Raw genomic sequence first — 230686 nt, 5'->3', positions numbered from 1 at the left:
AGCTGCACACCCCGGCCCGCGTGTGGGCGGCCCGCGGCGCCGGCGACTGGGTGGCGAACGTGCCGCACGTGCGGGCCGGCCTGTTCGGCACCACCGTCGGCTTCGGCACCGATCCCGTGGACCCGGCCTTCGGCGCCCGTGTCTTCCCGGCCGGAAAGGGCGGCCACAGCGCCTACTTCACCCCCGGGTCCCCGTCCCTGGCCAACCTGGCCCGGATCGTCCTGGGCGCCCCGAAGGAGCTGCGGTGACCGACCGAATCCGTGCCGCGCGAGAGGCCTCCGCCGCGCGCCGCCACCTCTCCGCGACCGCCCGGATACGGGCCGTGGCCCACCGGATCGACGCCGCCACCCCGTCCGGGAGGGACCGGTCGGTGGACGCGCTCCGCGCGTTCGCGATCCTCGGCGTGGTCCTGGGCCACTGGCTGGTCACGGCGCTGGTCGCCGACACCGGCACCCACCCCCACCCGAGGCTGCACACCGCGAGCCCCCTGCACTCCATGCCCTGGCTGGCGCCCATCTCCTGGGTCTTCCAGACCCTGGCCGTCTTCTTCCTGGTCGGCGGCCATGTGGCCACCCGGGGCTATGCGTCCGCCCGGGCCCGAGGCACCGGCTATCCGCGGTGGCTGCGCGGGCGGCTGTCCCGCCTGTTCAAGCCGGCTGCCGCCGTCCTGGCCCTCTGGACCATGGTGGCGGCCGCCCTCCTGCTGAACGGTGCGGACCCGGGCACGGTCCGCACCCTGGTCAAGCTGGCGCTGTCCCCCCTGTGGTTCCTGCTGGTCTTCGCGGCGCTGACGGCCGCGACCCCGCTGCTGACCCGGCTCAGCCCGCTGTGGCCGCTGGCCGTCGTCCTGCACGTGGACCTCCTCCGCTTCGGCCTCGGCGGGCCGGGCTGGCTCGGCTGGCTGAACCTGCCGGCCGGCTGGCTCGTGCCGTACACCCTCGGGGCGGCCTGGGCCCGCGGCGAACTGGACAGCCGCCGTGCGGGCCGGCTGCTGCTGGCCGGCGGTGCGGTGGCGACGGCCGCGCTGGTCGCCTGGGCCGGGTACCCGGCGTCGATGGTCGGCGTCCCCGGTGCGGCGGTCTCCAACCTCGATCCGCCGACCCTGGCCGCCGTCACCTTCGGTGTGGCCCAGTGCGGCCTGGCCCTGCTGCTGCGGGACCGGCTCGCCCGCCTGATGCGCCGCCCGCCGGCCTGGGCGGCCGTCGCCCTGGTCAACCTCTTTGCGATGACCGTCTTCCTGTGGCACCAGACCGCCCTGATGGTGACCACGGCCCTGGGCACCCTCGCGGGCCGCCTCCCCGGCCTGCACACCGCCCCCGACGGCCTGGGCTGGGTGGCGGCCCGCCTGGCCTGGCTCCCGGTCTTCGCGCTGGCCCTGGCGGTGTGCTGGGCGGCGTTCCGCGGCTGCGAGCACGGCCCGCGCCGCGCGGGGAACCGGCCGTCCAGGGTGGTCCGGGTGCACCGGGGCAAGAACCGGCCGGAACAGCGCAGGCCACACGGTGTCTAGGGTGGGCAGCGTGCTCCGACGCCTCCGTACGACCCTGGGTGACCGCCCCTCGCCGCTCTCCCCGCCCCTGTCGAAGTACCGCTGGCTGCGGGGCCTGGCCTACCTCGTCGTCCTCTGGCTCGCCCTGTTCCTGCCGCTGGCGGGCGGTCAGGACATCGCCCACAACTACGGGCTCACCGCGCAGGTGGGCCTCGCCACCGGACTCGTCCAGGCCACAGCTGTCGTCCTGGCGCTGTGGCGGCCGGTTCCGGCCTGGTTGCTGTCGCTGAGCGCGGTTGTGGTCACAGCGCTGCTCGGCCGCGAGTCCCTCATGGTGTCCCATTCGGGCCTCCCGCGGCCCGCCCCCCTGCCCGGGGACGTGCCGGGAGTGACGGACGGGCCCAGCTGGCCGTGGACAGTACCGGAGATGGCGGTGCACGTCGCCGTGCTGCTCCTGCTCGCACTGCGGGTGCCGGCCAGCCGCGCGGTCGCGGCTCTGCTGGTCACCGGCCTGACGACGTACGGCCTGGAAGGCGTCCTGGGTGCCGACCGCTTCACGGGGAGCGGGTTGTCCGCCTTCGCCCTGTCCGCGGTGGCCGTCCTCGTCGGCACAGCGTTGCGCGGCCTGCGCGAGGCTCGCAGCCAGCTCGTCGAGCAGACGACGATCACGGCCGAGGAGCGGGCCCGCCGCACCCTGCTGGAGGAGCGCAGCCGGATCGCCCGTGAGCTGCACGACGTGGTCGCCCACCACATGTCGGTCATCTCCATCCAGGCGCAGGTCGCCCCGCACCTGTCGGAGAACCCCTCCGACGAACTCAAGGAGAACCTCGCCGGCATCCGGCAGAACGCGCTGGAGGCGCTGGCCGAACTGCGCCGCGTGCTCGGTGTGCTGCGCTCGCCCAACCCCGAGGACCCTTACGGTCTGGGCGATCCGGGTGCCGGGGTGGCGCCGCAGGGCCCGCAGCCCACGCTCGACCGGCTCGGCGCCCTGGTCGAGAACACGCGCGCCGCGGGACTGGCGGTCGTCCTGGAGACGGAGGACTCCCGGAACCGGCCGCTGCCCTATCCGCCGGGCGTGGAGCTGTCGGCGTACCGCATCGTCCAGGAGGCCCTCAGCAACGCTCTCCGGCACGCACCCGGTTCGACGGTCCGTGTGGAGGTCACGCACATCCGCGACGGGTTGTGCCTGAGCGTGGTCAACTCCCGCCCGCGAAAGCCCGTCGTGCCCTCCCCGGGCGCCGGGCACGGGCTGCTGGGCATGCGGGAGCGGGCGGCCATGCTGGGCGGCCACGTCACCGCGGCCAGGACACTGCACGGCGGCTTCGCCGTCACGGCGTTCCTGCCCCGCGACGGCACGGCCCCCCTCGCGGACACCGGTCCGTTCGGCCTGGCCGTCGAGTACCCCGACCCCGCCGTCGCTCCCGTCTTCGTCCTCGATCCACCGGACACGTCCCGCGCCCCGCAGGAGACCGCCAGGCCGGGCCCACCGCCCCCGACAGGAGAAGAGACCCCATGAGCAGCGGCACCATCCGCGTCCTCATCGCCGACGACCAGCAGATGGTCCGGCAGGGCTTCACCGTGCTGCTCAACACCCAGCCGGACATCGAGGTGATCGGCCAGGCCGTGGACGGCGCCGACGCCGTCGCCAAGGTCACCGAACTCGCTCCGGACGTCGTCCTCATGGACATCCGCATGCCCGAGATGAGCGGCATCGAGGCGACCCGCCGGGTCACCGCCGAGACGCCGGGCACCAAGGTGCTGGTGCTGACCACCTTCGACCTCGACGAGTACGTGTACGAGGCGCTGTGCGCCGGCGCGTCCGGCTTCCTGCTGAAGGATGCCTCCGCCGACCAGCTGGCCGAGGCGGTCCGCGTGATCGCGGCCGGTGACGCGCTGCTGGCGCCGGGGATCACCCGCAGACTGATCGCCGAGTTCTCCCGGATGAACGGCAGACCCCGCACCCCCCTGAAGGCCCGCGTCGGCGACCTCACCGAACGCGAGACGGAAGTGCTCACCCTGATCGCCCAGGGCCTGTCCAACGCGGAGATCGCCGAGCACCTGGTCGTCGCCGAGCAGACGGTGAAGACCCACGTCGGCCGCATCCTGGTGAAACTGGGGCTGCGCGACCGCACGCAGGCGGCGGTGTTCGCCTACGAGTCGGGCCTGGTGCGGCCCTCGGGGTACTGACCGGCACTCCTGACAGTGGTCCGGGCCGTACCCGTAGTACCTGAGAGGGAGCCCGCAGGACCCCTCTCAAAGGGGACGACCGCGGCCCGCGCCGCCGCCTACCGTTCTCATCGTGACCGAGACGACTCAGACGCAGACGGCGCCGGACGGCGCGTTCAGCCCGTACAAGCCCCGCAGCCCCGAGTACCGGCTGGCGGCCAACGCGCTGCGCGGACTGCGCGAGGACCTGTTCCACGGCGCCTCCGCCTACCGCCCGCTGCCCCCGATGAACACCGGCGGCCCGCTGGCCGGCCGGCTGCCGGGCCGCATCCGGGGGTACGCGGCCTGGACACCGCACACCCTGGTGGCGGCCGTCGCCGTGGTGACCACGATCGCCGCGTGGCTGAACGCCCAGGGCAGCGTGACCGCCCCGCTCTACGCCCTGGCGGTCCTGGTCCCGCCGCTGATGACCCTGAGCCGCCCCGCCCTGGCCTTCTGGCTGGCCCTGGCCGCGACCGCGGGCACGTCGTTCGTCTCCGGCAGCTGGGGCCTGTGGCCCTGGCAGCCTCCCAACTTCATCTCCTACCTGACCGTGCTCACGGTCGTGGCCATACGCACCCGGCCGCGTACAGCGGCCTGGATGTGGCTGATCACCGCGCTCTACTGCTCCGCGGCCGAGGCCGTGCTCGGCTACCACTTCGAGAACAACTCCGGACCGATGCTGCTGGTGTCGGCCTTCGTCCTGCTGGGCGTCACCGTCTGGCACATACGCAGGGAGGCCGAGCAGACGGTCAGCGCCCAGCAGACGGTCACCGCGCACGAGCGGTCCCGCCGCACCCTGCTGGAGGAGCGCACCACCATCGCCCGCGAACTGCACGACGTGGTGGCGCACCACATGTCCGTGGTCGCCATCCAGGCCGAGGCCGCCCCCTACCGGGTCCAGGACCCGCCGCCCGAACTGGAGAAGGCCTTCGCCACGATCCGGGTGAACGCGGTCGCGGCCCTGACCGAGCTGCGCCGCGTCCTGGGCGTCGTCCGCGCCGAGGACTACGAGGCCCCGGAGGCTCCGCAGCCCACCCTCGCCGACCTGGACACGCTCCTGGCGAACGTGCGGGAGGCGGGTCTGAGCGTGGAGAAGGTGCGGACCGGCGCGGTGCGCGAACTCCCGCCGGGCGTGGAGCTGTCGGCGTACCGGATCGTGCAGGAGGCCCTGAGCAACAGTCTGCGGCACGCGCCGGGCGCGACGGCCCGCGTCGAGGTCTCCTACGTGCTGGGCGGTCTCGGCCTGCGGATCGTCAACGGTCCGATTCCGGAGGCGTCCCTGGTGAAGCCCTCGCCCGGCGCCGGGCACGGCATCACCGGCATGCGGGAGCGGGTGTCGATGCTGAACGGTGAGATGACGGCCGGCCCGGCGGACGGCGGCGGCTACGAGGTGGCGGTGTTCCTGCCCGTCACCGCACCTACCGAGGAAGGCGCATGACGGACAGCACGATCCGGGTACTGATCGCGGACGACCAGATGATGGTGCGCGAGGGCTTCTCGGTCCTGCTCAACGCGATGCCGGACATCGAGGTCGTCGGTGAGGCGGTCAACGGCCGGGAGGCGGTCGCGAAGGTGCGCGAGCTGTCCCCGGACGTCGTCCTGATGGACATCCGCATGCCCGAGCTGAACGGCATCGAGGCGACACGGGAGATCGTCGCCGGGGACGGCACGTCCAAGGTGCTGGTGCTGACCACCTTCGACCTCGACGAGTACGTGTACCAGGCGCTGCGGGCGGGGGCCGCCGGGTTCCTGCTCAAGGACGCCTCGGCGCGGCAGCTCGCCGAGGGCGTGCGGGTGGTGGCGGCCGGTGAGGCGCTGCTCGCCCCCTCGGTCACCCGGCGGCTGCTCAAGGAGTTCTCCCGGATGTCCGAGCCGCCGCGTCCGCCGGCCGCTGCGCAGGCCGCGTACGGGGACCTGACCGAGCGGGAGACGGAGGTGCTGGTCCTGATCGCGCAGGGCCTGTCCAACGCGGAGATGGCCGAGCGGCTGGTGGTGGCGGAGTCGACGATCAAGACCCACGTGAGCAGGGTTCTGGTGAAGCTGGGCCTGCGGGACCGTACGCAGGCCGCGGTGTTCGCCTACGAGGCGCGGCTGGTGACACCGGGCTGACCGGCGAGTTCGCACCACACGTACTTGCCCCGGTTGCCGAACCTGGAGAGGGGATGCCACCCCCACACGTCCGCGCAGGCCCGGACCAGTCCGAGCCCCCGGCCGGCCTCGTCGTCGGTCAGATCCGCCAACCGCTCGGGCGCCTGGGGTGGTTCCGGGTCGGCGTCCCAGGCCCCGATCCGCAAGGCGGTGCCCGACCAGCGCACCCGCAGCGCGGCAGGGCCCTTGGTGTGCAGCACGGCGTTGGTGACCAGCTCGGCGGCGAGCAGTTCGGCGACGTCGACGAGGCGGATCAGCCCGTGCATGGTGAGGATCAGACGGAGGGTGCGGCGGCTGATGGTGACGGCGCGTGGATCGTTGGGGATGTAGAGGGAGTACTCCCAGGGCTCGTTTCCGGGCATGCGGCGGCTCCGTTTTCGAAGAGGTGAGGAGAGAGGCGGCCTCCGGGCGGTGGCATTGCCGCACCCGCCATGGCAGGACGGAGCGGTGCGCTTCCGGTGCCCCGGGATTTCGCAGGGTGTGCGTCGCGTCACCGAAGGTAGGGCAATAAATATTGCCCGCGCAACCGGCTGTCGTATTCTGACGCTCGAACGAGGCACGCCTACTTGAGGAGGGCGGGTGCCGCTGAGGAGTCACGCCACCGCACGGCAAGTGCGCCTGGGTACCGAGCTGAGGCGCTTGCGGGAGGCGGCCGGGCTGAAGGCGCGCGAGGCGGCGCAGCTGCTGAACTCGACATCGGCCCAGATCAGTCAGATGGAACTGGGCTTTGCCGGCGTCAGCGAGGAGCGAGTGCGGCGGCTCGCGGCCCACTACGCGTGTACGGACGAGGCGTTGATCGACGCGCTCGTGGCGATGGCGACCGATCGCACGCGCGGCTGGTGGGAGGAGTACCGGGGAGTGCTTCCGCCAGCGTTCCTGGACACTGCCGAGGCTGAGTACCACGCGACCTTCCTCCGTGAGGTCGTGATCATGCTTGTCCCCGGCTTGTTGCAGACCGCCGACTATGCCCGCGCGATTTACACGTACATGCGCCCAGAGCTTCCCAAGGGCGAGGTTGAACTCCGAGTGGAGCACCGGCTGAACCGGCGGGTCATCCTTGAAGGCGACGAACCGACGCCGTATGAGACCGTCATCCACGAATTCGGGCTGCGTGTTCTCGTCTCGGACCGTCGGGTGTCTCGTGTGCAACTCGACTTCATCCTGCGGGAGATCGAGGCAGGGCACGCCGTCGTGCGAGTCATCCCGGTCGATTATGCGGGTTTCGCCGGTTCCGGAGCCTCGATGATGTACCTGGGCGGTCCGTTGCCCCGGCTGGACACGGGATTGCGGGACTCGCCCACCGGCGTCGCCTTCTGTGACGCGGAAGCGCAGCTGGAAAAATTGCGCAGACTGTACGACAAAGTGAAGAGCGCATCCTTGGACCCGGAGGCGTCGCGGGACTTCATCCACCGATTGGCAAAGGACCTGTAGTGAACTGGCGGAAGTCGACGTACTCCAGCGGCGGCGACGGCGACACCTGCGTCGAGATCGCCGCCCTCACCGCCCGCATAGCCATCCGCGACTCCAAAGCCCCCGCCCGCGGCGTCCTCTCCGTTCCCGCCCCCTCCTTCGCCGCGTTCGTCGAGGCCGTGAAGCGGAACCCCCGGCTCGCCGGGTGACGTGCGCCCCGGAGGCGGACTCAGCGGGGGCGGGACGCGAGGGTCAGGAGGTCGGCGGCCGGGCCGACCAGTGACCGGCCGGCCGGCCACACCGCGCGCAGGGCGCGGCGCAGTTCCACGCCCTCCACGCGCACGGCGACGAGGCGGCCGTCGGCGACATCGGTGCGTACCGCCAGTTCGCTGATGACCGCCGGACCGGTTCCGGCGATCACCGCGCCGCGCACGGCGGTGGCCGAGCCCAGTTCCAGGACCGGGCGGGCCTCCTCGGCCCCGGCCCGGCGCAGGGCCTGTTCCAGGGCGACCCGCGTCCCCGAACCGCGCTCGCGGACGACGAGCGGCGTGGCGGCCAGTTCGCGCGTGGTCAGGGCGGAGCGGCGCCGGGCCCACGGGTGGGTGGGCGCGACGACGACGAGCAGCCGGTCGGTGGCCACCGTCCTGCTGTGCAGGCCCCGGGGCACGCGCGGCGACTCGATGAACCCGATCTCGGCCTCGCCGCCGTGCAGCAGCTCGGGAACGTGCTCGCTGTTGGTCACGCGCAGGCCGACGTGCAGGTCCGGGTGGGTGGTGCAGAGTTCGCTGATCCACTCCGGGGCCAGGTGCTCGGCCACGGTCATGCTCGCGGCGATCCGCAGCGTCGCGTCGAGCCGGCCGCGCTGGGCCTCGACGCTGGTCATCAGCGCGTCCAGTTCGTCGAGGACGCGCTGGGCCCGCCCGGCGACCACCTGCCCGTCGGCCGTCAGCCGGGACCCGCGCCGGGTGCGGTCGACGAGCGGCAGGCCCAGCCTGCGTTCCAGCGCCGAGAGCCGCTTGCTGGCGGACGGCTGGGTGATGCCCAGCTCGCCGGCGGCGCGGCCGAGGCTGCCCAGCTCTCCGACGAGCACCAGCAGCCGCAGCGACTCGACGTCCGGGGGAGCACTCATGGTCTCAGCATACGGACGGGTCCGGTTTCAGTCAGTGGGCCCGGTCATTCCCACGGGCTATGACCTTCCGCTGAAGAGCGGGCTACCGGCCTGGTCAGCCGCTGTCCACAGTGAAGATCATGAGACAGGTCAAGAAAGTGCCCGGGTTGCTGCTCGCGGGGGTCGTGGCCGCGGTGGCGACCGTGGCGGGCGGGTGGTTCCCCGTCGTCGGGGGTCCGGTCTTCGGCGTGGTCATCGGCGTCCTGGTGGCCGCGGTGCGGCGTCCGGGCGCGCGGTTCCAGCCGGGGATCGCCACCGCGAGCCGGTTCGTCCTGCAGCTCGCGGTGGTCATCCTCGGATGCCAGTTGTCGCTGGCGCGGGTCGTGGAGGTCGGGGGCGGTTCCCTGCCGGTCATGGTGGGTTCGCTGGCCGCCTGCCTGGGAGCCGCGTACCTGGTGGGCCGCAGGCTGGGCATCGGCGGTGACCTGCGGACCCTCATCGGGGTGGGCACCGGGATCTGCGGGGCCTCCGCCATCGCGGCGGTCACCCCGGTCATCGGGGCCGCCGGCGCCGAGGTCGCCTACGCCATTTCGACGATCTTCCTCTTCAACATCGCGGCGGTGCTCCTCTTCCCGTTCCTGGGGCACCTGCTGGGGATGGGCCAGCACGCCTTCGGGCTGTTCGCGGGCACCGCGGTCAACGACATGTCGTCGGTGGTCGCCTCGGCCACCACGTACGGGGACGAGGCCGGACAGTACGCGGTCGTCGTCAAGCTCACGCGGACCCTGCTCATCATCCCCATCTGCCTGGGGCTGGCCGCGCTGGCCAGGCGCCGCGCCGCGGCCACGGCGGCGGCCCCGGCCCGGCCGGCCCGGGCGACTGCCGCGGCTCACCCGGCTCAGGCGACCGCCCCCGCCCACCCGGCTCCGGCGGCTGCCCCGGCTCCCCGGCCCCAGGCGGCCGCTTCGGCTCAGGAGGCTCGCTCGGCTCAGGCAACTCACCCGGCTCCCCCCGCTCACACGACTCACCGGTCCCGGCACACCCCTGGCACCGCGCGGGCGAACGTCTTCGCGCTCGTCCCCTGGTTCCTCGTCGGGTTCCTGCTGACCGCACTGGCCAACACCGTCGGGCTCGTCCCCGCCGCGGCGCACCACGGCCTGAACACGCTCTCCGTCTTCCTCATCACGGTGGCCCTCTCCGCGATCGGCCTGTCCACCGACCTCGGGGCGCTGCGCCGGGCAGGCCCCCGCCCGCTGCTCCTGGGCGCCGTCCTGTGGGGCGTGGTGACGGTCACCTCCCTCTGCCTGCAGTTCCTCACCGCCTCCTGGTGAGCCCCGGCGCCCCCCGGTTCCTCCCGGCGGGGGGTGGGCACGGGCCGGCCGGGCGACCTATCGTCCGTCCATGACGGCTGCATCCGACCTCGCGTTCGACCCGTGGGACCCGGCGTTCGTCGCCGACCCGTACCCCGCCTACGCCGAGCTGCGCGCCCGGGGCCGGGTGCTCTACTACGAGCCCAGCGACCAGTGGCTGGTCCCGCACCACGCGGACGTGTCGGCGCTGCTGCGGGACCGGCGGCTGGGCCGCACCTACCGGCACCGGTTCACGCACGAGGACTTCGGCCGGACCCCGCCCCCGCCGGAGCACGAACCGTTCCACGTCCTCAACGACCACGGCATGCTCGACCTGGAGCCGCCGGACCACACCCGGATCCGGCGCCTGGTCTCGAAGGCGTTCACCCCGCGGACGGTGGAGCGCCTGAAGCCGTACGTCCACCGCCTGGCGAACGAACTCGTCGCCGCGCTCGTGGCCCAGGGCGGCGGCGACCTGCTGGCGGACGTCGCCGAACCGCTGCCGGTGGCGGTGATCGCGGAGATGCTGGGCATCCCGGAGCAGGACCGGGACCGGTTGCGGCCCTGGTCGGCCGACATCTGCGGGATGTACGAGCTGAACCCGCCGCAGGAGACGGCGGCGAAGGCGGTGCGGGCGTCGGTGGAGTTCTCGCAGTACCTCCGGGAGCTGATCGCGATCCGCCGCGCCGAGCCGGGCGAGGACCTGATCTCCGGGCTGATCGCGGCCCACGACGAGGGCGACCGGCTCACCGAGCAGGAGATGATCTCCACGGCCGTACTGCTCCTGAACGCCGGCCACGAGGCCACCGTGAACGCGACGGCCAACGGCTGGTGGGCCCTGTTCCGCCATCCGGAGCAGTTGGCGGCCCTGCGTGCGGACCACTCCCTGGTTCCGTCCGCCGTCGAGGAGCTGATGCGCTACGACACCCCGTTGCAGCTCTTCGAACGGTGGGTGCTGGACGAGATCGAGATCGACGGCACGACGATCCCGAGGGGCGCGGAGATCGCCATGCTCTTCGGCTCGGCCAACCACGACCCGCAGGTCTTCACGGCGCCCGGCCGCCTGGACCTGGCCCGCCCCGACAACCCCCACATCTCCTTCAGCGCGGGCATCCACTACTGCATCGGCGCCCCCCTGGCCCGCATGGAGCTGGCCGCGTCGATGAGAGCCCTCCTGGAACAGGCCCCCGCCCTGCACCTGACGGCGGAACCGCTGCGCAGACCGAACTTCGTGATGCGCGGCTTGCAGGGGCTGAGCGTGCGGGTGGGGTGATCAGCCGCCGCACTCACCTCTGTGCGGGCACCACCAGCCCCCAGGCCCCCTCCCGCACCGTCCACGTGCGCGTCCGCACCGGTCCGGACACCACCGCGTCCGCCCGGTAGCGGAAGTGCGCCCCCGAAACGGTGACCGTGCGCCCCTCGGCCAGCAGCGGCGAGGCCTCCGCGCCGGGTCCCGACAGCGGACGGACCTCCACCTCGGCCATGCCCCGGGCGCCCGGGACGACCGACACCGCCTCCACCGGCTGGTCCAGGTCCACCACGGCCACCCCGTCGACCTCCACCCGCAGCCGCGAGGGCGCGGGCGCCGTGTCGGTCGCCGCCCGGGGAGGGCGGGCCACCAGGGTCCGTACCAGCGACTGGCAGGTCCGCAGCCAGTCGCGGCCCGCGCCCGCGCCGAGCGCCGTCGCGGACCCCGCTCCCGCCCCGGCGTCGAGCGCCGTGCCGTCCGGCGGAGCCTCCCGGAGGTCGAGGGGCGGGATGTGCAGCGCGCCCAGCACCACCCCGTCGCTGTCGTCGACGAGCAGGTCGAGCCGGCGTACGGCCCCGTCGAGCACCGCGCGCGCCGCCGCCACCGGCCCCGTCGGCACGCCCAGCGAGCGGGCCAGGTGCATGACATCCCCGACCGGTACGACGGACAGCACACATCCGGCCAGCTCCCGCCTGCGGTGCAGTACGGTCACCGCCCGCAGCAGCGCGCGGTCGTCACCGACCACCACCGGCCGCCGCGAGCCGCGCCGCGCCAGTGCGCGGGCGAATTCCTCCGGCCCGTCCGGCAGGCACACCTTCGTGGCCGCACCCGCGCTGAGCACGTCTTTCGCGATCCGTACGGACTCCCCGTCGGTCCGCCGGGCGCCCGGGTCGATGACCACCAGCAGCGGATCGGACGTCGGATAGGTCGCCACCTCGGTCCTGCCTCGCTTCCTCGGGTAGCATCTTTGTGCAAGAGCCCCTTGCGCTATTGCGCCAGGGGCTTCGTCTATTCCGGGGCATCCGGTCCGACGGGTGTGCGACCGACGAGGGTCGCACGGTGTACGCGGCGGTGAACCCGCGTACGCCCCTGACCTTGGACATGCCCCGCCCGGAAGGGGTGTACGCGCGTGCCCGCACTTGTGCTGCTCGGTGCTCAGTGGGGTGACGAGGGCAAGGGAAAGGCCACCGACCTGCTCGGTGGCTCCGTGGACTATGTGGTGCGTTACCAGGGCGGCAACAATGCCGGCCACACGGTCGTCGTCGGCGACCAGAAGTATGCACTGCACCTCCTCCCTTCCGGAATCCTGTCGCCCGGTTGTACGCCCGTCATCGGAAACGGCGTCGTCGTCGACCCGTCGGTCCTGCTCTCCGAGCTGAGCGGTCTGAACGAGCGCGGCGTCGACACGTCGAAGCTCCTGCTCAGCGGAAACGCGCACATCATCACGCCGTACAACGTGACCGTCGACAAGGTGACGGAACGCTTCCTCGGCAAGCGCAAGATCGGCACCACCGGCCGCGGCATCGGACCGACCTACGCGGACAAGATCAACCGCGTCGGCATCCGCGTCCAGGACCTCTACGACCAGTCGATCCTGACGCAGAAGGTCGAGGCGGCCCTCGACGTCAAGAACCAGATCCTCACCAAGCTCTACAACCGGCGCGCCATCGCCGTGGACCAGGTGGTCGAGGAGCTGCTGGGCTACGCCGAGCAGATCAAGCCGTACGTGGCCGACACGGTGCTGGTCCTCAACCAGGCGCTGGAGCAGGACAAGGTGGTCCTCTTCGAGGGCGGCCAGGGCACGCTGCTGGACATCGACCACGGCACCTACCCCTTCGTGACCTCCTCCAACCCGACCGCGGGCGGTGCCTGCACCGGCGCCGGCGTGGGCCCGACGAAGATCAGCCGGGTCATCGGCATCCTCAAGGCCTACACGACCCGCGTCGGCTCCGGCCCGTTCCCGACCGAGCTGTTCGACGAGGACGGCGAGGCGCTGCGGCGCATCGGCGGCGAGCGCGGCGTCACCACCGGCCGTGACCGCCGCTGCGGCTGGTTCGACGCGGTGATCGCCCGCTACGCCACCCGCGTCAACGGCCTCACCGACTTCTTCCTCACCAAGCTCGACGTCCTCACCGGCTGGGAGCGCATCCCGGTCTGCGTCGCCTACGAGATCGACGGCAAGCGCGTCGAGGAACTGCCCTACTCCCAGAGCGACTTCCACCACGCCAAGCCGGTCTACGAGTACCTCCCCGGCTGGCAGGAGGACATCACGAAGGCCAAGACCTTCGCCGACCTGCCGAAGAACGCCCAGGCGTACGTGAAGGCCCTGGAGGAGATGTCCGGCGCCCCGATCTCCGCGATCGGCGTGGGCCCGGGCCGGGACGAGACGATCGAGATCAACTCGTTCATCTGACCGTTCGTCCGGCCGTTCGTCCGGCGGCGGCCGTCGTCCTCGCGCGACGGCCGCCGCCGGCGTGAGTCCGGTCGCGGCCGTCCGGCACGAGCCGGACGAGGGGCCCTAGCTGAACACGATCATCGACCCCTGCGCCAGGCTCCGCGTCGCCGCCGCGTGCAGGCCCAGCCAGACGTGGCGTTCGCGGGCGAAGGGGCTCGGGTCGTAGGGGGCCGGGGCCGCGGGCTGTTCGAGTTCGGTGGGGCCCGGGGGCGGAGCCGGGGGCGCCGGGGGGTTGGCCGGGTCGATGCCGAGGGCCGGGGCCACCTGCTCCAGTTCCCGCAGCAGGGCCTGGGAGGAGCCCAGCGGGCCGCCGCCGGCGAGGAGTTCGTCGTTGGACAGGGGGTGCGGGAAGTCCACGGGGACGTAGGCACCCGCGTGGTCGTAGTGCCAGACCAGGTGGGACTGCTGGGCCGTCGACTCGAACATCTCCAGCAACTGCTCGTAGTCGCCGCCCAGTTCGTCGACCGGGGTGAGCGGCAGGCCGCAGAGCTGGAGCAGGTGGGCGCGGCGCAGGAAGTGCAGCGCGTCGTAGTCGAAGCCGGCCACCGGCGCGACGTCCCCGGACAGGCCCGGCATGTACTGGTACACCGGCACCGGCGGGAGCGCGTTGTCCGCCAGCACCTTGTTGTACTGCGCGAGTTCCTCGGCGAACGGGTTGTCGGGGGTGTGGCACAACACGTCCACGAGCGGTACCAGCCACAGGTCACAGGCCAAAGAGGACTCCTCACTCAGCGTGAAGCACACGGGAAGCACGGTGGTCAACGAGGGTAGTCGGTGCGGCGCGGGTCGGCTCCCCCCGTGCAGGTCCCATACCCACCCCCCGCCCGTCCACCGCCCGCTTCACCCGGCGGACAGTCGCTCCACCAGAGCCAGAGCGTGGAGGTTGTAGGCGGCGACGAGCGCGCGGGCCGCGGGGATGTCGCGTTGCACCAGGGCGTCGACGAGTTCGGTGTGGCCGCACCACAGCACACCGCGCAGGTCGCCGAGCCGGCGCAGGTGCTGCACCGCGCACACCCACGACTGCACCCGCAGCCGGTGCAGGAAGTCGGCGAGGTGCGCGTTGCCGTACAGGGCGCTCAGCTCCCGCCAGAACCGCAGGTCGTAGCCGATCAGCACCGTCAGGTCGCCCGCGGTGGCCGCGCGTTGGGCCTCCTCGCCGCGCCGGCGCACCCCGGCGAGCACGGCCGCCGTGCGCGGGCCCGGAACCTCCCGCAGGAACGCCTGCGCGCGGGCGCTCAGGCCGGACCCGGCACCCGCGCCGGTCCCGTCCCCCGCGCCGCCGTCACCGCCTCCCGCGCCCTCACCGTGCCGGGCGCCGCCCGCGGCGGCGAGGGCGCGGAACATGCTGTCGGTGACCAGGGCGCGGGCCTCGATCATCTCGCGGAAGTCGGCCGCGGAGTACTCGCGCACCCTGAAGCCGCGGTGCTGGTCGGCCTCCAGCAGGCCCTGCGCGGACAGGTCCACCAGCGCCTCGCGCACCGGGGTCGCGGAGACGCCGTACTGCTCGGCTATCTCCTTGACCGTGAACTCCCGCCCCGGCTGCAGCCGCCCGGCCAGCACCTCGTCCCGGAGCGCGTCCGCGATCTGCTGGCGCAGGGTGCTGCGCGTCACGGCGCCGGTGCCGCTGATGCCGGGCATGGTCGGGGCGTCTCCCTCACGCGGGCGGTGGCGTACGCGTACCTCTGCTCGTACGTCGGGCTCGTACGCCTGTCTGCTCATGCACTCGTACGAGTGGATGTGTACGAGCACGCCACCTTACGCGTTCGGGTTCCGCGGGTTCCTCACCGCTCCGTGTGCTCGTCGGCCACGGACAGCGCCGCGTCCAGGGCCGCCAGGCCCTCCTTCAGCTCGGCCTCGGTCACGGTGCACGGCGGGACGACGTGCGTCCGGTTCATGTTGATGAAGGGCCACAGGCCGTGCGCCTTGGCGGCGGCGCCGAAGGCCGCCATCGGCGCGTTCGCCTCGCCGGCCGCGTTGTACGGCACCAGCGGTTCGCGGGTCTCGCGGTTCCTGACCAGTTCCAGCGCCCAGAACATGCCGACACCGCGCACGTCGCCGACGCTCGGGTGCCGCTCGGCCAGCTCGCGCAGGCCCGGTTCCACGACCTCGGCCCCGAGCCGCTTGGCGTTCTCCACGATGCCCTCCTCGGCCATCACGCCGATCGTCGCGACGGCCGCCGCGCAGGCCAGCGGATGCCCGGAGTACGTCAGACCGCCGGGGTAGGGCCGCTTGGCGAACGTCTGCGCGATCTCGCCGGAGATCGCCACGCCGCCCAGCGGCACGTACCCCGAGTTCACGCCCTTGGCGAAGGTCATCAGGTCCGGCACGACGCCCGACAGGTCCGCCGCGAACCACTCACCGGTCCGCCCGAAACCGGCCATCACCTCGTCGAGGACGAACACGATCCCGTACTTGTCGCACAGCTCCCGCACCCCGGCGAGGTAGCCGGGCGGCGGCACCATGATCCCGGCCGTGCCCGGAATGGTCTCCAGGATGATCGCGGCGACGGTCGAGGGCCCCTCGAAGGCGATCGTCGTCTCCAGGTGCTCCAGGGCCCGTGCGCACTCCTGCTCCGGCGTCTCGGCGTAGAAGCGGGAACGGTAGAGGAAGGGCGCCCAGAAGTGCACGACCCCGGCCGCGCCGTCGTCGGAGGCCCAGCGGCGCGGGTCACCGGTGATGTTCACGGCCTGCTGGGTGCCGCCGTGGTACGACCGGTACGCCGACAGCACCTTCGGCCGCCCGGTGTGCAGCCGCGCCATCCGCACCGCGTGTTCGACCGCGTCGGCGCCGCCGTTGGTGAAGAAGATCTTGTCCAGGTCGCCGGGGGTCCGCTCGGCGATCAGCCGCGCCGCCTCCGAGCGGGCCTCGACGGCGAAGGCGGGAGCGAAGGTGGCCATGGTCGCGGCCTGCTCCTGGATCGCGGCGACGACCTTGGGGTGCTGGTAGCCGATGTTGGTGAAGACGAGCCCGCTGGCGAAGTCGAGGTAGCGCCTGCCGTCGTAGTCCCAGAAGTACGACCCTTCGGCACCGGCCACCGCCGGCGGGTCGATCAGGTCCTGCGCGGACCAGGAGTGGAACACGTGCGCGCGGTCGGCGGCCTTCACGGCGGCACCGGCCGCGGGGTCCGGCTGCGGGGTCCGGCGGGCGGGGGAGGGCTGAGGGGTCATACGGCGAGCGTAGAGGGGCGCGTGGCGGAGCCGGTATCGGCGCCCTGTCTGCGGGAGCGGGGAATTGACGACAGGTTGTCGACGCCGTGGGGCGGGCGGCGGGCGCCGGTGGACCGCGGCCGTCGCGCCGGCGGCTGTTACGGAACCGTAGACAGCGGCCCGCTGTCCGCCCCCGGCCGCCGCACTATCCTCGGGCTGACGTGCAGGGGCGCGGCGGGGGACATCGGGGAGGCGGTTGGGCCATGGACAGGCTCGGGCCCGGCGATCCGCGGGAGATCGGGGCGTACCGGCTGCTGGCGCGGCTCGGTGCCGGCGGCATGGGGCAGGTGTACCTGGCCCGCTCGGACCGGGGCCGTACGGCCGCCGTGAAGGTGGTGCGGCAGGACCTGGCGCAGCGGGAGGAGTTCCGGGCCCGCTTCCGCCAGGAGGTACGGGCCGCGCGCCGGGTCGGCGGGACCTGGACCGCACCCGTGCTGGACGCGGACACCGAGGCCGCCGTGCCGTGGGTCGCCACCGGGTACGTCGCCGGGCCCAGCCTCCAGCGGATCGTCGGCCACGACCACGGCCCGCTGCCCGAGCGGTCGGTGCGCGTCCTCGCCGCCGGTCTCGCCGCCGCGCTCAGGGACATCCACGCGGCCGGCCTCGTCCACCGCGACCTCAAGCCGTCCAACGTGCTCGTCACCATCGACGGGCCGCGCGTCATCGACTTCGGTATCGCACGGGCCCTGGAGACCGTCACGGACGGCGGGCTCACCCGGACCGGGGCCCTGGTCGGCTCGCCCGGTTTCATGGCGCCCGAGCAGGTGCGCGGCGACCGGCTCACGCCCGCGTGCGACGTCTTCTGCCTCGGTTCCGTGCTCGCCTACGCGGCGACCGGCACGCTCCCCTTCGGCACCGCCGACAGCGGGGGGCACGCGCTGATGTTCCGCATCGCCCAGGAGGAACCCGACCTGGAGGCCCTGCCGGAGGGCGTCGTCGACCTGGTCCGCGCCTGTCTGAGGAAGGACCCGGCGGCCCGGCCCTCGCCGGAGCAGATCATCCGGAGCACCGGTGCCGGGGACACGGTGGGCGACGGGCGGTTCCGCGACCCGTGGCTGCCGAGCGCCCTGGTGGCCCAGCTCGGACGGCACGCGGTGCGGCTGCTGGACGCGGAGCACCCCGAGGAACCGGGGGGTGCGGCCGGGACGGTGGCGGGGGCGGCGGAGGACGACGTCACCGTGCCCGCCGCCGCTGCGTCTCAGGGTCCCTCCCCGCAGCCGCCGGAGGGGCCCGGGCAGCCGGAGCAGCCCGAGCAGCCGGAGGGCCGGGAGGCCCCGGAGTACCCGGCGCACGCCGGGAACCGGCCGGGCCGGGCGAACCGCGGGCCCGCCCAGGTGGCAGGGCCCGCGACGGTCCCCGTGTCCGGCGCCGCCGCCTGCGCCCCGCCGCCGCCCCGGCAGCCCGGCGACCGGGACCGGACAGCGGCCGACCGCCCGCCGGCCGTGGCCGCCGGACGGACACCCCCGCCGGGGGCCGCCCCCGCACACCCGGCGCCCGAGCGGCCGACGCCCGGACCCCCGGGGCACGGGACCCGGCAGCACGGTCTGGCCGACGGCGGTCCGGCGCCCGCCGCGCCCGCCGCAGGGGCCCACCACCCGCCCGGCGCCCTCGGCGCGACCCCGCCACCCGGCGCCCTCGGCGCGACCCAGGCGCCCGGAGCCCTCGGCGCGACCCCGCCGTACGGGCACTCGTCGTACGGCTCGGGGTACGGGCACCCGCCGTCCCCTCCGTCGCCCTACGACCACGCGTCCCACGGGCACCCGCTCCCCGGCCCAGGCCCGCTTCAGGAGCAGCGCGCGCCGCGCGGCGGCGGTACGTCCACCGCGGCGCTCCTCGCCGTCGCGCTGGTGGTCGCGCTCGGCGCGGGCGGCTCGGTCTACGCCGTGATGCGGGGCGGCCACGACGACCGCGGCGGGGCCGGCCCGTCCCCGACGCTCACCGCGACCGGCCCCGGCCCGTCCCCCACGGCGTCCGGGTCCGGCTCGTCCGCCCCCTCGGACGGTGCGGTCCCGGCGGGGTTCCTCGGCACCTGGAGGTCGTCGATCGACAGCGCGCTCGGCGCGCACCCCCGGCGGCTCACCATCCGGCAGGGCCGGGTCGGGGACCCCGTGTTCACCCTCGTCGCCGACGGTCCCACCGAGTCCGGCGGCACGTACCACTGCGTGTTCGAGGCCCGGCTCACCGGGCAGCCGGGCGCCGGCGGCCCGCTGGAGATCGGCCCCTCGACGGTCGCGGCCGGGCCGGGCAGCGCGTGCAAGCCGGGCGCGGCCACCCAGATCGTCCTGCTGCCGGACGGCGGCCTCCAGCGCATCAACAAGGACAGCGGCGAACGGCTGACGTACGACAGGACGAGCGGCTGACGGACGGCACGACCAGGGCCGACGGCTGACGGCTGACGGCTGACGGCTGACGGTTGACGGCTGAGACGACGGCGAACGGCTGACGTACGACAAGGCGGGCGGCTGAGGTACGAGAGGGCGGGCGGCTGACGGGCGGCCACGCCGCTTGGCCGGCGTCCGTGTACGGCACCCCTTCTGGCGAACGTCCCCTCACCGCGGTTCCGGCGGCCGCTGCCTGGGCATGTTCGGCCGCGCCCCGCCCGGCGGCTGCGGGAGGCGGCCCGGCCCGGCGCCGCCCGTCTCGGGCCGTCCGCCGCCCGGCACCGCCGACTGGAGCCCCATCGGCGCCGCCCCGACGCGGAACTCCACCATCCAGCCGGCCGTCTCGGTGCGCACCAGCTCGGTCACGTCCTCCGAGAACCGCCGCAAGACCCCCAGGCACCGCTCGGCGGCCTCGCCCGCCGTGCCCTCGGCCGGGCCCAGCACCTCCCGCACGCTCTCGCAGGCCCAGTCGAACTGCAGCATCTGGAGGCGTCGCTGCACGGCCTGGGCGGTCGCCACGTCCCGCATCCATCCCGAGGTCACCCCGAAGTACCGGTCGGCCCCGACGCACGCCACCGACAGCAGCAGCGCCAGGTACCCCCACGGCGCGGCCCCGCCGAGCACCCCGGTCAGGTCCAGCAGCGGCAGTGCCGCCGCGGCCAGCGCCCCCGCCGCGGCCCCGCATCGCAGCACCCGGGCCCCGCGCCGCTTCCACACCCGCTCCGCGAGGTACCAGGCCGCGGTCTGCAGGGCGCCGCGTTCCACCCACCGGTACAGCTCGTCCAGCCGCTGGGCGGGATCGCCCCAGTCGCCGAGCGGCAGCGCCCGGCCGGTCAGGTCCCCCGGCCGCAGCCCGGCCGCACCGTCGCCCCGCCCGCCCCGAGGCGGACGCTCGGGCTGCATCTCCGGCTGACCCACCCGGCACTCCCTACTGATCACGTTCTGTGATGCTCCGCCGACCGCTTTCCGATCATTCCGATCACGGGCTGTGACGCCGGCTGACACGCCGGACCCCTTCCTACCCTCCAACGGGTGGCGGAGAGGAGGGATGCACCGCTTTTCCGCCCGGAAGAGGGGCTTGATCAGGTATAGGACTCACCCGGGACTCACCCGAAAGAGTGGCGGGGCGCCGCCCGCCCGGAGCACGTAGGCTCGTGCCAGCGGGGAATCGCCGGACGCGCCGGCGGACGGACCCCGCCCGGACGCCCGGAGACCCTCCGGGGCGCCCGGACATGCCGTACGAAAGCAGGAGCTGATCGTGATTCCCGGTGGTGGCCAGCCCAACATGCAGCAGCTGCTCCAGCAGGCCCAGAAGATGCAGCAGGACCTGGCGCGGGCCCAGGAGGAACTGGCGCAGACCGAGGTCGACGGGCAGGCGGGCGGCGGCCTGGTGAAGGCCACCGTCACCGGCGCCGGCGAGCTGCGCGCCCTGAAGATCGACCCGAAGGCCGTGGACCCCGAGGACACCGAGACCCTCGCGGACCTGGTCGTCGCCGCGGTCCAGGCGGCCAACGAGAACGCCCAGACCCTCCAGCAGCAGAAGCTCGGCCCGCTCGCCCAGGGTCTCGGCGGCGGCAGCGGCATCCCCGGACTGCCTTTCTAGGCGGCCCGCGGGCAACTACGGTACGTACCGAAGCACCACTCAGGAAGGACGGCTGTCCGGTGTACGAAGGCGTGGTCCAGGACCTCATCGACGAACTGGGGCGGCTGCCCGGCGTCGGTCCCAAGAGCGCGCAGCGGATCGCCTTCCACATCCTGCAGGCGGAGCCGGCCGACGTGCGGCGCCTGGCCCAGGCCCTGACGGAGGTGAAGGCGAAGGTCCGCTTCTGCGCCGTCTGCGGCAACGTGGCGCAGGAGGAGCTGTGCGGCATCTGCCGCGACAGCCGCCGCGACCCCGCCGTCATCTGCGTCGTCGAGGAGCCCAAGGACGTCGTCGCGATCGAGCGGACGCGTGAGTTCCGGGGCCGTTACCACGTCCTGGGCGGGGCGATCAGCCCGATCGAGGGCGTGGGCCCCGACGACCTGCGCATCCGGGAGCTGCTGGCCCGCCTCGCGGACGGCACGGTCACGGAACTCATCCTGGCCACGGACCCGAACCTGGAGGGCGAGGCGACGGCGACGTACCTCGCCCGCATGATCAAGCCCATGGGCCTGAAGGTCACCCGCCTGGCCAGCGGCCTCCCGGTGGGCGGCGACCTGGAATACGCGGACGAGGTCACCCTCGGCCGCGCCTTCGAGGGGAGACGACTCCTAGATGTCTGACGCCACGCTGCACGCGACCAGCCAGAACCCCGACGACTTCGCGGTCCAGATCGCCGACCAGATCGAGAGCTTCCTGGTCGCCGTCACCGAGGTCGCCAAGGGCGACGAACCGGACTCCGCGGTGCCCTTCCTCCTCCTGGAGGTGTCCCAGATCCTGCTGGCCGGCGGCCGGCTCGGCGCGCACGAGGACATCGTCCCCGACGAGCGCTACGAGCCCGACCCGGGCCCCGAGCAGGACGTGGACATCCTCCGCGAGAACCTGGCCCGCCTGCTGGAGCCCATCGACGTCTACTCGGAGGTCTTCGACCCCTACGAGCCGCGCCGCGCCCCGGTCCCCGCCCGGATCTCCGACGACCTCGCCGACGTCGTCACGGACCTGCGCCACGGCATGGCCCACTACCGGGCGGGCCGCACCACGGAAGCGCTGTGGTGGTGGCAGTTCTCCTACTTCTCCAACTGGGGAGGCACCGCGTCGGCGGCCCTGCGCGCCCTGCAGTCGCTGGTCGCCCACGTCCGCCTCAACCAGCCGCTGGAAGAACTCGACGGCCTCGACACCGACCAGGGCGTGGGCGACGAGACCCTGGAGTTCGAGGCGGGCCAGGTCATGGCGGAGGAGATCGGCGGACCGCTGGGGCTGGGCCGCGCTCAGTGACGCCCGCCGCAGGGCGGCCGGCGAGAGTCCGCCGGGCGGCTTCGCCCCGCCGCCCCTGGGGACGGGTGCGGCTGTGACGCCGCCCACGTTCCGCGTGCGGGTCCGCGCCCTGGGCATGAGCCGTCCTGGTAAGCGGGCGCCGGGGGTCTCAGCATGCGGTATCGCAGAGGGGAAATTCGGACGCTCGATAGACTGAGTCGACCGCACTGCACATGCGCAGGTGCGACAGACACGGACTGAGCGAGGAGCGCACGTGGGCCTTGTCGTGCAGAAGTACGGAGGCTCCTCCGTAGCCGATGCCGAGGGCATCAAGCGCGTCGCCAAGCGGATCGTGGAAGCCAAGAAGAACGGCAACCAGGTGGTTGTCGTGGTCTCCGCGATGGGCGACACGACGGACGAGCTGATCGATCTCGCCGAGCAGGTATCCCCGATGCCTGCCGGCCGGGAGTTCGACATGCTGCTGACCGCCGGGGAGCGGATCTCCATGGCGCTGCTGGCCATGGCGATCAAGAACCTGGGCCACGAGGCCCAGTCCTTCACGGGCAGCCAGGCAGGTGTCATCACCGACTCGGTCCACAACAAAGCCCGGATCATCGATGTCACCCCGGGCCGCATCCGGACCGCGCTGGACGAGGGCAACATCGCCATCGTGGCCGGTTTCCAGGGTGTGAGCCAGGACAAGAAGGACATCACCACGCTGGGGCGCGGCGGGTCCGACACCACGGCCGTGGCGCTGGCCGCCGCCCTCGACGCCGAGGTCTGCGAGATCTACACCGACGTGGACGGCGTGTTCACCGCCGACCCGCGCGTGGTGAAGAAGGCCCGGAAGATCGAGTGGATCTCGTTCGAGGACATGCTCGAACTGGCCGCCTCCGGGTCCAAGGTGCTGCTCCACCGCTGTGTGGAGTACGCCCGCCGGTACAACATCCCGATCCACGTCCGTTCCTCCTTCAGCGGGCTGCAGGGCACGTGGGTCAGCAGCGAGCCGATTCGGCAGCCGAGTGAGCAAGGGGAACAGCAGGTGGAGCAGGCCATCATCTCCGGTGTCGCGCACGACACCTCCGAGGCCAAGATCACGGTCGTCGGCGTCCCGGACAAGCCCGGCGAGGCCGCCTCCATCTTCCGTACGATCGCCGATGCCGAGATCAACATCGACATGGTCGTGCAGAACGTGTCCGCCGCCTCCACCGGCCTGACGGACATCTCCTTCACACTGCCCAAGGCCGAGGGCCGCAAGGCCATCGACGCGCTGGAGAAGAACCGTCCCGGCATCGGCTTCGACTCGCTGCGCTACGACGACCAGATCGGCAAGATCTCCCTGGTCGGCGCGGGGATGAAGACCAACCCGGGCGTCACGGCCGACTTCTTCACCGCGCTGTCCGACGCGGGCGTGAACATCGAGCTGATCTCGACGTCCGAGATCCGTATCTCGGTGGTCACCCGCAAGGACGACGTGGCGGAGGCCGTGCGCGCCGTGCACACCGCCTTCGGGCTCGACTCCGACAGCGACGAGGCCGTCGTCTACGGCGGCACCGGACGATGACCGTCCACCGCCGGGACCCCGGGCACGGAGGCGTACGACGATGACCGACCGACCGACGCTCGCGGTCGTGGGAGCGACCGGGGCCGTCGGCACGGTCCTGCTCCGGATCCTGTCCCAGCGCGCGGACGTCTGGGGCGAGATCCGCCTGATCGCCTCCCCGCGCTCGGCCGGCCGCAAGCTGGCCGTGCGCGGCGAGGAGGTCGAGGTCCTCGCGCTCACCGAGGACGCCTTCGACGGGGTGGACATCGCCCTGTTCGACGTCCCCGGCGAGATCGCCGCCCGGTGGGTGCCGGTGGCCGCCGCCCGCGGCGCGGTCGTCGTGGACAACTCCGGTGCCTTCCGCGCCGACCCCGAGGTGCCGCTCGTCGTTCCCGAGGTCAACGCGCACGCCGTACGGCGCCGCCCGCGCTCCGTCGTCGCCAGCCCCGACTGCACCACGCTGACCATGATCGTGGCGCTGGGCGCGCTGCACGCCGAGTTCGGGCTGCGCGAGCTGGTCGTCTCCTCGTACCAGGCGGTGAGCCAGGCCGGTCAGGAGGGCGTGCGGACGCTGCGCCGCCAGTTGTCCCTGGTCGCCGGCACGGAGCTGGGGACCGGCCCCGGCGACGTACGGCGGGCCGTCGGGGACGACACCGGGCCCTTCCCGGAACCGGTCGCGCTCAACGTGGTGCCGTGGGCCGGGGAGCTGTGCGACGACGGCTGGTCCTCCCAGGAGATGACGCTGCGCGACGAGTCCCGCAGGGTCCTCGGCCTGCCGCAGCTGCCGGTCGCCGTCACCTGCGTACGCGTCCCGGTGATCACCACCCACTCCCTCACCGTGCACGCCCGCTTCGAGGGCGAGGTCACCGTCGACAGGGCCCGCGAGATCATCGCCACCGCTCCCGGGGTGGTCCTCTGCGACGACCCCGCCGCGGGCGAGTTCCCCACGCCCGCCGACGTGGTCGGCACCGACCCCACCTGGGTCGGCCGGGTGCGGCGCGCGCTCGACGACCCCACGGCGCTCGAACTCTTCGTCTGCGGCGACAACCAGCGCAAGGGCGCCGCGCTCAACATGGCGCAGATCGCCGAACTGGTGGCCGCCGAGACGGAGGGGGCCGCGCCGGCCGGAAAGTGAACTCCGGGCGACATCCGTTCCTCACCCGGAGAAAAGCCCTGGCCAGAGGCGGGCTCCTTTGTAGGATCTGTGTAAGAGGTGTGGACCACGCGGTGATCCCGCCACTTGATCCGTGCTGCCTCGGCGTCCGAAGATTTCCCCTGCCGCCCTGCGCAACCGCGCGCAGGGCGGCAGGCGTCTTTGCGGGCGCCTGCCGGGGCGTGGGGACGCCGAGGGGCGTGGGGACGCCCCGGTCGCTTCGCGGGATGCCGCGACAAAGGGAAGAGCGGGACGCATGAGGGCATGTGGGGCACCGGCTGTTGTGCTGCCTGACGCGAGAACGTCGCCGGACGCGCCGCAGGGCCCGCCCGGCGCGAAAGTGACGTCCGGCGCGTACAACCCCCGAGGGGGCAGGCGTGTCCAACTGGCGTGGCAGAGGTTCTCGACTTCAGTGCGGCGACCCGCGGCGCCGCTCTGCGGCCGCCCCGCGCGGCGCTCCGACCGCGTAGGCCCGGGCTCCCCGGTGGGTCCGGGCCGTCCGGTGTGCCCGGCCCGGCCGGTGGCATGCCGGTGATCGCCCCCATGCCCGCCGCGCGGCCCGCCCGCATACCGAACCAGCGTGACGCCGCCGACGACACCGTGGCGGCCGGCACCACCGTCGATCTCCTCACCGAGACCTACCGCGCGCACTACCGCTCCCTGCTGGGCCTGGCGGCGCTCCTCCTCGACGACACGGCCTCCTGCGAGGACGTCGTCCAGGAGGCGTTCATCCGCGTCCACTCCGCGCGCAAACGCGTCCGCGACCCGCAGAAGACGCTCGCCTACCTGCGGCAGACGGTCGTCAACCTCTCCCGTTCGGCGCTGCGCCGCCGCATCCTCGGCCTGAAGCTGCTGTCCAAGCCGATGCCGGACATGGCCAGCGCGGAGGAGGGCGCCTACGACCAGCTGGAGCGCGACTCCCTGATCAAGGCGATGAAGGGCCTGCAGCGCCGGCAGCGCGAGGTGCTGGTGCTGCGCTACTTCGCGGACATGACCGAGGCACAGGTCGCCGAGACCCTCGGGATATCCCTCGGGTCGGTGAAGGCGTACGGCTCGCGCGGCATCGCCGCGCTCCGGATCGCCATGGAGGCACGGGCATGACCGCCAGAGGCGCACATGAGTGCCATGGAGGCGCAGGCATGATCGCCATGGAGGCGCGGGCATGAGGGAGAACGCCGAAGGGCGCGACTCGCACGAGCGCCACGAGCCCTACGCGTGGCACGAGCCGACGCGGCCGGAGCAGCACCACCACACGCCGACGCACGCTGGGAACGGAACCGTGAACGACAGCCCTGAGACAAAGGGCCCGGACCCCGAGGGCGAAGCGCCCGCACAGAGCCCCGAGAAGATCTCCGCCGAGAGCCCCGCGCCCCCGGCACCGCCCGCCGCGGAGCCCCCCGCGGACACCCCCGGCACGGCACGGGCCTCCGACACGGCCCCACCCTCCGGCACGGCAGGGGCCCCGGACGTGGCAGGGGCCGCCGAGACGGCCCGGGCGGCAGCTCCGGCGGCGAACCCGCGAACGCCTTCGGCGAGGACCCCCGCAGCGCTTTCCGGTACGGCTTCGGTGACGGACCCCGAAGCGGCTCCCGGTACGGCTTCCGCGGCGGACCCGGCAGGGGACGGCGAAGCTCCCGGCGGACTCGGCCCGGACGAACTGGCGCTGCGCCGGCTGCTGCACCGGGCGGTCGAGGACGTCGAGCCGAGCGAGGGCACGCTGGAGCACCTGCGGCGCGCGGTTCCCGCGCGGCGGGCCCGCAAGCGGCAGGCCGCGGTCGGCATGGCCGCCGCCGCCCTGTTCCTGGGCACCGCCGTCCCGGCCCTCGTCCACGTGTCCCACGCCACTGGATCCGACGCCGACCCGGCCATCGCGGGCCAGGCCTCACAGGCGCAGGGCGGCACCGGGCAGGGCAAGGCCGCGGGCGGCGCGTCGAGCATCGCCGGCGGATCGCCGGACCGCCCCGCCGGCAAGGAGACGGGCGGCACGAAGGACGGCGCGAAGGGCAGCAGGGCCCCCGCCCCCGGCACCGCGCCGGCCGGCACCCCTCAGGCCCCTTCCGCCTCGGCCCGTTCCGCCCCGGTGTGCACGGCGGGCCAACTGGGTTCCGCCACCGCCACCGTCAGCGCCCCCGACTCGGCGGGCGCCGTGTACGGCACCTTCCACGTCACCAACGTCTCGCCCGGCAGTTGCACCGTCGGCGGACCGGGCACCGTCACCACGCTCACCCAGGGCGTGGCCGACGCCTCCCGCGTCAGCGTGGTGCAGCACACGGCGGGCGACGCGGCGGCCGGGCTGCCCGACCCGTCCACGGAATCCGCCGCGCTGGTCCTGTCCCCCGGGTCCGGGTACGAGGTGAAGTTCGCCTGGGTGCCCTCCGACGCCTGTCCCACCAGCGGCGGCGGCAGCGGCACCGGGGGCACCGGCGGCACCGAGACCGGCAACCCCACGCCAGGCCCGTCCCCGAGCCAGGAGACGACCGCGGCGAGCGGCCCGGCCGCGGGCAGCGACTCGGGAACCGGCACCGGGACGACCACCCAGCTGGTCACGGAGGACGGCGGCAGGGCGGACGGCAGCGTCGTGGTCTCGCACACCCCGGAAGCCGGTTCACCGACCGTCTCGGCAACGGTCCCGGACGCCTGCGCGGGCACGGTCTACCGGACCGGACTGCTGGCGACGGCCCCGTAGACCGGCGGAAGCGGTACGGACGGGGTCAGACCGCGGCCGTGTGCTCCTCCTGGGGCCCGCCCGAGCCCGCTCCCACGGGCTCCCCGTCCCCGGGCGCCAGCCCGAGCGCGGCGTCCCGCGCGGCCTCCACCTCACGCCGGACCAGCCGGAACCACATGAAGACCACGAACCCCGCGAAGACGAACCACTCACCGGTGTACCCGAGGTTCTGGAACGCCTTCAGGTCCAGCCCGCTGCCCTCCGGCGCCTTCGCGGGCACCGCCTTCATCCCGGAGTCGGCCTTGTCGAGCGTCACCCACGCGTCGTACACGTCGTACGGCACCAGGTTGACCAGCGAGGCCGCGCTGATCGCCGCGGTCTGCCCGGACGGCAGACCGCCCCGCGTGCCGACCCCGTTGCCCCCCGGCGTCTCGGAAGCCTGGAGCGCACCGGTGACCGTGACCTCGCCGGCGGGCGGTGCCGGTGCCTTCGCCGCGTCCGCGTCGCCCGGCAGCCAGCCGCGGACGACGGGCAGCGCCTTGCCGGAGCCCGTGCGCAGCAGCGTCAGGACGTAGTACCCCTGCCGGCCGTCCAGTTCCCGGTCCGGGACCAGCAGCTGCTTGCCGTACCGGCCGGTCGCGGTGGCCCGCATACCGGAGGTCCGCTTGTCGACGGGGAGCAGCCCCGCCAGCGGGCGCGGCGCCTCGGTGCGGGCGGCGGCGGACTGCCTGGTCAGGTTCCGGTGGTCGTCCACGCGCGCGTCGAACCGGCTCAGCTGCCACGACCCCATGAAGACGCAGAACGGGATGGCGAGCAGCACGAAGACGTTGATGCCCCACCAGCGGGGCGTCAGAAGAAACCGGTACACGGCTCAACGGTACGGTGCCCGCCGGGCGGGGCAGGCCGCGGGGTCTGAGTTTTCCACAGGCGTGGGGGGCGGCTGGCGGGGCCGATCCTTATGTTTTCCACAGGCTGGGGAACGGGGCGGCACGTTGTCGGTCGGGCCAGGCACTATGGGGCCATGACTGAGAGCAACGGGTCCGGGGAGCAGACCGGCGTGCCGGAGACATCGGGGACATCGGGGGCGTCAGGGACGCCGTCAGCGGCGGGGGCGCCGGGGAAGCAGGACATGCCGGACTGGGAGAAGCGCTTCCGCGCACCCCGGGTGTCCCTGCCCGACTGGGCCGAGGACGCACCGGACCGCTCCCTGTTCGTGTCGAACGCGACGGGGACCTACGAGCTGTACGCCTGGGACCGGGCGAGCGGCGCCCAGCGCCAGGCCACCCACCGGCCCAACGGCACGACGGACGGCGTGCTCTCCCCGGACGGCGAGTGGATCTGGTGGTTCGACGACAAGGACGGCGACGAGTTCGGCGTCTGGCGCCGCCAGCCCTTCGGCGGCGGCCCCGACGAGGCCGCCGTACCGGGCCTCGCCCCCTCCTACCCGGCCGGCCTGGCCCTCGGCAGGGACGGGCGGACGGCGGTCGTGGGCCGTTCCACGGACGAGGACGGCACGACGATCCACCTGGCGCGGGTGGGCTCGGGCGAGGCCCCGGCGGAGATCTACCGCCACCGTGAGTCGGCGGGCGTCGGCGACCTCTCCCACGACGGCACGCTCATCGCGATCGAGCACACCGAACACGGCGACGCGATGCACTCGGCGCTGCGCGTGCTGCGCCCGGACGGCACCGCGGTCGCCGACCTGGACGACACCAAGGGCGGCACGGTCGAGCTGGGCCTGGAGGTGCTGGGCTTCGCCCCGGTCGACGGGGACACCCGGCTGCTCATCGGCCACCAGCGCCGTGGCCGCTGGGAGCCCCTGGTCTGGGACGTGGCGACGGGCGAGGAGACGGACCTCGCCCTGGACCTCCCCGGCGACGTGAGCGCCGAGTGGTACCCGGACGGCGGCGGCCTGCTCATCGCCCACAGCTTCGAGGCCCGCAGCGAGCTGTTCCGCTACGACCCGGCGACCCGCGAACTGACCAGGATCCCCACCCCGCCCGGCACGGTCTCGGGGGCGACAGCCCGCCCGGACGGCAGCGTGGAGTACCTGTGGTCGTCGGCGGCCGAGCCGTCGGCGGTCCGCTCGACGCACGGCCGGGTGGTCCTGGACCCGCCCGGCCTGAAGTCCCCCGGCTCGGTCCCGGTGGAGGACGTCTGGGTGGAGGGCCCCGTCGGCCGCATCCACGCCCTGGTCCAGAAACCGGCGGGCGCCACCGGCCCCCTGCCCACGGTCTTCGACATCCACGGCGGCCCCACCTGGCACGACAGCGACTCCTTCGCCGCCGGCCCGGCCGCCTGGGTCGACCACGGCTACGCGGTGGTCCGCGTCAACTACCGCGGCTCCACGGGCTACGGCCGTGCCTGGACGGACGCCCTGAAGCACCGGGTCGGCCTCATCGAGCTGGAGGACATCGCGGCGGTCCGCGAGTGGGCGATCACCTCGGGCCTCGCCGACCCGGACCGGCTGATCCTCACCGGCGGCTCCTGGGGCGGTTACCTCACCCTGCTGGGCATCGGCACCCAGCCCGACGCGTGGACCCTGGGCATCGCGGCGGTCCCGGTCGCCGACTACGTCACGGCGTACCACGACGAGATGGAAGCCCTGAAGGCCATGGACCGCACCCTGCTGGGCGGCACCCCGGAGGAGGTCCCCGAGCGTTTCGAGGCGTCCTCCCCGCTCACCTACGTGGACCAGGTCACGGCCCCCGTCTACATCTCCGCCGGGGTCAACGACCCCCGCTGCCCCATCCGCCAGATCGACAACTACGTCAAACGCCTCGAAGCCCGCGGCGCCGTCCACGAGGTCTACCGCTACGACGCGGGCCACGGCTCCCTGGTGGTCGACGAACGCATCAAGCAGGTCCGGCTCGAACTGGACTTCGCCGAACGGCACCTGCCGAAGTAGCGAGCAGCCGCACCCGCCCGCCGGGGCCCGGGGCCCGGGACCGGGGCGGGGCCCGTGGCGCCGGGGGGGGCGGTCGGGAAGGCGGCGTCCGGGGGCGGGCGCGGGAGCGCGGCGCCGGCGAGCGCTTGGGGCAGCGGTGCCGGCGAGCGGCCGGGCTCGCGGTGCCGGGGGCGGACGGGACAGCGGCGCCCGGGAGCGGTCGGGACCGCCGTGTCCGGGGCGGCCGGCGGGAGTGCGGCGGTGGAGGCGGGGAGACGCGGTCCGCTAGGCCGCCGTCCCCTCCCGCCCCCGCCGTCCCAGCAGCTCCGCGAGCCCGCGCCGGGTGGCCGCCAGGACCACCCGGTCCTCCTTGCGCAGGACGTAGCTGTCGGGCAGGTTCCATCGCGGCCCGGCCCCCGGCCCGGTCCCCGGCGCCGTGTCCTCCGCCGCCGCCTGGGCCGCGGGCTCGCGCCGCTCCCCGGCACCGGCCCCGCTCCCGGCACCGCCCCGCTCGCCCGCCTCCAGCGCCAGCACCCGCCAGTACCCCGCCCGGAACGCCTCGGCGACCGTCCTGCCCTCCAGCTGCGGATGCCCGTCCACGTCCACGGAGGCGAACAGCAGCACCCGCCGCTCCACCGGCACGGCCCCCAGGATCTGCCGCCCGAACATCGCCCCGGCGAACGCCGGCGCGGCCAGGTGCGTCACGCTCCGGCTGCGCGTCAGCGCCCGCGGGTGCGCCGCCCGCAGCGTCCGGTACACCGCCGTCGCGAAGTCGTCGTCGTACAGCCGCAGCACCACCCGCAGGTCGGGCCGTACCGAGCGCGCGTACAGCACGGCCTCCAGGTTGGTCGTGTCCGCACTGGTCACCGCGAGCAGGGCGTGCGCGCGGTGGATCTTCGCGGACTCGAGCACGCCTTCCTGCGTGACGTCCCCGAGCACCACCGGCACCCGCAGCCGCCGTGCCGTCGCCAGGCCCCGCGCCTCCGGATCCGACTCCACGCACACCACCGGCACCTGGAGTTCCCGCAGCCGTGTCAGCACCCGCGTGCCGACCTTGCCCAGCCCCAGCAGCACCACGTGCCCGCCGAGCCCGCGCGGCGGCTTGCGCAGCGCGGACGCCGACCGGAAGGTTCCCAGCGCCTCCAGGACAGCCGCGAGCAGCACCGGCAGCAGCAGCAACCCGACAAGGCCGGACAGCAGTTGGAGCACCTGCCGCCCCACCGTCTGCCCGATCGCCGGATCGTCGATGGCGAACAGGTCGAGCAGCGTCAGATAGAGCGCGCCCAGCGGATGCACCCCCGTCACCAGCCACAACGCGACCGCGAGCGCGAACACGCACGCCACCAGGCCCGCCACCGACCAGCGCAGGCGCCGGGAGAACAGCGAGGTGAGCGGCGGGACGACACCGACCCCGCGCCCGGCCGGCAGGTTGGGCCCGGCGGCGTACGACACCTGCTCCAGCACCACCGTGCCGCGTCCGGTGGCCTCCCGCACGGCCGCCGCGTCCGGCAGCAGCCGGGGCCGCTGCTCCCCGCTGGCCTCGGACCCGTCGGCACCGGCGGGATCGCTGCTGGTCGCCGAGAGCAGGGCCAGCGTGCACAGGCCGGGATCGGCGACCTGGCCGGGCGCGGGCGGCGGCCGTTCGACCGCGTGCAGCAGCAGCCCCTCGGTCTGGACGACCTTGCTGGTGCCGACCACCGCACCGGCGGCCAGCGCGGGTGCGGCGGTGTCGGCGTCGGACAGCACCGTCGTGGACGCGTCGGCGCCGAGCGGGGAGCCGCTGTCACCGGTCGCCAACGCGGCGGCCTGGTCGAGGAGTTCCTCGATGTGCTGCCCGAGCCGCCGGTTGTACAGGCGCAGGACGAGCCGCAGTCCCGGGTTGAGCCGCCGGACGGTGAGCGCGGCACGGATGTTGGTCTCGTCGTCGTCGTAGACGAGCGCCAGCGCGCTCGCCCGGTCCACGCCCGCGTCCAGGAGTACGGCTTCGGTCAGCTCGGCGGCCTCCACCACCCGGTCCGCGCCGCCGGCAGGGCCGCCGGCACCAGCGCTGCCCGCACCGCCCGTGCCCCCGGTGCTCCCGCCGGCGCCCGCCGCGTGCCCGTTCCCGCCGGCCCGGTTCACGGCGGCGCTCACCACCCGGTCCAGCAGCGCCGAGGCGGCGCGGGCGCGGCCGACCACCGGTGGCCGTACCGCGCGCTCGGAGGGCGGGACGACCAGCGTGACCTGCTCGCCGTAGACACCGCGCAACTCGGCGGCCAGACGGTGCGCGAGCCCGTCGTCCCCGCACACCACCATGTGCGCCCCCGTGCCGCCCGGCGCACCACCTTGATACGGAACGCTCCCCACGAGGGAGAAGACTGCCCCACGGGGACGGGTGGTTCCACCGGCCCGGGCGCCGGGAAAACCCGTTGCCCGGGGGCGTCGGCCGTCCTAGCCTGGGCCACTTCGAAGAGGCCTCCCCGGAAGTGCGCCGCAGAGCGGGAGCGTCCACCTCCCCGAGGTGCAGGAGAGGGCGGCAGCAAGCCCGGCGCCGGCCGCAGCAGCGGCCGGCCCTTCCTTCCCCCTGCCTTCACGGAGGTTCTTCATGCACGTCGGCATCGGCCTGCCCATCAGCGACCCCGCCACTCTGCTCACCTGGGCCAGGCGCGCCGAGGACGGCCCGTTCACCACCCTCGGCCTGCTCGACCGGCTCGTCTACGACAACCCCGAGCCGCTGACCGCGCTCGCCGTCCTGGCCGGCGCCACCGAACGGATCCGCGTCCAGACCGAGGTGCTGCTCGCCCCGCTGCGCGACACCGCCCTGCTCGCCAAGCAGACGGCCACCCTGGACCGGATGAGCGGCGGGCGCCTGGTCCTCGGCCTGGGCATCGGCGGCCGGCAGGACGACCACCAGGCCGCGGGTGTCGACCTGCGCACCCGCGGCCGCCGCCTGGACGAGCAGATGCCGCTGCTGCGACGGCTGTGGGCCGGTGAACCGTACGGCGACGGGGTGGGCCCCATCGGCCCGGCACCGGCCCGCCCCGGCGGACCCGAGGTCCTGTTCGGCGGGTTCAAGCCCGTGGCCCTGGAACGGGTGGCCCGCTGGGGCGACGGCTTCCTGGCCGCCGCGCCGCCGTCCTGGGCGGGCGACCTGTTCGAGACCGTGCGCGGCCAGTGGAAGGAGCACGGGCGCGAGGGCGCCCCACGGCTGGTCGCCCAGGCGAACGTCGCCCTGGGACCGGCCCAGGTGGTCGAGGACGCCCGCGCCGCCATGCACGCGTACTACACGTTCACCGGCATGCCCGACCGCATGATCTCCGGCATGCTCACCACCCCGGCCGCCGTCCGCGACGCCCTCACCGCCTACGCCGGCCTGGGCGCCGACGAGGTCATGCTGTACTGCTACGGATCCGACCCCGACCAGGTCGACCGCCTGGCCCACATTCTGTGACCGCCCGGCTGTGACGGCCCTGCTCCCGGCGTCCTCGGGGGCGGGACCCCTGCTCCCGGCGTCCTCCGCGGCGGGGCCGGAGCCCCGGCGCTGACGCGCGGGATCCGCGAGCCCTGCGCGGGAGAATCGAACGGACATGCGGGATCCGTGGCCCCGCGGGAGAATCGGACCGAGGGATTCCCGAACCCGTCGGCAATCCCTGGCCACGGACAGGCCGTATACACGGATATGTCAAGGTTCCGGTTCCCCGTGGGGCGGCTCCCGGACGAGGCTCTGCTCGCCGGGCTGGCCACCGGTGACCCGGAACTCGCGGTCAGTTTCGTCCGGCGGTTCCAGCACCGGGTCTTCGGCGTCGCACTCGCCGTCACCGGCGACCCGCAACTGGCCGAGGACATCGCCCAGCAGACCTTCGAGCGGGCCTGGCACCACGCCCAGATCTACGACTCGCGGCGCGGATCGGTCACCACCTGGCTGACCACCATCGCCCACAACCTCGCCATCGACGCCGTCCGGGCACGGCGCCCGGAGCCGGTGGCGCCCGAGGACCTCGACGCGATCCTGGGCGCCGTCGGCGAGACCCCCGAGCAGCACGCGCTGGCGGACGAGGCGTCGTCGCGGCTGCGGGCCGCCGTGGCGCAACTGCCGCCCGAACAGGGCCGGGCCCTGGTGATGGCGGGCATCTACGGCATGACCGCCCAGCAGATCGCCGACCGGGAGCGGATCCCGCTGGGCACCGCCAAGACCCGGGTCCGGGCCGCGATGGGAAAGCTGCGGACCACACTCGCGTCCGACCGGCGAGGCGACCATGACCAGTGACGTGACCTGCGAGAAGCTGCGCGAGATCGGCGCCGAGCTGGCCCTGTGCGTGCTGCCGGGCCGCGAGCGCGCCGGTGCCGTGGCGCACCTGGAGGGGTGCGCGGACTGCCGGGAGCACGTCCGGCAGCTGACAGAGGCCGGCGACCGGCTGATCGGACTGCTCCCGGGCAGCGAGCCACCGGTGGGGTTCGAGACCCGGGTGGCGCAGGCGCTGACCCAGGGCGCGCAGGGGCGCGAGGGGCGCGTACGCCCGCGCGTGGCCGGTCCGCTGGGCCGCCGGATCCGGCCACGGGTCGCCGCCGCGGCCACCGCGTTCGTCCTCGCCGTCGGCTTCGGCGGCTGGTCGGTCGGTACGGCGGTCGAGACCACCCTGGCCGGACCCGCGCCGTCCTCCGCCGACCGGGGGACGGACCTGCTCTGGGGCGGCCTGACCTCCGCCCACCCGGCGCCCGGGCGTCCGGCCGGCGAGGTCTACGCCCACCCCGGCTCACCCGGCTGGGTCTACATGACCGTCGACCTCACGGCGGCCGGCACCCCGTACACCGGCAAGGTCACCTGCGTGCTGGTGCGCCAGGACGGCGGCACCGTGCGGGTCGGCACCTTCGACCTGTACGACGGCAAGGGCGCGTGGGGGGCGCCCGCCCCGCCCCTGGACCACTCGGCGCTCGCCGGTGCCCGGCTGACCGCCGCCGACGGCACGGTACTGGCGAGCACCCACTTCACGCCCGCGACTCAGGAGAGCCGGTCCTGACGGCCCCGGGGCCCGGCTCCGGCCGCCCAGGGCCTCGGTCCTGGTCGCCCGGGGAGCCGGTTCCGACGGCCCGGGCGGTCGGTCCTGAGAGGCCGTCGGGGAGCAACGCGCGGAGGGCCGCCGCCAGCTCGGGGACCGTCGGCCGTGCCGCCGGGTCCTGCCGCAGACAGCCGTCGACGGCCTCGGCGAGCGCGCGCGGCAGGCGCCGCCGCGTCCCGATCGGCGGTGCGCTCGTCTCCAGCTGCGGGTACCAGTCCTGGCCCCCGCCGGTGGCGCGGACACTGCCGCCGTCACCCACACCGCTGTCACCGCCGGCGCCGTGGTGACTGCCGTTGCCGTCGCCGCCGTCACTGCCGCTGCCGCTGGGCACGGTCTCCCCGCGGTCGAAGGGAACGTCACCGGCGGCCGCCTCGTACAGCGTGACGCCGATGCCCCACACGTCGGCCGCGGCCGACAGCGGGCCGCCGCGCGCCTGCTCGGGCGCCAGGTAGGAGAAGGTGCCCATCCCGGGCGGGGCGTGGCCGGGCGGCCGGGCCACGCTCAGGTCGAGCACCTTCGCACGGCCGCAGTCCACGACGACGTTGGACGGCTTGAGGTCGAGGTGCAGCAGGCCGCGGCCGTGCAGATAGTGGACGGCGGAGCACAACTGCACCCCGAGGAGCGCCAGGTCGGTGGCGGCGGGACGCCGTCGCAGCCGGTGGAGGAGGCAGGACAGGGTCTCCCCGCTCAGCGTCTCCAGCACGACCAGCGGCTGCGGTGCCGTGCGGACCTCGTACCCGCGGACCAGGTGCGGATGGGTGAACTCGCAGAGCCACCGGCCCTCCCGCAGCAGCCGTTCGGCCGCCTTCTCCTCCGTCCGGCGGTCCGGGCGCAGCACCTTGACGACGCACCGGCAGGCGCGTTCCTCGCTCCAGGAGTCGTACAGGTCGAGCCAGCCGGTACGGGCCAGGTGCCCCAGGACCCGGTAGCCGGGGGCCGGGCGGGTCCCGGGGGCCAGCACCGGGTGCTCCCGGGCGCCGCTCATGACCGCACCGGCTGCGGGGGAGCGGTTGCGGCGCCCGTCTGGTGCAGCCCGTACAACCGGGCGTACGCCCCGCCGCGCCGGAGCAGTTCGTCATGGGTGCCGCTCTCGGCGATGCGGCCGTGGTCGAGCAGCACGATCCGGGAGGCGTCGCGGACGGTGAGCAGGTTGTGCGAGATGACGACGGTCGTCCGGCCCGACATGAGGCGGCGCAGCGGTGCCATGATCCTGCGCCCGGATCCGGCGTCGAGCCCGGTGGTGGGCTCGTCCAGCAGCAGCACGGGCGCGTCCCTGACCATGGCGCGGGCTATCGCCAGACGCTGGCGCTGCCCGCCGGAGAGCGTCCGGCCGCGCTGGCCCACCATCGTGTCGTATCCCTGCGGGAGCCGCCGGACGAACCCGTCGGCGTCCGCCGCCCGCGCCGCCGCCACGATCTCGGCCTCGGTGGCGTCGGGCCGGCCGTAGGCGATGTTCTCCCGCACGGTGCCGTGCAGGACGAGGGTCTCCTGGAGGACCACCGCGACGCTCTCGCGCAGATCGGCGAGGGCCAGGTCCCGCAGGTCGTACCCGTCCAGGCGCACGGCGCCCAGGTCGGGGTCGTAGAAGCGGAGTTGCAGCTTGGCCACGGTGGACTTGCCGGCTCCGCTGGGCCCCACCAGGGCCAGGGTCTCGCCGGGAGACACGTGGAAGGACACGTCGGCGAGCGCCCAGGGCGCGGAGCCGGCGGGGCCGTCGTCGGCGGCGCTCGCGCTGTCCCGGGGACGGACGCTGTCCCGGGCATGGGCGGCGGCCACGGGATCGCCGCCGCCGTCCGGACCGGACACCGCCCGTCCGTCCGGACCGGTCGCGGCAAAACCGTCCGGGCCGGTGGCGGAGGAGCCGTCCGGACCGGCCGCCGGATAGCGGAAGCAGACTCCGTCGAACTCGATCCCGCCGTGTGCCCGGCGGAGCCGCCGGGCGTGGGGTGCCTGGGTGACCTGGGGCCGCTGGTCGAGCAGTTCGACGATGCGTTCGGCGGAGGCGGAGGCGGCGTAGAAGGTGGTGCCGAGGCGGGACAGGTCGCGGACCGGGCCGTACAGCTTGCCGATCAGGGCCAGGAAGACCAGCAGCCCGCCCAGGGTGAGCTGGCCCTGCGCCAGTTTCCAGGTGCCGAGGCCCGTCACGGCGAGCGCCCCGCACATCTCGATCATCTCGACGAGCGGCCGGTACAGGGCCCGGATCTGGGTCGACGCCATGGTGGCGCGGAACGTCCCGAGGCTCTCGCGCTCGAAGCGGCGCGCCTCCCAGGCCTGCCGGTTGTACGCCTGGACGAGGGCCACGTTGCCCAGCGACTCCTCCGCGACCGCCGTGAGCGAACCGCTGCGGCGCCTGCGCTCGCGGGACGCCGCCTTGACCAGCCGGGAGAAGTGCCGCGCGGCCCCCCAGAACAGCGGCACGATGACGAGCGCGAGCAGGGTGAGGTCCCAGCGGAGGTAGAAGAGCAGCCCCAGGAAGACGCCCAGTTGGAGCGCGTAGGAGAGGACGTCGGCCACGCCCGACAGCAGGAACGTCTCGACGGCGTCCACGTCACCGGTGATCCGTGAGAGCACGTCCCCGAGCCGCCGCCGCTCGAAGAACCCGAGCGACAGCCCCTGGACATGCCGGAAGACGTCGGAACGCAGCGTCAGCAGGAAGCTCTCGCTGGTGTACGCCGACATCATGTCGTCGGCGAACCCGAGGACCCCGGAGACGACGACGAGCCCCAGGCAGGCCGGGGCGATCCAGAGGAACGGCGCCAGGTTCCGGGGGACGAGCACGTCGTCCACCAGGAGCTTGAAGAGCCACAGTTCGCCCGCGTCGACGAACGGCCAGGCCAGGCTGAACAGCGCCATCGGCACGAGCCGGCCCCGCCGCCCGCGGGTGTACGGCCAGAAGCGGCGGAACACCTCACGCGGGCTCAGCGGGGGAGCGGCGGCGACCACCGCGTCCGCCCCGCCGTCCACCGCCGGCAGCAGGAGCAGCCGGCGCAGCGTGGAGCGGCCGGGCGGAGCGGCACGCCGTGGTGTCGTTCCGCCCGGCTCTCCCGGACCACTGTCAGCCGTGGCGGCCAAAACCGCGGTCCTCGTCGTGCGAACCATGCCGGCGACCCCTCATCGAGGTCTCGTCGCGCCCGTGGTCCTCACCGTGCCGGCGGTCGTCACGATCACCGTGATCCCCGTGGTCTCCGTGACCACCGTGGCCGTGGCGATCGGCCGGGAAGAGATTCTTGAAGATCGCCATACCGTTGCCTCCTGCTCTGCTTCCGGAGTCGTACTGGCTCACTGGATACGTCCCGGAGGGCAGGAGGGATGGCTCCGCACGGAAAAATCTCGACGGCGGGACCGGTAATGGCGGCGGGACCGGTAAGGCGACGGGGGGTGCGGTAGCGGCGACCGGGCCGGTGATGCGGCCGGGTCCGGTGCCGGCTCCGGGTCCGGTGCCGACCCCGGACCCGGTGCTGCGCTCCGCTGCCGCGCTGTACTCCCTGCAGGCCGATCACCCCCGGGCGGGCATCCGGACGCCCGTAGGCGAGGACGCGCGGCAGCACCTCGCGCATGCGGGCCACGTCGGCCGCCGGTGCCCGCGGCACGGCCTCGACGACGGGACCGGACAGGCCGAGCGCGTCCAGCGACGAGGGGTCCAATGTCACCCGGAGCACATCCGCGCGGAGTTCCACCTGGCGTACACAGCCCTATGCGGTCCCCTGGTCCGGCGTGACGAGGCAGTGGGTGTCCAGCGCCAAGGACACCTCCTGTCCGTCAGGCTCCTCGGAGCCGCACATGAACAAGAGGGAGAACGCCTCCTCGTCGTCCGACCCGGCGACGCCCGCCATCACGCAGTCGTCCTGAGCCGGATCACCGAACCCGCAGGCAAGCTGCGCCGTGAATCCGTACGTCATGCGGATGTTTCCAGCACTCGGCCGCACGTCTGGATCAGGCCGAGGGAGCCCCGGACAACGCGACAGGGACGGCGCACTCTTGCCGGACACGCCCCGCCGACGAGGCCGGCACACAGCGGGGATTCCCTGACCCGGACCCCGCGCGGAAAACCGCTTGGCGGACCCCTGCGACCACTGCTACGTTTCCGGAGGCCGTGCGAGAGAACGAGGAGGTGGTACCCGTGAACGCAGTATCGACATGGGTGCTCCCCTCCGGGGTCACGGTCGGGCGGTAGGTCGTCCGGGAGCGCCGCTCAAGCGCACTCCCGAAAGGCACGACCATGCGTTTCACTTCTGAACAGCGTCTCGACGACGGTGTCCTCGAGCGCGAATTCACCCTCGGCGAGATTCCCGGCATCCTGTGGACGCCCGCGTCCGCCTCCGCGTCCGCACCGGCGCCGCTGATCCTGCTCGGCCACCCCGGCGGACTGCGCAAGATGTACCCCCGGCTGGCGGGGCGGGCCCGGCACTCCGCGGCGGAGGGCTTCGCCACGGCCACCATCGAACTCCCCGGCAGCGGTGAACGACCCCGTTGGGCGGCCGTCGAGCAGGCCCGCGCCGACCTGCGCCGGGCACTGGAGGCCGGGGAGCCGGCCGGTGAGGAGATCGTCGACGCCCTCATCCTCCCGCTCGTCGAAAAGGCGGTCCCGGAATGGCGGAGCACCCTGGACGCGCTCCTTTCCCTGCCCGAGATCGGCGGCCCGGTCGGGTACTCGGGGGGAGTGATCTCGATCGGGATCCGGCTGGCGGTGGTCGAGCCGCGTATCTCGGCCGCCGTCCTGTTCGCCGGGAGTTTCGTACCCCGCGCCATGTTCGAGGAGGCCCGCCAGGTCACCATTCCGCTCCACGTCCTGCTCCAGTGGGACGACGAAAGGAACGACCGGCAGACGGCCCTGGACCTGTTCGACGCCTTCGGCAGCAAGGAGAAGACCCTGCACGCCAATCTCGGCGGCCACACCGGCGTCCCGCAGTTCGCGGGGGACGCGGCGGCCCAGTTCTTCACCCGCCACTTGAAGTGAACCGGCCCACCACCAGACGGTAAGCCGCACAGCCAAGGACGCTGCCCCCGGGGCAAGGCCTCAGCGCCCCACCGCTGTGCGCACCGTGGACCCCTGCCACCTCACCTCGGCAGGGGCCCACGCGGCCCGAAGCCAGGAGCCCGGCCCGCGTGGAGTACCACTGCGGGGCCCCAGGTGCAGTGCACATCCCCGTCCGAGCGATGACCGGGTTGCGTCTGAGCACGCCTGCTCAGATGGGATGTCGGCGATCTTCGCGACCGCGCCGGACGGCTTCCAGGTCAGCCTGGAGTCCAGGTAGGGCGGCGGTCAGCGCGGAGGCGACGAAGTACTACGGCGGCACCTGATGGGCGCAGCAAGGGCCACGCCGACGGGAACGGGACGCAGCCGGGGCAGCCGTCGACGCCGACGCCGACGCCGGCGGGCGGCGACGCGGGCGGGTCGATCCGAGAATCCGGTGGAACGAACGGGGACGGGGAGTTCTGGTGCCTCACAAGGGATCCGGCGGCACGTCCAACTCCACTCTGCGACTTGGTGACTTCAGCGAAGACGCTGGGAAGTGGCTGAGGGAGGCTTCCGGGGCGATTGCGCAGGCGCACATCCATTCCGCGCGACACTAAGGGCGCGCAGGCGAACCTGGACGCGGCGAAGGCGCGCACCACGACCCGGACGCGGCGGCGGTCAGCGCCAAGTCCAGGAGTGAGCTGGCCGCACTGGCGGGGCACAAGGAGAAGGTCCGCCTGGAGGCGGCGGCGCAGATGCGGAAGCTGGGCCAGACCTACGAGTGTCGGCCACGCAGATGAACAGGCTGGAGCGGCCGAAGTTTCCGCCGCCGCCGAAAGCGATCGTGCCGTCGTCGGGATCCCTCACGGTGGGCCGGGACAGCAGCGTCGTCGGCCCGGCGAGAAGCGGCGCCACTCATGTTCCTACGGAGAGCGGCGTGCCCTCGCATGCAGCCGACCAGGGACCGGCAACGCACTCGAACTCCGGCTCGGTATCGCGGTCGGTGACTTCGCCCGATCACGACTTCGTCCGATCATGCGAGCTTGTCGCCGCATCCTCGTCTGACGGAGGCCGAGCCACCTTCCCGGATGGGTATCGACTCCGTGGGCACGTTGCCCCATGCGCCGCACACGCCGGTGGCCCGGCTGGTGGTGTCCCTGATCCCGGTCGGGCCGCCGCCCCGGCTCCAGCGCAGCCTGCGATCATCCCCCCTGCGTTCGGGGGCAGCACCAGAACACCTGCGGGACCGGTGGAGTCGGTCAGGCCGATAACCGGCTCGGTGACGCCGGGTAGAGACGTCACTGGTCCGCCGCCGCGAGGAGGAATGTCAGCAGGTCCGGCAGGGCCGGGGCGGGGCGCGATTCCCGGACGGATGCCCTTGACACCAGGCGAGGAATTCCCGACGCCGAATCCCGGACGAATGCCGAGCAGCGGCGGCAACGGCATTGTCGGGGGCCGCCCAACCGTGCCCTCCTACGTGACGGTCGACAGGGTCCATCCCCCGGGGAACGGTGCTGGGTGCGGAGGGCCCGACTGCGACTGCCCGCGGCCCAGTGGGGCGTCCCACGACTGTCAGCGGTGGCTCTGGCCCCAGCCAGTTGGTCGCGCGGCTGGGATCCCCGGCGGCCGCACCGCGTCTCCCAACAGAGGAGTCATCGGTGGCAGCACGCAGGAGTCGTCTCGCGCGGGGAGCTCGCCCGCGGTGGGAAAACACCAATGGATCGCTGAGCTCGGGAGCTCCTGTGCGAGGGGGCATCTCGCTGGGCGCCGGAGCTGTCGTACTCCTCGGAGCCGCGATCACGGTTGCCGCCGTCGCCCGCCGACGTCGGACAACCCCAGCATCACTCCCAACGCCCGGCTACTCGCACTACGGCGCCCCAGGGCCACGCCCCCGCTGCACACACCCCGGTGCCGCCGGACAGCTTCCCCCCCCCCGTCCGATCGATAACCGGGTGCCGTCTGAGTACGCGTACTCAGACGGGCTGGTGGCCGATACGGATGGGTCACCCGAGGCAGCGTTACTACTGTGCTTTTCGACTATCGCAGCCTTCCGGTCGCGTGTTCACGGCATCTCGGCGACGTACGACGAGAAACGGGGAGGGGCCACGCATGGCGTGGGACGAGTGGGAGCAGCTCAAGGCCGCCGCGGCAGAGCGGAGCACCGGTCGGAAACAACTTCACCGGGGACGAGGGGACGCGACCTTACCTGCTGGGATTCGACAACAAGAACATCGGTCATGCGGTTGTATCCATTGGAAATCCGGACACTGCCGATAATGTGGTGACGTACGTGCCGGGAACTACGGCGAATCTGAGTGGTGTCGACGGCCTCATTTCAAGGGCCGAAGCGATTCAGGGGAAAGCGGCGCGAACGGACTTCTCACATTCGACCGCGTCGATCCTTTGGCTTGGCTACGACGCACCGCAGAGTCTGGTACCTGATGCGACTTACAACACCAGTTGGGCCGACAACGCCCGCGAGCCGTTGAGTAACTTTCTTACTGGTCTTGAAACCGCCCATCACGGAGGGCACGCGAACTCGACTCTCCTGGGCCACAGCTACGGTTCCCTTGCGGCCGGCGAGACCATGCGCGACCACCCGAACCTGCCGGTGGACAACGCGATCCTGGTCGGAAGCCCGGGCACTGGAGTCAATCATGCCAAGGACCTGAACATCCCTGCAGACCACGTCTGGGCGGCAACCGCTCAGAACGACCTCGTGAATATGGCCCCGCCACAAGCAGGGGATCTCGCCCCCCTGAACCCGAACGAATACAGACGCCTCTTCGACGATCACTCGGCAATGTACGGGACCGACCCGACATCCGATGAGTACGGTGGACGTACCTTCAAAGTAGGCAATGGGCATCTTCCCGGATGGCACTTTAAGGCCATGCCTGCTCACTCCCAGTACTGGGAGGGTGATTCCCTGGACAATATGGCGGAGATCGTGACCGGAGGGACCCCGTGAAGCCGCGAAAACTGATGTCGATTGGGATACTGCTGACCGCACTGGTTGCTGTTACGGCGTGCGGGGCACACGAAGGTGGGAAAGGAGACGGCGCCGCAACGCCGAAGCGTGTCACGATGAACGAGCAGCAGGCAACCAAGCGCGCAGAGGAAATCATTCACCAGGCGGTGGACGGCATGTCACCGAAACCGAAACTCGAGCGTATCGGCCCCGCGCCGGTGGGGGCCTGTATTGCCCGGGACGACGGCGGTCCTGATGATCGTTTGCAGGTGCGTCTCGCATACAAGCTGACGGGAGTCCCGGGCAGCGAGGCCAAGTCGCTGGTGCGGCAGGCCAGAGACGCCTGGGTGAAACTGGGCTACAAGTTTCAGTCGTCGGACGCGGACTGGTCCAAATCGTTCCCCCATGTGAACATGCGCACCGAATCCGATGACTTCTGGATGGACGCCATCACCGGTGTGGTGAACCGAGCCACGGGTGAAGGGCTCGCCTCCATCGGCGTGACTTCACCATGCTTTGCGCGCGGCGCCAGTGATCAGTCCACGGCCGACTCCACGGCTTTTCACCGCACGCAGGTCGACGAGCACGCCGAGCATCTGGCTCTCGCCCACTCCAGCCGGATCTACGACGCACTCCACGTGCGGCACGCCCCAGCCCAGGAGGGAGACGGAGTGAGCGCCTACCAAGAATCCGAGGGCGCCTTCGTCCACCACACCTGGTCGACCCTGCCGCTCGGAGAAGAAGAAATGGCTCAGGCGATGGCGCGTGTGCAGGCCTACTTCGAGGCGGCGGGCTGGTCTGTGCGTCACGTCCCAACGGGAACCGGCGCTCCCGCGCTCATCGCCCGTAGCGCCAGGGACGGGAGTGTGGCTCAGGTCGCACCGTCGGCCACGGGCGCTGTGCACGTCGGAGTGACGACGCCGGTCCCGCCCGAGCAGTCCGCCGGCATCTGAATCACCAGCGCGCGACCTGGAACGGAAGGGATTTCTGTCTGCAGGATGACGGTGGCTGGAAGGGCGTCGTTCTCAGCTCGATCCGTGACGACGTGACGGTCTGCGGGGAGGTTCGGGAGGATCTGGCTACCAGGACTCCGGTCCGGGCGCAGCCCAGGCCGACGTCGTCTCGGGCACGGGAGTGGCGAAGCTGCCGCCGTGCCGCACGTCACTCTAGAGAGTGGACTCCGTGGGAGCTGCGGCACAGCTTCGTGTCTCTGTTCTCCGACCGGGGTGTCCCGCTGGAAGAGATCTCCCGGCTCGTCGGACACTCCGTGACCGCCGTGACCGAGGAGGTCTACCGGAAGCAGATCCAGCGGGTGATCCAGACCGGCGCCGTGGTCATGGACGGGATCTTCGGCACCGATCCGCAGCGGCGCGGCGTTAGACACGCGGGAACCGATAGTCACGCAGATAGACACGCAGACGAAGAAGGTCGCCAGCCTACTCACGTGAGTAGGCTGGCGACCTGGTGTTTCTCTGTCGGGGTGGCGGGATTTGAACCCACGACCTCTTCGTCCCGAATGAGGTTCGGTTGCTGAGGCTGCCAGCCTCGATGGCGTTTGCGCAGGTCACAGGTGTCGGATCGGTTGGTCTTGGTGGGCCTCGATGGGGCGTAGGGAGCGGGTTGGCTCCCAGATGGCTCCCAGCAGGGCCAACACTTCCCGTCTCAGGTACTGGTCGGACTGCGGCTTCTTTTCACGCTTCGAAGGGAGGGCGGTCAGCCCTCAAGCAGACGTTGGAGTGCCTCCAAGGACGGTCGGGCTTCCGCAATTGGGGCTCTGCCGTCGAACCGTCGCCTTCCTCGGCCGGGAGGACGTTCTCTGGTGCGTTGGTGCGTGTCCGGTCGGTCCACCGGAACCCTTACTGACGCGCCCTACCACCGTGAGCACTCGCCACGCATTGGGGCACTGGCCACTGGTCGCCAGGTAGGAACGGACCGGAACAACGTGCCGCCAGATTGACCATTTACCCTTCGCGCAGCATAGGAAAGCGAATACGGAACGTCGCGCCGCCCAGCTCGCCGTAAGCGTCAGCTGAGACGTCACCCTCCTCGACCACAGGTCGTCGACCGCACATATCGGATACCGCATCCCTTACTACAGTGAGCCCGAGGCCCGTACTCTTTCTCCCCTCACCTGTCACGCCAGGTCGCCACATATCGGCGAGATCAACGTCGATGATACCTGGGCCCGAGTCCGAAAATTCTAGCACTGCGCGATCTCCGGCAATGCCAGTTCGCACCAAAATATTTCGGACATCAAGGTCGTTTGCATGCGCTAAAGAAGTAAGGGAGTTGGCGGATAGGTTCCAGACGATCGAGGTCAGGTCTGAGGTGGAGCCCGCCACAAGAATCGACTCGTCTCGGATTTCATCGATTAGGATAATTTCTTGCTTTTCCAGTAGTGGACGTAGAGCGCTCAGCGAGCGCTTGACCGCCTCATTGAGATCCAGAGCTTCGACTCCAAAACTCTCGCTGTGGATCGCCGATGCTGCGGTGGTGAGTGCCTGACTCTCTGCTGCGCCTACTGCTTCGTCTACAGGGAGAGCCGCGAGCGCAGAGGAAAGGATGCCCCTGGTAGCGAGCCACCTGTAAAGAAGGCGTTCCAGTGGGACGACCGGCAATACTGGTTCGTGTCGCCGGACGAGGGGACTCGGCGCCAGGGGAAGAAGTTCTGTCTGTCCCTCATGCTCTGTAACTGTGCTGTGGTCCGTTGAAACCTTGTGCGGTGGCTTATGCCGAGCACTAGGGCCAGATTCGCTACGGTTTGTAGGTGCGGGCTTCCCTAGCCGTTCGCTATCCCGAATCCTCTTCCTTTCCCTGGCTGCCCAGTCTGTGGCGCTCCGGGCAAACTCTCGGAGTTCGATAAATGCAGAGTTCTCCTGGAACCCCATCCGGTCCGTTTTAGGGATGAGGAGTCCGTCCGGGTCTTCTACTGATACCCGTCCGACACTAGTGTTCGTTGATGGCCTCAGCTCAGGGCTGCGGGCGCGGAGTAGGTTGAGATCCAACCAGTCGAATCCCTGATCTCCATAAGGGTGCACGCGTAGCCCTCGGTGGAACAGGTGAACACCACCTACAACTCGAAGCCATGGCCGCAGGTCTGTATACCGTCGTTTTGATCCGCGAAGCTCGAAGGACCGCTTGTTCAACAGGAACATCCACAGCTCGAAGGATGCGGCTGGTGCCTGGTAGCGGAGAGGAGATTGCAGGCGTCCGCTGCTCGTGTCTGGTGCAACGTCGATGTGGTCGCCCCGAGTGATTACCTGACCTCGCCAATCATAAAGAACAGCACTCGCGTATCCATCTTCGTCGAGATGGGCCTCCAGCTTGTACTCGCATTCGTCGAAGAAGCTGTGGTTCACTGCGCTGGATACTTGCTCGAATTGTGGAGCGATAAGCGTTGCAGTGAAATTTGTGACCTCGTCGTTGAAGAAGCCAGTGAGGAGTCGCATGGCGCGTGCGAGACGCTCCATCTGCTCCTTGTCGAAGCCTTGCTTGAGACGGTGAACGGTGAGCGACGTGCCAGCAGCCTTCGATGTTGGGCGGCTCACGATCTCAAGCTCCACCTCCTCGACGGACCGGACCGCTTCGTAGTCAGACCAGTCAATGACCAGGGAGTGCTCCACGCCGGGCTCACTGCGGGGACGCGACACCAGCTCTACCCGGCGCCCAAGACGGAGTGCCGCCAGTCGGCCGAGGCCCTTCTCTCCAATCCGGCGTCGACTGGAGCGACTGTCTGGCGTTCCAGGCTTGGACGACCTCCCGATGAGCAGAAATCCTTCGCGGATCTCTTCGGCCGTCATGCCGTCACCGTCGTCGTCAACCACGAGGGTGCCGCCAGGTTGCGTGGCATTGTGAAGTTGGACGACGCTCCTCGTCGCGTCCGCGTCATACGCGTTACGGACCAGCTCGATCACGCCGAGGTCGGGATGCGGGATCAGCTCCTCACCCAGACGAATCAGAATTTCCGGCGCAAAGCGCAGGTGAGTACTCAAGCTTCCCCCTTCATGACAGATCCGCCTGGGTCACAAGATCTCTGGAAGCATGCAGCGTAGCTATCTGAAAGCACGAAGGCGGGCTCGTGGCCGGATAACTCACCTACTTACGGGCACAGTTGGCCAGTTTTCGACCATGACGCACCCTGCGGTATGGACACGACACAATGTGAGAGGTGCTTGCGCCGCCCGGTGCTGACCCGCAAGTCGGGGGCGTATGCCCCATGAGCGTCTTTTTGAGCAGTTCTTCCGTAAGGCGCCGCCTTTGGTGCCGATATCTGCGCCGGTACGGCAAGTGGGCTAGCGAGCGCTGTGACATCCACCCAACGTGCGCCCCAAGCAGACGAAGGAACGTGCGACCTCTACAAAGCTCCGCCTACACGTCGACTCATGGCGGCCCAGCGACGAGTAGGTGATCGCGGCGATGCGTTCGCTGATCACCGAGGCACTCGCCGGCACTCCTGTAGCGGATGGCGCGCGCCCTGTACCTGGCTCCAATCGCTGGGTGCGGGGCACCACGCGGCCATGCCGCTGACCTCATGCATACACCCTTTCCGGCATGCATGACACACGTGGTAGCTGGGACCCAGCCTGGCTACGGGCCAGGGCTTGCGCGTGGCTAGCCAAGGTCAAACTGGCCCACGCTCGCCGTCAGCACTTTCGAGCACCTGTATGATCGTGGCGTGAAGTCACCTGCTGAGAGCGGGTGTCAGCAAATTTTCGGTGACCACAGCGGTGGGGAAACGCCCGGCAACATTCCGAACCCGGAAGCTAAGCCTGCCAGCGCCGATGGTACTGCGAGGGGGACCTCGTGGGAGAGCAGGTCGTCGCCGATCTATCGTTGAGGGCCGTCCCGCCTACATGCGGGACGGCCCTCGCTATTCAGCCTAGTCGTCGTAGGGGCCCAGGAAGCGCTCCCCGTTGAAATGCACCATATGCGTGCTATCTTCTGCGACCCAGACCTCTGTCTCCCAAGCGATATCGGCAGCGAACTGCCGAAACTTCTTCTTGGTCTGGAATGCCGTGACGAACACGAGCCCCGGCCGGGCGCCGGCGAAGAGATCCTTGAGCTGTGCAACTCGGAGGCTGTTGACCGGTCCGGTCGAGGTGACGGCCTCGACCAGCACCAACCAATCCCTGTCCGTGTAGTGGATCACTACGTCTGGCATCTTGCCGTGGGGGTCTACGGTCACGCCTAGCTCGGCGAGGTACTCCGGTCTCTCGACGATCCACTTCGACCCAGTGTCTCCCAGATACACGACTTCGCCCCCAGGAGTGAATTGGGGTGCGAAGGATTCAACGACAGCTCGGATCAGTTCGCTATGATCACCGGGGCTCAGCGACTTCATGCTGCCGTCAGGAAGCACGACCGGGACACGATGAGCCTCTCGTTCGGCAGCCCACTTTTCACGCAGCTTGCCCCATTCTTTATGGAACTCTTGCAGGGCGTCATTCCACGAGGGCGTGCCAAAGGTGGCAAGCGCCTTTATAGCTAGCGGGCTAGGATGGTAGCGGTTATTCTTATCGTTCGTTGCCCTATCTGGGGCATCGGAGTTCTTGAAAAGGATTCCCGCAGAGACCAGTTGATGCACAGATTCTTTGCGGACTGACTCTCGACTGTTCGGCGCATACTTGGTCGGGTCTTTCGTGCCCTTTGGGATGTCAGGATAGTGCTCGGCCATCCAGTCCATGCATTCAGTGATTCCGAGAGTATTGACCTTAACCTCTGCCCAATCCTCTGTGGGGCTGAGGTCGAACATCGCGAGCAACACAAGGGCAGTCCGGGTGTTCTGCTGTTTTAGCGGCATCCCAAGAGCCGCCAAAATCTCCTTCGCTTCCCCCAGCTTTTTTTCCTGGTCTTCTCTCGTCACTTGCTCGCCCTCCCCAGGCAATCGAGTGCATAAGCCGGGGGTACCCTACAGGGCGCTTCAGGCGGGGCTGCCACGGGACCCGCCTGTCTGCATGTATCGGCCGATACGTTTTCGGCCAACTTGTCGGGAAACAGCCAGTGGCCACCAGGAGCGGGCGGCTCGATGCGGCGCTTGCCCCTTACTGCAGGTGGTGCTCCACCATGTCGTCGATCTTCTCTTGTTGCGGCAAGGCCCCATGCGGCCAGTCGCGACCGATGGCCTCTAGCTGGTTCTTGCTTGGGTAGCGAAGATTTCTGAGATCGGTTGCGTTCACCTGCGTGTGACCGTTGAACCGCCTGATGAAGCGATCCAGGAGGGTGGAATTCAACCAAAGGCATAGGCCGCGGGCGAAATCGCGAGCAAGTCCTGCGCCGTCGCTATGGAAGACATTTACGTGATTTTCGAACCCGATCCGCTCACATCGTGTGTTTTCTGCATCGAACACTGCGGCGACCACGCGACGCTTTTCCTCCTTGGAGGATAGGCGCTTCACAACGACGTAGTGGCCGGGCGGGAAGGTCAACTTCCTGGTCTCGTCGTTGAGCATGATGGCATTATTTTTCTTCGCCTCGGGAACGGGCCAAGCGATTTCACCGTCACGCATGTGGAGGGGGTAGATGAGGGGCACTGCTCCATCAACTGGATTAGGTCGCAGATGCTCCTTGCTGCGGAAATCTACTACGCGTCCTGTCGATACTTGGCAGCTAATCTCTGGCAGCGTAGCTTGAAGGCTCGCATGGGCTGCGGCGAGTTGGACGTCTTCCTCGTCGGCGCTGATGTGGATGAAATGCTCCGGATCTGACGGGTGCACCATGTCCTCGTAAAGGACTGTACGGCTGCGGACCTCACTTGAGTAGCTGCGGCTGCTCGAAATCGTGACCGGCCCTCGGTTGGGAGAGTCGGTGCGAGTAGCTGAAAAAATAACGTTCTCTTGAAGTACGTCCGTGTCGGCGAATACCTTATTTCGAGCCTCGAATACATGTACATGGTCGATGTGCATGCGATCAAGGAAGTATCGACGGAATGGCCGGAAGTAAGGGCCGTTGGCAAAGCTACGGGGCGTGATCGCCATCAGTTGCCCACCCGGCGCAAGCAGGTGAGTCCCGAGAGCCATGAACGCCGAGTACAGGTTGGACGTCTCTGTGCAGGCGGCTGTCACGGCCTTACGCTCGCGGGAGTTGGCGGCGAGCTTCTTGTACGGGGGGTTCATGATTACCAGGTCGAACGGGCCTCGGCGCTCACCGAAGATCCCTTCCGCTTCCGTCGCCCAGGTAATGAAGTCACCTCGCACGAGGTTCACCTCGATGTGGCTGTCGACTGCGTGTGCTGCATTGACGCAGTCTTCCAGCGTGGCTACCAGGCTGTCGTGCAACTGAGGGTCGACTTCGCAGACGGTGACGTCGATCCGTGCGCCGGGCAGATCGCGAAGGATCCGTGTCACAAGGGACGCTGTGAGCGAGCCAACGCCAGCACCAGGATCCAGGATGCGAATCGTATCCGCAGCTTCTAGCCGGGCCAGTGAGGCAATGAATTCCGCAGCGGGTGCTGGTGTGAAGTACTGGCCCAGCTTCGCGCGCTGCTTGGCATCGAGCGCGGAAGACAGCTCCTGCCTGCGAGCTTCGGTGCGGAGTACAAGATCCGTTGCGACCTCTGGTGCTTCTGTTGCCATGCGGCACAGCCTAGCCATCGGAAACCAGCACCGATGGCCCTGTGGATAACCGCACCAAAGTGCTACCCCAGTCCTGCGGCTAAGACGTGTTACGTGCGGTCACGGTCTTCTCACCATCGGATGACCTCATGATCTCGCCGTTGTGGTGTCGCAAGGTCTCGTTAGTCGCGGCACGAGGTGGCACCGGGAGCGCTGAACAGATCCGAGCTGGCCACTGCCGTCAGGGACGAGACAGAGGTAGCTAGGACGGCCAAAAGACGTCGGTGCCGACGCACGTTGGGTGGTCCTAGGACTTGTCTGACAAATGATCTTTGCTCGGTTCGCGGAGCCAGAGGATGAGTGCTGTGAGGTGGAGTCCGGCCCGGTAGCGGGCGGCGAGTTTGTCGAAGCGGGTCGCGATGGCCCGGAACTGTTTGAGCCGGTTGAAGCAGCGTTCGACGACGTTGCGGGCCTTGTAGAGCTCACGGTCGAAGGCCGGTGGCCTGCCGCCGGCCCGGCCGCGCCGCATCCGGTTGGCCTTCTGGCCGGCCCTTTCCGGGATCACCGCCCGGATGCCCCGGCGCCGCAGCGTCTGGCGGATCGCTCGTGATGAATACGCCTTGTCGGCGATGACCGCGTCGGTTCTGCGACGCGGCCGCCCGGCGCCGGTCCGGGGCACTTTCACCGCGTCCAGGACCGCGTCGAAGGCAGTGGAGTCGTTGACGTTGCCGGGGGTGACGAGGACGGCCAGGGGCAGGCCCCGGCCGTCGCAGGCGAGGTGGGCCTTGGTGGTCAGCCCGCCGCGAGACCGACCGAGCGCCTGATCAGCCGCCGTGCGTTCCGGATCTTCCAGTTCGCCCCCCGCCGACACCCCTTTTTGCGGGCGCCGGCGGCGCGCTGGTGTGCCCGGTTGATCGTGGAGTCGACCGAGACCGTCCATTCCACGGCCCCGACGGAGTCGTCGCGGACCTGGACCTCTTCGAGCAGGCGGGCCCAGGTCCCGTCCGCCTCCCAGCGGGCGAACCGCTCATAGACCGTCTGCCACGGCCCGAAGCGCTCTGGCAGGTCACGCCACGGAGCACCCGTCCGCAACCGCCACAACACCCCGTTGATCACCTGCCGATGATCCCGCCACGGACGGCCCCGCCCGTCAACACCCGGCAACAGCGGCGCCATCCGCTCCCACGCCGCATCCGTCAGCTCACCACGACCCACCACAAGATCGATTATCAGACAGGTCCTAGGAAGAGGGCCCGCGTCGGTACCCTGGTGCGCATGTCTACTGCCCCGGTTCGCGTTCGTTTCGCCCCGTCCCCGACCGGCATGTTCCATGTCGGTGGTGCACGGTCCGCTCTCTACAACTGGGCGGTGGGGCGACAGTCTGGCGGCACGTTCGTCCTGCGGATTGAGGACACCGACGCAGCCCGGAACAAGCCGGAGTGGACCGAGGGCATCATCAGCGCGCTCGCGGCGATCGGCATCCATGGTGAGGACCCGGCCTTCGAGGGGCCGTACTTCCAGTCGCATAACGCCGACCGGCACCGAGAAGCGGCTCAGCAGCTCTTCGCGGCCGGCCGGGCGTACTACTGCGACTGCACCCGGGAGCAGCTGAAGGAGCGCACGGGGTCGGAGCACCTCGGGTACGACGGGTTCTGCCGGGACCGGGGGCTGGCCTTCGAGGAGGGGCGGGCGCTGCGGTTCCGGACGCCGGACGAGGGGGAGACCGTCGTGGTCGACCTGGTCCGCGGGGAGCCGGCGTTCCCGAACAGCGCGATCGAGGACTTCGTGATCGCCCGCGGCGATGGATCCCCGGTTTTTCTCATCGCTAACGTCGTGGACGACATGGACGAGGGAATCACGCAGGTCATCCGTGGTGAGGAGCACCTGTCGAACACGCCGAAGCAGCAGCTGCTGTGGGAGGCGCTCGGTGCCAGGCCGCCCGTGTGGGCGCATCTGCCGGTGATTGTGAACGAGAAGCGGCAGAAGCTGTCGAAGCGCCGGGACAAGGTGGCGCTGGAGGATTACCTCGCCGAGGGCTTCCTGCCCGAGGCGATGGTTAACTACCTCATGCTGCTCGGCTGGGGCCCGGGTGACGACCGGGAGATCAGACCGTACGAGGAGCTGGAGCAGCTCTTCCGGATCGAGGACGTCAACACCGCGCCGGCCTTCTTCGACGTGAAGAAGCTGACGGCGTTCAACGGCGAGTACATCCGGGCCCTGTCGCCGGAGCAGTTCGCCGCCGCCTGCGCGCCGTGGCTCGTTGCCCCGTACGCGCCGTGGCGGCCGGAAGCGTTCGACAAGGACGTCTTCGAGGCGGCGGCTTCCCTGGCCCAGACCCGGCTAGCGCTGCTTTCCGAGATCACCAGCTATGTGGACTTCCTGTTCCTCGACGAGCCGGTCGAGGACGAGGCGTCGTGGAACAAGGCGATGAAGGCAGGCGCCGACGACATCCTGTCGGACGCCCGCGCCGAGCTGGCCGGCGTCGTGGACTGGAGGGCGGACGACCTGAAGGCCGTCCTGCTCGCAGTCGGCGAGAAGCACGGGCTGAAGCTGGGCAAGGCCCAGGCGCCCATCCGGGTCGCGGTCACCGGCCGGACGATCGGACTACCGCTGTTCGAGTCCATGGAGCTGCTCGGCCGGGACCGCGTGCTGGCCCGTCTGGACGCCGCCAGCAAGAAGCTGGCCGCGCAGGCTTAGCCGCTGGTCAGGCGACCTGCGCTAGGAGGTTGCCCCAGGCGTCGCCGAAATAGGTCAGGTCGAACCGGGCCAGGGCCTCGTACGCCGCCTTGGCCTCGGTGTGGGGTGCCGCCGCGCGCTGCCGAACCTGTGCAGGGAGGCGGCGGAGGTCCGGGGCCGGCTGGACAGCCAGCGCGGCGAGGTCGCCCAGGCCGGCCACCGGGCGGATGAGGCAGGGCAGGCCGAGGAGTAAAGCCTCGGCGGCGCAGCGGCTCCAGCCCTCCCGCATCCGCGGGAGGAAGACACCGACGTCACAGGCGCGCAGCAGACGCAGGTACCGCTCGCGCTCGACGTCGTAGTGCGCGCTGTCGAGGCCGATGGTGTTGCTCCCGCTGGTGATCACCCGCAGTCCGGGAACGCCAGCCAGGGCTGCCGAGACCTCCTCGGTCCCCTTCCAGTGCACGGCCTTGCCCGCATAGACGCCGATCACGTCGGGTGGCAGGCCGAACTCGGCGCGGCACTCGGCCCGGTCGTAACCGCGTGCCTGCTCTACTTCGGCCATGTCGAAGGCGTTGTAGATCACCCGTACGTTGCGGACGCCGCGGGCGCGGAGCTGGTCGGCCCAGTACGGGGCGACGCACACGACGGCGGCGCACTGCGGCAGAACGCGGAACAGCCGCTCCCAGAGCATGGCCTCGATGGGGGCGGAGTCATGTTGCAACGGCTCGAAGTGGTGCAGGAGGAACACCGTGCGGGCGCGCATCTCGGGCGTGAACAGCAGCAGGCTCAGGTCGTCCCACACGAAGGTGCCGGTGGTGCCGTGCAGCGCCCGTATGGAAGGGGCCAGGCGGGCGAGGTGGCGGAGCTTGCGCCAGCGGCGGACCCGGTAGGTCCGCTTGTGGTCCGGGACGGTGCGCCATTCCACGTCGTCGGCCGTCACCTCGTGAAGCATCCGCAGGTAGACCCGGCCGCCGGTCCGGCCGACCGGCTCCATCGAGTAGACGACCCGTGTCACGGACGTACCTCCTGTATGTAGTGGACGTACTCGGCGTGGAGGAGCGCGTGCATGGTCTCCAGATGGGGGCCGAGGCCGCGGGCGGCGTCAGCGAGATGGAGGTGGAAATCGCCCAGGGTCTGGAGCAACCGTCGGCGCCGGTCGAGGTTCGGGGACGCGGCGAGGTCGCGCAGGTTGTGCAGGCGGTCGGCGAGCCGGACCGGGAGATCCTCGGGCGGGAGCGCGGCCTGCTTGGCGCGCCAGCGGGTCTCGTCGCCGACGGACTTGGGGCGCTGTTCGAGGCGGTGGTCGGCCGTCATGGCACGCAGGCGGGCGGTGAACGGGCCGCCGAGGTGATGGACGAGCAATGCCTCCGACTCAGGGGACACCTCCAAGGCGTCATGGAGGAGGGCGAGGATGAGGGTCTCGGGGCGCCGGACGCCGATCTCCGTTCGCAGGAGCCCGACGACGGCCAGCGGGTGCTCCAGGTATGGCGTGCCCTGGTCGCGGGTGTGGCCGTCGTAGACAGTGAGCGCGAGGCCGGCGGCCACGCGGGCGCGGGACTGCTCGTCCGGGCTCCATGCGGCGGCACCGAGCACGGTCAGGACGTGGTCGAGATCGATGGGGTCCATCCGCCTCACCTCGTACCAAGGGACGCGGCACGGGGATCGGGGACGTGGTCGGCGAGCAGCAGGGTGTCCCCGACGGCGAGGGCGTCGAGGCGCAGCTCCACCGCCGCCGCCAGGGCTTGCTCAGCGGTCCGCAGGATCGGAGTGCCTTTGCGGTTAAAGGATGTGTTCAGCAGCAGCGGCAGCCCGGTGAGGTCGCGGAACTGCTCAAGGAGAGCGCGCAGGCCCTGGTGGTCGGCGGCGACAGACTGGACGCGGGCGGTGCCGTCGTGGTGGGTGACCCCCGCGACGCGGTCGGCTCGGCACCGTCGGACGGTGGCGACACGGTTCATGAAGGGGTCGCCCGCCGACATGAACCATTCCGTGGCGTGCTCGGCGAGGACGGCCGGCGCGAATGGGCGGTACGCGGCTCGCTTCTTGATCGCGTTGAGTCGGTCCCGCGTGGCGGCGCGACCGGGGTGGGCGAGGATCGAGCGATGGCCGAGGGCACGCGGCCCGAATTCGAGCTGTCCCTGCACCCAGCCGACGACGCGGTGATCGGCGAGCAGTGCCGCGACTGTGGGCGCCAGCCCGAGCCCGAAGTGGGGCAATGCGTGGTAGCCAGACGGCACCGTTGTCGTCGGCAGCGCGCCCGGGTCGGGGCCCCAGGCCGCGTCGGTCGGCACCGGAACGCGCTGCTGCCCGAGTTGGTAGTGCCAGCTGTAGAGCGCGGCGCCCAGGGCTGTGCCGGCGTCGTGCGGGGCAGGTGCGACGAAGAGCGTGTCGAAGCCGCTGTCGGCGGCCAGCTGGCCGTTGAGGTGGGAGTTCAGCGCGCATCCGCCGGAGAACACCAACGTTGAGGCCCGAGTGAGTCGTTGCAGGTGGCGGGCGATGTGGACGACCGATTCGGCGAAGACCTCCTGGACGGCGGCGGCCAGGTCGGCACGCTTGTGTTCCGGCTGTTTCGCGACGTTGTCGGCGGTCCAGGCCCGGCCATCGAGCAACAGCGGTGTGCTGCTGTCCGCTGAACCCCACGGGTGATCGATGCGGATCTCGCCCTCGTCGCCGAGCCGGACCAGTTCGCGGACGTGTGCTCCGTAGCGCTGGGGATCGCCGAAGGCGGCGAGCGCCATCATGCTGCCCTCGGGCTCGTCGCCGGGTGGGATCACCCGTCGGGCGAGGTTCCGGTAGAAGTGCCCGAGGGAGGAGTGGACGCGCCGAGGCCCGACCGGGCCCGGCACGACGCCGGGCATGCCCTGGTAGAGGCGGTCGATGCGATCAGGCCACAGGTCGTACCCGGTGATGCGCTCCCGGCCCGGGCCGAAGTCGGAGCCCAGTGAGGAGCCGCCGGCGTCGATGACGAGGCCCGCGGCGTGCTCGTGCCCGGAGAGCAGGTAGCCGGAGAGCACGTGGGCCGTGTGGTGGGAGAGGAGGCGGAGGTGTTCGCCGAGCGGCGCGGGCAGGAGGGCGGCGAGTTCCTCCCGCTCCTCGGCCAGCCACCAGCCGGCCGCAGGGTTGGGACGCATGGAGGCGGCCCAGACGGCGTCCACGTCTTCCGGTTCGATGCCGGCGGCTTCCAGGCACCACTGGAGCGCGCGGGTCGGGGCGGTGAGCGTGCCCTTGCGGGTGGGGTGGTTGTGCTTGACGCCGCTCCAGCGCTCCTCTTCGGCCGCGTAGAGGCGGCCGTCTACGACTAACGCGGCGGCCGTGTCGTGGTGGAAGTTCAGTCCGAGGACTGCGGGCATGGTGGTGTACCTCCCAGTCAGACGGTGAGGGCGGGGACGAGTGCGGCGCCGGAGTCGGTGTACTCGTGGCAGCGCAGGCAGAACCGGAAGTGGTGCGCGCGAGGCGCGAACACCTTGGCCGCGAAGTCCTCGTCCCAGATGCTGAACTCGCTGTCGTCCTTCGCCATGGCGTTGAAGCAGCGGTAGCAGGACCCGTCCATCTCGATCATGAGGTGCTGGTCGAGGTAGCGGTCGCAGAGGCCGCGCAGCTCGTTCGCAGGCTGGCCGACGTCGACGTGGTGCACATGGTTGGTGACGTGGATGGCGCCGTACTTCTCACACAGCGTCCCGAGCTGCGTGAGCCGGGTGGAACTGATGCCTTCCAGGACGCTGTTGACGACCACGGTCTTGCCGACTTCGCGGAGGCGGGGGACGACGGCGTGCACCTCGTCGTAGTTCCCGTGTTCGTCGTCGCAGCCGATGAGTATCTGGTCGTAGGAGCGGAGGGTCGCGTCCATGATCGGCTGGTTGCGGGCCAGGGTGATGGCGTTCGTGCCCAGGACCATGATCTTGTCCGGCAGCCGCGTGCGGGCGGCGTCACTGAGCGCCGGGAAGTCCCGGTGCACGGTGGGTTCGCCGCCGTTGATGTGCAGCTGCTGGAAGGGGATGGTCTCCAGCCGGGTCAGGATGGTGGAGAACAGCTCCAGGGACATGTTGTCGCCCTGGGCGCCGTCGGCGAAGATGCAGAAGTCGCAGTGCCGGTTGCACTTCGTGGTGATCTTGACCTTCGCCGTTTTCAGGGTGCGGGGCACCGGCGCACGCGCGGTCATTCGCGAGACTCCTTGAGTCAGAGGTGGACGTCGTCGGGGGTGAAGCTGAGGAAGTCCTGGACGGTGGTCTTCTGCTGATGCCAGCGCGCGAGGGACGCGCGCAGCGTGTCGGCGGTGGTCGGTCCGGTGGGGATCAGCGCCGCCATCCGGGCGGCCAGCCGCTGGGCGGCCGTCGCCTCGTCCGCCGCGAGCACGGTCAGCGTTTGCGCGGCGGAGCGGAGTTCCTTCGCCTCCCGCCGGATCAGGTACTCGGTCGCCACACCGGACGGCGGATCGAGGTAGTACAACCAGCGCGCGACGCGTACGCGGAGCATCCCGGCGGTCATCACCCAGTCGGTACGGGCGTGCCTCTGGGCCGGGCCGTCAGGGCGACCCCCGTCAGGAACGCGGCGCATGGCCGCCTCCAGGGCGACATGGGCCGCGCGGAGCAGCTGGCGCGGACTTCGTGGGCGAGCGTCGGCGCGATGCTCCGAGTGCCGGAGGAACAGCTCCGCATATCCGTCCAGTCCCTCCGGCCGCCACTGAGTGAGGGCCGCCGTCTTTCCGGGGCAGCGGGTCCGGGTCGCCAGTGCCGCGGCGGCGAACCAGCACGGAGCGAGGTAGTGCCACGCCACGCAGTGGCGCCGGTAAGCGGCGACGTCCTTGGCCACGTTGTCCGTGCTGTCCGCAGCCAGCTGGTACCGGCCGCCCATCCGGGCGTGGAGGATCCCCCGGTAGAATCGCACATCGACCTCGCACCAGGGCGCCATCTGGGCCCGTGACTTCCAGCGCTGAAAGTCACGCGCGCTCCCGCTGATCAGTGACCAGGTCGCGAGTTCGGGCGCGGAGACGAGCCGCCCGTCCGCCTCGGCCACGGTGAACGCGAAGCCCGGCGGATGCTCCAGGAGACGTCGATGGGATACCTCCCGGCCGACCGCGGTGGCGTGTGCGGTGGCCAGGCGGTGGTTCCACTCTTCCCAGTCCGAAGGCGCCTGGCGCAGGAGGACGCGTACGTCGATGTCGGAGTGCGGAGCCAGCAGGTCGGCCGGCTGCCATTTGTGGGTGAGCATCACGGCCCCGACACCGTGAGCGTCCAGCTCGCGTTCGTACAGAGCGCCGAGTCCCTGATAGAGAGGCGGCGCGTCGACCACGACCATCACCGCTCCCCAGTGGAGGCGCGGGAGCAGGCGGGGCCAGCCGCTCCCGTGGGCAGGACGGGGAGCAGGGGCAGGACCGGAGTACCTTCGGGGCGCTCCATCCGGTCCCAGCGCAGGTCGTAGTCGACGTAGTGGAAGCCCTGCCAGGCGTCGTTGGTGTTGCGGTCGAGCATGGCCTGGAAGAGGTGAGCGAAGGCGTCGCAGAGGGTGCCGTCGGCGAGGTGGGGCTTCAGGGGGATGTCGCGGTTGTGCAGGATGCAAGGTCGCGCCACTCCGGTGGGCGTGATCTTGATCCGGTTGGCGTCGGAGCAGGTGGCGCAGCTGGAGTTGGAGATGAAGCCGATCGATCCTGCCCAGCCGTCGGGACGGAGGTACTGCCCGGGGCTGCGGACGCCCAGCTGGTCCCGAGGGACTTCGCCGGCGTTGGCGAACCACTCGTGGAGGCGGTCGCGGACCTCTGCCTCGGTGATGAACTCGGTGTCGAACAGCGCCTGGGCGGGGCCGATGTTCTGGAGTTCGATCAGGCGAACGGCGACGGGCAGGTCGCGGGCGAGTTCGGCCACGGCGAAGGCGTCGTCGAGGTAGGTGCGCTGAAGAACGCAGTTGATCTTCACTCGCAGGCCGAGGGAGAGGGCGGCGTCGAGGGTGTTCCGGGTGGTGTGCGGGTCGCCGCCGCCCATGATCGCGGCGGACCGCGCCGGGTCGAGGCTGTGGAGGCTGAGGTTGAGGTAGGTCAGGCCGGCGTGGTGGAGCTGTTCGACGCTCAGCCCCCGGCGCAGGTTGCCGTGGCTGGTCATGCCGATCGCGGCGTCGGACCCGAGGCCGTCGGCGAGGCCCGCGATGACGTCGAGGATGTCCGCTCGGAGGGTCGGTTCACCGCCGGAGCAGTGTGCCTTCCTGATCTTCCAGGCCCCGGCCTCGGTGGCGATGGACGCGTAGTCGGAGGCGGTCAGGGGGCGGTCCTTGTGCCCGTAGTCCGGCATGCACCGGGGCTTGCAGAACACGCAGTCGAGGTTGCACAGCGAGTTCAGGGTGAAGGCCAGGTAGGGGTGGTTGCGGCCTGCGGCGGCGAAGGCGGCGGCCAGGTCGTCGTGGTCTGCGGTGGGCATTGGTCAGCCTCCTACGAGCGGAGAGCGGGTGGCGGGCGCCTCGGCCAGGCCGTTGAGGGGCTGGCCCGAGAGGTAGCGGTGCAGGTTGTCGGCGAAGAACGCAACGGCCTCGTCCATGTACGCGCGGCAGAACACCGAGCTTTTCGGGGTGAGTACGACCCGGGGGTGGAGCCGAAGCGGATGACGTGCAGGCAGCGGTTTCGGATCGAACACGTCCAGGGCCGCGCCGCGCAGGTGGCCGGTGTCGAGGGAGGCCAGGAGGGCCGACTGGTCGACGGTTGCCGCACGGCCGAGGTTGAGGAAGAGAGAGCGGGGCTTGCACGCCGAGAAGAGGTCGTGGTCGAAGTAGCGGTCCGTCGCCGGGGTCGCGGGCAGCAGATTGACCACTACGTCGGCAACGGATACCGCCTGGTGCACCGCCGTCGTGTGCACCCACGTGATCCCGCCCTTGGAAGCCGCAGGTGGTGTCCGGCGCACTCCGACGACGTTCATGCCGAAGGCCCGAGCGGCCTGGGCGAGGTGGCGCCCGACGCTGCCGCAGCCGACGATGGTCATCGTCGCCCCCGCCAGGTCGAAGAACTCCTCGGCCAGGTCATCCTTCCACCAGGCACGATTCCGCTGGACTCGCTGGCTGATGAACAGCCCGCGGGAGAAGCTCAGGATCAGGCCCATGGCGTGCTCGGCCATGGGGCTGCCGTGGAAGCCGTACGAGCGGGTCAGCGCTACCCCGACGGAGTGCGCCTCGGCGACGGGCAGATGGTCCGTGCCGGCGGCCGGGGAAGCGATCCACTTCAGATGTGGCGCGGCGAACAGCCACGAGGGCGCGAATCGCCACCCGAAGTAGACGTGTGCGTCGGCCAGCTGGTGCGGCACGGCCTCCTCGGTCGCCCTGCGGAACTCGATGCCGGGGAATGAGGCGGACAGCGCACGCTCGTGCTCGGAGGACAGTCGCCAGAAGGAGTGCGGGGACTCCAGGCTGATCAGCACCACCGGCTGGTTCATCGCGCGCGGCCCTCCGCGGTGGCTGACTGCGCCAGCGCCCAAGGGGCGATGCGGTCCATGACGGAACCGACGCTGGCCTCGTAGTCGTGGCGGGAGCGCACGAGGGCCGCCCCTGCGCTCCGGAGTCGATCGCGTTCGCGGGGCAGGACGGTCAGGGCCCGGTGCAGGGCTGAGGCCAGCGACCTGGGGTCCTGCGGTGCGGCCGTGAAGCCGGTCTCGCCCTCGATGACGGTCTGAGCCAGGCCGCCGGCCGTGGTCGCGACCACCGGGCCCGCACCGGCTGCGAACGCCTCCAGGGGTATCCGGCCAAAGGGTTCCTCGCGAGAGGGAACGATGACCGCGCGCAGGGCCGGGCTGTGCAGCCAGGCACGGATCGCGGGGGTGAAGCGAGTGATCAGAGTCGCGTCCAGGTCGTGCGCGCGGATGTCTGCCGCCAGGTCCTGCTGGTACGAGGAGAGGTGCTTGTGTTCCTCCGAGGTCACGGCAGCCAGCAGCAGGTGAGGAACGGGGACACCGCGTTCCTTCAGCAGACGCAACGCCTCCAGGAGGTCTTCGAAGCCTTTCGTCGGGACTGCGCGGCCCATGGCGAGAAGGAATCCGGCGCGGGCCTTGAAAGGCAGGGGCAGAGCCGTGGCCGGCCTGACCATCTCCTCACGGATCAGCCCGTTCGGGATGTTCACGATGCTCGACCGAGGGACGGCGTAGTTGACGACGAGGTGGCCTCGCATGTGGGAGGAGATAGCCCCGACGCGCGCACCTCGTAGAGTCGCCGCTCGCAGGGCGTCGCGCTCCCAGCGGACGCGGGAGACATCCTTGGGCCGCGTCAGCGCGGTCGTGGAGCGGGGCACGAGCAGCAGGTCCGTGGTCGGCGATGTGTAGGGCGCGAGCCCGAGGAATGGGATGTCGAGGCCGACGATGAGGCACCGGCTCGCCCGCGCGGCGATGCGCATGGCCGCCTCTCCCGCCAGGTCGCACAGCTGAACCGAGCCGCGGACCGAGTCCGGCGGCGCGTTGACCTTCGGGATCGTGATGACCTCGGCCGCGGCCTGCCGCAGCATCTGCCGCACCTCGCCGGCCCACCGCTGATTGTGGGCTCCCGCGGTCTCGGGCACGTGCGGGGTGATCACCGAGAGGCGGCCTGTCGGCAGGAGCCGGGCCAGTGCCGTGAGGAAGGCGCGGTTGCTGAAGCCGGTGCCCGACTCCGCGCCGTAGAAGCCCTCGTGAAGAGCGACGACGACCCTGGGCTGACGAGCGGCCTCCGGCACAGCCGTGCGTGAGGGCGGGGAAGTCGCGTGGTCGATGCGCACTGTGTGGTGCCTCCTTGGAGGACGGGTTTGGGCAGGCGTGGACGTCAGGCGCCGGCGGACGAGGAGCACGGCCTGTGGGTGAGTCGGCACCAGGCACGAGAGCCGCCGGTGCCAGTCGTCAGCGACCAGGCATCGGCCAAGGCATCGACGATGGCCAGTCCCCGTCCTGATTCGGCCTGCTCGTCGGGAGCGGTAGGAGAAGCGGGTGCCGGGCGGGAACAGCCGCCGTCGGTGACGGTGATCTCGATCTCCAGGCCGCCGCTGGCCAGACTCCTGCGGTCGACGCACAGAACCAACGGCGGACTGCCCGAGACGAAGGCGTTCGTCGCGAGCTCCGACCCGATCAGGCGGGCGTCAGCGAGTACGTCCGTCTCAGTGCCACGCAGCGCCAGCGTCACGGCGCCCCGGGCGACCTCGGCCGCTTCCGGTCCGTACGGCAGATCCGTGATCAGGGTGGTCGTGCCGTCGCCAACGACGAGCCCGCGTCCGGGGGCGGAGGTTGGTCGTCCGGCGTCACGGTCCAGCACACCGCCCGGTCGGCCTGGGGAGGTGCTCGTGTGCTGTCTCAAGGCCCACCTCTTTCTCCGTCGGCTCGGAAGACGGGCGCCTCCGCCGGGATCCAAGAACACAGGAGGGGGACGGTCAGGCAGGACCCGATCAGTGGGTCAACTCGGTCAACTTCCATGCGGCGGTGGTGAATCGTCCGTTCAGGGGCATCACCATGGGGCTCGCGAAGTAATGGACGAACCACTGGAGCGAAGGGTGGTCGCACGTGGCACCGCAGACAGGCGAGCCCAACGCCGTACTGGCGGAGTGCCTCGACGAACTCGGGTGGAGCCCGAAGGCGCTCGCTCGCAAGCTCAACCGGGTCTTCGGCGCGGGGACGGTGGCCGAGTCGGCGCCGTACCACTGGCGGGACGCCGGCTCCCTGCCGCGCTCGCCGTTGCCGATGATGGCCGCCTACGTGCTCTCCCAGGAGCTGGGTAGGAATGTCTCGGTGGCCGAACTGTGGCAGGGCCGTGTGGGCGACTCGTCAGCGCTGGTCCCTGCGGACACGGATTTCGCGCGGCCTTGGACCGCGCAGGGCATGGAGGCGATCGTGGAAGACTGGGTGATGGGAGGGCTTGTCGACCGTCGCCGGTTCCTCGCGATCTCGGGCGCGGGACTCCTCGCGATCGTCGCCCAGTACCTCGACGGCACCGCGGGACGCGGTCAGTACACGCCTCGAATGACGTCGTCGCTCGGCACCGATCCGCTCGTGGACCAAGTCGAGCAGCACCTCCCCATGCTTCAGTTGCTCGATGACGAGCACGGAGGGGCACGCCATCTCCCCTACGTTGGAGCCCAGTTCCGGGCTGTCGGGCTGCTGATTCGCGAAGGCGGCCACCCTCCGGCTGTCGCGAGCCGTCTGATCCGCGCGCTCGCAGAGATCGGCCAGCTGGCCGGCTGGATGGCCTTTGACGCGGCCGACCACGGACTGGCGCAGCGCTACTTCGTCACGGCGCTTCGGGCCGCCCATCAGGTCAATGATCTTCCCCTGTGTGCCCACATCCTGGGCGACCTGTCCTTCCAGGCGGCGAGTCGAGGACACCGCGCAGACGCCATCGCCCTCGGTGAGGCCGCCCACCGTGCAAGTGACGCCGCCCCGCTGGCCGTCCGGGCATCCGTCCTGTCCCGGCTCGCCTACGCGTACGCCGCCGCTGGCCGTGACAACGACTTCGCCCACACTCGTGGCGCTGCCCGCGAACTGATCGCAAGCCGGGACGGCCGCCAAGAAGAGCCCCGCTGGATGTACTTCCTCACCGACAACCACCTGGACTGCCAGGCTGGTTACGGCCTCATCCAGATGGGTCGTGCACAGCAGAAGGCGGAGAGCGGAAAGAAGAGCCGTCGCTTCCTTGCCCAGGGGACCGAGATGCTCAGGTCCGGGGCGTACGACGTGCCTCGCGGCGACCCAAGCCAGCGCCGAGCCATGTTCGAGGGAGCCTGGCTGGCCCTGGGACACAGCGCGCATGGAGACCTGGAGGCAGCATGCGAGATCGGCCAGATCGCCGCCGACCGCCTCGATGTCGTCCGCTCGCCTCGCAGCGCGGCGCTGCTCCACCAGCTTGCCGCCGACCTCCGTCGCCGACAGCGCAACCCTCACGTGCGTGGCTTCCTGCCAGCTCTGGAGGACGCCCTCGCCCAACACGCCCCATCGACGCAACCCGGCCGTTAGGGTCAGGTTCATGACCGCAGGGGAGCGCGTTGTCGTTGTCGGAGCTGGGGTGGCTGGACTCACCACGGCCGTCGTTCTCGCCGAGGCCGGGGCTTCGGTGCACGTGGTCGCCGAGCAGGTGCCGGGGGTCACTTCGCTGGCGGCCGGGGCGATGTGGGGGCCTTACCTGGTCGAACCGAAGGGCAAGGTCGACCAGTGGGGACAACAGTCCCTGGAGATCTTCCGGGAGCTGGCCCAGGACCCGGCGACGGGCGTCCGGCTCACCAGTGGCATCGAAGCATCCCGCACGGCCGAAGCCGCGCCAGACTGGGCCACCACTTTGCCTGGTTTCCGACCGTGCGAGCGGGCCGAACTCCCGGCCGGGTTCACGGCGGGCTACCGGTTCACCGTGCCACTGATCGACATGCCCACCTACCTCGACTACCTCCTGCGCCGACTCCGCGATGCCGGCGGTGTGGTCGAGCAGCGACGGCTGACTTCGCTCTCGGACGCCGGTCCGGCTTCGGCGATCGTCAACTGCGCGGGCCTCGGGGCGCGCGACCTGGTTCCGGACCCTGACCTCCGGCCCATCCGCGGCCAGCACGTCGTCGTCCCCAACCCCGGGCTGACCGAGTTCTTCTCCGAGGACACCGGCCTCTCCCCGGACCTCCTGTGCTTCTACCCCCACGGCGACACCGTCGTCCTGGGCGGCACAGCGATCGACGGCGAAGGCGATCTGGCCCCCGACGACAAGGCGACGGCCGGAATCCTCGCCCGCTGTGCCGAGGTCGAGCCCCGCCTCGCCGAGGCCCGCGTCCTGGAGCACCGGATCGGCGCTCGACCGACCCGCGCCACGGTCCGTGTTGAGGAAGAGGTGGGGGAGGACGGCACCGTGGTCGTGCACAACTACGGGCACGGAGGCGCCGGCGTCACGCTGTCGTGGGGGTGCGCCGAGGAGGCTCGGACGTTGCTGGCCGCCAAGTGATCCGACCCCGGCGAGCAACATGGCACCGGTCTTGAGCACGGCGCACGACGTGCATAGCTACAGCAGCTCCTCTTCCAGCTCGCCGTCCCCTGCGTCGCCGTCACCCGGATCGTGGCTGCCGAAGTCGGGGTGGTCCCTGTCGGAGTGGTGGGCGAGGTGGAGCGGGGCGGAGCGAAGGGTGCGGTGGTCCCACGCGACGGCCTGGTCGCACTGGCGGGCGATGAAAGCCACGAGGTCGCCGGACTCCCAGCCACCCGGGCTGGGGATAGCGATCTCGATGCGGCTGGTGGCGTGGAGGTCCTTGTTCATGGGATTGAAGGGGAGAGTGTGGAAGTCCTCCCGAGTTCGCCGGTTGCCCTCGCGCAGCATGGGTGAGTTGCCGGCCTGCTGACGCGACTGCTGCGTGAGCATCCAGACCGTTTCGTGGGGGTGCCTCTTCTCGAAGATCAGGGTTCGCCGGTAGCTGGGGCTCATAGTGGCGAGGTCGTCGGAGCCGTCGCGGTAGACCGTGGCAGGCCGTGCTGCGTGGTGGCCGAAGGCGATCCGGACGACGGCCACGTCAACGCCGTCCTGGGCGAGGCCGCGACCGGGGAGCAGGCCACCGGCGAACGGGTTGTCGCCCATGCCGGGGTAGATGCTCCGGCTGCCCTCTTTGTCGAGCACGAGGACAACACGGTTGTGACCCTCCGGGAGGATGAGGCTGTCCAAGGCGGTCTCGATGTGGTCGCGGACCGCGCGGGCCCCGTTGCCGTTCCGGCCCCAGTTCTCGTTGCCGATCTCGCTGGCATGGTAGGCAGCCCGTCCCTCGGCGAAGCGCAGCCACTGGCCATTGTGGTACATCTCGGTGTACGGCGGGGTCTCGGCGTCGGGTGTGAAGTGCATCGCGACCAGGCAAGCGACGAGCTTGGGTCGCCGGGGTGCCTGGCCGCGTACACGCCGGTAGTTGTGCCGGCGCAGGTGGATACCGACCACGGTGACAGGTTCGGTGAGGGGCGCTTCCATGCGGACGTCCGGCGCGGCGCACGTCGCGCGCGCGAGCCGGTCATCGATGATGCCGGCGTTCTGGAAGATGTGGCGCAAGGCCGCGCTGGCGCGGAAGTCCGTCTCCTCGTCTTTCGTCGGGACGTCGGCCGCGGTGAGGAACTGGCTGACGACCCCGGCTGCGGCGAGTGCCTTGCGGGTGGGGGGCTTGCCGTCGTTGGGGATGGGCTTGCCGTCCCAGGTGGTTTCGCAGATGGTGGCGACGAGCCGGTCGGGGTCGTCAGAGTGGAAGAAGCCACTCGAGCGGACGATGCTCGTGCGGTCGTGGGAGCCGTGCATGGTCAGTTCGGGGATCTTGCGGAACTCCACTGTGATGGCTGGCGCGATGTCTACGATCTTCGCGTCGAACCTGGCGTCCGATCCGACGAGAGCTTCGGGGATCGGCACTCCGTAGTCTTGGCGGAGTTGGCGCATGACGCGGCGGGGGGTGGTGTCCGCAGCGTGGACGACGACCAGGCGCATGGACTTCCAGCCGGCGGCCTCCAGCGCCGGGGGCAGCTTCTTGGCTGGGATGGGGCCGCGGGTGATGGTGGCACCCGGGATTGTGTAGCGGGACTTGTCGTATGTGATCGGCTGGACGCCGAGGACATCGGCGATGTGGGTGGTCATGCGCAGGGTGAAGTACGCACCCACGCCCTTGCCGACGAGGTGACTGCCCTTGTTGCGAAAGACGGCGCGGACGCGTTCGAGGTCCCCGTCAGCCTTGTCGGGCAATGTCACGGGGGTGAGGCCGCATGCCTGGACGATGGCGGCGGTGTGGCCGCGGAACTCTGTCTTCCAGATGAGGCGGCCGTTGTTGTCTCGGAGCTTCTCGCCGTCAGGGCCGCGCTGGGGCACGTGGCGTACCGGGACGCGGAGGAGGGTGTCGAACTGCGGGTGGTTGAGGGTGACCGTCTTGACGTTGCTCCAGTGGTCGGCAACCCGCGTTACGTGGCAGTCGAAGCGGAGAACCGGGTCGGGCAGGCCGCGCTGGGTTTCTCCGGTGACGGAGACATAGGCCATCGCCCATCCCGTCCGTTCGTTCGACCTTCCCTGGTAGATGGTGCGGTAGTAGGGATAGTCCCAGGCCACCAGCCTTTTGGCGTCGTGTGCCAGCCCGACGCGGAAGGTCGTGGCGCGCTGGGCGGGATGGGCTTTGTCGACCATGGGATGTGCCGCCAGGCGTTGGATGACGGCCCAGCCGGCGGCGTCTTTCCACCACCAGGGCCCGGTGATGTACCCGGCTTCGTCCCGCTTGAGGACATCGGACAGGGGGCGGCACACGGCGCGCTCGAAGTCGATGTGGTGGCTGAGGAACTGCCCGTCCCTGACGCCGCGGAAGTGCAGCTTCTGCCAGACGTCGAAGCACCTCGTGGTGAGCCTGGGGTCCAGAGGACCATCGGCGACGATCAGGCTCCGTTCCTCGCCGGACCGGACGTCGCGCCTGCGGGCGACGGTGAAAACGATCATCCGGCCGGTGACCGTGCCGAGTGCGACGCGCAGGGCGCCGTGTGGAGTCCGGAACCCTTCCTCGGGATCCCACTGCCGTTCGCAGATCTCCCAGAGGTCCTCGAACTCCGGGGTGAGAGGGTAGAGCCACACCTGCCCCATCAGGTCCGGGTTGAGCGGGAAGTCGGCGGTGTAGAGGCGCGTGGGGGCGGCGGCCATCAGTTGCTGGTCCTTTCGTCGGCGAAGTCGAAGATCGCCCGGAGGGTGCTGCCGTAGATGTTCTGGAGAAGCTCCAGCTCGCCGCTCCGGCTCCATCCCTCCCGCAGTTCGCGGATCAGGCGTGGCAGGTCGCTGCCGCTGGAGGGGTTGTGGAAGGCGTAGTCAGCCAGGTAGAGGACGCCTCGGTCGCCGCCCCGGCGTACTCGGCCACCGAGCTGGATGATGCCGATGAGCATCTCGGCGACGATCGACAACCGAACCTTGTTCGGCAGGGACTGGAAGAAGTGGTGGCTGCGGAAAAGCTCCTCGTGAACGGAGCTGGAGGTGATGGCCAGGTGCCGGAGCGTCTCCGCGGGGTCGGCCGAGCGGGTGACGCTGCTGTAGGCACGGCTTGAGATCAGGGCGAGGAGCTGGGCGGGTTCGTCCATGAGCGGGATCGGGCGGACGGCGAGGATGACCTCACCCACCAAGGACCGGCCGCTGTGATCGACCATGTTCAATCCGCGCTCGGCGATGGCGAGCGGTGCGATGAGGACCTTGGCGGTCGGGTGGTGGGGAAAGCGCTCGAGCGCGTCCGAGGGGATCTCGTACCAGGCGGGGCGGCGCCGGTAGTGGGTTGGCACCGGGTTCTCGTCGCTCGCGCGAGTGGCGACCGCGATCATTTCCGGGTCCGCGCCGGCGGAGATCATTCCTTCGGCGAGTTGAGCGGCGCCGACATAGGAGGTGCAGGCGACGAGGATACGGGCGCGGTGCGCGGTTGCAGGGCGGCTGGCGAGCTTCTTCAAGTGCTGGACGATGTGCTGGGACCACAGTGCGCGGCCCATCTGTTGATGGGCCTGGTCCCGATGGATGTCGGAGGTTCCCGAGATCCGGATGGGGTTGTTCCGCTCGTCCCGCAAGGTGAGGGACCGCAGTACGAGGGAGCCGGTGATGTCGTCGGGGACGTACCAGGTGGGGGGCGTGATCAGGTGGTGCATGGTCCCGCCGGGCATGTGGGCGGTTGCGGACAGCCCGAGCACGATGCGGCGCTGACCGCACAGCGCCAGCGCGGTGGTGTCACCGAGTTGCGCGGTATACGCGTGCGGGTCGCCCGCGAAGGAGGTCAGGGCCAGTTCGGTGCGGTGCTTGTCCTCGATGTCGTGGATGGCCGTGAAGCCGAATACCGGCGCCCCCAGAGGACCGTAGGGGGCGGCATGCCATTGGTTGTTGTCCTCCAGCATTTCGGTCAGCTCGTTGGCCGCCGTGATACCGGAGGCTTTCAGTGAGGTGCCGGACCTGGTCACGTACTCGATCTGGGCACGGATCTGTTCCAGGTACGCCCTGCGCACGAGGAGATCGACGAGAAGTTCGCGGTCGTCATCGGCAAGGTGATCGTCCAGAAGGGGACGCGCGGCGGCGGCGATCCGCGCGTGCACGTTGTCGAAGACGGGATCGGTGCCTTCGCGCAGCGCGGTCGCGTCGAGCAACTCGGTGCGCAACTGGGTCAGGTGTTCGCGAGTGCTCTCGCCGACCCTTGGCACGACCGGGACGTTCGCGCCCGCGAGCTGTGCTTCCTCCTTCGGGTTGAACAGCTTGCGGAAGGTGTCGATCTGCTCGCGCGTGGGTGACTCGCCGTCAGCTGTCCGCCACAGGCGTGCGGTGCACCAGGCGTCCCAGCGGCGCGGGATGATCAGGCGACGGCGGGCCAGCTGCTGGCGGTTGCGTTCGTTGGGTCCCCTCTGGGCGATACGCCCGTGCGCGGCGTTGCTGACGTAGCTCTCGGCGAGGAAGCGCGCTTGGGTGATCTTGGGGTGGATGTAGCGCTCCAGCTCGTACATCAGGGCACCGGCGCGGACGCTGAACTGGTCGTGGAGCTCTTGCAGAGCGCTGGGTTGCCGGCTGCCGTAGCGGGCCAGCGTGACGTGGTGGGCGCTCTTGGCGAACCCAGTGGCCTGGAAGGCGTCCGCCTCATCGATGAGCAGAACGTGGGTGAGCCGAAGGAGCGCTTCCTCGACGGTCATGTGGTTGCGCACGTCGCCTTCGGCGAGGACGGGGATGTGCAGGCGGCCGGACATCAGGTTGATGTGGTTGGTGATGATGACGTCGGCCTTGTCGAGGTTCAGCTGATGACGATGCTTGCCGCAGTGCGCGAACCACGGGCAGCGGTGACGCCGGGTCTCACCGCTCTCGGGATCGGTGCCCTCGAAGTCGGAGCACCGCTCGTGGCCGGGCTGCCACAGGTCGACGTCCTGCGTGTTGGTGGACTTCGCCTGCATGGCGCATCCATAGGCGAACTCGCCGTACGCCTCATCCGCCTCCTGGGCTCGCCCTTCCTCAATGAGGCTGCGGGCGGCCTTCTCGGCCGCCTCCTGCATGCTGTTCGGGGAGATCAGCGGCACCACGACCGCGTCCTGGAGACCGAGTGCGTGCAGCTCTTCGCGGATCGCGCGGGTGAAGGAGAGCACGCTGTCGTTGCGCGGCACGACGATCCCGGTCACCAGGTTGTTCTTCACGCCCCACGCGGCGAGCAGCTTGGCCAGGACGCTCTTGCCTGAACCCGTGCAGGCGCTCAGCACGCGGATCAGGCCGGCGTCCAGGATGAGGAAGCCGTCGGCGAGCAGGGAGCCGTCGGCTCGACGGATGTGCTTGAAGAGCCGTTCCAGGCTCTTGCGCCGGTGGCTCTGCCCGAAGGCGCGGTCCTGCGCGTCCGCGATCGCGCGCAGCGCGTCGATCGGCACCTGCAGCCTGAGGCATTCCTTGGGCTTACCGAGGTCCGGCAGCGGCGCTTGGATCTGGGGCAAGTCGACTACGTAGTGGGCCTGGATTACGCCGTTGCCGGGGCGGCTCGGGTCGGGGATCTGGGTGCCAATGCGGAAGTGACCTTGGAGGGCCAGCTCCCGGCTTCGTCCCTCGTCGGCCGCTGCCCGGCGACCATCGAGCTCCTCCAACACCTGGTCCACCAGCGATGCAAGACGTTGCTGGACGGTCACCAAGTAGTGCTCGTCTTCAAGAGCCGCGAATCCCTCGGGCAGATCGGGCGAGTCGAAGAGGTCTTCGACTGCCCGGTGGAAGGCCGCGAGGATCGCCAGGCGAGCGGGGCGGTGCCACAGGAGTCGGGTGACTCGCCGCGTGTCCTCGCACGACAGCTCCCCGTAGCGGTTCCACAAGTGGGTATGCCCGGACAGGAGGAAATGCGCGTCGCGGATGGCCGAAGCGTGACGGAAGGGCTCCTCCGAGCGGTTCGGGAACAGTCGTGCCGCCAGAGCCAGCGCGGCCAGCGTGCTCAGACGCTGCACATTCATAGTGGCCAGGGAGCGACCGCTCACCGCGCCTCCTTCAGGGCATTCCGGATCGCGGTTTTGAACGCGCGCACCGTACGAACTTCGTAGCCCGCGGGCAGTGAGCGTCGCAGCTGGGCGACCTGCCAGGCCCGGTAGTCGGGCACCACGACGTGCCGGGCCCGGGGTGGCCTGGCGGAGATCTTCGACGGGGATCTGGTGTCCTTCAGGTCGACCTCGAAGACGGTGGCGCCGGCCCGCACGGTAATGTCCCACCTGTCCTTGTGCGGCCACTTCGTCACCGCGTCCCCGCCGATTCCAGGCTGATCCGCCAGCCACGTCATCAAGGCGACCTCGGTGACGCCGGGGACAGTGATGTAGCGCCAGACCGCCTCGTGCACGCACACCACGTTGGCGACGCTGAGCGCGGACGTCGCCACGGGACCGCGAACTCGCGGCGCGCCGCTGCCGTCACGCTCGCCCGTCACCTGAAACCGGCCGAAGTGTGGAGGATAACGACAGGCCAGCGACGCGCCTTGGACGTGCATGGGCCACTTGCACGTCGGACACGGCACGTACCAGGACTCGGACCCCGCCACGAACTGCCGGTCCGGTGGCAGCGGCTCATATGCCTCGGTGTGCAACGCGCCGCGCGCGTGCAGCTCGTCGCTGACGCGGTCCGCCGTGCCCGTTGGTACCTCGATCAGCATCTGCCTCGTGGCGACGTACTCCTCCTGCCCAGCTGACGACAACACCGTGTAGATAGAGCGCTCGACTCGTTCGAACGTCTGCCTGGCCCACCGAGGTACCCAATCGATGCCGGCCTCGTGGTCCTCGAAGAGAGCCTCGCTGTAGTCGGACCCATACTCAACGGCATCACCGGTCAGCAAGTCGTCCGCCCCAAGGATCTTGAAAGAGCCGACCTCGTCGGGTAGCGAGTCCCAGTCGAGCGGCACCCACTCCCTCATAGGGCGGTGGAGAAACTTGATCAGGTCGCGCGGCGTCGCCGGCCCGCAGCCGGGAGACAGCAGGCTGAGGAAGACCCCGTGCATGCGCGAGACCTCTCGCCATGCCTCTGGCTGCTCCCGGCGAACCGTCCATGCCTGCGCGGCACGCAGCCCGGCCGTCGTCAGGTCACCAACCAGCTTCACTGTGGCCGTTCGGGCGCCGACCGCGTCGGTCAGCGCCACATCCTTCTGTTCGCGCGCCATGGCTGATCAGGGTGACCCACGGCGCCGCAAGCGACCGCCAGGGTGCACGCTTTTCAGCCGATTAGGTACGGCACGAGCACGCTCTTGGTTCGGCTAGCACCTCGTCAAATGGGGCGTGCCGTAGAACACGCAATCGTCAAGGCACGTGATGAAGGGCCCGAAGGTGGCTTGAACTGATCGCAGTCACGGGAGCGATGTCAGTGCCCCTCGGTATAAGCGGCCCCGCCCGAAGATCGGCATGGTGTGGAACTGCCCCCACCGCGCGCACGCCGCTTTCCGCGGTTGAACCGCGAGGTCTGGCGCTCTGTGTCTCAGTTCGCCGGGGCAGACAGCAAAGATCCATGAATGACTGGCCAACGCCGCAAGGGCATGTGAACCTGGACGACCTTCTCGCAAAAAGCTCCAGGTCAAAGAGGTGATTGCCCGTGACTGCGGCACCCCAGGGCCCCGGATTCTCCACCACGGTCGAGGCCCTGCGGCTGCGTGAGTGGCTGCTCGGCCCGGGTCAGGCCACGCTCGTGATGGATCAGTTCTCCGCCGATGACTTCCACCTGGTCGTGGACGACCGCGCGGACGTGCACGTCAATTCGAAGGATGGTCGCTTCTACCTTGGATGGTTTCCGCTCGGGCGTCCTGGTACCGACGGCGAGGGGTGGAAGATCGCCGTCACCGGTACGGCCAAGGTGCGCGGCTACCAGATGTCCTTCGACACCGAGACGCCGGCGGATGTCGTCGCCGCCGCAGTCGCTCGTGTGCTGGAGACCTCCCAGCGGGTGTGACAGCCACAGGCTCGAGTCGGTGCTTGGGGAGCCCGTCGTCTGCCTGGTGAGGGCGGGGTGGGGTAGCCGGGCCGTCTGCCACCCGAGGCCGCCGCGAAGCCGGCCTGGCACCCCCATCCAACTGCACGCACCGCTGGCGGCATCAAGCCCCCCAGCCCCGCAACCCCTTGGAGACGCACCTGCATCCCGACGTACCGATCGATCCACCCGCTCCGGCCTGCGTCCCGTCCGCGTACTGGGTCGGACCTCGGCACCTGGCCGGTGACGACGGCCGCCTCTACGACGCCATCGCTGACACACTAGCCAGCCTGGGGTGGACGAGCCTGACGCTCGTCCGCGGGCGCCAGGAGCCTGATGAGGCTCCGGAGGACCGTCAGGTCCTGCGCAGCACCGTCCTGCACATCAGCCCCGACTCCCTGCGGTGGGCGCAGTGGGTCCTGCCGGACGAGCCATTCCACCTGGGGAACCTGCCGATCGCCTGGCAAGTGTCCGCCCGTACGGACCTGCGCAGCCCGCTCGCCCAGTGGTCGGCCTACTTCACCCCCGACGTCCCGGGAGAGATCCTCGCCGGCTTCCTTACCGCGCTCGACGCCCGCGATCAGCCCGCCCTGCCGTGTGGTGGCCCCGAGCTGGTCCTAGACGCGGTAACGGCACACGGCTGGCTGCGCGACGTCGACCAGCCCGGCACAGGCGCGGTGGATCCGACGTTCGCCTCCCACATCCACCTCGGAGAGGTGCCGCCCCTCATCCAGGATGGCGACACACTCGCGCTGGTGGCCGAGGCTGCCGAGGCGGCCCTGGCCGGGTGGCAGGCGTGGGCCGAGCCGGTGCTCGGCGCGGGCTACCTGTGGGCCGCGTCGTTCAGCAGCAGCGTGCCGCACGACCTCGTCGCCGCTTTCGCGGACTCCCTCAGCTCCAGCGCACCGGTCCTGCGCCGGGTGTTGCCGGAGAGCACACGCGACCGGCTCCTGCGGGCCCCAGCCAGCTGAGGGCCCGTCCAACGCAACGAAGCCGGGCCTCCCCGAGGGGAGGCCCGGCTTCGTGCTGCTGTGCCTTGGCCGGCGTCTGCGTGGCGTCACGGTCCGCGGTTACAGGGAGCGGTCCGTGCTTCATTCGCGGCGGCGCGTTGTACCGGCTACCGCCTGAACGCCCATGGCTACGTGTGTCAGAGGCCGGCTCCGTCTTGGGAGCGGGACACCGCCACGCTGGTCATCCCGGTTAGAAGGTGTACGGGGCGAAGGGACGGACTGGTTCGACGATGAGGCCGAGGAGGTGATCAAGCTCGGCTCGCTCGTCCTCGTTCATGAGCTCGACGGCGTTGCCGAGCTCCTTGTCGGCGAGCCGCTCCATGAATGGGGCCAGGAACTGCTCCAGGGCATCCGGAGCTTCGTCTACCGTGCGCCGGTACTCCCGGTATCGCTTGAACTGCTCCTGTATCTCTTCGAACTCGACGCGGGTGGCGCTGAGGACGAGGGCCCGTTCCTCCTTGCTGAACGGGCGCCCGTCGAGGTGGTTCCACGTGTTGGTTTCACGCTTGTGCTTGATGTCCGCGTCGCAGAGCAGGACGACGATCTCGGGCCGGGCTTGGGTTTTGGGCATACGGGTGCTCCTCACAGGAGTGGGGTGGGTGGAGGCATCAATGATCCGGAGGATCGGCGGTTTGCCCAACCGCCGATCGTCGGCTATGTTCCGCCCGGCTTTTCGCTGGTCAGCGCCGTCGGCTGGGGTCGTTCAGGCCGCCCTGCGACTGCCTCGCGCGGGGCGCCGAGGCCCCTTGGCGCCGACTGCCTCGCGCGGGTGTGTCGTGGGGGCGCTCGGGCAGGGCCGGCAGGTGGGCGCTGCGCCGCAAGCGCCATACCAGGACGTCGCTGATGGAGGTGGCGGTGTCGAGCTTGCGCCGTCCGGCGGCTTCGGTCAGCAGGGCGGCCGGGTCACGGCCGGCTTTCCGGGCGTCGTCGAGGGTGGCGGCCAGGGCGGGCCAGCCGGGCTCGGCCTGGACCCGTGCGGCCAGCTCCGGCAGCACCTCGTGCAGGAGGTCGGCTTGCCGCTGCCGAGCACGCGGGGCCAGGCGTTGGCCTCGCTGGCGGAGGACCGCCATGGACTCGGCCGCGGCGGCTTGGTAGGCGGCGCGCAGGTGTTCGGCGGCTTGCCGGGCTGCTGCGGCCTGCTGGGCGTGGTGCTTCTTGGCGTGCCAGTTCGCCGCGGCGATGGCGAGGAAGAAGGCCATGTCGATGAGCATGGCGGTGGTGGCGCCGTCTTCTCCTCGGCCCAGGGCGGGGCCGCTGTGGACGAGGTCGCGGGCGGCCTGGCGCAGGGCCCGGTCATGCCCGCGTACGGCCCTGACGTGGGAGCGGCTGGCCCGCTCGAACACGAACGCCGCCTCGCGCAGCTCGGCACGGGTGTGGGCGGCGGAGGTCTTGGCCAGCGCGTCCAGCACCTCACCCGCGGCAGCGATCTGCGCCGCTGCCGCGCCGTCATCACCGTGATCGATGACCAGGAGGGCCTGCCAGGTGGCTGCGGTGGCCCGGCGCCGCGCGAACGCGGGACCTGTCACGTCCGGCAGGTCCGGCTGTTCCCGCCCGGAGCTGTCCGCCGAGGCCACAGCCTCCACGGGCAGGGCCCAGCGTTCGCGGATGCGGGGCAGGGACAGATCTGGTGCGAGCGTCGAGCCCGCGTAGAAAACCGGCTCCTTCTCACCGTTGCGGTCATCGGGCAGTGCGACTTTGTAGCCGAGCAGGTCACCGGAGGGCGCGATGCGCTTACGGATCAGCAGACCGGCGGCGGCCAGCCGGTCGAAGAACTCCTCATCGCTGCCGGCGCCGGCGACCGCGCGCCGTACGGTCTCCCGCAGCTCCTCCCGCGCCGGACGCCCCCTGCCCGTGCGTTCGGCCTTGTGCCGCTCCGCACTGGTGGCCCGCTTGGCGGCGGTGCCGTCCCCGGGTGCGACCTGGTGCAGGCCGAGTTCCTTTTCGATCAGTCGGCACTCGGCCTGGGCGCGTTTGCCGGAGCGGTGGTGGTCGGGGCGGCGTCCGTCCTCGCGGACGAGGGTGGCGATGATGTGGATGTGGTCGTCGGCGTGCCGGACGGCGGCCCAGCGGCAGCCGGCGCCGTCGCCGGGGTCGATGCCGGTGCCGGCGACCATGCGACGGGCGATGTCGCCCCACTGTTCGTCGGACAGGACCGGGTCGTCGGGCGCGGCGCGCACCGAGCAGTGCCAGACGTGCTTGCCGGGACGATGGTCCGCGTCGAGCAGGGACAGGGGCTGGTCTAGGAGGTGCTGGAGGTCCCTCTTCGTGACCGAAGGGTCACGGCCGGGGTCGGGGGCCATGCCGTCGAAGGAAGCGACCAGGTGCGGGTCGATGTGCTCCTCGTGGGTGCCCTTGCCGTACAGGTAGTGCAGGAGCCCGAGGGTGTTGCTGCCCTGCTGGTGGATCCGGGGGATCAAGCCGCCTCGCTCTCCTGCCCGTTGGCGACCCTGTCGGCTGCCCGCTGGACGGCCTGTGCGGCACGCTGCAGGTCGGCGAGGGCAGCGGCGAAGTGCGGTACGGCGGCATCGGAGTTGAGTGCCTTGGCGATCTGGTTGACGTTGCTGCCCGCCCAGCCGAGCTGACGGCGTACACCGAACAGGGCCGTCAGAATGTCCCGCTCGGTGGCGATGGCCGCTGCGGTGCGGGACTGGTCGCGGGCAGCGGCCAGGGCAGAGTGGGCCAGGAACCCGGCCACGCTCATGCCGACGTGGTCGGCGCCGGACTGGATCAGAGCGAATTCCTGGTCGTTGAGGCGGACACTGTGAGCGGGGCGCTGCTTCTTGTCACGCGGACGCGACTTTCCCTTCCTGGCCTTGCCCTTCGGGCTGGCCTTGCCTGGCTGCGGTCCGCCCTCGGTCGCAGCCTTCCCGTCCGGTGTCCCCTGGTGCCGGACGGGACCCGCCACCTCCGGGGCGGGGCCGGGTCCGGACACTCCCCCGACGGGGGAGTGTCCGGACCTCCAACTTGCTCCGCCTGGGGCAGGGGTGATCAGCAGAGATTGCTTGTGAGGCACGGGGTCTTCGTGGTGCGGGGCGTGCATGGGGCCCTTCGGGTCGGGGTCTGGTCGGAAGTGCTGGTGCTGCGGGGATCAGCGGAGCGGATCGCCGGTTGCTGCCTTGAGCTGAGCCTTGAACTCGCGGACGACTCGTCCGACGCCGTCGCTGGAGACGGTGTAGCCGACGGCGCGCAGGGCGTCCTCAACCCGGTCGCGTCCGACGCTGCCGGTCTCCTCGTGGATGCGGCGAGCGTGCTTGAGGATGACCTCGTCGGAGGCACGGGCCTTGCCCACGTCGCGCTTCTTCCGGGCAGCCGCCTTCCGCTCCCGCCTGCCCGACACGCTGCCCGGGCTGTTGCCCGTCGGTGCGGGGCTGTCTTCGGCTTCTGCCCGTGCGGGCAGCCCGGGCCCCGGGCGGGCAGGCTGCGGGCGGGCAGCCGTAGGCACTTCGTCGTCACCCAGGTCTGATGGGTGTGGGCGGGCAGAGCCCTCTGCCCGCGGCAGTGCTTCCAAGCGGTCGGAGCGCGGGTGGCTACACCCGGACTCTCGGGTGGAGGACGAGGCCGGAATCTGCCAGCGTGGCGGCAATGTGATGACGGCGAGGTCAAGGGCCTGCTTGCGGGTGGCGAGCTTGCGCAGCAGCAGCTCGTCCTGGAGCGGGTCGCCGTCGACGCCGGCCCGCTCCAGCGCCTCGTGCAGGCGTTCCGTCAGGCGTCGTTGCCGCCGCTTGCCGCGCTGCTTGTCGGTCATCGACTCGGCGCGCAGGATCAGGGCGACGGCTTCGCTCAGCGCGCGCTCGCGGATGAGGCGGGCGGCATCGGCGTCCTGGTCGGCGATGCCGAGGCGAGCCAGGAGGCGTTCGCGTGCCTGGCGGACGAGGACGGCGGCCAGGCCGCGTGAGGCGGCGTCGGGGGCGCGGTGGCGCAGCTCGATGCCCATGGCCAGGTGCCACAGCATCGCGGCCATGACGGGGCCAACGAAGGCTCGCACGGTGCCACCGACCAGCCCGGACTCGGCGTAGGCGGGCAGAACCTGGACTGCGGTGATGACCCAGGTGAGGGTGCCGGGCAGGCCGGGTGCCTGCTTCGGGCCATTGAGGTTCTCCCGGGCCATCAGGGCGGTGGCGAATAGGGCCAGCTCGGCGGCGGCGAACATCGTGACGCGCTCGGCGGTGCCGACCATGTCGAGGTAGTCGGCGGCGAACCGCCAGCTGGTGTCCGCGCTGTATGCGGTGCAGCCGAGCGCGGCCACGGCCGCGACCGGCACTGCGACGGCTCCGTGTCGGCGCTTGGTGTGATGCGGTCGGCGGCGCTGCTGGCGGACAAGCCACCCGGCGAGCAGGCCAAGCAGCAAGGGCGGGATGAGGAGCGCCACGGTCATCACCGGGGAGGTCGCCCAGTCAGGGAGGAGCGGCGTGCCGCTGATCCGTATGGCGAGGGGGACGGGACTGAGAGGAGGCAGGAGGGAGCTCCAAGGCGTCGAGGAATGAGGGCGAAGGGTGAATCGACAGAACCGCTGAGCAACCGCCTACGCGAGTGGCTGGCGCGGGCAGGGCTGGTGTGAGCGCGGGTGATGCGGCGGGGCCGGCCAGGAGGGCGGGCGCTGGGGCGGCCAGTCAGGCGGCGGGCGCTGTGCGGCGTCGTCGGTCGGGGCCGTCGAGGATGACGCGCTCCGTCATCTCGGCGAGGCGGGAGGCGACGCGGTCACCGAGGGTGACGCGCAGCTGCTCCATCGGAAGGTTGGTGGTGATGAGGGTTGGCAGCAGGTGCTCGTACCGGTGATTGATGAGCCGGTAAGTCAGCTCCTCGGTCCATTCGCTGGTCTTGGCCGCGCCGAGGTCGTCCAGGAACAGCAGCGGGCAGCGCGCCAGGGTCTGCAGGTCACGTTCGGCGTCGTGGCCGGCGCGGGGGCGCAGGCGCGCGTGGAAGTCGGCGGTGGTGGTCGCTTCCCAGCGCAGACGGACCCCTCGGGCGAGCAGGGTGCGGATGGCGCCATACGCCTGGTACGTCTTGCCCGTGCCCATGGGGCCGGCGATCAGCAGCGACGGGCCTTCGGCGATGCCAGGCCCGCCGGGGCCGGGGCGTCCGGCGCGGGCGATCTCGTCGGCCCAGGCGGTGACCTTGGGGTGGTCGGCCAGGGCTCGACGGTAGCGGGCGGGGATCCTGGCGTCGGCGAGTTCCAGCGCGGTGACGGGCTCGACGTGCCCTTCCTCGACGGCGGCGGTGGCGAGGTCGATGCCGCGACTGGCAAGGATGCCGTTGAGCCGGTCGGCGAGTGGGCCGACCCGGTGAGGCTCGCGGGTGAGGGTGGCGGTCAGAGGTCACCTCCGTAGGCGGCTTCGACATCGGCGGGGTTTGTCCACGCCCTGTGGGCAACCGGCGCGGTGGAGGCCGCGTTCATGGCCTCGTGCACGAGGCTCGGCAGAGTGCTGGGATGCAGGCCCTTGGCACGGTGCCGTTCTAGGCCGGCCCGGATGTGGGCGGGGTCGATGCCCTCGCCGAGCAGCTTGCGCACTTCGCGAGCGAGATGGCCCAGGACGTCCTTGGGCGGACGGTGTGTGCAAGCGGCGGCGTACTCGGCGATGAGCTGGTTGGCCGAGACGGCGTGGGGTGCGGGGGCGCTCGCGCCCCCCGAAGGGGTATTTCCTAGATCCATGATCCTAGGTCCTAGATCCGGACCGTGGGGCGTCACCGCTCCCTCACTGAGCCCTCCCCGCTGTCTCACGGAGGGCGCACTGAAATCGCCCTGACCTGCTAGTTCATCATCGGTGACCGGATTCACCGCAGGCTCGCGTATTCGCCCGGAGTCCTCACGGAGGGCTCCGTGAGGCTGCGGTGCGGGCTCCGTGATACCGGCTCCCGCAGCCGGCGCGCCGACGCCGGGCGCGGTGCGAGTCTGCGTGTCGTGGTGCGGGCAGGCGGGAAGACGGCTCGCACTCGGGCGATTGATCTTCTGATGCTGCCGCCAGGTGACGATGTGCAGGTAGCGCTTGTCGCCCGGGCCCTTGTAGCGGCATATCAGCCCGGCGTCGGCGAGTTGGGCGAGGTCCTGTTCGACATCGCCAGGCGTGTGTTCCGGGCGCAGGACCCACAGCTGCCCGGTGATGATCGCGGCGTGGTCGCGGTGGCGCCCCTGGTCGTCGGCCTGGGTGAGCAGGCCGAAGAAGGTGCGCTCGGCGGTCAGGGAGACGGCGGCCAGGGACTCGGAGACGAAGGCTTCCGGCTTGATGGTGCGGATTCGTGCCAAGAGGGGCGGTCCTCACTCGGTGACCGGTGGGCTGGATGCCCACGGTTCACCGTCGGTCGGGGGCGGAGACGGGCGTGAAGGGCGGGGATGTCCGGCCGTGGTCGCGGGAGCGTTGATGGCCGCTCGCACTTTCCGGGTGTCGTCAACATAGCCACACCTACGGCGCGCAAGTCCAGCCCTATCCGGCGCAATCTCTCACGGCAGAAATGCCGCTGGAAATCGAGATGGAGAGGGCGGTGCGAAAACGGTAGGGCACGATCGGCGGTTGACCAAATAGTTGCCCCGCGTCCCGAGCCAGAAGGATCACATCGGCAAGCCGTTGACGTCCTGCGAGCATCGAAGCTACAACACAACACCCCACGTCAGAGAGGTCTTCTGATGTCGGGACGTGTTCGGGGATCCGGTCCTTCGCAGCATCCCGAACGCCTCGCTCACCGATTGAGCGCGGCGCAACATAGCCGACGATCGCCGGTTAACCAAACCGGCGAATGCACGCTACAAGTGGAGCCATGGCAGCACGATCTCTGGAAATAGGGTCCGCAGGAATGCTGGCGGCTCGAACCATCGAAACCCTCCGCACCGAACGCGGCCTTGGGCAACGCCAACTCGCCGCGCGATGCACAGCGTTGGGCCGCCCTATGTCCAACACGATGCTGTCCCGCATCGAACTAACCAAGCGGCGATGCGATATCGACGACCTCGTCGCCATCGCCGAAGCCCTGCAGGTATCACCCCTCGCCCTCCTGCAGGGCCCGGGCGCCACCTGAGCCGCTCACGCACCCGTCCCCGCCCTCGCGACCAGGAGCCGTCCCCTTGCACCGATCCACGCCCGCGTCCGTCCCCCACAGGCCGTCCGACGCCCCTCCGCCCCGCCTCTACCGCCCCGAAGAGATCGCCGACACCCTCGGCTGCTCGGCCTGGTGGGTCAAGGACCGAGCGCGACGGCGCCTGATACCGCACACCCGGGTCGGCCGCGCCTACCGCTTCACCGCCGAGCATCTCGCCGAGATCATCCGCCTCCACGAGGAGCGGCCGGCCCAGCTCGCGCAGACACCAGCACGGGCGACCGAGCCGCTCTCCGAGCCCGGTACGCAGACCGATTCCACGCAACGTCGCCGCCCTGCCGTGGCTCCGACTACCCGCCTACGGGCCCGCCCGCCGCGTCGACAGCAGCAGTACAGCACTGTCGCGTGACCCGATCGAACCTGCCGTAGACGAGGACAACCAAGAGGGGGACAGCGGAACTTGGGTTTCGCGGAGAAGCGCGGAAACTACTGGCGCGGCCGGTACAAGGTCGCGCCCGGCAAGCACAACACGGTCGTCGACGAGAACGGCAAGGCGATCAGGTTCGCCACCAAGGGCGAGGCCCAACGGGCAGCGGCCGAGGCCGAGAACAAGTACCGTCGCGGCGACTGGCGCGACCCGGCCCTCGGCCAGGAGACCTTCGGCGAGTACGCGAACCGCTGGTACGAGGCCCAGGACCTGGCGGCCTCGACCATGCAGAACTACAAGCGCCACATCGAGGAGCACATCCTCCCCGAGTTCGAGGACAAGGCGCTCGCCGGCATCCTGCGCACGGACGTCGACCTTTGGGAGAAGAAGGAGAAGGCCGTGTACGCGGCCTCCAGCGTCAAGACCTGGCGCTCGACGCTCCACCTGATCCTCGAGGACGCGATCGACGAGGGCCTGATCGCGTCCAACCCGGCTGCCCGGCGACGCGGACGCGGCAAGCGCGCCGGCCGCTCCCGAGACCGTGGTCCGGAGAAGGTGGTCACCGACGCGCTCGGCATCCTGCTGACCGCTGAGCGTGCCGCCCTGCTCTCCGGCCGCGACGACGAGTTCGTCGCCGTGGTCCTCAAGGGGTACACCGGCATGCGCTGGGGCGAGATCGTCGGCCTGGAGACCGCGTTCGTCCGCCCTGGAGCCGTCCGGGTCGAGTGGCAGCTGTACGAGCTCGACACGGGGGAGCTGGTGCGTTGCCCGCCGAAGGACGACAGCTACCGCACCATCGACTTGATGGACTGGCTGTCCGCGCTGGTCGCCAACCACATCGCCCGCACGAAGCCCGTGCCGTGCCCCTGTCACGGCAAGACCTACGTCTTCCGAGGGCAGGGCGCGGCGCGTTCCGGGGGCCACCAGGGCGCGAAGCTCGTCGACGTTGCCCGTCGTGCCGGCGTCTCGACCGGCACGGTGTCCAACGTCCTCAACCATCCCGAACGCGTCACCGAGGCCACGCGAGTGAAGGTCGAGCAGGCCATCGCGGACCTCCGGTTCGTGCGGGGCGGCGTCGTGCCGGAGCATGCCGCCCACTGGCGCAGGAACGGTTTCGCGACCTGGCTGTTCACGCCGGCGGTCTCCGGCTGGTACCCGAAGAAGGCACCACAGGAGCCACGGCCGGTGCCCTTGCTCGGCGAGCCTTGGCCCGGTGTCCCGGCACGGGGGCGGGGTGCCAGCGAACGGGCCGACGCCTGCTGGCTCCCGATAGCCAAGGGACTCACGCCCCACGGCCTTCGCCACACCCACCGGACGATGATGGAGGATCTGGGCACCGAGAAGGTGCTCATGGACGAACGCATGGGCCACATCGATGGCTCGGTCTCGGCGCGCTACGCACACGTCACCTCGGGCATGCGCAAGCGCCTCATGCTGGGGCTGACCGAGCAGTGGGAGGCAGCACTCGACGCACGTTTGACCATGAGCGCCACGTCACCGGTGCGGGTACTGAGTGATCTCCTGCAGGCACGCGAGGTGTCACGTGTGCCCGCCAAGTCGTAGCAGGCAAAGTGCTGTGCCCTCCGGCGACCACTCCCGGAGGGCACAGCCATGTTCTGATGCCTCCGCGAGGCCGCGTCAACTCCGCGCGGTCGTCTCACCCCAGCAGTTGCGACGATTGCCAAGTAGCGGGGCCAACGGACCTGGCTCAATAGGTACATGGAGATTGGCGAGCACTGGGCATACCGCGCGAGGCCGAAGGAGCTGGGCAGCCCTGTCAGGCAGGTGGAGATCGTCCGGGTGGGCGGCCGTGGCAGGTCTGACTGGATCCACGTCCGGTTTCTGGAAGGCGATGATGCCGGCCTGCAGGAATGGGCCAGTCCCGGCTGCCTCGTAGCACCGTGGCCAGACGTCGACGCGTTCCGCGCGGATGACGAGGCAGAGCTCAGACTGACCGAGGCGTCACGCTATGTACGGGGCAGCACGGGTTTCGAGGCGGCGCGCCTGATCCTCGGGTTCGTCCGGCCGAAGAACAGGCTGCGCCTCCGCCGAGGGGTCGCGGACGCGGGAGTTCTGGAACTGAGCCGACTCGACGAGACGGCGCCACTCATCGGCATGGACGCCACCGCGCTCCGCAGTGACCCGATAGTGCACGAGAACCGCGCCGGCATGTGCCTGGCCGGCTGGCCGGTCACGGAGCGGATCGCCCGCCAGGTAGCGGGCCGCCTCGCCGACGAGATTCTCCCGGAGGTGGACCGCAAGCAGCAGGACATCGAGCAGGAGCGCGCACAGCCCTCCTGGTACTCATACCGCCGCCGGGACGACCGCAAGTTGGACGCGGAGGCGGCCGTCCTGCGGACCGTCCGGTCCTGGTGCGGCCAGGACAAGGCCGACCGCTACGACGAGCTGGTCGCACTGCGCGCCGAGGTCATCAGGCTCGGCCAGCTGGTGGAGAAGGCGGTCAAGGCCCTACGCGACCGTGGGCACGGCGTCATCGCCTCCACCATTGAGCGCGACCTTGGCGTCCATATCGCCAGCCTTGATCCTGAAGTGCGTCGATAGAGCCGCGCCAAGGCTCCGGGCCCGGCTTCGGCGGCTCGGGCCGTACCGCAGGCTGCTCCCTCTCTGGCCGGTGCGGGTTCCAGCCGCCGAGAAAGGGCCGTAGCTGATCTCCCGTCGGCTCCGCGTGGAAGTCGAGAACGGCCAGGCCCCTGCCGTTCATGGTGGGGTCCAGTCGGTCGGCCTCCGCCTTCCCCCAAGCCGACCACTCTCGCAGCCTCTCGGCTTCGACGGCGTCGTCCGATGTGGCGGCGGCTTCGTCCAGGGCGACGCAGAACACCCGGATCTCTCCAGCCACCTTCCACTGCTCCAGGGCTGTGCCGAAGTGCTCCGCCCGTAGGGCGTGAACCGCCTTGATCGAGGCTGCACTGACGGCGGACTCCCACTCCCGCCTCTCGCGCTCCTCCCGCTCCGCCTCCAGACGCCGACGCTCCGCCTCCTGCCGCTCCCGCTCCTCTCGCAGGCGCCGCTGCTCCGCCTCCCGTTCCAGCCGAGCCCGCTCCTGCTCCTCCGCGCGCGCCTTCAGCGCCCGGAACACCGAACCGACCTGCTCCTCCAACGGCTTCTTGGCGGTGTCGGCCCATTCCTTCTTCCAGCCGTAGCTGTTGCCGTAGCCGTAGCCCGAGTGCTGGCTGATCAGCAGTTCCAGCTCGCCGGAGGGCTCGAACCTGTGCGCCGGCGTCACCCGCTGCCAGTCGTACGTACGTCGCCCCGGCTGCTTGGGCACGTACCGGACCTGCTTCTGCCGTTCGCGGAAGCCGACCTCGTACGTCCTGCCGTGAACGGTGAGCAGGGGCCTGGGCTGCTTGCGCTTCTTGGACACCGTGATCTCGCCGTGGCGGGCGAGTGCCTGCTCGGCGAGGAGCCGGAGAAGCGAGAGGACGCGCGGCAGGACCTCCTCCGAGATCTCGAAGGCGCTGTGGTCCGCAGTGACAGCGGCGATCACGTCCTCGACATTGCTGATCACCCGGCTGCGCGCCAGCCGGATCCGGTTCCACTCGGTGTCGTCCTCACCCGACACCCGGAGCAGACCGAGGAAGAAGTCCCCCTTCGCCCGGCCGCTGTACTTCAGGTGGTACCCCTCGGGCGCACACTGCCGGGCTGCGTCGAAGGCCCTGCGGTAGCGGGCTCGCTCCTGGTCGCTGGGGTTCGGGATCCGGAGGAACCGCCCAGCCTGCTGTACCTCCGTGATCAAGGCGGCTCCGATTTCCGCCGGCGACGCCTGCGGGGGCTTGGCGGTGTGTTGCGGCGCCGGCTTCGTCGTGGACGGAGCCGTGTCTTGCTTCTGCGGAGGAGGGGCCGGCCGTGTCCGTTGCCCGGAACCCGCCGACCGCTGCTTGCGCGGCGCCGGCTCCGGCCGCTCCGGGTGATGGCCGTGTTCCAGATAGAAGCGCCCCGCGTCAGTGATCTCCGCCCGCCACTTCCCATCCTGCTTGGGCATGGTGATCAGACGCCGCTCCTTGAGCGCGCGGGCGGTGAGGGCGAACTCGGGGCTGTCCGACGTGACGGGGTCGGCTCCGTCCTTGATGCGGGTGAGGAGTGCGAGCTGGCGGTCATTTAACGGAGACCATCGGTGCATGGCGATCGTCGTACCGTCTGTGCTCACCTCACCACAACCCGTATGAGAAGAGTTCATCCCCGGTTTGTGACGAGCTGACGCTGACCAGCCTGGCAGATGGAACGCGCACGGAATGGCATTTCATGATTTTACGTGCGCACAGTCTAGAAACGGGCGAAAACTGGGTGCTCCAAGTCGAGTAGGGGAAAGGAGCACCATGCAGAACCGAGCGCTCGGGCTCGTGCCCGAGAAGGGTCGTGACCAGGACTGGGCGCCCGGGATGATGCGCGCACATGACGCCTGGGCGCTGGAGCTGTCCGTTCTGATGGACACGATGAACGCACGGGCAGTCGCGATCGACCTGGGACAGCAAGGCATGCAGGCTGCACTGACCGTCGTCTCGGGGCGGCTCTGCGTGCTGTTGCGGCCCGGCCTGAGCGAGCAGGAGACGGCGGTCGCCATCAGGTCGCTGCTCGGCCGTTACATTCACCGGCCTGCCTCTCTCCTGACTCTTTGGCCGGAGACAGGTGGGCAAGGCGTGGTGGTGAAGGAACCAGATGACGCCTCGGACTGGGGGCGGGGGGACCCGCCAGAGGTGCCAGCTGACGTTCTGCCTCTGTACGAGGCCGGAAACTGGGCACCAAAGGACGGATGGCGGAGCGACGACGAGGTGTGGGAGAACCTGAAGCAGTTCACCGCCGACCACCTCAAGGGCGTCGTGGAGTACATTCCCGAGCACATGAATCCCCTGCCCGACGGGCTGGGCGCAGTTGTCGCCGCCGGGTACGACGGTGAGGGGCTGGCTCATCCGCTGGTGTTCCTCCGCGGCGATCTGCCCGCGGGTCTGCGCGTCGACCTCCTCGGCTTTTCCATCGCGCTGGCCGTCGGTGCCGATCGCGGCGGTCGGGAACCCGATGAGAACGGCATCTTCTACGTCGGTACGGACGCGGGGCCGGTGGGCGGCCCTGGGGTCGCACTTCTCGGAGCTCTGATGGTCCAGCGCTTGGGGCGCCGTCCGGGCGACTGCGACTTCAGGCTTCTCGATCCACCGGAGGAAGTCGGCCGGGGGCAGGAGTCGGCCGCTTGAACCTGAGTCGACTGCGCTCGGAGGTGTCGGGCTTCTGAGGAGCGTCACCAGCGCTCCCTTGGGAGCCGGATTCCGGGGTTGGCTCCCAAACGGCTCCCAAAAGATGCCCAGAAACGATCAGGGGCCCGACCCGCTAAGCGGATCAGGCCCCTGACCTGGTACTTCTCTGTCGGGGTGGCGGGATTTGAACCCACGACCTCTTCGTCCCGAACGAAGCGCGCTGCCAAGCTGCGCTACACCCCGATGTCACTGCTTGTCGCGGCGACGACGTTTACTTTAGCCCACCGGGGGCCTGAGACGAAATCCGGTTTTCGTGCGGCGGCGGACCGGGTTCGGGCGGGCGTGGTCGAGGGCGACCAGGAGGAGGGCGAGGGCGTAGAAGGAGAGGCCCAGGAGGAGGGCGTTGGCCAGGACGTGTTTGTAGCCGTGCCGGCCGACGTCCAGGAACGCGTACAGGTAGCGGTGCGCGGAGCCCGCCGGGAGCAGTTCGCCGCGGGTCAGGGAGAAGGCCAGGTAGGCCAGGGGGTAGAGCAGCCAGGGTGCGGCCTGGCGCAGGTGGAGGCGGGCCGGAGTGGTCAGTACGAGCCAGTCCAGGAGGACGGCGGCGGGGATCACCGTGTGGAGGAGCCGGCCGGCCACCGACTGCCAGAGCGGGTGGCTGCCGGGGGAGTCCGTGATCGAGAACGGCGGGGACGCCTCGGTCAGCAGCAGGTGGTAGACCAGTGCCGCCATGGTGACGTAGAGCACGGACGCGCCGGTCAGGGCCGCCGGTGCGGGGCGGCGGGCGGTCCAGGCCCTGCGGGCCGAGAGGACGAGGGCCAGGACGAGCACGAGGGTGCTCTGGATCGCGAAGTGGCTCAGGACGTGCAGCGGCGGGCCGACGATCATCTCGGCCGTCACCGCTGCCGCAGCCGCCGCGGCGACCAGGAGGCGGTAGACCGCGGTCCACGGGCGGCGTACGGGCGTCACGACAGCGGTCGCGGGGACGATGGAGGGCGCCAGTGCCGTGATGCCCGGGATCGCGGGGAGATCCGGCATGTCCCGGGGGATCGAGGGCGTCGCGGACGCCGCGGGTGTGGCGGGTGCCGAGTCCGGCGAGGGGGCCGGGGCGGCCGGAGGCGGCGACGGTATCGGGGGTATCGGCGCGGTCATGCCCTCACCGTAGGAAGTGAGGGCGTAATGGGCGATGCGGGTGGTCTATGTGGGTTACGGGCGGATTGTTCCTGTCGGTGGAGTGAGTCCGCGCGGGTTCGGTTCCTGGGTGGGTTCCCTGAGGTGGTCCCGGGCCCTGGGGGGCTCCTGGGGCGGGCTCCCTGGGCGGGTCTCCCGGGGGGAGCCTTGCGGGGGAGCCCCTGGGATTGAGTGTGCCCCTTGTTCGGGGTGCCCTCGGGAGGATCGGGGTGCCCTCGGCTGCCCTCGGGTGGAAGGGCGGCCGCAGGCGGGTGTCCGGCACCCCCGCGATCCCGCCCCCGGGTGCCACTCAGGGCGCCCCTCCAGGCGTCCCCGCCCCGGACATTCCATCCGAGGGCACCTCTCCAGGCGCCGCCTCCGTCCCCGGCGCCCCGCTCACCGCCGCCCCAGACGACCCGCCGCCCGCTCACCGCTCCCCCCCCAGGCGCTCCGCCCCCCAGCGCACGCCCTCCCGACTGCCCGGGCTTCCTCCAGCCCCCCGGCCCACCGCTGCCTCCAGGCGCTCCGCCCCACAGCGAGCACCCTCCCGACTGCCCGGGCTTCCCCCGCCCTCGCCCCCGCCCTCGGCCCCCCGGCCCCGTCAGTCCCGGCCCACCAGTGTCAGCAGCGTGGCCTCCGGTGGGCAGGCGAAGCGGACCGGGGTGTAGCGGTTGGTGCCGCAGCCGGCCGAGACGTGCAGGTAGGACGTGTGGCCCTCGGACGTGTGGGTGGACAGGCCCTTGACCCGGTCGGTGTCCAGGTCGCAGTTGGTGACCAGGGCGCCGTAGAAGGGGATGCAGAGCTGGCCGCCGTGGGTGTGGCCGGCCAGGATCAGGGGGTAGGCGTCGGCCGTGAAGGCGTCCAGGACGCGCAGGTAGGGCGCGTGCACCACGCCCATGGAGAAGTCCGCGTCGCCGGACGGGCCGCCGGCCACGCGGGCGTAGCGGTCCCGCTTGATGTGCGGGTCGTCCAGGCCGGTCAGTTCCACCGAGACGCCCTCGACCTTCAGGGTGCCGCGGGTGTTCGTCAGGTTGAGCCAGCCCGCCGCGTCGAAGCCGTCGCGCAGGTCCTCCCACGGGTTGTGGACGGCGCCGACCGCGGGCGCGTTGCCGTTGAGGCCGTGGCGTCCGCTCGCCTTCTCCAGCAGGTAGCGCGCCGGATTGCGCAGCTTGGGGCCGTAGTAGTCGTTGGAGCCGAAGACGTAGGCGCCCGGGAACTCCATCAGCGGGCCGAGCGCGTCCAGGACCTCCGGCACACCCTCCGGGTCGGAGAGGTTGTCCCCCGTGTTGATCACGAAGTCCGGGCGCAGACCGGCGAGCGAGCGCAGCCAGCGCTGCTTCTTGCGCTGGCCGCCGACCATGTGGATGTCCGAGACCTGCAGGACGCGCAGCGGGCGCATACCGGAGGGCAGGGCCGGGACCGTCACCCGCCGCAGGCGGAAGGAGCGGGCTTCGAATCCCGCCGAGTAGAGGAGACCGGCGGTCGCGACCGCCGTGATGCCCAGGGGTACTCCGTATCGCGCGCGCATGTGTCCATCGTCTCAAAACCCTGCCGTGCCGCGGAAATCAGCCGTGGGGCGGGGCGGATGGCGGCGTACGCCGGTGTGCGTGTGTACGTCCTCGTGAGCGGTCGTACGCCGCCGTCCTGCGTCGTGGCATCGGCACCCAGTCGGTGTGGTGGGACCCGCGTCCGGTCGGCGGGATGAGACCGCGCCCCGCCGATGGGGTGAGACCGCGCCCCGGTCGGTGGGGTGAGACCGCGCCCCGGTCGGTGGGGTGAGATCGCGTCCGGTCGGTGTACGAGACCGGCACCCACTCGCCGCGTGGGATCGGCACCGGCTCGCGGCGTGGGATCGGCGTCCCGTCGCCGCGTGGGATCGGCGCGCGCCGGTGTGTGGGGTCGGCGCGCAACGGTGTGTGGGATCGGCGCGCGCCGGTGCGTGAAATCGGCGCGCGTCGGGCCCGGCGTACCTGCGACAATCAACTTCATGACCACGCTCAAGTCGAAGCTGCACGAAGACCTCAACGCCTCGATCAAGGAGCGCGACGAGCTGCGCTCCTCGACGCTCCGGCTGACGCTCGCCGCGATCACCAAGGAGGAGGTCGCGGGCAAGGAGAAGCGTGAGCTGTCCGACGACGAGGTCCTCAAGGTGATCACCAAGGAGGCCAAGAAGCGTCGTGAGGCGGCCGAGGCCTTCGCGCAGGGCGGTCGTACGGAGTCGGCCGAGCGGGAGCGGGCGGAGGGTGAGGTGCTCGCGGCGTACCTGCCCAAGCAGCTCTCCGACGACGAGCTGAACACGATCGTCGCCCAGGCCGTCGAGGAGGCCAGGGCGTCCGGTGCGGAGGGGCCGCGGGCCATGGGCGCGGTCATGAAGATCGTGAACCCGAAGGTCGCGGGGCAGGCCGAGGGCGGCCGTGTCGCCGCCGTGGTCAAGAAGCTGCTGGCCGGCTGAGACCGGAAGGGGCAGAGACAGGGCCAGGGCTTCACCGGCCCGGAATCCCCCTGGATACGTCGCTGAATGCGAATGCGAAGAGGGGCGCCCGGCTGTCTGCCGGGCGCCCCTCTTCTGCCTTCTTCTGCCTTCTTCTTCCGTTCGCTCTACGTACGCCGGCGTGCGCCGGCGGCACCGTCAGCCGTGCTGTCCGCCGTTGCCGTTCCCGTGCGTGCCGCCGCCCTGGCCCTGGATGAAGCCGCCGGGGAATCCGGGGAGACCGGTGCCGCCGGGGAGGCCGCCGCCGTTGCCGCCGTCACCTCCGCCTCCCCGTCGGCCTTTTCCCTTGTCACGGCCTTTTCCCTGGTCGTGCTGCTTGCCCTTGTCCTGGTCCTGGTTCTTGCCCTTGTCGGCGTCCGGGATGTCGACGAGGTTGAAGGACGGGGCGGGCTTGCCCTGGAGGGCGCCCGTCATCGCGTCCCGCCAGATCGGCCCGGGCACGTCGGCGCCGTAGACCAGGCCGTGCAGCACACCGCCGATGCGGATGTCGGTCATCTTGACCTTCTGGGTGGCGCTGCCGACCCACACCGCACCCGCCAGGTTCGGCGTGTAGCCGACGAACCAGGCGTTCTTGCGTTCGTCCGTCGTACCCGTCTTACCGGCGTTGTCGCGGTCGGAGAGGCCGGCCTGCTGGCCGGTACCGGAGTCGATCACGCCTTGCAGCAGCGTGTTCACGGTGTCCGCGGTCTTCTCGCTCATCGCGCGCGTGCAGGTCGTCTTCGGGACGGCCAGCGGCTTCTCCTGGCCGCCGATCTTCTGCGTGATCGACTCGATGGCGACCGGGGTGCAGTAGGTGCCGCGCGAGGCGAACGTGGCGTAGGCGCCGGCCATCGTCAGCGGCGAGATGCCGACCGCGCCGAGCGCGATGGAGGGGGCCTGCGGCAGCTTCTTGCCGTCACCCTGCACCACGTGCAGCTTGTCGGTCATCGTGGTCACCGGGCAGAGGCCGATCTCGGAGATCATCTGCACGAAGTAGGTGTTGACCGACCTCGCCATGGCCTCCTTCATGGCGTACGGGCCGTGCTCGGAGGTGCTCTCGTTCTCCACGTTGTCGTGGTACGTGTTCACCCAGCGCTTGCCGTCGCACGCCTGGACCGGGCTCGGGTACGGCATCTTGTACGGCGACGAGTACTCCTGGGTGGGCGGTTTGCCGCCCTCGATCGCCGCCGCCGCCACGAACGGCTTGAACGTCGAACCGGTCGGGAAGCCGTAGTTCGAGCCGCCCGCGTCGCTGCCGACCGAGTAGTTGATCTCGGTCTCGTTCTTCCCGTAGCCGTACGGCTTGGACTGGCCCATCGCGATGATCTTGCCGGTGCCCGGCTGGACCAGCACGGCCGCCGACGCGACGGGGTCCGACTGGTAGATGTGCTGCTTGAGCGAGGCCTGCACCGACGCCTGGGCCTGCGGGTCCAGGGTGGTGCGGATGGTCAGGCCGCCCTGGTTCCAGATCTTGGCCCGCTCGGCGCGGGTCTTGCCGAAGACCGGCTCGTTCAGGAAGACCTTCTCGACGTACTTGCAGAAGAAGGCCGAGTCCTTGACCGCCGTGATGCAGCCGTTGCGCGGACGGGTGACCTTCAGTTCCAGCGGCGCCTTCTTGGCCTTGTCGGCCTCGGCCTGCGAGATGTCCCCGACCTCGGCCATGCGCTGCAGCACGGTGTTGCGCCGCTTGGTGGCCTCGGCCTCGTCGTTGACCGGGTCGTAGCGGCTCGGCGACTGGACGACGCCGGCCAGCAGCGCCGCCTCGGGGAGCGTGAGGTCCTTGGCGTGCTTGGAGAAGTAGCGCTGGGAGGCGGCCTCGATGCCGTAGGCCTGCTCACCGAAGAAGGTGATGTTCAGGTAGTTCTCGAGGATGCGCTGCTTGCCGAGATCCTGCTCGACCTGGATCGCGTACTTCAGTTCCTTGATCTTGCGGCCGAGGGTCTGCTGGGTGGCCTGCGCGACCTTCGTCGGGTCGTCGCCGGCCTCCTCCACGAAGACGTTCTTCACGTACTGCTGGGTGAGGGTGGAGGCGCCCTGGGCGACCCCGCCGCTCGTCGCGTTCTTGTTGAGCGCGCGCAGCACGCCCTTCAGGTCGATCGCGCCGTGCTGGTAGAAGCGCGAGTCCTCGATCGCGACGATCGCCTTCTGCATGTACGGCGAGATGTCCTTCAGCTCCACCACCGTGCGGTCACGGGAGTAGACCTGGGCGAGCTGGTTGCCCTCGGCGTCCAGGATGGTGGTGCGCTGACTGAGCGGCGGACGCTTGAGGTTGGCCGGGATGTCGTCGAACCCCTGGACCGACCCCTTGGCCGCGAGGCCCAGTGCGCCGGCCGCGGGCAACGCGATACCGGCCAGCACCGCTCCGGCGAGCACACTGACACCGAGGAACTTGGCGGCCTGCTGCGTTGGCGACTCGCCACCGCCCGAGCGCTTCTTTGGCATGGGGGCAGCCTACGTTCTCATTCGCCGGACACGCGTATATGCCTTGGCCTAAGCTGCTCTCGGCTGTCACAGCGGTACGTCCATGTATCCATACGTCCGGTGATCCCGAAACGTTCCGGACCCGTGCGGTTTTCTCCACGAGTTTCGCCATCAGGCCGGTTTTCGAGGCGTGTCGGTGCCTGTCGGGCGGTGGGGGGCGGTGGTGCCGGGGTGTACCGGGTGGTCCGGGCGGGTGCTGCCGTGCCGGCGGGCGGCGGAAAGTGCGGGGAACGCGTGCCCGGAATCGCCTTGTGTGTGACGCGACGTCCGGTGTGCCGCAAGGGAACTGCCCTGTTGTGCCAGGAAAAGTCGCGGATGTCGCCAGCTCACTCCCCCGGGTGATCTGCCGTTAACCCATAGTCCGTTCGGACCATTCAAGATTGGGCCCGCTGGGGGTGTTGCGCTGTGCCCACCTTCCGTAACGTCCTCAACTGGCGGCGGTGAATATGCCGCTGCCGCCGTGGGGGAGCCTCGATTCGGGAGAGGACGGCGCCGGTATGGGCTGGGTAACCGACTGGAGTGCGCAGGCGGCCTGCCGCACTACCGATCCGGATGAACTGTTCGTTCAAGGAGCAGCGCAGAACAGGGCCAAGGCGGTGTGCACGGGGTGCCCGGTGCGCACCGAGTGCCTCGCCGACGCGCTCGACAACCGTGTCGAGTTCGGCGTCTGGGGAGGCATGACGGAGCGGGAGCGCCGCGCACTGCTGCGCAGACGGCCGACCGTCACCTCCTGGCGGCGGCTGCTGGAGACCGCTCGCATGGAGTACGAGCGCGGTACGGGCCTCGTCTCCCTCGACGACGACGCGGTGTACGAGAGCTACGCGGCGGTGGGCTGAGGGCGTCCCGTGCACGCACGCGCCCTGTCGCGCCGCTTTCCCGGCCGCCGGACGGCCGGCCTCCACGGCCCCGGGTCCCGGGCCCCCTCGCTCCCTCCCTCAGCCACCGTCCCCGGTGCTCTCAGGCGCCCGGCTCGGGCAGTTCGCGGCGGTTGTCCGCGAGCCGTTCCCCGATGTCCCGCAGCCCCGTGAGGTCGTGCACGTCGCCGGGCAGCGCGGCCACCTCCGCGACCGCCACCTCGGGGTGCCGGGCGGCGAAGCGGTCCCGCGTGCGCTGCTCGCGCGCGAGCAACTGCATGCGCTCGGCGTGCAGCCGCAGCAGACCCGCGGTGACCTGGGCCACGGGATCGACCGGCTCGGCGGTATCGGCCCGCTCGGCGGGCGCGGAGGACTCCGCGTCCTCGGCGGACCCGGCGTGTCCGACGTGCTCGGTGGCCTCGGCGGAAGGGCCGGGCGCAGGACCGGAAGAGGCGGAACCTGAAGAAGCGGAACCTGACGAGGCAGAGCCGGAAGAGGCAGAACCGGGGGAGTCTGAACTTCCGTACGTTTCGGGAGAGTTACGAAGTCCAGCTTTCCCGTCGTCCTGATCCACAATGCGGGGCTCTTCAAGATTTTCCGCCGCTGCGAGCGCCCGTTCGGCCGACAACTGGCCGGCGCCGCTGCCGTGGACGCGGTTGAGCACCAGCCCCGCCAGCGGCATCTTCTCCGCGGCCAGCCGCTCCACGAAGTACGCCGCCTCGCGCAGCGCGTCCCGCTCCGGGGCGGCGACCACCAGGAACGCCGTCCCCGGCGCCTGGAGCAGCTTGTACGTGGCGTCCGCGCGCGTCCTGAACCCGCCGAAGGTGGTGTCCATCGCCGCCACGAACGTCTGGACGTCCTTGAGCAGCTGACCGCCGAGCAGCTTGCCGAGCGTGCCGGTCATCATCGACATGCCGACGTTCAGGAACTTCATGCCCGCGCGGCCGCCCAGCTTCGCCGGGGCGGTCAGCAGCCGGATCAGCCGGCCGTCGAGGAAGGAACCGAGCCGCTTGGGAGCGTCCAGGAAGTCCAGCGCCGAGCGCGAGGGCGGCGTGTCGACGACGATCAGGTCCCACTCGTCGCGCGCCCGCAGCTGGCCCAGCTTCTCCATCGCCATGTACTCCTGCGTGCCCGCGAAGCCCGCCGAGAGCGACTGGTAGAAGGGGTTGGCCAGGATCGCGGCGGCCCGGTCGGGGTCCGCGTGCGCCTCGACGACCTCGTCGAAGGTGCGCTTCATGTCGAGCATCATGGCGTGCAGCTCGCCGTCGCCCTCGGTGCCCTTCACCCGGCGCGGGACGTTGTCGAGGGAGTCGATGCCCATGGACTGGGCGAGCCGGCGGGCCGGGTCGATCGTGAGGACGACCACCTTGCGGCCCCGCTCGGCGGCCCGCAGTCCCAGGGCCGCCGCCGTCGTCGTCTTGCCGACCCCGCCCGAGCCGCAGCACACCACGATCCGGGTCTGCGGATCGTCGATCAGCGGGTCGACGTCCAGCACGCGCGTGTGGGCGAGGCGGCGCGCGCCGTCCTGGTGAGGGTGGCCGGAGGAACGTTCGGTCTCCCGCGCGCGGGCCGGGTCCGGGCTCATGACATCCCCTGCATTCCCTGCTTCCGCAGCTCGGTCGCCAGTTCGTACAGGCCCGCCAGGTCCATGCCCTCGGCGAGCAGCGGCAGTTCGTGCAGCGGCAGGCCCAGCTCCGTCAGGACCGACCGCTGCTCCTGCTCCAGCGCGTACCGCTCGGCGTACTCGTCGGCCTGGCCGAGCAGCGGGTCCACCAGCCGCTCGGCGTTGCCGCCGCGCCGGGCGCCGCCGAGGCCCGCGGAGGACAGCGAGCGGGCGAGCGCGGTCCGCGGCACGGTCCGTACGAGTTCCAGGTCGGCCGCGTCGAGCACCTGCGGCCGCACCATGTTCACGACGATGCGGCCCACCGGGAGCCGGGCGGCGCGCAGTTCCGCGATGCCGTCCACGGTCTCCTGGACCGGCATCTCCTCCAGCAGCGCCACCAGGTGCACGGCCGTCTCGGCCGACTTCAGCACCCGCATCACCGCCTGCGCCTGATTGTGTATCGGGCCGATCTTGGCCAGCCCGGCCACCTCGTCGTTGACGTTGAGGAAGCGGGTGATGCGGCCGGTCGGGGGCGCGTCCATCACGACGTAGTCGTAGGCGAACCGCCCGCTCCTGTCCTTGCGCCGCACCGCCTCGCACGCCTTGCCGGTCAGCAGGACGTCCCGGACGCCGGGCGCGATGGTGGTCGCGAAGTCGATGGCGCCGAGTTTCTTCAGGGCCCGCCCCGCGCTGCCCAGCTTGTAGAACATCTGGAGGTAGTCCAGCAGTGCCAGTTCGGGGTCTATGGCGAGTGCGTACACCTCCCCGCCCCCGGGGGCGACGGCGATCTTGCGTTCCTCATAGGGCAGCGCCTCCGTTTCGAAGAGCTGTGCGATGCCCTGGCGGCCCTCGACCTCGACGAGGAGCGTCCGCTTCCCCTTCGTGGCCAGGGCCAGCGCGAGGGCTGCGGCGACCGTGGTCTTTCCGGTCCCGCCCTTGCCGCTGACGACCTGGAGCCTGCTCACGCCTTCGAGCCTAACCAGTCCGCGCTCGGGTCACGCGGGAGGCTGTGGACAACCGCATCCGCTGTGGCGTCCCGGAGCCCGTCGCCCGTGCGTCCCGGAGCCCGTCACCCAGGCGTCGCGGTGGCCGTGACCCGGGCGCCGCAGGGGCCGTGGTGCCCCGCCCCTGGAGCCCCTGGCGTCGTCGTGGGCGGCCGTCTCTCCGGCGGGCGGCCCAGGGCGCACGGCGGGCGGGCGAGCGGCCCGGGCGGCGCGGTCGCGGCACCGGTGACGGCAGCGGCTACAGTCGGCCCATGACCAAGTGGGAATACGCAACCGTGCCGCTGCTCGTCCACGCCACGAAGCAGATTCTGGACAACTGGGGCGAGGACGGCTGGGAGCTGGTCCAGGTGGTGCCCGGGCCCAACCCGGAGCAGCTGGTGGCCTACCTGAAGCGGGAGAAGCAGGCATGAGCGCGGTCGAGGCGAAGCTGGCCGAACTGGGCCTGACGCTGCCGGAGGTCGTGCCGCCGCTGGCCGCCTACCAGCCGGCCGTGCAGTCCGGCCCGTACGTCTACACCGCCGGCCAGCTGCCGATGGTGGACGGCAAGCTCCCGGTCACCGGCAAGGTCGGCCTCGAGGTCACCCCCGAGGAGGCCAAGGACCTGGCACGCACCTGCGCGCTGAACGCGCTCGCGGCCGTCAAGTCCGTCGCGGGCGACCTGGACCGCATCGCGCGCGTGGTGAAGGTCGTGGGCTTCGTCGCCTCGGCGACGGACTTCACCGGCCAGCCCGGCGTCGTCAACGGCGCCAGCGAGCTGCTGGGCGAGGTCCTGGGCGACAAGGGCGTGCACGCGCGCAGCGCGGTCGGTGTCGCGGTGCTGCCGCTGGACGCGCCCGTCGAGGTCGAGATCCAGGTCGAACTGGCTCCCTGAGCCGGCACCGGCCGGCCGGCGGTTCCCTGACCTCGGGCATCTCTCCGGCACCTCTCGAACATTCGCGCGCCACGGGATAGCCTCCGGCCATGGCGAATGGGCAGTGGTTCCCCCCGGACTGGCCGGACCGCGTCCGCGCGCTCGCGGACGGCACCCTCACCCCGGTCGCGCCCAGGCGTGCGGCCACCGTCATGCTCCTGCGGGACACCGGTACCGGCCCCGCCGTGCACATGCTGCGCAGACGCGCCTCCATGGCCTTCGCCGGAGGCGCGTACGCGTATCCGGGCGGTGGTGTCGACCCGCGCGACGACGACCAGCAGGTGCGCTGGGCGGGTCCCACGCGCGCGTGGTGGGCCGGCCGGCTCGGTGTGGACGACGCGGCGGCCCAGGCGATCGTCTGCGCGGCCGTCCGCGAGACGTACGAGGAGGCGGGCGTCCTGCTCGCCGGGCCGGGCCCCGACTCGGTCGTCGGTGACACCACGGGCGCCGACTGGGAGACCGACCGCGCCGCCCTGGTCGCGCGGGAACTCTCCTTCGCCGAGTTCCTCGACCGCCGCGGCCTGACCCTGCGCTCGGACCTGCTGGGCGCCTGGACGCGGTGGATCACGCCCGAGTTCGAACCCCGCCGCTACGACACGTGGTTCTTCGTGGCCGCCCTCCCGGAGGGGCAGCGGACCCGCAACGCCTCCACGGAGGCCGACCGCACGGTGTGGATCCGGCCTGCGGACGCGCTCTCCGGATACGACGAGGGCGAGCTGCTGATGATGCCGCCGACCGTCGCCACCCTGCGTCAGCTCCTTCCCTTCGGCAGCCCCGCGCAGGTGCTGAAGGCGGCGGGGGAGCGGGACCTGACCCCCGTGCTCGCGCGGGCCCGCCCGGTGGACGGCGAGGTCGTCCTGTCCTGGCCGGGCCACGACGAGTTCACCTTGCGCATCCCGGTCGGCGGGGCGGCGTCCGCATGACCGCGCCCAGGCCCCGGCCCGCGTCCGGCCTCCGGCTCCGGCGCCCGTCGCGCCCGCGGCCCCGGTGCGCGTCCTGTCCGTGCCCCGGGCCGGGTCCCGGCCCCCGCCTCCGGCTCCGTACGGCCGACGCCCAGGAAGGTCCCCTCGCATGACGGACGCAGCAGCGCTCCCCGGCCGGCCCCGCGGCGGTGTCCTGTCCGGTCCCGCCACCCCACGGGCGGTCAACGTCCTCGCGCCCAACGCCTCCGCGATGACCCTGGACGGCACCAACACCTGGATCCTCTCCGAGCCCGACTCGGAACTGGCGGTGGTGGTCGACCCGGGCCCTCTCGACGAGGGCCACCTGCGCACCGTCGTCGGCACCGCAGAGGAGGCGGGCAAGCGCATCGCCCTGACCCTGCTGACCCACGGGCACCCCGACCACGCGGAGGGCGCCGCCCGCTTCGCCGAGCTGACCGGCACGCGCGTGCGCGCGCTGGATCCGGCCCTGCGGCTGGGCGACGAGGGTCTCGGGGCAGGGGAGGTGATCCGGGTCGGCGGCCTGGAGCTGAGGGTCGTACCGACGCCCGGCCACACCGCGGACTCCCTGTGCTTCCACCTCCCGGCCGACCGGGCGGTGCTCACCGGTGACACCGTCCTGGGCCGCGGTACGACGGTCGTGGCCCACCCCGACGGCCGGCTCGGCGACTACCTGGACTCGCTGCGGCGTCTGCGGTCCCTCACGGTCGACGACGGGGTGCACACGGTCCTGCCGGGCCACGGCCCGGTCCTGGAGGACGCCCAGGGCGCGGTCGAGTACTACCTGGCGCACCGCGCCCACCGGCTGGCCCAGGTCGAGACGGCCGTCGAGGACGGCCACCGCCGCCCGGCCGACGTCGTCGCGCACGTGTACGCCGACGTGGACCGCTCCCTGTGGCCGGCGGCCGAGCTGTCGGTACGGGCCCAGCTCGACTACCTGGAGGAGCACGGGCTCATCTAGGCCCGCTCGGCGGACGCGGCTCCCCTCCCGGCACTGGCTCATCCGGCGCCGGCTCCTCCGGAGCGGGCCCGGCTCCTGGCTCGGGGCCGGCTCAGGGGCGGGGTGCCTTGACGCCGTGCACGCGCGCGTACTCCCCGGCGAGCCAGGGGCCGAGGTCGTCGGCGTAGGCGCGCAGCAGGGCGAGGTCACCGACGGGCTCGTACCCGCGCACGGCCGCCGCGGTCATCTGCGCGGCCCGCGCCGGGTAGTACGTCCCGAAGGCGGCGGCCATCTCGTGCAGGTCGCTGGTCCAGCCCTGCCAGCGGCCCATCACCAGCGTGAAGCCGGTCCGGACGAGGTGGCGGGACATGAACCGGACCAGGGGCCTGCGGGCCTCCTCGGTTTCCCCGGCCGCGGCGATCCGTTCCCGCCACCGGGGCAGGATCAGGGCCAGGTCCCCGTTGGTCTCGCGGGCGAGCAGCGGGTCGTCCGGCCGGTAGCGGGGCAGACGGGCGGCGAGATCGTCCCCGAGCAGCGGCGTGCACAGGCAGGCGACGAACCAGCCCAGGTCGTGGCGCTCCAGGTCGCTCAGCAGCCGCTCCCGGCCGTGGAGGAGCGTGCCGACGCCGTCGATCTGCGGGAACTCCTGATCGAGGGCCGCGCCGAGGGCCCGCGCCTCCTGCCGGTCGGTGTCGCTCGGCTCGTCGTGCAGTGCGACCAGCAGGTCCAGGTCGCTGCGGCCCGCGCGCGCGGTGCCGCGGGGGATCGAGCCGTAGAGGTACGCGCTGTGCAACCGCGGCCCGTAGAGGCGGGGCAGCCGGTGGCGGGCCGCCTCGACGACGGGACGGAACACGGCGGGCACGCACGCGAGAGACCCTTCGCGCGCGATGTGCCCCTGCGGGGTGAGGCCCTTGCCCGGGGCGGCTCGCGGCCCCGGTCTGCTCAGCGCGACCTCTTGGCCAGCCGCTCCACGTCGAGCAGGATGACCGCACGCGCCTCCAGGCGGAGCCAGCCGCGCTGGGCGAAGTCGGCCAGGGCCTTGTTGACCGTCTCGCGGGACGCGCCGACCAGCTGGGCCAGCTCCTCCTGCGTCAGGTCGTGCACCACGTGGATGCCCTCCTCGGACTGCACCCCGAAGCGGCGGGACAGGTCCAGCAGGGCGCGGGCGACACGGCCCGGCACGTCGGAGAAGACCAGGTCGGACATCTGGTCGTTGGTCTTGCGCAGGCGGCGGGCGACGGCGCGCAGCAGGGCGCCGGCCACCTCCGGCCGTACGTTCAGCCAGGGCTGGAGGTCGCCGTGGCCCAGGGCGAGCAGCTTGACCTCGGTCAGCGCCGTCGCGGTGGCGGTGCGCGGGCCCGGGTCGAACAGCGACAGCTCACCGATCAGCTCACCGGGGCCCACGACGGCCAGCATGTTCTCGCGGCCGTCGGGGGACGTGCGGTGCAGCTTGACCTTGCCCTCGGTGACCACGTAGAGGCGGTCGCCCGGGTCGCCCTCGTGGAACAACGAGTCGCCACGGGCGAGAGTCACCTCCGTCATGGAGGCGCGAAGCTCCGCGGCCTGCTCGTCGTCGAGCGCCGCGAAGAGCGGATTGCGCCGCAGAACGTCGTCCACGAGTTCTCTCCTTGTCGACCTGCTCAGGGGATCTTGCTCCCCCGTCGCCAGGGGACCGTGTTCCCCATTTTGCCGGACGGTCCAAACAGTGTGATCTGTCACAAGGATGCCGTACAGGTGTCCCGGGGTACGCGGCAGGGGTCCAATCGGGCGCCGATCTTCGGGGCCCGGGGCGGATGTCGGTGCCGGGCCGTAGGCTGGCCGGGTGTCCGAATCGCCGGTGAGAGCACAGGCCTAGGGGGCTGGGCGGGTGGTTGTACGTAAGGATTCCGCTGTGGGCGAACAGGAGCCCGACGGCGGTGGGAACGCGGCGGAAGCGGCGCGGAAGGCGCCGTCGAAACCGGCGAGGAGGGCGGCCGGCGCGAAGAGGTCCGCCGTCGGCGCCGCCGGCGCGAAAAGGAGCGCGAAGAAGACCTCCGCGAAGGCCGCGGGCGGCACGAAGGGCACCCCCGCAGGGAAGCCCGCCGCCGTCCAGAAGGCCGCGCCCCCCAAGAAGGTGACCGCCGCCCCGGAGAAGGCCACCGCGGCCGTGCGCAAGGCGTCCCCCGTGAAGACCGTCGCCCCCGGGCCGCCGAAGGGCGAGTCCCGCACCGCCCTGGTGCGCCGGGCCCGCCGCATCAACCGCGAACTGGCCGAGGTGTACCCGTACGCCCACCCCGAACTGGACTTCGAGAACCCCTTCCAGCTGCTGGTCGCCACGGTCCTGTCCGCCCAGACCACCGACCTCCGGGTCAACCAGACGACCCCCGGCCTGTTCGCCAAGTACCCCACCCCCGAGGACCTGGCGGCCGCCGTCCCGGAGGAGGTCGAGGAGATCCTGCGCCCCACCGGTTTCTTCCGGGCCAAGACCAAGTCCGTCATGGGCCTGTCCAAGGCGCTGGTGGAGGAGTTCGGCGGCGAGGTCCCGGGCCGCCTGGAGGACCTGGTGAAGCTGCCCGGCGTCGGCCGCAAGACCGCCTTCGTCGTGCTCGGCAACGCCTTCGGCCGGCCGGGCATCACCGTCGACACCCACTTCCAGCGGCTGGTGCGGCGCTGGCGGTGGACCGAGGAGACCGACCCCGACAAGATCGAGGCGGCTGTCGGCGCGCTCTTCCCCCGCAGCGAGTGGACCATGCTCTCGCACCACGTCATCTTCCACGGCCGCCGTATCTGCCACGCCCGCAAGCCCGCCTGCGGCGCCTGCCCGATCGCCCCGCTCTGCCCGGCGTACGGGGAGGGGGAGACCGACCCGGAGAAGGCGAGGAAGCTGCTGAAGTACGAGAAGGGCGGCTTCCCGGGCCAGCGCCTCAATCCGCCGCAGGCGTACCTGGAGGCGGGCGGCAAGCCGGCACCGCCCCTGGCCGGGCGATGACCGGCGGAACGATCCCGGTGCCCTCGGGCGTTGGACACGGCAGGACGACGGCGAGGAAGGGCACGCGCACGGACGGCGACACGGGCACGGAGGCAGGTACGGACGCGGGCACAGGTCCTGGTACGGCCGCGGGTGCGGGCCGAGGGACGGGTGCGGGACCGGGGACGGGGTGGCGATGACGAGGGCGAGCGAGGCGGCGCACGGAATCCGGGCGGCCCGGCCGCAGGGCGGCCCGGTGGCGCTGAGCACGGAGGGACTACCCCCCTGGCTGGAACCGGTCGTGCGGGTCGTCGAGACGGTCCAGCCCGTGCAACTGAGCCGCTTCCTGCCCCCCGAGGACGGCGCGGGACGCCAGTCCGCCGTCCTCGTCCTCTTCGGGGAGGGCGAGCGCGGACCCGAACTGCTGCTCATGGAACGGGCGAGTTCGCTGCGCTCGCACGCCGGGCAGCCGTCCTTCCCCGGCGGCGCGCTCGACCCCGAGGACGGCGACCCGCACGGCGAGGGCCCGCTGCGGGCCGCGCTGCGCGAGGCCGAGGAGGAGACCGGACTCGACCCGGACGGCGTCCAGTTGTTCGGCGTGCTGCCCCGCCTCTACATCCCCGTCAGCGGCTTCGTCGTGACGCCCGTGCTCGGCTGGTGGCGCGAACCCAGCCCCGTGGGCGTCGTCGACCCGGCGGAGACCGCCCGCGTCTTCACGGTCCCCGTGGCGGATCTCACCAACCCCGCCAACCGGGCCACGACCGTGCACCCCAGCGGCCACCGGGGCCCGGCATTCCTGGTCGAATCGACCCTCGTGTGGGGCTTCACGGCCGGAATCATCGACCGTCTGCTCCACTACGCGGGCTGGGAGACGCCGTGGGACCGCGACAAGCAGGTCCCGCTCGACTGGCGGTCATGACAGGGTGGGCGGGTGCCGTTCGGGCCGGGACCCCCAGGACGCCGTGTCCTGGGGCCGCCGCGCGGCCGGCCGGACGACCCCGGCCGACCTGTGACCTGTGACTGTGGTGACCGGAAGACGATGAGGCGAGGCTCGACGCGGTGAACGTGCTGGACATCCTGCTGCTGGTCGCCGCCGTGTGGTTCGCGGTCGTCGGGTACCGCCAGGGATTCGTCGTCGGCATCCTGTCGGTGATCGGCTTCCTGGGCGGCGGCGTGGTCGCCGTGTACACGCTCCCGGTCATCTGGGACGCCCTGACGGACAACTCGCCCATCAGCACCACCACGGCCGTCGTCGCGGTCATCGTCGTCATCGTCTGCGCCTCGGTCGGCCAGGCGCTGACCACCCACCTCGGCAACAAGGTGCGGGTGCACATCACCTGGTCCCCGGCCCGGGCGCTGGACGCGACCGGCGGCGCCCTGGTCAACGTCCTCGCGATGCTGCTCGTCGCCTGGCTGATCGGCTCGGCCCTGGGCGGCACGACGATACCGACCCTCGGCAAGGAGGTCCGCAACTCCCGGGTGCTGCTCGGGGTCTCCCAGGTGATGCCCCAGCAGGCGGACACCTGGTTCACGGACTTCACCTCGGTCCTCGCGCAGAACGGCTTCCCGCAGGTCTTCAGCCCGTTCGCCGACGAGCCCATCACCGACGTACGGCCCCCCGACCCGGCCCTGCGGCACAGCGCGGTCGCCCACAGCGCCAAGCGCTCCGTCGTCAAGGTCGTCGGCACCGCGACCAGCTGCGGCAAGATACTGGAGGGCAGCGGCTTCGTCTTCGCCGAACGCCGCGTCATGACCAACGCGCACGTCGTCGGCGGCGTCGACGAACCCACCGTGCAGATAGGCGGCGAGGGCCGCAAGTACGACGCGAAGGTGGTGCTCTACGACTGGCACCGCGACATCGCCGTCCTCGACGTACCGGACCTGAAGGCGCCCGTGCTGCACTTCTCCGACACGGTCGCGCACAACCAGGACGGCGCGATCGTCGCCGGCTTCCCGGAGAACGGGTCGTACGACGTCCGCGCCGCGCGGGTGCGCGGGCGCATCACCGCCAACGGCCCGGACATCTACCACCGCGGCACCGTCCGCCGGGACGTCTACTCGCTCTACGCGACGGTCCGCCAGGGCAACTCCGGCGGCCCGCTGCTCACCACCGACGGCAGGGTCTACGGGGTGGTGTTCGCGAAGTCCCTCGACGACGCCGACACGGGCTACGCGCTCACGGCGCACGAGATCCAGCAGGACATCGCCAAGGGGCGCACGGCGAACCAGCAGGTGGACAGCGACCGCTGCGCGATGTGAGGCCGGCCCCGGTCGCCGGGCGGAGCCCGGTGGCAGGTCCCGGAGAGGTGCGAATCAGACGCCAAGACGGACCCGGCGACGGGTCAGCCGCGTGGATGCCGCAGGCGCACCGAGACCCAGCGGGCCCGGCGGCGCAGGATGCGCGGAATGCCGACCCTGGGGTCCGTGTCCGTCAGTTGCGGGGTCTCCCCGTGGAGGGAGCCCGGAACGCTCGCCGAACGGCGGGTGCGTGCTACGTCACTGTAGTCGTGCGTCCAGCCCATACCCCGACGTTTGCCCCGTCCAAAGGTCGATAACCGCCCGCGGGCGCCTCAATTGGCCTATGCGCCGGGCAATTGGCCGTTCGTTGGACAGGTGTTCACGTTCGGATACCGGGCGCACCGGAACCGTGACGGACCGGTCACGCAGCGAGCGGGACCGGTCACCGGTCGGGCTCGGGATCCTTCAGCCAGTTGATCAGCTCGGTCGAGAAGGCCACCGGGTCCTCCTCGTGCGGGAAGTGCCCGAGGCCGTCGAACAGCCGCCAGCGGTACGGCGCCTCCACGTACTCGCCGGAACCGGCCGCGCTGCGGGTGCGCTGCACCGGGTCCAGGGAGCCGTGCAGGTGCAGCGTGGGGACGAGCACCGGGCGCTTCATCCGGCGGTAGAACTGGATGCCGTCCGGGCGGGCCAGGGAACGCACCAGCCAGCGGTACGGCTCGACGGAGCAGTGGGCCGTCGACGGGATGCACATGGCCCTGCGGTAGGTGTCCACCACGTCCTCGTCCGGCAGCCGCGGTCCCGACCAGTCCCGTACGAGACGGGCCACCAGCGCGCCGTCGTCGGCCGTGAGCTGCCGCTCGGGGATCCACGGCCGCTGGAAGCCCCAGATGTAGGAACTCGCCGCGGTCTGCCGGGCGTCGGACAGCATCGCCGAACGCCAGCGCCGCGGATGGGGCATCGAGGCGACGGCGAGGCGCCGGACGAGCTTGGGCCGCATCGCCGCCGCCGTCCAGGCCAGGTAGCCGCCCAGGTCGTGGCCGACCAGCGCCGCGTCGGGCTCGCCGAGGGAGCGGATCACCCCGGTGATGTCCAGGGCGAGATTGGCGGGGTCGTAGCCGCGCGGTGTGCGGTCGCTGCCGCCCACGCCGCGCAGGTCCATCGCGACGGCCCTGAAGCCCGCGTCGGCGAGCGCGGTGAGCTGGTGCCGCCAGGCCCACCAGAACTGCGGGAAGCCGTGCAGCAGGAGCACCAGTGGTCCGTCACCCGCTTCGGCGATGTGGAAACGCGCGCCGTTGGCGGCGACGTCCCGGTGTGTCACCTCGCGGTCGCCGGGGATGCCGATCCGTACGACCGAGGTCGATTGCGCCGAAGGGGTGGCGGGGTCCGTCATGAGGACGAGCGTGCCACAGCTTCGATGGCCGGCGGGGTCCGGTCCTCCAGAGCGGAGGTCTCCGGGCGCTGGTGGGGCTTGGCGTTCTGGAGCACACCGGCGGTCTGCTTCATGGAGGCGGCCACCTTCTGCGGGCCCTTGCTCTTCTTGGCCTTCTTGGCGAAGACGACGCCGATCAGCCCGAGGAACCCGGCGACCAGGACGTTGGCGGCGAAGGAGAGCACGAAGCAGATCGCGAGGTTCCAGTGGCTCCAGGTCCGGATGCCGTACGCGAGCGCGAAGTTGAGCATCGGCAGCGAGAAGAGCAGAACCGCGCCGGCCACCGAGAACGCGCCGCCGCTCACCGCGCCGCGCTTGACGTCCTGCTTCAGCTGCGCCTTCGCCAACGCGATCTCGTCATGCACCAGCGCCGACATCTCCGCCGTCGCCGAGGCGAACAGCTGGCCGATGCTGCGTTCGGCGCCGACCGGGCTGCCGTCGGGTGCGCTCATCGCGGTCTCCCTCTTCTGCCTGACTCTGCGTTCCGGAACGGTCCGGGGTTTTGTACCGTCCCGTCAGATCATGCCGGACTGTCGTTCTGCTCGCCTGCCCCGCCCTCCACTTCCGCAAGCCGCCCTGCCCGTTCGGCCTCTTTGCGGGCGGCGATCCGGCGGTGTTCGACGGCCTTGCGTTCGAGGATGGCCGCCATGCGCAGGTGGTAGGCGGGGTCGTCCTCCTCGTAGACGTCCGGGATGCCGTCGAGGTCGTCGTCGCGCTCCTCGGCCTCGCACATCCTGCGGTACCGGGCGTTGCGGAGCTTGAGCAGCACGGTCGCGAGTGTCGCCGCGACGACCGAGCCGGTGAGGACGGCGGCCTTGACCTCGTCGGTCAGCGCCGCGTCGCCGGTGAAGGCCAGTTCGCCGATGAGCAGGGAGACGGTGAAACCGATCCCGGCGAGGGTGGCGAGGGCGAAGACGTCGGCCCAGGCCAGGTCGTCGCTGAGCGAGGCCCTGGTGAACCGGGAGGTGAGCCACGTCCCGCCGAAGATGCCGAGCGTCTTGCCGACGACCAGACCGAGCACGACACCGAGCGTCTCGGGCCGGGTGAACACGTCGGCCAGTGCCCCGCCGGAGACGGAGACGCCCGCGCTGAACAGCGCGAACAGCGGGACGGCCAGCCCGGCCGAGAGCGGCCGTACCAGGTGCTCGATGTGCTCGCCGGGCGAGTGCTCCTCGCCCTCGCGGGTCGTGCAGCGCAGCATCAGGCCCATCGCGACGCCCGCGATGGTGGCGTGCACGCCGCTGTTGTACATCAGCCCCCAGATGACGAGCGCGAGCGGCACGTACACGTACCAGCCGCGTACGCCCTTGCGCAGCAGCAGCCAGAACACGGCCAGGCCCACGAGGGCTCCGGCCAGGGCGGCGAAGTTCAGGTGGTCGGTGAAGAAGACCGCGATGATCAGGATGGCGAACAGGTCGTCGACGACGGCGAGGGTGAGCAGGAAGGCGCGCAGCGCGCTGGGCAGGTTCGTGCCGATGACCGCGAGCACGGCCAGCGCGAAGGCGATGTCGGTGGCGGTCGGCACCGCCCAGCCGCCGAGGGAACCGGCGCCGGTGAGGTTGGTGAGGGCGTACACCGCCGCCGGGGCCGCCATGCCGCACAGCGCGGCGACGACCGGCAGGGCGGCGGCTCTGGGATCTCTCAGGTCGCCCGCGACCAGTTCTCGCTTGAGTTCGATGCCGGCGACGAAGAAGAAGACCGCGAGGAGCCCGTCGGCGGCCCAGTGCTCGACGGAGAGGTCGAGGCCGAGGGCGGAGGGGCCGAAGCGGAAGTGGCTGAGGCTCTCGTAGCCGGCGCGCAGGGCGGGGATGTTCGCCCAGACGATCGCGGTGATCGCGGCGAGCAGCAGCAGGACACCGCCCACGGTCTCGGTGCGCAGGGCGTCCGCGACGAAGTTGCGCTCCGGCAGGGACAGACGCCCGAGGGCCTTGCGAGCGGCGCGGGAACGGGGGGTGGCCACGGGAACCTCCGGTCGGTGGGCAGAGCTGAGCACATGCCGACCAGACTTCCCGGCGCACCTGATGATCTTGCTGCGTAACTGTTGCTTTGCTTAGTTTACCTAACGTGCGACGGGAAGGGGTACGAGGCGGGCGCCCGGGGGCTTCCTCGGACGTCCCCGGGTGAGACACGGAACGCGCGAGAGGGCGCCCGGCGTCGCTCGCGCCGGGTGCCCTCTCGCGCTCTTCCCAGTCCTGGAACCGGCCCCGAGCCGGTCCTCGCGTCAGTCCTCGCTGGGCGCCGCCGGGAGCTTGGTCTGGATGAGGTCCATGACCGTGGAGTCCGTCAGGGTCGTGACGTCTCCGAGCTGCCGGTTCTCCGCCACGTCGCGCAGCAGACGACGCATGATCTTGCCGGAGCGGGTCTTCGGCAGCTCGGCCACCGGCAGGATCCGCTTCGGCTTCGCGATCGGGCCGAGCGTGCTGCCCACGTGGTTGCGCAGCTCGCTGACCAGGTCGTCGCTCTCGGCAGCCGTCCCGCGCAGGATGACGAAGGCCACGATCGCCTGCCCCGTCGTCTCGTCCGCCGCGCCGACGACCGCCGCCTCGGCGACCGAGGGGTGGGAGACGAGCGCGGACTCGACCTCGGTGGTGGAGATGTTGTGGCCGGACACCAGCATCACGTCGTCCACGCGGCCGAGCAGCCAGATGTCGCCGTCGTCGTCCTTCTTGGCGCCGTCACCGGCGAAGTAGCGGCCCTCGAAGCGGGACCAGTAGGTGTCGAGGAAGCGCTGGTCGTCGCCCCAGATGGTGCGCAGCATCGACGGCCACGGCTCGGTGAGCACCAGGTAGCCACCGCCGCCGTCGGGCACCTCGTTCGCCTCGTCGTCGACGACCGTCGCGCTGATGCCGGGCAGCGGGCGCTGCGCGGAGCCGGGCTTGGCGTCGGTCACGCCCGGCAGCGGGGAGATCATGATGCCGCCGGTCTCCGTCTGCCACCAGGTGTCGACGACCGGGGTCCGGTCGCCGCCGATGTTCTTGCGGTACCAGATCCAGGCCTCGGGGTTGATCGGCTCGCCGACCGAGCCGAGCACCCGCAGGGAGGACAGGTCGAACTTCGCGGGGATGTCGTCGCCCCACTTCATGAACGTGCGGATCGCGGTCGGCGCCGTGTACAGGATCGTGACCCCGTACTTCTGCACGATCTCCCAGAACCGGCCCTGGTGCGGCGTGTCGGGCGTGCCCTCGTACATGACCTGCGTACCGCCGTTGGCCAGCGGTCCGTAGACGATGTACGAGTGGCCGGTGACCCAGCCGACGTCGGCGGTGCACCAGTACACGTCCGTCTCCGGCTTCAGGTCGAAGACGGCCCAGTGCGTGTACGCGACCTGCGTGAGGTAACCGCCGGACGTGTGCAGGATGCCCTTCGGCTTCCCGGTGGTGCCCGAGGTGTAGAGGATGAACAGCGGGTGCTCGGCCTCGAACGCCTCCGGGGTGTGCTCGGCGGACTGCCGGCCGACCGTCTCGTGCCACCACAGGTCGCGGCTGTCGTCCCAGGCGACCTCCTGGCCGGTGCGGCGGACCACGAGCACGTTGCGGACGCTGTCCACGCGCCCGACCGCCTCGTCGACGGCCGGCTTGAGCGCGGACGGCTTGCCGCGGCGGTAGCCGCCGTCGGCCGTGATCACGACCTTGGCGTCGGCGTCCTGGATCCGGGTGGCGAGCGCGTCCGAGGAGAAACCGCCGAAGACGACGGAGTGCGCCGCACCGATGCGGGCGCAGGCCAGCATCGCGACGGCGGTCTCCGGGATCATCGGCATGTAGATCGCGACCCGGTCGCCCTTCTGGACCCCCAGTTCGAGCAGCGCGTTCGCCGCCCTGGACACCTCGTCCTTGAGTTCGGCGTAGGTGATGGCGCGGCTGTCGCCGGGCTCGCCCTCGAAGTGGATCGCGACGCGGTCCCCGTGTCCGGCCTCGACATGCCGGTCCACGCAGTTGTACGCCACGTTGAGCGTGCCGTCCTTGAACCACTTGGCGAACGGCGGGTTCGACCAGTCCAGGGTCTCGGTCGGCTCCTTGGCCCAGGTCAGCCGGCGGGCCTGCTCGGCCCAGAAGCCGAGCCTGTCAGCCTTGGCCTGTTCGTACGCCTCGGCCGTGACGTTGGCGTTCGCGGCCAGGTCAGCGGGCGGCGCGAAGCGTCGCTCCTCCTTCAGAAGGTTGGCCAGGCTTTCGTTGCTCACGACATCTCCCTTTCCCAGGGTGTCCGTTGTGTCCCAGGCCACAGCTCATCAGACCCGGGGGCCGGATGACAAGGGCCGACGGGCAATTGGTTTAGACCTGTTGCGGAGTGCTTGCGCAGCTCCGGCGCCCGGACGGCGGGTTGCCGTCCGTGTTCAGCATGGCCCCCGGAAGCGGAGGGGGCCATGCCGGGGGGCATGCGTGTCGCCGGCCGCTCGGTCACCCCCCGCTGGACAGGCCCTTCGCCGGTGCCGCCCCTTCTGCCCCTCTTGTGTCTTCTGTCTGTTCTGCCTCGGAAATCTCTTCCGCCGCTGTGGCCGGCCGCGGTGTCGCTGTCCCCGCGGGGAGGAACACCTCGCCGCCGGTCCCGTCCCCGGCGGTGACGGTGAGCAGGTACGTCTGCGCCTCGGCCGCGTGGACGTACAGGCCGTGCAGCTCCAGCGTGCCGTCGCGCAGGGCCCGGGCCACCGCGTCGTGGGCGCGCAGGTGCTCCAGTTGCTGGACGATGTTGGTGAGGCACAGCAGTTCGACCGGGTCCGCAGGTCTCCGGCCGTCCAGCGAAGGGCCGCCACCGGTGCCGCCCTCGCCGGCCATCCGCTCCAGGCTGGGGGCCCCGTGCCGCAGCCACCGTCCAAGGGGCGTGCTGCCGTCCCCGAAGCCGGGGCGAGGGCCGGGGCCGGGGCCCGAGCCGGGGCCGGCGTCCGGGGCGGACCGGTGGACCGAGCCGGGGCTGGATGTGGCGTCCGGGCCGGATCGGGGCCCCGCGCCGGAGTCGAGGAGGGCCTGCATGGCGCCGCATCCCGAGTGGCCGCACACCGTGATGGAGCGGACCCCGAGCACGTCCACCGCGTACTCGATCCCGGCGGCCACCGAATCGTCCCCGCGCTCCTGCCCGGGAAGCGGGACGAGGTTGCCCACGTTCCGCACGACGAAGAGGTCACCGGGGCCGCCCGCGGTCAGCACGGCCGGGGAGGGGCGGGAGTCGGCGCAGGTGATCAGGAGCCGGGCGGCCTGCTCCCCGCTCGGGCCGGGCGGAGGTGCCGCACCGGCCGGCCCGGCGCCGCGGACCGCGCTGCGGCGGCCGGTGAGCCGGACGGAGCCGCCCTGCGCGGTGTGCGTGCGCTGCCAGTCCCGCAGCGACTCGTAGGCCGCGTGGTCCATGAAGGAGCCGTCCCACTCGACGGTGACGTCCGCTCCGTGGGGGACCAGATGCAGGGTCCGGCTGAGCCGGGGCACCGCGAGGAACGTCAACTGCCCTCGCACGCGGACGTGATGGACTCCCTTCTGCTCGGCGTGGGTGATACGGGTGCGGGTGAGGCGGTGCAGGGCGAGGGCGACGGCCACGGCGACTCCGAGCGCCACCCCCTGCAGGACGCCGAGAGTCACCACGCCGAGGGTGGTGACGGCGTACACCGGCACCTCCCGGTGGCGCGTCACCGTACGGATGTGGTGCACGGAGACCATCTGGATGCCGACGGCCATCACCAGGGCGGCGAGTGAGGCGAGCGGGATGAACTCCAGGACCGGGACCATCCAGAGCGCGGCGATCACTACGAGAACGCCGTGCAGCATCGTGGAGTTCCGGCTCACGGCGCCCGCGCGGACATTCGCCGAACTCCGCACGGCCACCCCCGCCACCGGAAGGCCGCCGAGCGCCCCGGAGACGACGTTGGCGGCGCCCTGGCCCAGCAGTTCCCGGTCGAGGTCGCAGCGGGCGGGGCGGCCGGCCGGACCCGGGCGGCCGGCCACCAGCTTGTCCACGGCGACGGCGCCGAGCAGCGACTGAACGCTGCACACCAGCGTCGTGCTGAGGACCGCGGCGGCGAGGCCGAGGGCCGGGCCCTCGGGCAGCCCGGCCAGGGCGTGGCTGCGCCAGGACGGCAGGTCGACCCGGGGCAGGGCCAGGCCGGTGAGGCACACGGTCGCGGTGGCCCCGGCGACGGCCACGAGCGCGGCGGGCACCGTGCGCAGCAGGCGGCCCGCCCGGCCGGGGAGCCGGGGCCAGGACAGCAGCAGGGCGAGGGTCAGCGCGCCCGCGGCGAGCGCGGCGGGATCCGGTGCGGCCAGCTGGGAGGGCAGCGCGAGCAGGTTCGCGAGCACGGAACTCTGGGGGCTGCCGCCCAGGACGATGTGCAGCTGGGCCACGGCGATGGTGATGCCGATGCCGGCGAGCATGCCGTGCACGACGGCGGGGCTGACGGCGAGGGCGCCGCGGGCCACCCGCAGGCAGCCGAGGGCGAGTTGGGCGAGCCCGGCGAGGACGGTGATGGCGCACGTCGTCCGCCAGCCGTAGCGGTGGATGAGGTCGGCGGTGACGACGGTGAGCCCGGCGGCGGGCCCGCTGACCTGCAGCGGGGAGCCGCCCAGGCGTCCGGCGACCAGCCCGCCCACGGCCGCGGCCACGAGCCCCGCCTGGAGCGGGGCGCCGGTGGCGAGGGCGATCCCGAGGGAGAGCGGCAGCGCGATCAGGAAGACCGCGACGGCGGCGGAGAGATCGGCACCCGCGATGTGGAGGCGGCGCCTGGGCGGCGGCGGACTGTGGGGTGGATGGGAGCGCTCGGTGCGCGCGGAGTCGGGGTGGGTGGGCACGCAGGCTGACATGTCTCTGCTCCTTGTGACGGGAGGCGCGAAATACAACGCTGAGTAAAGCAAAGGTAATGCAACGTAAAGTTCAAGCATGGATATTCTGCGCAAATGGGCCATTGAATCACCTTGAAGGGTGAAGTGGTCTTTTCATCGGCTTGTCGTACTAATTCCTTCTCGCTTTCGTGCGACCTTGACGGCGCTGTCGGCACGGCCGGCACAGCACCAGCACACGCCGTCTCGGCGTTGGACGAGAGAAGGAAGAAGGTGGGCGGAACATGGCCGCCAACCAGAGGATCGCCGCGAGCGTCGTCGCCGCCGTGGCCTGTGCCTCGTCGCTCGCCGGTTGTGCGAGCGGCACCGACGCGCCCGAGCACGGCGCGCACGGCGCGCACGGCGCACCCGGTGCGCCGAAGGCCGCGCAGGCGCCCGGCAGCGTCGTCCGTCTGATCGGCGACGGGTCGACCTCGTACACCGGAGCCCAGCCCCGCCTGCCCAGGCCCCAGAGGCTGAAGGCGGGTGAGAAGCCCCCGCAGTTCGTCGTGTTCTCCTGGGACGGCGCGGGCGAGGACAGCCAGAAGCTGTTCTCGCACTTCCGCGAGGTGGCCAAGGAGAACAACGCGCACATGACGTTCTTCCTCAGCGGTGTGTACATGCTGCCGAAGGAGAAGCGGGACCTGTACCGGCCGCCGCAGCACGCACAGGGCAGTTCGGACATCGGCTTCAACGACGAGCAGGGCATCGCCGACACCGCGCAGCAGGTACGCCTGGCGTGGCTGGAGGGCAACGAGATCGGCACCCACTTCAACGGCCACTTCTGCGGCCCCGACGGCGGGGTCGGCCAGTGGTCGGTCGACGAGTGGAAGAGCGAGATCGACCAGGCCAAGCAGTTCGTGAAGACCTGGAAGACCACCAGCGGCCTGAAGAACTCCGCCGCCCTGCCCTTCGACTACGACAAGGAGCTGATCGGCGCCCGCACGCCGTGTCTGGAGGGCCAGAAGAACTTCATGAAGGCGGCGAGCCAGATGGGCTTCCGCTACGACAGCAGCGGCGTCAACAACCAGGTGTGGCCGAAGAAGCGCAGCGGTCTGTGGGACCTGTCGATGCAGCTGGTGCCCTTCCCCGGACACACCTTCGAGCAGCTGACCATGGACTACAACTTCATGGTCAACCAGTCGGGCACCCAGACCCAGGGCGACCCCGACAAGTTCGGCTACTGGGGCGACCAGATGCGCGACGGCCTGCTCAAGGGCTTCTACCGGGCCTACGACGGCAACCGCGCGCCGCTGGTCATCGGCAACCACTTCGAGTCGTGGAACGGCGGCACGTACATGCGTGCCGTCGAGGAGGTCGTGAAGGAGGTGTGCAACAAGCCGGAGGTGCGCTGCGTCTCCTTCCACGAGCTGGCCGACTGGCTGGACGCCCAGGACCCGCAGACCCTCGCCAAGCTCCGAGGACTGGAGGTCGGCGAAGCCCCCAAGCAGGGCTGGGCGTCCTTCCTGTCCGGCCGCCCGGCCCCGGCGCCCAAGGGAGTGCCCGGGGCGCCCAAGCCGTAGCGGTCGTCAGGCGGAGGCCGTGACGCCCTCGCCCAGCACGAAGCCGGGGTCGACCTGCGCCGCCAGGTCGGCCCCGGTGCGCTCGTTGCCCCAGGAGGCGGCGTTCTTCAGGTGGAAGTGCGCCATCTGCTGGGTGTAGCGCTCCCAGTCGCGCAGTTCGTACGTGGCGTCGGCGGCCACCTGGAGGGTGCGCAGGGCGCGGCGGTTGGCGTCCTCCAGGAGGCCGAACCGGGGCGGCCGGCCCTTCTCCATGGCGCGCACCCAGTCGGAGTGCCCGACCGTCACGATCAGGTCGTCCCCGACCTCGGCGCGCAGGAAGTCGAGGTCGTCCGGTCCCTGCACCTTGTTGCCGACGACCCGCAGGACGACGCCGTAGTCGCGGGCGTACTCCTTGTACTGGCGGTAGACGGAGACCCCCTTGCGGGTCGGTTCGGCGACGAGGAACGTGATGTCGAAGCGGGTGAACATGCCGGAGGCGAAGGAGTCCGAACCCGCCGTCATGTCCACCACCACGTACTCGTCGCGGCCGTCCACCAGGTGGTTCAGGTACAGCTCCACCGCGCCCGTCTTGGAGTGGTAGCAGGCCACCCCCAGGTCGGCGTCCGTGAAGGGGCCGGTGACCATCAGGCGGACGCTGCCGCCGTCGAGATCCACCGGACGCGCACAGGCGTCGTAGACCGGGTTGTTCTCGGCCACGCGCAGCAGCCGCGACCCCTCGCCCGGCGGTGTCGTCTTGATCATCGTCTCGGCGGAGGCGATGCGGGGGTTGCTGCCGCGCAGGTAGTCCTTGATCAGGGGCAGCCGGTCGCCCATCGCCGGCAGCTCTGCCGCGCGGGCCTCCTCCATGCCGAGGGCGGCCCCCAGGTGCTGGTTGATATCGGCGTCGACCGCGACGACGGGCGCCCCGGTCGCCGCGAGATGGCGGATGAAGAGGGACGACAGCGTGGTCTTGCCGCTGCCGCCCTTCCCGACGAAAGCAATTTTCATGTTCACGAAGCGTAGTGCGGCGATAGCTGTACGTGGCAGCCTCCGTGAAGAAGACCACTCCTTCGGGGAAGTGGCCGCCGGGGTGCGTAGGGTCGTACTCATGAGTACGTCAGGCGCGACAGCCGATCCTTCCCCGGGTGCCCGGGCGGGCTCGAGGCGGGAGGACCCCCTCGCCGCCCTCGCGGTGCTGCCCGGTGTGGCCGAGTCCGTGGAGTCCGTGCGCAAGGCCGTGGACCGGGTCTACGGGCACCGGATCATGCGGCGGCGCAGCAATGCGATCACTGCCGAGGCGGCGCTGCGAGGCGCGCGCGGCTCCGCGGCGCTGTCCGGGGCCGACTGGGCCCTGGAGGAGGTGCGCCGGCGGACCGACTTCAGCGGTGACGACGAGGCGCGCGTGCTCGGCGCGGCACTGCGGCTGTCGGCCGAGGCCGGCCAGTTGCTCTCCATCTGGCGGCAGTCCCCGCTGCGGGTACTGGCCAGGCTGCACCTGGTGGCCGCGGCCGGCCAGGAGGACACCGTCGGCAGACCGCGCCAGGAGGGGGAGCGGGTCGACGAGCCGCTCGTCGAGCTGCCGCTGCCGGGCGCGGCCGAGGTGTCCGGGCGCCTGGAGGGGCTGTCGGAGCTGATCATCGCCGGCGGTACCGCGCCCGCCCTGGTGACGGCGGCCGTGGTGCACGGCGAACTCCTCGCCCTGCGCCCCTTCGTCTCGCACAACGGTCTGATCGCGCGGACCGCCGAACGCATCGTCCTGGTGGGCAGCGGTCTGGACCCCAAGTCGGTCTGCCCCGCGGAGGTGGGGCACGCCGAACTGGGCAGAGCGGCCTACCTGGCGGCCCTCGACGGGTACGTCTCCGGCACCCCTGAAGGCATGGCGGCCTGGATCCGCCACTGCGCCGAGGCGGTCGGGCTGGGGGCGCGGGAGTCCACGGCGGTGTGCGAGGCGCTGCAGCGCGGGGCGGCCTGAGAAGGACGGGTCCGGGAAGGACGGCCCGGGAGGGCGGCCCGAGAAGGACGGCGCCTGGGAAGGGAGTCCTCGGAGGGCGGCCGGAGAGGGGTGCGGCGGTCCGGTCCGGTGCCGGCCGGTCACAGGAATGCGGCGGTACGAGTTCTCGTACCGCCGCTGGCATGAGCACCGAGTTACCAGGCGTCCTCGATATGTCGCCCATCAGGTCGGGGTCTTTGCCCGTCACCTGGTGCGGCTGGCCCGTAATCGACGGGTCGACGTCGCGTGGGTGCCCGGTGTTCATGCTCGGTCCGTGGGGCCGAATGCGTTGTAAAGGTGATCCTTGCGGATGTCCTCTGGTCTCGCGGGCCGTTGAGTCCTTTGTACTGCACAGGGGTGACAAGTGGAACCCCCGCCCGCACTTCTTTACTTTTAGGTTCAAACAGGACTCAACCGGACGGCGGCGACGCCCGGAAGGCACTCCCGGCCGGCCCGAGGGCTCAGGAGAGCGTCCCCCGCCTCCTGCTCGCGTACCAGACGAGCCCCGCGGTGGCCGCCGCCGCTCCCACGGCCGCCGCCGCGACCAGGGCCGGGCGCGGCGGCACGGAGAACGCGGGCAGCCGCTGCTTGAGCCGCACCGGCCGGTGGAAGTCCAGAACGGGCCACCCGCGCGCGAGTGCCTCACGGCGCAGCGCCCGGTCGGGGTTGACGGCGTGCGGATTGCCGACCGACTCCAGCATCGGCACATCGGTGGCCGAGTCGCTGTACGCGTAGCACCGCGCGAGGTCGTACCCCTCGGACCGGGCCAGTTCGCGGACCGCCTCCGCCTTCGTCGGTCCGTAGGCGTAGTACTCCACCTCGCCGGTGAAGCAGCCGTCCTCGCCCACCACCATCCGGGTGGCCACGACCCGGTCCGCACCCAGCAGTTCGCCGATCGGCTCGACCACCTCGGCGCCCGACGTGGAGACGATGACGACGTCGCGTCCGGCCCGGTGGTGCTCCTCGATCAGGGACGCGGCCTCGTCGTAGATGATCGGGTCGATCAGGTCGTGCAGCGTCTCCGCGACGATCTCCTTGACCTGTCGCACGTTCCAGCCGCGGCACAGCGCGGACAGGTACTCGCGCATGCGCTCCATCTGGTCGTGGTCGGCGCCGCCGGCGAGGAAGACGAACTGCGCGTAGGCGGTCCGCAACACCGCCCTGCGGTTGATCAGCCCGCCTTGGTAGAAGGACTTGCTGAAGGTGAGCGTGCTCGACTTCGCAATGACCGTCTTGTCCAGATCAAAGAAGGCAGCTGTGCGGGGCAAGGAGTGGTTTTCCACGACGTCGAGCATAGGGGCAGCCCATTCGGCGTAAGCTCGGCGCGTGGGTTTGCCTGAGAGGGCTCTCGGGTACACCATGGAAGTCACGGATCGTTCGCGACCGTGCTAACCCGGCCCGACTCCTCCCCCCCCGAGTCGGCCGTGGAGACGACCCCCGCTCTCCCCCCCGGCGGGGGTCGTCGCATGTCCGGATGGGTTTTCCCTCCCTCTGCGCCCCTTGTGGCGGCTGCCGCGCCCAGGACACCGGCTCCTCCCGGCGGTCCGACGCGCCCCTCGATTCGTGACTGTGTGTAGTTGTAGCGCTGCGCTGCGGAAGTCGCACGGGATCCAGTACAGGGGTCACCGGTTTGGGTGACGGCCATTTTCACAACGGCCGAGTTGTCCACAGATTTCGACCAAGATCCACATCATTTTCCGGTTCGCTGCACCGTGATTCCTGCGCGCACCGCTGGCGGCGGAGTTCATGGCCGGTTCCGTTTGTCGGGCGCGTATGGCCGGTTCCTATCGGCCGCCCATATGGGGCCGCTCGTCGGTTCTCCACATGTACGGGATTCGCGGGCCCGCGGGGGCCGCGCGGAAGATGCAGCGAAGGGGGAACGGCCCATGGCCGGAACTGTCACCCATGATCCGCCGTCCGGCACCGCGGGACGGCAGGGCGGGCCACTGATCGTCACCGAGGACGTCGATCTCCTGGACGACCTGCTGCGGCTGTGCGCGGCGGCGGGCGCCACACCGGAGGTGCACCACGGCGTGCCCGAGCGGCGGGGCAGCTGGGAGGCGGCACCGCTGGTGCTGGTCGGCGACGACGCCGCGCAGCGGGTGCGCGGAGCACTGCGCCGACGGGGCGTCGTCCTCGTCGGCCGCGACCAGGACGACTCCGGGGTCTGGCGGCGCGCCGTCGAGATCGGCGCCGACCACGTGCTCGTGCTGCCCGACGGGGAGCAGTGGCTGGTCGACCGGATCGCCGATGTCGCCGAAGGCGTCGGGCGGCCCGCGCTCACCGTGGGCGTCATCGGCGGCCGCGGCGGCGCGGGAGCGTCCACGCTGGCCTGCGCGCTCGCCGTGACCTCCGCTCGGGAGGGCCTGCGCACCCTGCTCGTGGACGCCGACCCGCTGGGCGGCGGACTCGACGTGCTGCTCGGAGGGGAGGCGGCCGAGGGACTGCGCTGGCCGGCCTTCGCCACCTCGCGCGGGAGGGTGGGCGGCGGCGCGCTGGAGGAGTCACTGCCCGAACTGCACGCGCTGCGCGTGCTCAGCTGGGACCGCGGCGACTGCGTCGCCGTCCCGCCGCAGGCCGTCCGCGCGGTGCTCGCCGCCGCCCGGCGCGGTGGCGGGGCCGTGGTGGTCGACCTGCCCCGCCGGGTCGACGAAGGAGCGGCCGAGGCGCTGGCGCAGATCGACATCGGGCTGCTCGTGGTCCCCGCCGAACTGCGCGCCGTGGCAGCCGCGGCACGGGTCGCCTCCGCGGCCGGCATGGTCCTGCGCGACCTGCGGGTGGCGGTACGCGGACCGTACGCGCCCGGCCTCGACGACCGCGAGGTGGCCCGGCTGCTCGGACTGCCGCTGGTGGGAGAGGTGCCCGTGGAGTCCGCGCTGCGGCGCCCCGGCGAGGGCAGGACACCGCCCGGCGCCGCGGCCCGCGGGCCCCTGGCCCGTTTCTGCACGGCCTTCTGGGAGCGGGCGCTGATCGAGGCGGGTGCCGCATGAGGACGCGGACCGACCAGCGGTGGCCGGCGGCCGAGCGGGCGACCACGGCGGGCGGACCGCGCGTGCAGGGCGCCCCCGGCCGGCCGGTCGTGCCGGCGCAGCTGCTCGACGGCGTCCGCCAGTGGCTGGCGGAGAGCGGCGCCGAGCCGACACCCGCGCGCGTGGCGCAGGCGCTGCGGGAGCAGGGCCGGGTGCTCGGTGACGCGGAGGTGCTCGGAGCGGCCGAGCGGCTGCGCTCCGAGCTGATCGGCAGCGGTCCGCTGGAGCCGCTGCTCTCCGACCCCTCGGTGACCGACGTCCTCGTGTCGGCCCCCGACCAGGTCTGGGTCGACCGCGGAGGCGGACTGGAGCGGGCCGCTGTCACCTTCGCCGACGCGGCGGCCGTGCGGCGTCTCGCGCAGCGTCTGGCCGCGGTGGCCGGACGGCGCCTGGACGACGCCCGGCCCTGGGCCGACGCCCGCCTGCCCGACGGCACCCGGCTGCACGCGGTACTGCCACCGGTCGCCGTCGGCTGTACGTGCCTGTCCCTGCGCGTCGTACGGCCGCGCGCGTTCACACTCGGCGAACTCGTCGCCGCGGGCACGGTTCCGCCGGGTGGAGAGCATGTGCTGCGGGCGCTCGTCCAGGCGCGGCTGTCCTTCCTCGTCAGCGGCGGCACCGGCAGCGGGAAGACCACGCTGCTCAGTGCTCTGCTGGGGCTCGTCGGACCGGGCGAGCGCATCGTGCTCGCCGAGGACTCGGCGGAGCTGCGCCCCGACCATCCGCATGTCGTCCGTCTGGAGACCCGGCCCGCCAACCAGGAGGGAGCGGGCCTGGTCACCCTCGAGGACCTGGTACGGCAGGCGCTGCGGATGCGGCCGGACCGGCTGGTGGTGGGCGAGGTCCGCGGCGCCGAGGTGGTCCACCTGCTCGCCGCGCTGAACACGGGTCACGAAGGCGGGTGCGGCACGGTGCACGCCAACGCGGCGGCGGACGTGCCCGCCCGGCTGGAGGCCCTGGGCACCACCGCGGGACTGGACCGGGCGGCGCTGCACAGCCAGTTGGCCGCCGCGCTGTCGGTGGTGGTGCACCTGGTCCGCGACCGCGCGGGGCGGCGGCGCATCGCCGAGGTGCGGGTGCTGGAGCGGGACGCGAGCGGGTGGGTGCGCACGGTCCCGGCGCTGCGCTGGGGTGCGCAGGCGTTCGTGGAGGAACGGGGGTGGGAGCGGCTGCGGGAGCTGCTTCGCCCGGCGGACACGGAAAGCGGGGCGAGGACGCGGTGAACGGGATGGACGAATGGGCTCTCGGGCCGGCGGCGTTCACCCGGCCGGTGGCCGCCGCGGCGACCCTGGCGTGCGCACTCGCTGCCGCCCGGCTGCGGGGCGGGTGGCACTCCGGCGCGCGCCGGGCACGCCTGCTCCTCGCGGGCGGCGGCGCGGTGGACACCGGCCCTCCGACGGGGGCGCGGGTCCTCGGTGAACTGGCCCGGTTGCGCGCGCGGGTGCCGGTCGAGTGGTGGGCGCTGGCCGCCGGGCTGCTGCTGGCGGTGCTGGGCACTTCGGTGCTGCCGGTCGTCGCGGGGGCGGCCGGGGTGCCGGTCCTGCGCCGGACCAGGCTGGCCCGGGCCGCGCGCCGGGCCCGGGAGGGGCGGGTGGACGCGGTGATCGCCCTGTGCGGTGCGCTCGCCGGTGAGGTGCGCGCCGGGCGGCAGCCGGGCCAGGCGCTGCTGTGTGCCGCGCGTGACTCGGGTGGCTTCGGGGACGCCCAGGCGGCCGTGCTGGCGGCGGCGCGGTTCGGCGGGGACGTTCCGGGCGCGCTCGCCGCCGCGGCCCGGGAACCGGGAGCCGAGGGCCTGCGGGGGCTCGCCGCCTGCTGGCGGGTGGCGGTGGACCAGGGCGCGGGCCTCGCTGCCGGGCTCGACCGGCTGGAAGGAGCACTGCGCGCGGACCGGGACCAGCGCGCCGACCTGCGGGCCCAGTTGGCGGGCGCGCGGGCCACGGCGTTGATGCTCGCCGCGCTGCCCGCCCTCGGACTCCTGCTCGGCACGGCCATGGGCGCCGACCCGCTGCACGTGCTGCTGCACACCGGAGCGGGCCTGGGCTGCCTGGCCGTGGGCGGTGCGCTGGAAGGCGTGGGGCTGTGGTGGGCCCTGGGGATCGTGCGACGGGCGGAGGCGGCATGAGCGCGGACGTCGTCCACAGGCTGGGGATGCTCCTGGCAGTGACCGTACTCCTCGCGCTGGCGGCGCGGAGGCTGCGGGCGGTGCGCAGGGAGCGGCGTCTACGGCGGCGTACGGCCGCCCTGCTGGCGAGGGAGGCCGTGCCCGGCGCGGAGACCGCCGGTGTCCGGCATCTCCCCTCGCGGGCGCGGATGCAGGCCCGGCCGCAGGCACAGGGGCAAGGGCACATGCGGGCGCCGGGCCGGGCGTCGGCGCGGTCGCGGGAGCGGGCACGGGTGCCGGTTCCGGATGCCGTACGGCGTTGGCTTCCCGCGGTGGGGATCGCGGGCGCCGGGTGGGTGCTGCTCGGCGGGTTCGCGGGCGCCGCGGCCGGACTGGTCTGCGCGGCCGGGCTGTCGCGGTGGCGGGAGCGGGCGGTGAAGCGGTCCGGGACCGAGCGTGACGCGGTCGAAGCCGCCCGGCAACTGCCGCTCGCCGCCGATCTGCTGGCCGCCTGCCTGGCGGCCGGCGCGGACCCGGTGATCGCGGCCCAGGCGGTGGGGGAGGCCCTGGGCGGGCCGGTCGGGGAAGTGCTGGCCCGGGGAGCGGCGGAGGTACGGCTGGGCGGCGCGCCTGCCGACGCCTGGCGCGGTCTGGCCTCGGCCCCGGGCGCTCAGGCCCTGGCTCGGTTGCTGGAGCGGGCGGGTGAGACCGGGCTTCCCGCCGCCGGGCCGGCCGCCCGGCTGGCCGCCGACGTCCGCGCCGACCGCGGGCGCGCGGCCACCGCACGGGCGCGACGGGCTGCGGTGCTCGTCACCGCACCGGTGGGGCTGTGCTTCCTGCCCGCCTTCGTCGCGGTCGGGGTGCTGCCCGTGGTGATCGGTCTGGCGGGCGGGGTGTGGAGAGGCGGTGGTGGCTGACGGCACGTGGAGCGCGCGCGTCACGGACGGGCGACGAGCGACTGGCCGACCGACGGAACGTCACCGGTCGACCAGCGAGACGGGCTTCGGCCGACCGACGGCACGACCTCGGGCGGCCGGCGCGACGACATCGGACGACGACTGACAACGGAACGAGACCTCACGGGGGTTGAGATGAACACGAAGGTGCGGGCACGGCTGCGTGCCCTGGCGGACCGCATGCGCAAGGACGCCGGAATGGTCACTTCCGAGTACGCCATGGGCATCATCGCGGCGGTGGCGTTCGCCGTGCTGCTCTACGAGGTGGTGACGAGCGGGCAGGTCAAGACGGAACTGCAGAACATCGTGAAACGAGCCCTCAGTGCGCGGATGTGAGCGGCGCGCCGGACGCGGCGGCGACCAGGGGTTCGTGACGGCGGAGGCCGCCATGGTCCTGCCCGTGCTGGTGCTGGTGGTGACCGCGCTGGTGTGGGGGCTGCTCGTCATGGTCGCCCAGATCCAGTGCGTGGACGCCGCCCGGGCGGGTGCCCGGGCGGCCGCCCGTCAGGACCCGGAGGGCGCGGTCGTCCGGGCGGTGCGTGAGACGGCACCGCACGGAGCGGAGGTCACCGTGTCCCGGCAAGGGGAACGGGTCCATGTGGTCGTCACCGCCGCGCCACCGGGGCTGGGCCTGCTGCCCTTCACCCTGCGCGAGGAGGCCGTGGCCGAGGCGGAGGAGACGGCGGGGCCGGGGCCTGGGCCCGAACCCGGGCTTGCGGCGGCGGGGCCGGGGACGGCGCCGAGGGAGGAGGTGGTGCAGTGAAGCGCCGCTTCTCCGGGTGCGACCGCGGTTCCGCCACCGTCTGGAGCGTCGGGGCCGTCGCCCTGCTGTGTGTGGTGTTCGGGGTCGGACTCGCGCTGGGGCAGGCCGTGGTCGTCCGGCACCGTGCGGCCGGGGCGGCCGACCTCGCGGCGCTGGCCGCCGCGGGCCACTGGGCACAGGGCGGTGCCGCGGCCTGCGCCCGCGCGGACCGGGTGGCCCGGGCCCAGCACGCCCGTCTCGTGCGGTGCGTCGTCACCGGTGCCGTCTCGGACGTCACGGCCGCCGCGGGAGGCGGGCCGTTCGCGGCCCGGGCCCGGGCCAGGGCGGGTCCACCGGGGCCCGTGGACACCGGCTCCGGCGGCCGCTCACCGGTGCGGGCCGGCCTCTTCCCGCTCGGCGGGCCTGCCGGGCGCGCCCTTCAGCAGCACGGTCAGCAGCCGTACGGCGCCTCTCTTGTGGAGCGGGTCGTTGCCGTTGCCGCACTTGGGGGACTGGATGCAGGACGGGCACCCGGCGTCGCACTCGCAGGAGGCGATGGCCTCGCGGGTGGCGGTGAGCCAGTCACGGGCGGTGTGGAAGGCACGTTCGGCGAAGCCCGCGCCGCCGGGGTGGCCGTCGTAGACGAAGACGGTCGGCAGGAGGGTGTCGGGGTGCAGCGGGATGGAGACACCCCCGATGTCCCAGCGGTCGCAGGTGGCGAAGAGCGGCAGCATGCCGATCGACGCGTGCTCGGCCGCGTGCAGGGCGCCGCCGAGGATCTCCGGGTTGATCCGGGCCTCGTCGAGCTGGTCCTCGGTGACCGTCCACCACACCGCGCGGGTGCGCAGCGTACGAGGAGGGAGGTCGAGCTTCGTCTCACCGAGCACTTCCCCCGTGATGACCCGGCGACGCAGGAAGGACACCACCTGGTTGGTGACCTCGACGGAGCCGTAGCAGAGCCGGCCGCTGCCCCAGGGCACCTCGACGTCCGTCTCCAGGACGGAGATCGCCGTCGTGTCGCGGGCGACCGTGGTGTACGGCGGGTTCGCCTCCTCGACCAGGGCGACCGAGTCGTCCAGGTCGAGCGAGCGCACCAGATACGTACGGCCCTGGTGCAGGTGGACCGCGCCCTCGTGCACGCTCGTGTGCGCGGCGGCCTCGTCGACCGTGCCGAGCAGCCGTCCGGTGCCGGCCTCGACGATCTGCACCGGCCTTCCGCCCTCACCGCGGATGTCGGTCAGGTCCGCGGCACGCTCCCGACGCGTCCAGTGCCAGGCCGTGGCCCGCCGGCGCAGCAGCTTCGCGGCCTCCAGTTGCGGCAGCAGCTCCGGACACGACGGGCCGAACAGTTCGACGTCCTCCTCCGTGAGCGGAAGCTCGGCCGCGGCGGCGCACAGGTGCGGTGCCAGGACGTACGGGTTGTCCGGATCGAGGACGGTGGATTCCACCGGCTGGTCGAACAGCGCCTCCGGATGGTGGACGAGGAAGGTGTCCAGCGGGTCGTCGCGGGCGACCAGCACGGCGAGGGCGCCCTGCCCGGCGCGGCCCGCGCGGCCCGCCTGCTGCCACAGGGACGCACGGGTGCCCGGGTAACCGGCGATCACCACGGCGTCCAGGCCGGACACGTCCACGCCGAGTTCCAGGGCGGTGGTGGCGGCCAGCCCCAGCAGGTCGCCCGAGTGCAGGGCCTGTTCCAGAGCGCGGCGTTCCTCGGGGAGGTAGCCGCCCCGGTAGGCCGCGACACGCCGGGCCAGCGGCCGGTCGATCTCCGCGAGCCGTTCCTGGGCGATCACCGAGATCAGCTCGGCGCCACGCCGGGAGCGTACGAAGGCGACCGAGCGCACACCCTGGAGGGTCAGGTCGGTCAGCAGGTCGGCGGTCTCGGCGGTGGCGGTGCGGCGGACCGGGGCGCCCTTCTCGCCGTGCAGTTCGGTGAGCGGCGGCTCCCAGAGAGCGAACACCAGTTCACCTCGGGGGGAGGCGTCGTCGGCCACCTCGACCACGGGCAGGCCGGTGAGGCGGCGGGCGGCCACCGAGGGCTCGGCCGCGGTCGCCGAGGCCAGCAGGAAGACGGGCGAGGCGCCGTAGCGCGCGCACAGCCGGCGCAGGCGGCGCAGGACCTGGGCGACGTGGGAGCCGAAGACGCCGCGGTAGGTGTGGCACTCGTCGATGACGACGTACTTCAGGGCGCGCAGGAAGGAGGACCAGCGCGGGTGGGAGGGCAGGATCCCGCGGTGCAGCATGTCCGGGTTGGTCAGGACGTAGTTGCCGTACTGGCGGATCCACTCGCGTTCCTCCACCGGCGTGTCGCCGTCGTACACGGCGGGGCGCACCCCGGTGCCGAGCGGCCGGGCAAGTTCCCGCACCGCGCGGCACTGGTCGGCGGCCAGGGCCTTGGTGGGAGCGAGGTAGAGGGCGGTGGCACCCCGGCCGTTGGGAGCCTGCGACCCCTCCAGCAGCGCCGACAGCACCGGGACCAGATACGCGAGCGACTTGCCGGACGCCGTGCCCGTGGCGACCACCACGGACTCGCCGTCCAGGGCGTGCTCGGCGGCGCGCGCCTGGTGGGCCCAGGGGTGCTCGATGCCGCACGCCTGGACGGCCGCGATGATCTCCGGCCGAATCCGGTCGGGCCAGACGGCATGGCGACCCGCCCGCGGGGGCAAGTGCTCCGTATGAGTGATGCGCGCAGCCCGGCTCGGCCCGGAGGCGAGCCGGTCCAGAACCGCGCCCGGCGACAGGCGGGTTGTGTGGTCCGTCGGGGTCCGATCGGATCGGTGATTCTTGGCCATTGGCACCGAGTGTGTCACCGGCGTGACGGACAATGGAGCCAAGGCGTCGTGCACGCCTGCCGGTAAGTGATTGAATGCCATCGCGGCTGGCGAACCGTCCCGGGGGGCTTCAAGCCGAGGTGCCCGAGGGGCGACCGCTCGATAGCAAGGTGCTGGAGGATCCGTGGACCTGTCCCTGTCGACCCGTACCGTCGGCGATCGTACGGTCGTCGAGGTCGGTGGCGAAATCGACGTATATACCGCGCCCAAGCTGCGCGAGCAGCTGGTCGAGCTGGTGAACGACGGGAATTTCCACCTCGTCGTCGACATGGAGGGCGTGGACTTCCTCGACTCCACCGGTCTCGGCGTGCTGGTGGGCGGCCTGAAGCGTGTGCGTGCCCATGAGGGCTCGCTGCGCCTGGTCTGCAACCAGGAGCGCATTCTCAAGATCTTCCGCATCACCGGTCTGACCAAGGTGTTCCCCATCCACACCTCGGTCGACGAAGCGGTGGCGGCCACCGACTGACCGCCGGCCCCGGGCCGGTGTCCGGGGCGGAAGAAGTTCATGCGGGGGGCCCGGCTCTCGGCGGCCCGGCCCCCTGACAGCACGCCCGTAGCTCCTAGGGGGACGCATGGCCACCGTCGAACTCCGCTTCAGCGCGCTGCCCGAGCACGTCAGGACCGCCCGTCTGGTGGCGGCAGCGGTGGCGCGCAGGGCCGGGGTCGACGAGGCCGTCCTCGACGAGGTCCGGCTCGCCGTGGGCGAGGCCTGCTCCCGTGCCGTCGGGCTGCACCAGAGCGGTGGGATCGCCGCGCCGGTGACGGTCGTGCTGACCGAGGAGGAGAAACAGTTCTCCATCGAGGTCGGCGACGAGGCGCGGCACGCTCCGCGCCACCCCGGGGACGCCCCGGGGGACGACGCCGAGGCCGAGGAGGACGAGATGGGTCTCGCGGTCATCAGCGGCCTCGTCGACGACGTGGAGGTCTCGACCGGGGAGGACGGCGGTCAGATCAAGATGACCTGGCCGACCGCGCCGCCGAACGTCGTTCTTTCCTGAGCCCCGCCGAGTCGACGGCCCGCCTCGACCCGATCGGATCCGACCCGATCCGATCGGATCCGAGGCGGTTCGATCCGATGCGAGGCCGCGCGGGCATCCCGCGCGCCCCTTACGCCGGTCCGTACGTGCCTGCCCGTGAGCTGCACACCTGTGTGAGGGATCCCCTCGCGAGCCGCGCGGCGGTGAAGCGTGCGTGCACGTCTGGGAGCCGCGCCTCTGTGAGGCTCGCCCGTCTGTCCGCCGGGTGCGGTTGTACCGCGCGCCCCTCCGTGGGTCGCGCCCTTCTGTGCGTCATGCCGGTTCGACGGGCCGCTTCCCTGAGTCATGCCGGTTCGTGAGGCGCGCGCGTCCTTGAGGCCGTGCGCGCTCCCGTGTGCCGTGCGCGGCCGTGAGCGGCGTATCCCTCGCCGCGCGTCCGGTGAGTACCGGCCGAAGGGCCCCGCATCCGCGGGGCCCTTCGGTGTGTCCAGGGATGGGCCGGACAGGCCCGCCGGGGCCGCCGGGGCCGCAGACCCGGCATGATTTCGTGAATTCATTCACGATCGATAGCCGGATAATGGATCAAGGGTCAATGCTTTTGAGGCGTTACCGCTTTCGGGCCCCTGGCGGGCACGCGATCATTTGCTGAGGAGCCTGTGCAGGCTGATTCCATTTACCGCACACTGTTTAGATCAGGTCCGGCTACCTACAATCCGTCCACATCTTGAGCTCAGCCCAAGCGTCAAGGAGGACGAATGGCGGGGCTTTCTACCCCTCATCAGTTGGGTCAACCCACGACTTTCGCAGCCGCGGTGCTGACCAACGACAATCGGATCATCGTGGCGGTGATCGCCGCCGTCGCGCTGGCCGCGCTCGTGGTCGCGGGCATCCTGGTGCGCCAGGTACTCGCCGCGGGCGAGGGCACCGACAGCATGAAGAAGATCGCGGAAGCGGTCCAGGAAGGCGCCAAGGCCTATCTCGGCCGCCAGTTGCGCACCCTCGGCGTATTCGCCGTCGTGGTGTTCTTCCTGCTCCTGCTGCTGCCCGCCGACGACTGGAATCAGCGGGCCGGCCGGTCGGTGTTCTTCCTGATCGGCGCCGGTTTCTCGGCCGCCACGGGTTATATCGGCATGTGGCTTGCCGTGCGCAGCAATGTGCGCGTCGCCGCCGCGGCCCGGGAAGCGACTCCCGCGCAGGGCGAACCGGAAAAGGATCTCACCACCGTCTCGCACAAAGCGATGAAGATCGCTTTCCGTACGGGCGGCGTCGTCGGCATGTTCACGGTGGGGCTCGGCCTGCTGGGCGCCTCCTGCGTGGTGCTGGTCTACGCGGCGGACGCGCCGAAGGTGCTGGAGGGCTTCGGCCTCGGCGCCGCGCTGATCGCCATGTTCATGCGTGTCGGTGGCGGCATCTTCACCAAGGCCGCCGACGTCGGCGCCGACCTGGTCGGCAAGGTCGAGCAGGGCATTCCGGAGGACGATCCGCGCAATGCCGCGACCATCGCCGACAACGTGGGCGACAACGTCGGCGACTGCGCGGGCATGGCGGCCGACCTCTTCGAGTCGTACGCCGTCACGCTGGTCGCCGCGCTCATCCTGGGCAAGGCGGCCTTCGGCAACGACGGACTCGCCTTCCCCCTGCTGGTGCCCGCGATCGGCGTGATCACCGCCATGATCGGCATCTTCGCGGTGGCGCCCCGCCGCACCGACCGCAGCGGCATGAGCGCGATCAACCGCGGCTTCTTCATCTCCGCGGTGATCTCGCTCGCCCTGGTCGCGGCGGCCGTCTACACCTATCTGCCGTCGTCCTACGCCGGCCTGACCGGCGTCACCGACGCGGCGATCCGCGGCAAGGACGGCGATCCGCGGATCCTCGCCCTGGTCGCGGTGGCCATCGGCATCCTGCTGGCCGCCGTGATCCAGCAGCTGACCGGCTACTTCACCGAGACCACCAGGCGGCCGGTCCGCGACATCGGCAAGACGTCGCTGACCGGTCCGGCCACCGTCGTCCTCGCCGGCATCTCCGTCGGCCTGGAGTCGGCCGTCTACACGGCGCTGCTGATCGGGCTCGGCGTGTACGGGGCGTTCCTGCTCGGCGGCACGTCGATCATGCTGGCGCTCTTCGCGGTGGCGCTGGCCGGCACCGGTCTGCTCACCACGGTCGGCGTGATCGTCGCCATGGACACCTTCGGTCCGGTCTCCGACAACGCCCAGGGCATCGCCGAGATGTCCGGGGACGTCGAGGGGGCGGGCGCCCAGGTGCTCACCAACCTGGACGCGGTCGGCAACACCACCAAGGCGATCACCAAGGGCATCGCCATCGCCACCGCGGTCCTGGCGGCGTCGGCGCTCTTCGGGTCCTACCGGGACGCCATCACCACCGGCGCGCAGGACGTCGGGGCGAAGCTCTCGGGTGCCGGTACGCCGATGACCTTGATCATGGACATCTCACAGCCCAACAACCTGGTCGGGCTCATCGCCGGTGCCGCGGTCGTCTTCCTGTTCTCGGGGCTGGCGATCAACGCGGTGTCGCGGTCGGCGGGTTCGGTGGTCTTCGAGGTGCGGCGGCAGTTCCGCGAGAAGCCCGGGATCATGGACTTCAGCGAGAAGCCGGAGTACGGCAAGGTCGTCGACATCTGCACCAAGGACGCCCTGCGCGAACTCGCCACACCCGGACTGCTCGCCGTGATGGCGCCCATCTTCATCGGGTTCACGCTCGGGGTCGGCGCGCTCGGCGCGTACCTGGCGGGCGCCATCGGCGCGGGCACCCTCATGGCGGTGTTCCTCGCCAACTCCGGCGGTGCCTGGGACAACGCCAAGAAGCTGGTCGAGGACGGCCACCACGGCGGCAAGGGCAGCGAGGCCCACGCCGCCACGGTGATCGGCGACACGGTCGGCGACCCGTTCAAGGACACCGCGGGACCGGCGATCAACCCGCTGCTGAAGGTGATGAACCTCGTGTCGCTGCTCATCGCGCCCGCGGTCATCAAGTTCTCCTACGGGCACGACAAGAGCATCGGCGTACGGGTCCTGATCGCGATCCTGGCGCTGCTCGTGATCGTCGGCTCGGTCTACGTCTCCAAGCGGCGCGGGATCGCCGTCGGGGACGACGAGGAGAGTGCCGAACGGGTGTCCAAGCCGGCCGACCCCGCGGTGGTCTCGTAGGGGCTGTACGGCAGGCCGGGCTCGGGAGCGGGCGGGCGGCGCGTGCGACGCGCCGCCCGCCCGTGGCGTGTCCGGTGGGCGGTCTTCCGTGTCCCATCTCCCATGTCCCCGTGAGCGTGCACCCGGCGCGCCCCGAACCCCGAGTCGTGACCATGAGTCGTGTCCGTGCGCTGCGGCCAGTGCGTCGTGAGCCTTCTCTCGCTTGGTGCAAATGGCTGCAAGACGGCATGTAAGGGGTGATCGGACCCTGGCCGCGTTCCCACGGCGTGTATGTTCCGGGGCCGAGAGCCATGGAAGGGACCGATCCGGTGAACAAGAAGCTCGCGGCCGCACTGTCCGGCGGTGCGGTACTGGCACTGGCACTGACGGGATGCTCCGGCAGCAGCGACGACGGCAAGAACGACGCCCTGAACACCTGGGCCAAGCAGGTGTGCGACGGTGTCCAGCCGCAGGCGAAGAAGATCCAGGCCGCCAGCGCCGCGATCCAGAAGCAGACCTCGGACAACACCCCGACGAAGACGGTCCAGGAGACCGACGCGCAGGCCTTCCAGGACATGTCCGACGCCTACAAGGCGATCGGCGCCGCCGTGAACAAGGCCGGCGCGCCCGAGGTCGACGGCGGCCGGAAGAAGCAGCAGGACGCGGTCAAGGAACTGAACGACCTCGGTGCCTCGTACGCCTCGCTCAAGGAGCAGGTGGACAAGCTCGACACCAAGGACCAGGCCAAGTTCGCGGACGGGCTCAAGGACATCGCCACCCAGCTGGACAAGCTGAGCAGGACCGGGAACGACGCGCTCAAGAACCTCGAGGAGGGCGACGTCGGCAAGGCGATGGCCACCCAGCCGAGCTGCAAGTCCGCCCCGACCGGCGCCTCCTCCGCGACCGCGTCACCGGCGAACGGCTGATGCGCCGCCTCTGAGGCGGGTCCCGGCTGACCCGGGCGGGTCGTCGGCGCACCTGACGAGACACGGCCGGCACGCGCGCGCGTGCCGGCCGTTCGCGCACGCCCGGACGTACGCGTGTGCGGGAGCCGGGGCGTGCGCGCGTGTGCGATGTCGGTGGGAGCCGACACAATGGGTGCGTGAGTGACTCCAGCCTGCCCGCCCCGACCGCCCTTCCCGCCGCCGACCGTCCGGAGGTCGCCGCCCGGCTCCGGGACGCCCTGCTCGGCGCGTCGTTCACCGCCGACGGACTGCTCGAACTGCTCGGTGCGCCCGCCTACGCCGCGCTCGCCCGCAGCGAGACCGTGCCCGCGCTGCGGGCCACGCGCGGGGACACGCCGATCGAAGTGCTCGTCCGGCTCTTCCTGCTGCAGCAGCCCGTGCCGCACGCGCGCGTGGCGGACGTCCTGCCCGTCGGGGCCTGCCTGGAGACCGGCTGGCTGACCCGGGTCGGCGGCGACGAGGTGGCCGCGACCGTGGACGTACGGCCGTACGGCGGACTCGACGGCGAGGACTGGTTCATCGTCTCCGACCTGGGGTGCGCGGTCGGCGGCGCGGGCGGCATCGGCAGCCGTGAGGAGGGTGTCGTCCTCGGTGTGGGCGGCGCCTCCACGACCCTGGCCGGCCTCACGGTCCGTACGCCCGTCGGCTCCGCGCTCGACCTCGGCACCGGTTCCGGGATCCAGGCGCTGCACGCGAGCCGGCACGCCACGCGCGTGACCGCGACCGACCTCAACCCGCGCGCGCTGCACATCACCGCCCTCACCCTCGCCCTGTCCGGGGCACCGGCCGCCGACCTGCGGCAGGGCTCCCTGTTCGAACCGGTCCGCGAGGACGAGACGTTCGACCTGATCGTGTCCAACCCGCCCTTCGTCATCTCGCCGGGCGCCCGGCTCACCTACCGGGACGGCGGGATGAGCGGGGACGATCTGTGCCGCACGCTCGTTCAGCAGTCGGGGGAGCGGCTGAGCGAGGGCGGGTTCGCCCAGTTCCTCGCCAACTGGCAGCACGTGGAGGGGGAGGACTGGCAGGACAGACTCAGGTCGTGGGTGCCCCGTGGCTGCGACGCGTGGATCGTGCAGCGCGAGGTGCAGGACGTCACGCAGTACGCCGAGCTGTGGCTGAGGGACGCCGGTGACCACCGCGGCGACCCGGCGGAGTACCAGGCACGGTACGACGCCTGGCTGGAGGAGTTCGAGGCGCGCAAGGTGAAGGCCGTGGGGTTCGGCTGGATCACCCTGCGCAGGACGGGCTCCGCCGTTCCCTCGGTCACCGCCGAGGAATGGCCGCACCCGGTCGAACAGCCGCTCGGTGACACCGTGCGCGCGCACTTCGACCGCCTCGACTACCTGCGGGAGCACGATGACGCGGCGCTGCTCGACGCGCACTTCCGGCTCGTGCGGGAAGTGGTGCAGGAGCAGGTCGGGCTGCCCGGTGCCGAGGACCCGGAGCACGTGGTGCTGCGGCAGCACCGCGGCATGCGCCGGGCCACCACGGTGGACACGGTCGGTGCCGGTTTCGCGGGCGTGTGCGACGGCACGCTGAGCGCCGGCCGCATCCTGGACGCCATCGCCCAGCTGGTCGGCGAGGACCCGGTCCTGCTGCGCGACCGGACCCCGGCGCAGATCCGGCTGCTGGTGGAGCAGGGCTTCCTGGAGCCGGCGGACTGGAACCCGGCGGGCTGAGACCACCCGCTCGGTACGGCCGGCCCCCGCCCGGCGCCCTCCGGGCGGAGGCGGCCGAGGTCAGGGCCGGGCCTCCCAGGCGGCCCCTCCGCGTGACCGGCCCGCCCCGGAACGCAACCGCCGCCCTCCCGCGGCCGGTCCCTTCGACCATTTTTCGGTCATCCGTCCGGCGAGCGCCGGCGGCTCGCGGGTGGTCGTCCGCGAGCCGCGCGTCCGCGGGTCCGCCCGGCGTTCACGCGGGGTTGGCCGGCCCGTCGCCCAGGGGTGCCAGCCTCCCCGACCGGGGGCATCCGGGGCGGGAGGGTACGCACGTGGAAAGCGGTCCGGCGATCTTCACGGGGACGGTGTTCGCCCTGTTCGGGGCGGTCCTGCTGGGGTGGACGGTGCTCCGGGCGCGGCGTCGGGAGCCGGTGGCCCTCGGGGTGCAGCAGGCCGTGTCGGTGACCCTCGCGACCGTGATCGCCCTGGGCTGTCTCGCGCTCGGGGCGTGGTGCCTGACGGGCGTGTGAGAACCGCCGCGGTGCCCGGCTCCGCGTATCCGGTGGATCACTTTCCGCGTCCGCCCGGACCGGCCCGTCGGCACTCCGGGCGGCAGGAAGGGCGGTAGTCGGGTTACCGTTCGAGTGGCCGTTGCGGGCTTTTCCCGTTTGACACGGGGGCGGGATGTACCGTCACACTCCGCAGCGTCAGCACTGCCCGGCCCCGGGAATCCACAGATCCGGGGGGTTCCAGCGAGACACAGCGAGACCAAGCGTCGACCGGAGAGAAGAGCGAAGTTGTCCCCGACCAGCGAGACCGCACAGGGCGGCCGCCGACTCGTCATCGTCGAGTCGCCTGCCAAGGCGAAGACGATCAAGGGCTATCTCGGCCCCGGCTACGTCGTCGAAGCGAGCGTCGGGCACATCCGGGACCTTCCCAACGGGGCCGCGGAGGTCCCCGAGAAGTACACCGGCGAGGTCCGCCGCCTCGGTGTGGACGTAGAACATGACTTTCAGCCGATCTATGTGGTCAACGCCGACAAGAAGGCCCAGGTCAAGAAGCTCAAGGACCTGCTGAAGGACTCCGACGAACTCTTCCTCGCCACCGATGAGGACCGCGAGGGCGAGGCCATCGCGTGGCACCTCCAGGAAGTGCTGAAGCCGAAGATCCCCGTCAAGCGGATGGTCTTCCACGAGATCACCAAGGACGCGATCCGGGCGGCCGTCGCCAATCCGCGCCAGCTCAACCAGAAGCTCGTCGACGCCCAGGAGACCCGCCGCATCCTCGACCGCCTCTACGGCTACGAGGTCTCGCCGGTCCTGTGGAAGAAGGTCATGCCGCGGCTGTCGGCAGGCCGTGTCCAGTCCGTCGCGACCCGGCTCGTGGTCGAACGGGAGCGCGAGCGCATCGCCTTCCGCTCGGCCGAGTACTGGGACCTGACGGGTACCTTCGCGACCGGCCGCGCGGGCGACCCGTCGGACCCGTCGTCCCTGGTCGCGCGGCTCCAGACGGTCGACGGCCGGCGCGTCGCGCAGGGGCGTGACTTCGACTCGCTGGGGCAGCTGAAGAGCGCGAACACCCTCCACCTCGACGAGGCGAACGCGCGTGCGCTCGCCGCCGCACTGGAGCGGACGTCCTTCTCCGTCCGCTCCGTCGAGTCCAAGCCCTACCGCCGCTCGCCGTACGCCCCGTTCCGTACGACGACGCTGCAGCAGGAGGCCAGCCGCAAGCTCGGCTTCGGCGCCAAGGCCACCATGCAGATCGCGCAGAAGCTGTACGAGAACGGCTACATCACGTACATGCGTACGGACTCCACCACCCTGAGCGACACGGCGATCAGCGCCGCCCGCGCCCAGGTCACGCAGCTGTACGGCGCCGACTACCTGCCGCCGCAGCCGCGCACGTACGCGGGCAAGGTCAAGAACGCGCAGGAGGCGCACGAGGCGATCCGTCCCTCGGGCGACCGCTTCCGCACGCCCGCCGAGACCGGCCTGACCGGCGACCAGTTCAAGCTCTACGAGCTGATCTGGAAGCGGACCGTCGCCTCCCAGATGAAGGACGCGACCGGCGACTCGGTCACCGTGAAGATCGGTGGCCGGGCGGCCGACGGCCGGGACGTGGAGTTCAGCGCGTCCGGCAAGACGATCACCTTCCACGGCTTCCTGAAGGCCTACGTCGAGGGCGCCGACGACCCGAACGCCGAGCTGGACGACCGCGAGCGCCGCCTGCCGCAGGTCACCGAGGGCGACGCGCTCAGCGCCGAGCAGATCACGGTCGACGGGCACGCCACCAAGCCCCCGGCCCGCTACACCGAGGCCAGCCTGGTCAAGGAGCTGGAGGAGCGCGAGATCGGCCGCCCGTCGACGTACGCGTCGATCATCGGCACGATCCTCGACCGCGGCTACGTGTTCAAGAAGGGCACGGCGCTCGTGCCGTCCTTCCTCTCCTTCGCCGTGGTGAACCTGCTGGAGAAGCACTTCGGCCGGCTCGTCGACTACGACTTCACCGCCCGCATGGAGGACGACCTCGACCGCATCGCGCGCGGCGAGGCGCGGGCCGTGCCGTGGCTGAAGCGGTTCTACTTCGGTGAAGGCACGGGCGAGGGCGGTGCGGCGGACGCCGGCAACGGCGACGGGGACCACCTCGGCGGCCTCAAGGAACTGGTGACCGACCTGGGCGCGATCGACGCGCGCGAGGTGTCGTCGTTCCCGGTCGGCAACGGGATCGTGCTGCGCGTGGGCCGCTACGGGCCGTACATCGAGCGCGGCGAGAAGGACACCGAGCAGCACCAGCGCGCCGACATCCCGGACGACCTCGCCCCGGACGAGCTGAGCGTCGAACTCGCCGAGGAGCTGCTCGCCAAGCCGAGCGGTGACTTCGAGCTGGGCGCCGACCCGGTGACCGGCCACCAGATCGTCGCCAAGGACGGCCGCTACGGCCCGTACGTCACGGAGGTCCTCCCCGAGGGCACCCCGAAGACGGGCAAGAACGCCGTCAAGCCGCGCACGGCGTCGCTCTTCAAGTCGATGTCCCTGGACACGGTGACCCTCGACGACGCGTTGAAGCTGATGTCGCTGCCGCGCGTCGTCGGCACCGACGCCGAGGGCGTGGAGATCACCGCGCAGAACGGCCGGTACGGGCCGTACCTGAAGAAGGGCACGGACTCGCGTTCGCTGCAGTCCGAGGACCAGCTCTTCACGATCACGCTGGAAGAGGCGCTGGCGATCTACGCCCAGCCCAAGCAGCGCGGTCGCGCGGCGGCCAAGCCGCCGCTGAAGGAGCTGGGCACCGACCCGGTCAGCGAGAAGCCGGTCGTGGTCAAGGACGGGCGCTTCGGCCCGTACGTCACCGACGGCGAGACCAACGCGACCCTGCGTTCCGGCGACAGCGTCGAGTCGATCACCCCGGAGCGCGGGTTCGAGCTGCTGGCGGAGAAGCGCGCCAAGGGCCCGGCCAAGAAGACCGCGAAGAAGGCCGCGGCCAAGAAGACGACGGCGAAGAAGACGGCGTCCACGGCCGCGAAGAAGACGGCGGCCAAGAAGACCACGGCGAAGAAGACCACCACGGCGAAGAAGACGACCGCCGCCAAGAAGACGGCGGCCAAGGCGACCGCCTCCAAGGCGCCCGCCGAGGACTGAGCGGGGTACCGCGCCCCGGGTACCCCGGTACCCGGGGGACCGCGGCACTGTGCCCCGGTTCTTCACAACCGTTCACGCGACGCACGCCCCTCGCACGCCCCGGCAGCACATCCCTGCCGGGGCGCGCAGACGTTCGGGCGGTCACGGCGGGCTGTCGGCGCGTCCCGATAGGCTGAACGCATGACGCGAGCCGAGCAGCCAACGGCCCACACACCGGCCCCCGACGACGCACTGGTCGCGGACTCCCGCGAGCGCGCCGTACGCGCGCTGCTGCGCCGACCCCAGCTGAGGCGGCTGTGGAGCGCCCAGGTGCTGGGGGGCGTGGGAGACGTCCTCGCGCTCCTCGTCCTCGTCGTGCTGGTCCTCCAGGCGTCGGTCGCCCAGGGATCCTTCGGCGGCGGCTACCGGGGTGCGGCGTTCGCGGTGGCGATCGCCTTCGGCGCCCGCATCGTGGCGACCGTGCTCTTCGGAGCGGTCCTCCTGGGGCCGCTGACCGCGCTGACCGCGCCCGGCGGGCCGCTGGACCGCCGCTGGACCATGGTCGGCACCGACGGCGTGCGCGCAGCGCTGCTGATCGTCGCCCCGCTGTGGATCGACTGGACCCCGGGCAACGCACCGGTGCTCCTCCTGGCGACCGTCTTCGTGACCGGCGTCGCCGAGCGGCTGTGGACGGTGTGCCGTGAGAGCGCGGCGCCCGCGCTGCTGCCGGCCCCGCCCCCCGAGGGCGCCACCGTCCGGCCGCTGCCCGACCACCTCGACGCCCTGCGCCGGCTGTCGCTGCGGACGTCCTTCCTGGCGATCCCGCTGGCGGCCTGCGTCCTGGTCGTCGCCTCCCTGTTCAACAACCTCCTGGGCACCGGCATCGCCTGGTTCGACCAGCACCAGGCGGCTCTCGGCGCGTACGTCGCGGCGGGTCTGTTCGCCGCGTCCCTGTCCGTGCTGACCTACCTGGAACTGCCCGGCACGCACACCCCGCGCGCGCGGTCGCCGCTGGAAGGGCTGCGCCGTCCCAAGGCGGGCACCGGAGCGGACAAGGGCCGCACAGGAGCGGTGCCGCTGCTCGTGCTCGCCTCCGCGGCCGTCGCCGGGGCGGTCGCCGCCGCGGTCGCCGTCTGCGCGCTGCACGCCCGCGACCTGGGCGGCGGTCCGGTGCTCTACGGGCTGGCGGTGCTCGCCCTGACCGGCGGGGTCGTCGTCGGCATCCGTACGGCGCCCAAGGCGCTCGTCTCGCTGTCGCGGCGCAGGCTGCTCGCGCTGGCCGTCGCCGTCACCGGCATCGCCCTGCTCGCCGCCGGACTCGTCCCCGACGTCACCACCGTCCTGCTGCTCCTCGCCCTGGCCGGGGTGAGCGCGGGCATCGCCGCCAACGCCGGGCACACCCTGCTCGACCTGGAGACCGAGGACCAGCGCAGGCCGCGCATGACCGAGCACCTGCACGCGGTGGTACGGGTCTTCGTGGCCGTCGGCGCCCTGTGCGCCCCGGTGGTCGCGGCCGGGATCGGCCCGCACCGGCTCGAGAACGGCCGGTTCGTCTTCGCGCACGGCGGCGCCGCCTTCACCCTGATGCTCGTCGGCGCGCTGCTGCTGCCGGTGGCCGCGCTGGTGCTGGCCAAGGTCGACGACCGCTCCGGCGTACCGCTGCGGCAGGACCTGTTCGACGCGCTGCGCGGCGGCGACGACCCCGTGACGGCGCCCGCCGAGTCCGGTTTCTTCATCGCCCTGGAGGGCGGCGACGGCGCGGGCAAGTCCACGCAGGCCGAGGCGCTCGCCGACTGGATCCGGGAGAAGGGGCACGAGGTCGTCCTCACCCGCGAGCCGGGCGCCACGCCCGTGGGCAAGCGGCTGCGCTCGATCCTCCTGGACGTGTCCTCGCAGGGACTGTCCCACCGCGCCGAGGCGCTGCTCTACGCCGCCGACCGCGCCGAGCACGTCGACACGGTCGTACGGCCCGCTCTGGAGCGCGGTGCCGTGGTGATCACCGACCGGTACATCGACTCCTCCGTCGCCTACCAGGGCGCGGGCCGTGACCTGTCCCCGACCGAGATCGCCCGCATCTCGCGCTGGGCGACCAACGGACTCGTACCGCACCTCACGGTCCTGCTGGACGTCTCCCCGGAGACCGCCCGCGAGCGGTTCACCGAGGCACCCGACCGCCTGGAGTCGGAGCCGGCGGAGTTCCACGCGCGCGTGCGGTCCGGTTTCCTGGCGCTGGCCGCCGCCGACCCCGGACGGTATCTGGTGGTGGACGCCGGGCAGGAGCCCGAGGCGGTCACCACCGTCGTCCGGCACCGGCTCGACCAGATGCTGCCGCTGTCCGAGGCCGAGGTGAAGGCCCAGGAGGAGGCACGGCGCAAGGCCGAGGAGGAGGCCCGGCGCAAGGCGGAGGAAGAAGCCCGGCGCAAGGCCGAGGAGGAGCGCCTGGAGCGGGAGCGCCAGGAGCAGCTCGCCCGGCTGCGCGCCGAGGAGGAGGAGCGCAAGCGGCGCGAGCTGGAGGAGGCGCAGCGGCGCGAGGCCGAACGGCAGGCGGAGGAGGCCAGGCAGCGCGCCGAGGAAGCGCGCCGCCGTGCCGAGGAGGAGCGGGCCCGGCTGCTCGCCGAGGAGCAGGCGCGCGCGGAGGCCGAGGCCCGGCGCAAGGCCGAGGAGGAACGGCTGCGCCGGGAGGCCGAGGAGGAGGCCCGGGTACGGGCCGAGGCCGAGGCGCGGCGCCTGGAGAAGCAGAAGAAGGCCGAGGAGGCGCTGCTGCGCGCCGAGGAGGCGCGTCGGGCGGCCGAGCAGGCCGCTGCCGCGGCGCAGTCGGGGCCCGGTCGGCCGGAGCCTCCCGCCGCTGCCGCCTTGCCGTCGGACGCGGTGACCGTACCCACGCCCGTGGTGAACCCGGCGCCCGCCGAGGCCGGGCCGGCCGCCGGCCCGGCGGAGGAGACGACGGTCCTGCGACCGGTGCGTGACACGTGGGGCGGGCCGGGCGAGGCTCCCGGCTCCGGTGGTCCGGGCGGTGGCTCCGGCCGGAACGCCGGGCCGGAGTCCGACGCGGAGGTCACCGCCGAGCTTCCGCAGCCGTCCGAACGGCCGGGACCGTCCGGGCCGTCGGCGCCGAAGGGACCGGAGGCGCCCACCGGCGCGGCCGACGAGACGGCGGTCCTGCCGTTGGTGCCCGCCGACGGCGGTGGCGGTGGGGCCGGCGGCGACGGCGGCAGGGGAGCGGGTGCCCTGGCCGGCGCGGCCGACGAGACGGCCGTCCTGCCTCCGGTGCGGGACACGGACCCGGCGGACGCGCGCGGGGCGGACGTCACGGACCGGGTTCCGCCGGGCTTCTTCCGGGACGAGCGGCCCTCGTCCGTCCGGCCCGACGGCTCCGACGACCGGACGCGCGAGCTGCCGCAGGTCGGGGCCGACGGCGGTGCCCGTCCGGCCCGGCCGCGGCCGGACTGGGCCGAGGAGACCCCGCTGGACGACCTGCCGACCCTGGCGGACGAACTGCTGGGACCGCGTCAGGACGAGGACGGGTACGACGACGGCCGGGGCCGCGGACGCCGGGGCTGAGGGCGGCCGCCGTCGGCGCGCGCTGCCGGCGCGCAGCGGCTGAGACCGCGCCGGGGGAGGGGCCGGTCGGTGCCGCCTGACCTGGCAGGCCACGCCACGGCCGCCGGACCGCCGGGCCCGGCCGGACCTGGGCGGCGGATTGCCGGGCCCGGCCGGACCTGGGCGGCGGACCGCCGGTCCCGGAGTACGCAACGGGGCGGGCCGCCGGGTCCCCGCATCGTCGGCCTCCGGATCGCCGGCTTCCCGGGCCACCGATCGCCGGGCCGCCGAACCGCCGGACCCCTGGTCCCCCGGCTCGCAGGACTCCCGGCCGCCCCGAGCGCCAGGCCGCCCCGAGCGCGCCGAACCGCCGGGCTCTGAACGCGGGGCGCGCCCGCGGCGCCGGCCGGTGGTCCGCCGTTGTCAGTGGGCCCCCGCACAATGGATCCCGCACCACGAACCATGACGAAAGGGCGGCGTGACCCATGAGCGTGTGGGACGACCTCGTCGGGCAGGAGAAGGTCAGCGAACAGTTGGCCGCCGCTGCCCGGGACGCCGACGCCCTGGTGACGGCGGCCGCCACCGGCGCCGCGCCGCCCGAGGCGTCGAAGATGACGCACGCGTGGCTGTTCACCGGCCCTCCGGGAGCGGGCATCACGCAGACGGCCCGGGCCTTCGCCGCCGCGCTGCAGTGCGTCAGCCCCGACCGTGCCCTCGGCGGCGCCCCCGGCTGCGGCTTCTGCGACGGCTGTCACACGGCACTGGTCGGCACGCACGCCGACGTCTCCACCGTCGCCGCCGTGGGCGCGCAGATCCTCGTCGACGACATGCGGGACACCGTCCGCAAGTCCTTCACCTCCCCGGCGAACGGCCGCTGGCAGGTGATCCTGGTCGAGGACGCCGAGCGGCTGAACGAGAAGTCGGCCAACGCCGTGCTGAAGGCCGTCGAGGAGCCAGCCCCCCGCACGGTGTGGCTGCTGTGCGCCCCCTCGATCGAGGACGTCCTGCCCACGATCCGCTCCCGCTGCCGCCACCTGAACCTGAGCACCCCGTCCGTGGACGCGGTGGCCGACATGCTCGTACGCCGGGACGGGGTCGAACCCGACGTCGCCGCGGCGGCCGCCCGCGCCACCCAGGGACACGTCGACCGGGCCCGCCGCCTGGCCACCGACCCGGCCGCGCGTGAGCGCCGCGCCGCCGTGCTGAGGCTTCCGCTCCGTCTCGACGAGATCGGCGGCTGTCTCAAGGCGGCCCAGGAACTGGTCGACGCGGCGGCGGACGACGCGAAGGCGCTCGCCGAGGAGACGGACGCGAAGGAGACCGAGGAGCTGAAGGCGGCGCTGGGAGCGGTCCAGGGCGGCCGGCTGCCGCGCGGTACGGCGGGCGTGATGAAGGACCTGGAGGACAAGCAGAAACGCCGCCGCACGCGTACGCAGCGCGACAGCCTCGACCTCGCCCTGACCGACCTCACCGCTCTCTACCGTGACGTCCTGGCCCTCCAGCTCGGCTCCCGCGTGGCGATCGCCAACGCGGACGTCGAGGACACCCTCGAGCGGGTCGCCCGGGGCAGTTCCCCGGAGGCCACCCTGCGCCGCATAGAAGCGATCGCCGCCTGCCGCGACGCCCTCGACCGCAATGTGGCCCCGTTGCTTGCGGTGGAGGCGATGACGATGGCGCTGAGAGCCGGCTGACACCGCCCGGCTGCCCCGGGTCCGCTGCTGCCCCGCCCGGCCCCGCCTGCCACCGCCGGGGCAGCCGACGAGCCCGCGGTCCCGCCCGGCAGCCGATGGCCCGGCCCCCGCCCGCCCTCGGCGCTGCCCCGACAGCCTGTGGGCGCTCCGGTGCCCGCAGCCTGTGGGCGCTCCGGTGTCCGCCCTGGCGGCACCTGGTCGTCCCGGGGCCGCCGCGGTGTCCGCCGACCGCCCCGCCCGGCCCTCACCCTCGGTGCCCCTCCCGCCGTCCCGGCATCACTCGTACGGGGCACGACGCGCGCGCAGCGTACGTCTGTGATCGCGGAGAGTTACGCTCGCTCGATGTACTTCAGGCGCGCCCCTCGTCCGAGCGACCCCTTGAATCACCACCCGAACGACCCCCTGGGCGACTCCCCGGCCGCCCCGCGGGCCAGATCCAGGACCAGCCCGGCGGGCTCCCGTCGCGGCATCGCCCTCGCCGCGCTGCTGTCCGCCGCCGCCCTGCTCGTGCCGGCCTGTTCCGCCCGGGAGACCCGGCACCAGGCCGCGCCCGCGGCGGACGCGGTGCTGGCGGCGCTGCCGCGGTCCACGCCGTCCGCGCTGGCGCCGTACTACGGCCAGAAGCTGACCTGGCGCGACTGCGGAGCGCCCGGCTTCCAGTGCACCACGATGAAGGCGCCGCTCGACTACGCCAGGCCGTCGGCGGGCGACGTGCGGCTGGCCGTGGCCAGGAAGAAGGCCACGGGACCGGGCAGCAGACTGGGCTCGCTCCTGGTGAACCCGGGCGGACCCGGCGGTTCGGCCATCGGCTACCTGCAGCAGTACGCCGGCCTCGGCTACCCGGCGGAGGTCCGCGCCCGCTACGACATGGTGGCGATGGACCCGCGCGGCGTGGCCCGCAGCGAGTCCGTCGAGTGCCTCGGCGACCGCGACATGGACACGTACACGCAGACCGACGTCACCCCCGACGACCGCGAGGAGACCGACGCGCTGGTGGGCGCGTACCGGAAGTTCGCGGAGGGGTGCGGTGCCCGCGCCCCCCGGCTGCTGCGGCACGTCTCCACGGTCGAGGCCGCCCGTGACATGGACATCCTCCGAGCCGTCCTCGGGGACCGCCGGCTGACCTATGTGGGGGCGTCGTACGGGACGTTCCTGGGCGCGACGTACGCCGGGCTGTTCCCGGACCGGGCGGGCCGCCTGGTGCTGGACGGCGCGCTGGACCCGTCCCTGTCGGCGGCGCGGATGAACCTGGACCAGACGGCGGGCTTCGAGACCGCGTTCCAGTCGTTCGCCAAGGACTGTGTGCGCCAGAGCGACTGTCCGCTCGGCGGCCCGGACACGACGCCGCGGCAGGCCGGCGACCACCTCGCGGCCTTCTTCCGGAAGCTCGACGCACATCCGATCCCCACCGGTGACAAGAGCGGCCGCAAGCTCGGCGAGGCGCTCGCCACGACCGGGGTGATCGCGGCGATGTACGACCAGTCCGCCTGGCCGCAGCTGCGCGGGGCGCTGACCTCGGCGATGAAGGACGGTGACGGCGCCGCCCTGCTGGCGCTGTCCGACAGCTACTACGAGCGCGACTCCGGCGGCCACTACAACAACCTGATGTACGCCAACGCCGCCGTGAACTGCCTCGACCTGCCACCGGCGTACGACACCCCGGCCGAGGTGGAGAAGGCCCTGCCCGCGTTCGAGAAGGCGTCCCCGGTCTTCGGCAGGGGCCTGGCCTGGGCCTCCCTGAACTGCGCGTACTGGCCGGTGAAACCCACCGGCGCCGCGCACCGCATCGAGGCGAAGGGCGCGGCGCCCATCGTGGTGGTCGGCACCCTGCGTGACCCGGCGACCCCCTACCGCTGGGCCCGGTCCCTCGCCCGCCAGCTCTCCTCGGCCCACCTCCTGACCTTCGACGGCGACGGGCACACCGCCTTCGGCCGGGGCAGCCGCTGCATCGACTCCGCGATCGACGCCTACCTGCTCCGCGGCACCCCGCCGGCCCAGGGAAAGCGCTGCTCATAGCCGCTCCCGCCCGCCCCGGGGCACCCCCTCCGGGGCGGGTACGAACCACCTCCGGAAACTGTGTAGACTTACGGACGTTGCCGATCGCACCCTGGTGCGAGCAGCACGCCGCTTTAGCTCAGATGGCCAGAGCAACGCACTCGTAATGCGTAGGTCTCGGGTTCGAATCCCGAAAGCGGCTCTCTTGAAAAGGCCAGGTCACATACCTTGTGACCTGGCCTTTTGGTTGTCCAGTTCCGTCTCGTGCGGCTGGTGCCGGGCGAGGGGACGGTGTCCCGATCAGCCGAGTACCCGGACCGGACGGCCCGCCAGGTACGCCTCGATGTCCTCCACCGCCTGTCCGTAGTAGCGCGCGTAGTTGGCCTGGGAGACGTAGCCGAGGTGCGGGGTGGCCAGCAGGCGCGGGGCGGTGCGCATCGGGTGGTCCGCGGGCAGCGGTTCGGTGTCGAAGACGTCGACGCCCGCCCCGGCGATCCGTCCCTCGCGCAGCGCGGCGAGCAGCGCGTCCTGGTCGACGACTGCGGCGCGGGAGGTGTTGACGAGGTAGGCCGTCGGCTTCAGGAGGGCCAGTTCACGCGGGCCGAGCAGGCCGCGCGTGCGGTCGCTCAGGGCGAGGTGGACCGAGACGAAGTCGGCGCCCGACAGCAGGTCCTCCTTGCTCGGCGCCAGGGCCACGCCCACCTCGTCCGCCCGCTCCTCGGTGAGGTTCTGGCTCCATGCCGTGACCTCCATGCCGAAGGCGAGCCCCACCCGGGCGACCCGGCTGCCGATCCTGCCGAGTCCGAGCAGGCCGAGGCGGCGGCCGTGCAGGTCGGCGCCGACGGTGGACTGCCAGGGGCCGCCGCCGCGCAGCGCGTCGTTCTCCTGGACGATCCCGCGGGCGAGGCCCAGCAGCAGGGCCCAGGTCAGTTCCACCGGCGGGGTGGCGGAGGACTCGGTGCCGCACACGGTCACGCCGTTCGCCCGGGCCGCCGCGAGGTCGATCGCCGAGTTGCGCATGCCGGAGGCGATCAGCAGCTTCAGGCACGGGAGCCGGTCCAGGAGGGCGGCCGGGAAGCGGACCCGTTCGCGCAGGGTCACGACGATGTCGGCGTCGGCGAGCGCCTTCGCCAGCGCGTCCTGCGTGGTGAAGTGCTCGGCGTACCGGACGACGTCCACCCGGTCGCTCACCGCCGACCAGTCGGCGGCGGTGAGCGCGGCGTTCTGGAAGTCGTCGAGCACGGCGCAGCGCAGTCGCATGTCTGTCGTCCCCCTGCGGGTTCGGTGATCGGGTTGTGGTTCTCCAGGGGTACCGCAGGAGCGGCCGTGCCGTACATCGCGGCGGGGCGGCGGAAAGAGGAGGCAAAGCGATGTCGTGTCGGGACAACCGGCGGAAATGAGGCAACATCTTGGTGAACAAGGACGGCTGGACGACGACGGAGGGGCGGGGAGCGGGGTGCCGCGCGGCGAGCGCGGGCGCCGCCGTCGCCGGACGGGGTGAGCGGGAGTGGTGGAAACGGTGGGAGCCAGGGAGCCGAGGATCGCCGTCGCCGTGGTGACCATGGGGAACCGGCCCGCCGAGGTCGACGCCCTGCTGGAGTCCGTGGCCAAACAGGATCTCGCGCCCGCCCGCATCGTGATCGTCGGCAACGGCTGCCGGCTGCCCGAGTTCGCCCGCCGGCTCTCGCTGCCCGGCGAGGTCACGGTCATCGACGTCGACGACAACCTCGGCTGCCCCGGCGGCCGCAACGTCGCCCTCGCCCGGCTGCGCGAGTACGGCGACGTCGACGTGGTCGTCGAACTCGACGACGACGGGCTGCTCGTCGACGCGGACGTGCTGCGCCGCGTACGGGACCTGTACGCCGCCGATCCTCACCTGGGCATCGTCGGCTTCCGCATCGCCGACGAGCACGGCGAGACCCAGCAGCGGCACGTGCCCCGGCTCGGTTCCGCCGACCCGATGCGGGGCGGGTACGTCACCGGATTCCTCGGCGGCGGCCACGCCCTGAGCATGCGGATGCTCGAACAGACCGGCGACTGGCCCGCGGAGTTCTTCTTCGCGCACGAGGAGACGGACCTGGCCTGGCGCGCCGCCGACGCCGGCTGGAAGATCCTCTACGCGCCCGAACTGCTGCTCCAGCACCCGAAGACCTCGCCGGCGCGGCACGCCATCTACTACCGCGTCACCGCCCGCAACCGGGTCTGGCTGGTCCGCCGCCGGCTGCCGCTCGTCCTCGTCCCGGTCCACCTCGGCGTCTGGACGCTCCTCACTCTCCTGCGGACGCGGTCGGCCGCCGGGCTGCGGGCGTGGCTCGGCGGCTTCGCGGAGGGGCTGCGCCGGCCGGCGGGCGAACGGCGGCCGATGCGCTGGCGCACGGTGTGGCGGCTCACCCGGCTGGGCCGCCCGCCGGTCATCTGACGGCCGCACCGCCGCCCTGGTGCCGTCCTGTCCCGTCCGGTCGCCATCCGTCGGCGTCCGTCGCCCCGGCGCATGCCCGGTCCGCGGAGCACGGTGGTCCCGGGCGGAACGCGCCCAGGCCACGGGGCGTCACTTGGCGTCCGCGTAGCACTCGACCACCGCCGTCGTGAACGGGAACCGCACCGGTGTCGGGCCGAACGTGAGGCGACCCGCCAGGTCCGCCGCCTCCCGGATCGCGGCGACGACCGTGTCGGCCTCCTCCTCCGGGCAGTGCACGATCACCTCGTCGTGCTGGAAGAAGACCAGTTCCGCCGCCAGGTCCCGGCAGGAGCGGCGCAGCGCGGCGAGCATCAGCAGGGCCCAGTCGGCCGCGCTGCCCTGGACGACGAAGTTACGGGCGAAGCGGCCCCGGGCCCGCACGTCGCCTGAGGCGTACCCCGGGACCCAGCCCTGGCCGGCGGCCCGCTCCTCCGGCTCGTCCTGCGGGAGGCCGGCCTCCTGTGTCGCGTCGTCCTCCGCGGACCCGGCCGCGGGCGGGCAGGTGCGCCCCAGCCACGTCCGTACGAGCCGGCCTTCCTCCCCGGCCCGCGCGGCCTCGTCGACGTAGGCCACCGCGCGGGGGAAACGGCGGCGCAGCGCGGCCAGGTTCTTCAGGCCGTCGCCGGACGTCTGGCCGTAGACCGCGCCGAGCACGGCCAGTTTGGCCTGGGCGCGGTCGCCGGAGAAGGCCCGGTCGGACACCGACTGGTAGAGGTCGTCCGGCCGTCCGGCCACCTCCATGAGGCCGGGGTCGCGGGAGACGGCCGCCAGCACGCGCGGCTCCATCTGGTCGGCGTCCGCCACCACCAGCCGCCAGCCCGGATCGGCGACCACGGCCCGCCGGATCACCTTCGGGATCTGCAGCGCGCCCCCGCCGTTGGTCACCCAGCGCCCCGTGACCGTGCCGCCGGCCAGGAACTCCGGGCGGAACCGGCCCTCGCGCACCCAGTCCTGCAACCAGGCCCAGCCGTGCGCCACCCAGATCCGGTACAGCTTCTTGTACTCCAGCAGGGGCGCCACCGCCGGGTGGTCCACGGACTGCAGCTCCCACCGGCGGGTGGACCTGACCTTGATGCCGGCCCGGGCGAACGCCTTGACGACCTCGGCGGGCAGATCGGGCCGCACCCGGCGGCCGAAGGCGGCCGACACCTCGTCGGCCAGCTCGGCCAGGCGGCGCGGCTCACCGCCGCCCGCGTACCGCTCGCCGAGCAGTTCGCGCAGCACCCGGCGGTGCACGTCCGCGCTCCAGGGCAGACCCGCGCGGTTCATCTCGGCCGCCACCAGCATTCCGGCCGACTCGGCGGTGGTCAGCAGGTGCATGCGGTCGGGGTGGGCGGTCCGCTCGTGCCGCCGCTGCTGCTCGGCGTAGACCGTGAGCAGGTCCGTCAGGGGCAGGGGCACGCCCTGCGGTTCGAACAGCGGGGACTGCGCGCCGGGCGCGGCCGGCCGCTGCGGCGGGTCGGGCGGTACGGGACCGCCGCGCAGCCGGGCCAGGGCGGCCGCCGCCGAGCGCGGCTCGCCGTGGTGCCCCTCGTGGCCGAGCAGGAGCGTCTCGGCGTCCTCGATGTCGTAGCAGCGCTCGACCCGCACGCCCTCGGCGAGCAGGCGCGGGTAGACCTCGGCGGTGGACCGCCACACCCACCGGGTGACGTCCGGCCTGCTGCGCACCGCCCCGGCGAGGTCCGGCTCACGGCGCACCGGTCCGGCGGGCAGCCCGTCCGGGCCGAGGGGTACGACGTCGGCGCCGCCGTCCTCGGCCGGTGCGAGAGCCCACCGGTCGGTCATGCCGTGAGTGTGGCAGGCGCCTGTGACAATCGCCCGTGACCTGCGGCCCGCCGGATCACTCGGAGGGGGCCGAGGGCGATTCCGAGGGGGTTTCCGCGGGTGCCTCGCCCTCCTCGCGGCCGGCCACGAGCTTCTCCAGGGCGCGCGTGACGTACTCCTCGGTGCGCGCCTTGTCGAGGCCGAGTCCGCTCAGCGGGCCCTCGCCGTTCTCCAGTTCCAGCAGGGCCAGCAGGATGTGCTCGGTGCCGATGTAGTTGTGGCCGAGGCGCAGGGCCTCGCGGAAGGTGAGTTCCAGGGCCTTCTTGGCGGCGGGGCCGTAGGGGACGAGGTCCGGGGCGTCGGCGGACGCGGGCGGCAGCGCGGCGGCCGCGGCCTCGCGGACGGCTTCCAGGGTGACGCCCTGCTCCCGGATCGCCTGCGGGGCGAGGGCCTCGGGTTCGGTGAGCAGACCGAGGACGAGGTGGGCGGGCAGTCCCTCCGCGCTCCGCGCGGACTTCGCGGCCTCGTGGGCCGCCATGACGACCTTCCGCGCGCGGGGTGTGTAGCGGCTGAACCCCTGGCTGGGGTCGAGGTCGGCGGACTCCTTGGGCACGAACCGCTTCTGCGCCGCCTGGCGGGTGACGCCCATGCTGGCGCCGATGTCGGTCCAGGAGGCGCCGGAGCGGCGGGCCTGGTCGACGAAGTGACCGATGAGGTGGTCGGCCACCTCGCCGAGGTGCTCGCCGGCGAGCACGGCGTCCTGGAGCTGTTCGAGAGGTTCCTGGTGGACCTGCTTGATGGCCGAGATGAGGTCGTCGAGACGGACCGTCGACCGGATGCTGGGGTTCGTCATGTGTCAACCGTAGGTTGACAGGTAGCGACTGTCAACCTTGGGTTGACATCGATCTCGACGACTTCACCGGATGTCGGCCGCTCGCCGCGCCGCAGGTTTTCCACAGCCTGTGGACGAAAATCCCGCTCTCTCGGCCTCGTGGCACGATCGATCCGTGACCACGTCCCGCACCTCCCGCTCCTCCGGAGGCTCCCGCTCCTCCGGAGACTCCGGCTCCTCCGGAAGCTCCCGTTCCTCCGGTGCCTCCCGTGCTTCCGAGACCGCCGGTGAGTCCGGTGGGCCCGGTGCGTCCGGCACCGTCGACCGCGCCTTCCGGGCCGCCCTCTACGCCGCCTCCGACGACGCCCTCGACGACGGTGCCTCCCTGCTCGCGGCCGACCCCGCCGCGGACGCCGAACTCGACCGGCGCGGCCGGGAGTTCGTGGCGACCGCGTGGCAGCGCGGCTGGCAGCCCGCCGACGTCGTGCGGATCGCGGGGCGGGAACTGGGCGAGGCGCACGCCGGACTCGCGGCCGACCTGATCCGCGCGCAGGCCCCGCACGACCTCCCGCGCGGCCGGCGCTGGAACGCCCAGCTCGGCGCACTGCCCACCGGCGCGCCGCCCCGGACCGACCGCTTCACCTACGCCACCGCCGTGCTGGAGCTGTACCGCCTGCTCCTGCGGCTGCCCGTCCTCGAACACCTGGAGCCGTCCGCCGGGCGCCCGTCCGCCGCACCGGCCGGTGAGTCCCGCGTGCTCGGCCGCATCCGGGCGCTGCTGGCCAAGGCGGAGGCCACCGGGTTCCCGGAGGAGGCGGAGGCGCTGAGCGCGAAGGCCCAGGAGCTGATGGCCCGGCACAGCGTCGACGAGGCGCTGCTCGCCGCCCGCGCCCCCGCACCCGACACCCCCGGCGCCTGCCGGATCGGCGTCGAACCGCCGTACGAACAGGCCAAGGCCGTACTGCTGGACGCGGTCGCCACCGCGAACCACTGCCGGGCCGTGTGGAACGAGCCCCTGGGCTTCTCCACCGTCGTCGGCTTCGAGGCCGAGCTGGACGCGGTCGAGTTGCTGTACACCTCACTCCTCGTGCAGGCCACGACCGCGATGACGCGGGCCGAGGCGGCCCAGAGAGCCGGCGGGCGCAAACGGACGAAGACCTTCCGGCAGTCCTTCCTCGCCGCCTACGCCCACCGCATCGGCGTCCGTCTGGCGGCGGCCGCCGGGACCCAGGTGACCGAGGACCTGCTGCCCGTCCTGGCCGGCCGCGATCTCGCGGTCACCGACCGGCTGGAGCGCATGTTCCCCGAGACGACCACGACCCGGCTGCGTGGCGTCAGTGACGCCGCGGGCTGGACGGAGGGCGCCCAGGCCGCCGACCGGGCTCAGATGAAGTCCCGGCGAAGACTGGGCTGACGAGGACGGGGGCGAGGAGCAGCACCCTGCCGCAGGCCGGCCGGGCCGGCCGGGCCGGGCGGGGCGCCGAGCCCCGGCCCCCCGCGCGTGCGTACGCCGCGCCTGTGCGCCTGCGCAGCACATGCCCGCGCAGGCGCATGCCGGCCAGGCCCCGCGCCGGCGCACGCAGACGGCGCCCGCCGACTCCCGGGGCCGCTCACTCCCCGGCCTGCTCAGCCCCCAGCCCCTGGAGTGCTCACTGCCCGGCCCGGTCAGTTCCCGGTCCGCTCAGTCACCGGCCTGCTGGAAGGCCGTCACCGAGGCGTCCGGTTCGGCCGCGTTCTTCTTGCCCTGCACCGGGCCGTAGGACCACTTGAAGGTCCGGTCCTCGCCCGCGCCGGGCAGGGCGATCTTGAGCGAGGCCGCCCCCAGGGCCTTCGCGTCGCCCTCCTTGCCCCGCACGTAGGTGAGCGTGAAGGACGCGGTGTCGCCCTTGGCGAGCGTGAGTTCCTGCGGCCGGCCGGTCCTGTCCTCCGGGACGCGTGCGGAGGTGCTCCCGGCGGACAGGGTGACCGCCGGGAAACCGTTCAGGGTGCACCGCTCGCCCCGGTTGGTCAGGGTGACCGGGACGTCGCCGGTGTCACCCGCGGCGGGAGCGGCGTTGGCGGGGCCCACTTGAAGGCCGACCTCACCGATCCGGCAGGCGGCGTTGTCGGTGTTCTTGCTGCCGGTGTCGGTGCCGCTGCTGCCGTCACCGCTGTCGCAGGCGGCGAGGAGGAGGGCCGCGGCGACGGCGGTGACGGTGATCGGAAAGGCGCGCATGTACTGGCTTCCTCGGGTCGTGACGATGCTCAAGGATCATCACGTACGAGCGTGCGGCGCGGTTGCCCGCCCCGCCACCGGACCGGGCGGACGTCGCGGACGTTCAGGCGCCGGGGCTCGCCGTGGGCAGCCCTGACGGTAGCGCCCCGCCCTCGGCCCGGGTGTACGTCTCCTTGCCGAGTCCACCCTCCCAGGTCACCTGGAGAGTGGTCTTGTTGACGGAGTCGACCGTGCCCGCCGAACGCTGCTTGCACGAGTCCAGGCGGATCGTGCCCTTGCCCGCCTGCGCGGCCGCGGTGCCGGTGCACGTGGTGCGGTCCGTCGAGAACAGCGCCGCCTGCCGGCCGGTGATGATGAGCACGACGGCCTTGCCGCCGCTGGTGGTGAGCCAACTCCCGCTCAGCGGCGAGTCCTTGGCGCCCGTACCGCCCGTGTCGCCCGTGCCGCTCCCGCCGGACCCGGTCTCCCCGCCCGACGCGGCACCCGCGCCACCGCCGGACGAGGGGGCGGCGGTGGCGGAGGCGCCGCTCCCGGTGCCCCCGCCGGAATCCGGGTCCCCGCCGCTGCCGCACGCGGTCAGCGTGAGCGCGCCGAGCAGCCCCGCGGCCGCGACCCGCGCTCCCCTGGTCGTCCTGGTCACTGAGATCCCCCCACCTGGAAACCGGCCGGCCGGCCGGCGGCCGGTACGACCGCAGCAGGTTATCGGGTCACCTGCGCGAAGCTCCTCGGCGGCGGACGGAACACCGGGGGCTTTCCGTGCGTCTTTCCTCCGTGCACGTGTCACCGGAAGCACGCGGGCGGACCCTCGGAGAACGGGCCGCGCATGCCCACCTCTTCCCGGGGCAAACGCACAAACAGCTTCGGTAAAGGGCTCGTCAAAGCTGTAATCGGCGAAGCACTCCGCGTGCACGTGCATCTGCTCATGCACCTGCACATGAACAAGGTTATGATCCGGTTCAGTTGACCGATGCATCAATGGCCATACCAGCCAGTGCACCACCGGGGAGCGACCTGTGAACCACGACGTCGAGGGCGTGTACGGGGAGTGCGACGTGCACAACGGCATGGCGGCCACACACCTGCGCGGGGTGGCCTGGCAGAAGAGCCGGCACAGCAACTCGCAGGGATCGTGCGTGGAGTTCGCGCGACTCCCGGGAGGAGAGGTGGCCGTCCGGAATTCCCGGTTCCCCGACGGTCCGGCGCTCGTCTACACCCGGGCGGAGATAGAGGCGATGCTGCTGGGGATCAAGGACGGCGAGTTCGACCACCTGATCGCCGGCTGACGGCACCGGCCGGGGCACGGGAACCGGCGGAACGCGGGAACCGCCGGGGTGCGGGATCCGCGGGCGGGGGAGGCCGCGCAGAACACCGGCGGCAGGCGTCATGACCGCCCGCGACCGGGCACGGTCGGTCCGGGCCGGGCGAAGGGGCGCCGTTCCGGACGGGGCGTACACCCCGTCCGGCCGAACGTTCGTTCAGTCGGTGGCGCGCAGCCGGAACAGCGCCCAGACGACCTTTCCGCCGAGCGTGCCGGCCAGCGGGTGCCAGCCCCAGCCGTCGCTGAAGGAGTCGACGAGGAACAGGCCGCGGCCCGACTCGGCCGAGAAGTCGCCGGTGTCGCGGGCGACCGGACTGTCCTGGCTGGGGTCGCGCACGCCGCACACCAGCCGCTCGGTCCAGTGCATCAGGTGCAGGCGCACCGAGGAGCCCTGCTCGCGGCCGCACGCGGCGGGCACCTCCGGCAGCGCGTGCCGCAGGGCGTTGGTGACGAGTTCCGAGACCACGAGGCAGACATCGTCGAAGCGGTCGCCCAGGTTCCACTGGTCGAGCGTGGTACGGGTGAACTGCCGGGCCTCGCGGACGGCTTCGTAGCGGGCGGGCAGGGCGCAGGAGGCGGCGTCGCACACGGCCGAGGGGTCCAGTGGCGGAAGGCCCTGCCGTAACGGCTGGAGCATGGTCGATCCATTCGTCCCCATGCGAGGCACTCCCGGGAAATCGCGATCGTTGCGATGCATTGGTCGTTGCGATGCAGCGGTGGCGCGGGACCATGGTTTCGGATGCGCAGGGCAGATGCAAGGGCAGATGCACGTGCACGCGACCGAATTAGACCTACCCGTACCGCTTGTTGGTCATTTTTTCCGCCATCTTCTCGATCGTCGTCGGCCTCCTTCTTGCCTCAAGCTGCACGTTTTCTGTGATCTCTTTCCGTTTCCGTAATCGCCCGAGTACTGCTCGAAGTGTTTTAGTGGCAGACTTCGGCCCTTGAGGACGGTTGGGGAGGCTGGCGAAGGTGAGCGCGGGAGAGCCCGGATCGGTGGTGCGGCGCATGCTGCTCGGCTCGCAACTGAGGAGACTGCGAGAGGCACGGGGGATCACGCGGGAAGCCGCGGGGTACTCGATCCGCGCCTCGGAGTCGAAGATCAGCCGCATGGAGCTGGGCCGGGTGAGCTTCAAGACGCGTGACGTGGAAGACCTGCTGACGCTGTACGGCATCACCGACGACGCGGAGCGCACCTCGCTGCTCTCGCTCGCCAAGGAGGCCAACGTCGCGGGCTGGTGGCACAGTTACTCCGACGTGCTGCCCAACTGGTTCCCCACCTACGTGGGCCTGGAGGGCGCCGCGTCGCTCATCCGCGTCTACGAGGTGCAGTTCGTGCACGGGCTGCTGCAGACCGAGGCGTACGCCCGCGCGGTGGTCCGGCGCGGCATGCAGGGCGCGAGCGAGGCGGACGTGGAGCGGCGGGTGGCGCTGCGCCTGGAGCGGCAGAAGTACCTCGTCTCCGAGAACGCCCCGGAGCTGCACATCGTCCTCGACGAGGCCGCCCTGCGTCGCCCGTACGGCGACCGCGAGGTCATGCGGGGCCAGTTGCAGCACCTGATCGAGTTCTCCGAGCGGCCCAACGTGCGGCTCCAGGTCATGCCGTTCAGCTTCGGCGGCCACGCCGGCGAGTCCGGGGCGTTCACCATCCTCAGCTTCCCCGAGTCCGACCTGTCGGACGTCGTCTACGTGGAGCAGCTGACCAGCGCGCTCTACCTGGACAAGCGCGAGGACGTCACCCAGTACGAGAGGGCGCTCAAGGAGCTCCAGCACGACAGCCCCGGGCCGGACGAGAGCCGCGACGTCCTGCGGGGCCTGCTCCAGCTCTCCTAGCATCTTCCGCCGGCTCTCCTGGGCCCTGCCGCCGGCACGGTCCAGGGCCCCGCCCGGGTCCGTACCGGGAAGTAGCAATACGCCCCCAACGCCCCTCGCCCGCACGTACGATGACGTTCGATCAGACAGCGAGCGCCTGGGATTCGAGGGATCACATGTCGTCCTACTTCACCGACCTGGCCCGGCAGTACATCGACGGCGAGTGGCGTCAGGGCACCGGTTCCTGGGACATCATCGACTTCAATCCGTACGACGGCGAGAAGCTGGCCTCGATCACCATAGCCACGGCCGACGAGGTGGACGAGGCGTACCGGGCGGCGGCGCGCGCCCAGAAGCAGTGGGCCGCCACCAACCCCTACGCGCGCCGCGCGGTCTTCGAGAAGGCGCTGCGCCTGGTCGAGGAACGCGAGCAGGAGATCACCGAGGTGATCACCGCCGAGCTGGGCGGTACGCACCTCAAGGCCGCCTTCGAACTGCATCTCGTCAAGGAGTTCCTGCGCGAGTCGGTCCACCTGGCGCTGGCCCCGGAGGGCAGGATCCTGCCCTCGCCGTCGGACGGCAAGGAGAACCGCGTCTACCGCGTCCCGGTCGGCGTCGTCGGTGTGATCAGCCCCTTCAACTTCCCCTTCCTGCTGTCGGTCAAGTCGGTCGCCCCGGCGCTCGCGCTCGGCAACGGCGTGGTGCTCAAGCCGCACCAGAACACGCCGGTCGCGGGCGGCACCCTGGTGGCGAAGATCTTCGAGGACGCGGGCCTGCCCGGCGGCCTGCTCAACGTCGTCGTCACGGACATCGCCGAGATCGGTGACGCCTTCATCGAGCACCCGGTCCCCAAGCTGATCTCCTTCACCGGCTCCGACAAGGTCGGCCGGCACGTGGCCACCGTCTGCGCCGCGCACTTCAAGCGCACGGTCCTCGAACTGGGCGGCAACAGCGCGATCGTGGTCCTGGACGACGCCGATCTGGACTACGCGGTCGACGCGGCCGTCTTCAGCCGCTACGTCCACCAGGGCCAGGTGTGCATGGCCGCGAACCGGGTCCTGGTTGACCGCTCGATCGCCGGCGCGTTCACCGAGAAGTTCGTCGCCAAGGTGAAGTCGCTCAAGGTCGGCGACCCGCGCGACCCGCAGACCGTCATCGGACCGGTGATCAACTCCGCGCAGGCCAACGCCGTCTCCGGTGTCGTCGAGCAGGCCCTCGCCGAGGGCGCCACCGCGCTGGTGCGCGGCACCACCACCGACAACCTGGTCGCCCCGTCCGTCCTGACGGACGTCCCGGCCGGTTCCGCCCTGCTGCGGCAGGAGGTCTTCGGACCGGTCGCCTTCCTCATCCCCTTCGACGGCGAGGAGGAGGCGGTCCGGATCGTCAACGACACGCCTTACGGCCTCAGCGGCGCCGTCCACACGGGCGACATCGAGCGGGGCGTGGCCTTCGCCAAGCGCATCGACACCGGGATGTTCCACGTGAACGACGGCACCGTGCACGACGAGCCCCTGGTGCCCTTCGGCGGCGAGAAGCACTCGGGCATCGGCCGCCTGAACGGCGAGACGACGGTGGACGCCTTCACCACGGTCAAGTGGATCTCGGTCCAGCACGGCCGGAGCGGGTTCCCGTTCTGACCTGACCTGACCTGACCTGGGTCCGGCCCCGGCCCCGGCAGGCGGCCCTCGCGAGGGCCGCCTGGGCCCCGGCAATAACCTGGACCGCATGTCAGCGATCCGTCTCCTCGTGCTCGGCGCCGTCCGCCAGCACGGGCGGGCCCACGGCTACCAGGTGCGCAACGACCTGGAGTACTGGGGCGCCCATGAGTGGTCCAACGCCAAGCCGGGATCGATCTACCACGCCCTGAAGCAGATGGCCAAGCAGGGGATGCTGCACGCGCACGAGATCGCGCCGTCCACGGCGGGCGGCCCGCCGCGCGTCGAGTACGAGATCACCGCCAGGGGCACCGAGGAGTACTTCTCGCTGCTGCGCGAGTACCTCACCGCCTACGACCAGCGCCCCGACGTGCTGACCGCCGCCCTCGGCTTCATGGTCGACCTGGAGCGGGAGGAAGCGCTCGCCCTCCTCGAGGAACGGGTGCGCGGCATCGAGGAGTGGCGCAGGTCGGTCACCGAGTACTACACGCCCGGGGGAGGCCCCGGCCTGCTCGGCCACATCGGCGAGATCATGAACTTCTGGGTGCACTCCGCCGACGCCGGCGCCGAGTGGACGCGGGGGCTGATCGACCGTGTCCGCGGCGGGGCGTACACCTTCGCCGGTGAGGGGGAGCCCTTCTCCGGCGTGCTGGAGGAAGGCCAGGAGAACCCGTACGCCACGGACCGGCCGCGCCGGGGAGACGCCCGCTGACCAAGTGCGGGCAGCGGGGTCTCCGCGCGCCGAGCAGGTCACCGGGCGGGCCGGTCCCGGGCGGCCGGGCGAGGGCGCCCGTGGGCGGGTACGGCGGTCAGCGGGCCGCCGTACCGTCCGCCCGCAGCTGCATCTGCGGCCTGCCGGTCACCAGCAGCCAGGCCGGCAGCGAGGCGAGGCACAGCAGGGACAGCACGGAGGGGGAGGAGACGAGGACCGCGGCCGTGAACAGACTCACCCAGCCCTGCCGGGTCACGGCCATCAGCATGCCCAGGACGGCCGCCGCCACAGCGAGCGCGGGCGGCACCGAGGGCACCAGGGCGTGGGCGGCCAGCCCGAGTGCGGCGCCGATGAAGACGGACGGGAAGATCCGGCCGCCGCGGAAGCCGCAGGACGCCGCCACGAGCAGCGCCGCCAGTTTCACCACGGCCAGCGCGGCGAACTGCCCCGCCGTCCGGTCCTCGGGGTGCCGGGCCAGCTCGGCGACCTCCGAGAGCCCCTTGAACAGGGTGAGGTGACCGCCGAGCGCCCCCAGCAGACCGAGGACCAGGCCGCCGGCCGGCAGGGCGATCATCGGATGGCCGAGCCGGGCGAAGACCCGGTGGACGTACGGGAAGGCGTACACGGCGGTGAGGCCGAGCAGCGCGCCCGCCGAGGAGATCACCAGGGCGGCCAGCACATCACCCGCGTGCGGGCGTCCCAACGGCGGCAGCCCGAGATCGAAGGCGGGGCGGGCGATGAGGGTCGTGGTCATGGCGCCCGCGGCGCCCGCCGCCAGCGGCGCGAAGAGGTTGTCCCACAGCGCCCCCTTCATCGGCCGCCCGGCCAGCGCCTCGGAGACGACCAGCGCTGCGGCCACCGCCGTCCCGAACAGGGCCCCGATGGTCGCCGCCTCCGCCAGCGCGGGCCACAGCGCGCCCGGCAGCCGGGGCAGCAGCCTGCGGCCGAACCAGAACGCCAGGGCCACGTTGACCGCGATGATCGGGTTCTCCGGGCCCAGACTGGGCCCGCCGGCCAGCATCAGCATGGTCGCCAGCAGCAGCCCCGGCAGTACCGCCGGCGCCATGGGGGCGGCCGACAGACCGAGCGTGGCCGGGTCGGGACCCGCGTGGCCCGGCGCCTTCCACACCACGAGCCCCACCAGGACCCCGGTCGCGGTCAGCACGGCCAGCATCCATCCCACGGAGTACCGGCCGGCCCCGAGCGCGTCCGGCAGGTCGCCCCACAGCGCGCCCTGCAGCCGCTCCGCCGCCCCGCTCACCACCAGCAGGAGCAGGCTGCAGCCGACGCCGGTGACGAGAGCGGGCAGGATCAGGGGGAGCAGCGCGCGGGCCGGGGCCGCCGGTACGGCCGGTGCGGCGGCTGCCTGCTGCTCGGTGTCCTGGACCACCGGCACACGATAAGCGGACTGATCCGGCGTACCGGTGTGAACGCGCGTAAAACGACCGGGACGGAAACCGGCTTGCACCTCACGCCACGTGAGGAAGGACCGTGGAGCAGGCCAGGGAGGCACGCAGGAACCAGCCTCACCCCCGAGGAGCGCTTCGAGGTGTCCGGAGGCAAGGACCTGAAGCGGTACGCGGAGGAGGCCGAGCAGCGCTGGGGGGCCGAGGCGTAGGCCGAGCCGCAGCGCCGCGCCGCCCGCTCCTCCAAGGACGACTGGAATCGCTTCCAGGCCGGGGCGGACGCGAGGGACGAGCGGTACGCGGCCCTGGTGGCCGCGGGGGAGCCGCCGGCCGGCCGGGCGGCGACGGACCTGGCCGAGCAGCACCGGCGGCACATCGGCATGGGGGCCGGCCCGGCCCGGGGCGGTGCACAGCGCATCCCTCGGAACCCGGTGGAACCTGAGCCGTACACGATCCGTTGATACTTTGTGCGGCAGTACCCGGAGGCCGACCCGCCGCCGACCGTCCTCACCCCATCAGGAGCCCGGAACCGTGATGACGATTGCCCTCGGCCCGAGCTGGCTGGATCCGAACTACCTGCTGGACACCTTCGGCATCTGGGGCCTGCTCCTCGTCGTCTTCGCCGAGTCGGGTCTGCTGATCGGCTTCTTCCTGCCGGGTGACTCGCTGCTGTTCACCTGTGGCCTGCTGATCACCTCGCACCAGCTGGACTTCCCGCTGTGGGCGGCGATCGCCCTGATCTGCCTCGCGGCGGTCCTCGGCGACCAGGCGGGCTACATGTTCGGCAAGAAGGTCGGCCCGTCCCTGTTCAACCGCCCCGACTCCCGCCTGTTCAAACAGGAGAACGTGGTCAAGGCGCACGAGTTCTTCGAGAAGTACGGCCCGAAGTCCCTGGTCCTGGCCCGCTTCGTGCCCGTCGTCCGGACGTTCACGCCGATCATCGCCGGCGTCAGCGGCATGCGGTACCGCTCGTTCGTGACCTTCAACGTCCTCGGCGGTGTCCTGTGGGGCGCGGGCGTGACGCTGCTCGGCTCCTGGCTCGGCAAGATCGATTTCGTCAAGAGCAACATCGAGGCGATCCTCATCCTGATCGTCCTCGTCTCGGTCGTCCCGATCGCCATCGAGTTCCTGCGCGCCCGCGCCAAGGCCAAGAAGGAGCCGGAGCCCGCGCCCGCGGCGCCCGGGCCGGAGCACGCCGTCCCGGGCGGGTACCAGCAGCAGTACGCGCAGCCGTACCAGCAGCCCCAGCAGTACCAGCAGCCGGTGATGGACGACGCGACCACCCAGCTGCGCCGCATCGAGCCGCCGCACCAGCAGGGCACGCGGCCTCAGCAGTCCCAGCCCCAGCCCCAGCAGCACCCCGGCCAGCCGCAGCAGCCCCACCAGCAGCAGCCGCAGCAGCAGCCGTACGGCTACGACCAGGGCCAGTACGCCGACGGCCAGTACCCGCAGCAGCCTCAGCACCAGCAGCACCAGCAGCCCCACCAGCAGCAGCCCCACCAGCAGCCTTACGGCCACCAGCAGGAGGACCAGCCGTACGGCCACCAGCAGGAGGACTACGACCGGCACCAGCAGCAGGACCCCTACGGCCAGGGCTACTACCGCGCCCCGTGAGACGGCACGCGCACCGGGCGGTTCAGAAGCCCCTGGTGCGCTTCGCCGCCCGGCGCCCCGCCGCGCTGCCCGCTCCCGGCATCCGCAGGAACAGCCGGGAGATCTCGGAGCCCAGGTTCACCCCGATGGCGATGGCCATGGCGAGGGACACCGCCTTGGCCAGGGACACGAGTCCCTTGTCGACGTGGTTCTGGGCGATCGACAGCAGACCGAAGTACGTCGCCGAGCCCGGCAGCAGCGGCCCGATCGCCGCGGTCGTGTACGGCAGCGCGGAGGCGAACCGGTAGCGGGAGAGCAACTGCCCGAACAGCCCCACCAGGCCCGCCGCCGCTGCTGTGGAGGCCACCGGCGAGATGTCGCCGACGTTGTGCATCGCGCCGTACACGACCCAGGCCACCCCGCCGTTGAGCGTCACCCACAGCACGGTGGACCGCTCCTGCTGGAGCAGCACGGCGAAGGTCAGCGACAGCAGCATCGAGGCGGCGATCTGGAGCACCGGCCGCTGGCTGCCCACGAGCGCCGCGTCCGGGTTGAGCTGCGCGCCCAGCTTCACACCGAAGTACAGGATCAGCAGCACACCGGTGACGATGCCGACGAAGAAGTACATGACCTCCAGCAGGCGCGCGGAGGCCGTGATGTAGAAGCCGGTCAGGCCGTCCTGCACCCCCGCCACCAGCGCCCGCCCCGGCAGCAGGGCGAACAGGCCACCGGTGATGACCGCGGACGCCTTCACGTCGACGTCCGCCACGGTGAGCGCGACGCCGATCGCGGCCGGCGGCATCGCGGCGACCGTGAACTGGTAGAACTCCGGCAGCCCGCGTCCGGCGCACAGCCACGCCAGCCGGTCGCCGAGCATCGCGCCGAGCGCGGCCACCACGAACACCAGCGGACCACCGCCGACGAGCACGGAGGCGGCGCCCGCGAGCAGTCCCGCGGCCCCGGTCAGGGCCCAGCCGGGGTAGGGGTGGCGGTTGCGGCGGATCTCCGCCAGCCGCCGGTAGGCCTCCTCGAGGGAGACGTGGGTCTCCGGGTCGCTGAGGTCGTCGACGAGCTGGAAGACGGCCGCGAGCCGCGTGTAGTCCGTACCGCGGCGGCGCACCACGCGGGAGGCCGTCACCGGGTCGTCCACCAGGGACGGCTGGTAGGAGATCGACAGCAGCGTGAAGGTGACGTTCGGCTCGCAGCGGTCCAGGCCGTAGGAGCGGCAGACGGCGAACATCGCCGTCTCCACGTCCTCGGCGCCCTCACCGCCCGCGAGGAGCAGCTCGCCGATCCGGAGGGTCAGGTCGAGGACGCGCGGGACGGCCGGGCCGCCCTCCTCCGTCTTCTGCACGAACTCCAGCGCCGGCCGCTCGGTCACCGACATGCGCAGCATCGTGCGCATCCGGTCCTGCCAGGGGGCGTCCTTGGTCAGGCTGACCGCAGGGGTGCCGCCCGGCGGGGTGAACGCGTACGGCGCCTCGCGGGCGTTGTAGGTGCTCGGCGGGCTGAACGCCGATCCCCCGGACTCCGAGGCGCCCGCCTCGGGCACCTCCAGGCCGTCCGGGAGGGCGAACTCGGACGTCGTCTCGGACTCGCTGCCGGTACGGGGCACCGCGAGCCCCCGCGGGAGGGCGAACTCGGACGTCGTCGACGACTCGTTGTCGGTCCCGGAGGTCACGGGAGTCACCGGCGACGCAGGAACCACCTGCGTCACAGACACCACGGGAATCACCTGCGTCGCCTGCGTCACCGCCGAGTCCGCGGGCGGGGTGGCGCGCGACGTGTAGTCACTCCTCGCCTCGTCCGACTGCGGTTTGCGGTCCTCCGCGTCCGTCACTGGGCAACGCTCCCTGAACGACACCTTCCGTAAGCCTCAGTATGCGCGGGTACCCACCCCCGCATGCCAAAGGCCGCGTCACACCCGGTGGGGTGGACGCGGCCCGTGGGCTTCGCGCGGTCAGTGACCGCCGTGCTCCTCGAAGCGCTTGCGGGAGCGCTCGATCTCCGCCTCGGCGTCCGCACGGCCCACCCAGTTGGCGCCCTCGACCGACTTGCCCGGCTCCAGGTCCTTGTAGACCTCGAAGAAGTGCTGGATCTCCAGGCGGTCGAACTCCGACACGTGGTGGATGTCACGCAGGTGCTCCACACGCGGGTCGGACGCCGGCACGCACAGCAGCTTGTCGTCGCCGCCGGCCTCGTCCGTCATCCGGAACATGCCGATCGCCCGGCACTTGATGAGACAGCCGGGGAAGGTCGGCTCGTCCAGGATGACCAGCGCGTCCAGCGGGTCGCCGTCCTCGCCGAGGGTGTCCTCGACGAAGCCGTAGTCGGCCGGGTAGCTGGTCGAAGTGAAGAGTCGACGGTCCAGGCGGATACGACCGGTCTCGTGGTCCACCTCGTACTTGTTCCGCGAACCCTTCGGGATCTCGATCGTGACGTCGAACTCCACCGGTGGCTCCTCCATGATCAGCACATAGTTCTGGTGATTAAGTGTCCCTCACGCAGGTGTGTGATCGCGAAAGGGGCTGGTGGTCATGCCGGAGCTGAGGGGCTGGCAGGCCGCGAGGAAGCGGCTGGCACGCCTGGAACGGTCCGCGCGGCCGCGTCTGGCACGGGTCGCGCGGTCCGCGCAGCCGCGCCTGACAGGGGCCGTGCGGTCCGCACGGCCGTGGGTCGCACGGCTCACGCAGGCCACCGGGCACCGGCCGGGGCGGCAGAGGACGTGGCAGTACACCGCCGGCGCCGCCACCGCCGGGCTGGCGCTGGCCGCCGGGGTGGTGACTGCCGCCGGTCCCTGGGACTCCACCGGTCAGCGTACGGCCGAGCGGGATCGGGCCGCCGCCCTGGAGCGTGCGGGTGGCGCAGATCACGGCCGTGATTCCGATATGTCCGGCGGAGTCGCCGCGTCCGCTCCCCGGCCCGCGCCCAGCGCCGCCCCCGTGCTGGTCGGCCTGGGCGGCACGGACGGCACCGTCGAACCGGCCGCGGGCGCGCCGGCCCTGGCCGGCGTCCTGGACCCCCTCCTGGAGAATCCGGCCCTCGGCGCCCGCCGCTCCGCCGTGGTCGTCGACGTCACCACCGGCCGCCAGATCTACGGCAAGGACGGCGGCGACGGTCTCACCCCCGCCTCCACCACCAAGATCGCCACCGCTGTCGCCGCCCTGTCCGCTCTCGGCCCCGACCACCGCTTCACCACCCGCGCCGCCCTGGAACCCGACACCGGGGAACTCGTCCTGGTCGGCGGCGGCGACCCCACGCTCACCGCACGCGAGGACGCCCGCGGCGCGGCGAGCCTGCGCACCCTCGCCGACGCCACGGCCACCGCCCTGGCCGCGCGCGGCCTGCACCGGGTCACGCTGTCCTACGACACCACCCTGTACGCCGGTTCCGGCCTGCACCCCATCGGCGTGAACGAGAACCTGGCCCCCGTCAGCGCGCTGACGGCCGACGAGGCCCGCACCGACGGCTCGGACCACGGCCCCGCGCCGCGCGCCGCCGACCCGGCCGCCGACGCCGCCCGCGCCTTCGGCCGCTTCCTGGCGGACCACGGCGTCCGGACCACCGCCCCCGGCCCCTCCAAGGCGACCGGCCGCTCGCAGACCCTCGCGACCGTGTCCTCCCCGCCGCTGTCCGACGTCGTCGAACGCATGCTCACCAACAGCGACAACGACATCGCGGAGGCCCTGGCCCGGCAGACCGCCGCGGCCACCGGTGAACGGCCCGACTTCGCCGGCGGCGCCCGGGCGGTCGCCGCCCGGCTGAAGCGGCTCGGCCTGCCGCTGGCCGGCACCGCCTTCCACGACGGCAGCGGCCTGGACCGCACCGACCGGCTCACCGCGAACCTGCTGACCGCCCTGCTGCGCACGGCCGCCGATCCCGCCCGCCCCGGCCTCCGCCCGGTCCTCACCGGGCTGCCGGTCGCCGGTTTCACCGGCACCCTCGCCGACCGCTACGCCCGGGACGGCGCCGCGGGGATCGTCCGCGCCAAGACGGGCACGCTCACCGGTGTGAACACGCTCGCGGGAACCGCCGTCGACCGCGACGGGCGCCTGCTGGCCTTCGCCTTCCTGACCGAGGGCACGACCGACCCGCAGGCGGCCCAGTCGGCCCTGGACCGCACGGCGACGGCCCTCGCGGCCTGCGGCTGCGGCTAGGGCGTGTTTCGAAAGTGGCGCCGTCCGCCCGAAGGGCGGGCCGCGGGGCAGGCGGGACTTTCGAAACGCGCCCTGGAAGGCCAGGAACCCGGGAGGCGCCGCCGGGCGGCCGGGACGCCGGTGGGCCGGTGCCCGGCCCCGGCCCCTCCGGCCGGGTTCGCGGCGCCGTCCAGCCGGGTTCGCGGCGCCGTCCGGCCGGGACCGCCGCGGTCCGGCGGGAACCCGGATCGCGGGCCCCGCGCCGCCGCCCTGCCCCGAGCGGCGGCGCTCACGTACCGTTGACACATGACGAGCATCGGTGGTGCCGCAAGTCCCGGGATGGTCGACTGGAATCTCGCGGTGGCGACCGCGACCCGGCTGGTCCGGCCGGGCCCCGAGGTGAGCCGCGAGGACGCCCGCGCCGTCGTCGCCGAACTGCGCCGGCACGCCAAGGTCTCCGAGGAGCACGTGCGGGCCTTCACCCGCCTGGGCACCGAGGACACCCACGACACCCCCGTGCTGGTCGTCGACCGCCCGGGCTGGGTCCGGGCGAACGTCGCGGGGTTCCGGGAACTGCTCAAGCCCCTGCTGGACAAGATGCAGGAGCGGCGCGGCACCGGCCCCGGCAACGCGGTGCTCGGCGCCGTCGGCGGCAAGGTCACCGGCGTGGAACTCGGCATGCTGCTGTCGTTCCTCGCCTCCCGGGTCCTCGGCCAGTACGAGACCTTCGCCCCGGCCGCCCGCGACCTGCCCGCGGGGGCGAACGGCGGCGGACGGCTGCTGCTCGTCGCCCCGAACATCGTCCACGTCGAACGCGAACTCGACGTACAGCCGCACGACTTCCGCCTGTGGGTGTGCCTGCACGAGGAGACCCACCGCACGCAGTTCACGGCGGTGCCCTGGCTGCGCGACCACCTCGAGGGTGAAATCCAGTCTTTCCTGTCGGAGACCGACGTCGACCCCATGGCCTTCCTGGAACGCATCCGCGAGGCCGCGCAGTCGCTCGTCGGCGGGCGGCCCGAGGGCGAGGAGGACGACGGCGGGCGCTCCCTCGTCGAACTGGTGCAGACCCCCGCCCAGCGGGAGATCCTCGGCCGGCTCACCGCCGTGATGTCCCTCCTGGAGGGCCACGCCGACTACGTGATGGACGGTGTGGGCCCCCAGGTCGTGCCGACCGTGGCGGAGATCCGCGAGAAGTTCCAGCAGCGCCGCGCCAAGGGCGCCTCCCGGCTGGACTCGGCGCTGCGCAAGCTGCTGGGCCTGGACGCCAAGCTGCGCCAGTACCGTGACGGGGAGCGGTTCGTCCGAGCGGTCGTCGACCAGGTCGGCATGGACGGCTTCAACCGTGTGTGGACCTCCCCGAACACGCTGCCCACCAAGGCGGAGATCGCCAAACCGGCGGACTGGGTCGCACGGGTGCACCGCAAGGCCGAATCGTGAACCCGGCGCGGACGGGGTGAACCGGATCCGGCCGACGGCAGGCGAACGCCCCTCCAATCACCCGTCCGAGGGACCGTGAGCGAGGGGTAGGCGTGCAATGCTCGGGGAACGGCCCGTTTCTGTCACCATCGACGCACTCTGAGTGACCGATCTCGGGCTCACCCCCGAAAACTTCCGTGAAGGGAACCGGACATGGGTCCCCATCCTGCGGTCGCGGCGATACGCCTGGCGGTACGCCGCGTCCTGAACGACATCCTCGACGAGCAGACCCCGGCGCCGCCCCCCGCCGGGCTGCCCCGCCCCGAACTCCAGACCGCGCACGCCGCGCAGACGGCGTACGGCGCCCCCGAGCGGCACACCGCCCCCGGCCCGCGGCCCGCGCAGCTGCCCGGGCGCCCCCCGCTCGGCGTGCCGACCCCGAGCCGTACGCCGGCCCGCGGTCCGCGCGCCGCCGCGCACGACGCCCCGCCCGGCCCCGGACGCCCCTCGCCGCTCGTCCTCGTGGCCTGCTCCGGCGGCGCGGACTCCATGGCGCTCGCCTCCGCCCTCGCCTTCGAGGCGCCCAAGCTCGGCATCCGCGCCGGCGGCATCACCGTCGACCACGGCCTGCAGCCCGGCTCCGACCTGCGCGCCGACGAGGTCGCCCAGCGGCTGCGCGACCTGGGCCTCGACCCCGTCGACGCCGTCGCCGTCACCGTGGGCCGCGACGGCGGACCCGAGGCCGCCGCCCGCGACGCGCGCTACGCCGCCCTGGACGCCGCCGCCGACCGCCACGGGGCCCACGCGGTCCTGCTCGGCCACACCCGCGACGACCAGGCCGAGACGGTGCTGCTCGGCCTCGCCCGCGGCTCCGGCATCCGCTCCCTGTCGGGCATGGCCGCGGTCTCGGGGGCCGGCGGCCGTTACCGGCGGCCCTTCCTGCACATCGACCGGCAGACCGCCCGCAAGGCCTGCATGGTCCAGTCGCTGCCCGTCTGGGACGACCCGCACAACGCCGACCCCGCCTACACCCGCTCCCGGCTGCGCCACGAGGGCCTGCCCGCCCTGGAGAAGGCGCTCGGCAAGGGCGTCGTCGAGGCCCTGGCCCGCACCGCCCAGCTCTCCCGCGACGACGCCGACGCCCTGGACGTCTGGGCCGGTCAGGCCGAGGCCACCGCCCGCGACGACGCCGGCTGCCTGGAGTGCGCCAAGCTGCACGACCTGCCCCCCGCCGTACGCCGCCGGGTGCTGCGCCGCGCCGCCATCGACGCCGGGGCCCCGGCCGGTTCCCTGTTCGCCCGCCACATCGAGGAGGTCGACCGGCTGATCACCGGCTGGCGCGGTCAGGGGGCCATCAACCTCCCGGGCAAAGTCGTCGCCCGGCGCCAGGGTGGCAGACTGGTGATTCGGCAAGGCTGAAACCTTCCCCCCGGGGGAGGCGCCGGTCTCCCCGCCGGGGAGGCTCCCGGCGGCCGGACCCCCCGCCGGGAGGACCGGAGCAGCCGTGAGCCGTCAATGCGGGACGACCGACCGAAAGTGATGCGGGTGGACGCGAAAGACATGGGTGCCGACCTCCAGCAGGTGCTCATCACCAAGGAAGAGATCGACGCGAAGCTGGCCGAACTGGCCGCGAAGATCGACGCGGAGTACGCGGGCAAGGACCTGCTGATCGTCGGTGTGCTCAAGGGCGCGGTCATGGTCATGGCCGACCTGGCCCGGGCGCTGTCCACCCCCCTCACCATGGACTGGATGGCCGTGTCGTCCTACGGCGCGGGCACCCAGTCCTCCGGTGTCGTGCGGATCCTCAAGGACCTGGACACCGACATCAAGGGCAGGCACGTCCTGATCGTCGAGGACATCATCGACTCCGGTCTGACCCTCTCGTGGCTGCTGTCGAACCTCGGTTCGCGCGAGCCGGCCTCCCTGAAGGTGTGCACCCTTCTGCGCAAGCCCGACGCCGCGAAGGTGGCCATCGACGTGGAGTGGGTCGGCTTCGACATCCCCAACGAGTTCGTCGTCGGCTACGGCCTGGACTACGCCGAGAAGTACCGCAACCTCCCGTTCGTCGGTACGCTCGCCCCCCACGTCTACGGCGGCTGACCGCCCCGGCTGACCCGGAAGGGCGCAGCCCGTACCGTGATCGGGAACCCCTGCGGCCCCGGAGCCGTTGGAGCATGCAGACGGGAACGCCGGCTCTTCCGTGCGGCTTCGAGCCACAATGCTGGGGTACCGTCAGAAGAACTGTCTTATCAAACTCACTATGGCAGGAGGGACGGGGCGGCACCGCTCCGTATGGATGGACGTGAAGCGATACTTCCGTGGGCCGGTCATGTGGATCGTGCTGGCCGTCCTTGCCGTGGTCGTGTTGATGCAGGTCGTCGGCTCGTCCGGCGGCTACAAGACGGTGGACACAGGCCAGGTCGTAGCAGCGATCAATGACAACCGGGTCCAGCAGGCCAAGCTGACCACCGGCGACGAGCAGACCATCAAGGTCGAGCTCAAGGACGGCCAGAAGGTCTCCGGCAGCTCGAAGATCCAGGCGAGCTACATCGGCGACCAGGGCGCAGCCCTCGCCAACACGCTGCAGGACAAGTACCAGCACAAGCAGATCCCGGACGGCTACACGGTCTCGCCGTCCAAGCAGAACCCCTTCCTCGGTGTCCTGCTCTCCCTGCTGCCCTTCGTCCTCATCGTGGTCGTCTTCCTGTTCCTGATGAACCAGATGCAGGGCGGCGGCTCCCGGGTCATGAACTTCGGGAAGTCCAAGGCCAAGCTCATCACCAAGGACACCCCGAAGACGACGTTCTCGGACGTCGCGGGCGCCGACGAGGCCGTCGAGGAACTCCACGAGATCAAGGAGTTCCTCCAGGAGCCGGCCAAGTTCCAGGCCGTGGGGGCGAAGATCCCCAAGGGCGTGCTGCTCTACGGCCCGCCCGGCACCGGCAAGACCCTGCTGGCGCGTGCCGTCGCGGGCGAGGCCGGGGTCCCGTTCTACTCGATCTCCGGTTCCGACTTCGTCGAGATGTTCGTCGGTGTCGGTGCCTCCCGTGTCCGTGACCTGTTCGAGCAGGCCAAGGCGAACGCCCCGGCGATCGTCTTCGTCGACGAGATCGACGCGGTAGGCCGCCACCGCGGCGCCGGCCTCGGCGGCGGTCACGACGAGCGCGAGCAGACGCTGAACCAGCTGCTCGTCGAGATGGACGGCTTCGACGTCAAGGGCGGCGTGATCCTGATCGCCGCCACCAACCGGCCCGACATCCTCGACCCGGCCCTCCTGCGCCCCGGCCGCTTCGACCGGCAGATCGCCGTCGACCGCCCGGACATGCAGGGCCGTCTGGAGATCCTCAAGGTCCACCAGAAGGGCAAGCCGGTCGCGAAGGACGTCGACCTGGCCGCCGTCGCCCGCCGCACCCCCGGCTTCACCGGCGCCGATCTCTCCAACGTGCTGAACGAGGCCGCGCTGCTCACGGCCCGCAGCGACCAGAAGCTGATCGACAACAAGATGCTGGACGAGGCGATCGACCGCGTGGTCGCGGGCCCGCAGAAGCGGACCCGGATCATGTCGGACAAGGAGAAGAAGATCACCGCGTACCACGAGGGCGGTCACGCCCTGGTCGCGGCGGCCTCGCCGAACTCCGACCCGGTCCACAAGATCACGATCCTGTCCCGCGGCCGGGCCCTCGGCTACACGATGGTCCTGCCGGACGAGGACAAGTACTCGACCACGCGCAACGAGATGCTGGACCAGCTGGCCTACATGCTCGGCGGCCGTGCGGCCGAGGAGCTGGTCTTCCACGACCCGACCACCGGCGCCGCGAACGACATCGAGAAGGCCACTTCCACGGCCCGCGCGATGGTCACGCAGTACGGCATGACCGAGCGTCTCGGCGCGATCAAGTTCGGCGGCGACAACACCGAGCCGTTCCTCGGCCGTGAGATGGCTCACCAGCGCGACTACTCGGAAGAGGTCGCCGCCCTGGTGGACGAGGAAGTCAAGAAGCTCATCGAGAACGCGCACAACGAGGCCTGGGAGATCCTGGTCGAGAACCGCGACGTGCTCGACAACCTCGTCCTGGCCCTGCTGGAGAAGGAGACGCTGGGCAAGGAGGAGATCGCCGAGATCTTCGCCCCCATCGTCAAGCGCCCGCCGCGGCCCGCGTGGACCGGCTCCTCGCGCCGCACCCCCTCCACCCGGCCGCCGGTGCTCTCCCCCAAGGAGCTGGCCCTCACCAACGGGGCGAACGGCGCCACGGCGGCGATCAGCACCGTGAAGTCCACGGCCGCGGAGCCCGCCCCGGCGACGGAGCAGGCCCCGGAGGACCGTCCGGAGAGCTGACCGGAGCCCACCGGCCCCGGAATGTATGCCGCGCCCCCCAGGTTCTAGCCTGGGGGGCGCGGCATTTCGCATGTCCGCAGCTGAGACAGACAGGAACGAGGCTTCACATGACCGACCCCGTGACGCTGGACGTCGAGGGAGCCATCGGCGAGTTCGACGAGAAGCGCGCCGAGAACGCCGTACGCGAACTCCTCATCGCGGTCGGCGAGGACCCGGACCGCGAGGGCCTGCGGGACACCCCGGCGAGGGTGGCGCGGGCGTACAAGGAGATATTCGCGGGGCTGTGGCAGAAGCCGGAGGACGTCCTGACGACGACGTTCGACCTCGGCCACGACGAGATGGTGCTGGTGAAGGACATCGAGGTGTTCTCGACCTGCGAGCACCACCTCGTGCCGTTCCGGGGGGTCGCGCACGTCGGCTACATCCCGGCCGGCAGCGGGAAGATCACGGGCCTGTCCAAGCTGGCCCGTCTCGTGGACGTCTACGCCCGCCGCCCGCAGGTGCAGGAACGACTCACCACCCAGATCGCCGACTCGCTGATGGAGATCCTGGAGCCGCGGGGCGTCATCGTCGTCGTCGAGTGCGAGCACATGTGCATGTCGATGCGGGGCATCCGCAAGCCCGGCGCGAAGACCATCACCTCAGCGGTGCGCGGCCAGCTGCGGGACGCGGCGACGCGCAACGAGGCGATGAGCCTCATCATGGCGCGCTGAGCGGCAGCGCCGCGCCGCTGCCGTACGGCTGGCGGGCCGGTGGTTCAGGCCACCGGCTCGGCGCCGCCGTGGTCCTGGTCGTCGTCCTCGGGGAGTTTGCAGACCCGTTCGAGGAAGAGGGCGGCAGCTATCACCGCGAGGCCCGTCAGGACCGACGCGCCGGCGTAGATGGCCTGGTCGCGGCGGGTGGGCAGGTCGAGCAGTTCCAGCAGGAAGACCCCCGCCCCGCCGTACATCCCGGCGACCAGGGCCGCGACCAGGGCGCTGGCCTGGCCGAAAACCACCGCGCGGGCGGCCATCAGCGGGTCGACGCCCTTGGCACCGGGACGGCGCTCGCGCTGCGCCCTGAGACGGGCGCGCAGCGACAGCGCCGTGGACAGCAGGACCACGGCGATCAGGCCGAGGACGATGGGGGCGGCCAGGGGGACGCTGGGCAGGGTCCCCACCGCGTTCCACAGGCGGGCGCCCGCCCAGGACAGCACTCCGGCGACGACGAACACGCCCGCCAGCACCCTGATGCGCAGCTCTTTCACGGTGTCCCTTCAGCTCCCCCGGACCGTGCTCGGGCGTCCCGGCGACTCGTCGCGCCCCGGCCGCGGACCGGCCGTGCCGTCCTTGGACCGGGCGTCTGGATCTTCCTCGACCTTAACGACTACTCGGGCAGCCGGAGTTCCAGGTCCGCGCGCGGTGCCACGCCCGTGCGCGTCACCGCCGCCAGCAGGCCCGCCACCGCGCCCCGGCCCGGGAGCAGGGCCTCGGGGTCCACGTCGTGCCACGGCGCGAGGACGAAGGCGCGTTCGTGCGCGCGGGGGTGGGGCAGGGTGAGGACCGGGTCGTCGGAGACCACGTCCGCGTAGGAGACGATGTCGACGTCGATGGTGCGCGGGCCCCAGCGCTCGTCGCGGACCCGGTGGAAGGCCTCCTCGATGGCGTGCGCCCGCTCCAGCAGGGAGGACGGGGGCAGCGTCGTCTTGAGGACCACCACCGCGTTGAAGTACGACGGCTGGGTGCCGGGCTCCACGCCCCACGGCTCCGTCTCGTAGACCGGGGAGACGGCCTTGATGCGGACGCCCGGGGTGTCCTCCAGGGCGTCGACGGCCCCCTGGAGGGTCTCCAGGCGGTTGCCCAGGTTGGAGCCGAGGGAGAGCACGGCCCGTTTGGGGTTGCTGAGCGTGGTGTCGGCGGCGTCGACCTGCTCGACGACGGAGGCGGGCACCGGCTGGACGGTCGGGTCGCTGTGACCCTGGAGGAAAGGTCGGGTCATACTCGGCTCCGGGTGATGGTGACGGTCACGTCGTCGAAGGGGACGGTGATCGGGGCGTCCGGCTTGTGCACGCAGACCTCGACCTCCTGGACCCCTTCGTGCTTCAGACAGGTCTGGGCGATGCGCTCGGCGAGCGTCTCGATGAGGTTCACCGGCTCGCCCTCGACCACGGCCACGACCTCCTCGGCCACGATGCCGTAGTGCACCGTCTTCGCCAGGTCGTCGTCGGCCGCGGCCTGCCGGGTGTCCACGCCCAGGACGAGGTCGACGAGGAAGGTCTGGCCGTCCTCGCGCTCCTTGGGGAACACACCGTGGTGCCCGCGGGCCTTCAGGCCGCGCAGCGCGACACGATCCACGCGAATCACTCCTGCAGTCGTCGGTGCGGCCGGTCCGTACCGCGTGCGGGCGGTACACCGGCCTTTCGACGAATCTACCTGCGGGCACCGACATCGCCGGGACACGGGGGCGCCGGGGCGAGCCGGGCCGGGCAGGTGCCGCCCCGGGTTTTCCCTGGAGAACCGGGCCGCTCACGGGCCGGTGCCCGCCTGCGACCCCTGGCCCGTGATTCCGGACACTTCCGGGTCCGTGCCCGTCACCTACCCGTTCAGGACGGTGACCCGTCCTCCTCGTCACCGTCGTTTTCGGCCAGAACGGGGGAGGCGTGGTGGGACCAGAGCTTCCAGCCGAGAGGGGTGCGCCGGAACACGTTCGTGGCGACCACGAGCTGTCCCACCAGCGGGCCCAGCTCGTCGCCGTCGTCGGGCGCGGGACCGCCGCTGAGGATGTTCTCGGTGCACGTCACCAGGGCGGTGTCACCGGTGACCGAGACGTGCACGTCGGTCAGGAAGAACTGGATGTAGTCCGTGTTCGCCATGATCAGCGCGTAACTGCGCAGCACCTCGCCGCGTCCGGTGAGGACCGGCCAGCCGGGATGCACGCAGGAGATCACGCCGGTGTCGGCGGGGTCGTGGTACTCCTCGTCGACGCCCAGGTCGGAGGGGGTGAGCCAGAGGGAGGTCAGCTCCTCGAAGTCGCCCTGCTCCAGTGCCTCGTAGAAGGCGGTGTTGGCCGCCTCGACCTGTTCGACATCGGTGTGGGGGGCGCTCACCGGGCTCCTTCTGGGGAGCGGGCCGGGTCCGCGGTGCGGGCTTGCGAGGTGCGCGCCTCTTCCACGGCGCGCGCCACCCGTACCGCGTCCGCCGTGGCGCGCACCTCGTGCACGCGCACCGCCCACGCGCCGGCGTGCGCCGCGAGCGCGGAGACGGCGGCCGTCGCGGCGTCGCGCTCCCGGGCGGGCGGCGGCGCGCCCTGCGGGCCGGCCAGCACCCTGCCGAGGAACCGCTTGCGGGAGGCGGCGACCAGCACGGGGTGGCCCAGGCCGCGCAGGCGGTCGAGGTGGGCCAGGAGCGTCAGGTCGTGCCCGGCGTCCTTGGAGAAGCCGAGGCCGGGGTCGACGACGACGCGGTCGGGGGCGATCCCGCCCTCCAGAACGGCCTCCACGCGCGCGTGCAGCTCGTCGACGACCTCGGTGACCACGTCGGCGTAGACGCCCTGGACGGCGCCGCCTTGCAGGAAGCCGCGCCAGTGCATGACGACGAAGGGCGCCTGCGCGTCTGCGACCACGGGGACCATGGCGGGGTCGGCGAGGCCGCCGCTGACGTCGTTGACCAGGGCGGCGCCCGCCGCGAGCGCCTGCTCGGCGACCTTGGCGCGCATGGTGTCGACGGAGATCGTGACGCCCTCGGCGGCCAGACCGCGGACGACGGGTATGACGCGCCGCAGCTCCTCGTCCTCGTCGACGCGGGTGGCGCCGGGGCGGGTGGACTCGCCGCCGACGTCGACCAGGTCGGCGCCCTGGGCCACCAGGTCGAGGCCGTGCTTGGCGGCGATCGTCGTGTCGAACCAGCGGCCGCCGTCGGAGAAGGAGTCGGGGGTCACGTTCACGACCCCCATGACCGCGCAGCGGTCCCATGCCGGTAGGCCCGCCACTCGGCCGCGCCCGCTCTGGTTGCTCATACGTTCAGCGTAGGCCCCGCATCCGGCGGCGACCCCGCTGACCCGGGGCAGGCCGCGGCGGGGACGAGGCGGTCCGCGGGGCACGGACGCGGCCCGGGCGGCCGCCGCCTCGGGTCGGGGAGGCGGGCGGTCGCGCGGGCCGCGTCGGGGACGGGCCGTGCCGGGCGCGGCCCGCTCGGGGGACGGGCCGCGCCGGCGGCGGGCCGGATCGGTGTCAGGCCCCGCGGATGCCGGGCCGGGTGGACGTCAGGCCGCGCGGACGTCCCGTTCCGCCACCGCGTGCGCGCACGGGCGCTGGGCGGCGGAGCGGCGGCGGCGCAGGAAGCGCGGCATGGGCAGGGCCAGGGTGACGAAGCCCTCCGCCTGCATGGCGGCGAAGCCGATGCGGGCGAGGTCGGAGGAGGAGCGGTAGACGACGAACCGCGGCTCCCAGCGGGGCTGGAACTTGGCGTTGAACTTGTACAGCGACTCGATCTGGAACCACCGGGAGAGGAACACCAGCAGCCCGCGCCAGGCGCGCAGCACCGGGCCCGCCCCGATCTTCTCGCCGCGGGCCAGGGCCGAGCGGAACATCGCGAAGTTGAGCGAGACCCGGCTGATGCCGAACTTCGGGGCGGCCTGGAGGGCCGCCACGATCAAGAGTTCGTTCATGCCGGGGTCGGCGGAGCGGTCGCGCCGCATCAGGTCCAGGGAGACGCCGTCCTGGCCCCACGGCACGAAGTGCAGGATCGCCTTCAGGTCGCCGTACTCGCCGATCTCGTCGTCCTGCTTGTGCGCGGTGGCTATCAGGCAGTCGCCGTCGGCGGCGTCGCCGATGCGGCCGAGCGCCATGGAGAAGCCGCGTTCGGTGTCGGTGCCGCGCCAGTCCTCGGCGGCGTTGCGGATGCGCTCCAGCTCGGCGTCGCCGAGGTCACGGATGCGCCGCACCCGCGTTTCGTAGCCGGCCCGTTCGATGCGCTTGACCATCTGACGGACGTTGCGCATCGCGCGTCCGGCGAGGGAGAAATCCGCGACGTCGACCACCGCCTCGTCGCCCAGCTCCAGGGCGTCCAGGCCGGTCTCGCGGGTCCACACCTCGCCGCCGGTCTCGGAGCAGCCCATGACGGCGGGCGTCCAGGAGTGGGCCTTGGCCTCGTCCATGAAGCGCTCGATGGCGCCCGGCCAGGCCTCGACGTCACCGATCGGGTCGCCGCTGGCGAGCATCACACCGGAGACGACGCGGTAGGTCACCGCGGCCTTGCCGCTGGGGGAGAACACGACCGCCTTGTCGCGGCGCAGCGCGAAGTGGCCGAGCGAGTCGCGGCGGCCGTGCTTGGCCAGCAGGGCGCGCAGCTGGACCTCGTCCTCCTCGGTCAGGCGGGCGGCCGGGTGCTCGGGGCGGAAGGCCAGGTAGATGGTGGTGACCGCGGTGATCCAGCCCAGGGCGCCCAGGGAGAAGGCGACCGTCCAGGAGGTGTTGCCCTGGTAGTCGATCGGGCCCTCGAAGCCGAAGAGGCCGTACACGACGTGGGTGAGCCGGTCCGCGACGCTCGGGTCGCCGACCATGCGGTGCGCGTGGACGCTGACGATGAGCATGCCCAGCGCCAGCGAACCGGCGCTCATCAGCACGAAGTTGGTCAGCGCACGCCACCTGCTGCGCGGGTCCGGCAGGGCCGAGAACTCCTTGCGGTGCATCAGCAGCGGGCTCAGCAGCGCCAGGGCGATGACGACGCCGACCACGGAGTGCCGGTAGACGAACTCGGCGGCCGCGCCGGCCGGCAGCAGCACCACGGCGGCGCGCCAGGCACGGCGCTTGCGCCGGCGCAGGCCGTGCGCGAGGAGCAGCAGGAGTACGCCCGCGCTGAGGGAGAGGGCCGCGGCGAACGGGCCGAAGGAGCCCGGCAGTACCTCGGCCCAGGCGTGCATCCGGCTGTGCCGGAAGCGCGGGAAGACACCTGCCGCGATGTCCAGGAGGCCCACGACCGCGCAGGCCCGGCCGATCAGCGTGGGGACGGCCTCGGCGCGCGGACCGCGCAGTATGCGCTGTACCCGGCTCGATCGGCTCGGAACCCCGCCCGGCTTTTCCCCATCTATCCTGACAGACATCGCATCCCATAGTTCTGCGAGAGACCTTGAATCCGGTGCCGATCCGGGCATCCGGCGACATTGCGCCCTCTAGGACGGTGTCTGGGGGAGGAAGGTTCACTCCCCACCCGGAATCCGGGTCAAAGGCCAGGGAAAGCCCGGGGCAAGCTCGCGCCAAGGAGGTGCCGGCGGGCCGGGCATCGAGTGCAGGCAGGAAAGAGCTCATGGGTCTCACGAGCAAGAAGGTGCTGGTACTGGCGGTGCTGTTCGCCGTACTGCTGTTCGTCGCCACGGTGTGGCTGTGGCCACGTCTGGCGCGGCGCAGCTGGCCGTCGGTCAGCGGGCGGGTCGGCATCCTGCTGGTCACACAGGCGGCGATCTTCGCCTGCGTCGGCCTGGCCGCCAACCAGGCCTTCGGCTTCTACGCGAGCTGGGCCGACCTGTTCGGCCAGGAGACCGACCAGGGTGTCGTCGTCGACCACGCGGCGAGCGGCTCGACCGGCCCGCTGCGGGTGGTGGGCACCCAGCAGGTGCAGCTGGCCGGCGGATCCCGGCCGCAGCTGACCGGGCAGATACAGAAGGTCGACGTCGTGGGGCGTACGTCCCACATCGCCTCGCCCGCCTTCATCTACCTGCCGCCGGAGTACTTCCAGCCGCAGTACCGCACGCGCACGTTCCCCGCGGCCGTCGTCCTCACCGGCTACCCGGGCACCGCCCAGGCGCTCATCAGCAAGCTGAACTACCCGCGCACGGCGCAGCAGCTGGCCAAGGAGGGCCGGATGCAGCCGATGATCCTGGTGATGCTGCGGCCGACGGTGGCGCCGCCGCGCGACACCGAGTGCGTGGACATCCCGGGCGGCCCGCAGACCGAGAAGTTCTTCGGCCGTGATCTCCCGGACGCGGTGGGCGCCCACTACCGGGTGGACAGGAAGCCGGGCGGCTGGGGTGTCATCGGTGATTCCACGGGCGGTTACTGCGCGCTGAAAATCGCCATGCACTATCCCGCGGTGTACGGCGCGGGGGTGGGTCTGTCGCCTTACTACAAGGCGCCGATCGACCCCACGACGGGTGATCTCTTCCAGGGCGACAAGAATCTGAAGAATCGTGCCGACCTCGGCTGGAGCATCAAGCATCTGCCGGCTCCGGACACTTCCCTGCTCGTCACCAGCAGCCGGCAGGGCGAGTCCAACTACAAGTCCACGCTGAAGTTCATAGACGCGGTCAAGGCGACGAACAAGACCCGTATCTCGTCGATCATCCTGGGCAGCGGCGGTCACAACTTCAACACCTGGAAGCGGGAGATCCCGGCGAGCCTGCAGTGGATCAGCGCGCGGCTGGCCGAGCGCTGAGACCGGGCGGGAGCGATCTTCGCGAGGGAGTGGAGGATGCCGGAAATGATCTTGAAAAGGATCCGGAGTTCGGCCGGACTCCGCGTTGTGCCGGGGCGGAACTCGGTTGTGCGCGGGCACGGATGCGGAAGGGGAACTCCTGATGCCCTGTGAAGGTTTCGGTACGGCCGCCTTTTTGCGGGGCGGCCCACCACGATTCGCCTACGCGCGGTAAGTTTCTGGCCATGCCACGTGGACGTCACCGCCATTCCCCTCCCCTGCACAGGCTGTTGCCTCCCTCGGCGATCGCCGGCGTCTCCCTCGTCTGCGCCGTGGGCCCCTGGATGTTCACGGCACCGGTGGTCCTGCGCTCCCTCGCGGCGGCCGCCGCGGTGACGGCGGTCGCCGGTGCGGTCGTCCTGCGCCGCTGGGACACCCAGGCGGGCCGCAAGGTGGCCGACCTCACGCGCGCGCGGGCGAGCGACGAGTGGCGCTTCGAGGAACGCGTCGCCGAACTCGAGTCGGACCTCGAGGAGTCGCGCGAACTGCGGGCGCGCCTGGACCAGAAGCTGCGGGCCAAGCGGTCGGAACTGGCGCGGCTGCGCAACGAGCACGCGGCGCTGCTGCGGCGGTACGCCACGGCCGAGACCGAGCGTGCGAGCGCGCTGGAGGGCCGCCGCCTGCTGGAGCTGGAGGCCGGGGCCGACCTGCCCGCGCTGCCGGCGGCCCCGAGCCGGGCCGCGTCCGCGCAGGGCGGGTCCGCGGAGGCGGGCTCCGCCGGGACCGGGTCCGCGCAGGGCGGGTCCGCGGACGCCGGTCCGGTGGGGGCCGGTCCGGTGCGGGACGGGTCCGCCGAGGCCGGTTCCGCGGAGGAGGTGCCGGCGGCCGTGGCTCCCGCCGTGTTCTCCCCCGAGGGCTCGGAGCTGTTCGCGCGGGCCGTGGCCGCGCTGGCGCGGTTCGGCGCGGAAGGCGGCCGCACGGAACACGCGGCCGCGAAGACGGAGGCAGCCGCCGGGGCCGCCCGCACGACGGCGTCCGCCGAGGCCGCCGGCCATGAAGCAGCTCCCGCGCGGGAGGACGATCCGCAGGGGAAGTCCGAGGCGGGCGGTTCGGCGGGGGCCGTGCCGGGCGGTCCGGTCCGGCAGCCCGCCGGCCACTACGCCGTGCCGACCGCCGTGGCCGTCGTGCCCCCCGCGCCCGCCCGGCGTCCGGTGACCGAGGGCGGGTTCGACTTCTTCGGCGCCAAGAAGGGTGCGCCGCCCGCCGCCCTGGAAGCCGTCCAGAACGAGGACCTCGCCGACGTCGTCGGCCCGGAAGCCCTCGCGCTGCACAAGGCCGAAGCAGAGGCCGGGGCAGGAGCCGAGGCCGGGGCGGAGACCGCGGACAAGCCGGCCGGCGAGGACACCGAGGCCCCTGCCGCCGGGCAGGTCATCGACCTGACCGCCCACGACGAGACGGAACAGATCGACCTCCAGGGCCTGCGCACCGCGGTGTCCTGAGAGGACGCGGACGGCGCGGACAGCGAGGAAGCCGCACGGCCGCAGGGAGCGGGAGCGAGCAGGAGAGAAACGGTAAGGGGCGTGGCACAAGGGGCCACGCCCCTTACCGCTGCCCGGTGTCGGTCCCGGTCTGGGTCCCGGTCCCGGTCTGGATCCCGGTCCCGGTCCCGGCCCCGGCCTCTGTCCTTGCCGTGTTCCGGGCCATCCACCGGTCCGGCCGGGCGCCGCGGCGTCCCGTCCGTGACCGTTCGGCCTGCGCCCGCAGCAGCCCCGCCGCCTCCTCCGCGTCCCGCAGCCGTGCCGTCACGGTCTTGTTCGCGCCCGTGTCCACGTGCACGTCGGCGACCTTCCACAGCCGCTTCCAGGGCCCCTGGGTGAGCCGTACGCTCTGCACCTTGGCGTGCGGGACCAGCGCGAGCCGGCGCCGCAGCAGTCCGTGCCGGGCCGCGAACACCGCGTCGGTGGCGGCGACTCCGTACCCCCTCCACCGCACCGGCGCGCACCAGCGGGCGCTTTGGCGCGGCCGGGCCAGCGAGCCGGTCTCCGGCACCGTCACGCCCGGCAGCACCCGCGCGATCACCGACTCGGCGATCTCCCGCGGCGCCACCGGCAGCAGCACGGAGTTCGACGATCCGGCCACGTCCAGTTCCACCCGGACCCAGCCGCGCCCGCGCCCCGTGCCGTCCGGCGCGGGCGACCTCCAGCACCGCCACAGCAGCGGCTCCACGATCCGTACGGTCTGCACCCGTCCCGGCGGCACCGTCTCGTGGGTGCGGTCCAGCAGGCCCCGGTCGATGCGCAGCCCGTCGGGCGACTCGCTCACCGTCCAGTCGTAGGCGGCCACGAAGCGTCCCACGCTGCTCGTCACGGCCCCGCCGAGCAGGGGCAGGGCGGTGGCCAGCACCGTCCACAGGCTGTGGGTGGCCAGCCACAGCAGGGACGGCACGACGAGGGCGGCGACCAGGGATCCCCAGGTCGCGCCGATCAGCAGCAGCGAGACCGCTATCACGCGCGCGGGGACACGGACGAGCTCCCGCGCGGGCGCCTCGCCGACCTCCCGCGCGGCCTCGGGGGTGAAGCCGGCAGCCCGGGCGAGGAGTTCGGCGCGCAGGGCGCGGGCGTCCTCCTCGCCGAGGAAGGCGAGTTCGTCCTTCTTGTCGGTTCCGACGACGTCGAGTTTCAGCTTGGCCACGCCCGCGACCCGAGCGAGCAGCGGCCGGGTGACGTCGACGGCCTGGATGCGCTCCAGCCGGATGTGCGCGGTGCGGCGGAACAACAGCCCGGTGCGTATGCGCAGTTCGGTGTCGGTCACCGCGAAGTGCGTGAACCACCAGGACAGGAACCCGTAGAGGGCGGCGGCCCCGACGAGCGCCGCGAGCCCGGTCAGCAGCCAGGCGGTCGTGAGCCGGGTCAGCTGCTGGTGCGCCTGTCCGGGGTCGTGCACGGCCCAGCCGGCGAGCACGGCGACCGGTGCCCACGCCCGGCGCAGCGGTGTCACGGGGTGCAGCCGCCGCTCACCGGCGGACGGCCCCCCGGCCGGGCCGCCGCCGGATCCGCCGACCGGTTTTCCGGACTTCGTGCCGCCCGGGCCGCCGACGGACTCCGCGGCGGGTGCGGCCGTGGAGGCGGCCGGACCGGCGGCCGCGGGCTCGTCGGCCGGTGCGTCCGCCCGGTCCCCGCTGCCGGGCTCCCCGCCCCCCGCCGCCGTCACAGTCCCGCCGATCGGGCCTCGCCCAGCTCGGTGAGCCGGTCGCGCAGCCGCTCCGCCTCGGCCGGGTCGAGGCCGGGGATGGTCGCGTCGGTGGCGGCGGCGGCCGTGTGCAGTTGCACGGTGGCCAGGCGGAAGTGCCGTTCGACTGGCCCGGAGGTGACCTCGACCAGCTGCATCCGCCCGTACGGCACGACCGTCTCCTCACGCCACAGCACGCCCCGGCTGATCAGCAGGTCGTCGGCGCGCTCGGCGTACCGCCAGGAGCGCCAGTTGCGCCCCAGCAGCACCCAGCCCCAGGCCAGCAGGGCGAGGGGCAGCACCGCGAACGCCGACCACACCGGACCGGCCAGGGCGCCGGGCACCGTCGCGGCGGCCACGGCGGCCGTGCCCAGCCACACCACCAGCAGCATCCGGCGCATCCGCAGCAGGCCGGGCGGCAGCGCGTTCCACACCGTCTCGTCCCCCGCCGTCCGGTCGTTGTCCGGGCTCCCCGTTTCCATGGGGCAAGCGTACGTAGGGGAGACTGGGGCCATGACTCCCACGACGGAGACCATGGTCGGGATCGGCGGTGCCGCGGAGAGCACCGACATGGTGCTCAACATCGGGCCCCAGCACCCGTCCACGCACGGTGTGCTGCGGCTGAAGCTGGTGCTGGACGGCGAGCGCATCATGCGCGCGGAGCCCGTGATCGGTTACATGCACCGCGGTGCGGAGAAGCTGTTCGAGGCGCGGGACTACCGGCAGATCATCATGCTCGCCAACCGCCACGACTGGCTGTCGGCGTTCTCCAACGAGCTGGGCGTGGTCCTCGCCGTGGAGCGGATGCTCGGCATGGAGGTGCCTCCCCGCGCGGTGTGGACGCGCACGCTGCTCGCGGAGCTGAACCGGGTGCTGAACCACCTGATGTTCCTCGGCTCCTACCCGCTGGAGCTGGGCGGCATCACGCCGGTCTTCTACGCGTTCCGGGAGCGCGAGGTCCTGCAGAACGTCATGGAGGAGGTCTCCGGTGGCCGGATGCACTACATGTTCAACCGGGTGGGGGGCCTGAAGGAGGACCTGCCGGCCGGGTGGTCCACGCGCGCGCGTGCCGCCGTGGCCGCCGTGCGCTCGCGCATGGACGTCTTCGACGACCTGGTGCTCGGCAACGAGATCTTCCGGGGGCGCACGCGGGGCGTGGGCGCGCTGACGCCGCAGGCCGTGCACGCCTACGGAGTGAGCGGGCCGATCGCGCGCGCCTCGGGGGTCGACCTCGACCTGCGCCGCGACGAGCCGTACCTGGCGTACGGGGAGCTGACGGACGTCCTGAAGGTGGTCACCCGGCAGGAGGGCGACTGCCTGGCCCGTTTCGAGTGCCTGCTGGAGCAGACCCACAACGCCCTCGACCTCGCCGACGCCTGCCTGGACCGGCTGGCCGCCCTGGAGCCGGGGCCGGTCAACCAGCGGCTCCCCAAGGTCCTCAAGGCGCCCGAGGGGCACACCTACGCCTGGACCGAGAACCCGCTCGGCATCAACGGCTACTACCTGGTCAGCAAGGGTGAGAAGACGCCGTACCGGCTGAAGCTGCGCTCGGCGTCGTACAACAACATCCAGGCCCTCACCGAGCTGCTGCCGGGCACGCTGGTGGCGGACATGGTGGCGATCCTGGGGTCAATGTTCTTCGTCGTCGGGGACATCGACAAGTAGGGCCGCCGCGTCCGCCTCCGGGAGGCCCACCGGCTGCAGCAGCCAGCCGAAGTCGCCGAGACCGCCCGCCGCGGTGAGTTCCGCGGCCTCCCCGGCGCTCGCCAGGGCGCGCACGTACTCCGCGGGGCGCGTGGAGGCGAGGGTGAGCGGGGGGCGTGCGCCGGTGATACCGAGGGCGCGCAGTGCAGCGCGCTGCGTGAGCAGGCGCGCGGGCGGGAGCGACCGTGCGCGGTCGGACGCGCCCGGCGCGTCCGGCTCCGGGGGCGTGTGCGCGGCGCACGCGTCCAGGGCGACGTGCGCCGTGATGTCGCAGGAACCGTCCGGCACGGGCCCGGTCTCCCGTCCCTCGCGGAACCCCGTGAGGGTGCCGAACGGCGGCCGGGCGCCCGCCACGTGCGCGTAGTCCACGGCGACCGCCAGGCCCCGCTCCACGCACGAGACGGCCCCGGCCCAGGCGTCGTCCCGGGGCAGGCCGATCTCCGCCCGCCATCCCTGCTCGCAGGGCAGCGGCCACCACCGGGCCAGCCACCGGGCGTCCGCGCCCGTCACCGGCTCCCCGAGCCGCTGCGCCCCGTCCCGGCGTACGAGCACGCGCCGGGGCACGCCCGCGGAGTCCACTTCCGCCACCTCCACGGGCACGTTGTCCAGCCACTCGTTGGCGAACAGCAGACCGGTGACCCGCCGGGGCGGTTCGCTCAGCCACTCGATCCGGTGATCGAGCCCGTCCGGCCGTGCGGCGATCTCGACGGCGTGCACGCGCGCGCGGGAGGCCACCCGCGCGGGCAGCGCCGCCAGCACCCCGGCGGCCAGTTCCCCGCGCCCCGCCGCCATGTCCACGAACCCGAGCACCGCCGGGTGCCCGAGCACCTCGTCGACCCGGCACAGCAGTCGCGCCACGGCCGTCGCGAACAGCGGCGAGGCGTGCACCGACGTACGGAAGTGCCCGGCCGGCCCCTCGGGCCGCCGGTAGAAGCCGCCCGGCCCGTACAGGGCGTCCTGGGCCGCCGCGCGCCAGCCGCGCCATTCGTCCGCCCTCGTGTCGTCCGCCACCCCGCCAGACTAGGCGTACAGGTGATCACGGCCTCCACCTTGCGGAGTACGCCGAGGGAGCGCGGATCGGCCCTCCGGTTGACCCATGCACCTATCACACTTCCCTACTCTGGGTTACGTGCAGCGTCTCTATGACTTTCTCCGCAGGCACCCGGCATGGGTCGACGGCTTCTGGGCCCTCGTCCTGCTCGGGTTCTCCGGCCTGGGCGCGGTGAGTGTCGACGGGACGCCGGGCCACCACGGATCGGTCCCCGCGGCGCTGGCGGTCTCCGCCGTGCTGAGCGTGGTGGTCGCGCTGCGCCGCCGCATGCCGGAGAAGATGGTGCTGCTGGCGGCGGCGACCGGCGCGGCGCAGCTCGTGCTGGACATCGAGACGACGGTCGGCGACTTCGCCATGCTGGTGATCATCTACACGGTCGCCGCGATCGGTGCCCGCTGGGCCTCCCGGTTCGCCCTGGCCGGCGGGATGAGCGCGGCGACGCTCGCGCAGATCCGCTGGCCCGAGCAGCACTCCAGCGCCGCGGGCAATGTCGCGATAGCGATCTTCACCACCGTGCCGTTCGTCCTGGCCTGGGTGCTCGGCGACTCCATGCGCACCCGCCGCGCCTACTTCGCGCAACTGGAGGAGCGGGCCGCCCGCCTGGAGAAGGAGCGCGAGGCGCAGGCCAAGGTAGCGGTCGCCGCCGAGCGCGCCCGTATCGCGCGCGAGCTGCACGACGTGGTCGCCCACAACGTGTCGGTGATGGTGGTGCAGGCCGACGGCGCCGCCTACGTCATGGACGCCGCGCCCGACCAGGCCAGGAAGGCCCTGGAGACCATCTCCTCCACCGGCCGCCAGGCCCTCGCCGAGATGCGCCGACTGCTGGGCGTGCTGCGCACCGGCGAGCACCAGGAGGGCGGCGAGTACGTCCCGCAGCCCAACGCCGAGCAGATCGAGGACCTGGTCGAGCAGTGCCGGGGCTCCGGCCTGCCGGTCGACTTCCGGGTCGAGGGGACGCCGCGTCCGCTGCCCAGCGGCGTCGAGCTGACCGCGTACCGCATCGTGCAGGAGGCGCTCACCAACACCCGCAAGCACGGCGGCCCGAACGCGGGTGCGAGCGTGCGCCTGGTGTACTTCGACGACGGCCTCGGGCTGCTCGTCGAGGACGACGGCAAGGGCGCCCCGCACGAGCTGTACGAGGAGGGCGGCGCCGACGGACAGGGGCACGGCCTGATCGGGATGCGAGAGCGCGTGGGTATGGTCGGCGGCACGCTGGACGCGGGGCCGCGCCCCGGTGGAGGCTTCCGTATCAGTGCGCTGTTGCCGCTCAAGCCGGCGCACTGACGGCGCACCGACGCCGACGCGCGCCCCGGCCGGCACGCCTCACACCCGCTCCGACCAGCCGCCCCGCCCACCGCCACCGCCACCGCCCCCGGCCCTGCGCCGCCCGCCCGCTGCCCCACTTGACGGAAGAGGACCCCCATGACGATCCGCGTGATGCTCGTCGACGACCAGGTGCTGCTGCGCACCGGATTCCGGATGGTGCTCGCCGCCCAGCCGGACATGGAGGTCGTCGCCGAGGCGGGTGACGGCGTGGAGGCCCTCCAGGTGCTGCGGGCCACCGCGGTCGACGTGGTGCTGATGGACGTGCGCATGCCGAAGCTGGACGGAGTGGAGACCACCCGCCGCATCTGCTCGGAGCCGAATCCGCCCAAGGTGCTGATCCTGACCACCTTCGACCTCGACGAGTACGCCTTCTCCGGGCTGAAGGCGGGCGCCTCCGGGTTCATGCTCAAGGACGTGCCGCCCGGTGACCTGCTCGCCGCGATCCGCGCCGTGCACAGCGGTGACGCCGTGGTGGCGCCCTCCACCACGCGCCGCCTGCTCGACCGGTTCGCCCCGATGCTGCCCGCGGGCGGTCAGGAGCCCCGGCACAAGGAGCTGCAGCGGCTCACCGAGCGCGAGCGCGAGGTGATGATCCTGGTCGCGCAGGGCCTGTCCAACGGGGAGATCGCCGCCCGGCTGGTGCTGTCCGAGGCCACGGTGAAGACCCATGTGGGCCGCATCCTCACCAAACTGGGCCTGCGCGACCGCGTACAGGTGGTGGTCCTCGCCTACGAGACGGGTCTGGTCCGGGCCGGCGGCCACGGCTGAGGACCGGCCCGGGCGCCGGTAGGGTCTGCGCATGCTCCTGTGGATCAACGGCCCCTTCGGGGGCGGCAAGACACAGACCGCACATGAGATCCACCGCCGCCTGGCGGGCAGCGTCATCTGCGATCCCGAGCACCTGGGCTTCGGCCTGCACCGCATGCTGCCGCCCGCGCAGCGGGGGGACTTCCAGGACCTGGTGTCCTGGCGGCAGGGCGTGGTCGAGGTGCTCGACCTGGCCCTGACCGGGCACGACGGGGTGGTGATCGCCCCCATGACCGTCACGGACCCGGGCCACTTCGCCGAGACCGTCGGACGGCTGCGCGAACTCGGTCACGACGTACGGCACTTCACCCTGCTCGCGGAGCGCGGGACGGTCCTGAAGCGGCTGCGCGAGCGCCGCCTCGGCCACCTGCTCCCGAACGCCGCCGGGAAGAACGCGGGCCCGCGCGGGGAGAGCTGGGCCGTCCAGCGGCTCGACCACTGCCTCGAGCGGCTGCGGGAGCCGGAGTTCGCCGAGCACCTGTGGACCGACCGCACCAGTGTGCCGAAGACCGCGGACCGCATCGCCGTCCTGGCGGGCCTGACCCTGCGGCCCCACACCGGCGGCCCGCTGCGCACCCGGCTGCGGCAGGCGGGGGTCGGCATGCGGCACATCCGGTTCGACTGACCGGGGGCAGGCAGGCCGGCCGCTGCGGTGCCGGCCGCCCGGAGGACCGGTCCGGTGCCGGCCGGGCCGACCAGGGCTGTTCCTGCCGGTCCGCAGGGTCCGGCACCGGCCGGTCCGGCACCCCTCACGGCTAGCGGAGTATCCCTTCCAGGAAGTCGCTGCCCAGCCGGGCCACCATCGCCACGTCGAGCTGGTGGTAGACGTACCGTCCGCGCCGCCGGGTGGTGACCAGGCCCGCCTTCTTGAGCACGCTCAGGTGCCGGGATATCTCCGGCGCGGTCATGCCGTGCACCTGTGTCAGCTCGCTGGTGGTGAACGCGCTGCGGGCCAGGCTGCGGCACAGCCTCATCCGCACCGGGTGGGACAGCGCGGACATCCGCAGGGTCAGCTGCTCCACCGAGGGCGGGGCGGACAGCTCGGGAGAGGCGGCCGGGTAGTGCAGCACCGGCTGCCAGCCGTGGCGGTGCAGGACCATCAGGTGCGGCCAGCCCAGGCTCGTCGGTATCAGCAGCAGGCCGCCGTCCGCCGTGGCCGTACGGCCGTCACCGAGTTTGTCGACGGTGATCCGGCCGGCCGCCTCGTCCAGCTCGACCGCCGGGGACACCGCGGCCAGCGCCTCGGCCAGTCCCCGGCGGCGCAGCAGCTCCGTCTTGTGCCGGGCGTCCGCCGCGAGCTGGTGGCCCAGCCGGGACCAGGTCTCCGCGAAGAACGCCTCGTCGCAGTCCTGGAGGAACTGCCGCAGCCACGCCCGGATGAGCGGCGGGTCGGCCAGCAGGCGCTCGCTGAAGCGCACCTGCTGCGGCCCGCGCGCCGCGGCCAGCTCCAGGGCCCGCCGGCGCAGCCCCGCGTCGGTGAGCGGGCCGGCGCCCGGTTCGCCGTAGGGCAGGGCGCAGGTGAACTCCAGGGCGGCGTCCACGAACTGCTCGTCGGACAGCTTGTCGAGCAGGTCCAGCTCCTCGGCGAGGGACTGGCCCGGCAGCGCCGTCCGGCCCGGCAGGCCCGCGCAGGGCAGGAACAGGTCGGAGAACGTCGTCCGCCACAGGAAGTCCGCCTCGCACATGCGGTCGGCGAGATGCGAGTCGAGCCGGGCGGTCACGCCCGTGGCCCAGCCCTGGAGGCCCGGGTGGTGCCCCGGCTCGGACAGCGCGTGCAGCGCCATGCCCAGCTCGGCCAGGGGCGAGGGCACGGCCGCGGCCCTCTCCGGCCGCAGCCCCGTGATGTCGATGCGCACGCTCATGTCCTCATGGTGCACGCCGCCACCGACAACGCCGTCCCCGATTGACGGCCGCCGTCAATCGGCGGGACTTCGCGCGGGCACCGGCGCAACCTGGAGCGGACCGGGCGGCCGCGGAGCCCGTCGCCGGCCGTTCCCCGCCGTTCCCGTTCCTCCCTCTCGCGTCCCCAGAAGGCGATACGCCATGAGCATCACCGAGCAGTACCTCCTCGACGTCCACCGCGCCCGGCAGCACGGCGAGCCGGAGCCCCCCGCGCCGGGCCTGAACGACCGGGAGGCGCTACGCGGACTGCGCGAGGAACGGCGCTTCCGCGCGGTGCTCGCCGGGCGCCCGGCCCGCGGACGGCTGCGCCTCGCGCTGAGCCGGCTGCTGCGTCCGGCCCGCCGCCCACGGCCGGCCCTGCTCCGTGGCCGGCCACTGCACCGGTCTCGCCCTGGCGGTTGCTGACCTTGCGCGTCCGCCGTGCCTCCCGCACGCCAGGCACCTACTGCCCCTTCTGCTCCTCTTGCTCCTCCCGCAGCCGTGCGACGAAGCCGGCGACGGCCGCCCTCACGTCGTCGGCAGCCCACTCCAGGCCGGCGGCCCGCACGGTCACCTCGGTGAAGGTGAGCCCGGGGCCGCCCCGGTCCCAGGGGCGGGCGAACAACAGGGTTCCCGTCGCCTCGGCCTGCCGCACCGCAGCCTCGGCGAGCACGTCCGCGTCGTACGGCAGCCAGACCTGGAACTCGTGCGTGTGCGGCACCTCGGGATGCACGCGGAACCAGGGCACCCCGGCCGCGGTGAAGCCCTCGCGCAGCGCGGCGGCCACCACGCGCGCGTGCCGCACGTACGAGGGCAGCCGGGGCAGCTCCCGGTCGAGCCCGGCCAGCGCCGACAGGGCGGTCGGGAACTGCTGGAAGACCGTGCCGCCGTACCGGTGCCGCCAGGCCTTCGCTTCCTCGATCAGTTCCCCGGGCCCGGCGAGCACGGCGCCGCCGAGACCCTCCAGGGACTTGTAGAGCGACACGTACACGCTGTCGGCCAGGTCCGCGATCTTTGCCAGTGACCGCCCGAGATGCTCGGTGGACTCCCACAGGCGCGCCCCGTCGAAGTGCACCACCGCCTCCCGCTCGCGCGCCGCCGCGACGACCTCGGTCAGCTCCTGCCAGGAGGGCAGCACGAAACCGGCGTCTCTCAGGGGCAGCTCCAGCATCAGCGTCCCGAAGGACTCGTCCAGGCCGCGCACCTCGTCGGCGGTCGGCTGCCGCGGCTCGTTCGTCACCCGCACCGGGCGCAGCCCGGAGACCTGGCTGAAGGCCTGGCGTTCGTGCACCTCGGGGTGGGAGAGGGCGTGCAGGGCCACGGCCGGGTTCCCGGTACGCGCCGCCCAGCAGCGCAGGGCGACCTGCTGCGCCATCGTGCCGGTCGGGAAGAAGGCGGCGGCGTCCTTGCCGAGCAGCGCGGCGACCCGGCCCTCCAGGGCCTCGACGACGCCGCTGCCGTAGAAGTCCGCCAGCTCGTCGAGGTCGTAGACCTCCCGCGCCCGGTCCAGGTCCGCGAGCCGCTCCCGGAGCGTGCCCAGGTACCCGGAGCGCGAGAGCACGCGCTCGGCGCCCCGGCTCACGGCTATGCGCCGTTCCCGCAACCGCTTGCGCCGCTCCTCGTCCGACACCGGCTCCTCCGGGCGCACGCCCCGCTCGGTGCGCTCCTGCCCTGCGCGCTCCCGCCCCGCCTCGCCGCGCCCTGCTGGGGCATGCCCCACCGGGCCCTGGGCCGCCGGATCCTGTCCTGCCTGTTCCGTGCTGTCGCTCATGCCGTGGATCATCCCGCGCGCCGGGCGTGGCGGGTACCCGGTTTCCGTCCCCGGGCCGCCGTGGCGAAACCCACAGCCTGTGGACAACCGGACGCCCGCCGCACCGATAGCGTTAACATGACGAGAAATCGTCCGGTACCCGGAGCGGACTGGAACGGAAGGCCACTGCCGCGTGAGTACAAGCCAACAGCCAGTCCCCAGGGACCGCCCCGCGCGGCTCACCGTCGGCGTCGTCGGCGCCGGCCGGGTGGGCCCCGCGCTCGCCGCCTCCCTCCAGCTCGCGGGCCACCGGCCGGTGGCGGCCTCGGGCGTCTCCGCCGCCTCCAGGCGCCGGGCCGACCTGATGCTCCCCGGTGTCCCCCTGGTGGCGCCCGCCGAGGTGCTCCGGCGCGCCGACCTGGTGCTGCTGACCGTCCCCGACGACACCCTGCCCGCTCTCGTCGCGGGCCTGGCCGAGACCGGCGCCGTCCGGCCGGGCCAGCTGCTCGTGCACACCTCCGGCCGGTACGGCGCGAAGGTGCTGGACCCGGCCCTGCGCGCGGGCGCGCTGCCGCTCGCCCTGCACCCGGCGATGACCTTCACCGGCACCGCCGTGGACGTGCAGCGGCTGGCCGGGTGCTCCTTCGGCGTCACCGCCCCCGAGGAGCTGCGGCTGGCCGCGGAGGCCCTGGTCATCGAGATGGGCGGCGAGCCCGAGTGGATCGCCGAGGACATGCGGCCGCTCTACCACGCGGCGCTCGCCCTGGGCGCCAACCACCTGGTGACGCTGGTGGCGCAGTCCATGGAGCTGCTGCGTGACGCCGGTGTCGGGGCCCCCGACCGGATGCTCGGCCCGCTGCTCGGCGCCGCCCTGGACAACGCCCTGCGCTCCGGTGACGCCGCGCTCACCGGCCCCGTCGCGCGCGGCGACGCGGGCACGGTCGCGGCGCACGTCGCCGAGCTGCGCCGGCACGCCCCGCAGACCGTCTCCGGCTACCTGGCGATGGCGCGCGCCACCGCCGACCGCGCCCTCGCCCACGGCCTGCTGAAGCCGGAACTGGCCGAGGACCTGCTGGACGTCCTGGCCGGAGGAACCGACGCGACCGGCGGCCCCGGCCGGACCGGCGGCGAAGGGGATGCCCGATGACCCGCGCGGGGCACTCGGCGAACCGGACGGCACCGCGGCCCACGGCCGCGCGGACCGGCCGAGCGGCACCGCGGGCCACGGCACCGCGGACAACAGCACCGGAGTACGCACAGGAAGGCCGCCCGGTGACCCCGGCGCCCGAGAACGGAGACGCCCGATGACCACCACCCTGCTGCGCACCTCCGACGAGCTGCACGCGCGCGGGCGCACCGGCCGCCGTGCCGTCGTGATGACCATGGGCGCCCTGCACGAGGGCCACGCCACCCTGATCCGCGCCGCGCGCGCCCTCGCCGGCGGCGACGGCGAGGTCGTCGTCACCGTCTTCGTCAACCCGCTCCAGTTCGGCGCGGGCGAGGACCTCGACCGCTACCCGCGCACCCTGGACGCCGACCTCAAGATCGCCGAGCAGGCGGGCGCCGACGTGGTGTTCGCGCCCTCCGTCGACGAGGTCTACCCCGGCGGCGAGCCGCAGGTCCGGGTCACCGCCGGACCCATGGGCGAGCGGCTGGAGGGCGCCTCGCGCCCCGGTCACTTCGACGGCATGCTCACCGTCGTCGCCAAGCTGCTGCACCTGACCCGCCCCGACGCCGCCCTGTACGGCCAGAAGGACGCCCAGCAGCTCGCCCTGATCCGCCGCATGGTGCGCGACCTGAACTTCGGCGTGGAGATCGTCGCCGTCCCCACCGTCCGCGAGGACGACGGACTGGCCCTGTCCAGCCGCAACCGCTACCTCTCCCCGCGGGAACGGCAGACCGCTCTCGCCCTCTCCCAGGCACTCTTCGCCGGCCGCGACCGGCACGCCGCCCAGGAGGCCCTGCGCGCCCGGGCCCGTGAAGTGCCCTCCACGCGCGCGCGTGCCGAGGCGCTGAGCGCGCTGGGGGAGTCCCGCGCGGCAGCCGACGCGGCCGCGGTCGCCAAGGCGTCACCCGGCGCGGCGGACGCCGTCCGCGCGGCGGCCCGGCTGGTCCTCGACGAGGCCGCCCGCCTGGACCCGCCGCTCGAACTCGACTACCTGGCCCTCGTCGACCCGTCCGACTTCACCGAGATCGGGGACGACTTCACCGGCGAGGCCGTGCTAGCCGTCGCCGCCCGGGTCGGGGCGACCCGCCTGATCGACAACCTGCCCCTCATCTTCCAGCACCCCGGGACCCCAGGGCCCCGGGAACCCCTTGGAGCCGCCTCGTGACCAGCACAGGCATACGACTGCACGCGCCCGCGCCCGGGTGGTCCATCGCCGCGGACGTCGTGGTCGTCGGCTCCGGTGTCGCCGGCCTGACCGCCGCCCTGCGCTGCGAGGCCGCGGGCCTGACCACCGTCGTCGTCACCAAGGCCCGCCTCGACGACGGCTCCACCCGCTGGGCGCAGGGCGGCATCGCCGCGGCCCTCGGCGAGGGCGACACCCCCGGACAGCACCTGGACGACACCCTGGTGGCCGGCGCCGGCCTGTGCGACCAGGAGGCGGTGCGGATCCTCGTCACCGACGGTCCCGACGCCGTACGGCGCCTGATCTCCACCGGTGCGCGGTTCGACACGGACGACGAGGGCGGCATCCAGCTCACCCGCGAGGGCGGCCACCACCGCCGCCGCATCGCGCACGCGGGCGGTGACGCGACCGGCGCCGAGGTCTCCCGGGCGCTCGTCGACGCGGTCCGCGCGCGCGGGGTGCGCACCGTCGAGAACGCGCTCGTGCTGGACCTGCTGACCGACGCCGAGGGCCGCACCGCCGGCGTGACCCTGCACGTCATGGGCGAGGGCCAGCACGACGGCGTGGGCGCCGTGCACGCGCCCGCCGTGGTCCTCGCCACCGGCGGCATGGGCCAGGTCTTCTCCGCGACCACCAACCCGTCCGTGTCCACGGGCGACGGCGTGGCGCTCGCCCTGCGCGCGGGCGCGGAGGTCTCCGACCTGGAGTTCGTGCAGTTCCACCCCACCGTGCTCTTCCTGGGCGCGGACGCCGAGGGGCAGCAGCCGCTCGTCTCCGAGGCGGTGCGCGGCGAGGGTGCCCACCTGGTCGACGCCGACGGCGTGCGGTTCATGGTGGGGCAGCACGAACTGGCCGAGCTGGCGCCCCGGGACATCGTCGCCAAGGGCATCACGCGCCGCATGCAGGAGCAGGGCGCCGCGCACATGTTCCTCGACGCCCGGCACTTCGGGGCCGCGATGTGGGAGCACCGCTTCCCGACGATCCTGGCCGCCTGCCGCGCCCACGGCATCGACCCGGTCACCGAGCCGATCCCGGTCGCCCCGGCCGCCCACTACGCCTCCGGGGGCGTGCGCACCGACTCCTGCGGCAGGACCACCGTGCCCGGTCTGTACGCGTGCGGTGAGGTCGCCTGCACCGGCGTCCACGGCGCCAACCGGCTCGCCTCCAACTCCCTGCTCGAGGGGCTGGTCTACGCCGAGCGGATCGCCGCCGACATCGCGCGGGAGCGGTCCGAGAACGGCCTGCACGCGCGCGTGCCGCAGCCCGTCCCGCCCGCCGGGCAGCCCGCGCACCCCCTGCTGGCCCCCGAGACCCGGTTCGCGATCCAGCGCGTCATGACCGAGGGCGCGGGCGTGCTGCGCTCCGCCGCGTCCCTGGCCACGGCCGCCGACCGGCTCGAACAACTGCACGCCGAGGCCCGTGGCGCGCTGGAGGAGAACGGCAAGACCGCCGAGCCCGGCGTCGACACCTGGGAGGCCACCAACCTCCTGTGCGTGGCCCGGGTCCTGGTCGCCGCAGCCCGGCTGCGGGAGGAGACCCGCGGCTGCCACTGGCGCGAGGACCACGCCGACCGCGACGACGCCCGCTGGCGCCGCCACATCGTCGTACGGCTGGACTCCGCGCGTACGCCCCTCGTGCACACCACGGACACCGCAGACTTCCCCCCGACCCGTCCCGAGGCCACCGCGCCCCGCCGTCCCCAGGAGCAGTGACACAAGTGAGCACCGAAGACCTTCCCCTCGCCTCGAACGGAGGCTGCGGCGACGGCTGTGCCTGCGGCGCGGACGCCGACGAGGAGTACCTGGAGTGCGGGCTGGACCCCGCGCTCGCCGAGCTGCTGGCCGCTGCCGGACTCGACCCCGTGGAGGTCGAGGACATCGCCAACGTGGCCATCCAGGAGGACCTGGCCCACGGCGTGGACGTGACGACGGTCGCGACCATCCCCGAGGAGGCCGTGGCCACCGGCGACTTCACCGCGCGTGAGGCCGGCGTGGTGGCGGGCCTGCGCGTCGCCGAGGCGGTGCTCTCGGTGGTGTGCACGGACGAGTTCGAGGTGGAGCGGCACGTCGAGGACGGCGACCGCGTCGAGGCCGGGCAGAAGCTGCTGTCGGTCACCACGCGCACGCGCGACCTGCTGACCGCCGAGCGCAGCGCCCTCAACCTGCTGTGCCGCCTGTCGGGCATCGCCAGCGCCACGCGCGCGTGGGCGGACGCCCTGGACGGCACCGGGGCCAAGGTGCGCGACACCCGCAAGACGACGCCGGGCCTGCGGTCCCTGGAGAAGTTCGCCGTCCGGGCCGGCGGGGGCGTCAACCACCGCATGTCCCTCTCGGACGCCGCCCTGGTCAAGGACAACCACGTGGTGGCCGCCGGCGGCGTCGGGCAGGCCTTCAAGGCCGTACGGGAGGCCTTCCCGGACGTGCCGATCGAGGTCGAGGTCGACACCCTGCACCAGTTGCGCGAGGTCGTGGACGCGGGCGCCGACCTGATCCTGCTGGACAACTTCACGCCCGGCGAGTGCGAGGAGGCCGTGGCGATCGTCGACGGCCGCGCGCTCCTGGAGGCCTCGGGCCGGCTCACCCTGGGCAACGCCCGCGCCTACGCGGAGACCGGCGTCGACTTCCTCGCCGTCGGGGCCCTCACCCACTCCTCGCCGATCCTGGACATCGGCCTGGACCTGCGCGAGGCGGAGTAGGACCGGCCATGCTCCTGACCATCGACGTGGGCAACACGCACACCGTCCTCGGCCTGTTCGACGGGGAGGACATCGTCGAGCACTGGCGCATCTCCACGGACGCCCGGCGCACGGCCGACGAGCTGGCCGTGCTGCTGCAGGGCCTGATGGGCATGCACCCCCTGCTCGGCGACGAGCTGGGCGACGGCATCGACGGCATCGCGATCTGCGCGACCGTGCCGTCGGTGCTCCACGAGCTGCGCGAGGTGACCCGGCGCTACTACGGCGACGTGCCGGCCGTGCTCGTCGAGCCGGGCGTCAAGACCGGGGTGCCGATCCTGACCGACAACCCCAAGGAGGTCGGCGCGGACCGCATCATCAACGCGGTCGCGGCCGTCGAGCTGTACGGGGGCCCGGCCATCGTCGTGGACTTCGGTACGGCGACGACGTTCGACGCGGTCTCCGCGCGCGGGGAGTACATCGGCGGCGTCATCGCCCCCGGTATCGAGATCTCCGTGGACGCCCTCGGAGTCAAGGGCGCCCAGCTGCGCAAGATCGAGGTGGCCCGGCCGCGCAGCGTGATCGGCAAGAACACGGTCGAGGCCATGCAGGCGGGCATCGTCTACGGGTTCGCAGGACAGGTCGACGGCGTCGTGGGCCGCATGGCCCGCGAACTGTCCGACGACCCGGACGAGGTCACCGTGATCGCGACCGGCGGGCTCGCCCCGATGGTGCTCGGCGAGTCCTCCGTGATCGACGAGCACGAACCCTGGCTGACCCTGATCGGACTGCGGCTGGTCTACGAGCGCAACGTGTCCCGCATGTGACGCGGCCGCCCGCCCACGCGCGCGTGCTCGCGCCGCACCCGCACGGCACGCGCGCGTGGCAGCCCGCGCACCTGCCGCTCACCCGGCACCCGTGCGCGACGCAGCCGTGAAGTCCGGTGCGCCCGGCACTGCACGTCCTGCGCGACACCCCGCGCGCCGCACGCCACACCGCACGCCACGCACGCGCCTTATGTCGAATTTGTCTGATTAGCGCGTATGGTCGGCCCTATGCCCACGCCATACGGAACCCGCGGCGGCATGGCGTTCGGCGCGGAGGAGCTGCGTGTGCTCCGCCGCGCCCTCGCCGTCGCCCTTCATCTCCGTCCCGCCCGCGCCGAGGACGTGCAGGACTGCCGCCGCCTCGCCGAGTCGCTCGACGAGGCGATGCGCGAGGGTGCCCGGCTGCGCGCGTTCCTGGTGGCCGATCTGGCCCGCTACCGTGACGCGCTGCCCGGCACGGCCGTCGGCTACCTCGCACTCCTCGAAGAGGCCCTCGGCGCCGGGTACCGGCCCGGCTCCGACGACCTCGCCGCCCTGGGCGCCCTGCGCGGCAACCCGGCCGCCGCGGCGCTGCTGCGCCGCTGCCGGCCCCGGCCCGCCGCTTCGGCGACGCCCGCCCCGGCCCCGCACAGCCCGTCCGCCCCGTCCGCGACCGTCCCGTCGGTGCCCGCCTCCCGCGGTCCGCGCGAGCCGCTGGACGCTCTCGGCCCGCAGCGGCGCCCCTGCGGCCCCGCCCGGGCGCCGGGCCCGGCCCCCGTCCCCACCGTGCCCGGCGCCCGGACGGACCAGGGCGGCGGATCCGGTCAGGAGCCCGTGAAGCGGCCGGCGCCCAAGCCCGGCGAGCGCCCCGCCCCCGCGCAGCCCGCCCCTGCCCAGCCCGGCCCGGCGCCCGCCCCCGGGGGCGGCAAGCCCGTACGCCGGCCCGTCCCCACGCCGGGTGAGGTCTTCCCGCGGCGCAAACCGGCCCCGCCCTCCCAGAACCCGCAGCAGCGGCTGGCCGCGCGGCTCGCCGCGGTGTAGCGGTCCGGCCACCCCGCCCCTGTTCGTCCCGCGCTCCTGGCTACTCTGGATCCATGGACTACGTCTCCGCACTCGTTCCGCCGATCGTGATGGCCGCCTTCTTCATCGGTCTGGTCAGGGTGATCGTGAAGACCCAGGGCGGGGCCGCCAAGGCCAAGGAGGACGCGGCCGTCGACGCCATGGCCTCCGCCCGCGCCGGCCGGACCGCCGCCTCCGCGGGCACCGCCTCCCCCGACGCCTGACCGGGCGTACGGCCCCCGGCACGGCCCCCCTCCGTGCTGCGCGCCGTACGCCCTTTTTGTCCGCATATGGCGTCACAGGTCAGGTTCGGCACGCCATTGCGCCCGTCTCCCACTATGGTCTGAAGTGTGCCTCGCCCCTTGGGAGAACTCGAAGACGCGGTCATGACGCGGGTGTGGAAGTGGAACCGCCCGGTGACCGTTCGGGAAGTCCTGGAAGACCTCCAACAGGAACGGTCCATCGCCTACACCACGGTGATGACCGTTTTGGACAATCTCCATCAGAAGGGCTGGGTGCGGCGGGAAGCGGAAGGCCGTGCCTATCGATATGAGGCGGTCTCCACCCGGGCCGCCTACGCCGCCGCGCTGATGAACGAGGCCTGGTCCCAGAGCGACAACGCCGCCGCCGCTCTCGTCGCCTTCTTCGGGATGATGAGCGAGGAACAGCGGCGTGCCCTGCGCGATGCCGTACGGATCGTCGAAGGCACCCCCGAGGTCGGTACGGCGGTCCTGCACGCACAAGGCGCCCCCGCGGAAGCGGCCGAAGGCGCCGAACGGGCCGGACGGCCCGAAGGAACCGGCACGACGGCGACGGCCGCCGGAGAAGTGACGGATACCGCCCGGGGTGCCGGCGCGCCCGCCTCCGATTCCGGCGACCGGAACCCCGGCTCGGCACCCGGCGGCACCGGGCGATAGCGTCCGTTCATGCCCGCAGAGCATCCCGTAGAGCGTCCGGCAGCACATCCCGAAGTCCCCGCAAAAGCCATCACGGTCCGGCGGGCCCGGACCAGCGATGTCCCGGCAGTGCGCCGGCTGCTGGACGACTACGCCCGCGAGCGCATCCTGCTCGACAAAGCGACGGTGACCCTTTACGAGGACATCCAGGAGTTCTGGATCGCCGAACGGGACGACAACGCCGAGGTCGTCGGCTGCGGCGCACTGCACGTGATGTGGGAAGACCTGGCGGAAGTGCGCACCCTCGCGGTGAAGCCGGGACTCAAGGGTGCAGGGGTCGGCCACCACCTGCTGGAGAAGTTGCTGCAGACCGCGCGCTGGCTCGGCGTTCGCCGTGTTTTCTGCCTGACCTTCGAAGTCGACTTCTTCCAGAAGCACGGCTTCGTGGAGATCGGGGAGACGCCCGTCGACACGGATGTCTACGCGGAGCTGATGCGTTCCTATGACGAGGGCGTCGCGGAGTTCCTCGGTCTCGAACGGGTGAAACCGAACACCTTGGGCAACAGCCGGATGCTTCTGCATCTGTGATCGGCACAGGCGCGCGAAGAGCTCTCGGGGGGCGAGCCGGGGAAGCCGCATTCCGTCGGACCGGTCATGCCCGCGTTCCCTATGTCCGAAACGCGCACGTTTCCGGTCGGTGATGAGGGTCCGGTCTCTCCCAGGGGTTTGTGTTTTTCCCGCAAAAGCGGTTTGCTTTCCGACGTACTGCAGTACTGCATATAACAGGGGACGGCGAAACGGCGGATGCCCGACCAGCCCCGGCCCTGACGTTATCGATGAAAGGAAATCCGGTGGCACAGAAGGTTCAGGTCCTTCTTGTCGACGACCTCGACGGCGGCGAGGCGGACGAGACCGTGACGTTCGCACTGGACGGCAAGACATACGAGATCGATCTCACCACCGCCAATGCGGACAAGCTCCGCGGCCTTCTCGAGCCGTACGTCAAGAGCGGCCGGCGTACCGGTGGCCGTGCTTCGGGCGGGCGTGGAAAGGCGCGCACGGCGGCGACCGGCGGCAGCCAGGACACCGCGCAGATCCGCGCCTGGGCGAAGGAGAACGGCTACGAGGTCAACGACCGCGGCCGTGTCCCCGCGACCATCCGCGAGGCCTACGAGAAGGCCAACGGCTGACCGAGGCCGGCACGAGGCTTTTTCACGGCAGGGGGGCCTGAGAAGGCGCCGGCGGCCGGCCGCACGCGCGCCGCAGCCGGGTCCGGTGGCACTGCGTCGCCGCCGTGTTCACCAGCCGTACGAGATCGGGGGCACCCCCGCCGGCCCCCATCGCCGACATGGTCGGCAGCGAGGCCTCGACCTCGCGTCCCGGTTCGGGGGGCCGCAGCCACTCGGCGGCCCCCTGCGGACCAGGACGGCCCTGCGGGCGCGCCCGGGGACCGGTGCCGGGCGGCGGCGGAGCGTCCATCAGCGACCCCGCGCCGAGCCCCACCAGGTCCAGGTCCAGCGCGTCCCACTCCAGCCAGCGCAGCAGCCCCGGCAGCTCCTGCGCGCTGCCCGCGGCAACCAGCAGCCGCATCCGGTCCGCCTGCACCGCCACCGGGGACGCGGGCGCCGCCGGGCCCGACCGCAGATGGCGCAACGCCGCGCGCCCGGCCTCCAGGGGCACGTCCAGGACGTCGAAGCGGTCGCCCACGACAAGTCGTACCGGTGCCCCGGGCACCGTCGCCCAGCCCAGTTCGTTCTCGTACCAGTGCCGTGCCCGGTCGCCGGGGTCGAGCGGCCGACGGGGAAGCGGGACCGGGAGAGGGATCGTGGAGAGGCTGCCGACCATGCCAGTGCAACCTCCGGCGAGCGCCGGAGGTTACGCTGGGTCGCTCCGCGTGCGCACACCGTGCCGGAAGCGGGGGCGTGCGGAGGCGGTGAAGGGCGCAAGGTTGTTCGCCCATAGCGGAGGGAACCGGTGCGCGCCGCATGGAGTGTCAGTCCCTGCGGGTAAGACATTGCCTAGTGGGAGGGGGCGACACGCAGGCCGCACCCGGGCAGAGGAGTCTCACGTTCGCCATCGGCGTACTGGCGACTGGGGTAACTGCCTGGCCTGCGGGAACATCGTCTCGCACCATCGGGTTGGAGCAGATGTCGGCGTTCGGGGTCAGGAGGCCATCGACGGTGTCGGCAGTTGGAATGAGCGGTCCCCGCTTGCGGGACTAAGCTGCGGAAGGACAGGGAGGGGAAGTTCCCCCCACTGCCTGACCGCTCTGAGGAGCGATTAACGATGTTCGAGAGGTTCACCGACCGCGCGCGGCGGGTTGTCGTCCTGGCTCAGGAAGAAGCCCGGATGCTCAACCACAACTACATCGGCACCGAGCACATCCTCCTGGGCCTGATCCACGAGGGTGAGGGTGTCGCCGCCAAGGCCCTTGAGAGCCTCGGGATTTCGCTCGAGGCGGTCCGCCAGCAGGTGGAGGAGATCATCGGCCAGGGCCAGCAGGCCCCGTCCGGTCACATTCCCTTCACCCCCCGTGCCAAGAAGGTCCTGGAGCTGTCGCTCCGCGAGGCCCTTCAGCTGGGCCACAACTACATCGGCACGGAGCACATCCTGCTCGGCCTGATCCGTGAGGGCGAGGGCGTCGCCGCCCAGGTCCTGGTCAAGCTGGGCGCAGACCTCAACCGGGTGCGGCAGCAGGTGATCCAGCTGCTCTCCGGTTACCAGGGCAAGGAGACCGCCACCGCCGGCGGCCCTGCCGAGGGCACCCCCTCGACGTCCCTGGTCCTCGACCAGTTCGGCCGGAACCTCACGCAGGCGGCCCGCGAGTCCAAGCTCGACCCGGTCATCGGGCGCGAGAAGGAGATCGAGCGGGTCATGCAGGTGCTGTCCCGCCGCACCAAGAACAACCCGGTGCTGATCGGTGAGCCCGGCGTCGGCAAGACCGCCGTCGTCGAGGGCCTCGCCCAGGCCATCGTCAAGGGCGAGGTGCCCGAGACCCTCAAGGACAAGCACCTCTACACCCTCGACCTCGGCGCCCTGGTCGCCGGCTCCCGCTACCGCGGTGACTTCGAGGAGCGCCTGAAGAAGGTGCTCAAGGAGATCCGCACCCGCGGCGACATCATCCTGTTCATCGACGAGCTGCACACGCTGGTCGGTGCGGGTGCCGCCGAGGGCGCCATCGACGCCGCTTCGATCCTGAAGCCGATGCTGGCCCGCGGTGAGCTGCAGACCATCGGTGCCACCACCCTGGACGAGTACCGCAAGCACCTGGAGAAGGACGCGGCCCTGGAGCGCCGCTTCCAGCCCATCCAGGTCGCCGAGCCGTCCCTGCCGCACACCATCGAGATCCTCAAGGGCCTGCGCGACCGGTACGAGGCGCACCACCGCGTCTCGATCACCGACGAGGCGCTGGTCCAGGCCGCCACCCTGGCCGACCGGTACATCTCGGACCGCTTCCTGCCGGACAAGGCGATCGACCTGATCGACGAGGCGGGCTCGCGGATGCGCATCCGCCGGATGACCGCGCCGCCGGACCTGCGCGAGTTCGACGAGAAGATCGCCGGCGTCCGCCGGGACAAGGAGTCCGCGATCGACTCGCAGGACTTCGAGAAGGCCGCCTCCCTGCGCGACAAGGAGAAGCAGCTCCTGGCCGCCAAGGCCAAGCGGGAGAAGGAGTGGAAGGCCGGCGACATGGACGTCGTCGCGGAGGTCGACGGCGAGCTGATCGCCGAGGTCCTCGCCACGGCCACCGGCATCCCGGTCTTCAAGCTGACCGAGGAGGAGTCCAGCCGTCTGCTCCGCATGGAGGACGAGCTGCACAAGCGGGTCATCGGCCAGGTCGACGCCGTCAAGGCGCTGTCCAAGGCGATCCGCCGTACGCGTGCGGGTCTGAAGGACCCCAAGCGCCCCGGTGGCTCGTTCATCTTCGCCGGTCCGTCCGGTGTCGGTAAGACCGAGCTGTCCAAGGCGCTGGCGGAGTTCCTCTTCGGTGACGAGGACGCGCTGATCTCCCTCGACATGTCGGAGTTCAGCGAGAAGCACACGGTCTCCCGCCTCTTCGGTTCGCCCCCCGGTTACGTGGGCTACGAGGAGGGCGGCCAGCTCACGGAGAAGGTGCGCCGCAAGCCGTTCTCGGTCGTCCTGTTCGACGAGGTCGAGAAGGCCCACCCGGACATCTTCAACTCGCTGCTGCAGATCCTGGAGGACGGTCGTCTGACCGACTCCCAGGGCCGGGTCGTGGACTTCAAGAACACGGTCATCATCATGACGACCAACCTCGGCACCCGGGACATCTCCAAGGGCTTCAACCTGGGCTTCGCGGCCTCGGGTGACACGAAGACCAACTACGAGCGCATGAAGAACAAGGTCTCGGACGAGCTGAAGCAGCACTTCCGGCCCGAGTTCCTCAACCGCGTCGACGACGTGGTCGTCTTCCCGCAGCTCACGCAGGAGGACATCCTGCGGATCGTCGACCTGATGATCGGCAAGGTGGACGAGCGCCTCAAGGACCGGGACATGGGCATCGAGCTGTCCCAGTCCGCCAAGGAGCTGCTGTCCAAGAAGGGCTACGACCCCGTTCTGGGCGCCCGGCCGCTGCGCCGGACGATCCAGCGCGAGATCGAGGACTCGCTGTCGGAGAAGATCCTCTTCGGCGAGCTGCGCCCCGGTCACATCGTGGTCGTGGACACCGAGGGCGAGGGCGACGAGAAGACCTTCACCTTCCGGGGTGAGGAGAAGTCGGCGCTGCCCGACGTCCCGCCGATCGAGCAGGCGGCCGGCGGAGCCGGTCCGAACCTGAGCAAGGACGCGTGACCCTTCGGGGCCGGGCGTGACACAAGGGGCCGGTGCCTTCGGGCACCGGCCCCTTGCGCGTGTGCGCGCTTCCCGCAGGCGCGGTTTCCGCGTGCGCGCGGTCAGGATCGCGTGTACGTGATCTCGGCCGACGGGAAGATCTCGGCGTGCAGGGGGTGCGGCGGAGTGGCTCCGGGCGTCCGGAACGTCACATGGCGCACGTTCGGCAGGCGGCGGGCCAGGTCACGGAGCAGAACCATGTTGTAGTGGAAGCTGACCTTGAGGTCGCGGACACCGGGAAGTTCGGGCATCGACTCGAAGGCGTAGGTGCTCGACGGCGCGCGCAGGGTGAGGCTGGTCAGAGCCGGGAGCGCGGCCACCTCGCCCCAGTCGGCGGCGGTGAGATCGGCGGGCGTGCCGAGGCTGAGAGCCGTCAGCGTCGCCCAGCCGCTCAGGCCGCCCAGGGCGCGGCGGTGCCGCAGGGCGTGGGGGCCCAGAAAGAGGTACTCCAGCGCGGCACCGGCCGGCAGGACGCGGGGGAGGCCGCCGTCGCGGGGCAGGCGCTGGTCCAGCGAGAGCCGTCGCAGGGAGTGCAGCGACGCCAGGCCGGTGAGGTCGGCGATCCCCGAGAGGGCCAGGTCGGTGACGGGCAGCTCCGTGATCCGGTCCAGGCCGCGGGCGTGGTCGCAGCCCCTCAGCCACAGGCCGTCGAGCCCGGAGAACGGCAGCAGGGCGCCCAGGTCGTCGATCAGCGGGTTGTCGCACAGGTCGAGGAGGCGGACGCCTTCGCGCCCGGGGACGGCCGCCGCCATCAGGCCGGCCGGGTGCGCGCCCCGGAAGGTCACCCGCTGCCAGGGCCGCATCCGGGCCAGCGCGGCCCGCTGCTCGTCCGATCGGCAGGTGATCAGAAGGTCGTCGCGGTCCAGATGGTCCAGGACCTCCGCCGCGTACTCCTCGGTGGGAAAGCGGTCCCAGGTGCCCACGAGCTGCCGCCGGACGTCCAGGTCCGGGTGGGAGCGGTAGCGGCGCAGGATCCCCAGGGCGCCCGCGGGCTCGTCCGTCCCGAGCACCGACGCCGTGACGGTGACGCCCCGCGCCTCCGCGTCGGTCAGCCCCTCCGGCCCCGGCAGCAGCTCCAGCACCAGGGGTCCCGCCTTGGCCAGCTCCCTGGCGTCCTCGGGGGTGCGCGGCGGTATCAGCGCGGCGGCCCGCGCCTCCACCTCGGCGCGCACCGCCGGTTCCAGGGCCGCCGTGTGCTCCAGGCAGGCCAGCGCCAGCAGCGTCAGCCGCGCGGTGTCCCGGGCGAGGAGCTGCCGCAGCACCGAGGCCCGTTCGCGCGGGCGGGCGTGCGCCACCGCCATCCGGACCACGTCCTCCCACTGGGTGTCGTCGGCATGCCGGGTGAGGACGTCGAGGTGGCCCTCCTCCACGGCGCAGCGCGCGCCCAGGTAGTCCTGGAAGGTGCGGTGCACGAAGTCCACGACGCCCTCGGCGGGCCGGCGCAGCAGGCCGCTGCGCAGCAGCAGGGTGCGCAGGACCGCGGCCGCGGTGCGGGGGTCCGCGGGCAGGGCGATCGACGGCAGGCAGCGCTCCACGATGCCCTCGGCGGTCTCGGCGGCCATCTCGGTGCGGCCGCTGAGCACCAGCGCGTAGGCCAGGCGTTGCAGCAGCTCCAGCGATGCCTCCTCGCCCAGTTCCACGCCGTCGGCGGTGTCCAGGCCGCGCTCGCGGTCCCGGCGGTTCAGCAGCATCGCGAGGGCGGCGTCGTACAGCTCCTTGCGGCCCGCCGGGAGATAGCCGCGGCGCTCCCGGTGCAGTGCGCAGATCAGGCCGCACATCAAGGGGTTGGTGGCCAGGCGCGCCAGGTCGCGCTGGGTGCGCAGGGAGTCGAGGAGGGCCGCCTCGTACTCCGGTGCCCGCGCGGCCTCGTGCCAGCGGCGTACGAAGGTCATGACCTCGGGGGCGCGCATCGGAGCGAGCGCCAGCTCCCGGAAGTCAGCCTGGGCCAGCCAGTCGGGCCGTACGGCCGTGGGGCGGGAGGTCAGGAGCCACTGGTTGCCGGGATAGGCGGCGAGCAGGGCGCACAGCCAGTCGCGGGTGCGGTGGCGGTCGGCGGCCGGGATCTCGTCCAGGCCGTCCACCAGGACCAGGCCGCGGCCCGCCGTCAGGACGCGCTCGGCCCAGCCGTCCGGCGGGGTGAGCGGGCAGCCGACCGCCTTGAGGAAGTCGGCGGGGGCGGGCAGCGGGCCGGTGCGGACCAGGGTGCGCAGGGGCAGGACGTAGGGGACGCGGTCGCCGTCCCGGGCGGCGGTGACCGCCAGCCACTGCACCAGCGTGGTCTTGCCGGATCCGGCGTCGCCGCGCAGCAGGACGCGGGAGGCGGTGCGCAGCGCCTCCTCGGCGGGCAGCCGGCCGCTGTCCGCGGGTTCGTCCCCGTCGGGGGCCGGACCGGGCGCGTCCTGCCCCGCGCCGGTCGCCTCCAGGCTGAGGTACGCCACTTCCAGGGGCCAGCGGTCGGGTGAGTCGCGCAGGTCGAGGCCGTAGATGGTGATGTGGTCGTGCCGCTGGGCGACGTGGGGCAGGTAGCGGCGTTCGAAGGCGGTGTCGCGGGCGTCGGGGCGGGGGACGCGGGTGATGAGTTCGTCGATCCTGGTGATCAGCTCGGACTGGGCCCGGGTCTGCTCCACCAGGGTCCGGGCCACGAAGGTGGAGCGGCGGGTGAAGAACTCCAGGATCTGCAGGCAGGCCCACTCCGTGGCGCTGTCCAGGAAGTACGTGGCGTCGTCGGACAGCCCGTGCGCGGCCGGGGCGTGCCGGACCAGCAGCCGGGCCAGCTCGCGGTGACCCAGGCGTACGGCCTGGACGTCGTCCATGTCCAGCTCACCCAGGGCGAGCAGGCGGCCGGCGAGGGCGCCGGTGACGGCGTCCTGCTCACCGGGCGGGAAGGGCGGCTCGCCCGGTGAGGTGCCCGCCTCCCGGACCAGCCGCCCGGCGAGCCTGCGCACCTCCTTCTCGCCGAGGGTGCGCTTCTCGCCGCGGAAGGACACGAGGTCCTTCATCCGCACCGGCCTGCCGACCAGTCCGGCGCCCGGGCCGTCGGCCACGAACAGCTTTCTGACCAGCGGCGCCACCAGGCTGGAAGCCAGTCTGCCGCCGAGTGCCGTGGGCTCCATCCGCCGCACCCCCGTGTTGTCGCGAACGGCCGGAGCCTATGCCGTGACCGGTGGGTCAGGGCAACTGGTCGTCGCAGTCGAGGAGTTGGAAAAGCCCTCTCGGCATCGCCGCCGGAGAGGTCGCCGGCGCTGTCGCCGGTGTCCGCGGTGATCGTGCGGCCCTCGCCCTGCATGCCGCCGCGCCGGCGGCGCGGCGCCGTGCTCCTCGGCGTACCGCGCGGCCTTCCGTACGGGCCGTCGGCGGGCTGCGGCCGGCTGGAGCCGAAGTCCGTCTCCGGGGCCGTGTTCTCGACGGCGCACGAGGGGAACCGAATGATTACTCGCCGGTAACTCCACTGAGACGGGCGCCATATGAGCCCCGTCACAGGGAGGCGGGGGTCAGGGGGGCTCGCCGGTGACATGGGGCACAGACGTTTCATCCCGTACTAGGACACTTAGTGGGGGACAGGAGTCAATAAAACGGACATTTCGCCACCCTGGATGGGGTGATGTGGGGGTTTTACAGGGCTTTTGTCCCAGATGGGCGAGGTGTCAAGAGATCTGAATCACTGCCCCCTGTTACTAGTTTGCGTCGTAGTGGGGGTGTTTGAGGGCCGGTGACCGGCGGGGTTACCAAGGTGTGGCCAGCCCGGCGAACCACCAGTCCGGGCGGTCCTCATGTCCCCCACCCCCAGAGGTTTCGATGTTCCAGCGCGCCACCGTCCGTTCTTCCCGTGCGACCAAGCTCCGTACCCGTGCCGCCGTCCTGGCCGCAGGCCTGGGAGTCACCGCCGCACTGGGGGCGGGCGCCGCGTCGGCCGCCGAGATGGCGGCTCCGACCGCCACCGTCGCCAAGTCGGCGGCGGCCTGGGTCGACCCGGTGAAGAGCTACACCCTCACCGCCAGCTTCAACCAGGGCGGCAGCCACTGGATGCACAAGCACAGCGGTCAGGACTTCGCCGTGCCGATCGGCACCGACGTCGTCGCCGCGCACGGCGGCACGGTCGTCAAGGCCGGTCCCAACGGCGGCGGCGACGGCCCGGCCTACGGCAACGCCATCGTCATCAAGCACGCCGACGGGCTCTACTCCCAGTACGCCCACCTCTCCCGCATCGACGTGAAGGTCGGTCAGGTCCTGGCCACCGGGCAGCACATAGCCAAGTCCGGCAACACCGGCAACACCACCGGTCCGCACCTGCACTTCGAGATCCGCACGACCCCGAACTACGGCTCCGCCGTCAACCCGGTCGTCTTCCTGCGCGCCCACGGCGTCAAGGTCTGAGCCCACGCCGGAACCGGGTCACACCCCCGGTGAAGCCAGGCTGAACGATTCACCACCGTGCCGCCCCGCTGTGTCCGCAGCGGGGCGGCACGGTGCTGTGCGCGCGGCCCGGCGGCGGCGTGCCGTGGTCCCGGGGGCGGCGCGGTGCCGCGTTCACCGCGGGTCGGCGCGGCGCCGCGCCCTCAGTCTCCGTGGGCGCCCCGGTGGGCCTGGGTCACCAGGTCGATGGAGACCTCCAGGACGGCCTTGCGCCGTTCCTCCGGGTCGCCTTCGAGGTCCTGCATGACGAACATGCCTGCGTGCAGCGTGAACAGGGCGCTGATGCAGCGCACCTGGTCGGTCAGGCTCGCCTCCGGGTCGATGATGATGTCCCGCAGACCGCGCATCCGGTCCTTGAAGGTGTCGCCGATGCGCAGTTCCCTGACCGTCGCCTGGTTCTCCTGCATGAAGCGGAACAGCGGGGAGGCGCCGGCCAGCGCGTCGCTGTAGCGGCGGACGATCTCCTGCTTGGTCTCCAGCGTGTGCGGCTGTCCCCGGCCCCACTCGATCAGGTCCTGGATCGGCTGCGTCAGGTCCTCGAAGAGGCTGACGATGATCTCTTCCTTGGTTCTGAAGTGGTAGTAGAGCGCGGCCTTCGTCACGTCCAGGCGCTCGGCGATCTCGCGCAGGGACGTCTTCTCGTAGCCCTGCTCCGCGAAGAGTCCGAGGGCCACGTCCTGGATGCGCTGGCGGGTGTTGCCGCGGCGCTGCTGCTTGGTGCCGTCCATCGTGACGCCCATCCTCGTACTCCTCGCGCTGTCCCGGAAACTTACCTGCCGACAGGCCAGTGAAAACTTACTTGACGCCCGGCTAGTAAAGCTCTACCTTCCCGAGTGTAATGACTTGCCGGGCGGCAAGTAAGTGGGACAGGCACACCTGGGGGAGCTGGGGAACGATGGCGGACACAGCGATAGCCAAGGCGACGGCAGGTGCCGACGCCGGAAAACAGCCGAAGAGCGTGCGGGTCGTCCTGCTCGCCCTCATGATCGCCATGATGCTCGCGATGCTCGACAACATGATCGTGGGCACCGCGATGCCGACGATCGTCGGCGAGCTGGGCGGCCTCCAGCACCTCTCCTGGGTGGTGACCGCCTATACGCTCGCCACCGCCGCGGCCACCCCGCTGTGGGGCAAGCTCGGCGACATGTACGGGCGCAAGGGCGCCTTCATGACGTCCATCGTGCTCTTCCTGGTCGGGTCCGCGCTGAGCGGCATGGCCCAGGACATGGGACAGCTGATCGGCTTCCGCGCCCTGCAGGGCCTGGGCGCCGGCGGTCTGATGGTGGGCGTGATGGCCATCATCGGTGACCTCATCCCGCCCCGGGAGCGCGGCAAGTACCAGGGCATGATGGCCGGCGTCATGGCGCTGGCGATGATCGGCGGTCCGCTGGTCGGCGGCACCATCACCGACAACTGGGGATGGCGCTGGGCGTTCTACATCAACCTTCCGCTCGGTGCCGTGGCGCTCGTCGCGGTCAGTGCCGTGCTGCACCTGCCGAAGAAGCGCTCCGAGGCGCGCGTCGACTACCTGGGCGCCGCGCTGCTCACCCTCGGCATCAGCTCCATCGTGCTCGTCACCACCTGGGGCGGTTCCGAGTACGCCTGGACGTCCGCGCGGATCATGGAGCTGACCGCGATCGGCGTGGTCGCGCTCGTCGGGTTCGTGTTCTGGCAGACCAGGGCCGCGGAGCCGATCGTGCCGCTGCACATCTTCCGCAGCCGCAACTTCACCCTGATGTCGGTCATCGGCTTCATCACCGGTTTCGTGATGTTCGGCGCGGTGCTCTTCCTGCCGCTGTACCAGCAGTCGGTCCAGGGCGCCTCCGCGACCAACTCCGGTCTGCTGCTGCTGCCCATGCTCGGCGCGATGCTGGTCGTGTCGATGATCGCGGGCCGGGTCACCACCAGCAGCGGCCGGTACAAGGTGTTCCCGGTGGTCGGCAGCATCCTCATGGTCGTCGGCCTGTACCTGCTGTCCCTGATGGACACCGGCACCACCCGGCTCACCTCCGGCCTGTACATGGCCGTCCTCGGCGCGGGCATGGGCTGCCTGATGCAGATCACCATGCTGGTCGCGCAGAACAGCGTGCAGATGAAGGACATGGGTGTGGCCTCCTCGTCCACCACCCTCTTCCGTACGCTCGGCTCGTCCTTCGGCGTGGCGATCATGGGCGCGCTGTTCAACAACCGGGTCCAGGACGTCATGGCCGAGCGGGCCGGCGCGTCGGGCTCCAAGATGACCGAGAAGTCCGCGCAGCTGGACGCCGCGAGCCTGGCCAAGCTCCCGGCCGCCGTCCGCGAGGCCTACCAGCACGCGGTGTCCGCCGGTACGCACTCGGCGTTCCTGCTCGGCGCGGTGGTGGGCATCGTCGCCCTGGTCGCCGCGGTGTTCGTCAAGGAGGTGCCCCTCAAGGGCGCCGGTCCGGCCACGGCGAAGGCCGACGGAGCGGGCAAGGCGGGGGCCGAGGGCCTCGCGGAAGCGATCTGATCCCGCCGCGGCGCACGCACCGTACGCACGGCAGGCACGCACGTACCGTACGCATGGCACACGTACGCACGGCACGCACGACACGAAGGCCCCCGGCCGCCGCCGGGGGCCTTCGCCGTGAGGACGCTCAGGCCGGCAGGGTCGGGTAGCTGCCCGTGCTGGTCGGCGCGTGTTCCGGGAGCCACAGCACGGCGACCGCGCCCTCGGCCGGGACGTGTTCCGGGGCGCCCGCGGGACGGACGTTGCGGAAGGTCAGCCGGGCGCCCAGGACGCGGGCCTGCCCGGCGGCGATGGTCAGGCCGAGCCCGTGACCGCGGCCGGCACGGTCCGCGCTGCCGGTGCGGAAGCGGCTGGGTCCCTCGGCGAGCAGCGCCTCCGGGAAGCCGGGGCCGTGGTCCCGTACCCGGATGACCCGGCCCTCCACGGTCACCTGGATCGGCGGCCTCCCGTGCCGGGCGGCGTTGGTGATCAGGTTGAACAGCACCCGCTCCAGGCGCCGCGGGTCGGTGGTGACCATCGACTCGTGCACCACCCGCACCTCGACGTCCGGGTCCTTGGCCGCCACCCGCCGGGCGACGAACTCGCCGAGCAGGATGTCCTGGAGTTCGGCCCGCTCGGAGGCGCCGTCGAGCCGGGCGACCTCCAGGACGTCCTCCACCAGGGTGCGCATCGCCTTCGCACGGTCCAGGACCAGTTCCGTGGGGCGGCCGGGCGGCAGCAGCTCGGCCGCCGTCAGCAGCCCGGTCACCGGGGTGCGCAGCTCGTGCGCGATGTCCGCGGTGACCCGCCGCTCGGCCTCCAGCCGCTGCTGGAGCGCGTCCGCCATCGCGTCCACCGCGCGCGCGAGATCATCGGTCTCGTCGCGCACGACACCGCCGATGGCGTCCCGGACCCGGACGTCCGGCTCACCGTTGGCGACCTGGTTCGCGGCGGCGGCGGCCTTGCGGAGCCGGCGCGAGAGCTGGCCGCCGATGAGCACGCCCAGCGCGCTGCCCCCGAGGACGACCGCGATGGAGCCGATGACCAGGGCCTGGTCGAGGTCCCTGAGGATGTTCGCGCTGCGGTCCGTGAAGTGGGTGTGCACGGACAGCACGTGACCGCCCTTGATCGGCATGGCCGCCCAGATGTCCGGCACCCCGCCCCGGTGGTCGGTGACGTACGTGGCCCGCCGGCCCTCCCGGATCTTCTGCTGCAGCGCGGCCGGCAGCAGCGGATCGTCGATCTTGATGATCGAGGAGGTCGGCCGGTGACCGGGCCGCTCGTACAGCGGCTGGGCGTACACGAGCCGCGAGTCGGCGAGGTCGCGCGCGTTGTCCAGCATCGACACCCGCGCGGCGTTGTGCACCACCAGGCTCAGCGCGACGGCGATCAGCGCACCCACCAGGGCGATGGCCGCGCTGAGCTTCCACCGCAGGCCCGTACGGATGTCCGCGTTCTCCAGGCGCCCGGGGAGCAGGCGCCGCGTGTTCCCCCGCATGCGTGCCCCGCTCAGGCCTTCAGCTTGTAGCCGAAGCCGCGGACGGTCTCGATGCGGTCCTGGCCGATCTTGGCGCGCAGCCGCTGCACATGGACGTCGACGACCCGGGTGTCACCGCCCCAGCCGTAGTCCCACACCCGTTCCAGGAGCTTGTCGCGGGACAGCACCGTGCCCGGCGCGGAGGAGAACTCCAGGAGCAGCCGCATCTCGGTCGGGGTGAGCCCCACCGGCCGTCCGGCCCGGCGCACCTCCATGCCCTCGGTGTCGACCTCCAGCTCACCGAAGGTCAGCACCGCGCCGTCCGCCCCGGCGGGACCCGCCTCGGACCGGTCGCCGCCGGCGTGCCCGAAGCGGCGCAGCACCGCACGGATCCGGGCGACGAGGACGGCGCCGTCGAACGGCTTGGTCACGTAGTCGTCGGCGCCCGCCTCCAGGCCGAGGACGACGTCGATGGAGTCCGCGCGCGCCGACAGCATGATCACCGGAACCGTCGACTCGTCGCGGATGCGGCGGCACAGGCTGACGCCGTCGAGGCCGGGGACCATGACGTCCAGCAGCGCGATGTCGGGCCGCCGCGCCCGGAACGCCTCCAGGCCGGACAGCCCGTCGGGCATCGCCGTGACCGCGAAGCCGTCCCGCTCCAGGGCGAGCTGGGTGGCCTCGCGGATGACATCGTCGTCCTCGACGAACAGGACGTGGGTCTGGTCTGCCATCCCTGTGCTCTCAGTCCTCGTGTGCTCAGGTGGTGCGCCCCTCGGGGGACGCGCCTGACGGGTGGTGCGGGCCGCGGGCCGCGTTCCTCGGTGCGCCGGCCCGCCGTCGGGCGGCCTGCCGGCCGGTGGTCCGCCGGTGGCGTGCCCGCCGGTGGGGTGGTGCGTCCGTCCGTCGCCTACCCGGTCGGTGCCGTGTACACCAGGGGTTCGGACCGGCGGGCCCGAACGGTTCACGCCGCCGGGAGGACCCGGCCGGTCAGTTGGCCGGTTCCGGCTCCGGCTCCGAGGGCGCCGCCGTTCCCCCGCCGACGGCCTTGCTGTACTCGTTGCGCGTGCTGAACGCCTTGGCGAACCGGCTGCCGGACCAGCGGTAGGTGATGACGTCCTCGCCGGAGGGGTTCGAGACCGGATCACCCCTCTCGTACACCTGTTTGGTCACCACGAGGTCCCCGCGGTCGATCTCGGCGTACACCGGCGGCTCCTCGGCCGCGAACACGTTCTCGTACCGGTCGCCCCGCTCCCGGTACACGTACGCGCCGAGCCCCACCGCGTCTCCGCAGGTCAGCACGTTGATGACGATGTCGTCCGCGGAATTGCCGGTCAGCTTGCCGTACGACACGTCCACAGGGTACTCGTCGGCGACACACGGCTTGAGCCCGCGCTTGACCGTGGCCGAGACCTTCGGGTCGTCCTTGACCAGCCGGACCGCGTCCACCGGCCGTGGCGTGTCGCTGGGGCTGGGGGACGGCGCGGCCGGGGTCCCCGCCACCGAGCTGGCGTCGGCGGGCCCCTCGTCGCGGGCGCCGGTGCCGCCCGTGCCGCAGGCGGACACCAAAAGGGCGAGGGCGGAGAGCCCGGCCACCGCCGTACTCACCGCCTGGAAGGTCCCTCGGGCCCCGCTGGGCTCAGGGCCGACACCAGCCCTGCCGGTCAGGCCGCGCAACGCTCCCGCTCCTCACGCTCCAGCGCGCGTGCGTCCAGATCGCGGGCTTCCAGCTCCTCGCGGAGCCGGGCGAGCGCCCGGTGCAGCGTGCTCTTGACCGTTCCCGCGGACATGCCGAGTGCCGCGGCGGTCTCTTCGGTGGACATCTGCTCCCAGTGTCGCAGCACGACGACGCTGCGCTGCTTCGGAGCCAGAACTTTCATGATGTCCATGAGCAGCGCACGGTCGGCGTGCTGTTCGGTGGAGTCGTCGACGCAGGCGTCCGGGAGCTGCTCGGTCGGGACCTCCTCCAGCTTCCGGGCCCGCCACCACTCGGTACGCGTGTTGATCATGACCCGGCGCAGGTAGGCGTCCGCGAGCCGCTTGTCGGCGATGCCGTCCCAGCGGCCGTACGTCCGTACCAGCGCGGTCTGGAGCAGGTCCTGGGCGTCGACCGGGTCCGGCACCAGCCGGCGTGCGCTGCGCAGCAGCGCGTCCTGCCGGGTACGCACGTACTCCTCGAACTCGAGCACCTCACCCTGCGCCATGATCAACCGCCTCCGCTCCCCGTTTTCCGGCCTGTGTGCGCCGGACCCCGAGCCTGTGTGCGAGCGGACTGTGGTCGGCAGCCGCCCGGTGCCCGTCGGGCACGGAAATGAAGGTACGGACGGGTTGTCACGGCGCTGTCCGAAGCAGCCTGCGGCTAGCCCTCGGCTGTGCGTCGGTTGTGTAACGGGCGACGGAACGGGGTAAGGGAGTGCTCCGATCGGTCTGGGTATGGGGGGATTTGCCCATGAGGAGGGCGCGCGGGTCTGTGACACAGAGGCCCGCGACGCCCCCTGGATTCGTGATCCGGCTGTGAAGTGACGGTGGGTCAGGTCAGCGGCAGCCGGTACAGACCGCCCGGCAGCGGCTCCACCAGACCGTCCGCGACGAGCCCGTCCAGCGCCCGCGCCCGCTGGACCGGCTCGTGCCACACCCGGTCGAGCACCGCCTGCGGCACCGGCGTGTGCGCCTCCCGCAGCACGGCGAGCAGCTTGCCCCGCACCTGGCGGTCCGTGCCGGCGTACGTCTGGCCGCGGCGCGGCGGTCCGTCGTGCTCCGGCTTGCCCGCCAGCCGCCACGCGCAGTGCGCGGCGATCGGGCAGCGGTGGCACGACTCGTTCTTCGCCGTGCACACCAGCGCGCCCAGCTCCATCGAGGCGGCGGCCCAGCGGGCGGCGGTCCGCTCGTCCTCGGGCAGCAGGGTGCGCGCCAGCCTGCGTTCGGCCGCGGTGGTCGCGTTCGGCGGGTACTGCACCCCGGTGACCGCGCGGGCCAGGACCCGGCGGACGTTGGTGTCCAGCACGGCGTGCCGCTGCCCGTACGCGAACGACGCGACCGCTGCCGCGGTGTACTCCCCGATACCGGGCAGGGCCAGCAACTGCGCGTGCTCGGTGGGCACGTCGCCGCCGTGCCGTTCCGTTATGGCGACCGCGGCGCCGTGCAGGCGCAGCGCGCGGCGCGGGTAGCCGAGCCGGCCCCAGGCGCGCACCGCCTCGCCGGGCGCCTCCTTGGCGAGGTCGGCGGGGCGCGGCCAGCGCTCCAGCCACTGTTCGTAGACGGGGAGCACCCGGCTCACCGGCGTCTGCTGGAGCATGAACTCGCTGACCATCACGCCCCAGGCGCCGGCGTCGGCGCGCCGCCAGGGCAGGTCGCGGGCGTTGCCGTCGAACCAGCTGATGACCTGGGTGTGCAGGGTCTCACCGAGCCGCGGGGCGGCGGGCTCCGCGGCGGACTCGGGGCCGGCGCCGGTGATCACCGGGACGGTGGGGGCGTCGACGGTCGCCGTGGTGGTGGCGGTGGCAACGGTGGTGGCGGGGACGGTGACCGTGGCAGCGGTGGTGGCGGGGGCGGCCGCGCCGGGCTGTGCGGTGGCGGGGGCCGCTTCCGCGGGTCCGGTGACGGTGGCCGTGCCGGTGGGTGCGCTGGTGGTCGGGGTGGGGGCGGCGGGGGCGGTCTCGGTCTCGGGTGGGGTTGCCGGGGCTGTGGGGCTGCTGTGTGGGGGCAGTGTGGGCGCAGTCATGACGTTTCCGATCCTGCCACGTGGCGGCGGACGGGCGTGTGACCCGGCGCGGGCCGTTTCGTCACCGAACGTCGCCCCGCCGTCACCGGCTCGGCAAGGCGGGCCGGTGACAAGGCGGTTGCCGGAATGATGATCCGGAAAAGTTGTGACCGGCGCGGCGGGTGGGACAGGGGAAGGCCACGATCTCTCGTACAGTTTGGGCGTGGGATCTCTGCGCAATCCGGTCGGTCCGCTTCCCTCCTCCATCTACTGGCGACGGAGGGTCGTACTGCTGTCCGTGGTCGCCCTGTTGGCCCTGCTGGGCCTCTGGATCGCCACCTCGGGCGGCGGCGGGGGCCACAAGGACACCGGTGGCGCGGCGGGCGGCAAGAACCCCACCCCCTCCACCATCGGACCCGGCCCCTCCGAGTCGGGTCCCGCGATCAGCCAACACCCCGGCGGGCGCGACGAGTCCACCGGCGGATCCGGTGATCCGGGTTCCCCGGCGAGCGGCGGCGGCAGCGGGAGCACCGGCAGCGGCGGTCCCGGCACGGGAGGTTCCGGTGCGTCCTCCGGCGGGTCCGCCGGCGGTTCGGACGACGGCGCCAAGGGCGGCGGCACGGGCGGCGGCGGCACGGGCGCGGTGCTGCCGGCCGGGAGCACGCTCCCCAACTGCACGTCCTCGGCGGTCAAGTTGAGCCTGCGCAGCGTGCGCAACACCTACGCTCCCACCGAGACTCCCACCTTCGAACTGATCGCGAAGAACTCCTCCGGTACCGACTGCAAGGCCGACCTGGGTCCGAAGACGGCGGTGGTGACGGTCACGCAGGCCGGCAGCAGCGACACCTACTGGTCGTCGGCCGACTGCCCGAAGACCGCGGGGAGCCTGCTGTACCGGGTGCCGGGCGGCAGCGGCATCACCTCCACCGTGCGCTGGGACCGCAGGCCCAGCGCCCCCGGGTGCGCGACCCCGCCCGCCGGCTCCGCCGCGGTGGGCAAGACGTACCTGGTGGAGGCGACGGTGCCGGGGTACGGGAAGCTGCAGACGTCGTTCGTGCTGTCGGCGGACTGAGCGAGCGCCGGCGGGGCGGCGCGGCCGAGCGGCCGTCACCGCCCCGGCACCTGCCGCCGGGTGCGCACGGCCCGCGGACGCACCGCTTCCGGAACGGCCGCGCGGCTCCCGCGGCCCGCTGCTCCCGCGGCCCGCTGCTTCCGTGGCGACGCTGCTTCCGGGGCACCGCTCGCAGGGAGAACTGCTGCTCTTGTGGCGACACCGTTCCGGGACCGCGCTCCTGCTCCTGGGGAGGCGCTGTCGCTGGGGAGGCGCTGCTCCTCTCGGGAGGCGCTGCTCCTGGGGAGGTGCCGCTCCCGGCGGACGCACCGCTCCTGAGCGTGCTGCTCCTGGGGAGGTGCCGCTCCTAGACGTACCGCTCCAGGATCGACGACTCCGCGAGCCGCGACAGGCCCTCGCGGACGCTGCGGGCGCGGGCCTCGCCCACGCCGTCCACCGTCTGGAGGTCGTCGACGCTGGCCGCGAGCAGCTTCTGCAGGCCGCCGAAGTGCTCGACCAGGCGGTCGATGATGGCGCCGGGCAGCCGCGGCACCTTGGCCAGCAGCCGGAAGCCGCGCGGGGAGACCGCGGAGTCGAGGGTCTCCGGCGAGCCGGTGTAACCGAGGGCGCGCGCGACCGTGGACATCTCCAGCAGCTCGGCGTGGGAGAGCTTGTCGAGTTCCACGAGGGCTTCGTCGACCGTGCGGGAACGCTTGGCGGTGGGCTCGGGGACGTAGTCCCGCACGACCAGCTCGCGCTCGGGCTCCACGCCCGCGATCAGCTCGTCCAGCTGGAGTGCCAGCAGGCGCCCGTCGGTGCCCAGCTCCACCACGTACTCGGCGATCTCGGTGGCGATCCGGCGGACCATCTCCAGGCGCTGCGACACCGCCGAGACGTCCCGGACCGTGACCAGGTCCTCGATCTCCAGCGCCGACAGGGTGCCCGCGACCTCGTCCAGGCGGAGCTTGTAGCGCTCCAGCGTCGCCAGGGCCTGGTTGGCGCGGGAGAGGATCGCCGCGGAGTCCTCCAGGACGCGGCGCTGACCGTCGACGTACAGGGCGATCAGGCGCATCGACTGGGAGACCGAGACCACCGGGAAGCCGACCTGCTTGCTGACCCGGTCCGCCGTGCGGTGCCGGGTGCCGGTCTCCTCGGTCGGGATCGTCGGGTCCGGGACCAGCTGCACGCCCGCCCGCAGGATCTTCGACAGGTCCGAGGAGAGCACGATGCCGCCGTCCAGCTTGCACAGCTCCCGCAGCCGCGTCGCCGTGAACTCGACGTCCAGGACGAAGCCGCCCGTGCACATCGTCTCCACGGTCTTGTCGGAGCCCAGCACGATCAGGCCGCCGGTGTTCCCGCGGAGCACCCGCTCCAGCCCGTCCCGCAGGGCCGTGCCGGGTGCCACGGCGCTCAGGGAGGCGCGCATCAGGCCATCGGCGCCGGAACTCCCACCGGATTTTCCGGGAGCTGCTGCCCGGTCGTTGGCTGCCACTGCACTCCTCCGGTCGCAGGTTCTTCTGGCGCTCCCGTTTCGCACACTCGGTTCGTACGGACGGGCGGGACCAGCGCAAAGTCTACCGGCGGTCCTCCTGCTCCCGTGGGGCCTCCCGGCGACGCGAGCGCGGCAGGACCCGCAGCGCGTCCCCCATGTCGGCCACTTCCAGGACCTTCATCCCGGGCGGCACCTTGCCCGGGTCGCCCGGCACCAGGGCGTGCGTGAAGCCCAGGCGGTGCGCCTCCGAGAGCCGGCGCTGCACGCCCGTGACCCGTCTGACCTCACCGGCCAGGCCCACCTCGCCGATCGCGACGAGGTTCTTCGGCAACGGGGTGTCGCTCGCCGCCGAGGCCAGCGCGAGCGCGATGGCGAGATCGGCGGCGGGCTCGGACAGCTTCACCCCGCCGACCGTCGCCGAGTAGATGTCCCGCTTGCCCAGCGCGCTGATCCGGCCGCGCTGCTCCAGCACGGCCAGCATCATCGACACCCGGGAGGTCTCCAGGCCCGACGTCGTGCGCCGCGGGGAGGGGATCTGGGAGTCCACGGTCAGTGCCTGGACCTCGGCGACCAGCGGGCGGCGGCCCTCCAGGGTCACGGTCAGGCAGGTGCCGGGCACCGGCTCGGCGCGGCGGGTCAGGAACAGGCCGCTGGGGTCGGTAAGGCCCGTGATCCCCTCGTCGTGCAGCTCGAAGCAGCCGACCTCGTCGGTGGCGCCGTAGCGGTTCTTGACGCCGCGGACCAGGCGCAGGCGCGCGTGCCGGTCGCCCTCGAAGTGCAGCACCACGTCCACCAGGTGCTCCAGCAGGCGCGGGCCCGCGATGGCGCCGTCCTTGGTGACATGGCCCACCAGCAGTGTGGACATGCCGCGCTCCTTGGAGGCGCGGATCAGCGCGCCGGCCACCTCCCGGACCTGCGCCATGCCGCCGGGCGCGCCGTCGATCTCGGGGGAGGCCACCGTCTGCACCGAGTCGAGGATCAGCAGGGAGGGCTTCACCGCGTCCAAGTGGCCGAGCACGGCGGCCAGATCGGTCTCGGCGGCGAGATAGAGGTGGTCGTCGAGGGCGCCGATGCGGTCGGCGCGCAGCCGGACCTGGCTCGCGGACTCCTCGCCCGTCACGTACAGCGTGCGGTGCTCGTCGCTCGCGGCCTTGGCCGCCACGTCCAGCAGCAGCGTGGACTTGCCGACGCCGGGCTCGCCGGCGAGCAGCACGACGGCACCGGGGACCAGCCCGCCGCCCAGCACCCGGTCCAGCTCGGGCACACCGGTGGAGCGGGCGGTGGCCTGGCGCCCGTCGACCTGGCCGATGGGCAGGGCCGAGTTGGTGACCCGGCCCGGTGCCGTCGTACGGACCGCGGGCGTGCCGTACTCCTCGACCGTGCCCCAGGCCTGGCACTCGGGGCAGCGGCCGAGCCACTTCGCCGTCTGCCAGCCGCATTCGGTGCAGCGGTAGGACGGGCGGTCCTTGGTGGTCTTCGTACGGGCAGCCATGACGAAACCGTAACCGCCCCCACTGACAGCGCCGCCCGTACGGCCCGGTCACCGCGGGAGCGGACGCCTGCCCGGGGACCGCTCAGGGGTCGAACGGGGTCGAACGTGTCCGCTCGAAGGAGGGAACGGGCCGCCCCCGTCCTCGTATGAGGGATCGTTTCACCCGTACGGATTAAAAGTGCGCAACAGGGAAGAACGGACGAACCTCCGCCGCCTACGGTCGCACAGGTGATGAGCACCAGTCCGCAGACCTCGACCCGTACGGACCGTACGACGCGTACGACCGGTGAGCACCGGCCGCACCACGAGGTGCGCGACCGCGCTGCCGCGCGCACCCTGGCGCAGCATCCGCCCGCCGCCTACGAGCCCCACCTCGACGGCCTGTTCACCTACTGCCTGTCCGTGCTGTGCGACCACGACGCGGCGACCACCGCCCTCGGTGACGCGCTCGCGTTCGCCGAGCGGCGTGCGCCGCGCGTGCCGCAGAGCGCGGGGGAGCGCAGGGCCTGGCTGTACGCGCTGGCCCGCTGGGCCTGTCTGCGCGCGCTGGCCGAGGCCAAGCAGAAACGTCAGGCCACGCACGCGGCGGGACGTCACGGAGGACCCCGGCGGAGCCCGGAGCGGGCCGCCCCGCCCGTGCCCGAGGACGTCCGGGAGCGGCGGCGCCGCGAACTCGCCCTGCTGGCCTGGCCGGAGGCCGCCGGCACCACCCCCGAGCAGCGCGAGGCGCTCGAACTCGCCGTCCGCCACCACCTCACCGTCCACGAGGTCGCCGCCGTGCTCGGCATGAACCTCACGGCCGCCCGGGAACTTCTCGCCGCGGCCGCCTGCGAGGTGGAGCGCACCCGCGCGGCGCTCGCCGTCGCCGAGGCGGGCGGCTGTCCGGGCGTGGCCGCCCTCACCGGCGACAGCGGGTTCGTGCTCGGCACGGCGCTGCGCCGCGAGCTGGTCCGGCACGTCGACGACTGCCCGCACTGCCGCCGCACCGCCGAGCGCGCGCATCCCGCCCGCTGGCCCGGCGCCTGCGTCACCCCCGCGGAACTGCCCGTCCTGCCGGCCCCCCGCACGGCACTGGGCCTGGCCATGGCGCACCACTCGCGCGCGCGGGGCACCGTTCCGCGCCTCGACCGGCGGGGATTCCCGATGGACCCCAAGGACCGCGCCGCCCGCAGGGACCGGCTGCGCGCGCGTGCCGTCACGACGACGGTCGTCGCCACCGTGGTCGCCGCTCCGGTGCTCGCCCTGTGGGCCGCCTACCGCGGCACCCCGACCGGCGAGGGCGTGGGCGGCCCCTCCGTCACCGCGCGCGAGGACCACGGCTCCGGCGCCCTCGTCGGCGAGGACACCGGCGGCTACCCCGGCGCCGGTACGGGCCGGGGGCCCGGTGCCCGTACCGGCGAGGGCCCGCGGCCGGACGTCTCGGTGGAGGTCCTCAGCGTCGCGGGGGCCGGGCGCAAAGACGCCCGGCTGACCGTGACCGCCACGGGCACCGGCGACACCACCCTCGTCACCCTCACCGCGTCCGGCTCCGCACCCGTGCGCTGGTCCGCGTCCACCCGGGCGCCCTGGCTCTGCTTCAGCCGCTCCGCGGGAACCCTGGAGCCCGGCGAGTCGGTGACGGTCAAGGTGTACGTCGACCACCTGCACGAGCCGTCCGGTCCCTGGAGCGCGCGCGTGGCGATCGCACCGGCCGGAGCGGTGGTCTCCATCGACGGCGTCGGACGTGCGCCCAGCCCGTCCGTGCCCCGTCCTCCGCGTCCCGCGGATCCGACACCGACCGACGACCCGCGCGGTCCCACCCCGACCCCCACCGGCGGCCCCACGGATCCCTCCGGTCCGCCGACCGGCCCGCCGCCGTCCACCGACCCGACCCCGACGCCCACCGGCACACCGTCCCCGTCCGACCCGGGCGGCTCGCCCCCGCCCGCGGACGGCAGCGGCACACCGAGCCCGGCGGGAAGCTAGGGCCGCTGCCTGGATCATGCGGGTTCGCGGGGCCGGAAGCCCGCAGGGGCGGCGCTGACACCTCCCGGAGAGCCGCTCCGGCCGGATCCGCCGGCCCCGGCGCGCAGGACCGGCCCGGCTCAGATGCCGGATCCCTCGGCCCGGGGCCGCCGGATCCGTCAGTCCCGGTTCGCCGGACCCGCCGGATCAGCGGGATGCGGGGCGAGCAGCGGCAGTCCCGAGGCGAGGCGTTCCTCGCACAGCTCGACCAGCCGGTCGTAGCCCGCCTTGCCCATCAGCTCGGTCAGCTCGGCCCGGTAGGAGACGTACACGGGCTCGCCCGCGCCGTGCGCCGACGTGGCCGACGTGCACCACCAGTGCAGGTCGTGGCCGCCCGGGCCCCACCCCCGGCGGTCGTACTCGCCGATCGAGACCTGGAGCACCCGGGTGTCGTCGGGGCGGTCGATCCACTCGAAGGTCCGCCGGATCGGCAGCTGCCAGCACACGTCCGGCTTGGTCTCCAGCGGCTCGCGGCCCTCCCTGAGCGCCAGGATGTGCAGCGAGCAGCCCATGCCACCGGCGAACCCCGGACGGTTCTGGAAGATGCAGGAGCCCTGGAAGGGACGGGTCTGCCGCGACCCCTCCTCGTCCTCGGACACCCAGCCGTTCTCCGTGCCCTCGGCGTGGTTCTGCCAGATGTCAGGAGTGAGCCTGGCCACGTGCCCGGCCACCCGCTGCTCGTCGTCCTCGTCGGAGAAGTGCGCGCCCAGCGTGCAGCACCCGTCGTCCGCGCGGCCCGCCTGGATGCCCTGGCAGCCGCTGCCGAAGACGCAGCTCCAGCGGGAGGTCAGCCAGGTCAGATCGCAGCGGAAGACCTGCTCGTCGTCCGCCGGGTCCGGGAACTCCACCCACGCGCGCGCGAAGTCGAGCCCCTTCTCGTCCGGCTCGGGCACGGGGCCCGCCGATTCACCGGTCTTCGCCTTCTTCGTCTTTGGCACGCGTCCAGGGTAAGTCGCCGGGCCCGGCGCCGAGCGGCCGCCGGGCCCGTGCCGGTCCCGCCCGGGTGGCAGTAGCGTTCCGTACATGAGACTCGGTGTCCTCGACGTGGGTTCGAACACGGTGCATCTGCTGGTGGTCGACGCGCACCCCGGTGCCCGCCCGCTGCCCGCCCACTCGCACAAGGTGGAACTGCGGCTCGCCCAACTCCTCGACGAGGACGGAGCGATCGGTTCCGAGGGGGTCGAGCGGCTGATCGACGTGGTCCGGGACGCGATGCAGGCCGCCGAGGACAAGGGCGTCGAGGACCTGCTCCCGTTCGCGACCTCCGCCGTGCGCGAGGCCGGCAACGCCGACGACGTCCTCGCGCGCGTGCAGGCCGGGACGGGCGTGCGGCTCCAGGTGCTCAGCGGGGCGGAGGAGGCCCGTCTCACCTTCCTCGCCGCCCGCCGCTGGTTCGGCTGGTCCGCCGGGAAACTGCTCGTCCTGGACATCGGCGGCGGCTCGCTGGAGATCGCCTACGGCATCGACGAGGAGCCCGACGCCGCCGTGTCGCTGCCGCTCGGCGCGGGCCGGCTCACCGCGGGCTGGCTGCCCGGCGACCCGCCCGACCCCGAGGACGTCAGGGCACTGCGCCGCCACGTCCGGGCACAGATCGCGCGGACCGTGGGCGAGTTCAGCCGCTTCGGGGCCCCCGATCACGTGGTCGCCACCTCCAAGACGTTCCGGCAGCTCGCCCGCATCGCCGGGGCCGCCCGCTCCGCCGAGGGCCTGTACGTGCAGCGCGAGCTGAAACGCGAGTCCCTGGAGGCGTGGGTGCCGCGCCTCGCCGCGATGACGGCCGGGGAGCGCGCCGAGCTGCCGGGCGTCTCCGACGGCCGCGCGAGCCAGCTGCTGGCCGGTGCGCTGGTCGCCGAGGGCGCGATGGACCTCTTCGGCGTGGAGCGCCTGGAGATCTGCCCCTGGGCCCTGCGCGAGGGCGTGATCCTGCGGCGCCTGGACCACATGGGCTCGGCGTAGGGCCTGGCGTCCGGACGCGTACGAGGGGCACGGGCACGGCCTGGAACCGGCCACGGTGAGCGGGCTCACGCCGTGAGCGCCTGAGCACCCCGTAACCTGTCACTCGTGGTGGAACCCGTCGTACGCATCCCGGATGCGAAGGTCGCCCTGTCGACGGCCTCCGTGTACCCGGAGTCGACGGCGACGGCCTTCGAGATCGCCGCGCGCCTCGGTTACGACGGCGTCGAGGTCATGGTCTGGACCGACCCCGTCAGCCAGGACATCGACGCCCTGCGCAGGCTCAGCGACTACCACGGCATACCGATCCTGGCCGTGCACGCCCCCTGCCTGCTGATCACCCAGCGGGTGTGGTCGACCGATCCCTGGGTCAAGCTCCAGCGCGCCCGGGCGGCGGCGGAGAAGCTCGGCGCGAGCACGGTCGTCGTGCACCCGCCGTTCCGCTGGCAGCGCCAGTACGCCCGTGACTTCGTGAGCGGAATCTGGCGGATGGCGGACGAGACGGATGTGCGGTTCGCCGTGGAGAACATGTACCCCTGGCGCTACCGCGACCGCGAGATGCTCGCCTACGCCCCCGACTGGGACGTCACCAAGGACGACTACCGGCACTTCACGATCGATCTCAGCCACGCGGCGACGGCCCGTACCGACGCGCTCCGGATGGTCGACCGCATGGGCGACCGCCTCGGTCACGTCCACCTCGCCGACGGCAAGGGCTCGGCGAAGGACGAGCACCTGGTGCCGGGCCGCGGCGGACAGCCCTGCGCCGAGCTGCTGGAACGACTGGCCGGCTCCGGTTTCGACGGTCATGTCGTCATAGAGGTCAACACCCGCCGTGCCATGTCAGGCGCGGAGCGGGAGGCCGACCTCGCCGAGGCCCTGGCCTTCACCCGGCTCCACCTGGCGTCGACGGCGGGCGTGCCCCGCCGATGACGCGCCCGCGCCCCCGGCGCCTTGCCGCTGACGCCCCCGCGCCCCGGCGCGCCGGCCGGCGTGACGCCCTCCCGAGCGCGTCGCGCCGCACCCCGGCACCCTCCCGCGCCCGCCGTCGCCCCGAGACGCCCGTCCCGCATTACGGACACCGCGTCCCGCTCCCTGGATGACCGGCGTACGCTCGACACAGTCAGAACTCTCCGAAGGAGCGAGCGACGATGCCCGAGCTGAGGTCCCGCACAGTCACCCACGGCCGCAACATGGCGGGCGCCCGCGCCCTTATGCGCGCCTCCGGTGTACCCGGCGCGGACATCGGCCGTAAGCCGATCATCGCGATCGCCAACAGCTTCACCGAGTTCGTGCCCGGCCACACGCACCTGGCGCCGGTCGGCCGGATCGTCAGCGAGGCGGTCCGCGAGGCGGGCGGCATCCCGCGCGAGTTCAACACCATCGCCGTCGACGACGGCATCGCGATGGGCCACGGCGGCATGCTGTACTCGCTGCCCTCGCGCGACCTGATCGCCGACAGCGTGGAGTACATGGCCGAGGCGCACTGCGCGGACGCCCTGGTCTGCATCTCCAACTGCGACAAGATCACCCCGGGCATGCTGATGGCCGCCCTGCGGCTGAACATCCCGACGGTCTTCGTCTCCGGCGGCCCCATGGAGGCCGGCCGCGCCACCCTGGTCGACGGCACCGTGCGCACGCTCGACCTGGTCGACGCGATGTCCGAGGCCGTCAACGAGAAGATCTCCGACGAGGACATCCTCCGCATCGAGGAGAACGCCTGCCCCACCTGCGGCAGCTGTTCGGGCATGTTCACCGCCAACTCGATGAACTGCCTGACCGAGGCCATCGGCCTCTCCCTGCCGGGCAACGGCTCGGTCCTCGCCACCCACACCGCCCGCCGCGCCCTGTACGAGAACGCGGCCCGCACGGTGATGGACATCACCCGCCGCTACTACGAGCAGGACGACGACACGGTCCTGCCGCGCAACGTCGCCACCTTCGCGGCCTTCGAGAACGCCATGGCCCTCGACATCGCCATGGGCGGCTCGACCAACACGATCCTGCACCTGCTGGCCGCCGCCCAGGAGGCCGGCGTGCCCTTCGGCCTGGAGGAGATCGACGCGGTCTCCCGCCGCGTCCCCTGCCTGGCCAAGGTCGCCCCGAACGTCGCCAAGGACCGCACGTACTACATGGAGGACGTGCACCGCGCCGGCGGCATCCCCGCCCTGCTCGGCGAACTGCACCGGGCCGGCCTGCTCAACGAGGACGTGCACGCCGTGCACAGCCCCTCCCTGGCGGACTGGCTCAAGACCTGGGACGTGCGCGGCGGCTCCCCGTCCCCCGAGGCCGTCGAGCTGTGGCACGCGGCCCCCGGCTGCGTCCGCTCCGCCGAGGCCTTCTCCCAGTCCGAGCGCTGGGAGGCCCTGGACACCGACGCCGAGGGCGGCTGCATCCGCTCCCTCGAGCACGCCTACTCCAAGGACGGCGGCCTCGCCGTCCTCAAGGGCAACCTCGCCGTGGACGGCTGCGTCGTGAAGACCGCCGGCGTCGACGAGTCCATCTGGACCTTCGAGGGCCCGGCCGTCGTCTGCGAGTCGCAGGAGGAGGCCGTCCAGAAGATCCTCACCCAGCAGGTCAAGGAGGGCGACGTCGTCGTCATCCGCTACGAGGGCCCCAAGGGCGGTCCCGGCATGCAGGAGATGCTCTACCCGACCTCGTACCTGAAGGGCCGCGGCCTCGGCAAGAGCTGCGCGCTGATCACCGACGGCCGCTTCTCCGGCGGCACCTCGGGCCTGTCGATCGGGCACGCCTCGCCCGAGGCGGCCTCCGGCGGCACCATCGCCCTCGTCGAGGACGGCGACCGCATCCGCATCGACATCCCCGCCCGCACCATCGAACTCCTGGTGGACGAGGCCGAGCTGTCCCGCCGCGAGCAGGCCCTGAACGGCGTGTACGCCCCCAAGGGCCGCGACCGCAAGGTCTCGGTGGCCCTGCGCGCCTACGCCGCGATGGCCACCAGCGCCGACAAGGGCGCCGTCCGCGACGTCTCGAAGCTGGGCTGACCCACGGGCCCGCCGGTCCGCGGGCCCACCCGCCGGCCGGCCGACCCTGAAAGGGGCCGCTCCCACCGGGAGCGGCCCCTTTCGCGCGTCACCTGGCGGTTGCCGTCGCGCGCGTCACCCGGCGACCGCCCTTGCGCGCCTCACCTGGCGAACGCGCCCCTTCGCGCGTCACCACGCCGACGGGGCGCCCGCGTCCACGGCGAAGACGGTGCCGTCGGGAGCACCGGCGTAGACATGACCGGCGGCCGGCACCGGATCCGGGACCGAGGCGGCGACCCGGTCCGCCCCCGCGCCCAGCCGCGCCGGCGTCTGACCGACCAGCACACCCCTGGCCGCGTCCACGGCCAGCAGCCGCCCGTCCGCCGACAGGACGTACACGTGCCGCGCGTCGGCGACCGGCGCCGAACCACGGCTCACGGAGGTCTCCAGGGACCACAGCTGCCGGCCCGCGGCCATGTCGACGGCCGTCAGCGAACCACCGGCCGACAGCAGGTGGACCACCTCGCCGCGGACGGCGGCATGCGCCTGCTGGAGCGGGACCGGCAGCGCCACCCGGCGGACCGCCCCGCTCGCCGGGGAGTAGCGGACCACCGCCCGCGTGTCGCCGTAGACCCCGTCGACGGACTGGAGGAACAGCGACCCGCCGGACGTCCCGAAGGGCCGCAGCGACCCGTTCAGCCGCGCCTGCCAGCGCACGGCACCCGTGCGGGGATCGACAGCGGTCACCCGGGTGCCCTTCCCGTCCCGTGCGGGGCTCGCCGCGTACGCCAGCGGATCACCGGCGAACGACAGGAAGTACGGCTCGGTCAGGCCGGGCACGCGCCGGCTCCACCGCGTGTCCCCCGAACGGCCGGCCACCCCCGTCACCGTGCCGTCCGCACCGGTGAGCAGCAGCATGTCCCCGGCGCACCGCATCGCCTTGTACGCCGACACGTCACGCTGCCAGCGCACCGCGCCCGAGCGGGGATCCAGCGCCCGCAGGACGCCGTCCTGCCCGGCCGGCGGGAGCACGAGCCCGCCCGACACCTGCGGAGCGCCACCGGCCGGGGCGACCGCCGCCGGACGCCGCCACAGCAGCCTGCCGTCGGCCGGGTCGAGGGCGAAGACCAGCCCGGGTCCGGCACACAGGAGCTGCCCGGACGCGGCGGCGCACTGCGGCATGTGACCGTCCCCGGACACCGGCCGCGCCTGCCACCCGCTGAACGCGGCCGCGGCGGTGCGCGGTGCCGCGTCCCGGTGCGCCGCCTGGCCGCCGAACACCTCCACCGCCCCGAGGGTCCCGCCCACGGCCAGCCCGCACACCCCCGCCGCCAGCGCGAGCCGCCTGCCCATCCGCCGGCCGGGACGCCACCCGGCCCGCCGCACCTGCCGGCCACCGGACCCTGCGGCCGGCACCCCGGCTCCGTCCGGCACCCCCGCCCCGCCCGGGACCCGCGCCTCACCCGAGTTCCCGGCGGCGCCCGGCACCGCTGCCGTGCCCGAGCGCTGTCCCGGTATGAACGACTGCGTGTCGTAGGAGGCCGACACCGACCGCAGCTCCCGCATCAGCTCGTCCGGAGTCGGCCGGTCCGCGGGCTCCTTGGCCAGGCAGCGCAGCACCAGCGGTGCCAGATCCTCCGGCAGGCCGCCCAGGTCCGGCTCGTCGTGCACGACCTGGTAGGCCACGATGTACGGACTGTCGGAGTCGAACGGACCGCGGCCCGTCGCCGCGTGCACCAGCACCGAGCCGAGCGTGAAGATGTCGGCGGCCGGCCCGACCTCCCTCGGCCGCCGGAACTGCTCGGGCGCCATGAACGGCGGCGTACCGATCAACTTGCCGGTCTCGGTGCGCAGTTCACTGTCCTTCGGCCGGGAGATGCCGAAGTCGATGACCTTCGGCCCGTCCTCGGCGAGCAGGACGTTGCTCGGCTTCAGATCACGGTGGACGACCCCCACCCGATGGATGTCGCGCAGCGCCTCGGCCAGGCCCGCCATCAGCCGCCGCAACTGCGCCGGGGCCATCGGCCCGTTCCGCTTCACTTCCTCCGCGAGCGTGGGACCCGGAATGAACAACGTGGCCATCCACGGCCGGTCCGCCTCCGGGTCGGCGTCGACGACCGGCGCCGTGAACGCGCCGCTGACCCTGCGGGCCGCCGCCACCTCCTGCCGGAAACGCCCCCGGAACTCGGGATCCCTGGCGAACTCCGCGTGCACGACCTTCACCGCGAGCCGCAGCCCCGAGGTACTGCGGGCCAGATGCACGACCCCCATGCCACCGGAGCCCAGGCGCGCCTGGAGCCGATAGTGACCGGCGTATTCCGGAAGTTCCGCTTCCGCGCCCGCTCCGATGTTGCGCTGTGGCGTCATGGACCACCCCCGTGCTGTTCGTCCCGCGCGCGCGACGCACCGACCCTAGTCGATGACGCCGACGGGACTGAGGAGGCTTGCTAGCGTTCGCGTGCGAGTTGCGCACACCTGTTCCACAACGCGCTCCAGGGGAACCAACGGGACCCCATGACAGTCATGGGGAAATAAACGGGGGAGGAACTTCCATGTCGGTCGACCATGTCGAAGAGACACCGGGCCAGGACGACGCACAGGGCGTCACGGCCAGGGCAGCGGCCCTGCGCTACTACTCGGTCGCCCCGGGCGTCAGCCTCAACGTCCGCAGCGGCCCGGGCACCGGGTACCCGATCGTGCGGACCCTGCCGGCGGGCGCCAAGGTACCGGTCTACTGCCAGACCCCCGGCACCAAGGTGACCGGGCCCTACGGCACGTCGAGCATCTGGGACAACATCGACAACGGCGAATACGTCTCCGACGCCTACATCTACACCGGCGTCGACGGCTACATCGCCCCGCGCTGCGCCTGAGCCCGCCCCGGGCCCGCGGACCCCGGGGCGCCATAATCGGTTGCGTGAGCGACGAGAACGGCACCCCGGCCACCCCCGCGGGCTCCACGGCCACCGGCCCCACCGGCCCGCGCCCCGAGCCCCTGCGCTTCTTCGGCACGACCTGGGTCCACCACGACAACGGCTACGCGCTGCGCCGCGCCGGCGTCGCCGCCGGCTCGCTCCTGGCGGCCGCCGCGGCCTGCTTCGTCCTCCGCTTCGCCTTCGAAGGCATCCAGATCGCGAACTCGGGCGCCTTCGTCACGCTCCTCGTCGTCGTCATGTTCGCCGTGTGCAGCGCGCTCGCCTTCGGCCACACCTGGGGCGGCTTCTCCAAGCGCCCCGACCCCGAGCGCCAGTCCTCCCTGCGCGGCCTGCTCGCCATCGGCTTCATCGGCTCCCTCCTCGCCTACTTCTTCCGCTCCCTCAGCGAGGCCCCCGGCGAGAAACTCCACCGCCGCGAGTACGAAGAGGCCCGCGAACAGTTCGAACGCCGCACCACCCGCCGCTCCGGCAACCCCTCCAGGAAGCGCCGCCACTCCTGACCGCCGGCGCGGCCCCCCGTCCGGGCCGGCCCGCGCCCGTGGCCCCGGCCCGCCCTCACCGGCAAAACTCCGCCCGCCAGGCACCCCGCCTGCACCACCATGGGCTCATGACCACCCCGCCCTCGCCCGCCCAGGGCTCCGCCGACCACGCCACCCGAGCCCGCTCCTTCGACGCGGCCGCCGCCCAGTACGCCGCACACCGCCCCTCCTACCCGGCGGCCCTCCTCGACGCGGTCGAGGACCTCACCGGCCGCCCGCTCGCCGGCGCGCGCGTCGCGGACGTCGGCGCCGGTACGGGCATCTCGACCGCCCTCCTGCACGCGCGCGGTGCCCGGGTCCTGGCCGTCGAACCCGGCGACGGCATGGCCGCCCAGTTCCGCAGCAGCCACCCCGGCATCCCCCTCGTACGCGGCAACGGCAACGCCCTCCCCCTCGCCGACGACTCCACCGACCTCCTCACCTACGCCCAGTCCTGGCACTGGACCGACCCGCACCGCTCCGTCCCGGAAGCCCTGCGCGTGCTGCGGCCCGGCGGCGCCCTCGCCCTGTGGTGGAACAGGGACGCCTCGGACATCGAGTGGATCGCCGAGGCGAGCCGCCGGGCGGGCCGCTTCTTCGGCATCGACATCCCCGCCGGGAAACAGCGCGCCGCCCGCACCGAGCTGGCCGACCCCACCGGCCGCCTGCGCTTCACCCGCCGCGAGGTGCGCTGGAGCCGCCGGATCCCCGTCGACAGCCACCTCGCCAACATCGGCAGCCACTCGTTCCTCCTCGTCTGCCCCGAGGACCGCCGCACCGCCTTCCTCGCCCAGGAGCGCGACCAGCTGCTGAAGGTCTTCCCCGACGGCATCGTCGAGGAGACCTACGACGTCCTCCTCCTCGTCGCCGGCAAGCCGTGACCCGCCCCGCCCGGCCGCCCCGGCCGCCGCACGTCCCGCCTGCCGGACAACCCGCCGCACCCCCGACCGCCGGTGCGAGGATGAACCCCATGAGCCAGAAAGTCGCAGTCCTCGGCACCGGCAAGATCGGCGAAGCCCTGCTCAGCGGAATGATCCGGGCCGGCTGGGCCCCCTCCGACCTCCTGGTCACCGCCCGCCGCCCCGAGCGGGCCGAGGAACTCCGCGCCCGTCACGGAGTCACCCCGGTCACCAACGCGGAGGCGGCGAAGACCGCCGACACCCTGATCCTCACGGTCAAGCCCCAGGACATGGGCACCCTCCTCGACGAACTCGCTCCGCACGTCCCCGCCGACCGCCTGATCATCAGCGGCGCCGCGGGCATCCCCACCTCCTTCTTCGAGGAGCGCCTGGCCGCGGGCACCCCGGTCGTGCGCGTCATGACGAACACGCCCGCGCTCGTCGACGAGGCCATGTCCGTGATCTCCGCGGGCACCCATGCCACCGCCGGCCACCTCACCCACGCCGAGGAGATCTTCGGCGCCGTCGGCAAGACGCTGCGGGTCCCCGAGTCCCAGCAGGACGCCTGCACCGCGCTCTCCGGCTCGGGCCCCGCGTACTTCTTCTACCTGGTCGAGGCCATGACCGACGCGGGCATCCTGCTCGGCCTGCCCCGCGACAAGGCCCACGAGCTGATCGTCCAGTCGGCCATCGGCGCCGCCGTCATGCTCCGCGACAGCGGCGAGCACCCGGTCAAGCTCCGCGAGAACGTCACCTCGCCGGCCGGCACGACGATCAACGCCATCCGCGAACTCGAGAACCACGGGGTGCGCGCCGCCCTGATCGCAGCGCTGGAAGCCGCCCGCGACCGCAGCCGCGAGCTGGCCTCCGGCAACAACTGACCCCGGCCCCGCTGCCCGCCCTGCCCGAGCCCTTCAGGCGGGCAGCAGCCCGATCGCCCGGTACGCCGCGTCCACCGTCGGCCGCGCCATTTCTCTCGCCTTCTCCGCTCCCGCCCGCAACACCCCCTCCAGGTAACCGGGATCCGCGCACAGCTCCCTGTGCCGCTGCTGGACGGGCCTGAGGAGTTCGACCACGGCCTCTGCGGTGTCCTTCTTCAGGGCGCCGTACGACGCATACGCCCCGCTCAGGTCCTGCGGGTTCCCGCCCTCGCAAGCGGCCAGGATCTCCAGCAGGTTCGCGACCCCGGGCCGCTCCTGCCGGTCGTAGACGACGTCCTGCCCGCTGTCGGTCACCGCCCGCATCACCTTCTTGCGCACGACCTCCGGCTCGTCGAGCAGATAGACGATGCCCGGTCCGGAGTCGTCCGACTTCCCCATCTTCGACGTCGGGTCCTGCAGGTTCATCACCCGGGCCGCCACCTTCGGCGGGGTCGCCTTCGGCACCACGAACGTGTGTCCGTAGCGGTGGTTGAAGCGCACGGCCAGGTCCCGGGCCAGTTCCACGTGCTGCGTCTGGTCGTCGCCGACCGGCACCTCGTCCGTGTAGTACGCCAGGATGTCGGCGGCCATCAGCGCCGGGTAGGTCAGCAGCGACAGCCGCACGCTCCCGCCCCGCCCCTGCTCGCGCACGGATTTCTCCTTGTACTGGATCATCCGCCGCATCTCGCCGTCGGTGGCCACGCACTCCAGCAGGTAGGACAGCCGGGCGTGCTCGTCCACGTGGCTCTGCACGAACACGGTGCACCGCTCGGGATCCAGCCCGGCCGCCAGAAGCAGCGTCGCCGCCTGCCGGCTCAGCCTGCGCACGCGCGCGGGGTCGTGGTCCACGGTCAGAGCGTGCAGGTCGACGACGCAGAACAGCGCGTCCGCCCGGTGCTGGTCGGTCTCGGCCCACTGCCGCATGGCGCCCAGGTAGTTCCCGAGCGTCAGGTGCCCGGTCGGCTTGACCCCACTGAAGACCCGTGTCATCTCCGCTCCATCTCTCGGTCGAGACCGCAGTCCCCGGCCGGCCTGGCCCCGGAGCCCCTGGAGGGAGAAACGAGAACGGCCGCCGAGGCGGCGGCCGTTGTGTTGCGTACGTGAGCGCGGCCGCCGTCAGGCGGGCCACCACTGCTGGTTGTACGTACGCGTAGTCATGACGGACAGCGTATGCCCCGGGGGGCTTCGCGGCCATGGGTTGACACGCCCCGCCGGGGTCCGTAAGGTACTTCGAGTTGTCCGACGTGAGAGCCGACTCCGGTCGGTCCCCGGGCAGCCACTCCGCAAGTCCTCTTCACTACTCGACGACAGTCGTTTCAGTCTGTCTGCCGTCGTGCATTGTCGTGCGTATTTACGGAATGAGGAATCCGAGTTCGCAAGAACGCAGCCCCCGATTCGCTCGGGAGCACGGAATCCGCTAAAGTCTCACTCGTCGGAACGGCCCAAGGGCCGGGAAGACGAACCCCGCTGACTGGGGGTCAGGCCGAAAGGATCTGATAGAGTCGGAACCGCCGGAAAGGGAAACGCGAAGCGAAAGCGGAGCGGGAACCTGGAAAGCACCGAGGAAATCGGATCGGAAAGATCTGATAGA

General features: G+C 72.0%; 190 protein-coding genes, 2 tRNA genes, 1 rRNA gene and 3 pseudogenes (1 of these 196 cut by a window edge). 110 read left to right on the top strand and 86 right to left on the bottom strand.

Annotated features, from left to right (window positions below; all coding sequences use genetic code 11):
- The 6 genes from IG64_RS00955 to IG64_RS00930 form a co-directional block, all read left to right on the top strand.
- Positions 1 to 248 carry the end of an alpha/beta hydrolase gene (locus IG64_RS00955; RefSeq protein ID WP_037850962.1) on the top strand. It extends 655 nt beyond the left edge of the window, so only the last 248 of its 903 coding nucleotides appear in the window; its start codon lies off the left edge, out of view; the stop codon is at positions 246 to 248.
- Between the two features lie 65 nt (positions 249 to 313).
- Positions 314 to 1507: an acyltransferase family protein gene (locus tag IG64_RS00950; protein ID WP_037850959.1), complete on the top strand. Its 1194-nt coding sequence runs from the start codon at positions 314 to 316 to the stop codon at positions 1505 to 1507.
- A 10-nt stretch (positions 1508 to 1517) separates the two neighbouring features.
- Complete coding sequence (locus IG64_RS00945) at positions 1518 to 3002, top strand: sensor histidine kinase (RefSeq protein ID WP_037850957.1); 1485 nt, start codon at positions 1518 to 1520, stop codon at positions 3000 to 3002.
- Positions 2999 to 3673 carry a response regulator gene (locus tag IG64_RS00940; RefSeq protein ID WP_037850759.1) on the top strand — a complete coding sequence of 225 codons (675 nt, stop codon included), beginning with the start codon at positions 2999 to 3001 and terminating at the stop codon, positions 3671 to 3673. The genes IG64_RS00945 and IG64_RS00940 overlap by 4 nt, the downstream gene beginning before the upstream one ends.
- Before the next feature lie 112 nt (positions 3674 to 3785).
- Positions 3786 to 5132: a sensor histidine kinase gene (locus tag IG64_RS00935; RefSeq protein ID WP_037850756.1), complete on the top strand. Its 1347-nt coding sequence runs from the start codon at positions 3786 to 3788 to the stop codon at positions 5130 to 5132.
- Positions 5129 to 5803 carry a response regulator gene (locus tag IG64_RS00930; protein ID WP_037850753.1) on the top strand — a complete coding sequence of 225 codons (675 nt, stop codon included), beginning with the start codon at positions 5129 to 5131 and terminating at the stop codon, positions 5801 to 5803. The genes IG64_RS00935 and IG64_RS00930 overlap by 4 nt, the downstream gene beginning before the upstream one ends.
- Here the strand turns inward: IG64_RS00930 and IG64_RS00925 are convergent.
- On the bottom strand, positions 5773 to 6204 hold the full coding sequence (locus IG64_RS00925) for an ATP-binding protein (protein WP_037850750.1): 432 nt from the start codon (positions 6202 to 6204) through the stop codon (positions 5773 to 5775). The genes IG64_RS00930 and IG64_RS00925 overlap by 31 nt on opposite strands.
- Positions 6205 to 6421: 217 nt before the next feature.
- Here IG64_RS00925 and IG64_RS00920 point away from each other — a divergent pair, with 217 nt between their 5' ends.
- Entirely contained in the window at positions 6422 to 7273 is an 852-nt protein-coding gene (locus IG64_RS00920) for a helix-turn-helix domain-containing protein (protein WP_051812194.1), read from the top strand.
- A complete protein-coding gene (locus tag IG64_RS00915) occupies positions 7273 to 7461 on the top strand; it encodes a DUF397 domain-containing protein (RefSeq protein ID WP_037850746.1) in 189 nt (62 codons plus the stop codon). Before IG64_RS00920 ends, IG64_RS00915 begins: the two co-directional genes overlap by 1 nt.
- Before the next feature lie 20 nt (positions 7462 to 7481).
- Here IG64_RS00915 and IG64_RS00910 read toward each other — a convergent pair whose 3' ends face one another.
- Positions 7482 to 8381 (bottom strand): LysR family transcriptional regulator, encoded by a 900-nt coding sequence (locus IG64_RS00910; RefSeq protein WP_037850743.1) that lies wholly within the window; start codon positions 8379 to 8381, stop codon positions 7482 to 7484.
- Between the two features lie 119 nt (positions 8382 to 8500).
- On the opposite strand from IG64_RS00910, the gene IG64_RS00905 reads away from it, so the two are divergent.
- Both IG64_RS00905 and IG64_RS00900 read left to right on the top strand, forming a co-directional pair.
- Positions 8501 to 9691 carry a YeiH family protein gene (locus IG64_RS00905; RefSeq protein WP_037850740.1) on the top strand — a complete coding sequence of 397 codons (1191 nt, stop codon included), beginning with the start codon at positions 8501 to 8503 and terminating at the stop codon, positions 9689 to 9691.
- Between the two features lie 70 nt (positions 9692 to 9761).
- A complete protein-coding gene (locus tag IG64_RS00900; protein ID WP_037850737.1) occupies positions 9762 to 10982 on the top strand; it encodes a cytochrome P450 in 1221 nt (406 codons plus the stop codon).
- Positions 10983 to 10995: 13 nt separating this feature from the next.
- Here the strand turns inward: IG64_RS00900 and IG64_RS00895 are convergent, their stop codons facing one another.
- Positions 10996 to 11892, bottom strand: a complete 897-nt coding sequence (locus IG64_RS00895; RefSeq protein ID WP_037850735.1) for a diacylglycerol kinase family protein — start codon at positions 11890 to 11892, stop codon at positions 10996 to 10998.
- A gap of 195 nt (positions 11893 to 12087) precedes the next feature.
- On the opposite strand from IG64_RS00895, the gene IG64_RS00890 reads away from it, so the two are divergent.
- Complete coding sequence (locus tag IG64_RS00890; RefSeq protein WP_037850733.1) at positions 12088 to 13371, top strand: adenylosuccinate synthase; 1284 nt, start codon at positions 12088 to 12090, stop codon at positions 13369 to 13371.
- 105 nt (positions 13372 to 13476) lie between these two features.
- On the opposite strand, the gene IG64_RS00885 is transcribed toward IG64_RS00890, so the two are convergent.
- The 3 genes from IG64_RS00885 to IG64_RS00875 all read right to left on the bottom strand — a co-directional run bounded on the left by IG64_RS00885 (position 13477) and on the right by IG64_RS00875 (position 16580).
- Positions 13477 to 14127 (bottom strand): hypothetical protein, encoded by a 651-nt coding sequence (locus tag IG64_RS00885; RefSeq protein WP_037850730.1) that lies wholly within the window; start codon positions 14125 to 14127, stop codon positions 13477 to 13479.
- A gap of 126 nt (positions 14128 to 14253) precedes the next feature.
- The gene (locus tag IG64_RS00880) at positions 14254 to 15051 is read right to left on the bottom strand and encodes a GntR family transcriptional regulator (protein WP_037850726.1); all 798 of its coding nucleotides are present in this window, start codon (positions 15049 to 15051) and stop codon (positions 14254 to 14256) included.
- 143 nt (positions 15052 to 15194) lie between these two features.
- Positions 15195 to 16580, bottom strand: a complete 1386-nt coding sequence (locus IG64_RS00875; RefSeq protein WP_078883694.1) for an aspartate aminotransferase family protein — start codon at positions 16578 to 16580, stop codon at positions 15195 to 15197.
- A 242-nt stretch (positions 16581 to 16822) separates the two neighbouring features.
- Between IG64_RS00875 and IG64_RS00870 the strand changes: the two genes are divergently transcribed.
- The gene (locus IG64_RS00870) at positions 16823 to 18979 is read left to right on the top strand and encodes a serine/threonine-protein kinase (protein WP_037850721.1); all 2157 of its coding nucleotides are present in this window, start codon (positions 16823 to 16825) and stop codon (positions 18977 to 18979) included.
- Positions 18980 to 19168: 189 nt separating this feature from the next.
- On the opposite strand, the gene IG64_RS00865 is transcribed toward IG64_RS00870, so the two are convergent.
- Positions 19169 to 19918: an SLATT domain-containing protein gene (locus IG64_RS00865; RefSeq protein ID WP_037850719.1), complete on the bottom strand. Its 750-nt coding sequence runs from the start codon at positions 19916 to 19918 to the stop codon at positions 19169 to 19171.
- A gap of 340 nt (positions 19919 to 20258) precedes the next feature.
- Between IG64_RS00865 and IG64_RS00860 the strand changes: the two genes are divergently transcribed.
- From IG64_RS00860 to IG64_RS00830, 7 genes are all read left to right on the top strand, one after another.
- Positions 20259 to 20603 carry a YbaB/EbfC family nucleoid-associated protein gene (locus tag IG64_RS00860; protein ID WP_037850717.1) on the top strand — a complete coding sequence of 115 codons (345 nt, stop codon included), beginning with the start codon at positions 20259 to 20261 and terminating at the stop codon, positions 20601 to 20603.
- A 59-nt stretch (positions 20604 to 20662) separates the two neighbouring features.
- On the top strand, positions 20663 to 21262 hold the full coding sequence (gene recR / locus IG64_RS00855; RefSeq protein WP_037850715.1) for a recombination mediator RecR: 600 nt from the start codon (positions 20663 to 20665) through the stop codon (positions 21260 to 21262).
- Positions 21255 to 21914 carry a DUF5063 domain-containing protein gene (locus IG64_RS00850; protein WP_037850710.1) on the top strand — a complete coding sequence of 220 codons (660 nt, stop codon included), beginning with the start codon at positions 21255 to 21257 and terminating at the stop codon, positions 21912 to 21914. Before recR ends, IG64_RS00850 begins: the two co-directional genes overlap by 8 nt.
- A gap of 253 nt (positions 21915 to 22167) precedes the next feature.
- A complete protein-coding gene (locus tag IG64_RS00845) occupies positions 22168 to 23457 on the top strand; it encodes an aspartate kinase (protein ID WP_037850708.1) in 1290 nt (429 codons plus the stop codon).
- 40 nt (positions 23458 to 23497) lie between these two features.
- Positions 23498 to 24571 carry an aspartate-semialdehyde dehydrogenase gene (locus tag IG64_RS00840; RefSeq protein ID WP_037850705.1) on the top strand — a complete coding sequence of 358 codons (1074 nt, stop codon included), beginning with the start codon at positions 23498 to 23500 and terminating at the stop codon, positions 24569 to 24571.
- A gap of 543 nt (positions 24572 to 25114) precedes the next feature.
- On the top strand, positions 25115 to 25690 hold the full coding sequence (locus IG64_RS00835) for a SigE family RNA polymerase sigma factor (protein WP_037850703.1): 576 nt from the start codon (positions 25115 to 25117) through the stop codon (positions 25688 to 25690).
- 466 nt (positions 25691 to 26156) lie between these two features.
- Positions 26157 to 27275, top strand: a complete 1119-nt coding sequence (locus tag IG64_RS00830) for a hypothetical protein (RefSeq protein WP_199811474.1) — start codon at positions 26157 to 26159, stop codon at positions 27273 to 27275.
- A gap of 25 nt (positions 27276 to 27300) precedes the next feature.
- Here IG64_RS00830 and IG64_RS00825 read toward each other — a convergent pair whose 3' ends face one another.
- Entirely contained in the window at positions 27301 to 28122 is an 822-nt protein-coding gene (locus IG64_RS00825; protein WP_037850699.1) for an SURF1 family protein, read from the bottom strand.
- Positions 28123 to 28383: 261 nt separating this feature from the next.
- On the opposite strand from IG64_RS00825, the gene IG64_RS00820 reads away from it, so the two are divergent.
- The gene (locus tag IG64_RS00820) at positions 28384 to 30162 is read left to right on the top strand and encodes a prolyl oligopeptidase family serine peptidase (protein WP_037850695.1); all 1779 of its coding nucleotides are present in this window, start codon (positions 28384 to 28386) and stop codon (positions 30160 to 30162) included.
- A gap of 264 nt (positions 30163 to 30426) precedes the next feature.
- Here the strand turns inward: IG64_RS00820 and IG64_RS00815 are convergent, their stop codons facing one another.
- Positions 30427 to 32436 carry an NAD-binding protein gene (locus IG64_RS00815; RefSeq protein ID WP_037850692.1) on the bottom strand — a complete coding sequence of 670 codons (2010 nt, stop codon included), beginning with the start codon at positions 32434 to 32436 and terminating at the stop codon, positions 30427 to 30429.
- A gap of 289 nt (positions 32437 to 32725) precedes the next feature.
- On the opposite strand from IG64_RS00815, the gene IG64_RS00810 reads away from it, so the two are divergent.
- The 3 genes from IG64_RS00810 (at position 32726) to IG64_RS00800 (ending at position 35138) form a co-directional block, all read left to right on the top strand.
- A complete protein-coding gene (locus IG64_RS00810; protein ID WP_037850689.1) occupies positions 32726 to 33571 on the top strand; it encodes an LLM class flavin-dependent oxidoreductase in 846 nt (281 codons plus the stop codon).
- 228 nt (positions 33572 to 33799) lie between these two features.
- Positions 33800 to 34387: an RNA polymerase sigma factor gene (locus IG64_RS00805; protein ID WP_037850686.1), complete on the top strand. Its 588-nt coding sequence runs from the start codon at positions 33800 to 33802 to the stop codon at positions 34385 to 34387.
- Positions 34377 to 35138 (top strand): hypothetical protein, encoded by a 762-nt coding sequence (locus tag IG64_RS00800; protein ID WP_037850684.1) that lies wholly within the window; start codon positions 34377 to 34379, stop codon positions 35136 to 35138. Before IG64_RS00805 ends, IG64_RS00800 begins: the two co-directional genes overlap by 11 nt.
- On the opposite strand, the gene IG64_RS38110 is transcribed toward IG64_RS00800, so the two are convergent.
- The 4 genes from IG64_RS38110 to IG64_RS41820 all read right to left on the bottom strand — a co-directional run bounded on the left by IG64_RS38110 (position 35107) and on the right by IG64_RS41820 (position 39076).
- Positions 35107 to 36162 (bottom strand): serine/threonine-protein kinase, encoded by a 1056-nt coding sequence (locus tag IG64_RS38110; RefSeq protein WP_107474113.1) that lies wholly within the window; start codon positions 36160 to 36162, stop codon positions 35107 to 35109. The genes IG64_RS00800 and IG64_RS38110 overlap by 32 nt on opposite strands.
- The gene (locus IG64_RS41825) at positions 36159 to 38141 is read right to left on the bottom strand and encodes an ABC transporter ATP-binding protein (RefSeq protein ID WP_420709866.1); all 1983 of its coding nucleotides are present in this window, start codon (positions 38139 to 38141) and stop codon (positions 36159 to 36161) included. The genes IG64_RS38110 and IG64_RS41825 overlap by 4 nt, the downstream gene beginning before the upstream one ends.
- Before the next feature lie 91 nt (positions 38142 to 38232).
- The gene (locus tag IG64_RS41425; protein ID WP_063758744.1) at positions 38233 to 38418 is read right to left on the bottom strand and encodes a hypothetical protein; all 186 of its coding nucleotides are present in this window, start codon (positions 38416 to 38418) and stop codon (positions 38233 to 38235) included.
- Positions 38419 to 38869: 451 nt separating this feature from the next.
- Positions 38870 to 39076, bottom strand: a complete 207-nt coding sequence (locus tag IG64_RS41820; RefSeq protein ID WP_063758743.1) for a hypothetical protein — start codon at positions 39074 to 39076, stop codon at positions 38870 to 38872.
- Between the two features lie 320 nt (positions 39077 to 39396).
- Here IG64_RS41820 and IG64_RS00780 point away from each other — a divergent pair, with 320 nt between their 5' ends.
- The 4 genes and pseudogenes from IG64_RS00780 to IG64_RS42990 form a co-directional block, all read left to right on the top strand.
- Entirely contained in the window at positions 39397 to 40134 is a 738-nt protein-coding gene (locus tag IG64_RS00780; protein WP_037850682.1) for an alpha/beta hydrolase, read from the top strand.
- A gap of 2026 nt (positions 40135 to 42160) precedes the next feature.
- Positions 42161 to 43105 carry an alpha/beta hydrolase gene (locus tag IG64_RS38100; RefSeq protein WP_078883693.1) on the top strand — a complete coding sequence of 315 codons (945 nt, stop codon included), beginning with the start codon at positions 42161 to 42163 and terminating at the stop codon, positions 43103 to 43105.
- 116 nt (positions 43106 to 43221) lie between these two features.
- Positions 43222 to 44058: a hypothetical protein gene (locus IG64_RS00775; protein ID WP_234438334.1), complete on the top strand. Its 837-nt coding sequence runs from the start codon at positions 43222 to 43224 to the stop codon at positions 44056 to 44058.
- Positions 44059 to 44276: 218 nt separating this feature from the next.
- Positions 44277 to 44474: pseudogene (locus IG64_RS42990) on the top strand (site-specific integrase); the annotation flags it as partial.
- A 592-nt stretch (positions 44475 to 45066) separates the two neighbouring features.
- On the opposite strand, the gene IG64_RS38090 reads toward IG64_RS42990, so the two are convergent.
- Positions 45067 to 47097, bottom strand: coding sequence for a sensor histidine kinase (locus tag IG64_RS38090; protein ID WP_078883690.1), 2031 nt, complete (start codon positions 47095 to 47097; stop codon positions 45067 to 45069).
- Between the two features lie 719 nt (positions 47098 to 47816).
- Between IG64_RS38090 and rrf the strand changes: the two genes are divergently transcribed.
- A 5S ribosomal RNA gene (rrf, locus tag IG64_RS00765) occupies positions 47817 to 47933 on the top strand.
- Between the two features lie 51 nt (positions 47934 to 47984).
- Here the strand turns inward: rrf and IG64_RS00760 are convergent.
- From IG64_RS00760 to IG64_RS38085, 3 genes are all read right to left on the bottom strand, one after another.
- Positions 47985 to 48968, bottom strand: coding sequence for a BsuBI/PstI family type II restriction endonuclease (locus tag IG64_RS00760; protein WP_037850677.1), 984 nt, complete (start codon positions 48966 to 48968; stop codon positions 47985 to 47987).
- 178 nt (positions 48969 to 49146) lie between these two features.
- On the bottom strand, positions 49147 to 50676 hold the full coding sequence (locus IG64_RS00755; protein WP_051812230.1) for an Eco57I restriction-modification methylase domain-containing protein: 1530 nt from the start codon (positions 50674 to 50676) through the stop codon (positions 49147 to 49149).
- 286 nt (positions 50677 to 50962) lie between these two features.
- Positions 50963 to 51831 (bottom strand): IS5 family transposase gene (locus IG64_RS38085; protein ID WP_420709865.1). Its coding sequence is split into 2 segments (ribosomal slippage): positions 50963 to 51525 and positions 51525 to 51831, totalling 870 coding nucleotides; the frame shifts between segments, so codons are not numbered across the junction.
- Positions 51832 to 51978: 147 nt separating this feature from the next.
- Between IG64_RS38085 and gltX the strand changes: the two genes are divergently transcribed.
- Complete coding sequence (gene gltX, locus IG64_RS00745) at positions 51979 to 53352, top strand: glutamate--tRNA ligase (protein ID WP_234438342.1); 1374 nt, start codon at positions 51979 to 51981, stop codon at positions 53350 to 53352.
- A gap of 7 nt (positions 53353 to 53359) precedes the next feature.
- On the opposite strand, the gene IG64_RS00740 is transcribed toward gltX, so the two are convergent.
- Genes IG64_RS00740 through IG64_RS00700 form a run of 9 tightly spaced genes read right to left on the bottom strand, consistent with a single transcriptional unit; the run spans position 53360 to position 62568 of the window.
- Positions 53360 to 54346: a glycosyltransferase gene (locus IG64_RS00740; RefSeq protein WP_037850668.1), complete on the bottom strand. Its 987-nt coding sequence runs from the start codon at positions 54344 to 54346 to the stop codon at positions 53360 to 53362.
- Positions 54343 to 54957, bottom strand: a complete 615-nt coding sequence (locus IG64_RS00735) for an HD domain-containing protein (protein WP_037850665.1) — start codon at positions 54955 to 54957, stop codon at positions 54343 to 54345. The genes IG64_RS00740 and IG64_RS00735 overlap by 4 nt, the downstream gene beginning before the upstream one ends.
- Before the next feature lie 5 nt (positions 54958 to 54962).
- Complete coding sequence (locus IG64_RS00730; RefSeq protein WP_037850664.1) at positions 54963 to 56678, bottom strand: carbamoyltransferase; 1716 nt, start codon at positions 56676 to 56678, stop codon at positions 54963 to 54965.
- A 17-nt stretch (positions 56679 to 56695) separates the two neighbouring features.
- Positions 56696 to 57487, bottom strand: a complete 792-nt coding sequence (locus IG64_RS00725; protein ID WP_037850662.1) for a radical SAM protein — start codon at positions 57485 to 57487, stop codon at positions 56696 to 56698.
- Positions 57488 to 57504: 17 nt separating this feature from the next.
- A complete protein-coding gene (locus tag IG64_RS00720; RefSeq protein WP_037850660.1) occupies positions 57505 to 58623 on the bottom strand; it encodes a hypothetical protein in 1119 nt (372 codons plus the stop codon).
- Positions 58623 to 59732, bottom strand: coding sequence for a radical SAM protein (locus IG64_RS00715; RefSeq protein ID WP_037850657.1), 1110 nt, complete (start codon positions 59730 to 59732; stop codon positions 58623 to 58625). The genes IG64_RS00720 and IG64_RS00715 overlap by 1 nt, the downstream gene beginning before the upstream one ends.
- 3 nt (positions 59733 to 59735) lie before the next feature.
- The gene (locus tag IG64_RS00710) at positions 59736 to 60734 is read right to left on the bottom strand and encodes a D-2-hydroxyacid dehydrogenase (RefSeq protein ID WP_037850653.1); all 999 of its coding nucleotides are present in this window, start codon (positions 60732 to 60734) and stop codon (positions 59736 to 59738) included.
- Positions 60731 to 62041: a glycosyltransferase family 4 protein gene (locus IG64_RS00705; RefSeq protein ID WP_037850651.1), complete on the bottom strand. Its 1311-nt coding sequence runs from the start codon at positions 62039 to 62041 to the stop codon at positions 60731 to 60733. Before IG64_RS00705 ends, IG64_RS00710 begins: the two co-directional genes overlap by 4 nt.
- 44 nt (positions 62042 to 62085) lie before the next feature.
- A complete protein-coding gene (locus IG64_RS00700) occupies positions 62086 to 62568 on the bottom strand; it encodes an ATP-binding protein (RefSeq protein WP_234438333.1) in 483 nt (160 codons plus the stop codon).
- A gap of 245 nt (positions 62569 to 62813) precedes the next feature.
- Here IG64_RS00700 and IG64_RS00695 point away from each other — a divergent pair, with 245 nt between their 5' ends.
- The gene (locus IG64_RS00695; protein WP_037850646.1) at positions 62814 to 64259 is read left to right on the top strand and encodes a carph-isopro domain-containing protein; all 1446 of its coding nucleotides are present in this window, start codon (positions 62814 to 62816) and stop codon (positions 64257 to 64259) included.
- Between the two features lie 10 nt (positions 64260 to 64269).
- On the top strand, positions 64270 to 65223 hold the full coding sequence (locus IG64_RS00690; protein ID WP_037850643.1) for an FAD-dependent oxidoreductase: 954 nt from the start codon (positions 64270 to 64272) through the stop codon (positions 65221 to 65223).
- Between the two features lie 57 nt (positions 65224 to 65280).
- On the opposite strand, the gene IG64_RS00685 is transcribed toward IG64_RS00690, so the two are convergent.
- Genes IG64_RS00685 through IG64_RS38080 form a run of 3 tightly spaced genes read right to left on the bottom strand, consistent with a single transcriptional unit; the run spans position 65281 to position 72379 of the window.
- Positions 65281 to 67911: an RNaseH domain-containing protein gene (locus tag IG64_RS00685; RefSeq protein ID WP_037850640.1), complete on the bottom strand. Its 2631-nt coding sequence runs from the start codon at positions 67909 to 67911 to the stop codon at positions 65281 to 65283.
- Positions 67911 to 71216: a hypothetical protein gene (locus tag IG64_RS00680; RefSeq protein WP_037850638.1), complete on the bottom strand. Its 3306-nt coding sequence runs from the start codon at positions 71214 to 71216 to the stop codon at positions 67911 to 67913. The genes IG64_RS00685 and IG64_RS00680 overlap by 1 nt, the downstream gene beginning before the upstream one ends.
- Positions 71213 to 72379 carry an HU-CCDC81 and SPOR domain-containing protein gene (locus IG64_RS38080; protein ID WP_078883687.1) on the bottom strand — a complete coding sequence of 389 codons (1167 nt, stop codon included), beginning with the start codon at positions 72377 to 72379 and terminating at the stop codon, positions 71213 to 71215. Before IG64_RS38080 ends, IG64_RS00680 begins: the two co-directional genes overlap by 4 nt.
- A gap of 425 nt (positions 72380 to 72804) precedes the next feature.
- On the opposite strand from IG64_RS38080, the gene IG64_RS00665 reads away from it, so the two are divergent.
- Together IG64_RS00665 and IG64_RS00660 are read left to right on the top strand one after the other, a co-directional pair.
- Positions 72805 to 73158 (top strand): DUF317 domain-containing protein, encoded by a 354-nt coding sequence (locus IG64_RS00665; protein WP_037850635.1) that lies wholly within the window; start codon positions 72805 to 72807, stop codon positions 73156 to 73158.
- A gap of 167 nt (positions 73159 to 73325) precedes the next feature.
- Positions 73326 to 74147: a DUF317 domain-containing protein gene (locus IG64_RS00660; RefSeq protein WP_037850631.1), complete on the top strand. Its 822-nt coding sequence runs from the start codon at positions 73326 to 73328 to the stop codon at positions 74145 to 74147.
- Positions 74148 to 74376: 229 nt separating this feature from the next.
- Here IG64_RS00660 and IG64_RS00655 read toward each other — a convergent pair whose 3' ends face one another.
- The 6 genes from IG64_RS00655 to IG64_RS00630 form a co-directional block, all read right to left on the bottom strand.
- Positions 74377 to 74757, bottom strand: a complete 381-nt coding sequence (locus tag IG64_RS00655; RefSeq protein ID WP_037850628.1) for a hypothetical protein — start codon at positions 74755 to 74757, stop codon at positions 74377 to 74379.
- A 109-nt stretch (positions 74758 to 74866) separates the two neighbouring features.
- Positions 74867 to 76603 carry a relaxase/mobilization nuclease domain-containing protein gene (locus IG64_RS00650; protein ID WP_037850626.1) on the bottom strand — a complete coding sequence of 579 codons (1737 nt, stop codon included), beginning with the start codon at positions 76601 to 76603 and terminating at the stop codon, positions 74867 to 74869.
- On the bottom strand, positions 76600 to 77118 hold the full coding sequence (locus IG64_RS00645) for a plasmid mobilization protein (RefSeq protein ID WP_420709862.1): 519 nt from the start codon (positions 77116 to 77118) through the stop codon (positions 76600 to 76602). Before IG64_RS00645 ends, IG64_RS00650 begins: the two co-directional genes overlap by 4 nt.
- 156 nt (positions 77119 to 77274) lie before the next feature.
- The gene (locus IG64_RS00640; RefSeq protein ID WP_199811473.1) at positions 77275 to 78561 is read right to left on the bottom strand and encodes a hypothetical protein; all 1287 of its coding nucleotides are present in this window, start codon (positions 78559 to 78561) and stop codon (positions 77275 to 77277) included.
- 235 nt (positions 78562 to 78796) lie between these two features.
- Positions 78797 to 79498, bottom strand: coding sequence for an ATP-binding protein (locus IG64_RS38075; RefSeq protein WP_078883686.1), 702 nt, complete (start codon positions 79496 to 79498; stop codon positions 78797 to 78799).
- Positions 79495 to 80427 (bottom strand): phage or prophage related protein, encoded by a 933-nt coding sequence (locus IG64_RS00630; RefSeq protein WP_037850618.1) that lies wholly within the window; start codon positions 80425 to 80427, stop codon positions 79495 to 79497. The genes IG64_RS38075 and IG64_RS00630 overlap by 4 nt, the downstream gene beginning before the upstream one ends.
- A 509-nt stretch (positions 80428 to 80936) precedes the next feature.
- Between IG64_RS00630 and IG64_RS00625 the strand changes: the two genes are divergently transcribed.
- From IG64_RS00625 to IG64_RS00610, 4 genes are all read left to right on the top strand, one after another.
- Positions 80937 to 81194, top strand: a complete 258-nt coding sequence (locus IG64_RS00625) for a helix-turn-helix domain-containing protein (protein WP_037850617.1) — start codon at positions 80937 to 80939, stop codon at positions 81192 to 81194.
- A 46-nt stretch (positions 81195 to 81240) separates the two neighbouring features.
- Positions 81241 to 81621: a helix-turn-helix domain-containing protein gene (locus IG64_RS00620; protein ID WP_037850616.1), complete on the top strand. Its 381-nt coding sequence runs from the start codon at positions 81241 to 81243 to the stop codon at positions 81619 to 81621.
- A 51-nt stretch (positions 81622 to 81672) separates the two neighbouring features.
- The gene (locus IG64_RS00615; RefSeq protein WP_037850614.1) at positions 81673 to 83202 is read left to right on the top strand and encodes a LacI family DNA-binding transcriptional regulator; all 1530 of its coding nucleotides are present in this window, start codon (positions 81673 to 81675) and stop codon (positions 83200 to 83202) included.
- Positions 83203 to 83358: 156 nt separating this feature from the next.
- Positions 83359 to 84201, top strand: coding sequence for a hypothetical protein (locus IG64_RS00610; protein WP_037850613.1), 843 nt, complete (start codon positions 83359 to 83361; stop codon positions 84199 to 84201).
- Here IG64_RS00610 and IG64_RS00605 read toward each other — a convergent pair.
- On the bottom strand, positions 84131 to 85777 hold the full coding sequence (locus tag IG64_RS00605; protein WP_037850943.1) for a hypothetical protein: 1647 nt from the start codon (positions 85775 to 85777) through the stop codon (positions 84131 to 84133). The genes IG64_RS00610 and IG64_RS00605 overlap by 71 nt on opposite strands.
- Before the next feature lie 196 nt (positions 85778 to 85973).
- Here IG64_RS00605 and IG64_RS00600 point away from each other — a divergent pair, with 196 nt between their 5' ends.
- Positions 85974 to 86843 carry a hypothetical protein gene (locus IG64_RS00600; RefSeq protein ID WP_037850609.1) on the top strand — a complete coding sequence of 290 codons (870 nt, stop codon included), beginning with the start codon at positions 85974 to 85976 and terminating at the stop codon, positions 86841 to 86843.
- A gap of 169 nt (positions 86844 to 87012) precedes the next feature.
- On the opposite strand, the gene IG64_RS00595 is transcribed toward IG64_RS00600, so the two are convergent.
- The 3 genes from IG64_RS00595 to IG64_RS00585 form a co-directional block, all read right to left on the bottom strand.
- A tRNA-Pro gene (locus tag IG64_RS00595) sits at positions 87013 to 87086 on the bottom strand.
- A gap of 33 nt (positions 87087 to 87119) precedes the next feature.
- Positions 87120 to 87881: a Pr6Pr family membrane protein gene (locus IG64_RS00590; protein WP_037850606.1), complete on the bottom strand. Its 762-nt coding sequence runs from the start codon at positions 87879 to 87881 to the stop codon at positions 87120 to 87122.
- A 733-nt stretch (positions 87882 to 88614) separates the two neighbouring features.
- Positions 88615 to 89541, bottom strand: a complete 927-nt coding sequence (locus tag IG64_RS00585) for a metallophosphoesterase (protein ID WP_037850604.1) — start codon at positions 89539 to 89541, stop codon at positions 88615 to 88617.
- Between the two features lie 459 nt (positions 89542 to 90000).
- Between IG64_RS00585 and IG64_RS00580 the strand changes: the two genes are divergently transcribed.
- The gene (locus tag IG64_RS00580; protein ID WP_037850601.1) at positions 90001 to 90465 is read left to right on the top strand and encodes a GatB/YqeY domain-containing protein; all 465 of its coding nucleotides are present in this window, start codon (positions 90001 to 90003) and stop codon (positions 90463 to 90465) included.
- A 177-nt stretch (positions 90466 to 90642) separates the two neighbouring features.
- Here the strand turns inward: IG64_RS00580 and IG64_RS00575 are convergent, their stop codons facing one another.
- Positions 90643 to 92925, bottom strand: a complete 2283-nt coding sequence (locus tag IG64_RS00575; RefSeq protein ID WP_037850599.1) for a transglycosylase domain-containing protein — start codon at positions 92923 to 92925, stop codon at positions 90643 to 90645.
- Between the two features lie 536 nt (positions 92926 to 93461).
- On the opposite strand from IG64_RS00575, the gene wblA reads away from it, so the two are divergent.
- Positions 93462 to 93800 (top strand): transcriptional regulator WblA, encoded by a 339-nt coding sequence (gene wblA, locus IG64_RS00570; protein ID WP_037850597.1) that lies wholly within the window; start codon positions 93462 to 93464, stop codon positions 93798 to 93800.
- Positions 93801 to 93921: 121 nt separating this feature from the next.
- On the opposite strand, the gene IG64_RS00565 is transcribed toward wblA, so the two are convergent.
- Both IG64_RS00565 and IG64_RS00560 read right to left on the bottom strand, forming a co-directional pair.
- Positions 93922 to 95403, bottom strand: coding sequence for an ArsA family ATPase (locus tag IG64_RS00565; protein WP_037850594.1), 1482 nt, complete (start codon positions 95401 to 95403; stop codon positions 93922 to 93924).
- Positions 95400 to 96386, bottom strand: a complete 987-nt coding sequence (locus tag IG64_RS00560) for an ArsA family ATPase (protein ID WP_037850592.1) — start codon at positions 96384 to 96386, stop codon at positions 95400 to 95402. Before IG64_RS00560 ends, IG64_RS00565 begins: the two co-directional genes overlap by 4 nt.
- 290 nt (positions 96387 to 96676) lie before the next feature.
- Here IG64_RS00560 and IG64_RS39945 point away from each other — a divergent pair, with 290 nt between their 5' ends.
- The 4 genes from IG64_RS39945 (at position 96677) to IG64_RS00545 (ending at position 99237) form a co-directional block, all read left to right on the top strand.
- The gene (locus IG64_RS39945) at positions 96677 to 96835 is read left to right on the top strand and encodes a DUF4177 domain-containing protein (RefSeq protein ID WP_086024262.1); all 159 of its coding nucleotides are present in this window, start codon (positions 96677 to 96679) and stop codon (positions 96833 to 96835) included.
- Positions 96832 to 97296, top strand: a complete 465-nt coding sequence (locus IG64_RS00555) for a RidA family protein (RefSeq protein ID WP_037850590.1) — start codon at positions 96832 to 96834, stop codon at positions 97294 to 97296. The genes IG64_RS39945 and IG64_RS00555 overlap by 4 nt, the downstream gene beginning before the upstream one ends.
- A gap of 89 nt (positions 97297 to 97385) precedes the next feature.
- Positions 97386 to 98258, top strand: coding sequence for an NUDIX hydrolase (locus tag IG64_RS00550; protein ID WP_037850588.1), 873 nt, complete (start codon positions 97386 to 97388; stop codon positions 98256 to 98258).
- Positions 98259 to 98406: 148 nt separating this feature from the next.
- Positions 98407 to 99237 carry an MBL fold metallo-hydrolase gene (locus IG64_RS00545; protein ID WP_037850586.1) on the top strand — a complete coding sequence of 277 codons (831 nt, stop codon included), beginning with the start codon at positions 98407 to 98409 and terminating at the stop codon, positions 99235 to 99237.
- Positions 99238 to 99328: 91 nt separating this feature from the next.
- On the opposite strand, the gene IG64_RS00540 is transcribed toward IG64_RS00545, so the two are convergent.
- Together IG64_RS00540 and IG64_RS00535 are read right to left on the bottom strand one after the other, a co-directional pair.
- A complete protein-coding gene (locus tag IG64_RS00540; RefSeq protein WP_037850584.1) occupies positions 99329 to 100078 on the bottom strand; it encodes a nucleotidyltransferase domain-containing protein in 750 nt (249 codons plus the stop codon).
- Positions 100079 to 100158: 80 nt separating this feature from the next.
- Entirely contained in the window at positions 100159 to 100833 is a 675-nt protein-coding gene (locus IG64_RS00535; protein ID WP_009189818.1) for a Crp/Fnr family transcriptional regulator, read from the bottom strand.
- A 274-nt stretch (positions 100834 to 101107) separates the two neighbouring features.
- Here IG64_RS00535 and nth point away from each other — a divergent pair, with 274 nt between their 5' ends.
- From nth to IG64_RS00520, 3 genes are all read left to right on the top strand, one after another.
- Positions 101108 to 102184 (top strand): endonuclease III, encoded by a 1077-nt coding sequence (gene nth, locus IG64_RS00530; protein WP_051812187.1) that lies wholly within the window; start codon positions 101108 to 101110, stop codon positions 102182 to 102184.
- Positions 102185 to 102359: 175 nt separating this feature from the next.
- The gene (locus IG64_RS00525; RefSeq protein WP_037850583.1) at positions 102360 to 103082 is read left to right on the top strand and encodes an NUDIX hydrolase; all 723 of its coding nucleotides are present in this window, start codon (positions 102360 to 102362) and stop codon (positions 103080 to 103082) included.
- A 140-nt stretch (positions 103083 to 103222) separates the two neighbouring features.
- Positions 103223 to 104422 (top strand): MarP family serine protease, encoded by a 1200-nt coding sequence (locus tag IG64_RS00520; RefSeq protein WP_037850582.1) that lies wholly within the window; start codon positions 103223 to 103225, stop codon positions 104420 to 104422.
- 83 nt (positions 104423 to 104505) lie between these two features.
- Here the strand turns inward: IG64_RS00520 and IG64_RS41810 are convergent, their stop codons facing one another.
- The 6 genes from IG64_RS41810 to IG64_RS00495 form a co-directional block, all read right to left on the bottom strand.
- Positions 104506 to 104685: a hypothetical protein gene (locus IG64_RS41810; RefSeq protein WP_078883684.1), complete on the bottom strand. Its 180-nt coding sequence runs from the start codon at positions 104683 to 104685 to the stop codon at positions 104506 to 104508.
- Positions 104686 to 104843: 158 nt separating this feature from the next.
- Positions 104844 to 105794 carry an alpha/beta fold hydrolase gene (locus IG64_RS00515; protein WP_037850581.1) on the bottom strand — a complete coding sequence of 317 codons (951 nt, stop codon included), beginning with the start codon at positions 105792 to 105794 and terminating at the stop codon, positions 104844 to 104846.
- The gene (locus IG64_RS00510) at positions 105791 to 106285 is read right to left on the bottom strand and encodes a phage holin family protein (RefSeq protein ID WP_037850580.1); all 495 of its coding nucleotides are present in this window, start codon (positions 106283 to 106285) and stop codon (positions 105791 to 105793) included. The genes IG64_RS00515 and IG64_RS00510 overlap by 4 nt, the downstream gene beginning before the upstream one ends.
- A 68-nt stretch (positions 106286 to 106353) precedes the next feature.
- The gene (gene nhaA / locus IG64_RS00505; RefSeq protein WP_037850579.1) at positions 106354 to 107793 is read right to left on the bottom strand and encodes a Na+/H+ antiporter NhaA; all 1440 of its coding nucleotides are present in this window, start codon (positions 107791 to 107793) and stop codon (positions 106354 to 106356) included.
- 261 nt (positions 107794 to 108054) lie between these two features.
- Complete coding sequence (gene acs / locus IG64_RS00500; protein WP_037850578.1) at positions 108055 to 110010, bottom strand: acetate--CoA ligase; 1956 nt, start codon at positions 110008 to 110010, stop codon at positions 108055 to 108057.
- A gap of 217 nt (positions 110011 to 110227) precedes the next feature.
- Positions 110228 to 112609, bottom strand: coding sequence for a bifunctional SulP family inorganic anion transporter/carbonic anhydrase (locus tag IG64_RS00495; RefSeq protein WP_078883683.1), 2382 nt, complete (start codon positions 112607 to 112609; stop codon positions 110228 to 110230).
- A 260-nt stretch (positions 112610 to 112869) separates the two neighbouring features.
- Here IG64_RS00495 and IG64_RS00490 point away from each other — a divergent pair, with 260 nt between their 5' ends.
- The gene (locus IG64_RS00490; protein WP_037850577.1) at positions 112870 to 114147 is read left to right on the top strand and encodes a lipoprotein; all 1278 of its coding nucleotides are present in this window, start codon (positions 112870 to 112872) and stop codon (positions 114145 to 114147) included.
- A 6-nt stretch (positions 114148 to 114153) separates the two neighbouring features.
- Here IG64_RS00490 and IG64_RS00485 read toward each other — a convergent pair whose 3' ends face one another.
- On the bottom strand, positions 114154 to 115134 hold the full coding sequence (locus tag IG64_RS00485) for an ATP-binding protein (protein WP_037850936.1): 981 nt from the start codon (positions 115132 to 115134) through the stop codon (positions 114154 to 114156).
- A gap of 100 nt (positions 115135 to 115234) precedes the next feature.
- Here IG64_RS00485 and IG64_RS00480 point away from each other — a divergent pair, with 100 nt between their 5' ends.
- Positions 115235 to 116098 (top strand): oxidoreductase, encoded by an 864-nt coding sequence (locus tag IG64_RS00480; RefSeq protein ID WP_037850576.1) that lies wholly within the window; start codon positions 115235 to 115237, stop codon positions 116096 to 116098.
- A 479-nt stretch (positions 116099 to 116577) separates the two neighbouring features.
- Here IG64_RS00480 and IG64_RS00475 read toward each other — a convergent pair whose 3' ends face one another.
- Entirely contained in the window at positions 116578 to 117411 is an 834-nt protein-coding gene (locus tag IG64_RS00475; protein WP_037850574.1) for an HAD family hydrolase, read from the bottom strand.
- Positions 117412 to 118002: 591 nt separating this feature from the next.
- Here IG64_RS00475 and ssd point away from each other — a divergent pair.
- The 7 genes and pseudogenes from ssd to IG64_RS38060 form a co-directional block, all read left to right on the top strand.
- On the top strand, positions 118003 to 119106 hold the full coding sequence (ssd, locus tag IG64_RS00470; protein WP_037850573.1) for a septum site-determining protein Ssd: 1104 nt from the start codon (positions 118003 to 118005) through the stop codon (positions 119104 to 119106).
- Positions 119103 to 120368: a TadA family conjugal transfer-associated ATPase gene (locus IG64_RS00465; RefSeq protein WP_234438332.1), complete on the top strand. Its 1266-nt coding sequence runs from the start codon at positions 119103 to 119105 to the stop codon at positions 120366 to 120368. The genes ssd and IG64_RS00465 overlap by 4 nt, the downstream gene beginning before the upstream one ends.
- Positions 120369 to 120373: 5 nt before the next feature.
- Complete coding sequence (locus tag IG64_RS00460; RefSeq protein ID WP_051812185.1) at positions 120374 to 121267, top strand: type II secretion system F family protein; 894 nt, start codon at positions 120374 to 120376, stop codon at positions 121265 to 121267.
- Positions 121264 to 122163, top strand: coding sequence for a type II secretion system F family protein (locus IG64_RS00455; protein WP_037850571.1), 900 nt, complete (start codon positions 121264 to 121266; stop codon positions 122161 to 122163). Before IG64_RS00460 ends, IG64_RS00455 begins: the two co-directional genes overlap by 4 nt.
- Positions 122164 to 122337: 174 nt before the next feature.
- Positions 122338 to 122538 carry a DUF4244 domain-containing protein gene (locus IG64_RS00450; protein WP_037850569.1) on the top strand — a complete coding sequence of 67 codons (201 nt, stop codon included), beginning with the start codon at positions 122338 to 122340 and terminating at the stop codon, positions 122536 to 122538.
- Positions 122525 to 122965, top strand: a complete 441-nt coding sequence (locus tag IG64_RS00445) for a TadE family type IV pilus minor pilin (protein WP_078883682.1) — start codon at positions 122525 to 122527, stop codon at positions 122963 to 122965. The genes IG64_RS00450 and IG64_RS00445 overlap by 14 nt, the downstream gene beginning before the upstream one ends.
- Positions 122962 to 123324, top strand: a pseudogene (locus tag IG64_RS38060) (Rv3654c family TadE-like protein); the annotation flags it as partial. The gene IG64_RS00445 and the pseudogene IG64_RS38060, both read left to right, overlap by 4 nt.
- 6 nt (positions 123325 to 123330) lie before the next feature.
- Here IG64_RS38060 and IG64_RS00440 read toward each other — a convergent pair.
- Positions 123331 to 125817: a DEAD/DEAH box helicase gene (locus tag IG64_RS00440; protein ID WP_037850568.1), complete on the bottom strand. Its 2487-nt coding sequence runs from the start codon at positions 125815 to 125817 to the stop codon at positions 123331 to 123333.
- A gap of 82 nt (positions 125818 to 125899) precedes the next feature.
- On the opposite strand from IG64_RS00440, the gene bldG reads away from it, so the two are divergent.
- The 11 genes from bldG to IG64_RS00385 all read left to right on the top strand — a co-directional run bounded on the left by bldG (position 125900) and on the right by IG64_RS00385 (position 143566).
- Positions 125900 to 126241, top strand: coding sequence for an anti-sigma factor antagonist BldG (gene bldG / locus IG64_RS00435; protein WP_009189842.1), 342 nt, complete (start codon positions 125900 to 125902; stop codon positions 126239 to 126241).
- 106 nt (positions 126242 to 126347) lie between these two features.
- Positions 126348 to 126773 carry an ATP-binding protein gene (locus IG64_RS00430; protein WP_037850567.1) on the top strand — a complete coding sequence of 142 codons (426 nt, stop codon included), beginning with the start codon at positions 126348 to 126350 and terminating at the stop codon, positions 126771 to 126773.
- Between the two features lie 734 nt (positions 126774 to 127507).
- Positions 127508 to 129916, top strand: coding sequence for a sodium-translocating pyrophosphatase (locus IG64_RS00425; RefSeq protein ID WP_037850564.1), 2409 nt, complete (start codon positions 127508 to 127510; stop codon positions 129914 to 129916).
- 290 nt (positions 129917 to 130206) lie between these two features.
- Entirely contained in the window at positions 130207 to 130821 is a 615-nt protein-coding gene (locus IG64_RS00420; RefSeq protein WP_037850562.1) for a small secreted protein, read from the top strand.
- Positions 130822 to 130997: 176 nt separating this feature from the next.
- The gene (locus tag IG64_RS00415; RefSeq protein ID WP_037850559.1) at positions 130998 to 132542 is read left to right on the top strand and encodes a DUF7059 domain-containing protein; all 1545 of its coding nucleotides are present in this window, start codon (positions 130998 to 131000) and stop codon (positions 132540 to 132542) included.
- A 311-nt stretch (positions 132543 to 132853) separates the two neighbouring features.
- Positions 132854 to 133051, top strand: coding sequence for a hypothetical protein (locus IG64_RS00410; RefSeq protein ID WP_037850555.1), 198 nt, complete (start codon positions 132854 to 132856; stop codon positions 133049 to 133051).
- A gap of 267 nt (positions 133052 to 133318) precedes the next feature.
- Positions 133319 to 136159 (top strand): type I DNA topoisomerase, encoded by a 2841-nt coding sequence (gene topA, locus IG64_RS00405; protein WP_037850552.1) that lies wholly within the window; start codon positions 133319 to 133321, stop codon positions 136157 to 136159.
- A gap of 180 nt (positions 136160 to 136339) precedes the next feature.
- Positions 136340 to 139699: a dTMP kinase gene (gene tmk / locus IG64_RS00400; protein WP_037850550.1), complete on the top strand. Its 3360-nt coding sequence runs from the start codon at positions 136340 to 136342 to the stop codon at positions 139697 to 139699.
- Positions 139700 to 140163: 464 nt separating this feature from the next.
- Entirely contained in the window at positions 140164 to 141369 is a 1206-nt protein-coding gene (locus IG64_RS00395; protein WP_037850548.1) for a DNA polymerase III subunit delta', read from the top strand.
- Positions 141370 to 141711: 342 nt separating this feature from the next.
- Positions 141712 to 143385: an alpha/beta hydrolase gene (locus tag IG64_RS00390; protein ID WP_037850545.1), complete on the top strand. Its 1674-nt coding sequence runs from the start codon at positions 141712 to 141714 to the stop codon at positions 143383 to 143385.
- A gap of 107 nt (positions 143386 to 143492) precedes the next feature.
- Positions 143493 to 143566, top strand: a tRNA-Thr gene (locus tag IG64_RS00385).
- 98 nt (positions 143567 to 143664) lie between these two features.
- Here the strand turns inward: IG64_RS00385 and IG64_RS00380 are convergent.
- The gene (locus IG64_RS00380) at positions 143665 to 144624 is read right to left on the bottom strand and encodes a D-2-hydroxyacid dehydrogenase family protein (RefSeq protein ID WP_037850543.1); all 960 of its coding nucleotides are present in this window, start codon (positions 144622 to 144624) and stop codon (positions 143665 to 143667) included.
- A 259-nt stretch (positions 144625 to 144883) separates the two neighbouring features.
- Here IG64_RS00380 and IG64_RS00375 point away from each other — a divergent pair, with 259 nt between their 5' ends.
- Positions 144884 to 145783 (top strand): glycosyltransferase family 2 protein, encoded by a 900-nt coding sequence (locus tag IG64_RS00375; RefSeq protein WP_037850539.1) that lies wholly within the window; start codon positions 144884 to 144886, stop codon positions 145781 to 145783.
- A gap of 129 nt (positions 145784 to 145912) precedes the next feature.
- On the opposite strand, the gene IG64_RS00370 is transcribed toward IG64_RS00375, so the two are convergent.
- Together IG64_RS00370 and IG64_RS00365 are read right to left on the bottom strand one after the other, a co-directional pair.
- Entirely contained in the window at positions 145913 to 147607 is a 1695-nt protein-coding gene (locus tag IG64_RS00370; protein WP_037850536.1) for a bifunctional 3'-5' exonuclease/DNA polymerase, read from the bottom strand.
- Positions 147608 to 147662: 55 nt separating this feature from the next.
- The gene (locus IG64_RS00365; protein WP_037850534.1) at positions 147663 to 148439 is read right to left on the bottom strand and encodes a Clp protease N-terminal domain-containing protein; all 777 of its coding nucleotides are present in this window, start codon (positions 148437 to 148439) and stop codon (positions 147663 to 147665) included.
- A 154-nt stretch (positions 148440 to 148593) separates the two neighbouring features.
- Here IG64_RS00365 and IG64_RS00360 point away from each other — a divergent pair, with 154 nt between their 5' ends.
- A complete protein-coding gene (locus IG64_RS00360; protein ID WP_037850532.1) occupies positions 148594 to 149832 on the top strand; it encodes a DUF2786 domain-containing protein in 1239 nt (412 codons plus the stop codon).
- A gap of 267 nt (positions 149833 to 150099) precedes the next feature.
- On the opposite strand, the gene IG64_RS00355 is transcribed toward IG64_RS00360, so the two are convergent.
- On the bottom strand, positions 150100 to 150633 hold the full coding sequence (locus IG64_RS00355; protein WP_037850531.1) for a DUF4232 domain-containing protein: 534 nt from the start codon (positions 150631 to 150633) through the stop codon (positions 150100 to 150102).
- A 103-nt stretch (positions 150634 to 150736) separates the two neighbouring features.
- Positions 150737 to 151273, bottom strand: coding sequence for a hypothetical protein (locus IG64_RS00350; protein WP_037850528.1), 537 nt, complete (start codon positions 151271 to 151273; stop codon positions 150737 to 150739).
- A gap of 373 nt (positions 151274 to 151646) precedes the next feature.
- On the opposite strand from IG64_RS00350, the gene IG64_RS00345 reads away from it, so the two are divergent.
- Complete coding sequence (locus tag IG64_RS00345) at positions 151647 to 151916, top strand: DUF397 domain-containing protein (RefSeq protein ID WP_037850527.1); 270 nt, start codon at positions 151647 to 151649, stop codon at positions 151914 to 151916.
- A gap of 192 nt (positions 151917 to 152108) precedes the next feature.
- Here IG64_RS00345 and IG64_RS00340 read toward each other — a convergent pair whose 3' ends face one another.
- A complete protein-coding gene (locus tag IG64_RS00340; RefSeq protein ID WP_199811471.1) occupies positions 152109 to 152609 on the bottom strand; it encodes an ATP-binding protein in 501 nt (166 codons plus the stop codon).
- Between the two features lie 350 nt (positions 152610 to 152959).
- Here IG64_RS00340 and IG64_RS00335 point away from each other — a divergent pair, with 350 nt between their 5' ends.
- From IG64_RS00335 to IG64_RS00325, 3 genes are all read left to right on the top strand, one after another.
- The gene (locus IG64_RS00335) at positions 152960 to 153784 is read left to right on the top strand and encodes a helix-turn-helix domain-containing protein (RefSeq protein WP_051812224.1); all 825 of its coding nucleotides are present in this window, start codon (positions 152960 to 152962) and stop codon (positions 153782 to 153784) included.
- 155 nt (positions 153785 to 153939) lie between these two features.
- Complete coding sequence (locus tag IG64_RS00330) at positions 153940 to 155400, top strand: aldehyde dehydrogenase family protein (RefSeq protein WP_037850518.1); 1461 nt, start codon at positions 153940 to 153942, stop codon at positions 155398 to 155400.
- Between the two features lie 88 nt (positions 155401 to 155488).
- Entirely contained in the window at positions 155489 to 156130 is a 642-nt protein-coding gene (locus IG64_RS00325) for a PadR family transcriptional regulator (protein ID WP_037850516.1), read from the top strand.
- Between the two features lie 97 nt (positions 156131 to 156227).
- Here the strand turns inward: IG64_RS00325 and IG64_RS00320 are convergent, their stop codons facing one another.
- The gene (locus IG64_RS00320) at positions 156228 to 157520 is read right to left on the bottom strand and encodes an ion channel protein (protein WP_037850921.1); all 1293 of its coding nucleotides are present in this window, start codon (positions 157518 to 157520) and stop codon (positions 156228 to 156230) included.
- Between the two features lie 117 nt (positions 157521 to 157637).
- Here IG64_RS00320 and IG64_RS00315 point away from each other — a divergent pair.
- A pseudogene (locus tag IG64_RS00315) lies at positions 157638 to 157913 on the top strand (TipAS antibiotic-recognition domain-containing protein); the annotation flags it as partial.
- Positions 157914 to 158070: 157 nt separating this feature from the next.
- Entirely contained in the window at positions 158071 to 159150 is a 1080-nt protein-coding gene (locus IG64_RS00310; protein WP_420709861.1) for a DedA family protein, read from the top strand.
- A 22-nt stretch (positions 159151 to 159172) separates the two neighbouring features.
- Here IG64_RS00310 and IG64_RS00305 read toward each other — a convergent pair whose 3' ends face one another.
- The gene (locus IG64_RS00305) at positions 159173 to 160969 is read right to left on the bottom strand and encodes a threonine/serine ThrE exporter family protein (protein WP_199811470.1); all 1797 of its coding nucleotides are present in this window, start codon (positions 160967 to 160969) and stop codon (positions 159173 to 159175) included.
- 120 nt (positions 160970 to 161089) lie between these two features.
- The gene (locus tag IG64_RS00300; RefSeq protein WP_018568890.1) at positions 161090 to 161581 is read right to left on the bottom strand and encodes an inorganic diphosphatase; all 492 of its coding nucleotides are present in this window, start codon (positions 161579 to 161581) and stop codon (positions 161090 to 161092) included.
- 85 nt (positions 161582 to 161666) lie between these two features.
- Here IG64_RS00300 and dacB point away from each other — a divergent pair, with 85 nt between their 5' ends.
- From dacB to folE, 6 genes are all read left to right on the top strand, one after another.
- Complete coding sequence (gene dacB, locus IG64_RS00295; RefSeq protein WP_078883703.1) at positions 161667 to 163286, top strand: D-alanyl-D-alanine carboxypeptidase/D-alanyl-D-alanine-endopeptidase; 1620 nt, start codon at positions 161667 to 161669, stop codon at positions 163284 to 163286.
- A gap of 285 nt (positions 163287 to 163571) precedes the next feature.
- Complete coding sequence (locus IG64_RS00290) at positions 163572 to 164705, top strand: zinc-dependent metalloprotease (RefSeq protein WP_107474109.1); 1134 nt, start codon at positions 163572 to 163574, stop codon at positions 164703 to 164705.
- Positions 164706 to 164897: 192 nt separating this feature from the next.
- Positions 164898 to 166103 (top strand): tRNA lysidine(34) synthetase TilS, encoded by a 1206-nt coding sequence (gene tilS / locus IG64_RS00285; protein WP_037850505.1) that lies wholly within the window; start codon positions 164898 to 164900, stop codon positions 166101 to 166103.
- Between the two features lie 120 nt (positions 166104 to 166223).
- Positions 166224 to 166784 (top strand): hypoxanthine phosphoribosyltransferase, encoded by a 561-nt coding sequence (gene hpt / locus IG64_RS00280; RefSeq protein WP_037850917.1) that lies wholly within the window; start codon positions 166224 to 166226, stop codon positions 166782 to 166784.
- 196 nt (positions 166785 to 166980) lie between these two features.
- Positions 166981 to 169020 carry an ATP-dependent zinc metalloprotease FtsH gene (ftsH, locus tag IG64_RS00275; protein WP_037850502.1) on the top strand — a complete coding sequence of 680 codons (2040 nt, stop codon included), beginning with the start codon at positions 166981 to 166983 and terminating at the stop codon, positions 169018 to 169020.
- A 107-nt stretch (positions 169021 to 169127) separates the two neighbouring features.
- Positions 169128 to 169733 carry a GTP cyclohydrolase I FolE gene (gene folE, locus IG64_RS00270; RefSeq protein WP_037850499.1) on the top strand — a complete coding sequence of 202 codons (606 nt, stop codon included), beginning with the start codon at positions 169128 to 169130 and terminating at the stop codon, positions 169731 to 169733.
- A gap of 44 nt (positions 169734 to 169777) precedes the next feature.
- Here folE and IG64_RS00265 read toward each other — a convergent pair whose 3' ends face one another.
- From IG64_RS00265 to IG64_RS00240, 6 genes are all read right to left on the bottom strand, one after another.
- A complete protein-coding gene (locus tag IG64_RS00265; RefSeq protein ID WP_037850496.1) occupies positions 169778 to 170266 on the bottom strand; it encodes a DUF3180 domain-containing protein in 489 nt (162 codons plus the stop codon).
- 119 nt (positions 170267 to 170385) lie between these two features.
- On the bottom strand, positions 170386 to 170997 hold the full coding sequence (folK, locus tag IG64_RS00260; RefSeq protein ID WP_037850493.1) for a 2-amino-4-hydroxy-6-hydroxymethyldihydropteridine diphosphokinase: 612 nt from the start codon (positions 170995 to 170997) through the stop codon (positions 170386 to 170388).
- Positions 170994 to 171353: a dihydroneopterin aldolase gene (gene folB, locus IG64_RS00255; RefSeq protein WP_037850491.1), complete on the bottom strand. Its 360-nt coding sequence runs from the start codon at positions 171351 to 171353 to the stop codon at positions 170994 to 170996. Before folB ends, folK begins: the two co-directional genes overlap by 4 nt.
- A gap of 248 nt (positions 171354 to 171601) precedes the next feature.
- The gene (locus IG64_RS00250; protein ID WP_037850489.1) at positions 171602 to 172105 is read right to left on the bottom strand and encodes a nuclear transport factor 2 family protein; all 504 of its coding nucleotides are present in this window, start codon (positions 172103 to 172105) and stop codon (positions 171602 to 171604) included.
- Positions 172102 to 173013 carry a dihydropteroate synthase gene (gene folP / locus IG64_RS00245; protein ID WP_078883680.1) on the bottom strand — a complete coding sequence of 304 codons (912 nt, stop codon included), beginning with the start codon at positions 173011 to 173013 and terminating at the stop codon, positions 172102 to 172104. Before folP ends, IG64_RS00250 begins: the two co-directional genes overlap by 4 nt.
- Before the next feature lie 246 nt (positions 173014 to 173259).
- On the bottom strand, positions 173260 to 175098 hold the full coding sequence (locus IG64_RS00240) for a phosphatidylglycerol lysyltransferase domain-containing protein (protein ID WP_078883679.1): 1839 nt from the start codon (positions 175096 to 175098) through the stop codon (positions 173260 to 173262).
- Positions 175099 to 175301: 203 nt separating this feature from the next.
- Here IG64_RS00240 and IG64_RS00235 point away from each other — a divergent pair, with 203 nt between their 5' ends.
- The gene (locus IG64_RS00235) at positions 175302 to 176426 is read left to right on the top strand and encodes an alpha/beta hydrolase (RefSeq protein WP_037850482.1); all 1125 of its coding nucleotides are present in this window, start codon (positions 175302 to 175304) and stop codon (positions 176424 to 176426) included.
- A gap of 224 nt (positions 176427 to 176650) precedes the next feature.
- Positions 176651 to 177904: a coiled-coil domain-containing protein gene (locus IG64_RS00230; RefSeq protein ID WP_051812183.1), complete on the top strand. Its 1254-nt coding sequence runs from the start codon at positions 176651 to 176653 to the stop codon at positions 177902 to 177904.
- Between the two features lie 103 nt (positions 177905 to 178007).
- On the opposite strand, the gene IG64_RS00225 is transcribed toward IG64_RS00230, so the two are convergent.
- Together IG64_RS00225 and IG64_RS00220 are read right to left on the bottom strand one after the other, a co-directional pair.
- A complete protein-coding gene (locus IG64_RS00225; protein WP_234438331.1) occupies positions 178008 to 179615 on the bottom strand; it encodes a PH domain-containing protein in 1608 nt (535 codons plus the stop codon).
- On the bottom strand, positions 179612 to 180115 hold the full coding sequence (locus IG64_RS00220; protein ID WP_037850479.1) for a PH domain-containing protein: 504 nt from the start codon (positions 180113 to 180115) through the stop codon (positions 179612 to 179614). The genes IG64_RS00225 and IG64_RS00220 overlap by 4 nt, the downstream gene beginning before the upstream one ends.
- A 31-nt stretch (positions 180116 to 180146) precedes the next feature.
- Here IG64_RS00220 and IG64_RS00215 point away from each other — a divergent pair, with 31 nt between their 5' ends.
- Positions 180147 to 181298 (top strand): NADH-quinone oxidoreductase subunit D, encoded by a 1152-nt coding sequence (locus IG64_RS00215; RefSeq protein WP_037850475.1) that lies wholly within the window; start codon positions 180147 to 180149, stop codon positions 181296 to 181298.
- On the opposite strand, the gene IG64_RS00210 is transcribed toward IG64_RS00215, so the two are convergent.
- On the bottom strand, positions 181263 to 182348 hold the full coding sequence (locus IG64_RS00210; RefSeq protein WP_037850472.1) for an SAM-dependent methyltransferase: 1086 nt from the start codon (positions 182346 to 182348) through the stop codon (positions 181263 to 181265). The two genes, IG64_RS00215 and IG64_RS00210, sit on opposite strands and share 36 nt — an antisense overlap.
- Before the next feature lie 118 nt (positions 182349 to 182466).
- On the opposite strand from IG64_RS00210, the gene IG64_RS00205 reads away from it, so the two are divergent.
- The 3 genes from IG64_RS00205 (at position 182467) to IG64_RS00195 (ending at position 185146) form a co-directional block, all read left to right on the top strand.
- Positions 182467 to 183672 (top strand): sensor histidine kinase, encoded by a 1206-nt coding sequence (locus IG64_RS00205; protein WP_037850470.1) that lies wholly within the window; start codon positions 182467 to 182469, stop codon positions 183670 to 183672.
- 138 nt (positions 183673 to 183810) lie between these two features.
- Positions 183811 to 184482 (top strand): response regulator, encoded by a 672-nt coding sequence (locus tag IG64_RS00200; RefSeq protein WP_037850468.1) that lies wholly within the window; start codon positions 183811 to 183813, stop codon positions 184480 to 184482.
- Between the two features lie 31 nt (positions 184483 to 184513).
- On the top strand, positions 184514 to 185146 hold the full coding sequence (locus IG64_RS00195; protein ID WP_037850466.1) for an AAA family ATPase: 633 nt from the start codon (positions 184514 to 184516) through the stop codon (positions 185144 to 185146).
- Between the two features lie 130 nt (positions 185147 to 185276).
- On the opposite strand, the gene IG64_RS00190 is transcribed toward IG64_RS00195, so the two are convergent.
- Entirely contained in the window at positions 185277 to 186383 is a 1107-nt protein-coding gene (locus IG64_RS00190) for a DUF5937 family protein (protein WP_037850464.1), read from the bottom strand.
- Between the two features lie 181 nt (positions 186384 to 186564).
- Here IG64_RS00190 and IG64_RS00185 point away from each other — a divergent pair, with 181 nt between their 5' ends.
- Positions 186565 to 186828 carry a hypothetical protein gene (locus IG64_RS00185; RefSeq protein ID WP_051812180.1) on the top strand — a complete coding sequence of 88 codons (264 nt, stop codon included), beginning with the start codon at positions 186565 to 186567 and terminating at the stop codon, positions 186826 to 186828.
- 37 nt (positions 186829 to 186865) lie between these two features.
- On the opposite strand, the gene IG64_RS00180 is transcribed toward IG64_RS00185, so the two are convergent.
- Positions 186866 to 188185: a threonine aldolase family protein gene (locus tag IG64_RS00180; protein WP_420709860.1), complete on the bottom strand. Its 1320-nt coding sequence runs from the start codon at positions 188183 to 188185 to the stop codon at positions 186866 to 186868.
- 160 nt (positions 188186 to 188345) lie between these two features.
- Here IG64_RS00180 and IG64_RS00175 point away from each other — a divergent pair, with 160 nt between their 5' ends.
- The 10 genes from IG64_RS00175 (at position 188346) to IG64_RS00130 (ending at position 197128) form a co-directional block, all read left to right on the top strand.
- On the top strand, positions 188346 to 189299 hold the full coding sequence (locus IG64_RS00175) for a Rossmann-like and DUF2520 domain-containing protein (RefSeq protein WP_037850461.1): 954 nt from the start codon (positions 188346 to 188348) through the stop codon (positions 189297 to 189299).
- A gap of 157 nt (positions 189300 to 189456) precedes the next feature.
- A complete protein-coding gene (panC, locus tag IG64_RS00170; RefSeq protein WP_037850906.1) occupies positions 189457 to 190485 on the top strand; it encodes a pantoate--beta-alanine ligase in 1029 nt (342 codons plus the stop codon).
- The gene (locus IG64_RS00165; RefSeq protein ID WP_037850458.1) at positions 190482 to 192215 is read left to right on the top strand and encodes an L-aspartate oxidase; all 1734 of its coding nucleotides are present in this window, start codon (positions 190482 to 190484) and stop codon (positions 192213 to 192215) included. The genes panC and IG64_RS00165 overlap by 4 nt, the downstream gene beginning before the upstream one ends.
- A 5-nt stretch (positions 192216 to 192220) precedes the next feature.
- Entirely contained in the window at positions 192221 to 193198 is a 978-nt protein-coding gene (nadC, locus tag IG64_RS00160; protein WP_037850454.1) for a carboxylating nicotinate-nucleotide diphosphorylase, read from the top strand.
- Positions 193199 to 193206: 8 nt separating this feature from the next.
- Positions 193207 to 194004 (top strand): type III pantothenate kinase, encoded by a 798-nt coding sequence (locus IG64_RS00155; protein ID WP_037850451.1) that lies wholly within the window; start codon positions 193207 to 193209, stop codon positions 194002 to 194004.
- A gap of 228 nt (positions 194005 to 194232) precedes the next feature.
- The gene (locus tag IG64_RS00150) at positions 194233 to 195024 is read left to right on the top strand and encodes a hypothetical protein (protein ID WP_107474108.1); all 792 of its coding nucleotides are present in this window, start codon (positions 194233 to 194235) and stop codon (positions 195022 to 195024) included.
- Positions 195025 to 195077: 53 nt separating this feature from the next.
- Entirely contained in the window at positions 195078 to 195266 is a 189-nt protein-coding gene (locus tag IG64_RS00145) for a hypothetical protein (RefSeq protein ID WP_037850446.1), read from the top strand.
- A 126-nt stretch (positions 195267 to 195392) separates the two neighbouring features.
- The gene (locus IG64_RS00140; RefSeq protein WP_078883678.1) at positions 195393 to 195959 is read left to right on the top strand and encodes a BlaI/MecI/CopY family transcriptional regulator; all 567 of its coding nucleotides are present in this window, start codon (positions 195393 to 195395) and stop codon (positions 195957 to 195959) included.
- Positions 195960 to 195968: 9 nt separating this feature from the next.
- Entirely contained in the window at positions 195969 to 196526 is a 558-nt protein-coding gene (locus IG64_RS00135) for an amino-acid N-acetyltransferase (protein WP_051812175.1), read from the top strand.
- Between the two features lie 263 nt (positions 196527 to 196789).
- Positions 196790 to 197128, top strand: a complete 339-nt coding sequence (locus IG64_RS00130; protein WP_037850440.1) for a histone-like nucleoid-structuring protein Lsr2 — start codon at positions 196790 to 196792, stop codon at positions 197126 to 197128.
- 22 nt (positions 197129 to 197150) lie between these two features.
- On the opposite strand, the gene IG64_RS00125 is transcribed toward IG64_RS00130, so the two are convergent.
- Positions 197151 to 197783: an SCO3374 family protein gene (locus IG64_RS00125; RefSeq protein ID WP_037850439.1), complete on the bottom strand. Its 633-nt coding sequence runs from the start codon at positions 197781 to 197783 to the stop codon at positions 197151 to 197153.
- A 441-nt stretch (positions 197784 to 198224) separates the two neighbouring features.
- On the opposite strand from IG64_RS00125, the gene IG64_RS00120 reads away from it, so the two are divergent.
- Entirely contained in the window at positions 198225 to 200750 is a 2526-nt protein-coding gene (locus IG64_RS00120) for an ATP-dependent Clp protease ATP-binding subunit (RefSeq protein ID WP_037850435.1), read from the top strand.
- A gap of 101 nt (positions 200751 to 200851) precedes the next feature.
- Here the strand turns inward: IG64_RS00120 and IG64_RS00115 are convergent, their stop codons facing one another.
- Entirely contained in the window at positions 200852 to 203902 is a 3051-nt protein-coding gene (locus IG64_RS00115; RefSeq protein WP_037850432.1) for an NACHT domain-containing protein, read from the bottom strand.
- Positions 203903 to 204584: 682 nt separating this feature from the next.
- On the opposite strand from IG64_RS00115, the gene IG64_RS00110 reads away from it, so the two are divergent.
- Entirely contained in the window at positions 204585 to 205163 is a 579-nt protein-coding gene (locus tag IG64_RS00110) for a M23 family metallopeptidase (protein WP_037850430.1), read from the top strand.
- Positions 205164 to 205345: 182 nt separating this feature from the next.
- Here the strand turns inward: IG64_RS00110 and IG64_RS00105 are convergent, their stop codons facing one another.
- Positions 205346 to 205942 carry a TetR/AcrR family transcriptional regulator gene (locus IG64_RS00105; RefSeq protein WP_037850427.1) on the bottom strand — a complete coding sequence of 199 codons (597 nt, stop codon included), beginning with the start codon at positions 205940 to 205942 and terminating at the stop codon, positions 205346 to 205348.
- Positions 205943 to 206097: 155 nt separating this feature from the next.
- Between IG64_RS00105 and IG64_RS00100 the strand changes: the two genes are divergently transcribed.
- Complete coding sequence (locus IG64_RS00100; RefSeq protein WP_037850425.1) at positions 206098 to 207690, top strand: MDR family MFS transporter; 1593 nt, start codon at positions 206098 to 206100, stop codon at positions 207688 to 207690.
- A gap of 127 nt (positions 207691 to 207817) precedes the next feature.
- Here IG64_RS00100 and cseC read toward each other — a convergent pair whose 3' ends face one another.
- The 5 genes from cseC to IG64_RS00075 form a co-directional block, all read right to left on the bottom strand.
- A complete protein-coding gene (gene cseC / locus IG64_RS00095) occupies positions 207818 to 209167 on the bottom strand; it encodes a two-component system sensor histidine kinase CseC (protein ID WP_037850424.1) in 1350 nt (449 codons plus the stop codon).
- 11 nt (positions 209168 to 209178) lie between these two features.
- On the bottom strand, positions 209179 to 209880 hold the full coding sequence (gene cseB, locus IG64_RS00090) for a two-component system response regulator CseB (protein ID WP_037850421.1): 702 nt from the start codon (positions 209878 to 209880) through the stop codon (positions 209179 to 209181).
- Between the two features lie 256 nt (positions 209881 to 210136).
- Positions 210137 to 210823, bottom strand: coding sequence for a hypothetical protein (locus IG64_RS00085; RefSeq protein ID WP_078883676.1), 687 nt, complete (start codon positions 210821 to 210823; stop codon positions 210137 to 210139).
- Positions 210811 to 211350, bottom strand: a complete 540-nt coding sequence (locus IG64_RS00080; RefSeq protein WP_037850418.1) for a SigE family RNA polymerase sigma factor — start codon at positions 211348 to 211350, stop codon at positions 210811 to 210813. Before IG64_RS00080 ends, IG64_RS00085 begins: the two co-directional genes overlap by 13 nt.
- A gap of 326 nt (positions 211351 to 211676) precedes the next feature.
- Positions 211677 to 212603 carry an A/G-specific adenine glycosylase gene (locus tag IG64_RS00075; RefSeq protein WP_037850904.1) on the bottom strand — a complete coding sequence of 309 codons (927 nt, stop codon included), beginning with the start codon at positions 212601 to 212603 and terminating at the stop codon, positions 211677 to 211679.
- Positions 212604 to 213069: 466 nt separating this feature from the next.
- On the opposite strand from IG64_RS00075, the gene IG64_RS00070 reads away from it, so the two are divergent.
- Positions 213070 to 213918 (top strand): hypothetical protein, encoded by an 849-nt coding sequence (locus IG64_RS00070; RefSeq protein ID WP_078883675.1) that lies wholly within the window; start codon positions 213070 to 213072, stop codon positions 213916 to 213918.
- Between the two features lie 346 nt (positions 213919 to 214264).
- On the opposite strand, the gene disA is transcribed toward IG64_RS00070, so the two are convergent.
- Both disA and radA read right to left on the bottom strand, forming a co-directional pair.
- Positions 214265 to 215389 (bottom strand): DNA integrity scanning diadenylate cyclase DisA, encoded by a 1125-nt coding sequence (disA, locus tag IG64_RS00065; protein ID WP_037850414.1) that lies wholly within the window; start codon positions 215387 to 215389, stop codon positions 214265 to 214267.
- Between the two features lie 82 nt (positions 215390 to 215471).
- Positions 215472 to 216881, bottom strand: a complete 1410-nt coding sequence (gene radA, locus IG64_RS00060; protein ID WP_037850413.1) for a DNA repair protein RadA — start codon at positions 216879 to 216881, stop codon at positions 215472 to 215474.
- A 231-nt stretch (positions 216882 to 217112) separates the two neighbouring features.
- On the opposite strand from radA, the gene IG64_RS00055 reads away from it, so the two are divergent.
- Complete coding sequence (locus IG64_RS00055) at positions 217113 to 218846, top strand: BACON domain-containing protein (RefSeq protein ID WP_037850411.1); 1734 nt, start codon at positions 217113 to 217115, stop codon at positions 218844 to 218846.
- A gap of 158 nt (positions 218847 to 219004) precedes the next feature.
- On the opposite strand, the gene IG64_RS00050 is transcribed toward IG64_RS00055, so the two are convergent.
- Entirely contained in the window at positions 219005 to 219823 is an 819-nt protein-coding gene (locus tag IG64_RS00050; protein ID WP_063758742.1) for a hypothetical protein, read from the bottom strand.
- 85 nt (positions 219824 to 219908) lie between these two features.
- On the opposite strand from IG64_RS00050, the gene IG64_RS00045 reads away from it, so the two are divergent.
- From IG64_RS00045 to ilvD, 3 genes are all read left to right on the top strand, one after another.
- Positions 219909 to 220841, top strand: a complete 933-nt coding sequence (locus tag IG64_RS00045; protein WP_037850408.1) for a Ppx/GppA phosphatase family protein — start codon at positions 219909 to 219911, stop codon at positions 220839 to 220841.
- A 105-nt stretch (positions 220842 to 220946) separates the two neighbouring features.
- Positions 220947 to 221771: a sugar phosphate isomerase/epimerase family protein gene (locus IG64_RS00040; protein WP_037850407.1), complete on the top strand. Its 825-nt coding sequence runs from the start codon at positions 220947 to 220949 to the stop codon at positions 221769 to 221771.
- Positions 221772 to 221989: 218 nt separating this feature from the next.
- Positions 221990 to 223843 carry a dihydroxy-acid dehydratase gene (gene ilvD, locus IG64_RS00035; RefSeq protein WP_037850405.1) on the top strand — a complete coding sequence of 618 codons (1854 nt, stop codon included), beginning with the start codon at positions 221990 to 221992 and terminating at the stop codon, positions 223841 to 223843.
- Between the two features lie 168 nt (positions 223844 to 224011).
- Here ilvD and IG64_RS00030 read toward each other — a convergent pair whose 3' ends face one another.
- Positions 224012 to 226189 (bottom strand): serine/threonine-protein kinase, encoded by a 2178-nt coding sequence (locus tag IG64_RS00030; protein ID WP_037850403.1) that lies wholly within the window; start codon positions 226187 to 226189, stop codon positions 224012 to 224014.
- Positions 226190 to 226374: 185 nt separating this feature from the next.
- Here IG64_RS00030 and IG64_RS00025 point away from each other — a divergent pair, with 185 nt between their 5' ends.
- From IG64_RS00025 to proC, 4 genes are all read left to right on the top strand, one after another.
- Positions 226375 to 226695: an SH3 domain-containing protein gene (locus IG64_RS00025; protein WP_037850401.1), complete on the top strand. Its 321-nt coding sequence runs from the start codon at positions 226375 to 226377 to the stop codon at positions 226693 to 226695.
- A gap of 44 nt (positions 226696 to 226739) precedes the next feature.
- Complete coding sequence (locus IG64_RS00020) at positions 226740 to 227258, top strand: hypothetical protein (RefSeq protein ID WP_037850398.1); 519 nt, start codon at positions 226740 to 226742, stop codon at positions 227256 to 227258.
- 107 nt (positions 227259 to 227365) lie between these two features.
- On the top strand, positions 227366 to 228157 hold the full coding sequence (locus IG64_RS00015; RefSeq protein WP_037850396.1) for a class I SAM-dependent methyltransferase: 792 nt from the start codon (positions 227366 to 227368) through the stop codon (positions 228155 to 228157).
- Between the two features lie 89 nt (positions 228158 to 228246).
- The gene (proC, locus tag IG64_RS00010; RefSeq protein ID WP_037850395.1) at positions 228247 to 229056 is read left to right on the top strand and encodes a pyrroline-5-carboxylate reductase; all 810 of its coding nucleotides are present in this window, start codon (positions 228247 to 228249) and stop codon (positions 229054 to 229056) included.
- A 33-nt stretch (positions 229057 to 229089) separates the two neighbouring features.
- Here the strand turns inward: proC and trpS are convergent, their stop codons facing one another.
- Positions 229090 to 230085, bottom strand: a complete 996-nt coding sequence (gene trpS / locus IG64_RS00005; protein WP_037850394.1) for a tryptophan--tRNA ligase — start codon at positions 230083 to 230085, stop codon at positions 229090 to 229092.
- Between the last annotated feature and the right edge of the window lie 601 nt (positions 230086 to 230686).

The sequence above is a fragment of the Streptomyces sp. NRRL S-340 genome, assembly GCF_000720185.1.
Lineage (GTDB): Bacteria > Actinomycetota > Actinomycetes > Streptomycetales > Streptomycetaceae > Streptomyces.
This window is presented reverse-complemented; position numbering and strand designations above follow the sequence as displayed.

Coding starts and splice junctions, on each gene's coding strand:
- IG64_RS00940 (WP_037850759.1), top strand. CDS start 2,999: ATGAGCAGCGGCACCATCCGCGTCCTCATCGCCGACGACCAGCAGATG.
- IG64_RS00930 (WP_037850753.1), top strand. CDS start 5,129: ATGACGGACAGCACGATCCGGGTACTGATCGCGGACGACCAGATGATG.
- IG64_RS00925 (WP_037850750.1), bottom strand. CDS start 6,204: ATGCCCGGAAACGAGCCCTGGGAGTACTCCCTCTACATCCCCAACGAT.
- IG64_RS00910 (WP_037850743.1), bottom strand. CDS start 8,381: ATGAGTGCTCCCCCGGACGTCGAGTCGCTGCGGCTGCTGGTGCTCGTC.
- IG64_RS00905 (WP_037850740.1), top strand. CDS start 8,501: ATGAGACAGGTCAAGAAAGTGCCCGGGTTGCTGCTCGCGGGGGTCGTG.
- IG64_RS00900 (WP_037850737.1), top strand. CDS start 9,762: ATGACGGCTGCATCCGACCTCGCGTTCGACCCGTGGGACCCGGCGTTC.
- IG64_RS00880 (WP_037850726.1), bottom strand. CDS start 15,051: ATGCCCGGCATCAGCGGCACCGGCGCCGTGACGCGCAGCACCCTGCGC.
- IG64_RS00875 (WP_078883694.1), bottom strand. CDS start 16,580: ATGACCCCTCAGCCCTCCCCCGCCCGCCGGACCCCGCAGCCGGACCCC.
- IG64_RS00870 (WP_037850721.1), top strand. CDS start 16,823: ATGGACAGGCTCGGGCCCGGCGATCCGCGGGAGATCGGGGCGTACCGG.
- IG64_RS00850 (WP_037850710.1), top strand. CDS start 21,255: ATGTCTGACGCCACGCTGCACGCGACCAGCCAGAACCCCGACGACTTC.
- IG64_RS00840 (WP_037850705.1), top strand. CDS start 23,498: ATGACCGACCGACCGACGCTCGCGGTCGTGGGAGCGACCGGGGCCGTC.
- IG64_RS00835 (WP_037850703.1), top strand. CDS start 25,115: ATGCCGGTGATCGCCCCCATGCCCGCCGCGCGGCCCGCCCGCATACCG.
- IG64_RS00820 (WP_037850695.1), top strand. CDS start 28,384: ATGCCGGACTGGGAGAAGCGCTTCCGCGCACCCCGGGTGTCCCTGCCC.
- IG64_RS00815 (WP_037850692.1), bottom strand. CDS start 32,436: ATGGTGGTGTGCGGGGACGACGGGCTCGCGCACCGTCTGGCCGCCGAG.
- IG64_RS00810 (WP_037850689.1), top strand. CDS start 32,726: ATGCACGTCGGCATCGGCCTGCCCATCAGCGACCCCGCCACTCTGCTC.
- IG64_RS00805 (WP_037850686.1), top strand. CDS start 33,800: ATGTCAAGGTTCCGGTTCCCCGTGGGGCGGCTCCCGGACGAGGCTCTG.
- IG64_RS00800 (WP_037850684.1), top strand. CDS start 34,377: ATGACCAGTGACGTGACCTGCGAGAAGCTGCGCGAGATCGGCGCCGAG.
- IG64_RS38110 (WP_107474113.1), bottom strand. CDS start 36,162: ATGAGCGGCGCCCGGGAGCACCCGGTGCTGGCCCCCGGGACCCGCCCG.
- IG64_RS41425 (WP_063758744.1), bottom strand. CDS start 38,418: ATGGCGATCTTCAAGAATCTCTTCCCGGCCGATCGCCACGGCCACGGT.
- IG64_RS41820 (WP_063758743.1), bottom strand. CDS start 39,076: ATGACGTACGGATTCACGGCGCAGCTTGCCTGCGGGTTCGGTGATCCG.
- IG64_RS00780 (WP_037850682.1), top strand. CDS start 39,397: ATGCGTTTCACTTCTGAACAGCGTCTCGACGACGGTGTCCTCGAGCGC.
- IG64_RS00775 (WP_234438334.1), top strand. CDS start 43,222: ATGAACGAGCAGCAGGCAACCAAGCGCGCAGAGGAAATCATTCACCAG.
- IG64_RS00755 (WP_051812230.1), bottom strand. CDS start 50,676: ATGGCAACAGAAGCACCAGAGGTCGCAACGGATCTTGTACTCCGCACC.
- gltX (WP_234438342.1), top strand. CDS start 51,979: ATGTTCCATGTCGGTGGTGCACGGTCCGCTCTCTACAACTGGGCGGTG.
- IG64_RS00735 (WP_037850665.1), bottom strand. CDS start 54,957: ATGGACCCCATCGATCTCGACCACGTCCTGACCGTGCTCGGTGCCGCC.
- IG64_RS00730 (WP_037850664.1), bottom strand. CDS start 56,678: ATGCCCGCAGTCCTCGGACTGAACTTCCACCACGACACGGCCGCCGCG.
- IG64_RS00725 (WP_037850662.1), bottom strand. CDS start 57,487: ATGACCGCGCGTGCGCCGGTGCCCCGCACCCTGAAAACGGCGAAGGTC.
- IG64_RS00720 (WP_037850660.1), bottom strand. CDS start 58,623: ATGGTCGTGGTCGACGCGCCGCCTCTCTATCAGGGACTCGGCGCTCTG.
- IG64_RS00715 (WP_037850657.1), bottom strand. CDS start 59,732: ATGCCCACCGCAGACCACGACGACCTGGCCGCCGCCTTCGCCGCCGCA.
- IG64_RS00710 (WP_037850653.1), bottom strand. CDS start 60,734: ATGAACCAGCCGGTGGTGCTGATCAGCCTGGAGTCCCCGCACTCCTTC.
- IG64_RS00690 (WP_037850643.1), top strand. CDS start 64,270: ATGACCGCAGGGGAGCGCGTTGTCGTTGTCGGAGCTGGGGTGGCTGGA.
- IG64_RS00685 (WP_037850640.1), bottom strand. CDS start 67,911: ATGGCCGCCGCCCCCACGCGCCTCTACACCGCCGACTTCCCGCTCAAC.
- IG64_RS38080 (WP_078883687.1), bottom strand. CDS start 72,379: ATGGCGCGCGAACAGAAGGATGTGGCGCTGACCGACGCGGTCGGCGCC.
- IG64_RS00655 (WP_037850628.1), bottom strand. CDS start 74,757: ATGCCCAAAACCCAAGCCCGGCCCGAGATCGTCGTCCTGCTCTGCGAC.
- IG64_RS00640 (WP_199811473.1), bottom strand. CDS start 78,561: ATGACCGTGGCGCTCCTCATCCCGCCCTTGCTGCTTGGCCTGCTCGCC.
- IG64_RS00625 (WP_037850617.1), top strand. CDS start 80,937: ATGGCAGCACGATCTCTGGAAATAGGGTCCGCAGGAATGCTGGCGGCT.
- IG64_RS00610 (WP_037850613.1), top strand. CDS start 83,359: ATGGAGATTGGCGAGCACTGGGCATACCGCGCGAGGCCGAAGGAGCTG.
- IG64_RS00605 (WP_037850943.1), bottom strand. CDS start 85,777: ATGCACCGATGGTCTCCGTTAAATGACCGCCAGCTCGCACTCCTCACC.
- IG64_RS00600 (WP_037850609.1), top strand. CDS start 85,974: ATGCAGAACCGAGCGCTCGGGCTCGTGCCCGAGAAGGGTCGTGACCAG.
- IG64_RS00590 (WP_037850606.1), bottom strand. CDS start 87,881: ATGCCGGATCTCCCCGCGATCCCGGGCATCACGGCACTGGCGCCCTCC.
- IG64_RS00585 (WP_037850604.1), bottom strand. CDS start 89,541: ATGCGCGCGCGATACGGAGTACCCCTGGGCATCACGGCGGTCGCGACC.
- IG64_RS00580 (WP_037850601.1), top strand. CDS start 90,001: ATGACCACGCTCAAGTCGAAGCTGCACGAAGACCTCAACGCCTCGATC.
- IG64_RS00575 (WP_037850599.1), bottom strand. CDS start 92,925: ATGCCAAAGAAGCGCTCGGGCGGTGGCGAGTCGCCAACGCAGCAGGCC.
- wblA (WP_037850597.1), top strand. CDS start 93,462: ATGGGCTGGGTAACCGACTGGAGTGCGCAGGCGGCCTGCCGCACTACC.
- IG64_RS00565 (WP_037850594.1), bottom strand. CDS start 95,403: ATGAGCCCGGACCCGGCCCGCGCGCGGGAGACCGAACGTTCCTCCGGC.
- IG64_RS39945 (WP_086024262.1), top strand. CDS start 96,677: ATGACCAAGTGGGAATACGCAACCGTGCCGCTGCTCGTCCACGCCACG.
- IG64_RS00555 (WP_037850590.1), top strand. CDS start 96,832: ATGAGCGCGGTCGAGGCGAAGCTGGCCGAACTGGGCCTGACGCTGCCG.
- IG64_RS00550 (WP_037850588.1), top strand. CDS start 97,386: ATGGCGAATGGGCAGTGGTTCCCCCCGGACTGGCCGGACCGCGTCCGC.
- IG64_RS00545 (WP_037850586.1), top strand. CDS start 98,407: ATGACGGACGCAGCAGCGCTCCCCGGCCGGCCCCGCGGCGGTGTCCTG.
- IG64_RS00525 (WP_037850583.1), top strand. CDS start 102,360: ATGACGAGGGCGAGCGAGGCGGCGCACGGAATCCGGGCGGCCCGGCCG.
- IG64_RS41810 (WP_078883684.1), bottom strand. CDS start 104,685: ATGGGCTGGACGCACGACTACAGTGACGTAGCACGCACCCGCCGTTCG.
- IG64_RS00515 (WP_037850581.1), bottom strand. CDS start 105,794: ATGACGGACCCCGCCACCCCTTCGGCGCAATCGACCTCGGTCGTACGG.
- IG64_RS00510 (WP_037850580.1), bottom strand. CDS start 106,285: ATGAGCGCACCCGACGGCAGCCCGGTCGGCGCCGAACGCAGCATCGGC.
- IG64_RS00495 (WP_078883683.1), bottom strand. CDS start 112,609: ATGTCAGCCTGCGTGCCCACCCACCCCGACTCCGCGCGCACCGAGCGC.
- IG64_RS00490 (WP_037850577.1), top strand. CDS start 112,870: ATGGCCGCCAACCAGAGGATCGCCGCGAGCGTCGTCGCCGCCGTGGCC.
- IG64_RS00485 (WP_037850936.1), bottom strand. CDS start 115,134: ATGAAAATTGCTTTCGTCGGGAAGGGCGGCAGCGGCAAGACCACGCTG.
- IG64_RS00480 (WP_037850576.1), top strand. CDS start 115,235: ATGAGTACGTCAGGCGCGACAGCCGATCCTTCCCCGGGTGCCCGGGCG.
- IG64_RS00475 (WP_037850574.1), bottom strand. CDS start 117,411: ATGCTCGACGTCGTGGAAAACCACTCCTTGCCCCGCACAGCTGCCTTC.
- ssd (WP_037850573.1), top strand. CDS start 118,003: ATGGCCGGAACTGTCACCCATGATCCGCCGTCCGGCACCGCGGGACGG.
- IG64_RS00465 (WP_234438332.1), top strand. CDS start 119,103: ATGAGGACGCGGACCGACCAGCGGTGGCCGGCGGCCGAGCGGGCGACC.
- IG64_RS00460 (WP_051812185.1), top strand. CDS start 120,374: ATGGACGAATGGGCTCTCGGGCCGGCGGCGTTCACCCGGCCGGTGGCC.
- IG64_RS00455 (WP_037850571.1), top strand. CDS start 121,264: ATGAGCGCGGACGTCGTCCACAGGCTGGGGATGCTCCTGGCAGTGACC.
- IG64_RS00450 (WP_037850569.1), top strand. CDS start 122,338: ATGAACACGAAGGTGCGGGCACGGCTGCGTGCCCTGGCGGACCGCATG.
- IG64_RS00440 (WP_037850568.1), bottom strand. CDS start 125,817: ATGGCATTCAATCACTTACCGGCAGGCGTGCACGACGCCTTGGCTCCA.
- IG64_RS00430 (WP_037850567.1), top strand. CDS start 126,348: ATGGCCACCGTCGAACTCCGCTTCAGCGCGCTGCCCGAGCACGTCAGG.
- IG64_RS00425 (WP_037850564.1), top strand. CDS start 127,508: ATGGCGGGGCTTTCTACCCCTCATCAGTTGGGTCAACCCACGACTTTC.
- IG64_RS00420 (WP_037850562.1), top strand. CDS start 130,207: ATGGAAGGGACCGATCCGGTGAACAAGAAGCTCGCGGCCGCACTGTCC.
- tmk (WP_037850550.1), top strand. CDS start 136,340: ATGACGCGAGCCGAGCAGCCAACGGCCCACACACCGGCCCCCGACGAC.
- IG64_RS00395 (WP_037850548.1), top strand. CDS start 140,164: ATGAGCGTGTGGGACGACCTCGTCGGGCAGGAGAAGGTCAGCGAACAG.
- IG64_RS00390 (WP_037850545.1), top strand. CDS start 141,712: ATGTACTTCAGGCGCGCCCCTCGTCCGAGCGACCCCTTGAATCACCAC.
- IG64_RS00380 (WP_037850543.1), bottom strand. CDS start 144,624: ATGCGACTGCGCTGCGCCGTGCTCGACGACTTCCAGAACGCCGCGCTC.
- IG64_RS00370 (WP_037850536.1), bottom strand. CDS start 147,607: ATGACCGACCGGTGGGCTCTCGCACCGGCCGAGGACGGCGGCGCCGAC.
- IG64_RS00365 (WP_037850534.1), bottom strand. CDS start 148,439: ATGACGAACCCCAGCATCCGGTCGACGGTCCGTCTCGACGACCTCATC.
- IG64_RS00355 (WP_037850531.1), bottom strand. CDS start 150,633: ATGCGCGCCTTTCCGATCACCGTCACCGCCGTCGCCGCGGCCCTCCTC.
- IG64_RS00340 (WP_199811471.1), bottom strand. CDS start 152,609: ATGGGGACGAATGGATCGACCATGCTCCAGCCGTTACGGCAGGGCCTT.
- IG64_RS00335 (WP_051812224.1), top strand. CDS start 152,960: ATGCTGCTCGGCTCGCAACTGAGGAGACTGCGAGAGGCACGGGGGATC.
- IG64_RS00330 (WP_037850518.1), top strand. CDS start 153,940: ATGTCGTCCTACTTCACCGACCTGGCCCGGCAGTACATCGACGGCGAG.
- IG64_RS00325 (WP_037850516.1), top strand. CDS start 155,489: ATGTCAGCGATCCGTCTCCTCGTGCTCGGCGCCGTCCGCCAGCACGGG.
- IG64_RS00310 (WP_420709861.1), top strand. CDS start 158,071: ATGACGATTGCCCTCGGCCCGAGCTGGCTGGATCCGAACTACCTGCTG.
- dacB (WP_078883703.1), top strand. CDS start 161,667: ATGCCGGAGCTGAGGGGCTGGCAGGCCGCGAGGAAGCGGCTGGCACGC.
- IG64_RS00290 (WP_107474109.1), top strand. CDS start 163,572: ATGACGAGCATCGGTGGTGCCGCAAGTCCCGGGATGGTCGACTGGAAT.
- tilS (WP_037850505.1), top strand. CDS start 164,898: ATGGGTCCCCATCCTGCGGTCGCGGCGATACGCCTGGCGGTACGCCGC.
- hpt (WP_037850917.1), top strand. CDS start 166,224: ATGCGGGTGGACGCGAAAGACATGGGTGCCGACCTCCAGCAGGTGCTC.
- ftsH (WP_037850502.1), top strand. CDS start 166,981: ATGGACGTGAAGCGATACTTCCGTGGGCCGGTCATGTGGATCGTGCTG.
- folE (WP_037850499.1), top strand. CDS start 169,128: ATGACCGACCCCGTGACGCTGGACGTCGAGGGAGCCATCGGCGAGTTC.
- folK (WP_037850493.1), bottom strand. CDS start 170,997: ATGACCCGACCTTTCCTCCAGGGTCACAGCGACCCGACCGTCCAGCCG.
- folP (WP_078883680.1), bottom strand. CDS start 173,013: ATGAGCAACCAGAGCGGGCGCGGCCGAGTGGCGGGCCTACCGGCATGG.
- IG64_RS00240 (WP_078883679.1), bottom strand. CDS start 175,098: ATGTCTGTCAGGATAGATGGGGAAAAGCCGGGCGGGGTTCCGAGCCGA.
- IG64_RS00235 (WP_037850482.1), top strand. CDS start 175,302: ATGGGTCTCACGAGCAAGAAGGTGCTGGTACTGGCGGTGCTGTTCGCC.
- IG64_RS00230 (WP_051812183.1), top strand. CDS start 176,651: ATGCCACGTGGACGTCACCGCCATTCCCCTCCCCTGCACAGGCTGTTG.
- IG64_RS00220 (WP_037850479.1), bottom strand. CDS start 180,115: ATGGAAACGGGGAGCCCGGACAACGACCGGACGGCGGGGGACGAGACG.
- IG64_RS00215 (WP_037850475.1), top strand. CDS start 180,147: ATGACTCCCACGACGGAGACCATGGTCGGGATCGGCGGTGCCGCGGAG.
- IG64_RS00200 (WP_037850468.1), top strand. CDS start 183,811: ATGACGATCCGCGTGATGCTCGTCGACGACCAGGTGCTGCTGCGCACC.
- IG64_RS00195 (WP_037850466.1), top strand. CDS start 184,514: ATGCTCCTGTGGATCAACGGCCCCTTCGGGGGCGGCAAGACACAGACC.
- IG64_RS00190 (WP_037850464.1), bottom strand. CDS start 186,383: ATGAGCGTGCGCATCGACATCACGGGGCTGCGGCCGGAGAGGGCCGCG.
- IG64_RS00185 (WP_051812180.1), top strand. CDS start 186,565: ATGAGCATCACCGAGCAGTACCTCCTCGACGTCCACCGCGCCCGGCAG.
- IG64_RS00180 (WP_420709860.1), bottom strand. CDS start 188,185: ATGATCCACGGCATGAGCGACAGCACGGAACAGGCAGGACAGGATCCG.
- panC (WP_037850906.1), top strand. CDS start 189,457: ATGACCACCACCCTGCTGCGCACCTCCGACGAGCTGCACGCGCGCGGG.
- IG64_RS00155 (WP_037850451.1), top strand. CDS start 193,207: ATGCTCCTGACCATCGACGTGGGCAACACGCACACCGTCCTCGGCCTG.
- IG64_RS00150 (WP_107474108.1), top strand. CDS start 194,233: ATGCCCACGCCATACGGAACCCGCGGCGGCATGGCGTTCGGCGCGGAG.
- IG64_RS00145 (WP_037850446.1), top strand. CDS start 195,078: ATGGACTACGTCTCCGCACTCGTTCCGCCGATCGTGATGGCCGCCTTC.
- IG64_RS00135 (WP_051812175.1), top strand. CDS start 195,969: ATGCCCGCAGAGCATCCCGTAGAGCGTCCGGCAGCACATCCCGAAGTC.
- IG64_RS00125 (WP_037850439.1), bottom strand. CDS start 197,783: ATGGTCGGCAGCCTCTCCACGATCCCTCTCCCGGTCCCGCTTCCCCGT.
- IG64_RS00120 (WP_037850435.1), top strand. CDS start 198,225: ATGTTCGAGAGGTTCACCGACCGCGCGCGGCGGGTTGTCGTCCTGGCT.
- IG64_RS00115 (WP_037850432.1), bottom strand. CDS start 203,902: ATGGAGCCCACGGCACTCGGCGGCAGACTGGCTTCCAGCCTGGTGGCG.
- IG64_RS00110 (WP_037850430.1), top strand. CDS start 204,585: ATGTTCCAGCGCGCCACCGTCCGTTCTTCCCGTGCGACCAAGCTCCGT.
- IG64_RS00105 (WP_037850427.1), bottom strand. CDS start 205,942: ATGGGCGTCACGATGGACGGCACCAAGCAGCAGCGCCGCGGCAACACC.
- IG64_RS00100 (WP_037850425.1), top strand. CDS start 206,098: ATGGCGGACACAGCGATAGCCAAGGCGACGGCAGGTGCCGACGCCGGA.
- cseC (WP_037850424.1), bottom strand. CDS start 209,167: ATGCGGGGGAACACGCGGCGCCTGCTCCCCGGGCGCCTGGAGAACGCG.
- cseB (WP_037850421.1), bottom strand. CDS start 209,880: ATGGCAGACCAGACCCACGTCCTGTTCGTCGAGGACGACGATGTCATC.
- IG64_RS00080 (WP_037850418.1), bottom strand. CDS start 211,350: ATGGCGCAGGGTGAGGTGCTCGAGTTCGAGGAGTACGTGCGTACCCGG.
- radA (WP_037850413.1), bottom strand. CDS start 216,881: ATGGCTGCCCGTACGAAGACCACCAAGGACCGCCCGTCCTACCGCTGC.
- IG64_RS00055 (WP_037850411.1), top strand. CDS start 217,113: ATGAGCACCAGTCCGCAGACCTCGACCCGTACGGACCGTACGACGCGT.
- IG64_RS00045 (WP_037850408.1), top strand. CDS start 219,909: ATGAGACTCGGTGTCCTCGACGTGGGTTCGAACACGGTGCATCTGCTG.
- ilvD (WP_037850405.1), top strand. CDS start 221,990: ATGCCCGAGCTGAGGTCCCGCACAGTCACCCACGGCCGCAACATGGCG.
- IG64_RS00030 (WP_037850403.1), bottom strand. CDS start 226,189: ATGACGCCACAGCGCAACATCGGAGCGGGCGCGGAAGCGGAACTTCCG.
- IG64_RS00025 (WP_037850401.1), top strand. CDS start 226,375: ATGTCGGTCGACCATGTCGAAGAGACACCGGGCCAGGACGACGCACAG.
- IG64_RS00015 (WP_037850396.1), top strand. CDS start 227,366: ATGACCACCCCGCCCTCGCCCGCCCAGGGCTCCGCCGACCACGCCACC.
- proC (WP_037850395.1), top strand. CDS start 228,247: ATGAGCCAGAAAGTCGCAGTCCTCGGCACCGGCAAGATCGGCGAAGCC.
- trpS (WP_037850394.1), bottom strand. CDS start 230,085: ATGACACGGGTCTTCAGTGGGGTCAAGCCGACCGGGCACCTGACGCTC.